The following is a 229742-nucleotide window of genomic DNA, read 5'->3' on the forward strand; positions in this document are numbered from 1 at the left end:
CAGCAGCCCTTGTGGTGCTGGCAGGATGCAGTTCGGGTGTAGACCTCGACAACGTTCCGGTAACCGACAAATCGGGTGCCGCGCTTGCCACGGGCAATGGTGCCAATTCCGGCAATGCAGGCCAGAGCGGGGTTCAAGGGGTTGATCTCAACGCCTCCGCGCGGGATGCCGCCGGCCCGGTGGGGGTTGCACGCGTCATTTACTTTGACTACGACAGCTACGTCATCAAGCCCGAGTTCCAGTCGCTCATCGAAGGCCATGCACGCTTTTTGAAAGCCAACACCGCACGCAAGCTGGTGATTGAAGGCAATACCGACCAGCGTGGTGGCAGCGAATACAACCTGGCACTTGGCCAGAAGCGTTCTGAGGCCGTGCGCCGTGCGCTGGCTCTTTTGGGCGTACCCGATAGCCAGATGGAGGCGGTGAGCTTTGGCAAGGAAAAGCCCGCGGTCGATGCCATGAACGAAGAGGCCTACGCGAAGAACCGCCGCGCTGAACTCGTCTACCGCTAAGCAATGATCCCCAAGCGAAACCTAGGCCCTGCTGTCGCGCTTGCCTGCGTGCTGGTGGGGAGCCTTGCTGCCCCGGCCCACGCTGCACTGTTTGATGATGACGAGGCGCGGCGCGCGATCATCGAATTGCGCCAACGCATCGACACGCTGCAACAATCGAACCAGCGCGCTGGTGACGATTTGCGTCGATCGGGCGAAGATTCGGCGCAATTGCGCCGCAGCCTGCTCGACCTGCAGACCCAGATCGAGGGCCTGCAGGTGCAAATAGCCAAACTGCGCGGGCAGAACGAGCAACTGGTGCGCGACGTGTCCGAGTTGCAACAGCACCAGAAAGAAATTTCGCAGGGAGTGGACGAGCGCCTGCGCAAGTTCGAACCCAGCAAAGTTACGCTTGATGGGCAGGAGTTTGTCGCAGACCCTGCGGAGACCCAGGACTTCGAGGCCGCCATGGCGGTTTTCCGAGCCAGCAAGTTTGCCGATGCGCAGAATTCCTTCGGCGCCTTTATCAGCAAGTACCCGCGCAGCGGCTATGGGCCTTCAGCACGTTTCTGGCTCGGCAACGCACAGTACGCAACCCGCAACTACAAAGACGCGGTCACCAACTTCAAGACTTTGTTGGCCAATGCGCCCAACCACGCACGCGCACCAGAAGCAGCACTGTCCATCGCCAACTGCCAGATGGAGCTGAAGGAAACCAAGGGCGCGCGCAAGACCCTTGAAGATCTGATCCGGGTCTATCCAAGCTCGGAAGCCGCAGCGACTGCCAAAGAGCGGTTGGCGCGCATGAAGTGACCACCAACAGGCTCGCAAGCAGGGAGCCGGACCTGCAGCGGCGATTTGGCGGGCTTGATCGCTTGTATGGGGTTGCTGGTGCGCGCCGAATATCCGGCGCCCATGTCGTGGTGGTCGGCATTGGCGGTGTCGGCTCGTGGACAGCAGAAGCACTGGCTCGCAGTGGGGTGTCCCGAATCACGTTGATCGACCTGGACCATATTGCCGAGTCGAACGTGAATCGGCAAATCCATGCTCTGGACGCCACGTTTGGTCAAGCCAAGGTGCAGGCGATGCGCGAACGGATTGCCGGCATCCACCCGGGTTGCGACGTGCACTGTGTTGAGGAATTCGTGGAACCCGCCAACTGGCCAGCCTTGTTGGGCGATGTCTCCGTTGACGGGGTCATCGACGCCTGCGACCAAGTGCGCGCCAAGACTGCCATGGCCGCCTGGGCGCGCGACTGCGGAACGCTCTTCATCGCCTCTGGAGCTGCCGGAGGCAAGCGCTTGGCCCACAAAGTGGAAGTGGCAGACCTCGCGCAGGTGACACACGACCCTTTGCTGGCACAGCTTCGTTACCGCTTGCGCAAGCACCACGCGGCACCGCGCGGGGCGGATCAGAGAATTGGCACCCATTGCGTATTCAGCCGTGAAACAGTTTTGCAACCCGATACCTCATGCAATGCGCAAAGTGACGGCTCGCTCAACTGCCACGGTTACGGCTCCACTGTGGCAGTGACAGCGACTTTTGGCATGTGCGCCGCAGGTTGGATGCTGGATGCGCTGGCAAAGCGCGAGAAAAATGTATAATTCAAGGCTTTGCTGCGCAGTGCATTGATACCGTGCAGCAAGAGATGGGACGTTAGCTCAGTTGGTAGAGCAGCGGACTTTTAATCCGTTTGTCGTGGGTTCGACCCCCGCACGTCCCACCAGTAAATTCAAGGGCTTAGCCGCAAGGCTAAGCCCTTTGTCTTTCTGGACGTGACGAAAACGTGACCAAATTGACTACGTTTTCATCACGGACGCGCTGGATTCGGCTCGGCAGCAATCCAACGGCTCACCCCAATACGCTGCGCCGGTCGATTTTGCGGCTGAGCACGATGCTGGTCTGGGTTTTGTGGACGCCGTCCATCTGGCCGATTCGATCAAGCAGGCTGTCGAGTTGCTCGTGGCTGCTGCAGCGCAGAAATGCAAGGTAGTCGAAGTGGCCACTGACGGCGGACACCTCTTCTACTTCAGCCATACCCGCAAGCATGCGCAACACGGCAGGTGCTGTTCGCGGCAATACGCTCAAGCTGCACCAGGCACGCACGGTGGCTTGGTCCATGCCCGCACCCAAGCGCACGCCATAGCCTGCAACGACACCAGAGCGCTCCAAACGCGCAATGCGCGCCACAACGGTGGTGCGGGCCAGACCCAGCTTCCTCGCAAGAGCGGCAGTGCCCTCACGGGCGTTCGCCTGCAGCAGACTCAAGAGCTGGCGATCGGTGTCGTCCAGAGGTGTGTTCATATTTATCGTCGGTTGATTTCGTATTTATGACGAATATAAGCTCATTAATCGACGATTTTTACACTACACATTGACACCTCTGGGCCGTAGCATCAAAGCGTGCTGCACGGCAGCGCCACCCCAAAAACAAGGAGACACACCATGACCCCCAAACGCCGTTTCATCACCATCCTGGGCGCCGGCCATATAGGTTTTGCCATGGCCTTGCTGCTTGCACGCAGCGGCGATTACGACATTCTGGTGGCCGACCGCGATGTGGCGCGCCTGAAACCAGTTGCTGCGCTGGGCCTGCAAACGCTGGCAATGCCTGACGATGCGGCCTTGCAAACCGCCATTAGTGGCCGCTATGCAGTGCTCAACGCGCTGCCCTTCCACTGCGCCGTGGGGGTGGCCACGCAGTGTGTGCAAGCAGGCGTGCACTACTTTGACCTGACCGAGGACGTGCAAAGTACCCAGGCCATCCGCGCCCTGGCCAAGGGTGCGCGCAGCGTGCTCATGCCCCAGTGCGGTCTGGCGCCAGGCTTCATCGGCATTGTCGGACACGATCTGGCACGTCGCTTCGACGAGCTTCACAGCCTGCGCATGCGCGTGGGCGCACTGCCGCGCTACCCGCAAGGGGCGCTGCGCTACAACCTCACCTGGAGCACCGAGGGCCTGATCAACGAGTACTGCAACCCCTGCGAGGCCATTGTGGACAGCCAGACCACTACCGTTGCAGCGCTCGACGGCCTGGAGACTTTTGCGCTCGATGGCGTGGAGTACGAGGCCTTCAACACCTCGGGCGGTCTGGGCACGCTGACCGAAACCCTGGCGGGGCGTGCGCGGCAGGTGGATTACAAGTCCATCCGCTACCCCGGCCATTGCGCGATTCTTAAACTGTTGCTCAACGACCTGCGCCTGCGCGACCGGCGCGATCTGCTCAAGGAAATTTTCGAGGCCGCCATTCCCACCACCGAGCAGGATGTGATCGTGGTGTTCGCCAGCGCCTCGGGCCTGCGCGGCGGGCGGTTGGTGCAAGACTCGTACTCGGCCCGGATTGTGGGCACCGAGGTGGACGGCCACCGGCTGAGCGCCATCCAGCGCACCACGGCAGCCGGGATCTGCACGGCGCTGGATCTGGTCGCCCAGGGCAAGTTGCCGCAAAAGGGCTTTGTCGGCCAAGAGTCTGTGGCGCTGCAGGATTTTCTCGGCAACCGGTTTGGTCAGGCCTACGCCACGGAATGCGCGGGGGAGGCCGTGGCCGCATGAGGCCTTAAGTTCATGCGGCCACGGGCAAAGCAGTGCTTAACGCCCCCCGGGCTTTTGGTACATGCCTTCGATGGCTTGCGCGAAATAGGCCATCAAATTGTTGCGCTTGAGCTTGAGCGTGGGCGTCATGAAGCCGTTTTCTGTCGTCCACGGCTCCAGTGTGCAGTACACGGTGCGGGGCACGGCGTAGCGCGGAAAGCTGGCGGTGTTGATTTCAATGCGCGCCAGGATGGCACGGTGCACTGCGGCGTTGTTCAGGCTGTCCGGATCTTTCGGGTCCAGCCCCAGGCTCTCAGCCAAGCGCAGCCATTCGTCGCTCTTGAGCACCGCCACGCAGGCGATGAACGGGCGGTTTTCGCCCACCACGAAGGTTTGTTCGAGCAGGGGGTCGGATTGCAGGGCCAGTTCCAAGTCGCCCGGCGGGATTTTTTCACCGGTCGAGGTGACGATGATCTCCTTGATACGCCCCCGGATGTAGATACGGCCGTCCACGATGTCGGCCTGGTCGCCCGTGCCCAGCCAACCGTCGGTAGCCAGGATTCTGGCCGTGTCGTCGGGGCGCTTCCAGTAGCCTTTCATCACGATGGAGCCGCGCACCTGCAGCTCGCGGTTCTCGCCAATGCGCACCTCTACACCGGGAAGCGCACGGCCCACGCTGGCGGGGTCGTTGTCGTGCACGGTGTTCACGCAGACCACGGGGGAGGTTTCCGTCATGCCGTAGCCCTGCACCAGTGGCAGGCCCAGGCCCAGAAAGCACTTGGCAATGGTGGGCGAGAGCGGTGCACCGCCGCTGACCGCCACACGCACACGCCCGCCGAACTGCGCCAGCAGTGGTTTTGCCACCAAGGCCTGCAGCGCGGGCCAGGGCAGCAGGTTCATCCAGCCGCCCAATGCTTCGTCGTGCGCGGGTGGCGGCAGGCCTTGTGCGCGGCAAAAACGCTGCCAGCCTTTGGACTGCGCGGCTTCATAGAGCTGCATCTTCCAGGGCGTGGGCGACAACATCTCAAGTAGCTTGGCGTGAACGCGCTCGTAGATGCGCGGCACCGAGACCAGCACCGTGGGACGGATGATTTTCAGGTCGTCGGCCAACAACGCCACCGATCGTGCAAAGGCCACACAGCAGCCCGCAGCGATGGGGAGGTAGTAGCCCCCCGTGCGCTCGAAGGTGTGCGACAGCGGCAGGAACGACAGAAAAACGTCGTCCTGCGTGGGTGCAATGCGCTCCAGCACGGCCTGCACATCGCTGACCACGTTGCGATGCGTCAGCATCACGCCCTTGGGCTTGCCCGTAGTGCCCGAGGTGTAGACGATGGCGGCGAGGTCGTCTGGGCCTGGAGGGATAGGCACCGGCGCCGCCAGTGGCTGCCCGGCATCGCCCAGCCACTGCGCGAGCGAGCCCAGGGCGGGGCCGTCGGAAGGGGTGGGGCGGAGTTTCAGCGCCGGGTCTTCGTCCGTTACCACCACAGCGCGCAGCGCAGGAAAGGCGGTACCCACGGCACGGATCTGCTCCCACTGCGCCGCCTGGCCCACGATGAGCACGGAGGCATCGCTGTCTTGAAGGATATAGGCAATGCTGCCTGGGTTATCAATGGCGTGCAGCGGCACCGGCACGCAGCCGGCGGCCAGCGTGGACTGGTCGGCGCACACGGCGTGCAGACCATTGGGCAACAAAATGGCCACGCGCGCGCCTGCGGGCAACTGCATGGCGGCCAGGGCCTGCGTCCACGAGGCCACCTGCTTGGCGGTCTGCGCCCAGCTCAGATCAGACCAGGCCTGGGTGGCAAGGTCGTAGAGGCGGTACGCGGGGGCGTCGGGGGTCAGGGCCACCCGGTTGGAGAAAAGCTGGGGAAGGGTTTGCGCGCAGGAGATGTCGGGTGAAAAGGTGGTCATCGGGGGCAGTGTGGGGGCAGGCCTGCGGCACTGGGACGGTTGCCAAGCACGGGCAAACCCTTAAATGATAGCGCCCAGGTACACCACCACCACGTCGCAGACTTCGTTGGAAAGCGTGGGAGCGTGCCACGCTGGAAAACGGTCAGGCGGCGGCTTCCAGGCCGTGCGCAAAATGCTCTTGCATGGCCTTGACCGTCGCGGCGGTGTCGCGCGCCAACAAGGCGGCCATGATGGCGCGGTGCTCGTTCAGCGAGTCTTCAATGCGGCCCTGCTTGAGCAAGGAATTGTGGCGGTTGAGCTTCATCACTTTGCGCAGGTCAGCCACCATCTGGCTGCGCCAGCGGTTGCCAGATAACTCCAGAAGGCGCATGTGAAATTGCTCATTGAGGACAAAAAAGCGGTCACGCTCGCCAACGGCCGTCTCCAGCTCGGCATGCAATTGCTGCAGAGCCCGCAGATCCTCTGGCTTGGCGAGCGTTGCCACCACCCCGGCAGAATCGCTCTCCAGCAAGCTGAGCAGGTGGTACACATCGCGCAGGTCTTTTTCCGACATTTCGGTGACGTAGGCGCCGCGCCGCACTTTCATGGTCACCAGCCCCTCGGCGGCCAGCACCTTCAGCGCTTCGCGCAGCGGGGTGCGGCTGATACCGAACTCCTCGGCAATGCGCAGCTCGTCGATCCAGCTACCGGGTTCAAGCTCGCGCCGAAAAATGCGCTGACGCAGTTCCTCTGCCACCTCCTGGTAGAGCGCGCGGGGGGTGAGCGTAATGGCGGACATGGGCGGATTGTAAGCTGGATAGAATATTTTGAATGAATAATTATAAATGATGTAAACTGCACGGCGTTTCAGGTCGGCGGTTTGCAGCCGCAGCAGCAGGTCGCTACGACCATTTTTCAAAGAGTTGTTCGCTATGAGTTCTCAACCCAATCAGCCGCCCGAATTTGCCCCTGCATCCGTGGAGGCCTGGACCAAAGCGGCGGCCAAGTCAGCGCCTGGGGGCGATGTGTCGGCCCTCAATTGGGTGACGCCTGACGGCATCACGGTCAAGCCGCTGTACACCGCCGAAGACACCGCCAGCCTGCCGTACGCCAACACCTTGCCCGGTTTTGAGCCCTACCTGCGTGGCCCGCAGGCCACCATGTACGCCGTGCGACCCTGGACCATTCGCCAGTACGCCGGGTTTTCCACTGCTGAAGAATCCAACGCCTTCTATCGCAAGGCGCTGGCTGCTGGTGGGCAGGGCGTGTCGGTGGCGTTCGACCTGGCCACGCACCGGGGCTATGACAGCGACCATCCGCGCGTAACCGGCGACGTGGGCAAGGCCGGCGTGGCGATTGACTCGGTCGAGGACATGAAGATCCTGTTCGACCAGATTCCGCTCGACAAGGTGAGCGTCTCCATGACCATGAACGGCGCCGTACTGCCCGTGCTGGCAGGCTACGTGGTGGCGGCGGAAGAGCAGGGCGTCTCGCAGGACCAGCTCAGCGGAACCATTCAGAACGACATTCTGAAAGAGTTCATGGTGCGCAACACCTACATCTACCCGCCCAAGCCCTCGATGCGCATCATTGGCGACATCATTGGCTACACGGCCAGGAACATGCCAAAGTTCAACTCGATCTCGATCTCGGGCTACCACATGCAGGAAGCCGGGGCCAACCAGGCGCTGGAACTCGCCTTCACGCTGGCCGATGGCAAGGAATACGTGAAGACCGCCATTGCCTCGGGCCTGGACGTGGACGCGTTCGCCGGGCGCCTGTCGTTCTTCTGGGCCATCGGCATGAACTTCTACCTTGAAGTCGCCAAGATGCGCGCCGCCCGCCTGCTGTGGTGCCGCATCATGAAGGAGACCGGCGCCAAGAACCCCAAGAGCCTGATGCTGCGCACGCATTGCCAGACCAGCGGCTGGAGCCTGACCGAGCAGGACCCGTACAACAACATCGTGCGCACCACCATCGAGGCCATGGCCGCCGTGTTTGGCGGCACGCAGAGCCTGCACACCAACGCGCTCGACGAGGCCATTGCCCTGCCCACCGAGTTTTCCTCGCGCATCGCGCGCAACACGCAGCTCATCATCCAGGAAGAAACGCACATCACCAACGTGGTCGACCCCTGGGCCGGCAGCTACATGATGGAAAAGCTCACCCAGGACATGGTGGACGCCGCCTGGAAGATCATCGAAGAGGTGGAAGCCATGGGCGGCATGACCCAGGCCGTGGACAGCGGCTGGGCCAAGCTCAAGATCGAGGCCGCCGCCGCCGAGAAGCAGGCGCGCATCGACAGCGGCAAGGACGTGATCGTCGGCGTCAACAAATACAAGCTCGCCAAGGAAGACCCGGTCGACATCCTGCAGATCGACAACGTGAAGGTGCGCGACGGCCAGATTGAACGGCTGAAAAATATCAGGTCAAAACGGGACCAAGCGCTTGTCCAGAAAGCGCTGGATGCTCTCACTTCTGCAGCAGAAAGCGGCGAGGGCAACTTGCTGGATCTGGCTATCAAGGCCATGCGCCTGCGCGCCACCGTGGGCGAGGTGAGCGATGCGCTGGAAAAAATTTACGGGCGCCACCGCGCCGATACGCAAAAGGTGACTGGTGTGTACGCTGCTGCTTACGATTCGGCCGAAGGCTGGGACCACCTCAAGGGCGAGATCAACGCCTTTGCCGAAGAACAGGGCCGCCGCCCGCGCGTGATGATCGCCAAACTGGGCCAGGACGGCCACGACCGCGGCGCCAAGGTGGTCGCCACCGCCTTTGCCGACCTGGGTTTCGACGTGGACATCGGCCCGCTGTTCCAGACCCCCGAGGAATGCGCCCGCCAGGCCATTGAAAACGACGTGCACGCCGTGGGTGTGAGCACGCTCGCAGCCGGCCACAAGACCCTCGTGCCGGCCATCATCGCCTCGCTCAAGGCGCAGGGCGCCGACGACATCGTGGTGTTTGTCGGCGGCGTGATTCCTGCGCAGGATTACGACTTTTTGTACGAAGCAGGCGTCAAGGGCATCTATGGCCCCGGCACCCCCATTCCGGCCAGCGCCAAGGACGTGTTGGAGCAGATTCGCAAGGCAGTGGCGTGATCCCTGCGGCGATTCTCGACGGCATCCTGCATGGCAGCGCCGCTCAGCAGCGCCGCGCCATGGCCAAGGCCATCACCCTGCTCGAATCCACCCGCGCCGACCACCGCGCGCAGGGCGATGCGCTGCTCACGCAGCTGCTGCCGCACACCGGCAAGAGCTTTCGCTTAGGGATCAGCGGCGTGCCCGGCGTGGGCAAGTCCACCTTCATCGAGGCGCTGGGCCTGTACCTCATCGCCCAGGGCCACCGCGTGGCGGTGCTCACCATCGACCCATCCAGCAGCGTCTCGGGCGGCTCCATCCTGGGCGACAAGACGCGCATGGAGCACCTGTCGGTGAACGAATCGGCCTACATCCGCCCCAGCCCCAGCAGCGGCACCCTGGGCGGTGTGGCGGAGAAAACGCGCGAAGCCATGCTGGTCTGCGAGGCCGCAGGCTACGACGTGGTGATCGTCGAGACGGTGGGCGTGGGCCAGTCCGAGACGGCCGCCGCCAGCATGACGGACATGTTCGTGCTGCTGCAACTGCCCAACGCTGGCGACGACTTGCAGGCCATCAAGAAGGGCGTGATGGAGATCGCCGACCTGGTGGTCATCAACAAGGCCGACCTAGACCCCCATGCCGCCATGCGGGCCGATGCGCAAATCACATCGAGCCTGCGCATCCTCAGCCAGCACGGCAACCCCGACAACGCCTCGCACGACACCACGCGCTGGCACCCCAAGGTGCTGCAGATCAGCGCGCTGCTGGGGCAGGGTATCGATAGTTTCTGGAATGCCGTCACGCAATACCGCCAATTGCAAACCGCCAACGGCCGCCTGGCCACGCGGCGCGAAAAGCAGGCCCTGGCCTGGATGTGGGAGCGCATTGACGCCGGGCTCAAGCAGGCGTTTCGTGCGCACCCGCAGGTCAAACACCTGCTGCCCGCCCTGCAGCGGGATGTGGCGGCGGGGCGCATCGCGGCCTCCACTGCAGCAAGAAATCTGCTTTCAGCGCAATCAGGACAAGCGCTGTCAGCTATTGAATAGATAGCAAATCAAACCACACAGGCTCACTCAAAGGACGACCATGCAAGACATCCTCGATCAACTGGAAAAAAAGCGTGCGCTGGCGCGACTGGGTGGCGGGCAAAAGCGCATCGACTCGCAGCACAAGAAGGGCAAGCTCACCGCGCGCGAACGCATCGAATTGCTGCTCGACGATGGCACTTTTGAAGAATGGGACATGTTCGTCGAGCACCGCTGCACCGACTTCGGCATGGAAGGCCAGAAAATTCCCGGCGACGGCGTGGTCACGGGCTACGGCATGATCAACGGCCGCCTCGTGTTCGTGTTCAGCCAGGACTTCACGGTGTTCGGCGGCGCCTTGTCTGAGACCCATGCCGAGAAAATCTGCAAGGTCATGGACCAGGCCATGAAGGTCGGCGCCCCGGTGATCGGACTGAACGACTCGGGTGGTGCGCGCATCCAGGAAGGCGTGGCCAGCCTGGGCGGCTATGCCGACGTGTTCCAGCGCAACGTGATGGCCAGTGGCGTGGTGCCGCAGATCAGCATGATCATGGGCCCCTGCGCCGGCGGCGCCGTGTATTCGCCGGCCATGACCGACTTCATCTTCATGGTCAAGGACAGCAGCTACATGTTCGTCACCGGCCCCGACGTGGTCAAGACCGTGACGCACGAGAGCGTGACCGCTGAGGAACTGGGCGGCGCCATTACCCACACCACCAAGAGCGGCGTGGCCGACATGGCGTTCGAGAGCGACGTCGAGGCGCTGATGATGCTGCGGCGCCTGTACAACTACCTCCCGCTGAACAACCGTGAGAAGGCGCCCGTTCGCCCCAGCAACGACCCGGCCGACCGGGCCGACCTGTCGCTCGACACCCTGGTACCAGCCAATGCCAACCAGCCCTATGACATGAAGGAACTCATCGTCAAGACGGTGGACGACGGCGATTTCTTCGAGCTGCAGCCCGACTACGCCAGGAACATCGTCATTGGCCTGGCCCGCATGGAAGGCCAGACCGTGGGCATCGTCGCCAACCAGCCGCTGGTGCTGGCCGGGTGCCTGGACATCAAGAGCAGCATCAAGGCCGCGCGCTTCGTGCGCTTTTGCGATGCCTTCAACATCCCCGTCATCACGTTTGTTGACGTGCCCGGCTTCATGCCCGGAACGTCGCAAGAGTACGGCGGCATCATCAAACACGGCGCCAAGCTGCTGTTTGCCTACGCCGAGTGCACCGTGCCCAAGATCACCGTCATCACGCGCAAGGCCTATGGCGGTGCGTACGACGTGATGAGCTCTAAGCATCTGCGCGGCGACGTGAACCTGGCCTGGCCCAACGCCGAAATCGCGGTGATGGGTGCCAAGGGCGCCGTGGAAATCATCTTCCGCGAAGACAAGAACGACCCGGTGAAGCTGGCTGCCCGTGAGGCGGAATACAAAGAGCGCTTTGCCAACCCGTTCGTGGCCGGCGCACGCGGCTTCATCGACGACGTGATCCTGCCGCACGAGACGCGCAAGCGCATCTGCCGCAGTCTGGTCATGCTGCGCGACAAGAAGCTTGAGAACCCATGGCGCAAGCACGGCAACATTCCCCTTTGAGCGACACTGCCACAGCCCTTGGGGCGTCGTTGCCAGACCTTGTCGTAGCGCTGCTACTGCCTGCGGTCCGGCGCCTGGCCCCAACCGCTTCGCTGGGCTGTGTCAGCACCTAACCTAATACGTTTCGGGTAAGAGCCCTTGGAAAGATACAAAGTATGTTCACCAAAATCCTGATTGCGAACCGCGGCGAGATCGCATGTAGAGTCATCGCCACCGCCAAGAAAATGGGCATCGCCACCGTTGCCGTCTATTCCGATGCCGACAAGGAAGCGCGCCACGTCAAGCTGGCCGACGAGGCCGTGCGCCTGGGTCCGGCGCCTTCGCGTGAGTCGTACCTGCTGGCCGAAAAGATCATCGAGGCCTGCAAGCAGACCGGCGCGCAGGCCGTGCACCCTGGCTACGGCTTTCTGTCCGAGAACGAGGCCTTTGCCCGGCGCTGCGAAGAAGAGGGCATCGCCTTTATTGGCCCCAAGGCGCATTCGATTGCCGCCATGGGCGACAAGATTGCTTCCAAAAAGCTGGCGCTGGAAGCCAAGGTCAGCACCATTCCCGGCTACAACGACGCCATCGCAGGCGCCGAGCAAGCCGTGGAGATTGCCAAGGGCATCGGCTACCCGGTGATGATCAAGGCCTCGGCCGGCGGCGGCGGCAAGGGCCTGCGCGTGGCCTACAACGACAAGGAAGCGTTCGAGGGCTTCACTGCCTGCCAGAACGAAGCCCGCAACAGCTTTGGCGACGACCGCATCTTCATCGAGAAGTTCGTGCAGGAGCCGCGCCACATCGAGATCCAGGTGGTGGGCGACAGCCAAGGCAACGTGATTTATTTGAACGAGCGCGAGTGCTCCATTCAGCGCCGCCACCAGAAAGTGATCGAAGAGGCTCCCAGCCCCTTCATCAGCGAGGCCACGCGCAAGGCCATGGGCGAGCAGGCCGTGCAACTGGCCAAGGCGGTGAAGTACCAGAGCGCGGGCACGGTGGAATTCGTCGTCGGCAAGGACCAGGACTTTTACTTCCTGGAGATGAACACCCGCCTGCAGGTCGAGCACCCGGTGACCGAATGCATCACCGGGCTTGACTTGGTCGAGCTGATGATCCGCGTCGCCGCCGGTGAGCCGCTGCCGCTCAAGCAGCAGGATGTCAAGCGCGACGGCTGGGCGCTGGAGTGCCGCATCAACGCCGAAGACCCGTTTCGCAGCTTTCTGCCGTCCACCGGCCGGCTGGTGCGCTTCCAGCCGCCCGAGGAAACCATGTTCCAGGCCGAGCCGGAGAAGAAATACGGCGTGCGCGTGGACACCGGCGTGTACGAGGGCGGTGAAATCCCCATGTACTACGACTCGATGATCGCCAAGCTCATCGTGCACGGAACGGACCGCAACGACGCCATCCACAAGATGCGCGCGGCGCTCAACGGTTTTGTCATCCGCGGTATCAGCAGCAACATTCCCTTCCAGTCCGCGCTGCTGGCGCACCCCAAGTTTGTCTCGGGCGACTTCAATACCGGCTTCATCGCCGAGAACTACGCGCATGGTTTCGTCGCCGAAGACGTGCCGCACCAGGACCCGCTGTTCCTCGTGGCCCTGGCCGCCTTCATGCACCGGCGCTACCGTGCGCGGGCCTCGGGCATCAGCGGCCAGTTGGCCGGGCACGAAGTCAAGGTGGGCGAAGCCTTTGTGGTCGTGGTGCTGGGCGCCGAGGGCCAGCACCAGCAATACCCTGTGGCGGTCACGGATTTTCAAGACAAATCGGGCTCCAGCGCAGTACAGGTGGGCGCTAACAGCTACAAAATAGAGAGTACCGCCACGCTGGGCCAAATCCGCGTGCAAGGCAGTTGCAACGGCCAGGGCTTCACCGCCCAGGTCGAGCGCGGTGCCGGCAAGAACCCGCTGGCGCTGCGCATTGCGCACAACGGCACGCAGATTGAAGCGCTGGTGCTCTCGCCGCTGGGTGCGCGCCTGCATGCGCTGATGCCGTACAAGGCGCCGCCGGACCTCTCCAAGTTCCTGCTCTCGCCCATGCCCGGTTTGCTGGTGCATGTCGCGGTGCAAGAGGGCCAGAAGGTGCAGGCCGGCGAAAAGCTCGCCGTGATCGAAGCCATGAAGATGGAGAACGTGCTGCTGGCCACGCAAGACGGCGTGGTAGGCAAACTGGTGGCGGGCAAGGGCGAATCGCTGAGCGTTGACCAGGTGATTCTGGAGTTCGTGTGACGGAGCGCGCGCACCCACACACCATGGCACTGCACCGGCCCGCTGCGCCGCGCACCGCGACCGGCCCCTGGCCCGTCGCGGCGGTGCAGGCGCTGCTGGAGCGCCCGCTGCTGGATCTGCTGTTCGAGGCGCAAAGCGTGCACCGTGCGCACTGGCCGGCCGGGGACATCGAACTGGCCACGCTGCTGTCGGTCAAAACGGGCGGCTGCCCCGAAAACTGCGGTTACTGCCCCCAGTCGGCCGAATTTGACACCGGCGTGAAGGCCCAGAAAATGCTGGGCGTGGACGAGGTGCTGCAGGCGGCACGGGCGGCACAGGACGCCGGCGCCACGCGCTTTTGCATGGGCGCGGCCTGGCGTGCGCCCAAAGACCGCGACATCGAGAAAATGGCCGAGCTCGTCGCTGCGGTGAAGGGGCTGGGGCTGGAAACCTGCGCCACGCTGGGCATGCTCGAAGTACACCAGGCGCAAACGCTCAAGCAGGCGGGGCTCGACTACTACAACCACAACCTCGACACCGCCCCCGAGTACTACCAGGACGTGGTCAGCACGCGCGCCTACCAGGACCGCCTGGACACGCTGGACCATGTACGCGCTGCCGGCGTCAAGGTGTGCTGTGGCGGCATCATCGGCATGGGCGAAGCCCCGGTGCACCGCGCCGGGCTCATTGCCCAGTTGGCCAACCTCAACCCCTACCCCGAATCCGTGCCCATCAACAGCCTAGTGCGGGTGCCGGGCACGCCATTGGCCGACAGCGAGCCGGTGGACCCGCTTGATTTCGTGCGCGTCATCGCCGTCGCCCGCATCACCATGCCCAAGGCGCGGGTGCGTCTCTCGGCCGGCCGCCAGCAGCTCGGCGAGGCCGTGCAGGCCCTGTGCTTTCTGGCTGGCGCCAATTCGATCTTTTATGGCGACAAGCTGCTGATCACCGGCAACCCCGATGCCGGCGCCGACCTGCAGTTGCTCGCAAAGCTGGGCCTGCGCGCGCAGGCCGCGGCGGACCGGCCAGCGGCAGCCACGAGCACGGGCGGATGCGGCTGTGGCTGCACCTGCGCCAGCGATGCCAACGACACGGCCGAAATCGCCGCCGAAATCACCGCAGTACCCACTGCAGATACAGGAGCCCCCGCATGACCCCCACACCACGCCCGTTCAAAGTTCTGGGCATCCAGCAAATCGCCATTGGCGGCGCCGACAAGACGCGCCTGCAAACGCTCTGGATCGACATGCTGGGCCTGGAGATGACCGCCACCTTCAAAAGCGACCGCGAGAACGTGGACGAAGACATTTGCACCATGGGCCGGGGCGCCACGCGCGTTGAAGTCGATTTGATGCAGCCGCTGGACCCCGAGAAGAAACCCGCCGTCCACACCACGCCGCTCAACCACGTGGGCCTGTGGATCGACGACCTGCCCAAGGCCGTGGACTGGCTTACGGCGCAGGGCGTGCGTTTTGCGCCCGGTGGCGTGCGCAAAGGCGCTGCGGGTTACGACATCTGCTTTCTGCACCCCAAGTCCAACGACGAATTCCCGATCGCCGGGGAGGGCGTGCTGATTGAGCTGGTGCAGGCGCCGGCGGACGTGATCGCCGCCCTGGGCTGACTGGGCCTATTCAGGCGGCCAGTCTCTCAAGAAGCCTGAAAATACTATCAAAAAAATAGCTGCTTGCGCTTACTGGATAAGCGATAGCAGCTATTTTTATCTAAATTTTCAGCTTTTCTTCATCGGGCAGGTCTTGATGCCCAGCAGCGAATACGCCGGGCAGAAGCCCAACAGCCCCGTGGCCACGGGCACCACGCCGATCCAGCCCCACAGCCCCACCGTGCCGGTGGCGGCCAGGGCGATCAGCACCAGGCCCACCACCACGCGCAGCACGCGATCCCAGCTTCCTACATTGAGCGACATTTCGTTTTCCTTTCGTTGACAGGGCCCCCGAGATGGGGGTTCATTCACTTCAGGCGCACGCCTTCGGCGTCGATCACCTGCAACTCGATGGCAATGCCCAGGCCCACGCTTTGCGTCACGGTGCAGTAGGCTTCAAATTGGTCCAGCACCCGGTCCAGGTGCTGCAGCGATGCGGCGGCAACGCCCAGGCGCAAGACGGCCGTCATCTTCAGTACGCGCAGGCGGTTCTGGTCGTTGCGGCCGACTTCGGCCGTCACCGTGCACCCAATCGGCTCGGGCGCCTGCTTGAACTTGCGCAGGGCAAACAGCAAGGAGTCCGACAGGCAGTTGCCCACCGCGGCAGCCAGCAACTGAACGGGCGAGGGCCCTTGTCCGCTGCCCAGAGGCGCCGGCTCGTCCGCCGCCAGCACCGGGATGCCGCCACCAAAATCCACATCGAAGCGGTAGTCTTTCTGCTGTCGCAGGGTAATCTGAACCGTGTTTTCACTCATGCCCAAGCCTTTTCTTGTTGGAATGTTCGAAACATCAGAGGCGGCGGATGCTCCGTCCCGTCTGCAGTGCCACGGCGCCCACCGAGCCGCCATTGACCGCCTGGGTATAGCCCATTTGCCGCAGCCATTGCAAGGCCATCCCGGACCGGGCGCCGGACAGACAGTACAGCAGCAGGCGCGCATCCTTGTCCGGCAAGACGGTGGGCGCGTCGTGCACCAGCCGCTCAAGCGACAGGTGCAGCGCGCCATCCACATGCCCGGACTCAAACTCAGGACGCGAGCGCACGTCCACCAAAAGCGGCTCGGGGTGGACGGCGGCGTGTGACGCAGGCATGGCGCAGACGCTCACTCAGCAGCCGGGCTGTGCACCCAGCTTGCGCAAAATGGTCTCCAGCATGCACCAGTGCGTGAGCGCGCTTTGGAACAGGTTGGCGCCGACAAAGGCCGTGAACGCCAGGAACCATTGGCTGACAAACACCGGGCTGCCGGGGATGCCGAGCGCCAACGAGAGAAGAATGAAAGTGCCCGCAAGCAGGCGAACGATTTGCCAGGATTTCATGGCGGACTCCCAAAATTTAGTTACGAAACTGATTATTTAGCCAAACAACTAAATAGTCAATTGCCGTATTATGGCAGCATCCGAGGCCGGGTGACTTGTCTGGCTGTCGGCCCTTGATCCAAGCCTCGCCATCCCATGAAAAACCTCCCGCCCGAAGCCCTCCAGCAAGTTGCGTCGTACTTCCAGACGCTGGCCGAGCCTACGCGCTTGCGCATCCTGAACCTGCTGCGGGAAGGTGAGCACAACGTGGGCGAGCTGGCCCAGCTCTGCGGCTACACGGCGGCCAATGTCTCGCGCCATCTCAGCCTGATGACGCAGCAAGGCTTTGTGACGCGCGAGAGCCGGGGCACCAGCGTGTACTACCGCATCGCCGACCCCTCGGTGTATGCCCTGTGTGATCTGGTCTGCGACAGCATTGCACGCCAGTACGAACGCGCGGTGAAGAACCAGCAGGCGATCTTCACGCGCGGCGACGGCGCGGCGTAACAGCGAGGAATCGACGAAGCGGGCAGAGCCGCCGTGCGATGACCCGCATGGCGGCTGCTGGCGGCAGAAACCCAGCACCGTCTGGTGGTGCAGATCAGATAGGAAACCTTGAATAGGTCAAGGTTCTGGGGTTTCATTAGTTAACATAATATACATCGTATCTACTGAAAGATAGGTTCGGCCGTTGCCTGATGTTTCTTGATACAGCAGCTCCAGTCCTGGCGCGCTATCCGACGGCACAGCGTGCCCAACGCGGTACTTGGGGCCGGCGAGACCCATCGTCTGGGTCGCTCCACACAAGCACAAATCGCTGCAGGAGCTTGCCGTCCTGCACGCGGCGCAGCTCGAAGACCTCATTGGATCGCCCATGCAAGGCGGTCTGTCGAAATGCCACGGCCTTCGAGTCGCTGGCGAAACACCAGCCGAAGATGGCTTGGGGACCAGAAAAGCTGTGCAGCCTTCGATGCCGATCCATGACGATGAGCTCAAGCGGGACGGCATACGACGTACAGCAGTTGGGATATTCCGCGAGCCAGCCCATCAGCTTCGCGTCTGGGGAGACCTTGGCGTCCTGAAATCCGGTTTGATCCTTCAATAACGGTGCTGCCTCAATCGCAGAGTTCGCGGTGGTCCGGTACTCAAGGCTGCGCCCACCCGCAGTGATCACAGCCGAACTGAACTGCGCGGCAGCGTCGTGCGGGAGCATGGACAGCAGCAGCGGCAACAGGAAGGCTGGCTTCACCTGGGGTTTCCTGGCACGTGGTGGCTAAACGCCCGAGGTACGGATGCGCGGCGCGTGAGGGTTCAGCATCGCCTTAGGCCTGCCGGACGATATCGACCGAGATCTCCACCGCGGCAGTGGTTCCTCGGTTTTCCAGCCAGTGCGTGGTGTTCCTGTCCTCGGGCCAGCCGACTCCCGGCCCATAGTCTGTAGCGACGCCATTCCGATGGTCGGTAATGGTGCCTTCCAGGATGTACACGATGCCTGGCCTGTCCTTGTGGTCGTGAACCGGGCCGAAGACGCCACCGGGCGCAATGTTCACCATTCGCATTCGAAGCTGGCGCCCAGCCATTCCCTCGATTTCGGGGCCAAGGTCCACCGACGCAAGTAACTTTACCGCCACACCTTTCGTTTTAGGTGCCTGCTGTTCGCTGCTCATGGTGCGCTCCTTCTGTAATTCCATGGTCCAACGGAATTCAGCGGCCGCTGCAGGCGATCCGCTGGAATGACTGCGTAGGCACATTCTTCACCACTTCTGCGCGCCCTGCTTCGGCCGAGCGTGCACAGGCATGAAAGCATCGTACCGGCAGGCGGTGCCTTCCGGAACCCGACCTCGCCGCGGTGCCTGCTTGCTACCATGCGGCCATGACGTCCGTACCCACCGAAAACCACTCCATTTCCTTCGGCCACGCTGGCCGCGTCTGCCTCATCACTGGCGCCGCCCAAGGCATAGGCGCGGCCTGCGCACGGCGCTTTGCCGCCGAGGGCGCACATACCGTGCTCGCGGATGTGGACGATGCGCGCGGCGAAGCGTTGGCGGCCGAGCTCTCCGGCCGGTACGTGCACTGCGACGTGGGCGACAAGGCACAGGTGGACCAACTGGTACGGCAGGCGCTCGCCTGGCAGGGCCGCATCGATGTGCTGGTGAACAACGCCGGCATCTTCCGCGCGGCCGATTTCCTTGAGGTCACCGAAGAAGACTTCGACGCTGTGCTGCGCGTCAACGTCAAAGGCGCGTTCCTGGTGGGCCAGGCGGTGGCCCGCGCCATGGCGCAGGCTGGGCGCGGCTCAGTCGTCAACATGAGCTCGGTCAACGGCACGCTCGCCATCCCCAACATCGCCAGTTACAACGTCAGCAAGGGCGGCATCAACCAGCTCACGCGCGTGATGGCGCTGGCGCTGGCGCCGCACAACATTCGGGTGAACGCGGTGGCCCCCGGCACCATTGCCACCGAACTGGCGGCCAAGGCGGTGCTCACCAGCGATGAGGCCAAAAAGAAGATCCTGAGCCGCACGCCCATGGGTCGGCTGGGCGAGCCGGCCGAGATTGCAGATGTGGTGGCGTGGCTGGCCAGCGACGCGGCCAGCTATGTGACGGGCGAGATCGTCACCGTCGACGGGGGCCGCATGACGCTCAACTACACCGTGCCCGTCTGACGGGGCAAACGCCCTGCCGCTCATTTGTCGAATGCTTCTGTTTCAATAGCTGATTGCGCAACAGCAGCAAGCGCTAGAGGCTGTTTTCATCATATTCTTTGATGGCAGATCCCGCCGACACCGTCCTGGCGGATCGGCAAGTTGACCCACCCAGCACCGACGGCCAGCAGGATGTCGATGTCCCTGTGGTGCACCCGTACAACACCAAGCCAATTGGGTCTTGAACCTAACGCAACGTCAGGTTTTACGATGCCGTGCATGGAGCGGATTCGCAATGCAATTGAAAATTGGTGAACTGGCAAAGCGTGCCGGCTTGAGCGTGCGGGCCTTGCACCATTACGACGCGATCCAACTGTTGTCGCCCTCGGTGCGAACGCCCGCAGGCGCGCGCCTCTATGGCCAAGCCGATCTGGTCCGCTTGCACCGCATCCAGTCGCTCAAGCAGATGGGCTATGCCCTGCCCCAGATTCACCAGGCCTTGAACGATGTGCACCTGGAGCCTGTGGACCTTCTCTTGCGCCAGGCCAAGGCTTTAGAGGCCCAGGCTGAGCAGGCGCACGCCTTGGCCCAGCGTCTGAAACAGGTTGCCAACACGATCCAGCAGGATGGTGAGGCACAGGGCACCGACTGGTTGGATGTGCTGGAGATGATGACCCTCTATGCGCGCCACCTCACGAAAGAAGAGATCTCGGCCATGCAAAAGCCGGATCAAAAGGCTGCGCGCCAACGGACGGTGCAATGGGAAACCCTCGTTGGCGAAGTTGAAATGGCCATGCACCAGGCCATTGCTCCCAATTCGCCACACGCGCAGGCCTTGGCGTGGCGTTGGGTGCGCTTGGTCATTGCCATGACGGACAACGACGCCGCATTGGCCGGCAAGCTGAAGTCCTTGCAAGAGCATGAAGCGCGAGCGCAGGAAATACTCGGCATCGATACGGCCATGCTCCAGTGGATCGGGCTGGCCATCGCACATGCCCGCCTGGCGCTATTTGCCAAGCACCTGTCGGCCCGCCAATGGGCTGAGGTCCGCAGACGCCAATTGGCCACCTCGGCGCATATGGACGCATGGCCCAGTCTCGTGGCGCAAGTCCGCGCGCAATTGGCGGCAGGGGTTTCTTGCGAGGCCGAGCCCATGCAGCGACTGGCCAGACGCTGGAATCAACTTTTTCAGGAATCGTATTGCGGCCAAGACGCCGCCCTGGAAGCCAGCGTCCGGCAAGCCTTCGCAGCCGAGCTCGATCTGAGTTTGGGGGTAGGTGTTGACCAGGCGCTGATGGACTACATACACGCCGCAATCAGGGTGGCGGGAAAGAAGGATCAGCCAGTGAAGGACATCCAATGACCCAGCGTATCCCCCCATGTGTTCGCACTCTCATGGTGGTTTGTCTGGTGCTCGGACTGTCAAGTTGCGCCAGCACCCAACCCGAACAGCCCGCCACCCGCAGCAAAGATCACCAATCAATGAAAACGCAAGGAACCGACATGTCACATTCTGCGAACCAAGTGCCGCCCGAAGTGGCCCGCTACCTCAAAGGCCCGACGACAGAGAGTCGACAGTTCGATTTTCTCATTGGCCATTGGAATGTAGCGGCCACCAAGTTCCAGGAAGACGGCAGCGTGCAGTTCCATTACCAGGCGCAATGGGTGGCACAGCATCTGAACGAAGGGCGCATCGTCATGGACGAATTCAAAGCGTTCGCGCCCACAGGGCAACAGGTCTCGTCCTATGTGTCCTTGAGAACCTATTCAGAGGCCACACATCGCTGGGAAATTACCGGTTTAGCGGCCTTTCAGCCCGCCATGAGCGGTGAGTGGCACGGCACCTGGACCGACGGCGAAATGCACCTTGATGCGGTAGGAACCAACCCCGATGGCAAGCGCGTCAGAACGAAAATTCGCTTCTTCAATATCCAGCCGAATAGCTTTTCCTGGGACAGCAAGTCAAGCCTGGACGACGGCAACACTTGGCTGCACACGGCCTCGCTCAATGCAACCAGAGCACTCTGATGGGGGGCGCCCCAGCAGACCGCTGGATTGCCTGACCTGGGACGGCGGCAGCATGGCGCCGAGCTGCACCGTGCCCGTCTGACGGGACCGACGCCCTGCCGTTCCTTTGTCGGATGCTTCTGTTTCAATAGCTGGTTGCGCAATAACAGCAAGCGCTAGAGGCCGTTTTCATCTTTATTTTCAGGCGACAGAACCCGCTCGCGCAGTCTTCGCGCTGCCCAAGCGCGCTTCGCGGATCGGCAGGTTGACCAGCGCAGCGCCCACGGCCAGCACGATGTCGATGTACCAGACCCAGTCATAACTGCCGGTGGCCTGAAAAACACTGCCGCCGAGATACGCACCCAGGAAGCCGCCCACCTGGTGCGCGAGCATCACGATGCCAAACAGCATGGCCATGTTGGCGGTGCCGAACATTTTGGCCACCAGGCCCACCGTGGGCGGGACGGTGGAGAGGAATGTCACGCCCATCACGCCGGCAAAGACCAGCACCACCCCGGTACTCTTTGGCGCGAACAGAAACACCAGCACCGCGATGGCGCGCGTCGCGTACAACAGCGACAACAGGGATTTCATGCGCCAGCGCCCCACGGCCCAGCCCATGGCCAGGCTGCCGACGATGTTGAACAGGCCAATCAGGCCAAGCGCCCAGCCACCCACCTCGGGCGCGAGCCCGCAGGCGGCAATGACGCCCGGCAGGTGCGTGGCGAGGAATGCCACGTGGAATCCGCACACCAGAAAGCCCGCTGCCAGGTAGCGGTAGCTGGGCGTGGCCAGCGCTTGCCTGATGGCCTCGCGGGCGCCGAGCGGTCGCTGGCCCGACTCGGTAGCGGCCTGCGCCGCCAGCGCCTTGGAATGGCCCTTGAGCACCCAGGCAGCCGGCAGCGCGAGCAGCACCAGCACGCCCAGCCACTGCATGGCACTGGCCCAGCCCAGGGCGGCGGTGAGGCCGATGGCCATCGGCGCCATGGCGAACTGGCCGAACGAGCCGCCCGCATTGACGATGCCCGTGGCCAGCCCGCGCTTTTCAGGCGGCACGAGCCGGCTGGCGGCCGCCATCAGCACCGACGGGCCGGCCATGCCGGCACCGCCCGCAGCCAGCACGCCAACGGCCAGGATCAGGCCGGCGGTGCTGGTCATCAGCGGCGTAAGAACCGTGCCCACCGCCACCAGCGCCACACCGAGCAGAATCACCCGCCCGGTGCCGATGCGGTCCGCAACCGCGCCGGCAAACGGCTGGGTCAGCCCCCACCAGAGCTGGCCCAGTGCAAAAGCCAGGCTGATACGGCCCACGCCGAGGCCAGTGGACGTGTTGAGCGCCGACAGAAACAGCCCCATGGTCTGGCGCACGCCCATGGTGAGCGCAAAAGCGCCCGCCGCCGCCAGCAGCACCAGCCAAGGAGCCAAAGGGCGCACCGCCCTCCCCGCGGGTTCAATCTTCGCCATGCGCCTGCTCCGTTGCCGGCGCCAGCAGCGCCAGGGATTCGTCGATCAGCGTGTGCAGGGCGGCGACGCGCTCCACGCCTAGGGTGTCGTTCAACGCCAATTGCGCGGCCTTCCAACTGCGCTGGGCCTGGGCGCGTTTGTCCCGCCCGGCCTGTGTGATGTGCACCAGGCGGCTGCGCGCATCGGATCCCGATTCCAGGGTGACCCAGCCCGCGTCCACCAAGGGGCGCAGGTTGCGGGTCAGCGTGGAAGGCTCCATGGTCATGGCTGCGGCCAGCTCCCCCGGGCGAATCGGCCCGAGCGTGAGCACATGCGAGAGCAGCGTGTACTGCGTGGTCTTCAGGCCGCACTGGGCCATCTGCGCGTCGTAGTGCTGGGTCACGCGGCGCATGAGCTGGCGCAGCCGGAAATTGGTGCAACCCTGCGGCATCGCCGGTGGCAGGGCAGGAACGGTTGCGATGGTTTGGCTTGGCATGAAACAATTGTAGTTGCAATCATTGCATATACAATATTAAATTTGCAAGTCGCCATCTGGCCCAAACTCTGAACGGACCGTCCATGTCCCACCACAACCATCTCGAACACTGGCTCGCGCAGGAGCGCGAGATCCTGGCCCTCCTCGATGCAGGCCCAGGCCCCGGCGTGGCCTCCCGCGCGCAGATCGCCAGCCTCACCGGCTTGCAGCAAATGCAGGCCATGCTGCGTGGCGAACTGCCCTACGCCGCCATCGCCAAGACACTGGACTTCTTGATCGTCGAGGCGGAGGAAGGTCGCGCCATCTTTCAGGGAACGCCCGGCACGGCCCACCTCAACCCTATGGGTTCGGTGCACGGCGGCTGGTTTGCCACCCTGCTCGACTCGGCACTGGGCTGCGCCGTGCACACCTGCATGCTGCCTGGGCGGGGCTACACCACCGCCGAACTGGGCATCAACATGGTGAAGGCACTTACGCCCAAGGTGCAGCGCGTGCGCGCCGAAGGCCGCATCATCCACTGCGGGCGCCAGCTGGCCACGGCCGAGGCCCGTCTGGTGGGGCCGGACGGCACGCTGTACGCGCACGCCACCACCACCTGCCTGGTGTTCGATCTGCCGGCACAATGATGGGCATGCGATTTCTTCACACCATGCTGCGCGTCGGCAACCTTGAACGCTCCATCGGGTTCTACACCAACGTAATCGGCATGCAGCTGCTGCGCCGGTCCGAGAACCCGGATTACAAATACTCGCTCGCCTTCCTCGGTTTTGACGGCGGCAACCCCGGCCAGGCCGAAATCGAGCTGACCTGGAACTGGGATACCGACCACTACGAGCTCGGCACAGCCTTCGGCCACATCGCCCTGGGCGTGCCCGATGTCGCCGCCGCGTGCGAGACCATCCGCGCCGCTGGCGGAAAAATCACGCGCGAAGCCGGCCCGGTAAAGGGCGGGCGCACGGTGATTGCCTTTGTCGAAGACCCCGATGGCTACAAGATCGAGCTGATCGAGCGGCCCGCCGAGGCGGCCGGTGGCGGGCTGCGCTGAATCTGCGCACCGCATATTTGCAATCATATTGATAGCTGCTTGCGCAATACCCATAAGCGCTAGAGCCTGTTTTTAATGTTATTTCTAGCTCAAAATTGGTGGCGTGCATGGTGCCTTGCCCTTTGCCTGCCGGGGCCGGATTGATGCGCGAGCCCCCTTCCCTGCTGGAGCGCACCGTCCAGGAATGGCGCGGCCGGGGCGACCTGTGGGTCTTTGGCTACGCCTCGCTCATCTGGCGCCCCGAATTCGACTACCTGGAGCGGCGCGAGGCGCGCGTGCATGGCTGGCACCGCGCGCTCAAGATGTGGAGCCGCATCAACCGCGGCACGCACGAATGCCCCGGCCTCGTCTTTTGCATGCTGGCAGGTGGCAGTTGCCGCGGCATGGTCTACCGCATCGCCGAGGCGCAGGGCGAGCAGGCGCTGGCCAGGCTGTGGGAGCGGGAAATGCCGATCCCGGTCTACGAACCGCGTTGGCTGCTGTGCCACACCCCCGCCGGACCGGTGCGTGCGCTGGCCTTCACGCTGGCGCGCAGCAGCCCCAGCCACACCGGCGAATTGCACCCGGACGAATACCGCCGCATTTTTCGCCAGGCGCGTGGGCGCTACGGCAGCACCCAAGACTATGCCCAGGCCACGCAGGAGGGCCTGCGCGCCGTAGGCATCCGCGACCGCCGGCTGGAGCACCTGATTCGCACGGCTGGGGGCGATGCGCCTTCCGACGGGTCTGCGTAATCGGCGCCCGGCAACGCGGCTCGCACCTCGGTTGCGTTCCTGGCCAGGCGTTTGCACATCGCTCGCCGTTGGCGTACCTTGATTCTTTTTGCAGCACAGCGGCCACGCAAATTGCAGCTGCGCAGCTTTCCCGAGCTGCAATGGGACGCGGCCTGGGAAGGGGTGCAGGCCCGGCCCAACTGAACGCATCGGCCGGTTTGTGCGGCGCTGGCTGACATCGCAAGCGTCCCAGCGGGCGCACCATTGGCAGCCGTGTCCTTGAATCACCAGACCCAAACCGGGAGTTTTTCATGCAACGCTTTGCCTTCGCCGCTGCTGCCGCCCTCGCCCTTGCCGGCTGTGCCGGCGTCATGCCCGGCCACGGCGGCGCCGTGCACTGGCCCAGTGCGACAGCGCAGCTCGAGGCGACGCGCGGCAACCATGTCACCGGGACGGTGCATTTCATCCAGATGGGCGATCAAATGCAGATACGCGGCGATATCCAGGGCCTGGCACCCCATTCCGAGCACGGCTTTCATGTGCACGAAAAAGGCGACTGCTCCAGCGGCGATGGCAACAGCGCCGGCGGCCACTTCAACCCGCACCACAGCCGCCACGGCATGGCCATGGGCCCAGAGCACCACACCGGCGACTTGCCCAGCATTCGCGCCAACGCCCAGGGCGTTGCGCACATCGACGTCAAGATCACCGGCGTGCGCGTGGGCAGCGGCATGGACGACATCGTCGGCCGCGGCCTGATCGTGCACCGCGACCCGGACGACTTCATTACCCAGCCCACCGGCAACGCCGGCCCGCGCCTGGCCTGCGCCGTGATTCAGCGCGACTGAGCGTTCGCCGCCTTAGGGCACTTGGCGCCGCGCCCGCAGCAAGGCATCGGCGCGCTGCAAGTCGGCCAGCGTGTCGATGTCGGTGACCACGCCGCAGTCTTCCACTGGCATGCTGAGCAAGGCTCCACGCTGCGCCGCGGCGCGCAGCAGAGCGCTGGCGCCCTGCTCTCCCGTCAATGCCGCCAGCGCTGGCCCCAAGGCCGTGGCAAAGCCCACCGGGTGACCGCGCTGGCCGCCAAACACCGGGGCCACCACCTCGGCCCCGCCCGCCAATGCGGCAGCGATCGCACGCAGCGTGTCTGGCCGCACCAGGGGCAGATCGCCGGGCAGCACCAGCCAGCCCCCCGCTGCCGGCGTGGCACGCACCGCCGCAGCAATCGAATCGCCCATGCCGGGGTGGCCAGCGTCTTCCAAGTGCCAGGGCAGGCCACTGGCACGCACGGCAGCCAGCGTGTGTTCGAGCACGCTGCGGCCTTCCAGCATCGCCGCCAGCTTGTGCACTTGCCCGCCTGAGGCGCGGAATCGATCACCCCGGCCCGAGGCCAGCACCAGCACGCAGGGCAGAAGCGGATCAGACAGGGGTGGAGACATGGCAAAGACTCTATCGCAATGCGTTTCCCTTCCAAGGGATGGGGCACAGGCGCGGCACAATCCTGCCATGAACCCGCCCTCCACTCCCCTGTCAGCCCACCTCGCCGATCTGCGCAAAAGCTACGAGCGCGCCGAGCTGAACGAAGACGCCTCACACGCCGACCCTTTGCAGCAGTTCAACCAGTGGCTGAGCGAAGCCATCAGCGCCCAATTGCCCGAACCCAACGCCATGACGCTGGCCACCGTGGGCAGCGACCTGCGCCCGAGCACGCGCATCGTGCTCATCAAGGGTTGCGACGCGCGGGGCGTCGTCTGGTTCACCAACTACGAGAGCCGCAAGGGCCAACAACTGGCTGGCAACCCCTACGCCGCCCTGCAGTTCCACTGGGTGGAGCTCGAGCGCGTGGTGCGCATTGAAGGCGTGGTGGAAAAGGTCAGCGACGCCGAGAGCGACGCCTATTACAAAACCCGCCCGCTCGACTCGCGCATCGGCGCCTGGGCCAGCCCGCAAAGCGAGGTCATCTCGGGCCGGGGCGTGCTGGTGGCCAACGCCGCCAAATACGGCGCCCAGTACCTGCTGAACCCACCGCGCCCGCCGCACTGGGGAGGCTACCGCCTCAAAGCCGACCGCTGGGAGTTCTGGCAGGGGCGCAAGAGCCGGCTGCACGACCGGCTGCGCTACCGGTTGGAGGCAGACACCTGGGTGCGCGAACGCCTGGCTCCCTGACCGGACCAAAGCGTCGGCTCCGGCCATACTCGGGGTCGTCGCAGACAACGAAAGCACGCCAAGCCAGTTGCTGCGGGTGCAGCTGCCGTACCGCAGCAGCGCCACGGCGCTGGGTCTGTTGGTGGACAGCATCGGGATCAGGTTCCGGGGAGAAGGCGGGTGAAAACGCAAGGAGCACCCGGCCGAGTACCGGCGGCAGTGGCGCAAGGCGCATCTGGCTATCGATGCCCGCACGCTGGAAATACCTGCCATCGAAATGACCAGCAACAGCGTGGACGACGCGCCGATATGGCCTGAACTTCCGAGCCAGATCCCTCCCGCTGAAGCAGTGGCCAGTGTCAGCGTGGACGGCGCTTACGACACCAAGGCGTGGCATTCGGCGACAGCCCTGCGAGGTGCGCAGGCGGTGATTCTCCCGCACAAGAAACTGCGCATTGATTGGAGAATCCATGCCATAACCAAATCCTTTCTTTCTTGGTTCGCAAGCAAATATGGCGATGCCAGATACCAATAGGGGCGATACCCCGCTGTATTCGACGACAGCCGAGACGTTGCTAGCGCTCGGCTCAAACGGTGAAACCGGGCTAACGGGCTCGGAAGCCAAAAATCGTCTGGATCAGCACGGTCCAAATGAGGTTCCCGAGGAAAAACGCCATCCCCTTTTGCGCTTTTTGAAGAAGTTCTGGGGCCTCTCCGCGTGGATGATTGAACTCATCGCACTGCTGTCCGTTGCCCTTCATAAGCAAGCCGACCTGTTGGTTGCTGTCTTGTTGCTGGTCATAAACGCGATTCTCAGTTTTCTTCAGGAACAACGCGCGTCGGCCGCAGTGGCCGCACTACGTCGCCAACTGAATGTGACTGCGAGGGTGCTGCGTGACGGCACTTGGCAAACCGCAGCAGCCCGCACACTGACTATTGGAGATATCGTGCGCATAAGAGCTGGAGACTTCGTTCCCGCCGATCTCCAACTCATTGATGGCGTCTTACAGACCGATGAATCCGCACTCACTGGTGAGTCGCACGAGGTCGAAAGGACGATCAACGAAGCGTTGTACGCCGGCGCAACGGTACGCCGGGGAGAGGGAACTGGTGTTGTGGTTGCAACTGGAGCACGGACCTATTTCGGCCGGACCACGGAACTTGTCGCCAGCGCACATCCGAAACTGCATGTCGAGGAGGTCGTCGCGCGGGTCGTTCGCTGGCTGCTCGCCATCGTTGGCATATTGGTCGCATTGACACTGGTCGTCTCGTACATCAAAGGCTTGCCTTTGCTCGACACGCTCCCTATCGCGCTGGTACTGCTTATGAGTGCCGTGCCGGTGGCACTGCCGGTGATGTTCACCGTGAGCATGGCGTTGGGATCAATGGAGCTTTCGCGTCGTGGCGTCTTGATTACTCAGTTGAGCGCTATCGAGGATGCCGCGACAATGGATGTGCTGTGCGCCGACAAGACCGGCACGCTCACCACGAACCAGCTATCCCTGCGCCGCGTCGAGCCGCTGCATGGTTTCAGCGAGGGCGACGTGCTGCAAACCGCTGCTTTTGCCTCGAATGAAGCCAATGCCGACCCCATTGACCTCGCATTTCTCCGCGCGGCAAAAGAACGCGGCGTTGGGAGCGCCGACGCACGAATCGTATCGTTCCAACCTTTTTCCGCAGCGACCCGGCGCACCGAATCCATCGTTGTTCTTGGCGGGCGAACGATGCGCTGTGTGAAAGGGGCTCTGCGAACCATTGCGGAAACAGCGGGGCTCGACGCAGTCGCCATCGCGGAACTGGAAGGGCGCGCCAACAAGGAAGCGCGGAACGGAGTGCGCGTGATGGCGGTCGCGCGTGCCGACGATGAAGGTGCGCTTGCACTGCTCGGCCTTGCCTACCTGTACGACGCGCCACGGCCCGATTCGCGCCGCCTTATCGACGAACTGCGCTTGCTCGGTATTCGGGTCAAGATGCTCACTGGCGATGCCCTTCCCGTCGCGCGGGCAATCGCAGATGTCCTGGGGCTTGGCACAATTGTCCGTGCTCCAGACCTGCATATTGCGTTGCAGGAGGCTCAAGAGCGTGGGACAGAGATGGCCGAAGATGCCGATGGCTTCGCCGAAGTATTCCCAGAAGACAAGTTTCTTGTTGTGAAGCGGCTACAAGCGGCTGGCCACGTGGTTGGTATGACGGGTGACGGCGTGAACGACGCACCTGCGCTGCGCCAGGCGGAAGTTGGAATCGCGGTCAGCGGTGCGTCCGACGTTGCCAAGGGTGCCGCGAGCGCCGTACTGACTCACGAAGGTTTGGTGGACATCATCGACCTGGTAAAGAGTGGGCGCGCGATCTACCAGCGTGTATTGACATGGATCGTCAACAAAATTAGCCGCACGATCCTGAAGGCAGGCTTCGTTGTTTTGGCCTTTCTTGCGACTGGACAGTTCGTCATTTCTGCGTTGGGCATGGTACTGCTCGTGTTCATGACCGACTTCGTGAAAATTGCGCTGGCAACTGACCGTGTGCGCCCGTCAGAACACCCCGAAACCTGGAATATCGGCCCATTGGTAAAAGTTGCCGTTGCTCTGGGGCTTCTGATGCTGGCCGAAGCCCTCGCGCTACTTGCATACGGTTGGCATCGGTTCGCCCTTGGTGATGGCGGCGGACGATTGCAGACTTTTGCGTTCCAAACGCTCTTATTTTTTGCGCTGTTCTCCATTCTGTCGGTTCGTGAACGCCGCGCGTTCTGGGCGTCACGTCCAAGCATGCTCCTTGCAAGCGCACTCGTCGCAGATGCTGTCGTTGGAGCATTGATCGGCATTCATGGCCTTGCCGAACTGCGACCGCTGCCAATCGCCCAAAGCCTGCTGATTGCAACCGTTGCTGGAGTGCTTGTGCTCGGTCCTAACGACCTCCTGAAAACTTCGCTCACAGAACGTGCTTTGAAGCGTTTGCGCAAACTATCCCCAGAGAAGCAATGAAGGTAATCACCGACAAGCCCGTCGAGTAACCGCAGGGCGCGCATGCCGTGCCTTTTGGCGTGCTTTATTTTCTGTTTTCTGAAGTGCCCCACTCGGGCGTTCAATCGAATCACCGCAGCGACAAGGAGACGACGCCATGCCAACCGCCCCCAACCGACTCACAGGCAAAACCCTTTTCATCACCGGCGCCTCGCGCGGCATTGGCCTGGCGATTGCCAAGCGCGCCGCTGCCGACGGCGCCAACATCGCGATCGTGGCCAAGACCACCGAGGCCAACCCCAAGCTGCCGGGCACCATCTACAGCGCTGCCGCCGAGATCGAGGCCGCTGGTGGGCGGGCCCTGCCGCTGGCGGTGGATATCCGCGACGAGGCGGCGGTGTTTGAGGCGGTCGCCAAGGCGGTGGAGGCCTTTGGCGGCATCGACATCCTGGTCAACAACGCCAGCGCCATCAGCCTGACCAACACCGAAGCCACGCCCATGAAACGCTTCGACCTGATGCACGGCGTCAACGCGCGCGGCACCTACCTGTGCACCATGGCCTGCCTACCCGAGCTGAAAAAGTCCGCCGCAGCCGGGCGCAACCCGCAGGTGCTGACCATGTCGCCGCCGCTCACCATGCAAACGCACTGGTTTCAGCCCCACACCGCCTACACCATGGCCAAGTACGGCATGAGCATGTGCACGCTGGGCCATGCTGGCGAGTTCAAACGCTATCGCATCGCCGTCAACAGCCTGTGGCCGCGCACCGCCATTGCCACGGCCGCCATGCAGATGATTCCCGGAATGGATGTGGCGCTGTGCCGCACGCCCGAAATCATGGCCGACGCCGCCTACTACGTGCTCACCGATACCGCGGGCGCCACGGGCAACTTCTACATCGACGACGCGGTGCTGGCGGCGCACGGGGTCACCGATTTCGACCGTTATGCCGTCACGCCGGGGAACCGCAACTTCCTGCCGGACCTGTTTCTGGATTGACGCTGGTGTCGTGAATTGCAAGTTCGCTTCAGAACGCTGCCGAGAATCGCTGCCATGCTGCGTTGCAAATCCTCGCGATAGCTACAGCTATCGCTGTGGTTTGCGCCTTGCCTGACGACCATTTCGACCGCTTTTCTTCTTCATCCAACTTCCAACGCACGACACTAGGCGGTCACAAACCGCGTGACCAGGAACATCACCACCGGCAGCGTGACCAGCGCCATCGCCGTGGAGACGGCAATACTCGCCGTCACCTCGGCTTCGGCCACGTTGTAGCGCTGGGCAAACAGGAAGACATTGGCGCCAATCGGCAGCGACGCGGTGACCACCAGCACCGCCAGCGCCGGCCCGCCAAAGCCTAGCGCCATGCCCAAACTCCCCAGGACCAGCGGAAAACCCAGGGATTTGACCAAGGCCACGCGCAGCGCGGGCCTGAAGTTCGACCCTACCTTCGAGAACGCCAGTGTGACCCCCACCAGCAACAGTGCCAGCGGCCCCAGCGCCTGACCGAGCAGTTGCAGGGGCTTGTCGACCACGGTGGGCAACGCCAGGCCTGTTTGCGCAAACAGCAGGCCAATGATGATGGGCAAGGGCACGGGGTGCAGGATGCCATTCTTGACCGCCTGCAGCACCGTGCGCAGCATGTGCGCTTGAGGCTGGCCCGGCGTGTCGGCGCGCTCGCGTGCGGCGGCCATCTCAAAGACCACCGTGGCCCCCGTCAGCAGCACCAGGGCGTGCACCGAGATCAAGGTGAACAGCGTCACCAGCCCGGCCTCGCCAAAGGCCAGGCCGATGAGCGGCACACCGATCATGAGGGTGTTACCAAAGGTATAGGCCAGAGCCCGCGCCGCCGCCAGTGTCGCAAAGCCCTGCAGCGCCAGCGTGGCGGCAAAAACCAGTGCGGCGGCCGCGAAATAAATACCCACCGGGCCAAAGTCAAGCGCTTCGATGTGCACCGTGCTCATGGTGCGAAACAGCAGGGCCGGCGTCAGCACCATAAAGACGAGGTTGGAGAGGTCCTTGACCGAGGCGGCGCGGATCCACTCCAGGCGCGCGGCCAGATAGCCGATGGCAATGAAGAGGCCGACCGGGACCAGAGAAGTGAAAACGGGAGAGTTCAAGACGCGACTATATTTTTGATAGCTGGGCGAGCTTATACCTAAAGCGCTGGAGCCCTATTTTTATCAAAAATACGAAACTGCAAGCATCGCACGGCTCCGGCTGCGCGCACCCGCATTCTTGAGGGGGCTTGGAGCTGCAAAGACTGGGCTCCTGTGCATTGCGCCCAGCCAAAACCGTCCCTTCAAGCCTCTACCGACGCCGCCTCTACCGGCGCCACTTCAATGCGGTTCCGGCCATTTTTCTTGGCCGCATACAGTTGCCGGTCCACCGCCTCCATGAAGTCGGAAGGCGACATGCGCGCGCCTGGAACGACCGTCCCGACACCGATGCTGACGGTAAGGCGCTGCTCATGCGGCGACTGCGCGTGGATGATGGCCTGCTTCTTGATCAGCCGCTCGCAGCGCTGGGCGACTTTCAGCGCCACGGTGGCATCGGCTTGCGGCAACAGGACCACAAATTCTTCACCGCCGAAACGCGCCACCAGATCGCGCGGGCCATCCAGGGCCAGACTCAGCGTTTGTGCGATATCCGTCAGGCAGCGGTCGCCCTTGATATGCCCATAGAGGTCGTTGTACTGCTTGAAAAAGTCGATATCGAACATCAGGACGGACAGCGGCTGGCCGTTGCTGCGTGCGCTCTCCCATTCCAGTTCGAGGCTGACATTGAATCGGCGCCGGTTGGCGATGTTGGTCAACCCGTCCTTGAACGACAGCGCTTCCAGTTCCTTTTGCAGGGCGAGCAGTTTTTCTTCGGTCCTTTTCCGTTCGCTGATGTCGAACATGAAGCCCACCAGCGCTTCCGGCCCGCCCTCCTGGTTGCGCACCACGTGCACGACATCACGTAGCCACACGTACCCGTTGTCCTTGGTCAGCGCCCGGTAGTCGGCCTCGTGGTCCACCCCAGCCTGGGATTGCGCGACACAGAAATTCACCACGTTTTCACGGTCATCCTGGTGCATGCGCGCTGCCCAGTCTTCCACGGTCATCCAGCTCTCGGGCTTCCAGCCTAGCAGCTCTTCGATTTGCGGGCCGATGTAGGTAAACCGCTTGCTGGCCCAATCAATCTTCCACGGAATGGCCTTGGTCGATTCCAGAAGGGTCCGGTACACCGCGTTGTCGCTATGGAGGTCGCTCACGTCTGCCATGTTCCATGTCTCCTGGTCAATATGGGTTCAATGCCTGCTTACCCGATGGCGACCGGTTGGCCATGCCCCGTGTCGATGGCGTTCCAGTACCAATAGAAAAATCCGTGGTCTTTTTGCAGCAGCGTGTGCGTGACGATGCTGCCTTGCCGGATGTCGCCCCAGCAGGCGCGCGCCGAATTGCGGTTGTTGTGCAGGTCGATGCACTCCAGGCTGGTACTCGCCGGTTTGGGCGGGATATACAGCGCACTGCCACGCGGCACCCAGAGATCGGCCAGCCGGATCTTGCCCAACGCCGGCCAGTAGCGGCCGACCGAAATCACCAGCGGCTGCGTGGGGTCGGTGGATGCGAACACGTGGGGGAAGTCGTGGTGCTCCAGGTCGGTGCACACCACGCTAAGCAGAGTATTGCCCGTTCCCTGGTAGGGCGACCAATGCCCGGCGAAGACACCGTATTCGTATTCGATCTGCTGCAATTGCGCGACCGGGCTGCTCAGGCGGACCACCTGCCCCGGCTCCACCAGCGTGATACCAAAGGCCGCCGCGACATCCCGCGTCGCCCACAGCGGCGCGAAATCGACCTGCCGGGCTGCAAACCCCAGTTGCGTTTCAATGCCGTACGGCGGCGTGGGTTTGACCCCCAACACTTCGGCCACCACGTACTCGTTGCCCATGGCCATCGCCGGGTGGGTGGCCGCCGGTTCGATCGGCGCGACGCCAGCGGGCGGCTGGCTCAGGTAGGTGGGGGCGCCGCCATCGTTGAAGAAAAACGGCGTTTGGGCGATGTCCACCGCCGTTTCGAAAATCTCTTTGATGAACAGCGGTGCAGCAAGCTGGGTTTCGGGCACGGGGTAATGACTCCTGCATGTTTTGGGACGTTCGCGCTTCCAATCCGGCCCCCAACAAGGCCGCAGAATATGTTACCAGGGGTTTCAATTTGGCGCTGGGCGCGGCTGAAAGCGCCGCGGCATCAGCCACCGCCTCGAAGCGGAGCAAGCCGGAAGGGCCAGCCACCGCTTTCTACGGGCACAAGCTCCGTCCTGCGTCACGGGTGGGCACAGGAGTCGTCCAGCCCCGCCATGCCCGCCACTTTCTGCAGACGCGAGCGATTGTCCAAACAGGCTTGGTGTTCGACCTCGGCCGCTTTTTGCTGGGCCAAGCGGATGGTTCTGGCGCGTTCGGCCTGCAGGCGGGCCACGCGCTCGCGTATCTTCGGCATGGCGGCCAACGCGGCTTTTTCGCCCTCGATGATGGCGGTGGCGCGCTGGCTGAAGTCGGCCGAGCTCAGGTCGAGCACCTTGGGGCGGATGACGACGTCGGCCCGCGCCAGCTCGGCCTGACCGAGCTTCTGGCCCATGATGGCAATCGACTGATTCAGCGTGCCCAGCATGTCGCCCGACACCTTGCCCTGGGCCTTGCTGGAAATGTCCACGGCAATCACCACATCGGCGCCCAGCTGGCGCGCCGCATCCACCGGCACCGGGCTGACCACACCGCCATCCACATAATGGTATTTGCCAATGGTGACCGGCTGGAACACCCCCGGCACGCTGCTGGACGCCCGTACCGCCTGGCCCGTGTTGCCACGCGCAAACGCCGTGCGCTCGCCATCTTCGAGCCGCGTCGCCACGGCCACGAAAGGCTTGGCCAGTTGCTCCATGGGCTTGTGGTGCACCTGCTCGTTCACGTAGTCCTCCAGCTTCTGGCCCAGCACCAAGCCGCCAGAGGACCACTGCAGGTCGCGGATATTGGCCTCGTCCATGGCGATGGCCTTTTCCTGCAACGCAAACGCATTCAGGCCGCTGGCATACAGCGCCCCCACCACGCTGCCCGCACTGGTGCCCGCCACCACAGCCGGAGCAAAGCCATTGGCCTCCAGCATCTTGATGACGCCGATGTGCGCAAACCCCTTGGCCGCGCCGCCGCCCAGGGCGATGCCGATTTTGATGGGCGGTACGGGAGGCGTGGCTGCCGTGGTTTCTGGGGCGGCGGCCGGTGGGCTGGGCGAGGTGCTGCTGCAGGCGGCCAAGGTGGCCAGGAGCAGAGACATGAGCGGACGCGAAAAGAGGGTCAGGCGGATGCCGGGAAATCGGTTTGTCATTGAATCGGGTGTGTAGCGCCAGCCGTTTGGTTGACGCGGGCGAACTGCAGCTTATTGCCGAACCGGCGCCACGGAGCACTTGAATCCCATGGCATGCAGCACCTTGAACAGAGTATCGGAGCTGGGCGCGCGTTCCCCAGGCAGGCTTTTGTCGCGTTGGGGGGCCTGCCCGGCTCTTTGTGCAGGTCGCCTTGAACGCAGGGTTGGACCTCGGTGGCATACCCTGCCCCTGCTCGGCACAGAGATAGGTATTGAAACTCCTCTTTTAATAGCTTCCAGCGCCCGTCCCATAAGCGCTAGAGGCCGATTTCACTCAAAAAACCAGCGTCACCCATCCTTCAAAAACCGCACAAACGTCTTGCGAAACTTGGCCACCTTCGGCCCCACCACGGCGGCGCAGTAGCCTTGGTTGGGGTTTCGCGCGTAGTAGTCGTCGTGGTAGGCCTCGGCGGCGCTCCAATTGGAAAGCGGCGCGACCTCGGTGGTGATGGGGCCGTCGTAGAGGCCCTCCTCCGCCATTTCCTTGAGCATCTGGCGGGCCAGCTCGCCCTGGGCTTCGGTGTCGTAATAGATGCCGCTGCGGTACTGTGTGCCCACGTCGTTGCCCTGGCGGTTGAGCTGCGACGGGTCGTGCATGGCGAAGAAGATTTCCAAAATCTCGCGCAGGCTGATCACGGTATCGTCAAACTGCACGCGCACCACTTCGGCGTGGCCGGTGCGGCCGGTGCACACCTGCTCGTACGTGGGGTTCTGCGCATGGCCGTTGGAATAACCGCTTTGCACGTCGGTCACGCCGCGCACGCGGTCAAACACCGCCTCGGTGCACCAGAAACAGCCGCCAGCCAGGGTGATGGTTGCCCTTCCGGCTGAGGCGGCTGTTCCGGGTTGATTGCCTGGATGGCTCATTGCGTCAAGCTCCTTCGTATTCTTCGAGGTTCACGGGGCGGGATGCCAGTCGCTGACCCACACCATTGCGGGGTCGTCGGCATGGTCCACCAGCATCAATCGCACCCGCTCCTGCCAGAGCTGTGCAAAACGCTCCAGCTCGGCGCTGTCGGCGCGCTCGGAGAAGGCTTTGGCCATCAGCGGTCGCATTTCGTCCGGCCAGGGCAGCAGGGCGCCGTCCAGGTGCACGGCGACGGCCTTGCCGGTGTCACGGCGGCGCATGCCTAGAACGCCGTCGACGTCGGCACCAAAGTGCAGCAGGTTCTTGCGTGCAAAGAGCGCCGACGGGCCGGCACCAGGAAACCCGGTTTCAGCCGCGGCACCGGTCACCAGTTGCACCACCGAGGAGATGACCCCCGTCACGCCGCTATCGCGCGCGTCCCGCATGAAGACTTCCACATCGCCCCGCACGGGCGTCTCACCTGCATACAGTGCGCGCAGGCCATGCAGAGCCATGAGGTAGGCGCCCGCGACGGTCGGGCACGAGTGGCCCGCCAGGCGCACCACGTCGGCGTAGCCATATTGAATCAGCCCCTGCCGGACCGCGCCCAGAAACTGGGCCAGCGGGTCGCGCACCGTGATGACGGGCGCTTGCGCGAAAAAATCGGGAAATCCGGGGTCTTGCACTTCTGTCATGGCACCTGCTTTTGCTTTGGAAGCGGCACATCGCGTGCCGCTGGGCCATCGTAAACACTTCTGGCTGCATGACCGCATTGGGGCTATTTCAATCAGGCGCGCAATTGACCTCTGGAAACGGTTTTGCTACATTACTAACCAGTCAGTCAGTAATCTACACTTTGTCCACACGCCCTGCCCCCCTTCCTGCCGAACCACCGCACGACGACACCCTGGGAGCCGCGCTTGGCGGGGCGGCGCGCCGCGAGCGCCGCAAGCAGGCCCGCCCCGGCGAGTTGCTGGATGCCGCGCTGGACCTGTTTGTGGAAAAGGGTTTTACCGCCACGCGGGTGGAAGAAGTGGCTGCGCGTGCTGGCGTGTCCAAGGGCACGCTGTTTCTTTATTTCCCCAGCAAGGAAGAGCTGTTCAAGGCCGTGGTGCGCGAGAGCATCGTGGGGCGCTTCGACGAATGGTCGGCACAGATCGACCAGTTCCCCGGCAGCACCGGCGAGATGCTGCGGGCCTGCTACCAGGCCTGGTGGGAACGCATTGGCAACACGCGCGCCTCGGGCATCACCAAGCTGATGCTGTGCGAGGCGGGCAATTTCCCGGAAATCGCCCAGTTCTACCAGCACGAGGTCATCGAACCGGCGCAGCAGCTCATTCGCCGCGTGCTGGCACGGGGTGTGGCCTCGGGGGAGTTTCGCGCGGTGGACCCGGTGTACGCGGTGCACGCCATCATTGCGCCGCTGATGTTTTTGATGCTCACCAAACATTCCATGGGCGCCTGTGTGCCCAATGCCGCTGATTTCGATCCACAAACCTTTATCGACCACCAGATCGACGGTCTGCTCTATGGCTTGTGCGTGCGTCCAGCGCTGGCTGTCTCTGCTTCTCCTTTGCCCTCACACCCATGAAACGCTGGATTCCCTGGATCGCCGTGGCTATCGTCGTTGCCGTGGTGGCCGCTGGCGCCTTGCGCGCAATCGCAGCGCGCAAGGCGCAGCAACAAATAGCCAGTAGCGCGCGCGCCGAACGCGTGGTGATGGAGGTTGCGCCCGGCGAGGTATTTGCCCTGCGTTCGCGCGAACTCACGCTGGGCATCCCCGTTTCGGGTGCGGTGCGTGCGGTGCAGTCGGCCACCATCAAGGCGCGGGTCGCGGGTGAGCTGCAAGACCTGAACCTGCGCGAAGGCGATGCCGTGCACGCCGGCCAGGTGGTGGCGCGGATCGACGCGACCGAAACCCAGGCGCGCGTGCGCCAGGCGCAGCAGCAGGCCGACGCGGCCCGCGCGCAGGTGGCGATCAGCCAGCGGCAGTTCGACAACAACCAGGCGCTGGTGGCACAGGGCTTCATTTCGAAAACGGCGCTCGACACCTCACAGGCCAGCCTGGATGCCGCCAAGGCCTCGTACCAGGCAGGCGTGGCGGCGGCCGACGTAGCGCGCAAGTCGCTTGCCGACACGGTGCTCAAGAGCCCTATTGACGGCTTTGTCTCGCAGCGCCTGGTGCAAAACGGCGAACGCGTGGCCGTGGATGCGCGCATCCTCGAAGTCGTGGACCTGTCGAAACTCGAAGTCGAAGCGCTGGTGCCAGCCGCCGACGCCGCACAAGTGCGGGTCGGCCAGACGGCCAGCCTGCAACTGGAAGGCACTCACGATGGCCTGCAGGCGCGCGTGGTGCGCATCAGCCCGAGCGCACAAACCGGCACGCGCGCTGTGCCCGTTTACCTGGCGATCGACAACACCACCGCCCTGCCTGGCCTGCGCCAAGGGGTGTATCTGCAGGGCACGCTCGCAGCCGGTACGCAGCAGGCCTTGGCCGTGCCGCTCGATGCCGTGCGAACCGACCAGGCCGAGCCGTATTTGCAGGTGGCCGAGAGCGGCCAGGTAGCGCACCACGTTGTCCGCCTGGGGGCACGCACTTTGATGGACGGCGCGACCTGGGTGGCGGTGCAAGGCGTGGCCGAGGGCGCGCAGGTGCTCGCGGCCCGCGTGGGCGCCCTGCCCGTGGGCACCGCGCTGCGCCTGCCCGAGCCCACTTCTCAGCCGCCTGCTGCGGCCCCAGCACTGCCCCAGGCCACTGCAGCCTCTGCAGCGCACTGACACCGGCGTCTGCCAGGCCCCGCCATGTGGTTTACCAAAGTCAGTTTGCGCAACCCCGTGTTTGCCACGATGGTGATGCTCGCCTTCGTGGTGCTGGGGGTGTTTTCTTACCAGCGGCTCAAGGTCGATCAGTTTCCCGACATCGATTTTCCGGTGGTGGTGGTCACCACCGAATACCCGGGCGCATCGCCCGAGATCGTTGAGAGCGAAGTCACCAAGAAGATCGAGGAAGGCGTCAATTCCGTGGCAGGCATCAATGCCCTGACCTCGCGCAGCTACGAAGGCAGCTCGGTCGTCATCATCGAATTCGATCTCAATGTCGATGGCCGCAAGGCCGCCGAGGACGTACGCGAGAAGGTGGCCAGCGTACGCCCCTTGCTGCGCGACGAGGTAAAAGAGCCGCGCGTGCTGCGCTTTGACCCTGCCAGCCGGCCGGTCTGGTCGCTGGCCGTGCTGCCCACGGCAGACGCAAAAGCCCCGCTGTCGGCCGAGGCGCTGACCACCTGGGCCGACCAGACGCTACGGAAGCGCCTGGAGAACGTGCGCGGCGTGGGTGCGGTGAATCTGGTGGGGGCCACGCGGCGCGAGATCAACATCTACCTGCAGCCGCAAGCGCTGGAAGCGTTTGGCATCACGCCCGAGCAGGTGGTGAACGCCGTGCGCAGTGAAAACCAGGATCTGCCGCTGGGCGCCATCCGCTCGCTGAACCAGGAGCGCGTGGTGCAGATCGACGCGCGCATACAACGGCCCGAGGATTTCGGCCGCATCATCGTCGCCCGAAAAGGGGATGCACCGGTGCGCATCGAGCAGGTAGCGCGGGTGGAAGACGGCGCCGAAGAGGTCGAAAGCCTGGCGCTCTACAACGGCCAGCGCACGCTGCTGCTGTCGGTGCAGAAGGCGCAGGGCGAGAACACCATCGAGGTGGTCGACGGCCTGAATGCGGCGGTGGCCACGCTGCGCGCCGAGCTGCCCGCAGGCGTGCGGCTGGAGACGATTGGCGACAGCGCGCGCCCGATCCGCGTGGCGGTGGAAAACGTGCGCGAGACGCTGATCGAAGGCGCGGCGCTCACCGTGCTGATCGTCTTTCTGTTCCTCAACTCCTGGCGCTCCACGGTCATTACCGGCCTGACGCTGCCGATCTCCATCATCGGCACCTTTTTGTTCATGTACTGGTTTGGCTTCACCATCAACATGATCACGCTGATGGCGCTTTCCCTGTGCGTGGGCCTGCTGATCGACGACGCCATCGTGGTGCGCGAGAACATCGTGCGCCACGTGCAGATGGGCAAGGGGAGCTTCGCCGCCGCCATGGACGGCACGCAGGAGATTGGCCTGGCAGTGCTGGCGACGTCGCTGTCCATCGTCGCGGTGTTCCTGCCGATTGGCTTCATGGGCGGCATCATCGGCAAGTTCTTCCACGAGTTTGGCATCACCATCGTCGCGGCGGTGCTGATCTCGATGTTTGTCAGTTTCACGCTGGACCCCATGCTGTCGTCGCTCTGGGAAGACCCCAGCATTCACGTACACGGCAAGCGCGTGGAAGACCGCAGCCGGTACGGCCGCACCATCGGCCGGGTGACGGGCTGGTTCGACGACGCCACGGAAAGCCTGGCACAGGGCTACCAGAAGGTACTGGGCTGGGCGCTGGTGCACAAGCTGAAAACCTTGGCGCTGGCGCTGGGCATTTTTGTGCTGAGCATTTTCATGGTGCCGCTGCTGGGCACCGAGTTCGTTCCCGCTGCCGATTTTTCTGAAACCACGATCAATTTCTATACCCCTGTGGGCTCGTCACTGGAGGCCACCGAGGCCAAGGCGCGCCAGGTGGAGGCCGTGGTGCGCGAATTCCCCGAGGTGCGCTATACGCTGGCCACACTCAACACCGGCAGCGCGCAGGGCAAAATTTACGGCAGCATTTACGTGCGCCTGACGGACCGAAAAGACCGCAAGCGCGACGTGGGCGTGATGTCCGCCCTGCTGCGCGAGCGCCTGCACCAGATAGCCGGCATCACCGTCACGCATGTCGGCCTGCTGGACCCGGTGGGCGGACAAAAGCAGATCGAGTTTTCTCTGCAGGGGCAGGATTTGCAGGAACTTGAACGCCTGACCCGGCAGGTGACGGCGCGGCTCAAGGACATTCCGGGCTTGGTCGATCTCGATTCCAGCCTGAAGGCAGACAAGCCGGTGATTGCCGTCGATCTGCGGCGCGACGCGGCCTCTGACCTGGGCCTCTCGGTGGGCTCGGTTGCGGCCAGCCTGCGCACCCTGATTGCCGGCCAGACAGTGGGCAACTGGCGCGCGCCCAACGACGAGACCTACGACGTGAACGTGCGCCTGGCGCCAGAGGCACGCACCACGCCAGCGCAAATTGGGCGCCTGCCCTTCACCCTGGCAGCGGCTGGTGGCGGCACGCGCACGGTGCGCCTGGACCAGGTGGCGCAGGTGCGCGAATCCACCGGGCCCAACCAGATCAACCGGCGCGACATGACACGCGAAGTGGCCATCAACGCCAACGTCTACCACCGGTCTACCGGCGAAGTGTCGGACGACATCCGCAAGGTGCTCGACCAGACAACATTCCCACCCGGCTACCGCTACCAGTTTGGCGGTTCGACCAAGAACATGGCCGAAGCCTTTGGCTACGCCATCTCGGCCCTGCTGCTGGCCATCGTCTTCATCTACATGATTCTGGCCAGCCAGTTCAAGAGCTTTCTGCAGCCGCTGGCGCTGATGACGGCGCTGCCGCTGACCTTGATTGGCGTGGTGCTGGCCCTGCTGATCTTTGGCTCCGCGCTGTCGATGTTTTCCATCATCGGCGTGGTGATGCTGATGGGCCTGGTCACCAAGAATGCCATCTTGCTGGTGGACTTTGCCATCCGCTCGCGTGAGGACCATGTGGGCGACGACGGCACGGTGCAAGCCGGCCTGCCGCGCAGCGAGGCGCTGCTGCTGGCGGCACGCGTGCGGCTGCGCCCCATTCTGATGACCACGCTGGCCATGATCTTCGGCATGCTGCCGCTGGCCTTCGCCATGAGCGAAGGCTCGGAGCAGCGCGCGCCCATGGGCCAGGCCGTGATCGGCGGTGTCATTACCTCGTCGCTGCTGACCTTGGTGGTGGTGCCCGTCGTGTACTGCTACATGGACGACCTGGCGGGCTGGGCGCGCCGCAAATGGCGCGGGGGCAGCGCCTAAAATCAAGGGTTTGCCCTGAATGCCCTCCCCCTTTTCCTCTCGGAGACTGTCCCATGAATATGCCCATTAATCCTTCTGCCCATCCCGATGCCGCACTTGAGCAGGCGCGCTTCAACATGATCGAGCAGCAGATCCGCCCCTGGGAGGTGTACGACGGCCAGACGCTCGACGCACTGGGCCGCGTGCGCCGTGAGGATTTCGTCCCGCCCGCCTACCGCAGCCTGGCCTTCATGGACATCCAGATTCCCCTTCGCGGCAATGCCGAAGAGGCGCTGCGCAAAGGCGAATGCATGCTCTCGCCCAAGGTGGAGGCGCGCCTCATGCAAGACCTGCTGATCACCCGCAACGACCGCGTGCTGGAAATCGGCGCCGGCTCGGGCTTCATGGCAGCGCTGCTGGCACAGGTCGCCGACCAGGTGGTGAGCCTGGAGATTGAACCCGAACTGGCGCAAATGGCACTGGACAACCTCAGGCGCGCCGGTGTGCGCAACGCTGCCGTGCGCGTGGCCGATGGTTCGAGCCTGATTCCCGATGGCCCATTTGACGTGATTTTGCTCAGCGGCTCGGTCGCATCCGTGCCGCAAGAGTTGCTGGCCTTGCTGCGTGACGGCGGCCGCCTGGCCGCCATCGTTGGCGAAGAGCCCATGATGCGCGCCACCATCGTGCGCCGCCAGGGTGAACGCTTCGAAACCATCCAGCCCTGGGACACGGTTGCGCCGCGCCTGCGCAACTTCCCGGAGCCCTCGGCATTTCGCTTCTGAGAGTACGCCAATGGTCGATCAAGTGCGCCCCGCCGATCTCGCCGCATGGTTTGCCGCGGAACCCGCCGCCGCGCCGCTGGTGCTGGACGTGCGTGAGCCCTGGGAGCTGGCCATCGCCAGCGTCCAGGCCGCCGGCTTCGAAGTGCGCGCCATGCCCATGGCCAGCGTGCCGGCGCAGCTCGCTGCCCTGGACCCGGACCAGCCCGTGGCCTGCCTGTGCCACCACGGCGCACGCAGTTTCAACGTGGCGATGTTTCTGGAGCAGCGCGGCTTTGCGCGCGTGGCCAACATCACCGGCGGTATCAATGCCTGGTCTGCCGAGTGCGACTCCTCGGTGCCGCGCTACTGAGGCGCACCCTGCCTTTCTGCCCCCTTTCGTTCGTTCCGACTACTCCGAAAGACCTTCATGCACCCGTGCCGGCTTGTACCCCTGTCTCTGGCTCTGGCCGCAGCGTTCGCTGCGCCCGCTCACGCACAAAGCCTGCTGGAGCTGGTGCAGTCCGCCAGCGAAACCGATTCCAGCTGGCAAGCCGCACGGGCGCAACTGGACGCGGCCGAAGGCCGCGCCGGCCAAGCACGTGCCGGGCTGCTGCCCAGTGCGGGGCTGTCAGCGGGCTGGTCCGTCGCGGATACCGAGATCAGCCGCCCGCCGATGGACTTCAGCACCGTGACGCAAAGCATCGCCATCAGCGCCTCGCAGCCGCTGTACCGCCCGGCCAATGGCATTGCCTACAAACAAGGCAAGCGCGGTGTCGATCTGGCGCGCGTGCAGCTCGAAGGGGCCACGCAAGACCTGCTGGTGCGCGTCAGCCAGGCCTATTTCGACGTGCTGGCGGCGCAGGACACCCTGGCCTCGGTGCAGGCCCAAAAGGCGGCCGTGGACGAACAGCTCGCCGCGGCCAAGCGCAATTTCGAGGTCGGCACCTCCACCATCACCGATTCGCGCGAAGCGCAGGCGCGCTTTGACCTGGTGCGTGCGCAAGAAATCGCGGCCGAGAACGACTTGCACGTCAAACGCCTGGCACTTGACCAGATCACAGGCCGCACCAATGCCGAGCCCTTGCCTTTGAGCCAACCGGTCCGCCCGCCCGAGCCCACGCCGCTGGACGTCAACACGTGGGTGCAGACGGCGCAGACCGAACAGCCCCAGGTGCGCGCGGCCGCCATTGCGCTAGACGTCGCCCGGCTGGAAACCAAGAAGGCCGAGACCGGCCACCTTCCCACCGTGGATTTGCAGGCCAGCTACGGTGTGGCGCACTACCCGCGGGGCTCCTCCACCATCCCGAACCTGAACACACGCGCCAACAACGCCAGCATCGGTGTAGCACTCAACGTGCCGCTGTTTGCCGGCTTTGCCGTGCAAAACCGCGTGCGCGAAACCTTGGCCCTGGAAGACAAGGCCAGCGCCGACCTTGAAACCGCCCGCCGCGCCATCGCACAGGCCACGCGCGCCGCCTACTTCGGGCTGGAGTCGGGCCGCAGCCAGGTCAGCGCCCTGGAAGCGGCCGAGCAATCGAGCAAGAGCGCGCTCGAAGCCAACCAGCTCGGCTACCAGGTGGGCGTGCGCATCAACATCGACGTGCTCAATGCCCAAAGCCAGCTCTACCAGACCCAGCGCGACCTGGCCCAGGCGCGCTACAACGTGCTGCTGGGCACGCTCAAGCTGCGCCAGGCGGCGGGCACGCTCAGCCTGGACGACGTGCGCAAAGTAGACGGTTTATTGGTTAAAAAAGCCCCCTAGCGCAATACCATCAAGCGATGGTAGCTATATTTCCTATAGCTCCCTACCGTTTCACCCCGCACTCAAGCGGTGACACCGCCCTCTGGATGTGCATGCAGCATGGTGTCGAGCGCGAGCGCCGAGTGCGCATAGGCAGCGCCCGCGCGCATCTCGGCCGACACCCAGATGGCTTCCATGATCTCGGCTTGCGTGGCACCCGCTTTGAGCGCCGCCTGCGTATGGCCACGAATGCAGTACGGGCACTGCGTCACATGCGCCACCGCCACCGCAATCAGTTGCTTGGTCTTGCTCGGCAATGCACCGTCGGCAAATACGGCAGCGCTAAAAGCCTTGAAGGCGTTGAGAGGCTCAGGCGCCAGTTCGCGGCGCTTGCGCGCAATGTCAGCGCTGGCGTGGGGATAGAGGGATTCGTCCATAGGAAGCTCCTTTCAAAACCGAAATCGATCAGGCTGCGCGGGCCTTGGGGGGCTGGTAGCTGCCTGCCTCGGAACGAAACGGGATCGCCAGGCGGTTCCAGCCGTTGATGGCGACGATGGCGAGCGTCAGGTCGACCAGCGCCTTTTCGTCGAACTGGCGGCGTACCTCGTCGTACAGCGCATCGGCAACACCGTGCGGGCCCAGTTGCGTCACGGCTTCGGACCAGGCCAGCGCGGCACGCTCGCGTTCCGAATAGAAGCTGGTTTCCCGCCAGGCGGGCAGCAGGTACAGGCGTTGCTCGGTTTCTCCGGCGGCGCGTGCGTCCTTGGTGTGCATGTCCAGGCAGTAGGCGCAGCCGTTGATTTGCGACACGCGTGTCTTCACCAGTTCCAGCAGGCTGTGCTCCAGGCCAGACTGGCGCACGTAGTTCTCCAGTCCCAGCATGGCCTGGAAGGCGGCCGGAGCGGCTTGTTTGTAATCAAGGCGTGGTTGCATGGAAAGCTCCTTCAAAAGTGTGCGGTTCGGTTGCGGTGCGCCCTTCATGGCGCTGCCGCTCTATCGGGTGCCAGCAGCAAGGCGCGCACCACCACCGCGTTGTTGTGGGCTTCGTCGTGTGCGCCATAGACCAGGGTCACCGTGCCGCTGCGCGCCCGTGCACGCAAGGCGTCCAGCGCCTCGGCCTGGGAGTGCAGCTCGGTTGCGTAGCGTTTTTGGAACTCGGCCCAGCGCGCCGGATCGTGGCCAAACCATTGGCGCAGTGCCGTGCTGGGCGCAAGCTCCTTGGCCCATTGGTCCAGCGCCAGTGCTTCCTTCTTGACGCCGCGCGGCCACAAGCGGTCGATGAGGATACGCGTGCCGTCTTCCGGCGCGGGCGGTTCGTAGGCGCGCTTGATCAGCACATGGCTGGCAGGCACCGGGTGGGTCATGGCGTCACTTTTGCCTTGCCGCATTGGCTGGCCATGGCCCGTTCCATCTCGACTTCGGCGTGCAGCCCGGCCAGATCGCGGTGCACCACGGCCACGGCCAGTGCCTTGCCGGCGCGCCGGTAGGTGATGCGGCAGTCTTGCTGCTCCAGGTCGCCATCGATCAGCGCCTCGTCCCAACCCTCGGCGTGGCCGACATAGGCCAGGGCAAAGTCGTACTGCTCGGTCCAGAAGAAAGGCACTGCGTCAAAGCGTTCGCGCTGGCCCAGCAGGTTGCGCGCGGCCGTCTGGCCCTGGCGGCCAGCCACCACCCAGTGCTCGACACGGATGCGTTCGCCCGTGGCCGGGTCGGGCCAGCGCGCAATGTCACCGGCCGCGTAAATGCCTGGCACGCTGGTTTGCAGAAATTCATCCACCGCCACGCCGCGGTCCATGGCCAAACCGGCCTGTTCGGCCAGCGCCAGCGCCGGGCGCACGCCAACGCCCACCACCACCAGATCAGCAGGGAGTATTTCGCCGCTGCGCAGGCGCACCGCCTGCGCGTCAATGCCGACTGGGTCGGTGCCCAGGTGAAACACCACGCCGTGGCGCTCATGCAAAGTTTTGAGGTAGGCGCCCACCTGCGGCCCCAGCACTTTCTCCATCAGCACGCTCTCGCGCCCCACCACATGGACGTCGATATTGCGGGCGCGCAGCGATGCAGCGACTTCCAGGCCAATGAAGCTCGCACCAACGATGACGGCGCGCTTGGCGCCCTCAGCGGCCGTGGCCAGTGCCTCGCCATCGGCCTGCGTGCGCAGCACGTGCACATGCGGCAAATGGACGCCGGGAAGGTCCAGCCGCACCGGCTCGGCACCGGTGGCCAGCAGCAGCGCGCCATAGGCCAGGCGACTGCCATCGGAGAGTTGCAACTGGCGCTGGGCGGGGTCGATGCCCACCACCTGGGTCGCCAGGCGCACACCAATGTTTTGCTCTTGGTAGAACTCTGCCGGCCGCAGAGACAGCCACTCGGCGGGAGCGGTTCCCGCCAGAAAGTTCTTCGACAGATTGGGGCGGTCGCAAGGCAGGTGCGTGTCGCTGCTGAGCAGTGTCACCGGCCCTGCATAGCCTTCACGCCGCAGGGTCTCCGCAGCGGCCTGGCCGGCGGTACCGCCGCCCACGATGACGATGGATTCAGGCGTGCCCGCGTGGGCCGAGCTGGACTTGGGGCCGGCCATGCGCTTGCCGGTGACGTAGGCCTTGCCGCCCCGTGGTTCTACCTGCCAGCACCCCACGCCACCCAACGCCGGCGCGCGCAGCGCCTCGCCGGTGCGCAGGCTGAAAGCCGCATGGTGCCAGGGGCACCGCACGGTGTCGCCCACCACCAGACCCTCGGCCAGCGGGCCACCGTAGTGGGTGCAGGTAGCGCCCACGGCAAACAGTTCATCGCCGTGGCGCGACAGCAGCAGCGCCTCGCCGAAGGCGTGGCCGAGCAGCATGCCGCCCTCGGGAATGCGGTCGAGCGCTATGCCCGCCGCGAAATCGTCGCCCTGCAAGGGGGTTGGGGAATCGCTCATGGTCTGCTCCTCCATCAGAAGCGGCGCCCTGCCTGGCCGTGCAGCCCAAGGGCCGCTGTGGCAATGGTGAAGCGGGCACCTTGTGCTTCACCCTGGTGCTGGGTGACAGCCTACGCCGCTGCGCGGATCGGCTTGGCAGTAGGGGCTTTGAGTAAGGTTGCGGGTAGGGACAGCCGGTTGCGCAGGCGGCGTCTAGCTCAACGATGCGGCAGCCCTCGTGCTTGGTGTTCAGCGGGCAGCCAGTGCCTGGCTCAGATCCGCCACCAAATCATCCGGATGCTCAATCCCCACACTCAGTCGGATCATGCCCTCCCCCACGCCCGCTGCCGCGCGCGCCTCGGGCGAGACAAAGCTGTGCGTGGTGCTGGCCGGGTGGCAGGCGAGGCTGTCCACATCGCCGAGCGATACGGCCTGCGCGAAAAGCTTGAGCGCGTTGAGCATGCTGGCAGCAGCGGAGCGCTCGCCCTGGGCCAGTTCGAAGGTCACCATGCCGCCAAAGCCGCCTTCCATCTGGCGCTGCGCCAGGGCGTGCTGCGGGTGGCTGGGCAAACCCGGGTAGTGCACGGTGCGTACGGCGGGGTGGCTGGCCAGAAAACCAGCCACCGCCTGCGCGCCTTCGCAGTGCGCCGCCATGCGCAGCGGCAGCGTCTTGATGCCGCGCAGGAACAAAAACGCCTCCTGCGCCGCCAAACTGGCGCCGATATGGCCCAGACCCGTCTTGCGGATCTGCGCAATGTGCGCCGCCTTTCCCGCCACCAGCCCGCCCGTGGCATCGCCGTGGCCGCCCAGGTATTTGGTCATGGAATGCACCACCAGGTCGATGCCATGCGCCAGTGGGCGCGTCAGGCACGGCGTGCAGAACGTGTTGTCGGCCACGGTGAGGGCGCCGTGGGCACGGGCCGTGGCGGCCACGGCCGCCAGGTCGTGCATCTGCAGACTGGGGTTGGTCAGCGGCTCCACCCAGACCATGCGCGTGGCGGGGCTGAGCGCCGCCGCCAGGCCGGTGGCCGTGGCATCGGTCACGCGCAGGCCCCAGCGCTCGCCCAGCGAGCGCAGCAGGCCTTCGGTGCCGCCGTACAGCGGGCCCAGAAACACGAGTTCGTCTCCGGGTTGCAACAGTGCCAGCACCGTGGCCGCTGTGGCGGCTGTGCCACTGGCAAAGGCCACCGCCGCCTCGGCGCCTTCCAGGTCGGCCATCTTGGCCTCCAGCGCGGCCACGGTGGGATTGCCGTAGCGGCCGTAGCGGTAGCCCTCGGCCTCGCCGGCAAAAATGGCCGCGCCGCGCTCCAGGCTGCCATAGGCAAAAGCCGTGCTTTGGGTGATGGGCATGGCGATGGCGCCGCTGGCGGGATCGGGGTGTTGGCCGGCGTGGACGGCGCGGGTGCGAAGGTGGGTCATACAAGCTCTTTCAGGCGCAAAGGGCGCCATTCTTAAATAATTTGATAGCACTCTCCATAGAACAGGTATGCGCTAGCACTGGTTTTATACCTAAATCCATTTCGCAAGAGCCCAGCCGGCGGCGGCGGCAAAGGCCACCACCCAGACCGGTGGCAGCCGCGCGAGGCTGAGCAAGGCCCAAGCCGCCAGCGCCAGGGCGGCATCGGCGCGGCTGTGGATGGCGCCGGTCCAAACCGGGTCGTACAAGGCGCTGAGCAGCAGCCCCACCACGCCCGCATTGACGCCGGCCATGGCCCTGCGCATGCCTTGGCGCTGGCGCAGCACCTCCCAGAAAGGCAGCGTGCCCAGCAGCACCAGAAATCCGGGCAGAAAGATCGCGCAGAGCAGCAGCAGCGCGCCGGTCATGCCGTGCCAGGTGCCGGGCAGCAGCGCGCCAAGGTAGGCGGCAAAACTGAACAGCGGCCCGGGCACGGCCTGCGCCGCGCCGTAGCCGGCCAGGAAATCGCCCTGGGACACAAGGCCCGCCGGCACCACGCTCGCCTCCAGCAAGGGCAAGACCACGTGTCCGCCGCCAAAGACCAGGGCGCCAGCGCGGTACACGCCGCTCATCGCCGAGAGTACCGGTGACCCTGTGCCGGCGGCCCACAGTGACAGCACCCCCAACAGCGCGAAAAAAACCACCAGGGCCACGACGGCGAGGGACCGGGACACCGCAATCGCCGGCGCCGCTGTCGCCTCGTTTGCACCAGACGCGCCGGCGCCCGCCCCTGTGTCCCGCAGCCACCACAGGCCGAGCAGACCGCACAGCAGCAAAGCCACCAGTTGCGCAGCCGCCGTGGGCGCGAGCAAGGTGAACAAGGCGGCAAGCATGGCCAAGGCGGCGCGCGGGCGGTCTGGGCAGAGGCTGCGCGCCATGGCCCACACCGCCTGCGCCACCACGGCGACGGCCACTACCTTGAGGCCATGCACCCAACCCGCCGCGGCAAGCGCCGGATGGGCCGACAAGGTCTGGGCAAACAGCAGCAGCGCGGCGGCAGAGGGCAAGGTAAAACCCACCCAGGCAGCCAGCGCCCCCCAGAGCCCGGCGCGGGTCATGCCCAGCGCCATGCCCAGCTGGCTGCTGGCCGGGCCGGGCAGGAACTGGCACAGCGCCAGCAGTTCGGAGTAGCGCGCGTCGCCCAGCCAGCGGCGGCGCTCTACCAGCTCGGCGCGGAAATACGCCAGGTGCGCCACCGGCCCGCCGAACGAGGTCAGCCCAAGGCGCAAAAAGGTGAACAACACCTCCAGAAAGGCCGAGACACGCCCGCCGCCGCCAGGGGTCGTCATGCTGCCATCGTGTCCGGGGATCGGCCGCGCTGAAGGAAACACGGCACTAAGGCGTATCGGGAAACAGCGCCGCCCAGCAGGCCGGATCACCCGCCAGCAGGTCGAGATCGGCGGTCGTCGGCTTGTCGCAGGGCTTGGCGCCAAGCGTTTGCGCCAGGGCAATGGCGGCGGGCGAAAAATAGGCAATCACCTCGCACTGCAAGCGGCCTTCCAGCTCGTGCCTGGCGAAGACGGCCATGTCGGCCGGACGGCCTGCGGCCGCGAACAAAGGCTCGAACTGCTCGCGCAATTGCTCCTTGGGTTCAAAGGCCAGAACCCCATCGCCCAGCGATTGGGAAAACCAGGTCTGCATGGTGAGGTCCTTTCTCTCAATATTTCGCGGGGACAGTGCCATCGGCAACCCTAGCCCGCACGCAATGGCCGTGTTGCAAGCAATGCCTTCAAGGCGGCTGCCGTGCGCGCCGCAGCGCCCCGGTGGGCAGTAGAAAACGCCTCGGCCCGCACGCGCCCAAGGGCAAGCCGGGCGCTGTCTCCCGCCCATTGGCCTGCGGCCAGCATGCCCGCGGCCATACCAGCCACGCGCACGGCGGCGCCTGCGCTGCACGCCTGCTCGGCCACCTCGGCAAAGTTGAAGGTATGGGGGCCCATCACCACGGGGCAACCGCAGGCCGCGGCCTCGATCAGGTTCTGGCCACCGAGCGGCGCAAAGCTGCCGCCCAGCAGTGCCACATCGGCCAGGCCGTAGTACAGCGCCATCTCGCCCAGGGTGTCGCCCAGCCACACATCGGCATCCTGCGGCGGCTGGCCCCACTGGCTGCGGCGTGCGACGCGCAGGCCAGCACTGCTGAGCAGGGCAAACACTTCGCCAAAGCGCTGGGGGTGGCGCGGGACGATCAGCCATTGCACGGCATGGGGCACTTGGTTTGCTTCTGCATTGATAGCTGGAAGCGCTTGTCCCACCTGCGCTGGAGCCCTATTTTTTATAAAATTTTGTAGCCAAAGCGCTTCTTCGCCCTCGCGGCTGCTGGCCAGCAGCAGCACGGGCCGCGGGCAGGCCGCGCGCCATTCGCGGCCCTGGGCGAGCTGGGCGGTGTCGGGCTCGGCGTCGAACTTGAGGTTGCCCAGCACGCCCTGCACGGGAGCGCCCACTTGGCGCAGCCGCTGGGCGTCCGCGTCGGTCTGCGCCCAGACGGCACTCAGGCCGCTGTAGGCCGGGCGAGAGAGGCTGGCGAAACGCAAGGCCGCCGCCAGCGATTTTTCGCTCAGGCGCGCGTTCGCCAGCACCAGCGGCACGCCGTGCGCCTGGCACCCGGCGACGAGGTTGGGCCAGACTTCGGTTTCCATCAGGATGCCCACCGCAGGGTGAAATTTCCGCAGAAAGCGCTCGACCGCGCCACGCGTGTCCCAGGGCTGCCAGACCTGGATGTCCCCTGGCAGCAGCAGGCGCTCGCCCTCCGCCCGGCCTGTGGCGGTGCCGTGGGTCAGCAGCAAACGCATGTCGGGCCATTGCGCACGCAGCTCGGCCAGCAAAATGCCGGCGGCGCGGGTCTCGCCGAGCGAGACGGCGTGAATCCACAGAAAGCTGCCCTGGCCGCTGGTGCTGCTCAACGGCATCAGGCTGTCGAGCGGACGGGCGTAGTAGCCAAAGCGCTCCGCCACCGCCGTGGCATAGCCCTTCTCGGCGCGGGCGCGGCGGCGCAGTTTGCGGCGCACCAAGGGCTGGGCCAGCCAGACCAGCACCGAATACAGCCAGAGCGCCGCACTTTGCATCTCAGTTATCCATTGCGCTGCGCGCCACCGGCAGCCCATGAACCTGGCGCGGCAGAGGCCAGTGCCACCGTGGAACTGGCTTCGCCAGGCCACGGGTGGCGTCCCCCTCCCGCGCAGCGAGAGAGGGAGGAAGACGCGAAGCGGCTCAGGGGGTGTTCCATCTCAGTGCGCCGCCGACTGCAACTGCGCATCCGGCTTGGCGCGGCGCAGCAGGGCCAGCATGTCGCCTTCGATGCGCGCGAGCGCCTCCGGCGTTTGCCCCTCGAAACGCAGCACCAGCACCGGCGTGGTGTTGCTGGCGCGGATCAGGCCAAAGCCATCGGGCCAGTCCACGCGCAGACCGTCAATGGTGTTGAGTCGGGCCGGTGCAGGAAAGGTATCGGCGGCCAGCTTTTGCAATGCCTCGCTGACGCGGTGCGGCTCGCCCTCCTCGCAGGCCACGTTCAGTTCGGGCGTGGAGCAGCTGGTGGGCAGGGCTTCGAGCACGGCGCCGGCATCCGGGCTGCGGCTCAAGATTTCGAGCAAACGGCAGCCGGCGTAGGTGCCGTCGTCAAAGCCGTACCAGCGCTCCTTGAAGAAGATGTGGCCGCTCATTTCGCCGCCGAGCGGCGAATCCAGCTCTTTCATGCGCGCCTTGATGAGCGAGTGGCCGGTTTTGTACATCACCGGCACGCCGCCGGCCGCTTCAATGGCAGGCGCCAGGCGCTGGGTGCATTTCACGTCGAACAAAATGCTGGCGCCGGGCACGCGGGAGAGCACGTCGCCCGCAAACAGCATCATCTGGCGATCCGGGTAGATGTTGGCGCCGCTCGGCGTCACGATGCCCAGACGGTCCCCATCGCCGTCGAACGCCAGGCCGAGCTCGGCGTCGCCCGACTGCAGCGCGGCGATCAAATCGCGCAGGTTCTCGGGTTTGCTCGGGTCGGGGTGGTGGTTGGGGAAATTGCCGTCTACCTCGGAAAACAGCTCAGTCACTTCGCAGCCCAGCGCGCGGAAGATGGCCGGGGCCGTGGCGCCGGCAATGCCGTTGCCGCTGTCGATGACGATCTTCATCGGCCGCGCCAGTTTCACGTCGCCCAGAATGCGCGCGCGGTAGGCTGGCAGCACATCGGCGTGGCCCATGCTGCCGCCGGCGGCGAGCTTCCAGCTGCGCGCTTCGATGGTGCGGCGCAGCGCCTGAATCTCGTCGCCAAAGATGGCGCGGCCGGCCAGGACCATCTTGAAACCGTTGTAGTCCTTGGGGTTGTGGCTGCCAGTGATCTGAATGCCGCTGGTGCACAGCGTGCTGGCGGCGAAATACAGCATGGGCGTGGTGCAAGGGCCGATGTCGATCACGTCGAGGCCGGTTTCGGCCAGGCCCAGAATCAGTGCGGTGGACAGTTTGCTGCCCGAGAGGCGGCCGTCGCGCCCCACAGCCACGCGGCGCTCGCCCGCCTCCATCGCCGCCGTGCCAAAAGCCCGGCCCAGGCAACGGGCCACGGTCTCGTTCACGGTCTCGGGCACCACGCCGCGAATGTCATAGGCTTTGAAAATGGCGGGAGACAGGTGCACGGGGTGGTCTTTCTTCGTCAATAGGGCAGCGGCAAACGATTGTAGGGGCCTGCCATGCCGTACCTTTCCAGCCGCCTTCCAGCCAAAATCCGCAGGTCCGAAAATGGCTAGCGATCGTTTGGCACGGCCCTATCATTTGTCCATGCCCCGCTCGCCATCCCGTATGAAAAACACCGCTCAGGCCGCACCCGCCGATGCCGGCCGCTACCTGGCGCTGTGCGCCCGCGATGCACGCTTTGACGGGCAGTTCTTTACGGGGGTCACGTCCACCGGCATCTATTGCCGCCCGGTCTGCGCCGTGCGCACGCCCCGGCGCGAAAACTGCCGCTTTTTCGATCTGGCGGCGCAGGCCGAGCAGGCTGGGTTTCGCCCCTGCCTGCGCTGCCGGCCCGAGGTGGCGCCGGGCCAGTTGGCCTGGTCCACGCAGGACGCCACTGCCCTGCTGCTGCAGCATGCGCTGCGCCTGATTGCCAGCGGAGCCGAGGGCGCGGCCCCGGTGGCCCAGCTGGCGCAGCGCCTGGGCGTGAGCGACCGGCACCTGCGGCGCATCTTTGAGGCGCGCCTGGGCATTACGCCGCTGCAGTACCTGCAGACGCAGCGCCTGCTCACCGCCAAGCACCTGCTGACCGATACCTGTTTGAGCACGACGCAAGTGGCGCTGGCCAGCGGTTTTGGCAGCGTGCGGCGTTTCAACGACGCGTTTGCCCGGCAGTACCGCCTGAACCCGACGCAATTGCGCCGCAGCAGCGCCTTTCCAGCGCCGGGCACAGCGCCATCGGGCCAACCGCAACCGACCCTGGCGCTGCGCTTGGCCTACCGCCCGCCGTTGGACACCGCAGCGCTGCTGGGTTTTTTCGCCACGCGCCAGATCCCGAGCATGGAACAGGTCGAGGGCAGCGGCGGCAGCGCCGAACTGCGGCGCACCGTGCGCCTAGGCAGCGGTGCACAGGCGTGCAATGGCTGGATCGCGCTGCGCTTTCATCCCGGGCGCTGCGAACTGCTGCTGGAGGCAAGCGACAGCCTCGCGCCGCAACTGGGCGCGGTCATGCGGCGCGTGCGCGGCATGCTGGACCTGGACGCGGACCCGGCGGCCATCAACGCGCGGCTGCATGCGGATTTTCCGGACGGCGACGGTCTGCGCGTGCCCGGTGCCTGGGACGGTTTCGAGACCGCCGTGCGCGCCGTGCTGGGCCAGCAAATCACCGTGGCCGCCGCGCGCACCCTGGCGGGCCGGCTGGTGGCGCGCTTTGGCGAGCCCATCGCCACGCCGTGGCCCGCGCTCAGCCACCTGTTTCCCAGCGCGGCGGTGCTGGCAGCTGCGTCCGGCGATTCCCTCGGGCAACTGGGCATCGTTCGCCAGCGCCAGGGCGCGATTGCCGCGCTGGCGCGGGCGGTGGATTCGGGCGAGCTGCGCCTGGAGCCGGGCGCCGACGTGGAGCGCACCCTGTCGCAATTGCGCGCCCTGCCCGGCATTGGCGACTGGACGGCGCAGTACATCGCCATGCGGGTGCTGCGCTGGCCCGATGCGTTTCCCGCCGGTGACGTGGCGCTGCAATCGGCCCTGGGCGTGCGGCGCGACCCGCGCCCGGCGCGCGCTGCCGAGGCAGCCTCCACAGCCTGGAAGCCCTGGCGCAGCTACGCCGTGGTGCGCGCCTGGGCCAGAGGAGCGGCGCCATGACAAGGCCTGAAGCTATTAACTTTATAGCTGTTAGCGCTTACCCAATAAGCGCTAGAGGCCATTTTCATTCATAATTTCAGCGCTTTCCTGCCTTTCGGCCGCAGTCTGGCGCACCCACCACCCCGCAGGACATCTACCATGCATTTCCATCCCGACACCGTGCAATCCCGCGTCGACACGCCCTTGGGGCCCGTGCGCCTGGCGGCATCGCCTGCCGGCCTGTGCGGCCTGTGGTTCGAAGGCCAGAAGCACCTGCCCGCGCAGCTCGGCGGGGCTGGCGCCTGGCCGATGGCACCCGCCCACCCCGTGCTGGCGGCGGCGTCCGCGCAGCTCGGCGACTGGCTGCGGGGCGAGCGCCACGGTTTCGATCTGCCGCTGGACCTCTCGGGCGGTACGCCGTTCCAGCAAGCGGTCTGGCGCGCGCTGCTGGACATTGCCTGGGGCCAGACGCTCAGCTATGGCCAGGTGGCACGGATCGCTGGCGCCGCAGCCGCGGTGCGCGCCGTGGGCGCGGCCGTGGGGCGCAACCCGATTTCGCTGGTGGTGCCCTGCCACCGTGTGCTGGGTGCCAACGGGGCGTTGACCGGCTATGCCGGTGGGTTGGAGCGCAAGCACGCCTTGCTGGCCATGGAGGCTGCCGCGCCCCTGGCGCCGGGCGCGCGCACCGCCGCGCGGCTGGCCGCATGAGCGGCGCCGACGGTACGCGCCCGGCGGTGCACTGGGTACGCGAATTCTTTCTGCTCTCCAGCCTGTGGGGCGCATCGTTTCTGTTCATGCGCCTGGGCGCGGCCGAATTCGGGCCGCTGCCGACGGCGGGCCTGCGCGTGGCGCTGGCGACAGTATTCCTCTGGCCCATCCTGGTGCAGCAAGGCCAATGGCCGGCCCTGCGCAAGCACTGGCGGCCGGTGCTGCTGGCAGGCGTCATCAATTCGGCCATTCCGTTTGCGCTGTACGCCTGGGCGGTGCTGCACATCACCACCGGGCTGGCCTCCATCCTGAACGCCACGGTGCCGCTGTTTGGCGCCATCGTCGCCTGGCTCTGGCTGGGCGAGCGCATCGGGCGCCTGCGCTCGCTGGGCCTGGCGCTGGGGTTTCTCGGCGTGGCGCTGCTGGCCTGGCGTGCGCCGGGCGGTGCCGGCGGCAAGTCCGACCTGGCGCTCTGGGCCGTGGCAGCCTGCCTGGGCGCGACCACGTGCTACGCGCTGGCCGCCAGCTACGCCCGGCGCTACCTGGGCGGCATTCCGCCGCTGGCGACGGCCACGGGCAGCCAGTTGGGGGCGGCGCTGTTCCTGGCACTGCCCACCGCCTGGGCCTGGCCGGTGCAGATGCCGGGCCTGCGCGCCTGGCTTGCCGTGGTGGCGATTGCGGTGCTGTGCACGGGGATTGCCTACATCCTGTACTTTCGCCTCATCGTGCATGCCGGGCCCAGCCGGGCGCTGGCCGTCACTTTTCTCGCGCCGGTGTTTGCCGTGCTGTACGGGGTGGTGTTTCTGAGCGAAACCGTGACCTTGTGGATGGCGGGCTGCGCGCTCGTTATCGTGCTGGGAACCTTGCTTTCGACGGGGCTGCTGGGCCCCGGCGTGCTGCGTTGGGGCACCAGAACACGGGCGCCCTGAAATCGCTGCGACACGCCTGAGCTTGCCCTAAACTGCGTTCATGCTGCGCCAGTCCCACCGCATTGCCTCTGTTCCAGTCGCCGAGTCAGGGGGCGCCGTGGCTTCGCGGGATGAGGAGTTGCAGGCGCTGCAGGCGTCTGAAGCCAAATTCAGCGCCATTTCCATGCTCTTGCCTGACCCCTGCGGCATTACGCGCGTGGCTGATGGCCGCTACATCGAGGTCAACCCGGCGTTTTGCGCCATGTTTGGCTTGGCGCGTGAGCAGGTCATTGGGCGGACTGCGGCAGAGCTGGGCATTTGGGCGGGCCCGCAGGAGCGCGAACGCCTTGTGGCCGCCCTGTCGGTGGAGGGCCGAGCCGACCGTCTACCGCTCACGGTGCGCGCGCGCGGTCGCGAAGCGCTTGGGCTGATGTCGGCGCGCGCGATACAGATTGAAGACGAAGCCTGCATGGTCTTCATCTTTCACGACATGACGCAGGAGCGACGCATCTACGACGACCTGGTCGCGGCGCACGCCCTCCTGACCCAGGCCGGCCACATGGCGCGGTTGGGGGCCTGGGAAACCGACGCTACCGGAACACTGCAGCATTGGTCGGAAGTCTGCTGCGAGGTGCATGGCCTGGCACTTGGCGCACCTCCTCCGGCCGACTACATCAATGTGTGCGTTGCGCCGCGATGGCGCGATACCCTGCGCAACGCTGCCCGCGCCTGCCTGCGCGACGGCACCTCCTGGACCTTGGAACTGGAGATCATTCACGCCGACACCGGGCGGGTCCAATGGATGCGGGCCCACGGCGAAGCCGTGCGCGATGGCGATCGCACCTTGCGCATGCGTGGTGTGATGCAGGACATCAATGCCGCGCACCACGCCGAGCAGGCACTGCGGGAATCGCAGCAGCGCTTTCGGCTTATCTTTGAAATGCTGCCCTACCCCATGGGCATCACGCGCTGCGAAACTGGCGCGTACGTGGACGTCAACCCCGCGTGGGAGGCCATGACCGGCATCAAGCGCGCCGAAGCCTTTGGGCGCACGGTGCTGGAGCTGGGCCTCTACAGCGAGGAAGAGCGCCGGCGCATCCTGGCCCACGCCAGCAGCGACAACGGCATCGCGCCAGTGGAGTGCACCCTGCGCCCCCACGTTGGCGAGCCGCGTACGGTGCAGCAGGCCACCCGGAAAATCCTCCTGGGCACCACCGAGTGCTGGCTGTTTGCCCTGCACGACATCACCGATCGCAAACGCGCCGAAGATGCCGTGCGCGAGCGCGAAGCCGTGCTCAGCCTGACGCTGGAAGCGGCGTCGGTTGGGCGGTGGGATTGCGACATTGTCAGCGGCATGACGACCGGCGATGCCCGTTGGCACCAGATGCGCGGCGTGGACCAGCCGGAGGGCCGTGCCGTGCACTTTGACCTGTGTGGTGGCGCCAAAGACGGGCCGCGCATTTACGCGGAACTCCGGCGCCATGCGCGCCACCCCGAAACCTCGTTTGACCTCGTCACCACCGTGCCGGGCGCATTGGAAAACCGCCGCTGGATGCGCAACCTGGGAAAAATTGTCGACTGGTACCCTGACGGCAAGCCACGCCGGATATTAGGCGTCACCATCGACGTGACAGGCCAGCGCGAGCAGGAAATGCTGCTCCAGCACCTCGCCCACTACGACGCCCTGACCGATCTGCCCAACCGTGTGCTGCTGGCGCAGCAGCTTACCGACGCCATGGCGCAGGCCCGCGCCAGCGGCCAACTGCTGGGCGTGGCGTACCTGGACCTCGATGGCTTCAAGCCCGTGAACGACCGCTTCGGCCATGCGGCGGGCGACCAGTTGCTGCGCACGGCGGCAGAGCGCCTGAAAGCGGCGCTGCGCCCACAAGACTGCGTGGCGCGCCTGGGCGGGGATGAATTTGCCATTCTGCTGCCTGAGCTTGCCGCCACCGAAGACGCCCAAAACGCGCTCAAGCGCCTGATGCGCAGCATCTCTGCGCCCTACACGCTTGAGGGCGAAGCCATCTCGGTGACGGCCAGCATCGGCTTCACCCTGTACCCACGCGACGATGCCGACGCCGACACCCTGCTGCGCCATGCCGACCAGGCCATGTACGCCGCCAAGCAGGCAGGGCGCAACCAGTTCCAGGAGTTCGACGCGGCCCAGGAGCGCGCGCTTCGCCATACGCGCGCCCAAGTCGTGCAGCTGCGCGAAGCCCTGGCGACCGGGCAGTTCGAGCTGTACCTGCAACCCAAGGTGGATATGCGCCTGGGCACGGTCGTGGGCGCCGAGGCACTGGCGCGCTGGAACCACCCGGAGCGCGGCGTGCTCTCGCCGGCGGCCTTTCTGCCGCTCATCGAGGGCACGGAACTCGATACGCAGTTTGGCACCTGGGTGGTGCAATCGGGCCTGGCGCTGATCGAGCGTTTGGCGGACAGCGGCCTGCCGCTGCCCGTCAGCATCAACATCGCGGCGCCGCACCTGCAGCAATGCGGCTTTGCCGAATGGATGGGAGGCGAGGTCGCCGCACACCCGCAAGTACCGGCCCACCTGCTCGACATCGAGATCACCGAAACAGCGCAACTGCTGGACATCGAGAACGTGGCGCTGACCTTGCAAAAGCTGCGCGCCCTGGGCATCACCATCTCGCTGGACGATTTCGGCACCGGGTACTCGTCGCTCACCTACCTGCGGGGCCTGCCGCTCAATACCCTCAAGATCGACCAGAGCTTCGTCGGCGGCATGCTGGCCGAGGCCGGCGACCTGGCCATCGTCCAAGGCGTGATCGGCCTGGCGCGCTCGTTTGGCTACCGCGTGATAGCCGAGGGCGTGGAGACCGAAGACCAGGGCCTGATGCTGCTGCAAATGGGCTGCGCCCAGGCGCAGGGCTACTTCATTGCCCGGCCCATGCCGGTGGCGCAATTTCTGGGCTGGGCTGCGTCCTGGCAAGCGCCCGCGGCCTGGCAGCCGTGACGCCCGCCCTCTAAGAAATTTTAAGTCAAATCAGGCTCTAGCGCTTATCCCATAAGCGCTAGCAGCTACTGATTCAATAGCTCATTCGCCCACCATGGCGCGCACTTGCTGCAGCGCTGTCGGGTCTTCCATGGTTGTCAAATCGCCGGGGTCGCGCCGCTCGGCCACGGCCTGCAGCGCGCGGCGCAGCAGCTTGCCGCTGCGCGTCTTGGGCAGTGCGGTGACGAAGAACACGCGCGATGGCCTGGCCACGGCGCCCAGTTGCTTGTCCACCTGCTTCATGACTTCGCCTTCGAGCTTGAGGCGCGCTGCGGCGTCGTCAAGCCCCGTCGCATCGCGCGGCACGGCAAACGCCATCGCCACCTGGCCTTTGAGGCTGTCGGCCACGCCCACCACGGCGACTTCGGCAATGTTCGGGTGCGACGAGATCGATTCCTCGATCTCGCGCGTCCCCAGGCGGTGGCCGGCGACGTTGATCACGTCGTCGGTGCGGCCGAGGATGAAGTAGTAGCCATCGGCGTCGCGAATGCCCCAGTCGAAGGTGCTGTAGATCTGCCGGCCGGGGATGGTGCTCCAGTAGGTGCTGACGAAGCGCTCGTCGTCGCCCCAAATGGTCTGCAGGCAGCCGGGGGGCAGCGGGCCTTCGATGGCGACCACGCCCTTCTGATTGGGCGCTGTCAGCTCCTCGCCGGTGGCCTCGTCGATCAGCTTGACGTTGTAGCCGTACATGGCCTTGCCGGGGCTGCCAAAGCGCGTGGCCTGCTGCTCGATGCCGTTGGCCAGCGTGAGGATGGGCCAACCGGTTTCGGTCTGCCAGTAGTTGTCGATGATGGGCACGGCCAGCGCGTCGCTGATCCACTGCGCCGTCGGCTCGTCGAGCGGCTCACCGGCCAGCCACAGGGCCTTGAGGCTGGAGACATCGTATTTTTTCAGCCAGGACGGGTCTTGCTTCTTGAGCACGCGCACCGCCGTCGGCGCCGAAAACATGTGCGTGACCTTGTATTTTTCGACGATGCTCCACCACACGCCGGCGTCAGGCCGGGTCGGCAGGCCTTCGTACATGATGGTGGTCATGCCCGCGATCAGCGGGCCATAAATGATGTAGCTGTGGCCCACCACCCAGCCGATGTCGCTGGTGGCGAAATACACCTCGCCAGGACGCGCGTCGAAAATGTGCTTCATGCTGGCCGCCAGTGCCACCGTGTAGCCGCCGGTATCGCGCTGCACGCCTTTGGGCTTGCCCGTGGTGCCGCTGGTATAGAGCGTATAGCTGGGGTGTGTGGAAGGCAGCCACTCGCAGGGCACCTCGGCATCGAGGTGCTGCGCGCACAGTTCGCCCCACAGGTGGTCGCGCCCAGCTTCGAGTTGCATGGGTACCAAGCCCCGGTCCACCAGCAGCACGGCCTGCGGCTTGTGGCTGGCCAGGCGAATGGCGTCATCGAGCAGTGGTTTGTACGCCACGGCCTTGCCGCCGCGCGAACCGGCGTCGGCGCTGACGATCACCACAGGCGTTGCATCGTCGATGCGGGACGCCAGCGACCCCGAGGCAAAACCGCCAAACACCACGCTGTGCAAGGCGCCAATGCGCACGCAGGCGAGCATGGCAAACGCGGCTTCGGCCACCATGGGCATGTAGATCAAGACCCGGTCGCCCTTTTTGACGCCCAGCGCCCGCAGGCTGGCGGCCATGCGCTGTACCTCGGCGTGCAGTTCGCGGAAGCTGTAGCTGCGCTCGGTGTCGGTTTCGGTGGAAATGGCGACCAGTGCGGCCTGGTCCGCACGCTCAGCCAGGTGGCGATCCACCGCGTTGTGGCACAAATTGGTGGTGCCGCCGACAAACCAGCGCGCAAACGGCGGGTTGCTGTAGTCGCAGACCTGCTCGGGCGGCGTCTGCCAATCGATCAGCCGCGCCTGGGTGGCCCAGAAGTTGTCGCGCTGATCAATGGATTGACGGTAAAACTTGGCGTAGCTGGTCATGGAACAGGTCTCCTGGAACGACTCAATAGCCGCATGGTACGGCGATTCTGAATTCATAATTATTCATGACGGGCTTGCGGGAAGCTGACGCACCCGTCTGGCCAAGCGCACCCTATTTGATGAGTGCAAGCGCCTGGCGGAAAGCCGGATGCTCACAGCTGCCCAGCCACTCGAAGCCCACCATCTCGGTCGTGACCAGCTCGGCCCCTGCGCCTGCCAGGCGGTCGTAGGCGGCGTCCCGGCTGCGCTCGGTGCGCGAGCTGCATGCGTCGGTTACCACCCAGACCTCGAATTCGTCTTCCAGCAGGCCAAGCGCGGTTTGCAGCAGACAGACATGTGCCTCACAGCCAGCGATGACGATGCTGTTGCGGGGTGGCGCGGCCTGCGCCGTCTTCTGCAGGTGTTTGGGCAGGCTGCGGGCGTTGCCCGCCGGGGGCTTGGCGGGTGGGCGCAGCCACTCGCCCAGGCCTTCTTCGGCAGCGCTGAAATGCATCTTGGCCAGCGTGTCCTTGCACAGGGCGCGCAGCCGCTCGTCGTTGTGTCCCAGGCGCGAGGGGTTTTGCTCGGTGCCCCACACCGGCACGTCCATCAGCTTGGCAAGTTGCGCCAAGCGAACGGCGTTGGCCAGCGTAGCCTCTGCGTCGTGGATGACCGGCATCAGGCGCTCCTGGTAGTCCACCAGCACCAGTTGGCATTCGGAGGCTTCAAGCAGCATTGGGTTTCCTTCTCTTATTTTGCAGATAGCGCCATTGTCGCCGTGCAGGTCACGCCGACAATCACACCGACAATCACACCGACAGTCACGCCGGCACCGCAGCCAGCACTTGGACCAAGGCTTGTGCCAGCGCGTCGGCCATGAACACGCAGTTGCTGGCATGGGGGATGCAATCGGTGCTCCAGAAGTCGCCGATTCCGGCGCCGTGCAAGGCGGCGAGATCCGCATCCGACAAGAGTGCGTGCGTCACCGCCACATCGACCGATGCCGCGCCCGCCGCCAGCAACAGCCTTGCCGCTTCAGCCAATGTGTGGCCAGTGCTGGCCACATCGTCCAACAGCACCACGCTGCGCCCCGCAAGGGGCACTTGCGGCAGCGTCACCGTAACGCTGCGGTCGCCTTCGCGCGTCTTGTGGCACACCGCATGGTCGAACCCATGGCGCGCCGCCGCCTGCGCCACCCACTGGGCGGATTCGCCATCGGGCCCCATCAGCAAGGGTGCCGCGCGCTGCGCCGCAATCCAGTCGCCCAACAGCGGCGCGCCGCTGATCACGGCACAGGCGCGCGCCGGCACCGCGTCTTCGAGCCGGGCCACGCGGTGCAGGTGCGGGTCCACGGTGACCACGGCGTCGAAAAGCCCGGCCAGAAACGGCCCGACGATGCGCTGGCTCACCGCCTCGCCGGGTTGAAAGGCGATGTCCTGGCGCATATAGGCCAGGTAGGGTGCCACCAGGGCGAGGCATTGAACCCCCAGCGTGCGCGCGGCTTGGGCGGCAAGCAGCAGTTCGACGAGCTTTTCGTTGGGGTGGTGCAGGCTGCGCAGCAGCACGGCACGGCCGGGCAAGCGGCCTGCGGCGTCCACTGGCAGGCGCAGCTTGATCTCTCCATCCGGGAAGCGGTGGCATTCGATCGCCACAGGGTGCAAGCCAGCGGCAACCGCCAGGCGCGCTGCGCTTGCGGCCTCATCGGCAAAGTGGAGCAGGCAAACAGTGGGTTCGGCGGGGCTGTGCATGCTCAGCCTTCTTCCAGGGAGGCGCCGGCGGGCACCGCGCCATCAATCCGGTAGCCGCTCGCGCGCGTGCAGGCCTGGCGCGCAAACTCCAGATCGGCCGGGAAGCTGGCATACACGCGGTACAGCGGCGTGCCAGGGGCTACGGCATCGCCTAGCTTGCACAGCAAATCGACACCGGCGACCTGTACCGTGGGGGCACCAGCGAGGCGCGCGATACGGGCGATTTGCAGGTTGTCAATGCCCACCACCACGCCGGCCGCGGGCGCGCCGACCTCGAAGCTGAGCTGCCCCAGCGGCGGGTGTGCGGCGTCAAAGCTGTGGGCACCTTGGGCCTCCATGATGGCCTGCATGCGCGCCAGGGCGCGGCCGGAATCGAGAATGTCCCGCGCAATCGCGTAACCGGCACCGCCACGCACGTCGGGGTGGAACTCGATCATGCGGCCTGCCAGGCGCAGCGCCTTCTCGCGCAGGTCGTGCGGCGCCAATGGATCGTTGTGCAGGACGCGCATCACGTCGCGCGCTTCAAGCACCGGCCCCACGCCCTGCCCCACCGGCTGACTGCCATCGGTAATCACCACGTCCAGCACCAAACCCAGGCGTCGGGCCACGTATTCAAACAGCCGGCGCAGGCGCTGCGCCTCGGGCATGGAACGCACTTTCGCGGTAGGCCCCAAGGGAATATCAAGCAGCAGGTGCGTGGAGCCTGCAGCCAGCTTCTTGGACAGGATGGACGCCACCATCTGCCCAGGCGAATCAATCGACAGCGGGCGCTCGACCGAGATCAGCACATCGTCCGCCGGCGAAAGCTGGGCCGTGCCGCCCCACACCAGGCAGCCGCGGTGTTCGCGCACGATGTCCTGCAGGCGGGGAAGCGGCAGCTCTACTTCGGCCAGCACCTCCATGGTATCGGCGGTTCCGGAAGGCGAGGTGATGGCGCGCGACGAGGTCTTGGGGCAGAGCAGCCCATGCGCCGCGACGATGGGCACGACCAGCATGGAGGTGCGGTTGCCGGGAATACCGCCGATGCAATGCTTGTCCACCACCAGGGGTTCGTGCCAGTCGAGCCGCTGACCGCTGGCAGCCATGGCGTCGGTGAGGAAATACACCTCCTCGCGATCGAGCTCGTCGCGCGCGCAGCCGACGACAAAGGCGGTAAGCTCAATCTTGGAATAGCGCTTGTCGACGATGTCGTGGATGATGGCGCGGAAGTCCTCACGTTGCAGCCGCTCGCCCGCCAGCTTGCGAAACAAGGCGTCCATGGAAGCCGGCCGCTCGGCCTGCGCCACGGCAATGCTGTGCCCCTCTTGCACGCCAAGCTGTGCAAACGCGTCCTCGGAGAGACCAATTTCATGCTGGGCGACCAGCGCCTCATCGTCCACCACGTTGAGCGTCGCCAGGATGCGCCGCCCGTTGGCGCGCACCTCGATCTTGGAGAGCGCCTGAAAACCCTCCGCTCGGTACACCGCGCAGTCGCGGTGCAGGTAGGCGACATTCTCCCGCCAGGTGTCGATCGCCACGCGCCGCAGGGCCAGGCATGAAGTGGTGGCGGCTCCGGTCGACGCAAGTTCGCTGGCAACGCAAGGGTCTGGACTCATAAGTCTTGTGCAGTGTTTCACTCAGAACCCACCCAGCGTAACGCAACACCCACTGCGCCAGCGCGTTGCGGGGCTGACAAAAGGCAGAAAAGGGCACGAATCGAAGTCGTGTTACCCTCCGCGCCCATGTCCCGTTGGTTTTACCCCCTGCTGATTGCCACCTTCTGTGCCCAGACGGTATTTGCAACCCCCGCTGAACCCCCTGCCGATGCGCCAACAGCGCAGGCCATACCGCTGCAAGCGAGCGACACGGGCCCGGCGGCAGCGCCTGCCTTGCACGAGTCCCTGGTGCTGCGCTCCTTCGAGCAGGTGGGCCATACGGTGGTGGACCAGGCGCACACGGTGGCCGACAACACATCGGCACTGGTCACCACGGCCATGGGTTTCATGGGTCTGCGCTACCGGCGCGGCGGCAACAGCGAAAGAACCGGATTCGACTGCAGCGGCTTCGTCCGAGCGGTGTACGAAAAAACCGCCGGCCTGGTCTTGCCCCGGCGCGCCAAGGACCAGGCGGCTGCGACCAAGGTCATCGACAAGCGCGATCTTCAGCCGGGCGATCTGGTGTTTTTCAACACCATGCGCCACGCCTTCAGCCATGTGGGCGTCTACCTGGGCGACGGCAAGTTCATTCATTCGCCCCGGTCTGGCGAAAAGGTGCGCGTAGACGACCTGCAAGACAGCTATTGGAAAAAGCGCTTCAACGGTGCACGCCACGTCACCTTGGACGAACAAGCCAGCGCCCGGCTGAGCGCAGTGTCGAACATAAGCGAATAAGCGAACAAAATCCCGGCACGCTGCGCAGCGGCCGATTTGAGCGCCCGCTCGGGCCTGTCGCATTGACCGTATGGCCAGCCTCAAGCACATCCTCGCACGCAAGGCTGCAAGCGTTGGCAGCGCGCCGGACACCCCGCCCGCAACCCCGTACCAGGCCGCCATGCAAGCGGCCGCGCAGCGCTCGCGCAGCCTGCTCAAGCGCCGGGCCCTGGTCGCGGCTGTCGCCAGCACCGTGCCGGTGCCGGGCCTGGACTGGGCGGTGGACGCCGCCCTGCTCTCGCGCCTGCTGCCGCAAATCAGCGCCGAATTCGGCCTGACACCCGCGCAACTCGACGCCCTCGACCCCCACAAGCGCGAGCAGGTGCAAAAGGCCGTGGCCATGGTGGGCTCGGTGCTGATTGGCAAGTTCATCACCCGCGATCTGGTGCTCAAGGCCGTGCGCACCGCAGGCCTGCGCCTGACCACACAACAGCTGAGCAAGTACATCCCGCTGGCCGGCCAGGCTGTCTCGGCAGCACTGGGCTACGCCACGCTGCGTTTCCTGGGCGAGCAGCATATCCGTGACTGCATCGCCGTGGCCGAGGCGGCGCAGCTGCAGTTGCCGCCGCCCCGGGGCTGAACACTCTGCTTTCTATAGCTGCATACGCTTGTTGGATAAGCGTTTAAGCCATATTTGATTATATATTTCCCCGATTGAAAATGGGTATCGCAGGGGGTTCTGGGGCACCAAAACAGCGGCCGGCTACCAAACCCAGGCTCAAGCCATTCAGGTGAAAATTCCCCATAGCCCGGCAAACAGGCCAAACCCAGCGGTCACCGCGATCGTGATGCCCACGATCCAGCTGTAGCACCCCGACAGGCGGTACGGAGCCGGGAGCGCCCGCCGCGCGAGCATGAAGAGAAAACCCAGGACGATAGGCAGCAAGAGCGCGTTCATCACCTGGACACCCACGCTCAACTCGACCAGATCAACGCCAGAGGCAACAAGTATGGCGCCAAGCACGAGGGCGACTGTGTAGACACCATAGAACCAAGGTGCTTCACGCGGGTGGTACGCCAGCGAATGCTTGAAGCCAAGGATTTCGCCCAGGGTGCGAGCGGCCGTCAGCGTGACAACAATCGTCGCGATCAGCGCGGCCCCAATCATGCCGAGCGCGAACATCAAGGTGCCCGTGTGCTCGCCAACGAAGGGCGTGATCGCCTGGGCAATCTGCTGAACGGTGTCCAGGGATTGCCCCTTGTGGGCATTGCCGATGGTGGCGGCAGTGACCACCAGGACAGCGGCCATGATGATCTGGGTGACAACGGCACCCATGGCGGTGTCCCAGCGCGCGGCCGGAAGATCCTCGGCGGTCAGGCCTTTTTCCACGACGGCAGACTGCTGATAGAAAACCATCCAGGGCATGATCACCGCGCCGACGTTGGCCGCTGCGAGGTACAGGTACTTCGGGTCAGAGAACGGGATGGACACAGCACCAACCGCCATCGCGCCAATATCAGGATGCGCCTGCCAGGCGACAACAAGAAAAACAAGTTCGAACAGGCCGACCGCCAGGGCAATGCGCTCGACAGTCTGGTACGACCCCGTATAAGCCATGAACACCAAGCCCCCCACCACGATGGCCATGCTCTCCCAAACCGGTATCCCCACCAGCATGCCGACGCCGGCAACGCCGCTTAGCTCTGTCACAAGGGCACCCACGCAGGCCAGTAGCAGCGTGGAGACGGATATCCAGGCCCAGATCGGGCCAAAATGCTTGCGGATGCCCCGTGCGTGGCCCTCGCCGGTGACGATGCCAAGCCGGACGGTGAGCTCCTGGACAATGTAGAGGATGGGAATCAGCACCGCCTGCAAGAGCAGCAGACGGTAGCCCCACTGGGCACCGCTCTGTGCCGCGGTAATGATGCTGCCGGCGTCAGTGTCCGCCAGCATGACCACGGTGCCCGGCCCGACAATGGCCGCAAAGCGACCCCATCGCGGACGGCGAAGCGGCATTGCCAGCGCGGTTGCATTTGTCATTTCGTGCTTTCAATGATAATGCTTCTCATTATCATGCAAGCCGGAATCAGCCGCAACGGGTGACCATCAAGGCCACAGGCCGGCACCGGTGGTGGTGCCTTAAGTCATTTCGCAGCTCCGTTGCCCCTCTTTCCTCACACCCAGGCGCACTCACAGGTGAAATGGCGCAGAAACTGCGGCTGCTTGGTGATGCGCACGCCGCGGATGCTCGCTGCTTTCTGCTTGACCTCGGCGATCACCTCGGCGGCGTAGTCGAAGTGCGACTGCGTGTACATCCGCCGCGGAAACGCCAGGCGCACCAGTTCCATGCTGTGGTAGGTCTCGGTGCCATCCGCCAGGCGCTTGCCGAACATGACCGAGCCGATCTCCACGCCCCGAATGCCGCCCTCCAGGTACAGCGCGTTGCACAGCGCCCAGGCGGGGTAGTGCGCCACGGGCATGTCGGGCAGCACTGTTTTGGCGTCGATGTACACCGCGTGGCCGCCGGTGGGCTTGACGAAGCCGACGCCAGCGGCGTCCAGCCGCTCGCCCAGGTATTCGGCGGTGCGCAGGCGGTAGCGCAGATAGTCCTCGTCCATGCCCTCCTCCAGGCCGACGGCCATGGCTTCCAGGTCGCGCCCGGCCAGACCGCCGTAGGTGGGAAAACCTTCCATCATGATCAGGCCGTTGCGCACGCCGTCCATCCATTCGTCGCTGCGCAGCACGATAAAGCCGCCGATGTTCACCATGGCGTCTTTCTTGGCGCTCATGGTGGCGCCGTCGCAGTACGAGAACATCTCTTGGACGATGTCGCGGATGGGGGTGTTCTCGTAGCCCGGCTCGCGCATCTTGATGAACATGGCGTTCTCCGAGAAGCGGCACACGTCCATGATGAAGGGCTTGCCGTACTTCTTGAGCAAGGCCGAATACGCACGGATGTTGGCCATCGACACGGGCTGGCCGCCACCGGTGTTGTTGGTCACGGTGATCATGCCAAACGGAATGCGCGCTCCCTCTTTTTCCAGTATGGCCTCAGCGCGCGCCAGATCGATGTTGCCCTTGAAGGGGTAGATCAACGCCGGTTGCAGTCCCTCGGGAATGACAAGATCGACCGCCTCGATGCCCAAATATTCGAGGTTGGCGCGCGTGGTGTCGAAGTGGCAGTTGTTGGGTACCAGATCGCCCTTCTTGCACACCGCCGTGAACAACACCTTCTCGGCCGCGCGGCCCTGGTGCGTGGGTACGAAGTGCTGCATGCCGGTGATGTCCTGGATCACTTTTTCCAGCCGGTAGAAGCTGCGCGCGCCGGCATAGCTCTCGTCGCCCTCCATGATGGCACCCCACTGGCGGCTGGACATGGCGCCAGTGCCGGAATCGGTCAGCCAGTCGAGCAATACGTCTTCGGCGCGCAGCTTGAAAACGTTCAGATACGCCGCTTCCAGCAGTTGCTCGCGCTGCGCACGCGTGGTCATGCGGATGGGCTCGATGCTCTTGATGCGAAAGGGTTCGATGAGGGTTTTGGGCATGGTGGTCTCTGGCCGTGTAGGAAAAGTGGCGCAAAGTTATCACCGGGATTTGGGGCGTGGTGTCGGTTAATAGCAACGATCGCACCACGTGGCGCCATGGCGCGCAGTGCAACGGCCGCAGGTTTGGCGCTGCCCGTCACGGCAGGTTTTCGCGAAAAATAACCTGGCTGCGCGCCACTTCCACACCACCCATGGGTTCGAGCCCATCGCGCACGTTGGCGAAAATGCGCACGCAGCTGCTCATGGCGGTTTGCGGACTTTGCGTAATCACGGCGTCCATGGTGCCGCGAATCAAGAGCGCCCGCGTGTCGGGCGAGAGGCCGTGACCGACAAAGGCGACTTGTTGTGCGCGCCCGGCCTCTTCCAACGCGCGGGCAACGCCATCCGAGGCACCGCCAATGTTGTAGATGCCGGCCAACTCCGGGTGCTGTTCCAGCAGCACCCGGGTCTGCGCATAATTTTTCGCTGCGTCGTCATGCCCTTCACGCAGGCCCACGACCTCGACCTCGGGAAACTGCTCCTGAAACAGCTGAAGAAACCCGGCTTCACGGTCTTCATGGGCGCGGTAGCTCAGGCTGCCGGCAATCATCGCCACCTTGGTCACCCTGCCCGTACGCGGGCCGATGAAGCGGCCGATGAGGTAGGCCGCCGTCCGGCCCGCGGCGCGGTTGTCCAGGCCCACATAGGCCGCTCGCCGGGTACTCGAGATGTCCGAGATCAGCGTCACTGTGGGCACATTGCGCTCAGCCAGGCTGTCAACCGCTTCGCGCACCGCCGGGTGCTCCAGCGCCATGAACGCGACACCGTTGGCCCGCTCGCCAGCGCGCAAAAGGCTGCGTGCCAGTTCATCGGGGTTGAAGCTTTCAATGAACTCCACATGGCAGCACACGTTGTAAGGCGCCCAGTGGTCCTGCAAATAGCCGACGCTGTCACCCATCATGCGAATGAAGCGGTTGGTGCCGCCGGGCAACAGGAACGTAAGCCGCATAGGCTGCGGCGCAAGTGCTGCGTAGAGGTCGCTCTCGGGAAGGTAGCGCAATTGCGCAGCGGCGCGCAGCACGCGCTGTACCGTGGCCGTGCGCACGCCCGCGCGCCGGTTGAGCACACGGTCAACGGTGGCCGTGGAAACGCCTGCCAACCGTGCCACATCGGGCAAAAGTGCCGGTTTGGCGAACGTTTTGGAGCCCTTGGTCATCTCGGGTTTACCCTAGAAAAAACATCAAAATACATCAACAAAGTAATTTGACGCTATGGCATCCAACCCATATCGTCAAGGCTCTTTCTAAAAATGATGCATCAAAAGTCATCATCTATCAACCAGGAGACACCATGACAGAAATGACCCGCCGCAGCCTGTTGCGCACCCTGTCCGCTGTGCCGGTTGCCGGCATGACAACAGCCTTGCCGGCCATGGCGCAGACCGCCGAGTTCTCGCTCAAGTACGGCAACAACCTGCCCGTTACGCACCCGTTGAACATCCGCGCAAAGGAGGCCTGCGATCGCATCCTCAAAGAGAGCAAGGGGCGCGTGGACATCAAGATCTTCCCCAACAACCAGTTGGGCGGCGATACCGACATGCTTTCGCAGGTGCGCTCGGGCGGCATAGATTTCTTCACACCCTCGGCGCTGGTGATCGCTACCCTGGTGCCTGTCGCGGCCATCAACGCGGTGGGATTTGCCTTCTCTGACTACAACCAGGTGTGGTCGGCCATGGACGGTGATCTGGGCGCCCACGTGCGCGCCGCCATCGCCAAGATGCACCTGCACACGTTTGAAAAGATGTGGGACAACGGCTTTCGCCAGACCACCAGCAGCAAGGCGCCGATCACCACCGCCAAAGACCTTGACGGCCTGAAGATCCGCGTGCCGGTCAGCCCGCTGTCGATCTCCATGTTCAAGGGGCTGGGCGCCTCGCCCACCAGCCTGCAGTTCAGCGAGGTGTATTCGTCGCTGCAAACCAAGATCGTGGACGCGCAGGAAAACCCGCTGCCGATCATCCAGGTCGCCAAGCTGTACGAAGTGCAGAAATTTTGCTCGCTCACCAACCACATCTGGGACGGTTACTGGTTCATTGCCAACGGCCGCACCTGGGAGCGCCTGCCGGCCGACCTCAAGGCCATCGTGTCTGCCGCCATCAACGACGCCGGCATGGGGCAGCGGGACGACATCAAGAAGCTCAACGAGTCGGTCGTGGGCGACCTGCAGTCCAAAGGCCTGGCCATCAACCGCCCTGCCGCCGAGACCTTCCGCGCCAAGTTGCGCGAAGCCGGCTTCTACGGCGAGTGGAAAGGGCGCTTTGGCGACGAGGCCTGGGGCTTGCTGGAAAAGTCGGTGGGCAAGCTGGCCTGATTCGACCCACGTTCCCCGAGCGGCGCTTGCGCGGCAGCATGGCTGCTGCGCGGCTGGGCGCCTTGGCGACCAATTTTTGAAAGCACCCCACGTCCATGTCTCACGCCACTGATCCTGCGTCCGAGTTGCCCACCAACCCTGTCAGCGCGCTCGCGTGGCGGCTCGACCATGGCTTTGGCATGGTGATGGAAACGTTGGGTGCGGCCATCGTGCTGATTGAGATCGCCGTGCTGTTCTCGGGCGTGGTGGCGCGATACGCGCTGCACGCACCGCTGGTGTGGACCGATGAGCTCGCGTCCATCCTTTTCCTGTGGTTGTCCATGCTCGGCGCCGTGGTGGCCTTGCGCCGAGGCGACCACATGGCCATGACAGCGATCCTCAATCGGGCCAAACCCGGCACGCGCGCCATGCTCCAGACGGTAGCCATTGCTGCAGCCCTGGCATTTCTGGCCCTGGTGCTCTGGCCTGCCTACCAATACGCCGATGAAGAGCGCTACATCATCACCCCAGCACTGGAGGTAAGCAACGCCTGGCGTGCATCCGCAATTCCGTTCGGTGCGCTGTTGATGATCGTCGCGGCCGTGCTGCGCCTTTTCAAATTCAGCACGCTGCGGCAGATCGGTCTGGCCATCACCATCACCGCTGTATTGGTCGCGGCCTTCTGGCTGGCCCAGCCGGTATGGGCGATGCTCGGAAAGCTGAACCTCATCGTGTTTTTCGTGGGAGTGGTGGCGGGCTGCGTGTTTGCCGGCGTTCCCATTGCCTTCTCGTTTGCGCTGGCCACCTTCGGCTACCTCGCGCTCACCACACAGACGCCCATGGTGGTGATGGTCGGGCGCCTCGACGAAGGCATGTCGCACCTGATGCTGCTGGCCGTGCCACTGTTCATTTTTCTAGGCGCCCTGATCGAAATGACGGGTATGGCGCGCGCCATGATCGGGTTTCTCGCCAGCCTGCTCGGCCATGTGCGCGGCGGCCTGTCGTATGTGCTGATCGGGGCGATGTACCTGATCTCGGGCATCTCGGGCTCCAAGATCGCCGATATGGCGGCCATTGCGCCGGTGCTGTTTCCTGAGATGAAAAAACGCGGCGCCAAACCGGGCGACCTGGTCGCGCTGCTGTCGGCGACCGGAGCACAGACGGAGACCATTCCGCCGTCCATCGTGCTGATTACGATCGGCTCGGTCACTGGCGTGTCGATCGCGGCACTGTTCACCGGCGGGATGCTGCCCGCCGTAGTGCTGGGCGTTTGCCTGTGCAGTGTGGTGTGGTGGCGCAACCGCAACGAAGACCTGAGCGGTGTGCGGCGCTTTCCGGCGCGCGAGATCGGGCGGCTCTTTCTGGTGGCCCTGCCGGCGATTTTGCTGCCCTTTGTGATCCGTGCCTCGGTCGTCGAAGGCGTGGCCACGGCCACCGAGGTTTCGACGATCGGCATCATCTATTCGGCCCTCGCCGGCCTCGTGTTCTACCGGCGATTCGACTGGCGGCGCCTGCGCCCCATGCTCGTGGAAACCGCCTCGCTGGCCGGCGCCATCATGCTCATCGTCGGTTGTGCCACCGCCATGGCCTGGGGCTTGACGCAGTCGGGCTTCTCCACCGATCTGGCTCGGTTCATGGCGAATATTCCGGGCGGGCGGTTTGGCTTTCTGGCGATCTCCATCCTCGCCTTCATCGTGCTCGGTTGTGTGCTGGAAGGCATTCCCGCGATCGTGCTGTTTGGCCCCCTGCTCTTCCCCATTGCCCGTGCCGCCGGCGTGCACGAGGTGCATTACGCCATGGTGGTCATCCTGTCGATGGGTATTGGTTTGTTCGCACCACCCATTGGCGTTGGCTACTACGGTGCCTGCGCCGTCAGCAAAGTCGATCCGAGCGAGGGCCTGAAGTACATCGGCGGCTACATGGCAGCGCTGGTTCTCGGCCTGCTGCTGGTGGCGGCCATTCCCTGGATTTCCACAGGCTTCCTCAAGGGCTAAGCCGCCGCCCCCTTTACTGACGTTGATTGAAAGAACCCCATGAGCCGACATTTCGGAGAGATTCGCCAACTGGGCTATGTCGTGCACGACATCGAAGCCGCTATGGACTATTGGAGCAAGACACTGGGCGTCGGCCCCTGGTACTACAACCCACAAGTGCCGATCGTCAACTACCGCTACGACGGCCAGGCCTACCAGCCACACAACTCGGTGGCGCTCGCCAATTCGGGCTTTGTGCAGGTGGAACTCATCCAGACGCGCAACGACGTACCCTCCATGTACCGCGACTTCCTGCAAGCCGGCCGCACTGGTCTGCAGCATGTGGCGTACTGGACGCAAGACTATGACGCCGACATCGAGCGCCTGCTCGCCCAGGGCTTCAAGCCCAAGATGAGTGGCGAGGTCGGCGAGCGCGGGCGTTTCATCTATTTCGACACCGAATACCACCCCGGTACGGTCATCGAGCTGTCGGAGGTCGCCGGGCCCAAGGGGCGCCTGTTCGACCTGATCCGCACCTCCTCGCAAGGCTGGGACGGCAGCGACCCGGTGCGTCCCTTCCCTGATCTGAGCAGTTTCTGAGGGTTGGCGCAGCATGAATACCGATCGCATCCTGGCCCGCTATCTCGTGGAAACGCCGCTCGATCCTGCGCGCGTGGCCGAAGTGATGGCGGGCGAGCAGTCCTGCGGCACCTTTGCGCGCGTGGCGGGCGAAACCGATGCATTGCGCAAGCGCGCCCGTGCCACGGTGCAAGGCATCACCACCCTGGCCACCACCAGTGCCCCGAGCCTGCCCAACGCGTGGCTCACGCGGCACGCCCCGAGCGGGCCGTGGCACCAGGTGCAGATCGACATTGCCTACCCGGTGGCCAACATCGGCGCGAACCTGCCCACGCTGGTGGCCACGGTCGCCGGCAACCTGTACGACCTGGGCGAAGTCACCGGCATGCGGCTCGAAACCCTGCAACTGCCGGCCGACTACCGCACGCAATTCGAGCTGCCCGCCGTCGGCATCACCGGGACGCGGCGCATTACCGGCGTCGACCAGGGGGCACTGGTGGGCACCATCATCAAACCCAACGTGGGCCTGTCGCCGCAGCAGACGGCCGAACTGGTGCGCACCCTGTGCGAGGCCGGCGTCGATTTCATCAAGGACGACGAAGTCTGCGCCAACCCAGTCCACGCACCGCTGGCCGAGCGTGTGCCGGCCATCATGGCCGTCGTGCGTGCGCACCAGGAACGCACCGGCAAGCACGTAATGGTGGCGTTCAACATCAGCGACGAAACCGACGCCATGAAACGCCATGCCGATCTCGTGGCGCGTGAAGGCGGCTCCTGCGTGATGGCCAGCATCAACTGGTGCGGCTACTCGGCCATGCAGACCTTGCGCCGCCACACCCCGCTGGCGCTGCACGCCCACCGCAACGGCTTTGGCGCGCTCTCGCGCCACCCGGGGCTCGGCATCGGCTTTCAGGCGTACCAGACCCTGTGGCGCCTGGCTGGCGTGGACCATATGCACGTGCATGGACTGCAGGGAAAATTCGCGCAGGCCGATGAGGAAGTCGTCCAATCTGCGCGCGACTGCTTTACGCCGCTCATCTCAGGGCTTGACGACCGCGTCCTGCCAGCGTTTTCTTCCGGCCAGTGGGCGGGCACCGTGCCCGCCACCTGGGACGCCATCGCCAGCGACGATCTGCTGTTCATGTCGGGCGGCGGCATTCTGGCCCACCCGGACGGGCCAGCGGCCGGCGTCATGAGCCTGCGCCAGGCTTGGCAGGCCGCTCGTTCGGGAACGCCTTTGGCTGATTTCGCCCGACTGGCGCCAGAACTCTGCCGCGCGCTGACGTTCTTTGGCCAATAGCCCGGGAACGAGCACCCCCTGCCATGGCCGTCTCTAAGATCGCACCACCGCGCATCGTCTATTACGCGGACGACTTCACCGGGGCCACCGACACGCTGGCCAACGCAGCCCGTGCGGGCCTGCGCGCTCTGTTGTTCCTGACCCTGCCCACACCAGCGCAGCGCGCAAGGGCAGGTGCGCTCGATTGCCTGGGCATTGCCGGCGCCGCACGCGCCATGGCGCCAGCTGAAATGGCCGCCGAACTCGCCCCCGTGGGAGCCTTCTTTGCCGCTTCGGGCGCACGGGTGCTGCATTACAAATGTTGCTCTACTTTTGACAGCGCGCCCCATGTGGGCAGCATCGGCCAGGCGGTGCGCAGCCTGCGCCCCTATGCCCCCAACCCGTGGGTGCCGGTTGTCGGTGGCCAGCCGAACCTGGGGCGCTACTGCGTCTTCGGCAACCTGTTTGCCGCCGCAGGCAGCGGGGGTACGGTGCACCGCATCGACAGACACCCCACCATGCGCCAGCACCCGGTCACCCCCATGGGTGAGGCTGATTTGCGGCGCCACCTCGCGCAGCAAGGGCTGGTGCAAATAGGCGGGCTCGACTACACCGCCTATGAAGCGCCAGAAGCAGGCCAGTTGACACGGCTTCAAGCCTTGCACCTGGCGCACCCCGATGCCGTGCTGCTCGACGTCGCCCGGCCGGCCGACCTGGTTCCCGTCGGTCAGCTGATCTGGCGCGCTGCGCTGCAGCAGCCCCTCCTCGCGGTCGGCCCCAGCAGCGTGGTGCAGGCCCTGACCGCCGCATGGGCCGCCAATGAAACGCCCTTGCCTGCAGCGCAAGCGAACCCGCCGATCGGTCCATCCAAAGGGCCGGTGCTGGTGCTGGCCGGCAGCCTCTCGCCGATTACCGCTACCCAGGTGCAGCACGCCACCTCGTTCTCCCACGTCGCGCTGGACCCTGCGCAACTTGTGAACGCCGATGGCGCCTACCGCCAGCGGTTGGCCCTCGAAGTGGCCGCGGCACTGCAGGACGGACACCATGTGCTGGCCTGCACGTCGAGCGCGGGCGGCAGCCCCGCCGCAGGCTTGTCCATCGGTTCGCGACAGCTTGCCCTCGCGTGCGGCGAATGGCTGGCAACCGTGCTGAACCACACCTCGGTGCGCCGCGTCGGGATTGCCGGGGGCGACACCTCCAGCCTTGCGGTGCAGGCACTCGACGCCTGGGGCCTGTCGCATCTGGGCCAGCTCTCGCCCGACCAAGCGCTGTGCCGGCTGCACAGCAACGTCCCGGCGCTCGATGGCCTGGAGCTCATGCTCAAGGGCGGACAGATGGGGCCACCGGATCTGTTCGAACGTCTGGTGCGCGGCGCAGCCTGACAGCGCCTGGGCGGTGCAATGGCCTGGAACAGAAAAAATGAATGAAAATGGCTGCTAGCGCTTATATGGAAAGCGTTTGTAGCTATCTATTTGTAAGTTTCACAAGTAGGGCGACAGCAGCCATACCAGCCGATTGCGCAGCCGTGCGGGCAGATGCTGGCGAGCCAGCGTGGCGGCATCGAGCGGCGTGGCGCGGGCGATGCGGGTGTCGATCAGCGGGCTGAGCTTGCGCACCAGTTCGCCATCGTGGCATTCCAGGTTGTATTCAAAGTTGAGCCGCAGGCTGCGCGCGTCCCAGTTGGTCGAACCAATCAGCGCCCAGGCACCGTCCACCACCAACAGCTTGGCGTGGTCGAACGGCGCTGGCGTGAGGTAGATGCGGCAGCCGGCTGCCAGCAGTGCGTCGAACTGCGGGCGCATGGCCCAGTCGAGCAGCGGCAGGTTGCTGCGCACCGGCAGCACGATGTCCACCACCACGCCGCGCAGTGCCGTCGTCTGCAGCGTGCTCAGCACCACTTCGTCGGGCAGAAAGTACGGCGTGACGATGCGCACCCGCTGCCGCGCCGCAGCCAACGCGCCCAGAATGACCTGGCGCATGTGGTCCATATCGGCGTCCGGGCCATCGGTCACGCCCCGCGCCAGCACCGAGCCACTGGGCTGCGGCGGCGCAAACCAGGGCGCGCCATGCAGGCGCTCGCCCGTGGTGAACGCCCAGTCGGTGGCGAAAGCGCGCTGCATGTCGGTGGCCACCGGCCCACGCACTTCGAAATGCAGGCAGTGCACGGGCGTGGCCGGCTGCCTGCCGATCCAGTGGTTGGCGCTGATGTTCATGCCGCCGGTAAAACCGACCACGCCGTCCACCACCAAAATCTTGCGGTGGTTGCGCAGGTTCACATGCGAGAGCACGCGCGTGAATGCAGGCGGCAGGAACGCGGCGCAGGGAATGCCCAGCGCCCGCAGGCGCCGCAGCACGCCGGTCGGCCGATAGCGCGATCCCACGGCATCGATCAGCACGCGCACCTGCACGCCCCGCGCCTGGGCGCGCGTCAGCGCCTGCACAAAGGCTTCGCCCACGGCGTCGTTGTGGAAGATGTAGGTCAGCAGCGTGACGGACTGCCCGGCCGCGTCGATCGCTGCCAGCATCGCCGGGTAGGCGGTGTCGCCATCGGGCAGAGGCACGACACGGTTGCCCGCCAGCAGCGGTTTTCCCGTCACCTGACGGGCCACCCGGGCCACGCCGCCCAGCGGAGCATCCACCGCCTCGTCGGGGACTGCAAAGGCTTCGGCCAAGTCGCCTTCGCTCTGCCAGGCTTTGCGCAGGCCCAGCGCCACCCCAGTGCGCCCGATGCGGTTGATGCCCAGCAACCAATACGCAAGCGCACCACCGAACGGTGCCAGCCAGGCCAGACCAATCCAGCCGACTGCAGCGTGCACTTCGTCCTTCTTCATCAGCGCATGCAGCGTGACGGCGATCGCCAGTGCGATGTGCACCGAGGAGACCAGCCACAGCGCAAAACCATGCAGCAGTTGCAGCAGCAGCGTGGGCAAGGACGGTTCCATGCGGTGATGTTAGTGTGCGTTGATGCATTCTCCCCACAGGCCTGCGGCGAATGCTCGCCTCAGCCCAGCACCACCGCCCTGCCTGTCAAACGCTGCGCCAGCCCCTGTGCCAGCCGGTTGGCAATGCCGTAGATGGACAGCTGCGGGTTCGCGCCCACGCTGGTCGGAAAGAGCGAGCCGTCGTGCACCGACAGGTTTTCGATCTGCCAATGCCCGCCGTCTGCACGCACCACGCCTTGCGCCTCCGTTGCGGCCATGGCGCAGCCGCCCATGACATGGGCGCTGACCACCTTGGTGAGCAGCGGCTTCATGGGCAGTGCCGCAATGGCGCTGCGCGCCGCGTCCCACGAGGTGTAGGGGTGCGCTCGCTCGTGCACTGGCAGCACCTCTTGGGCTCCGGCAGCAAACTGGATTTCGGCCATGGCCAGCAGCGCGCGCCGGGCGCCTTCCATCACGAAATCGGTCAGCGGGTAGTCCAGCACTGCCGAGCCATCGCTGCGCAGCTTGACCTGGCCGCCCGGCGCCTGCGGGTGAAAGCCGTCGCGCAGCAAGGCCAGCAGCACATGGGTGTGCGGAAATTTCGCCAGCATGTCGGCGTGCGGCTGGCCGTAGCCCGGCATGGTCGTGGCCATGATGACCGGGTGCAGGGGCGGCGCCTCCAGCTTGAAACCCATGGGGCCGTCAATCGGCTGCGTGTCCATGAAATGGTCGGTGTAGATGGACTGCGGCGCACCCGCCCAGCCCTCCACCCGCTGCTCCAGCACGGCCGCCGACATCACCACCGGGTGCAAAAAGGTGCGCGCGCCCAGCAGCGCGTGCGGGTCGGGCGCCTTGGAGCGCAGCAGCACCGCCGGTGAATTGATGGCGCCGCCCGCCAGCACAAAGTGCTTGGCCACGATGGTGGTGGCAATCTGGCCCGGTGCCACCGGTGCGCTATTGGGCCGCACGGCCACGCAGCGCAGCGCCTGCGCTTTGCCGCCATCCAGTACGAATTGTTCAGCGCGTGTTTCCACCAGCAGCGTGGCGCCGTGGTCCAGCGCCGCGGGGATGGTGGTCACCAGCATGGACTGCTTGGCATTCGTCGGGCACCCCATGCCGCAGGAACCGAGGTTCCAACAGCCTTTGACGTTGCGCGCAATCACCGACGCGGAAATACCAAGCTTTTGCGCCCCGCGGTGAAGCAAGGCGTTGTTCTCGTTGGGCTCCGTCAGCCAGGGCGCGATGTGCAAGCGCCGCTCGGCCTGATCAAAATACGGCGCCAAAGCTTCACGGTGGTAATCCTTCAGCCCTAAGCGCTCCTGCCAGAAGCGCAATGTGGACTCGGGCGTGCGAAAGGAGCTGGTCCAGTTCACCGTGGTGGATCCGCCTACGCAACGCCCCTGGAGGATGGAGATGGCCTTGTCCTCGGTTTTGCGGCTCGCACTTTCCTGGTACAGCGAGGGATAGGCCTCGGATTCATGCTGGTGGAAATCGCTGCTGCTCTTGAGCGGCCCTTCTTCCACGATGACGACGGCCAGACCCGCCTGGGTCAGCAGCTCGGCGGTGATGCCGGCACCGGCGCCCGAGCCGACAATGGCGACGTCGCAGGTGATTTTGGCAGGCAGTGCGCCGTGGGCGCCGCCCAGCACCTTCCAGCCGCGCTGTAAACCCGCACGGATAGGGTCAGGAAAATGGCTCATACGAGGAAAATCAAAGAGGCAAAGGCCCGGGGTAGCCCAAAGCGGCCCAGGTGCTTTCGTCAGACATGTAGGCGCCGCCCACGATCTCGTGCAGCGCCTGGTAGGCCTGCTGGCGCAGCGCCAGGCTGGAAAAACGCATCCCTTCCAGGGCGGCCTGCACCTGTGCCTCGCTGGCATCGGCCCAGGCCGGCGCCAGGCCCGCCAGCCCCAGGCGCCCTGGCGTGGTGCACAGCAAGCCCAAGAGTTGCGAGAGTTCGGCTTGCACCGCAGGCGGCAGGTTGGCCGTGAGCGCGTCGATGCGTTCGACCATGCCCGCAAGCGCGCGACTGCATGCCTGCGCATCAACAGGCAGGGTGCCTTGCAGGATGGCACGGCCCAGGCTGGCAAACAGCCCACGGGCCGACGCAGAAAGGCGCCCCTGCTCCAGGCCCGGCCGCAGCAGCACCGCGGCCCCACCCGCCAACGCCAGTACGGCGCCGGACACCAAGCCCAGTTTCAAAAGAGATCGTCTTTGCATCGGACAAATATCGCACGCGATGCATGAGCAGCTCTAGAGGCTGGCACCTAGAGGGCACGGGGGTTTTCCTCCATGCCGCGGATCCGATCTGCGTCAACTCCAGTGCAGCAAACACTGTACGCGGAACCTCGCCGCCTTTGCCAAAACTTCCTCGCCGCTACCCCATCCGCCATTCGGGAGGGGGGTGAAAAGCCGTTACCCACCGTGCAACCACCATCTCCCGCTGCTCACTGGTCGCGCAGCCGGTACATCCAAAAACTCTCTTCTTGCTCAATGGCCGCAAGCAGGTCCGTAGGGCTGTGGCCCGTATTGCGCCGGACGTCGCGGCACAGGTGGGCCTGGTCGGCATACCCACAGTCCACAGCCATTTCGGCCCAGTCAAGGGAGCCTCGTTGGTGCGATGCCATCGCCCGAAAAAATGTTTCTTCCGCACGCTCCATGCGCCGCAAATCCCGCAGAGGCTGGCCTGCCCATTGCTTGATGCGCCGCTCCATCTGGCGCATGCCGACGCCCACCCCCGACTGCGCTGCCCGCAAGGCCAAATTCTCGACCCAATAGTGAAAGCGATCCGCCCGAAGCACGGTACCATCGCGTACCAGCTCCCAGCGTGGCTCCAGAAAATCTTCAAACAAGGCGATACGGCGCGCGTCATCGGTTGCCCGGAGCACCTCTTGCGCCATGGTCCCCCATGCGGCGCCAAATACTTCTTCCAGCGGGACCACACGATTGACCAGGGAACTGACGGGCACACCGCTAAGGGCTTCCACCGCCGCCGGAGTCAGCGCCACCATCAAAGCCTCTACCGGCCCTGGGTTATGGCTCACAACCGGCACGCTGTGCGGGCCGATCAACGAAATACGCGGCGTTACTTCGCAGATGGCCTGGTCGCCGCGTTGAACGACCGTGGCGCCTCCCTGAAACAACCAACAGATTGCGCACAGCGGGGATGCAGGGAAATGGTTGTACCGCTGCTCAGGACCAAGCGCCAGGCCCGCTGTGCTTCGAACAATATGCCCTCGCACACAAGACGCAAGCGACAAGCGTGGCGCCAAGAGGGCGCAGCGGACACCCGACTCCGGAACAGTGGCGACAGGCAAGTGCATACGCAATTCTAGGCTGCGCATACGTGTCGGAATCGTTCAATACAGCCCGCCCAGGGGTGCGCGAAACTGCGGCCGCACCAATGGCCCCGCCTTTGGATTCCTGCTTTTTCGACCTCTCGCCGCCCTGCACCATGCACCCTGTCATTCTGAGAAATGTCTCTCGCACCTACCGCTTAGGCAGTGTGGATGTCCCCGCCTTGAGCGACATCCATCTTGAGATCCGTGCCAATTGCTTCACCGTCATCTGCGGGCCTTCGGGCAGCGGCAAGACCACGCTGCTCAATGTGGTGGGCTGCATCGACCGCCCAGACCACGGCGAGGTACTTGTTGCCGGGCAGAACGTGCTGGCGCTGTCGGACGACGCGTTGTCCGACTTTCGCGCCCGAAACCTCGGTTTCATCTTTCAAAACTTCAACCTGTTGCAGGTGCTCACCGCCTATGAGAATGTCGAGTACCCCTTGCTGCTAAGCGGCATGCCCGCCCCGCAGCGGCACGAGCGCGTGCGCTCGCTGCTCGATGCGGTGGGCCTGTCTGACAAAGCCCGGAACCGCCCAGGCCAGCTCTCTGGCGGGCAACGCCAGCGCGTGGCCATTGCCCGTGCTCTGGCACCCGCACCGACCCTGGTGCTGGCCGACGAACCTACCGCCAACCTCGACAGCCACACCGGCGCGGGCATCATTGCCCTGATGCGCCAGATGCAGCGCGAACACCATGTGTCGTTTGTGTTTTCTTCGCACGACCCGCAGGTGCAGGCGGCGGCCGACGACACGGTGACGATTTGCGACGGGCGCATCACCTCCATCGAACGGCTCGCCGAGTCTTCAGGGGTGCTGGCATGAACACCGTGTCGCTCGCACTGCGCAACTTGCTGCGCAACCGCCGCCGCTCTCTGGCAACCTTGCTGGCCATGGTGATTGGCCTGTGCGCCATTTTGGTGTTTGGCGGCTACAGCAGCAGCACCATCTACTCCATGCAGACGGGCTATGTGCAGTTGCATGGGCACCTGCAAATCCAGCGCAAGAATTATTTTCTGGATGGCAGCAGCAACCCGACCGCCTACGGCATCGCGGATTACGAACGCATCATGGAGCAGGTGCGACGCGACCCGGTGCTCGCACCCATGCTGACGGTGGTCACGCCCAAACTGCAATTGAGCGGCATTGCCGGAAATTTTGCAGCCGGGGTCTCGACCAATGTGCTCTCGGCCGGTATCGTCGCCCCGGAACAAGCACAACTGCGCGCATGGGACGACTACGGCAACATGAGCTACGCCCCGCCCATCGCCCTGCTGAACACACCGGGCAATGCGGTAGTCATTGGCACCGGCGTGGCACGCAAGCTGCAGTTGTGCCAGGCGCTGAACGTGCACCCCTGCCCGACGCCCAGCATTGCGAAAAACACGTCCGCTGCACCGACGCCGGACGACATTGCGGCCCTCTCTGCACAGGAAGCGCCCAGCGCCTCCGCCAAACAATCCACCCATATTGAAATGCTGGCCGCCACGGTGCAAGGCGCGCCCAACGTGGTGGGGCTCGACGTGGTGAAAGCAGAGAACTTCGGGCTCAAGGAGTTTGACGACAGCTACACCATGATGCACCTCGCCCAAGCTCAGCGCTTGGTCTATGGCGGAGCCGCGCCACAGGTCACCGCTATTCAAATCCAGCTGCACCACACCGCGCAGATGGCGCAAGCCCGAGCACGGCTCACACAGTTGCTGGCGCCCGAGCTTCAAAAGGGTGAATTGGAGGTGTTGGACTATGAAACCCTGGCGCCCATTTACGGCCAGACCATCGAGTTCTTCCAATCGGTGTTTGGCTTTATCGCCATACTCATCGGCGTCATCGTACTGTTCACCGTGGGCAACACCATGGGGATGGCCGTGGTGGAGCGCACCACCGAAATTGGCACCTTGCGCGCCATCGGTTTGCGCCAAGGCGGTATTCGCCGCCTGTTCGTGACCGAAGGCCTGGTGCTGGGGGTGGCGGGCGCCGTACTGGGCACGCTGATAGCGCTGGCGCTGGCCGCATTGATCAACCACAGCGGCTTGACCTGGACGCCGCCCGGCTATGTCTATGCCTACCCGCTCAAGGTACGGCTCTGGGGTGCTTGGGCCACGCTGGCCGGCAGTGCCGGAGCGCTGGTGCTGGTGGCCGGGCTGTCGGCCTGGTGGCCGGCACGGCGGGCCGCGCGTTTGCTGATCGTCGACGCCCTGCGCCATGTCTAAGAGTCTGTTCGAAGAAAGAGGCGACGATGAAAAAACAATGCAAATCCCTGCTCGCGTTGCTGGCCTTTTGCATGGGCACCGCATGGGCCGCACCCAGTGCCCAAGAAATCCTGGCTGCAAGCGATGCCGTGCGCAACCCGGACTTTTCGTTTGGGCTGACCAATACCCTGATCGAATACCGCAAGGGGCAGCAAACCGATACGAATACGCTGGCCATCTATTCCAAGGCCGACGCCAGCAGTGGACAGTTTCGCAGCCTGGTGCGTTTCGTGGCGCCGGCGCGCGATACCAACAAGCTCATGCTCTACAGCGGCAAAGACCTGTGGTTTTTTGACCCAAGCAGTAAGGCCAGCATCCGTTTGTCGCCGCAGCAGCGCCTGTTGGGGCAGGCATCGAATGGCGATGTGGTCACGGTCAACCTGGCCAAGGACTACGGTGCACAGCTGGCAGGAGAAGAAGACACACAGGATGGCGAGCGCAAGACGCGCCACTGCTACAAACTCGCCTTGAGCGCCCAAACGCCCGATGTCAGCTACCCCCGCATTGACATCTGGATCGACACCGGCAACCACCAGCCCATCAAGGCGCGTTACTACGCCGACAGTGGCCAGTTGCTCAAAACCGCCTACTTTCGCCACTACCAGCGCCATCTGGGGCAGGAGCGTCCTACCGAGACCGTCATCATCGACGGGCTCGACCCGACTTGGGTCACGGTGATGCGCTTTACCGACTGGACCCGGCGCGAGGTGCCCGACGCCTGGCTGCAGCGGGACTACCTGCCCCGCTTCAAACCCGAGTAGCGCCCCATGCGACTTGTCCTGCCCACGCGCTGGCGCCAGCGCAGGCTATCGATGGGTGCATTGGGTGCATTGGGTGCACTGGCCGTCGCCCTTGCGTTCCCAGCCGCAGCCCAGTCAGGCGATATTGATGCCTTGCTGCTGGCCGATGCCCCTGCCGCGCCCACGGTCGCCGCCCGCGACTGGCAATTGTTTTCCGAGCTTGCTGCAGGCCAGGTCCACACACTTTTGGGTCGTGATCGCGACAACCAACGCGTATCGCTGGATCTGCAAATAGACCACTCGCTGGCGCCCGGTTGGCGTGCGGTGCTCGCCGATCGGCTGGACGTGAGTTGGCCACCGCAGGGCGGACAAGAACACCCCATCAACACACTCAATGAAGCATGGGTGGGCTGGCAAGCAAGTGACACCCAGGCGGTGGATCTGGGCCGTATCAATGCACGGTTTGGCGTCGCCACCGGCTACAGCCCGACGGACTACTTTCGCACGGGTTCCATCCGCTCCGTGGTTTCGGTAGATCCAGGCAGCCTGAAGAAAAACCGCCAGGGCGCTTTCATGCTGCGCAGCCAGGCGGTCTGGGACCAGGGGGCGCTCACCGCCTTGCTCTCCCCGCGCTTGGCTGCGCAACCCAGCAGCGCCCCGTTTGCGCTTAACGAGGGCGCAACCAACGCCAGCAACCGCTGGCTGCTGGCATGGAGCCAGCGGCTGAACGACCAGTTCAATCCGCAGTGGTTGCTCTACGGGGAAGAGCGGCAAGCTCCTCAAACAGGGTTCAACCTGGCGACACTCGTCAACGACTCCACCGTAGCGTTCGCCGAGTGGTCAGGGGGGCGCAGCCGCTCCCAGCTGGCACAGGCGTTGGACCTCCCCGAAGACCGCAGCTTTCACCAGCGGCTGAGTGCCGGTGCCACCTGGACCGCAGCCAGCAAGCTCTCGCTCACCCTGGAATACTCCCGCAACAACACCGCCCTTAGCGCCCCGGCATGGCGAGCATTGCAAAACAGCGCGTCCATCGGCTATGCGATGTACCGCAACTGGACCATCACCGCCCAGGAAATGGCGACGCACAACATGTATGCCGTGTACGCCCACTGGCCGGATGTGCTTGTGCCGCATTTGGAGCTGAACGCCATGGTCCGAGCCAATGCCGCTGACCACAGCCAACTGCACTGGCTGGAGCTGCGCTACCACTGGAGCCAAATCGATCTGGCCATGCAATGGCAAGGCAGCAAAGGCAGTGCGCGCAGCGAGTTCGGCGCGGTGCCCCATGCGTGGGAGTTGAGTGTGCGCAAGTATTTTTGAGTTCAGGCACAGTGGTCTGCCTGTTTTTGCGCTGGCGGTACACCCCCAGTTTTCCGCGCTGGTCCCACCACGGCATTCAAGGCGATCCGGTGGTCAAATGCGAATTTCAACCATAGCTCACTGCATCCGCCTTGGTCTCTGGCCACCTGAACTCCAGCTTTTTGAGCTGGCCTTTGTTCATGGGGCGGCATCATGCACCAAGCAGGCAGTCACACCGCTTGCACGCCAAGGCTCCTTCGTATCCATACCATCCGCGTTGCGGGTGAGGCGGGTTTCACCGGCCGGACCCTGCCGGCCTACAGCTCGGGCGCCTGGTACACCAGTACTTTCAGCGCCCGTTCGGGGTCCAGATCAGCAAACACGGCTGGATTGGCCACCCGCTCGACAAATACCAATTCCGGCGCCACTTCTTGCATCTGGTCCTGCAAAAAAGCCACCCCCAGTTCGGGCGCATTCAGGCACAGCAGCGCGTGCCCGCCCGGCGCCACCAGGTCCGGCAGGCGCCGCATGAGCCGGGCGTAGTCCTTGGTCGCCACGAAGCTGCCCTTCTGGTAGCTCGGCGGATCGACGATCACCAACCCGTACGGCCCGCTGCGCGTGATCTTGCCCCAGCTGCTGAAGATGTCGTGCGGCAGAAAGCTCGCCCCCGCGGTGATGCCATTGAGCTGGTGGTTCTGCTGGCCGATGGCGAGTGCGCCGTGGCTCATGTCCACGTTGACCACCTGGCGGGCGCCCGCCTGCAGCGCCACCACCGAGAAGGCGCAGGTGTAGGCAAACAGGTTGAGCACCTTCAGGCCGTAGCGATTCGTTCGGCGTGCTTCGGCATATTCGCGCACCCAGCGCCTGCCCTCGGCCATGTCCAGGAACAGGCCGTGGTTCTGGCCCCTTTCGATATGCACACGAAACCGCGCACCCTGCTCGGTCACGACATGCGGGGCGGGCACGCTGCCGGCCAAGATGCGGGTTTCGGTGCGCCCGTGCGTGCGCAGTGGCTCATTGCGGCACTGAAATACCCAGTGGAGCGCCTGACCGGGCGCCAGCGCCTCCCAGCGCCTGGCCAACGCGGCGCCGATGAGGGCAATCTGAGCGTCTGTGCCCTCCTCCGCAGACAGGAAGCTGGTGAGCACAAAAACGGGGGGATAGGCGTCGAGCGTCCAGTGCTCGCACCCAGCATACAGCCCACCCCGGCCATGGAAGATGCGTTGGGCGTCGGTGGGCAGGGCCATCGTGGCGATGGCGTTCAACAAGGCTTGCATTGGCAGATTGTCGGTGCTGCGGCTACAGTGGCCGCTCCCAGGCCAAATGGCTGTCTGTCAAAGGAATCGAATGTTTGCCCTTCTCGGAACCCTCATCGTCGGCCTCATCGTCGGCCTGATTGCCCGCGCGGTAAAACCCGGCGACGACAAGCTGGGCTGGATCATGACCATCGTGCTCGGCATCGCCGGCTCGTTCCTGGCGCGCTATGTCGGCGTGGCCATGGGCTGGTATGCGCCGGGCGCACCCGCAGGGTGGCTGGCGTCCATCTTCGGCGCGATCGTGCTGCTGGTGGTCTACGGCCTGGTGAAGAAGAAGGCGTGAGCCATGAGGGCATTCCTCGTGGCAAAGGAGACGAAAATTTGTAGTAAAAATGGCCTCTAGCGCTTATGTGGTAAGCGCTGATAGCTATAAAAACAGGAGAGAATTTCCGGCTGCCTCCGGTGCCTCCGGCCCGGTCTGGCGCGGGCGGGCGGGCAATGCCGGGCTCAGAGGCCTGGTTTTTTCGCGAACTGCGGAAAGACCTCCTGAACGGCCGCGCCATCGGCACGCCAGGAATGGCATTTGTCCACGAAAAATGGCGCCACCCCGCCACGGCCCATGCCCGACAAGGGGTTGGTACCTTCCGGCGTGCGTCCAAATCCCAACGTCTGGAAGGCCACGGTGGCGGTGGCTTGCAGCAGTTCGCTCAGATGCGTGCAGGAGGCTGAAGGGGGAAGCCGGGCCTTCAGCGCCTGGCGCCAGCCCGGGCCCAGCCGCAGGCCCTTGAGCGACTGCAGCGCTGGAATCGCATCGGGGCAGATGCCAAACGGCGAGGCGTCGGTGGCGGCTTCAATGGCCAGCACCTGCATAGCGTCGTCCAGCGTGAGGCGTACCCACATGTCGTGCACCGGCTCACCCTCGCCGATTGGCTCGTTGCGATAGTTCAGATGGGCGAAGGGCTTGCGGTCGGTCAAGCGGCCCTCGATGTCCCACAGGCCGTCTTCGCGTGCGAAGCCCTGGAACTCAAGGGCGCGCCGGTGCAGCGGCTTGCGCGGGCTGGCGTCGGACAAGGGCATGGCAACCAGGCTCAGGCGGTCGCCGCGCTGCGCTGCAGAGCCTGCGCCTGCGCCTGGGACTTGAGCTTGACCTTATCGACCTTGCCCACCGGGAGCAACGGCAGTTCGGCGCAGACGATGAAGCGCTTGGGCACCTTGTAGTTGGCCAATTGGCGTTTGCACCAGTCGGCAGCTTCCTTCTCGCTGATCTGCCGGCCCGGCGCGGGCACCACATAGGCCCAGCCTACTTCGTCGTAGAGCGGGTCGGGCACGGAGACGACGGCGCTCAGCACCACCGCCTCGTGGGTTTCCATGGCCAGTTCGACCTCGCGCGGGTAGACGTTGTATCCGCCGGACTTGTACATCTCGCTGCGCCGGCCGATGAAGCGGATGTTGCCATCCTCGCGCAGCACGGCGGTGTCGCCGGTGTGCAGCCAGCCGTCTTCGGTGAAGGCTTCGGCGGTGGCCTGGGGCCGGTTCAGATAGCCGCCCATGCAGTATTCGGCGCGCACCTGCAGCTCCCCGGGCACGCCGGGCGCACAGGGCTGGCCATCGTCGTCCGCCACGCGCACCTCGCCCACGGGCGTGGCCCGGCCGATGGTGTTGGCCAGCGTTTCCACGTCGGCGTCCGGGTCGGAATAGGTGACGGAGCCGCAGGTTTCCGTCATGCCATAGGTGAGGCCCATCGGGCAGCCGGTGCTGCGGATCAGCTCCAGCAGTTCCGGCGCCATGGCGGCGCCGGAAAACACGAACCAGTCGAGCTTGGCCAGCAACTCTTTGGAAAAGCCGGGCTCATCCACCATCATCTTGAACATCGTGGGCAGCAGGATCAGGGCGTTGATGCTCCCAGCCTGGAGGGCGGCAACGAATTCCGCCGCCGAGAAGCGCTCGGTAAAGCGCAGCGTGCCGCCGCCAATGAAGGTGAACAGCCCCAGGAAATGCATGCCACCGATGTGGTTCACCGGCAGCGGGTTGATGACGCGGGGGTAGCTGCGGGTGGCAAAGCGTTCGTTCTGCGTACGGCTGCGGCGGATCAGCTCGCGGTGGCGCAGCAGCACCCCTTTGGGCTTGCCGCTGGAGCCCGAGGTGTAGACCAGCAGCGCGGGCGCGGTGTCCTGCACTGCCGCGCGGGCGCTGGCAAGCTGTGCGTCGAGCGCAGGATCGGCGAACGAGACCGCCCAATCGTCGAAACTGGAGCCGTCGGGGCCGCGCCGCTCGATGAGGACGGTGGCGCGGATGCCGGGGTTCTGCTGCGCCAGGATTTCGATGTCGGGCGCGTACGAACGGCCCTCCAGGGAATCGATGGACAGCAGCAGCTTGGGCTGCGCATCGCCGACCACATAGCTCAGTTCGGGCAATTGGTAACGGGGATTGAGACCCAGCCACAAGACGCCGATTTTCGCGGCGGCAAGAAAGCTGATGAAGGCCTCGGGGCGCGGCGGGCACAGCATGGCGACGCAGTCGCCGCCCTGGAGGCCATGGGCCAGGTAGGCCCGCGCGCACTGGTCCACCTTGCGGCGCAGCTCTGCATAGGTGATGCGCGTGGCACCGAACAGGATGGCATCGCGCTCGGGGTGCTGCGCGGCGTGCGCGTCCAGCCAGTCGGCCAGTACCCGGTAGGCGGACGGGTCGCTCTGCGGAGATTGGAGTGGGGTTTCAAGCATGACCGGCCTTTCCCGTCAGTTGCTGCGTGAAGCTTTCGCGCGCGCGCCGGCCTTCGTCGTCGGTCATGCAGACCAGCATGTCGTCCATATCGCTGTAGCTGGCGGTTTTTGCCAGCGCCAGGCTGTAGGCGTTGACCGAGCGCTTGATGATTTGCGCCGCCAGCGCGGGCAGCGCCGCCACTTCCTGGGCCAGCTCCATGGCGGCGGCCACCGCGCCGCCGGGCTCGGCCACGTGTTCGGCAATGTTCCATGCCGCCAGCTCTTCGGCGCCATGGCGCCGGCAGAGGATGGAGATCCACTTCGCACGGCCCGGGCCCGCCAGCGCGGCCAGGCGGGGCAACGTGCTCCAGCCGTAATTCAGGCCGAGGCGGACTTCCGGCACATAGGCAAAGGCATTGCGCGCAAACACGCGCCAGTCGCACGCCAGTGCCAACCCGAAGCCGCCGCCCACCGCGCCGCCTTCGACCGCGGCAATCGTCACCGCCGGCATGGATTGCCACAGCTCGGCCATGCGCGCGCCTTTGTCCGTCATGCGGCGCACCTGGTTGACGTCCGGCTCTTTCTCGATGGCATCGAAGGTGCTGATGTCGGCGCCTGCGGAAAACGCCTGCGGCCCACCGGTCAGCACAATGGCTTTGACCGAAGCGTCCTCACGCAGCGTCTCAGCGGCGTCGATGAGGGCGCTGATCAGCGCGTCGTTCAAGGCATTGCGCTTGTCCTGGCGCTGCAGCGTGACAAGGGCAATGCCGGTGGCCGGCTTCTCGATACTTACAAGGGGGTGCGTCATTCGGTGACTCCAGAGGGAATGGGAAGGGTGGCAACGACCTTGCCGGCATACGCGCCGCAGGCCAGTTGTTCCAGCGCGTGGGCAACGCCTTCGAGCGGTACGGTGTCTGCGATCGCCGGATTCAGGCGGCCTTGGCGGTACCAATCGAACAGCGTTTGAAAGGACTGGCGGGTCTGCGCGGGGCGCAGTTGCTGGTAGGGCCCCCAGTAGCAGCCGACGATGTCGATGTTCTTGACGAGGATGTGGTTGGCGCGCAGCGTCGGCGCCTGCCCGCTGGTGAAGCCCACGACGACCAGCCGGCCCTCGAACTGCAGGCAGCGCATGGCGGCGGCGGTCGCGTCTCCACCGACCATGTCGAGCACGACATCCACGCCAGCGCCCACATCCGCTTGCTGCAGCGCGCGCTTCAAGTCGCCCGCCGACCACGCCACGAACGCGTCGGCGCCAGCCTGCATGACGGCGCCACGCTTGGATTCGCTGCGCGAGACCCCGATCACCCGGGCGCCAAGCGCCTTGCCCACTTGCACGGCGGCCAGGCCCACCGCCCCGGCGGCACCGAGCACCAGCAGCGTTTCCCCGGGCGCCAGGCGGCCGCGTTCGCGCAAGGCGCAGAGCGCGGTGCCGTAGGGAATGTAGAAACCGGCGGCCTCATCGTCGGGCATGGCTGTGGGCACGCGTGCGAGCCGGTGCTGGTGCATCACGGCCCATTCGGCATAGGCGCCGGCGCCGACCTGCCCCATGACCCGCTCGCCGGCTGTCAGGCCCTGCACGCCCGCACCCACAGCCACCACTTGGCCGCAGAGCTCGGCCCCCGGCACGAACGGCAGCGCCTGTTTTTCCTGGTAGCTGCCGCCAATGCTCAAGGTATCGGCGAAGTTGAGACCGGCTGCGCGCACCCGCACCAACACGCTGTCCGCGTCCAGCGCCTGCGCTTGCGGGCGCGGCACTTCGGTCACCTGCATGCCGTTGGGCCAGCCGGTTTCGCGGACCAGCAGGGCCCGCATCGTGTTGCCGGAGGGATTGGCCGTCGTCATTGGTTCATGCCAGAAGGCAGCCAAAGAATGATTTGCGGGAACAGGATCAGCACGATGATCAGCAGCACGTGGGCCACCACATGCGGCCAGACCCCGGCGAACACCTCGCCCACCGGCGTGTTGGTGCTCTTGGCGACCACGAACACGTTCAGCCCCACCGGCGGCGTGACCATGCCGACTTCGGCCAACAGGATCACCAGGATGCCGAACCACACCGGGTCGAAGCCCAGCTTGACGACCAACGGCAGCACGATGGGAATCGTGAGAATGAGGATGGAGAGCTGGTCCAGGAAGCAGCCGAGCATCAGGTACAGCACGACCAGGAACGCCAGCACGGTGTAGGGCGACACGCCCGAGCTGCCGACGAAATCCACCAGCCGCTGCGTCGCTTCGGTCATGGTGATGAAGTAGCCGAACATCTGCGCGCAGATGACGATCAGGCCGATCATGGCGCTGGTGGCACAGGCGCGCGAGACTGCGCTCAGGAATACCTTGCGCGTCATGCGGCCCGAGGTCACGGTGAAAACCAGAGCGCCAAGTGCGCCCAGCGCTGAGGACTCGACCGGCGTGGCGATACCCAGGTAGATCAGGCCCGTCACCAGCAGGAAGAGTGCGCAGAACGGCCCCGCCACCTTGATGGAGTCGATCTTTTCCTTCCAGCTGTAGGCCCGGCTTTCGCCCGCACGCGACGGTTCGCGCCATAGCAGCAACCAGATGGTGAAGACGATGACCAGGGTGACGAGCGCCCCGGGAATGATGCCGGCGACCAGCAGCTTGGCCACGCTGGTGCCGCTCAGAAGGCCGTAGAAGATCAGGGCGACACTGGGGGGAATCAGCATGGCCAGCGTGCCGGAAATCGCCACGATGCCCTTGGCGAAACGCGGCTCGTAGCCCTGCGCGATCATCGACGGAATGCTGGATTTGGACAGTGTGGCGGCCGCCGCCGTGCTGGAGCCCGAAATCGCACCGAAGGCCGCGCCGGTCAGGGCCGTCGCCACGCCGAGCCCGCCCGGCAGGCGGCCCACCCAGGCGGCAATCGCCATGAACAGCGAATCGGAGATCCGGCTGGCGACCATGAACTCGGCCATCAGCAGGAACATCGGGATGGTCATGAACTCGTAGCTACCGACGGCCGAGGCCGGTGCCGTCGCGAGGATGCCGGTCAGCAAGTCGGTTCCGCCGAAGAAGACCAGGCCAATCGAGCCGGCAATGCCCAGTGCAAAGGCCACGGGCAAGCCGACCGCCAGCAGCGCCAGCAGCAACACAACAACCAGAGCGAGCGTCATGTCAGTCCTTCACGAGGATTTGGCGGGAGTTTTCCAGGCCGATGGCTTCCCGGAATTCCTCGTCCGCAACGCTGCACCAGTGCGCAAGGGCGCGGTGCAGCAGGCGCAGCGACAGCGACGCGGCACCGATGGGCACGATGATCTTGGCACTCCAGGTCGGCCAGATCAGAGCGCCCATGAGCGCATCGTTGTTGTCCCAGGCTTCGTAGGCATCCCACGCGCTGAGCCAGCAGATGCCGGCAAATATGACCGCCGCCACAAGAAACCCCGCCCCCATCACCGGGTGGTAAACGTTCAGCGGGATGTGGCGCGCGAAGTAGTCCACGGCCACGTTTTCGTTGGTGCGCAGCGTGTACGAGAACGCGAAGAAGAACGAACCGATCAGCAGGTACTGCGTGACCAGATCGAAAGCCCAGCGGATCGGGTGGTGAAAGGCGTAGCGCATCACCACGTCCGCAGCTGTTATGCCCATCATGGCCAGCACCGCCAGACCGGCAATGGCGATGAACGCGAAGTCCATCTTCCAGAGCCAGCGGTCGGACCTGAACAGCAGGGCTTTCATTGGGCGACAGCCTTGCGGAAGTCGCTCAGCACGGCGGTGCCCGGCTTGTTGCGCTTGTCAAGGGAAGTGGCCCATTCGGCGGCGACGTTTTGAAGCTTCGTGTTCAGCGCAGCCAGTTGGCCAGGGGCCATGGCATTGCCCTTCACACCGTCTTTTTCGAGCTCTTGCACCACCTTGACTTCCTGCGCATCGACGTACTCGCAGTGGTTCTTGGTGGCGAAATCGCCGGCTTCGACCAAGGTTGCACGCAGCTCTTGCGGCAGCCGCTTCCAGGCGCGGTCGCTGATCGCGTACACCGTGATGAAGCTGCCCAGGCTGACGTCTGTCGTCATGTGCCTGAGCTGCGTCTGCATGTCGAAGACCTTCACGCTCTGCAACGGGGCCAGCGTGCCATCAAGCGTGCCGCGGCTGAGCGAAGGCAGGATGTCCGGGCCAGGCATGCGCACCGGCACCGCGTCGACCACGTTGGCCGTGATATCCATCGCACCGCCCGCAGTGCGCAGCTTGAGCCCGGAGAAGTCCTGGATGCTTTCGATCTTGTTCTTTGTGGTCAGCACCTTGTAGGGTGCGTAGGCCACCGACACCAGGACGCGCACCCCATTGGGCTTGAATTCCTTTTCCGCAAGCACGCCCCCGGCCTTGACCAGCGAGGCATAGGCATAGGTTCCCTGGCAGGCGTTGTTGAACATGGCCGGCAGTTCGGCGACCGAGGACATCGGGAACTTGTCGCTGATGTAGGAAGGGGAGATGTCCGCGATGTCGGCCACCCCGGTCTGCAGCAGCGTCAGCAAGTCCTTCCCCTTGCCCAGCTGCTCCGCGGGAAAGTACTGGAATTCGATCTTGCCTTTGGACAGCTCGGTCGCCTTCTTCATGAAGGGGTATGCGGCATTGGTCACCGTGTAGTGCGACACGGGCATCCAATCGGCGAACTTGAGCTTGACGGCCTCCTGGGCATGCACCGGCGCGCCCTGCAGCGCCAGGGCCAGCAATACGGCGGCGGCGGCGCCGGCTCTCAGGGTGTGGTGCAAAGGGGCATTCAAAGCGGTACGGCGGAACAAGGAGTAAGGCGTTTGCATGTGGGTCTCCTGAAAAATGGAAGCTTTTCGCATGGTGTGCTGGACGTTTCCAACGCTCCCATGCACCTAGACTGCCTCGCGCCGCGGTCAGGCGGCGGGGGCCGAATCCTCTAGCAGGTGGGCCGAAGCCATGGCGGCGGCGGTTTGCACAACCTGCGCCAAATGCTCCACGCCCACCGATTTCATGCGGCTGGACGGACCCACCACACCGATGCTGAACAAGCCCAGCATGGGGCCCACGGGCACTGGGCAGGCCAGGCTGTAGGCACCTTCGTCGATTTCGCCGTCGCACACCGCGTAGCCGTCATGGCTGACCTTACGCAGCGTCGTCATGAAGCTGCGCAGGCTCTGGTTGCCTTCGAAAGGCAGGCTGCCGGCCTCGTACATGTTCTCCACCAATTGCTGGTCGGCGTACGCGAGGATGGCCTTGCTCGATGAGCAGGTGTCCAGCGGGCGCTCGCCAGTGCCGGGATGGATGTACGAACGCTCGGCCTGCGCCGGGGTAACGGCGTGGACAAGGGTGACCGCACCGTTGACAAAGCGCGCAAAAAAGGCGGTCTCCTTCAGTTCCGCAACCAGGAACTGCAGGGCAGGCTGAAAGGCCTTGGTCCGGTTGTCCGCCGTGAGACTGCGCCGCAGCAGCTCCTTGAACGCCGGCCCGAGCAGGTACGACCCTGCGGCATCGGTTTGCAGGTACCCCACTCCGGACAGCGCCGTGGCAATGCGGTGCGCACTGCTGCGGGGCAACCGTGTATCGCGGGTCAGTTCACCGAGGGTGAGTCCCACGGAACTTTTGGACACCGCCAACAGCACCTGGTGGTAGCGCGCAAGGGGGCTGGGAGTGGACATTGGCTTGCTCATAAATCGGGATAACGTCCCGAATAATAGGACGGTCATCCCGAAATACGATCTGGTGAAAACCCTTGGCCATTCGAACCCGGAAAACAAAAAAGCCCGAACCCCCATGAAGGTTCGGGCCTGGCCATCGGACGGCAAAGGCGTGCTTGTGCTGCCGCAGCACGCCCAGTGGCCTGTTGGCACCAGGAGGGCCGCCCCGCGGGAGATGAACCGACCTTCAGGCCATGCTGAACAAGTCCCTCACGCGCCGCGCATCCGTCCCTCGGGCGGTCTGCGGCGTTGCCAATCCTCGCCATCACTGCGGCGATGGCTGCGGCTTGCGCCTTGCCTCCCATCCCGATGCACGGCGCGCGTCATCGCGGTGACTTGTTCAGCATCGCCTTAAGGCAGGCTCTACATCACCGGGCTAGGATGTCGGAGCTCAGCGTGACGATGGGCACGACCTGGCCGGCCTGTTCGGGCAATGATGCGCAGGAGCGGCGCGGTCAATGCGTGGGGCGTTCAGCGCCGGGATGGCAGGTGGTTGTGGGCGCCTGGGTTTCGCCGTCGTTCTCCGAGCCCCACTCGGCCCAGTCTTCCCCGAACAGCTCCGCCGGGTGCGGCGTGCGGTCCGAGCCGTTGCCGCAGCGCATGTCGCCCACAGGGCAGTACAAGTCGCAGCCCCAGCACACCCGTTCGGGGTGCGCGGGGGCCTTGGGAAACTTCTTGGCTGCCACGGCTGCGCTCGGTGAGGGGGTGCGCTCCCGCCTACTTGCGTGCCGGCGGCACGTCCGTGCAGCTGCCGTGCGCAATCTCTGCCGCCATGCCGATGCTCTCGCCCAGCGTGGGGTGCGGGTGGATGGTCTTGCCGATGTCCACGGCGTCGGCGCCCATCTCGATGGCCAGGGCGATCTCGCCGATCATGTCGCCCGCATGGGTGCCGACGATGCCGCCGCCGAGAATCTTGCCGTGGCCATGCGCCTCGGGCGAGTCGTCGAACAGCAGTTTGGTGACGCCCTCGTCGCGGCCATTGGCGATGGCACGGCCGGAGGCCGTCCAAGGGAACAGGCCCTTCTTGACCTTGATGCCCTGGGCCTTGGCCTGGTCTTCGGTCAGGCCCACCCAGGCCACTTCGGGGTCGGTGTAGGCCACGCTGGGGATGACGCGGGCGTTGAAGGCGGCGCTGGCCAGCTCCTGGTTGCCCTGCAGTTCCCCGGCGATGACCTCGGCCGCCACATGCGCCTCGTGCACCGCCTTGTGCGCCAGCATGGGCTGGCCCACGATGTCGCCGATGGCGAAGATGTGCGGCACGTTGGTGCGCATCTGGATATCGACGTTGATGAAGCCACGGTCCGTGACGGCCACGCCGGCCTTGTCGGCGGCGATCTTCTTGCCGTTGGGTGTGCGGCCTACCGCCTGCAGCACCAGGTCGTAGGTTTGTGGTTCGGGAGCTTGGCCGCCCTCTTCCGCTGCGGCAAACGTCACCTTGATGCCCTCCGGCGTGGCTTCAGCCCCCACCGTCTTGGTCTTGAGCATGATGTTGTCGAAGCGCTTGGCATTCATCTTCTGCCAGATCTTGACCAGGTCGCGGTCGGCGCCCTGCATCAGACCGTCCATCATTTCCACCACATCCAGGCGTGCGCCCAGCGTGCTGTACACGGTGCCCATTTCCAGGCCGATGATGCCGCCGCCCAGGATGAGCATGCGCTTGGGAACGCCTTGCAGCGCCAGGGCACCTGTGCTGTCCACCACGCGCGGGTCTTCGGGCATGAAGGGCAGGCGCACGGCCTGGCTGCCGGCGGCGATGATGGCGCGCTTGAAGGCAATGGTCTTCTTGCTGCCGGTTTTGTCCTGCGCCGTACCGGTGGTTTCCTCAACCTCCAGATGGTTGGCGCCGACAAAGCTGCCGTAGCCGCGCACGATGGTGACCTTGCGCATCTTGGCCATGGCGGCGAGGCCGCCGGTGAGTTTGCCGACGACCTTTTCCTTGTGGCCGCGCAGGGTCTCCACGTTGACCGTGGGCGCGCCGAATTCGATGCCTGCGGCGGCCAGGTGGCCCACTTCGTCCATGACGGCCGCGACGTGCAGCAGCGCCTTGGACGGAATGCAGCCGACGTTCAGGCAGACGCCGCCCAATGTCGCGTAACGCTCGACCAGTACCACCTTGAGGCCCAGGTCGGCCGCGCGGAAGGCGGCCGAGTAGCCGCCGGGGCCACCGCCGAGCACCAGCAGGTCGCAGTCCAGATCGGCATTTCCCGAGAAGGCGAATGCTATTGGATTCGTAGCTGCTTGTGCTTGTGGTGCCTGCGCTAGAGCCTGTTTTGGCTCTGAATTCTGTGCAGAAGCAGGGGCAGATGCCGGGGCGGCAACGGGTGCTGGCGCAGCGCCAGCGTTCTGCGTCTCCAATGTGAGCACCACGCTGCCCTCATGGATCTTGTCGCCGAGTTTGACCTTCAGTTCCTTGACCACGCCAGCGTGGCTCGACGGGATTTCCATCGAGGCCTTGTCGGACTCCACGGTAATCAGGCTTTGCTCGGCCTTGATGGTGTCGCCGGGCTGGACCATCACTTCGATGATGGCCACTTCGGCGAAGTCGCCGATGTCGGGTACTTTGATGTCGATGATTGCCATATCTGACCCCCTGCCTTAGAGAAGCACGCGGCGGAAGTCGCCCAGGATCTCGCCCAGGTAGACGTTGAAGCGCGCCGCAGAGGCCCCATCAATCACGCGGTGGTCCCAGGTGAGCGAGAGCGGCAGCATCAGGCGCGGCTGGAAGGCGCTGCCGTTCCACACCGGCTCCATCTGGCTCTTGCACACGCCCAGAATGGCCACCTCAGGCGCGTTGATGATGGGCGTGAAATAGCGCCCGCCAATGCCGCCCAGGCTGGAGATGGTGAAGCTGGCGCCGCTCATCTCGGCCGGGCTCAACTTGCCCTCGCGTGCCTTCTTGGCCAGCTCGCCCATTTCCTGGCTGATCTGGAAGATGCCTTTCTTGTCGGCATCCTTGAGCACCGGCACCATCAGGCCATTGGGCGTGTCCGCCGCAAAGCCGATATGCCAGAAGTTCTTCATCACCAGCGCATCGCCGTCCAGGCTGCTGTTGAAGTCGGGGAACTTCTTGAGCGCCGCGACGCAGGCCTTGATGAGGAAGGCCAGCATGGTGACCTTGACACCGCTCTTGCTCTTCTCCGCTTCCTTGTTGAGCTGCACGCGGAAGGCTTCGAGCTCGGTGATGTCGGCGTCGTCGTGGTTGGTGACGGCCGGGATCATCACGGCGTTGCGCAGCAGGTTGGCGCCGCTGATCTTCTTGATGCGGCCCATCTCCTTGCGTTCGATGGGGCCGAACTTGGAAAAGTCCACCTTGGGCCAGGCGATCAGGCCCAGCTCGCCGCCACCGGACGCGGCGACGGGCGCAGCGCCCTGCGCTTGCGTGCGCTGGCTGCCGGCCATGACGGCACGGGTGAAGTTCTGCACGTCTTCCTGCGTGATGCGGCCCTTGGCGCCGCTGCCCTTGACTTCGGCCAGCGGTACGCCCAGCTCGCGCGCAAACTTGCGCACCGAGGGCGATGCGTGCGGCAGGCCAAGCACGGCCGCGCCCGGCTGGTGGGCGGCCGCGGCCAGAACGGGCGCGGGAACCGAGGCTTGCGCGCCAACGGGTGCTGGGGCGACAGCGGCCTGCGCTGCCGGGGCCGGCGCGGCGGCTTGGGCAGGCGTGGCGGCGGCCGCTGATGCGGGGGCGGCCCCTTCGAGCACGGCGACGAAATCGCCAATATTGATCTTGTCGCCGACCTTGACCTTGAGCTCCTTGAGCACGCCAGCGGCGGGCGAAGGAATTTCCATGGACGCCTTGTCCGACTCGACGGTGAACAGCGATTGTTCAAGCTGCACCGCATCGCCCACCTTGGCGAGGATTTCAATGACGGCCACGTCCTTGAAATCGCCAATGTCGGGCACGCGCACTTCCAGCAGGCCGGACGGTGCTGCAGCCTGCGCAGGCGCAGTTGCTGCCGCAGACGCCGCGGGTGCGGCCACGGGCGCTTCTGATTTGCTAGCTGCTGGCGCTTGTGCAGCCTGCGCTGGAGCCGCTTTTGGCTCTGAATTTCCGGTGTCCGCCGCTTCAACCACGGCGATCACAGAGCCTTGCTTGACCTTGTCGCCCAGAGCCACCTTCAGCTCTTTGAGCACGCCTGCGTGGCTCGACGGAATCTCCATCGACGCTTTGTCCGATTCGACGGTGATCAGCGACTGCTCTGCCTGCACCGTATCGCCCACCTTGACCAGCAGTTCGATGACGCCGACTTCGTCAAAGTCGCCAATGTCGGGAACCTGAATGTTTACCAATGCCATGTTTGTCTCGCTTTCTTTTCGGGAGACGACTTGCAACTGGGACACCGCCCTGCGCTGGCGGGGCGGTGTCCTGGCTGAAAAGTGGGTCTCGATGTGCGCTTATGCGTAAAGAGGGTTCACCTTCTCGGTCTGGATACCGTACTTCTGGATGGCCTCGGCCACCTTGGCGTGCGGCAGCTTGCCCTCATCCGCCAGAGATTTGAGCGCGGCCACCGTGATGTAGTGGCAGTTGATCTCGAAATGCTCGCGCAGCTTGTAGCGGAAATCGCTGCGGCCAAAGCCATCCGTGCCCAGCACCTTGTAGCTGCGCCCGGCAGGAATGTACGGACGAATCTGCTCGGCGTAGGCCTTGATGTAGTCGGTCGACGCCACGATCGGACCGCTGTGGCCTGACAGTTGCTGCGTGACAAAAGGCACGCGCGCTGTCTCCAATGGGTGCAGCAGGTTCCAGCGCTCGGCATCCTGGCCCTCACGGGTCAGCTCATTGAAGCTGGTGCAGCTCCAGACATCGGCCTGCACGCCCCACTCGGCGGCCAGTAGTTTTTGCGCTTCAAGCGATTCCCGCAGGATGGAGCCCGAGCCCAGCAACTGCACGCGTTTGTCGCCCTCGGCGCCTTGCTTGCACAGGTACATGCCCTTGAGAATCTGCTCTTCGGTGCCCGCCGTCAGGCCGGGCATGGCGTAGTTTTCGTTCAGCAGGGTGATGTAGTAGTACACATTCTCCTGGCGCTCGACCATGCGCTTCAAGCCTTCTTGCATGATGACGGCCACCTCGTGCGCAAAGGTCGGGTCGTAACCGACGCAGTTGGGGATCACGCTGGCCAGAATGTGGCTGTGGCCGTCTTCGTGCTGCAAGCCTTCGCCGTTGAGCGTGGTGCGCCCGGAGGTACCCCCCAGGATGAAGCCGCGCGCCTGCATGTCGCCGGCCGCCCAGGCAAAGTCACCAAAGCGCTGGAACCCGAACATCGAGTAGTACACGTAGAACGGAATCATGATGCGGTTGTTCGTCGAATACGACGTCGCCGCGGCAATCCACGAACACATGCCGCCGGCTTCGTTGATGCCTTCCTGCAGGATCTGGCCGTTGGCCTGCTCCTTGTAGTACATCACCTGCTCGCGGTCCACCGGGGTATAGAGCTGGCCCTTGGGGTTGTAGATGCCGATCTGGCGGAACATGCCTTCCATGCCGAAGGTGCGCGCCTCATCGACCAGGATGGGCACGACGCGCGGGCCCAGCGCCTTGTCGCGCAGCAACTGCGTCAAAAAGCGCACATAGGCCTGGGTGGTGCTGATCTCGCGGCCTTCGGCCGTGGGCTCCAGGATGGCCTTGAAGGTCTCCAGCGACGGCACGGTGAAATGCTCGTCGGCCTTCTCCCGGCGCTTGGGCAGGTAGCCGCCCAGCGCCTTGCGCCGCTCGTGCAGGTAGCGCATTTCCGGCGTGTCGTCGGCCGGTTTGTAGTACGGCAGCTTTTCAAGCTCGCTGTCGGGGATGGGGATGGCGAAGCGGTCGCGGATGTAGCGGATGTCCTCGTCGGCCAGTTTCTTGGTCTGGTGCACCGTGTTCTTGCCCTCGCCGGCCTTGCCCATGCCGTAGCCCTTGACGGTCTTGACGAGCAGCACGGTGGGGTCGCCCTTGTGCGCGTTGGCAGCATGGAAGGCAGCGAAGACTTTCTCCGGGTCGTGGCCACCACGGCGCAGTTCCCAGATGTCGTCGTCGCTCAGGTGCTCGACCAGTTTCAACGTTTCCGGGTACTTGCCGAAGAAATGCTTGCGGATATAGGCGCCGTCCATGGCGCGGTAGGTCTGGTAGTCGCCATCCACCGTCTCCATCATCACCTGCCGGAGCTTGCCGCTCTTGTCGCGCGCCAGCAGGTCGTCCCAGCCCTTGCCCCACAAGAGCTTGATGACGTGCCAGCCCGCGCCGCGGAAGTCGCCTTCCAACTCTTGAATGATCTTGCCGTTGCCGCGCACCGGGCCGTCGAGCCGCTGCAGGTTGCAATTGATGACGAAAATCAGGTTGTCGAGCTGCTCACGCGCCGCCAAGCTGATGGCACCCTTGCTCTCGGGTTCGTCCATTTCGCCGTCGCCCAGGAACACCCAGACCTTGCGGTTGGCCGTGTCGGCAATCCCGCGCGCGTGCAAATATTTAAGAAAGCGCGCCTGGTAGATCGCCATCATGGGCCCCAGGCCCATGCTGACGGTGGGGAACTGCCAGAAGCCCGGCATCAGCTTGGGGTGTGGGTAGCTCGACAGGCCCTTGCCGCCGACTTCCTGGCGGAAATTCTCCAGTTGGTCTTCGGAAATGCGCCCTTCCAGGTAGGCGCGCGCGTAGATGCCCGGTGCGCTGTGGCCCTGAAAGTAGATGCAGTCGCCGCCGTGGGTTTCGCTCTCGGCGTGCCAGAAATGGTTGAAACCGGCACCCCACATGCTGGCCAGCGAGGCAAAGGAGCCGATATGCCCACCCAGATCGCCGCCGTCGGCCGGGTGCAGGCGGTTGGCACGCACCACCATGGCCATGGCGTTCCAGCGCATGTAGGCGCGCAGGCGCTTTTCAATCGAGATGTTGCCCGGGCAACGCGCTTCCTGGTCGGGTTCGAGCGTGTTCACGTAGCCGGTATTGGCGGAAAACGGCATGTCCAGGCTGTTCTGGCGCGCATGTTCCAGCAGTTGCTCAAGAAGGAAGTGCGCACGCTCCAGGCCTTCGCTTTCGATCACGGCGGACAAGGCATCTGTCCACTCGCGCGTTTCCTGTTGGTCGGTATCTGTAATGCCTGCTGCCGCAAGGGGGGCGGGGGTCTGGGACGCGTCTGCCATGCTCTGTCTCCTATGTGTTTGACCACAATTTAGTACGGTTCCTCTAGTTTCGCACATTTTTCCAAAATTTCAAATAGTGCATTTTCATTTCATATTGTGATATTTTGAAATCAATCAGCCACTTCCACTACCAGAAACGAAGCGCGCTCCCCTCTACACTCGCTCCATGTCCTTGAAGACTTCCCAAGCTCCGGCCCCGATCCGTGCGCCCTCGCAGCGCAGTGCGGTGGCGCGCTGGTGGGCCACCTGGTGGCGCAGCCTGTCCCCCAACCGGCAAGACCGATTTGCTGCGCTGGCGCCGCTGGCGGCCGTTCTGTTGTTTCTTGCGGCCATCGTCGCGGCCTTTTGGTACTTGCGCGTCGAAGAGGCCTACCGCGAGCAGGAGGCGGTGCGCCGCGACGTTGAATATGCGCAGCAGCGCATCCGGCTGCGTTTGCTGGAACGCCAGGAGCAGTTGATGCGGATTGCGCGCGATCTGTCCAACAAGGACATCGAGCTGCCCCAGTTTCACCAGCGTGCCGAGGCTCTGATCGGTCAATACCCCGAGCTCCAGGCCATCACCTGGATCGACGAAACCGGCCGCATCCTCGCGAGCCATGCGACACCGACCATCACAAGCGCCCAAGTGCGCGTGGCCGGCGAGGTGTTGCACAAGGGCGAAACGCAAACCGTGTTCGCGCTGTCACGTTCAACGCAGCAGCCGGTGTACTCCCAACCTGCACTGGCAGATGGCGAATCGGTCCCCTTGCTACAGCTGCAGGTCCCCATCAATGCGCAGGGCAATTTCGCCGGCGTGGTGCTGGGGGAGTATTCCGTGGACAACCTGCTGCGCTATGGCACGCCCACCGAGCTGCTGGCCCGTTATGCCATGACGCTGCTTGACGCCAAGGGCAAGGTCCTCGCCGGCGTGCCCCTGGCACCACGCGAGCCCCCCGAATGGATGCCGGGGGACCGCCGCACCACGGCCTACCAGGTGCCGGTCTCTCCCGTGGGCGATAGCCTGGTGCTGCGCGCCCAGGCCTATCGCACCTCGCTCGGGTTGGTGGGCAGCGGCCTGTTCTGGCTGGTAGGCGCGCTGAGTGCCATGACGGCCTGGATGCTGATCGCCACCTGGCGCCATACGCGCCGGCGCATGCAGGCCCAGGAGGCACTGGTGCAGGAAACGAATTTCCGCCGTGCGATGGAAAATTCCGTCCTCACCGGCATGCGCGCGCTGGACCTGAACGGCCAAATCACCTACGTCAACGCCGCCTTTTGCCAAATGACGGGTTGGACCGAAGAGGAACTCGTCGGCCAGATGCCCCCTTTTCCCTACTGGCCCGACTCCGACCACGAAACGCTGCGCGCCCGGCTACAGGACGAGCTCAGTGGCAAGAGCATCGCTGGCGGCTTCCAAGTGCGGGTGCGGCGCAAGAGTGGCTCCGTGTTCGACGCTCGGCTCTACGTCTCGCCGCTGATCGATGCGCGCGGCCGCCAGACCGGCTGGATGACCTCGATGACCGACATCACCGAGCCCAACCGCATCCGCGAGCAACTCACCGCCTCGCACGAGCGCTTCACCATCGTGCTCGAAGCGCTGGACGCCTCGGTTTCGGTCGCGCCGCTGGGCAGTGCCGAGCTGTTGTTTGCCAACAAGCTGTACCGCCAATGGTTTGGCTCCCAGACCGACGGCCATTTGCAACTCGTGGCGCAGGCTGGCGTATTGCCAGCCGGTGATGCCGGCCACCCCTCGGACGAAGACCCGCTGATGGGCCTGCCCACCGACAGCCTGACCAGCGCCAACACCGAAAACGCAGAAATCTTCCTGCCCGACCTGGGCAAATGGCTGGAAGTGCGCTCTCGCTATTTGAGTTGGGTGGATGGGCGCCTGGCACAAATGGTGATTGCCACCGACATCACGCCGCGCCGCCTGGCCGAAGCGCAGGCTGCGCGCCAGACCGAGCGCGCCCAATCCGTCAGCGGCCTGATCACCATGGGCGAGATGGCATCCAGCGTGGCGCATGAGCTCAACCAGCCGCTCACCGCCATCAGCAACTACTGCAGCGGCATCATCTCGCGCGTCAAAAGCGGGCAAATCACCGAGCCTGCCTTGCTGGCCGCGCTGGAGAAGACGGCGCACCAGGCGCAGCGCGCCGGCCAGATCATCCAGCGCATCCGCGAATTCGTGAAGAAAAGCGAGCCCAAGCGCCAGCTCGCCAACGCCGAGCAAATGGTGGCCGAAGCTGTCGAACTGGCCGGTATTGAACTGCGCCGCAACAACGTGCGCCTGACGCAGTACCTTGCCGCACGACTGCCTCCTGTCATGGCCGATTCCATCCTGATCGAGCAAGTGCTGGTCAACTTGATGAAGAACGGCGCCGAATCCATCGCCAACGCCGCTCGCCCACCGGCACAGCGCAGCGTGGAACTGCGCGTAGTGCCGCGCCAGATGAATGGCGTGGAAGGGCTCGAATTTTCCGTACAGGACAGCGGACGCGGCCTCGCCCCCGAAGTGCTGGAGCGCCTGTTTGAAGCCTTCTTCTCGACCAAGACGCAAGGCATGGGCATGGGGCTCAACTTGTGCCGCAGCATTGTCGAGTCGCACCAGGGCAGGATGCGGGCAGAGAACATTTACAATGGCCCAGAGGTTACGGGTTGCCGCTTCACCTTCTGGTTGCCGCTCGCTGCGCCTGCCATTGACACTACAAATGTTGTAGCAAACACCGACTCCCCAAGGACAATTGCATGAGTTTGATTCCCAAAAAAGGTACCGTCTATGTTGTCGACGACGACGAAGCGGTGCGTGATTCGCTGCAATGGCTGCTCGAAGGGAAAGACTACCGGGTTCGATGTTTTGATTCCGCCGAGTCCTTTCTGGCGCGCTACGACCCGCGTGAAGTCGCCTGCCTGATCGTCGACATCCGCATGGGCGGCATGACGGGGCTCGAGTTGCAGGAACGCCTCATTGAGCGCAAATCTCCCTTGCCCATCGTGTTCATCACCGGCCACGGCGACGTGCCCATGGCGGTGGACACCATGAAGAAAGGCGCGCTCGACTTCATTCAAAAGCCCTTTGATGAAGAAGCGCTGCTCACTCTGGTGGACCGTATGCTTGAGCGTGCACGCGAGTCCTTCGCCGACTACCAGCAAGCGGCCAGCCGCGAGGCTTTGCTCTCCAAGCTCACCACGCGCGAAGCGCAGGTACTTGAGCGCATCGTCGCCGGGCGACTGAACAAGCAGATCGCCGACGACCTGGGTATCAGCATCAAGACGGTGGAGGCGCACCGCGCCAACATCATGGAAAAGCTCGGCGCCAACACCGTGGCAGACCTGCTCAAGATCGCACTGGGTCAGGCTGCTCCGCGCCCTTGATTGCTCCTTTTTATATAGCTGCCAGCGCATATAGAATAAGCGCTAGAGGCCAATTTGATTGATATTTTTATGACGGCGACGATCATTGATGGAAACGCGCTCGCAGCGCAACTGCGCGCCGATGTGGCACGCCGCACCGCCGAACTCACTGCACGCGGTACGCAACCCGGCCTGGCCGTGGTGCTCGTGGGCGAAGACCCGGCAAGCCAGGTGTACGTGGGCAAAAAGGTACAGGCCTGCGCCGATGCAGGCTTTCATTCGGTGCTGGAGCGTTATGGCGCCGACCTGACCGAGGCCGACCTGCTGGGTCGCATTGCAGCGCTCAACGCCGACCCGCGTATTCATGGCATTCTGGTGCAACTGCCATTGCCCAAGCACATTGACGCGCAAAAGGTCATTGCCGCCATTGCGCCAGAGAAAGACGTGGACGGCTTCCATGTCGCCAGCGCCGGCGCCTTGCTCACCGGCACGCCCGGTTTCTGGTCGTGCACGCCTTACGGCTGCATGAAGCTGATCGAGAGCACGGGCATCGACCTGCGCGGCAAGCATGCCGTGGTCATCGGGCGCAGCAACAACGTCGGCAAGCCCATGGCGCTGATGCTGCTGCAAAAGAACGCCACCGTCACCGTGTGCCACAGCGCCACGGCCAACCTCAAGCACCACACGCTGCAGGCCGACGTCATCGTCGCGGCGGTCGGGCGGCAAAACACCGTCACGGCCGACATGGTCAAGCCCGGCGCGGTGGTCATCGACATCGGCATGAACCGCAACGCCGCCGGAAAGCTCTGCGGCGACGTGGATTTCGAAGGTGTCAAGCAGGTCGCCGGCTGGATCACGCCCGTGCCTGGTGGCGTCGGCCCCATGACCGTGACCATGCTGCTGGTCAACACACTGCAAGCCGCCGAACGCGCGGCCGCGTGACGTGTTGCCAGCGCCTCATATTCCTTGAACCCGCGCCTGCGGGCACCATCTATACCCGCATGAGCAATCCCCTTCTCGACTTTTCCGGCCTGCCGGCCTTCGACCGCATCGCACCCACGGATGTCGCGCCCGCCATGGACACCCTGCTGGCGCGGGCCGATGCCGCGCTGCAAACGGTCACGGCACCCGAATTTCCCGCCAACTGGAACGCCATCGCCCGCGTGCTGGACGTGGCCACCGAAGAACTGGGCCGCGCCTGGGGCGTCGTCAGCCACCTGAACAGCGTCGCCGACACGCCCGAGCTGCGGGGCGCCTACAACGCCGCCCTGCCCCGCGTGACGGACTTCTGGACGCGCCTGGGTGCCGATGAGCATCTGTACGCCAAGTACAAGGCCATCACGCCTGCCAGCCTCAATGCCGAGCAACTGCAGGCCTGGAAAAACGCCGTGCGCAATTTCGTGCTGTCGGGCGCCGAGCTCGCAGGAGCGGCGAAAGAGCGCTTCGCGCAGATCCAGGAGCGCATGGCCGAGCTGCAGCAGAAGTTCAGCGAGAACGCGCTCGATGCGACCGACTCCTTCGCCTACTACGTACCCGAGGAGGAACTCGATGGCGTCCCCGCAGACGTCATCCAGGCCTGCCGCGACGCGGCGAAGGCCGAGGACAAGGCCGGCTGCAAGCTCAGCCTCAAAATGCCGGTGTACCTGCCCATCATGCAGTTCGCCCGCAGCAGCGCCCTGCGCCAGGTCCTGTACCGCGCCTACGCCACGCGCGCCTCTGACCAGGCCGAGGGCGAAGCCCAGCGCTTTGATAACAGCGCCCTGATCCGTGAGATTCTCGCCCTGCGGCAGGAAGAAGCGCATTTGCTTGGCTACGCCAATTTTGGCGAGGTGTCGGTGACCCCGAAGATGGCCCAATCGACGGCCGAGGTGGTGAGTTTTCTGCGCGACCTGGGGCAACGCGCTCGCCCGTACGCGGAGAAAGACGTATCGGATTTGCGCACCTTTGCCGCTGAGCAGCTCTCGCTTGCCGATCCGCAACCCTGGGATTGGCCCTATATCTCTGAACAACTCAAGGAAGCGCGCTACGCCTTCAGCGAGCAAGAGCTGCGCCAGTATTTCCCGGCCCCCACGGTACTTGCCGGGCTGTTCAAGATTGTCGAAACCCTGTTCGAGGTGGCGATTCGCCCCGACCAGGCGCCCGTCTGGAACCCGGCTGTGCAGTTCTACCGCATCGAACGCGCCGGCAGTCTGGTGGGCCAGTTCTACCTCGACATGCCCGCGCGCAATGGCAAGCGGGGTGGCGCCTGGATGGACGACGCACGCACCCGCTGGCTGCGGCCCGATACCGGCGCGCTGCAAACACCCGTCGCCTACCTGGTGTGCAACTTCTCCGCTGGCAGCGAAGGCAAGCCTGCACTGCTCACGCACGACGACGTCATCACCCTGTTCCACGAGTTTGGCCACGGCCTGCAGCACATGCTCACGCAGGTGAACGAACGCGACGTTTCCGGCATTGCCGGAGTCGAATGGGATGCGGTCGAACTCCCCAGCCAGTTCATGGAGAACTTCTGCTGGGAATGGGACGTGCTGCGCCACATGACGGCCCACGCCGACACGGGCGCGCCGCTGCCCCGCAGCCTGTTCGACAAGATGATTGCCGCGAAGAATTTCCAGAGCGGCATGCAAACGCTGCGGCAAATCGAGTTCGCCCTGTTTGACATGCTGCTGCACACCGAACACGACCCGGCTCAGGATTTCATGCCGCTGCTCGACCTGGTGCGTGCCGAGGTGGCCGTGTTGCAGCCGCCGGCCTTCAGCCGCACGGCGCACACCTTCAGCCATATCTTCGCCGGCGGCTATGCCGCAGGCTATTACAGCTACAAGTGGGCCGAAGTTCTGTCCGCCGACGCCTATGCAGCCTTCGAGGAAACCACCGGCGCCGACGGCCTTCCCAACCCGGAAACCGGCCGCCGCTACCGCGAGGCCATTCTGGAATCAGGCGGCAGCCGCCCGGCGATGGAGTCGTTCAAGGCGTTCCGCGGCCGTGAGCCCAGCCTGGACGCCTTGCTGCGCCACCAGGGCATGGCCTGAGGCATTCGCGCCCAGGGCCGAATTTCGGTGCAAGAATCCCCCTATTGGTTTTGGCAATCAGGAGACGCTTGATGACAGTTTCACGCACGGTCTGGATTCCCTCGATCCTGGCGCTAGCCGCACTGGTCATTGCTGCAAGCGTGCAGGCCCAGCCGGTGTACCGCATCGTCGGGCCTGACGGCAAAGTGACCTTTTCCGATCGCGCACCCGAGGTGGCCCAGCCCGGTGCGCACACCAGCACGGTCACGCCAACCGAGTCTGCAACCAGCACGTCCACCCTGCCCTTCGATCTGCGCCAGGTGGCACAGCGTTTTCCCGTCACGCTGTATTCCGGCGACAAATGCGCACCGTGCGACAGTGCACGCAGCATGCTGTCCACGCGCGGCATTCCCTTTTCCGAGCGCACCGTGAATACCAATGAGGATGTGGAAGCCCTGCAGCGCCTGAGCGGCAACACCAATCTGCCTTTTGCCACCATCGGCGGGCAGCAGCTTTCGGGTTACTCAGCCACCGAATGGGCACAGTACCTGGATGCTGCCGGCTACCCCAAGCAATCGCAGTTGCCTGCCAACTACCGCCGCGCCGCGCCAATGCCCCTGGTCGCGGTCACACCCGCGCAGGCAGCATCCAAACCGGCAGCCGCCGCCACCACCGCACGCCCCCGGCAGCGTCCACCCACTGCAGCACCTTCTGGGCCTACGCCCTCCAATCCGGCAGGCATCCAGTTCTGACCTCAATATTGAATGGTGCGCACGCCTGAGGGCGTGCCAAGCAAGCACACCTGGGCACGCTGGTGGGCAAAAATGCCCACGGTGACGACGCCTGGCCACTGGTTAATGGCCGACTCCATTGCCAACGGGTCCTCAATCGTCAACCCGCGCACATCGAGAATGTGCTGGCCGTTGTCGGTCACGAGCGGTGCGCTTCCCCGCATGCGCAGGCTGGCCGTGCCGCCCATGGCGCGAAACCGCCGCACCACATGCGCCGTGGCCATGGGGACGACTTCCACCGGCAGGGGAAATGCGCCAAGCCTGGCCACCAGCTTGGATTCGTCGGCAATGCAAATAAAGCGATCGGCAAGCGCTGCGACAATCTTCTCGCGCGTCAGCGCCGCACCACCGCCCTTGACCATGCAGCCGCTGCCGTCGATTTCGTCTGCCCCGTCCACATAGACCGATAAGCGCTCGACGTCGTTCGCATCCAGCACCGTGATGCCCAGCGCGCGCAGGCGCTCGGTGCTGGCCTCCGAGCTCGATACGGCGGCCCGTACGTTCTGCTTGATGCCGGCCAGCGCTTCAATGAACTTGTTGACCGTCGAGCCCGTGCCCACGCCGATGATGTCGCCCGGCACCAAATAGGCCAGTGCGGCTTGTGCCACCTGGGTTTTGAGTTCGTCTTGGGTCGGAGTAGGAGAAGGTGTCATGGCGGAGAATCGGGGGTTGAAGCCTGAATTATCGCCATGCCCCTGATTCCCTATTCCCTCGCACGCCCCTTTTTGTTTGGCCTCGACCCCGAAGCCGCCCACGACCTCACTCTGAGCGCCCTGGCGCGCGGCCAGGGAACGCCCTTGCAATTGGGCTGGTGCGCCAGCACTGTCGACGACCCTATCACCCTCGCAGGGCTCACGTTCCCGAACCGTGTGGGCCTGGCCGCTGGACTGGACAAAAACGCGCGCTGCATCGATGCGCTCGCAGCCATGGGCTTCGGCTTTGTCGAAGTGGGCACGGTTACCCCTCGCCCCCAGCCTGGCAACCCTAAACCGCGCATGTTTCGCCTGCCCCAGGCCCAGGCCCTCATCAACCGGCTGGGTTTCAACAACGACGGTCTGGCCGCATTCCTTGACAACGTGCAGCGTGCCCGCTGCCGCAAAAGCGGCCAGCACAGCGCCATGCGCCTTGGCCTCAATATTGGCAAGAATGCCAGCACGCCGATCGAAGACGCCACGGCAGACTACCTTACCGGGCTCGAAGGCGTGTACCCGCACGCTGACTACGTGGCGGTGAACATCAGTTCCCCCAACACCCAGAACCTGCGCGCGCTGCAGTCCGACGCAGCACTCGACGGCCTGCTGCTGGCGCTGGCCGAGCGGCGCGAAACGCTCGCTGCGCGCCCAGGCGCGAAACGTGTTCCGATATTCATCAAGATTGCACCCGACCTGGACGAAGCCCAGGTGCGCTCTATCGCCAACAGCCTGCTGCAGCATGGCATGGATGGCGTCATTGCCACCAACACCACCGTCTCGCGCGAGGCGGTCAAGGGCTTGCCACACGCGCAAGAGACGGGCGGCCTGAGTGGCGCACCGGTGCGGGAGGCCAGCAACCGCGTCATCCGCCTGCTGCGCGCAGAACTGGGCGCAGCCTTTCCCATCATTGGCGTGGGCGGCATCCTGAGCGCGGACGACGCGGTCGAAAAAATCCGCGCCGGGGCGGATGTGGTGCAGATTTATACCGGCTTGATCTACCAAGGCCCAGCACTGGTGGGCCGCGCCGCCCAAGCCATCAAAGCCATGCCGCGGTAAGTTTCGCGGCAAGCCTCTGGCGACTTATCGGCTGCGAAGCCGCATCAGCATGGGCATGGCGACACCCACCCAGCGCAGCACGCGTTTGGGGCCCACCGCCACCGCGGTGGCAGCAGCTACGGCCACCGCAACCGGATGCAGGCGTGCAAAAACGGCCAAGCGTGAAACGAGGGAAGCGTCTGGCCCCAAGCCGGCCACCTGCTGGGCCTCGCGCGCTGCCGCTACCGCTTGGGCGCGCCGGGCTCTGCGCTCACGCAGGCGCAGGCGCTGCGCGGCAATGCGATCGAGCACCTGCTGCTGCTCCGCATTGGCCGCCACGGCAGGGGGGGTGCTGGCGGCGGTCATAGGCGTTCCTTGATGTCTTGCCAGTCTCGGCCCAGTTCCTGGCGCGTCAGCGCAAAACCATTGCCTGCCTTGCGCGCCGTAGACCATAGTGCCGCAACCGCTGCAGCCCACAGCAGCACCCAAAGCCCAGCCACTGACCAAGCGGCGGTGATGCGTTCGGGTGTCTCCCAAAAATGCACCATGATGGCCCCAGAGAGCACGGTCAGCGTCACCACCGTCAAAGCGGCAGCCGCAATGGTCAGCCCCACGATCAGGGCCAGGCTGCGCCTGTAGTCGCGCAACTCCAGCCGGAACAGCGTGGTTCTGTCCTCTACCGCAATCGCCGCCTCAATGGCGTGGGCACGCCAGCGGTCCACGAAGGCACCAAGGCCTAAAAGCGCTAACCAATCCATGGGTTTTCCTGCAAGCGGTGCAGCGCTTAGCGGCGCGAGAGCAGAAAGCCGATCACAGCACCTACCGCCAGCGCGGCGCCTGCGACTTGCCAAGGCTCGTCGTGCGCGTAGCGATCGGCTGCAAGGGCAGCGTCCTTGGCCTGGCGCGCTGCTTCCTGCGCCGCGCGCACGGTCGAGTCACGCACCATCTGCATGCCATCGTCCAGGCGTTGGCGCAGCGCGCGAATCTCGGGCACGCTGTCGAGGTCGCGGTTGGAAATCAGACCGCGCAGGTCGGACACGAGTTTTTCAAGCTCGTGCTGGGTGCTGGAGAGTGTGTCGGATGCGGAATGTGCCATGGCGTGCCCTTTCTTGAATAAAAACCGTGCTGATCGGCCTTGTAACCCTCACCGATGCTTGTCGTCCCATCTTAGCGATGAATGGGCGCAGCGCCAGCCGATTGCGTCACTGTCTGACAGGTGAGGCCTACCAGCTCTTACACAAAACCGCGACATGCTCGCCAATCGCCAGGGCACTGGTCAAGCCAGGCGACTCGATGCCAAAGAGGTTGACGAGCCCCGCGACACCATGCACCTGGGGCCCCTGAATAACGAAGTCGCTGCACACCGAAGCGCCGAATGCAATTTTCGGCCGTATGCCGGCGTACGCAGGCGCCAGGCTGTTGTCCGGAAGTGCCGGCCAGTATTTGCGAATTTCGGCGTAGAAAGCATCGCCACGCCGCACATCCACTGCCAGGTCGTCCGGCGCGTCCACCCATTGCACGTCCGGCCCGAACCGGGCCTGTCCACCCAGGTCCAGGGTGAGGTGCACGCCCAACCCTGCTGCTTCCGGCACCGGGTAGATGAGGCGTGAAAACGGCGCCCGGCCGCTCAAGGAAAAGTAGTTGCCTTTGGCGTAGCGCGGCGTGGGAATGTGCTCTGGCGCCAAGCCTTCAAAGTGCTGCGCCAGCAACGGCGCCGACAAACCGGCGGCGTTCACGAGGATGCGCGCCTGCACCTGCGTGCCGTCAGCCGCTCTCAAAGTTAGAGCATTCTTCGCTTGCTGAACATGCGCTAGAGCCGTATTTGTTACTAAAAATCCACCGTGGCGCTCCACGTCGCCCTGCAGCGCCAACATCAGACCATGGCTGTCCACAATGCCCGTGGAAGGCGAGAGCAGCGCCGCTTCGCAGGCCAGCGCGGGCTCGAGCGCTCGCGCCTGCGCGGCATCGAGCCATTGCAGATCGCGCACGCCATTTGCCTGCGCCTGCAAGTTGGCCGCTTCGAGAGCGGGCAATTGACTGGCCGACGTGGCAACAATGAGTTTGCCAGTCCGGCGGTGCTCTACGCCGTGGCGGTCGCAAAAGGCCACCAGCAACGCGCGCCCGCGCACACACAGTTGCGCCTTGAGCGAGTCGGTGGCGTAGTAAATGCCGGCATGCACCACCTCGCTGCTACGGGAACTGGTGCCGGTGCCAATGGCAGGCGCGGCCTCCAGCACCAGCACCTCACGCCCCTGCATGGCCAGCGCACGCGCCACCGCCAGGCCCACGACGCCCGCCCCCACGACCACGCACTCCACCTGTTCACTCACCCGGAAACCCCCTGCGGCGCGAGCCCGCTCATGCGGCTCATGCGGCGCCGGCAACCGCCTCAAACCCATTCACCACGCACAGCGCGTTGTGACCAAGTTCGGCAGCGGCATAACCGCCTTCGAGCACAAAGACGGTGGGCAGCCCCAAGCGCGCCAGCCGCTCGCCAAGCCGCACGAAATCGCCCGCTGTCAGCGCAAAGTGCGAAATCGGGTCGCCTTCAAAGGTATCGAGCCCGAGCGACACCACGAGCGCAGTGGCCCCCCATTTGCCGAGGCGTTTGCAGGCAATCTCCAGCGCCTCGAACCAGGCGGCAACGCTGCTGCCTGCCGGCAGCGGCAGGTTGAGGTTGCAGCCAGCGCCCTCGCCTTCCCCCGTCTCGTCCGCATAGCCCAGGTAAAACGGGTATTCAGTCAGCGGGTCGCCGTGGATGCTTGCAAAAAAGACGTCCGAGCGCTCGTAGAAGATGCTTTGCGTGCCATTGCCATGGTGGTAGTCCACGTCCAGCACCGCCACGCGCTCAAACTCAAGGTTGCGCAACGTCTGCGCAGCGATGGCGGCATTGTTGAGAAAGCAGTAGCCCCCCATGAAGTCACGCCCGGCATGGTGGCCCGGCGGGCGCGACACACAGAATGCGGCGCGCGCACCTTGCGCCACGGCATGCGCCGCGCTGGCCGCCACATCCACCCCCTCACGCGCGGCCGCCCAGGTGCCGTGCGCCAGCGGCGAGCCGTTGTCCATCGAGTACAGGCCGAGCCGCGCAACGAAGTTGACCGGCTCGATATCGCTGCGCAGGCTGCGCACCGGCCAGACCGAAGGGAAAGGCTGGCGCTGCTCATTCTGAGGGTCCAGCGAGAGCCACTGCGACCAGGCGGTGCGCAGGAAATCGAGGTAGCGGTCACCGTGAATCTGCGCCAGCGCGCTGGCACCGTCCTGGTCAGGCTCGCGCAGCTCGTGGCCGGCGCCTTGCAAGGCGGAGAGCACAAAGTCGGCGCGCGCCGGGGTTTCGAAGCACGCGACCTTGTCGCCACGAAAAATTTCGTGCGCGGGTGCGTGGCCGGCGTGCAGGGGGTTCCAGTAGGCAATCATGGGCACATTGTGGCGCGGCCACAGGCGGCAGCCCAGTGGGCCCGCATTCGCCGCGTGCGTGCGCCAAAAAAAAAGCACCGGGAGTTTCCTCACGGCGCTTTTAATGGGTTTTCTGGTGGGCGATGCAAGTTTCGAACTTGCGACCCCTGCAGTGTGAATGCAGTGCTCTACCCCTGAGCTAATCGCCCTGATTGCGTTTGCTATCAGCCCGCTATTATGGCACAGCTTTAGGTGGCTAAATCCATTTTCCAGACTGTTTTTCCACCACTGGCTTTGTCAATCTCGGCCAGCACCGCCTGATGCGCCGTGAGCTCGCCCTCGCTCGCGGGAACCACGCGCAAGCTGAGCGTGCGCAGGTCGAACGCGGCCACGTGGAACTCGCTGCCTGGCGTGCTGTCTTCGGCGATCAGCAAGGCCTCTTGGCCACGCGTTAGGTTGATGTACACGTCGGCCAGCAGCTCGGCATCAAGCAGCGCACCGTGCAGGGTGCGGCTGGAGTTGTCCACGCCCAGGCGGTCGCACAGGGCGTCGAGCGAGTTGCGTTTGCCGGGGTACAGCTCCTTGGCCATGGCGAGGGTGTCGGTGACGCTCTCGACATGGGCCGCAAAAGGCGGCAGGCCGGCGAGTTCGAGTTCCTTGTTCAGGAAGCTGACGTCGAACGCCGCGTTGTGGATGATGACTTCAGCACCGCGCACGTAGTCGAGGAATTCCGCAGCCACGGCCTCAAAGCGCGGCTTGTCGCGCAAAAACTCGTTGCTGATGCCGTGGACCTTGAGTGCGTCTTCATGGCTGTCGCGGCCGGGGTTCAGGTAATAGTGGAAATGGTGCCCGGTCAGCTTGCGGTTGAGCAGCTCGACGCAGCCGATCTCGATGACGCGGTCGCCCGCCTCGGCCGAGAGGCCCGTGGTTTCGGTGTCGAGGATGATTTGCCGGCTCATGGTTGCGCCCTCGCCTGGTCCATCAGTGGTTTTCCTTGGCGTGGTTGATGGAATATTTGGGAATCTCCACCGTCACGTCGCTTGCCGCCAGAATGGCCTGGCACGAGAGGCGCGACTGCGGCTCCAGCCCCCAGGCGCGGTCGAGCAGGTCTTCTTCTTCTTCCTCGGCATCGTTGAGCGAGCTGTAGCCGGCGCGCACCACCACATGGCAGGTGGTGCAGGCGCAGCTCATGTCGCAGGCATGCTCGATGTTGATGTGGTTCTCCAGCAGGGCCTCGCAGATGCTGGTGCCGGCGGGCGCCGTGATCTCGGCGCCGTTCGGGCAGTATTCCGGGTGCGGCAGGACTTTGATGACGGGCATGAATCGGGTCTCGGTGGTCAAAGGGTGTCAATGCGCTTGCCGGCGAGCGCATCGTGGATGCTGCGGTTCATGCGCTCGGCGGCGAAGGCTTCGGTGCTTGCGGCCAGGGCCTGGGTGGCGGCTTCGATGGCGGCAGCATCACTGCCTGCGCGGGCGGTGTCGAGCTGGCGCCTACAGACGTCGATGTTGGCGCGCTCGGGCGGCTCCAGCAGATCGCCGTCCACAGCGAGTGCGCTGGCCGTGGCCGCCAGCAGGCGCTCGGCGTCCACCCGCGCCTCGGCGACGGCACGGGCGCGCATGTCCTCGGATGCCGTGGCAAAACCTTCTTGCAGCATGCGGGTGATTTCTTCGTCGCTGAGGCCGTACGAGGGCTTCACATCGATGCGCGCTTCAACCCCGCTGGTCTGTTCGCGTGCGTTCACGCTCAGCAGGCCGTCGGCGTCCACGGTGAAGGTAACGCGGATGCGCGCCGCGCCGGCCGTCATGGGCGGAATACCGCGCAGTTCAAAGCGCGCCAGGCTGCGGCAATCCTGCACCAGGTCGCGCTCGCCCTGCACGACGTGGATCGCCAGCGCGGTCTGCCCATCCTTGAAGGTGGTGAAGTCCTGCGCCTTGGCGGTGGGAATGGTTTCGTTGCGCGAAATGATGCGCTCGACCAGACCGCCCATGGTCTCCAGGCCCAGGGAGAGCGGAATCACGTCGAGCAGCAGCAGGTCTTCGGCGCCCGCGTTTCCGGCCAACTGGTTGGCCTGGACAGCGGCGCCCAGCGCCACGACTTCGTCTGGGTTCAGGTTGGTGAGCGGCTGCTGGCCAAAGAAATCGGCCACCGCACGCTGCACCTGGGGCATGCGCGTGGCGCCGCCGACCATGACGACGCCCTTGACGTCGGCGGGAGTGAGCCGCGCGTCGCGCAGCACGCGGCGGACCACGGCCAGGCTGCGGGCGGTGAGCGGCGCAGTGGCCGCGTCAAACTCTGAAAGTTTGACGTCAAAATGCACGCTAGCGCTTGATAGGTCTGCGTTGAATGCTGCAATATTGCTAGCAGTCAGGGCCTCTTTGCACTGCCTGGCGGCCACGCGGGCGGCGCCTTTGTCGGAAGGGCTGGCGAGCAAGGTACCGGTCTGCGCCAGCACCCAATCGGCCAGGGCGGCGTCGTAATCGTCGCCGCCCAGGGCCGAATCACCGCCCGTGGCCAGCACTTCGAACACACCCTGGGCGAGGCGAAGAATGGAAATGTCGAAAGTGCCGCCGCCCAGGTCGTACACGGCGTAGACGCCTTCGCTGGCGTTGTCGAGGCCGTAAGCAATGGCTGCCGCCGTGGGTTCGTTGATGAGGCGCAGCACGTCGATGCCGGCCAGGCGCGCGGCATCCTTGGTGGCTTGGCGCTGCGCATCGTCGAAATAGGCTGGCACGGTGATCACCGCGCCGTACAGCTCGTCGTCAAAGCTGTCTTCGGCACGCTGGCGCAGCGTGGCCAGGATTTCCGCGCTCACCTCCACGGGCGACTTGGCGCCCTGGGCGGTGGCAATGCGCAGCATGCCTGCCGAAGGCCCGCCACTGGCGGTATCCGCCTCTTCGCCGTGCTCCAGCGCGTAGGGCAACTTGTCCACCGCCGCAATATCGCCCCGGCCGCGCCCCATGAAGCGCTTGACCGAGGCAATGGTGTTGGCGGCATCCTGCTGCAAAAAGGGGACGGCGTCATAGCCGATCTGGCGCCCGCCGGCTTCGGGATAGCGCACGACAGAGGGCAGCAGCACCCTGCCCTGTGCGTCGGGCAGGCAATCGGCCACGCCATTGCGCACCGCCGCCACCAGGGAATGCGTGGTGCCCAAGTCAATGCCTACCGCCAAGCGCCGTTGGTGGGGCTTGGGGGATTGGCCGGGTTCGGAGATCTGCAGCAGCGCCATGGAATCCTGTCGTGATCGAAAACGCCGGGGCCACCGCATACGAAGCGGCCTGCCGGGCAACCGCCTATTGTCCCAGTTGATCGGCGCGTTGCTCCACGCTGCGCGCAAAACGCGCAAGGAACATGAGGGCTCTGACCTGCTGCGCGGCCCCGACATGGTCGTGCGCTTCGTCGAGCAAGGCGGCGCACCGTGCCAGCGCATCGCGCTCGGCGTTCTTGACCACCAGGCCCAGGGCATCGATCTGCTGCGCGTCATGGGCGTCGTCCAGTGCCTCGCGCCACTCCATCTGCTGCATCAGGAATTGTGTCGGCATGGACGTGTTGTCTTCGGCCCGTACCGGCGCCCCACCGAGCTCGCACAGATAGGCGGCGCGGGCGAGCGGATCCTTGAGCCTCTGGTACGCCTCGTTGATGCGCACCGACCACTGCATGGCCACGCGCTGCGCGGCGGCGCCCTCGGACGCAAAGCGGTCTGGGTGGGCCTGGCGCTGCAGTTCCTTCCAGCGCGCGTCGAGTTGCGCCCGCTCCTGGGCGAAGCGGCGCTCCACGCCAAACAGTTCGAAATCGTCGGATTGGAGGTTCATGCCCGCGTATTGCTGTGTTCGTATGGGTCGCTGGCCAACGCCTGGGGCGTGACCCCCAACCAGCGACCACCGCGCAAGGGCCGCCCCGCAGCGCCGGTGGTGTCCCCCTTCCCGGCGAAGCCGAGAGAAGGGGGAAGCGGCAAAGCCGCTCAGGGGGTTGTCCGAATCAAACCCTGAAGCTCTCGCCGCAGCCGCAGCGGTCGCGCTCGTTGGGGTTGCTGAATTTAAAACCTTCGTTCAGACCTTCGCGGACGAAATCGAGTTCGGTGCCGTCCAGGTAGGCCAGGCTCTTGGGGTCGATCAGCAGCTTGACGCCATGGTTTTCAAACACCACGTCTTCGGGCGCCGCTTCATCGACGTATTCAAGCTGGTAGGCCAGGCCCGAGCAGCCGCTGGTCTTCACGCCCAGGCGAACGCCCAGCCCCTTGCCGCGTCGCTCCATATAGCGGCTCACGTGGCGGGCCGCTGCTTCGGTCAGGGTGATGGCCATGGCGTTCTCAGGCATTTGCGGCAGCGGCCACGCCGTGCTTGGCCTTGTAGTCGCTGACGGCGGCCTTGATGGCATCTTCCGCCAGGATGGAGCAATGGATCTTCACCGGTGGCAAAGCCAGCTCCTGCGCGATTTCGCTGTTCTTGAGGGCCGCCGCTTCGTCCAGCGTCTTGCCCTTGACCCACTCGGTCACCAGCGACGACGAAGCAATGGCGGAGCCACAGCCATAGGTCTTGAAGCGTGCGTCTTCGATCACGCCGGTGTCGGCGTTCACTTTGATCTGCAGCTTCATCACGTCGCCGCAGGCCGGGGCGCCAACCATGCCGGTACCCACCGATTCGTCGCCCTTGTCGAACGAGCCCACGTTGCGCGGGTTTTCGTAATGGTCGATTACTTTTTCTGAATAAGCCATGGTGTGCTCCTTGCAAAATCCGGTTTCAGTGGGCAGCCCACTGGATGGTGCTGATGTCGATGCCGTCCTGGTACATCTCCCAGAGCGGGCTGAGTTCACGCAGGCGCGCCACGTTTTCGCGAATGGTCGAGATCGCGTAGTCGATCTCTTCTTCGGTGGTGAAGCGCCCGATGGTCATGCGCAGGCTGCTGTGCGCCAATTCGTCGCTGCGGCCCAGGGCCCGCAGCACGTAGCTCGGCTCCAGGCTGGCCGAGGTGCAAGCCGAACCGGACGACACGGCCAGGCCCTTGATGCCCATGATCAGCGATTCACCTTCGACAAAATTGAAACTGATGTTCAGGTTCTGCGGCACGCGGCGTTCGAGACTGCCGTTGATGAAGACCTGTTCAATATCTTTCAGGCCATCGAGCAGGCGCTTTTGCAGCACCCGCGCCTTGGCGTTCACCTCGTCCATTTCGAGCTTGATGATGCGAAACGCTTCGCCCATGCCGACGATCTGGTGCGTGGGCAAGGTGCCCGAGCGCATGCCACGCTCGTGACCGCCGCCGTGAATCTGCGCTTCCAGACGCACCCGGGGCTTGCGGCGCACGTAGAGCGCACCTACACCCTTGGGGCCGTAGGTTTTGTGCGCCGTCATGCTCATCAGGTCGATTGGCAGACTCTTGATGTCAATCTCCACGCGGCCCGTGGCCTGCGCGGCATCGACATGCAGCAGGGTTCCGTTCTCGCGGCAGATGGCGCCAATGGCGGCCACATCCTGGATCACGCCGATTTCGTTGTTGACGAACAGCACGCTCACCAGCACTGTGTCGGGCCGCAGCGCGGCCTTGAAGGCATCGAGGTTGATCAGGCCGTCTTCCTGTACGTCGAGGTAAGTGACCTCAAAGCCCTGACGCTCGAGCTCGCGCATGGTGTCGAGCACGGCCTTGTGCTCGGTTTTCCAGGTGATGAGGTGCTTGCCCTTGCCTTTGTAGAACTGCGCCGCGCCCTTGAGGGCCAGGTTGATGGATTCGGTGGCGCCGCTGGTCCAGACGATTTCGCGCGGGTCGGCACCGATCAGGTCGGCCACCTGGCCGCGGGCACATTCCACCGCTTCTTCGGCTTCCCAGCCCCAGGCGTGGCTGCGGGAGGCGGCATTGCCAAAATGCTCGCGCAGCCACGGGATCATGGCGTCGACCACGCGCGGGTCCACCGGCGTGGTGGCACCGTAGTCAAGGTATATCGGGAAGTGCGGGGTCATGTCCATGGCTGGCTCGTTCAATAAGGCGGGCTGGCAGGTAGTGCGACGTTGCGAGCTTGCAGCAAAAAGCTGGCGTGCGCCTTGCAACGCGCCGCCACCCGTGCCGCATCAGGGTCTTCAGGATTTGGCGAACACGTTGCCCAGGGCAAATACCGAATTGGGCGCGTTCACGCGAATCGGCTTGATCACCGGCTGGGTGGAGATGGCGCGGCGCAAAACAGGCTTGTCCTCAATCTGCAAACCTTTGGCGAGCTGCTCATCGACCAGCTTTTGCAGGCTGACCGAGGCCAGAAAATCGACCATGCGCTGGTTCAGCGTGGCCCACAGATCGTGGGTCATGCAGCGGCCGGCCTCACCCAGACAGTTTTCCTTGCCACCGCACTGGGTCGCATCCATGGGTTCGTCCACGGACACAATGATGTCAGCCACCGTGATGTCGCCAGCCGTGCGCGCCAGGGTGTAGCCGCCGCCGGGACCACGCGTCGATTCGACCAGCTCGTGGCGGCGCAGTTTGCCAAACAGTTGCTCCAGGTAGGACAGCGAAATGCGCTGGCGCTGGCTGATGGCGGCCAGGGTAACGGGACCATTGCCCTGGCGCAGGGCCAGATCGATCATGGCGGTTACAGCAAACCGGCCCTTGGTGGTAAGACGCATCGCAAGCTCCTTGTGCTTTGGGTTCCATGTGACAGGCTGCACACAGTGCGAGGCCGCCACCCGTTCTCCGTCTTGTCTGCCTGGGGAAAGGCACCCTTTTTCGGGAACAGAGAAAACCCGACTAAGTTGTGTGAGTATAGCACAAAGTCAGATCAAATTTGTCGGATATTCGAACGAACAGTCACAAGACAGCCGTTTGCGTATGAATAGCCTTTCATGATGCGGGGAAAGGCACGAGGTGGTCACCACCGTGCGCGCCAAAGGCCGCATCCTTGAGCGTTGCCAACTGGTCACGCACGCGTGCTGCCTGCTCGAACTCGAGATTGCGGGCGTGCTCCAGCATCTGCTTTTCCAGGCGCTTGATCTCGCGCGCAATGTCCTTCTCGCTCATGTCCTCAATGCGCGCTTTCTCGACCGCGCCCTGCTCCAGACGCTCGGCTTCCTTGCCGGATTTTTCGCTGTACACGCCATCGATCAGGTCGCGCACCTGCTTGACGATGCTGCGCGGCGTAATGCCGCGCTCCAGGTTGTGCGCCACCTGCTTCTCGCGCCGGCGCTGGGTTTCGCCCATGGCACGCTCCATGGAATCGGTCACCCGGTCGGCGTACAAAATGGCCGTCCCCGCCACATTGCGTGCGGCGCGGCCAATGGTCTGGATAAGGCTGCGCTCGGATCGCAAAAAGCCCTCCTTGTCCGCATCCAGAATGGCCACCAGAGAGACCTCGGGGATGTCCAACCCCTCGCGCAGCAGGTTGATGCCCACCAGCACATCAAACGCGCCCAGGCGCAGGTCGCGAATGATCTCGACCCGCTCCACCGTGTCCACGTCGGAATGCAGGTAGCGCACCTTCACGCCGTTGTCGCTTAAATAGTCGGTCAGTTGCTCGGCCATGCGCTTGGTGAGCGTCGTGATGAGCACACGCTCGTTCTTTTGCACGCGGATGTGAATTTCCTGCAGCACATCGTCCACCTGGTTGGTGGCCGAGCGCACCTGCACTTCGGGGTCCACCAGCCCGGTGGGCCGAACCAACTGCTCGACCACCTGGCCGGCGTGCTGCTTTTCGTAGTCGGCGGGCGTGGCCGAAACGAAGATGGCCTGGCGCATGCGCCGCTCGAATTCCTCGAACTTCAGCGGCCGGTTGTCGAGCGCGCTGGGCAGTCGAAAGCCGTATTCCACCAGCGTCGTCTTGCGCGAGCGGTCGCCGTTGTACATGGCGTTGAGCTGGCCTATCATCTGGTGGCTCTCGTCGAGGAACATCAGCGCGTCGGGCGGCAGGTAGTCGGTCAGCGTACTCGGCGGGTCGCCCGGTTTTGATCCCGAGAGATGGCGCGAGTAGTTCTCGATGCCTTTGCAGTGCCCGACTTCGCTGAGCATTTCCAGATCAAAGCGGGTGCGCTGCTCCAGCCGCTGGGCTTCCACCAGCTTGCCATCGCCCACCAGCTGCTTCAGGCGCTCCGCCAGTTCCAGCTTGATCGCGTCCACAGCCAACAGCACCTGGTCGCGCGGCGTGACGTAGTGGCTGCTGGGGTAGACGGTGAAGCGCGGAATGTTCTGGCGCACGCGGCCGGTGAGCGGGTCGAAAAGCTGCAGACTCTCCACCTCGTCGTCGAACAGCTCGATGCGAATCGCCAGCTCGGAATGCTCGGCTGGAAACACGTCGATGGTGTCGCCGCGCACCCGAAACGTGCCGCGCGCGAAATCGGTATCGTTGCGCTGGTACTGCATGCGCACCAGTTGGGCGATGGCGTCGCGCTGACCGAGCTTGTCGCCCGTGCGCAGCGTCATCACCATGCGGTGGTAGCTCTCGGGGTTGCCGATGCCGTAGATGGCCGACACGGTGGCCACGATGACCACGTCGCGCCGCTCCAGGATGCTTTTGGTGCACGAGAGCCGCATCTGCTCGATGTGCTCGTTGATGGCGCTGTCCTTTTCGATGAACAGGTCGCGCTGCGGCACGTAGGCCTCGGGCTGGTAGTAGTCGTAGTAACTGACGAAATACTCCACCGCGTTGTGCGGGAAGAATTCGCGGAACTCCGAATACAGCTGCGCCGCCAGCGTCTTGTTGGGCGCGAACACGATGGCCGGCCGGCCGAGGCGGGCGATGACGTTGGCCATGGTGAAAGTCTTGCCCGAGCCGGTCACGCCCAGCAGAGTCTGGAACACCTCGCCGTCGCGCACGCCTTCGACGAGCTGGTCAATGGCTTCGGGCTGGTCGCCCGCCGGCGGGTACGGCTGGTACAGCTCGAACGGCGAGCCAGGAAAACGCAGAAATTCGCCCGTGGCGGGCTCAGAAGTGACTTCGTGCATAGGGTGAGCGTAGGGGATGGGCCACTGGAGCAAGAACAGGTTCTAAAATTCGGGTTTGCCCGAAGCCACAAAGCGTAGCCGAGTCGCCCATCTGAGGTCGGGCAGCCCAATTTCCACCCTTCGAGGACTTTTCATGTCTCTGTTTTCCGCTGTCGAAATGGCGCCCCGCGACCCCATTCTGGGTCTGAACGAACAATTCAACGCCGATACCAACCCCAAGAAGGTCAATCTGGGCGTCGGCGTGTACTTCGACGACAACGGCAAACTTCCGCTCCTGCAATGCGTGCAAGCGGCCGAGCAGAAGATGATGGCCAAGCCCACGGCGCGCGGCTACCTGCCCATCGACGGCATCGTGGCGTACGACAACGCCGTCAAGGCGCTGGTGTTCGGGGCAGACAGCGAGCCCGTGAAAAGCGGCCGCGTAGCCACCGTGCAGGCCATTGGCGGCACTGGCGGTCTGAAGATCGGCGCCGACTTCCTGAAGAAGCTCAGCCCGAATGCCAAGGTGCTCATCTCGGACCCGAGCTGGGAAAACCACCGCGCATTGTTCACCAACGCCGGTTTTGAAGTCGGGACCTACGCCTACTACGACGCGGAAAAACGCGGCGTGAACTTTGGCGGCATGCTCGCCAGCCTGAAGGCCGCCGCACCCGGCACCATCGTGGTGCTGCACGCCTGCTGCCACAACCCCACGGGCTACGACATCACCGCCGCGCAGTGGGACCAGGTCATCGAAGTGCTCAAGGCCGGCAAACTCACGCCCTTCCTGGACATGGCCTACCAGGGCTTTGGCCACGGCATTGCCGAGGACGGCGCGGTGATCGGCAAATTCGTGGCGTCTGGCATGAACTTCTTTGTCTCCACCTCGTTCTCCAAGAGCTTCAGCCTGTACGGCGAGCGCGTGGGCGGCCTCTCGGTGCTGTGCCAGGACAAGGAAGAAGCCGGCCGCGTGCTGAGCCAGCTCAAAATCGTCATCCGCACCAACTACAGCAACCCACCCACCCACGGCGGCGCCGTGGTGGCCGCCGTGCTGAGCGACCCGGAACTGCGCGCGCTGTGGGAAAAGGAACTGGGCGAGATGCGCGTGCGCATCAAAGCCATGCGCCAGAAGCTGGTTGACGGCCTGAAGGCTGCCGGCGTGAAACAGGATATGTCCTTCATCACCAGCCAGATTGGCATGTTCAGCTACTCGGGCCTGTCCAAAGACCAGATGGTGCGCCTGCGCAACGAGTTTGGCGTGTATGGCACGGACACCGGCCGCATGTGCGTGGCGGCGCTCAACAGCCAAAACATCGACTACGTCTGCGCGTCGATTGCCAAGGTCATGTAATGCCTTCCGGGGGTGCGCAGCACCCTGGGAATTGCCAGCCGCCTACGGGCGGCTTTTTGTTGAAAAGTTTTGGTGTTTTTGGCCTCTAGCGCTTTACCAGTAAGCGCAAACAGCTATTATTTGAATAGTAATTTCTAGCCGACACATGACCCAACAGGGCTCCATCGTCCGCTGGGACGCCACGCACGCGCTGGGCTTCATTCGCAGCGGCGATTGCGCTGGTGACGTGTTCTTCCACCTGCACGCCTGCAAGGGCGCCGCCTACAACACCCGCAGCAGCGACAGCAGGCGCATCCCCCGCCAGCCGCGCGGGTCAACGCCAGGGCAAAGCGCCCTCGCCTGCCACCGTCGCTTCCCTGGCCTATGGCCTGATGGTGGGTTGGTTCATGCACCCAGCCCAAAGCGCTGGCGCATCGCGCCCATCAGCGCTTCCTCACCAATATCCTTGCGCGCCTGCATCAGCGCCTTGGCGTCCTCGCCGACCACGTAGCGCACTTGCCCGCTGCCATCCGTGGCGGCGTCGTACAGCGCCTGCGCCAGCTGTTCGGCTGTCGAGGCATTGCTGGTGCCACGATTGGCGGCAAACACGGCCATCACCTTGCGAATCGAGTCTGCGTAGGGGCCGCCGTCCCCCTCGAAGGTGCGCACCAGCGAGCGACCCGAAAAATCGGTCGCCACCGCGCCGGGCGCGAACCCCTTCACCCGTATGCCCAGTGGCGCCAGTTCGTGGCTGAGCGATTCTGAAAAACCCACCACCGCAAACTTGGACGCTGCATACAGCGAGTACAGCGGCATCGCCACCAGACCCGTGAGCGACGCCACGTTGATGATGACGCCGCTGGCGCGCTCGCGCATGTACGGCAGCACGGCGCGCGTCACCGCAAATACGCCGAACACGTTGGTCTGGAACTGGCGCTCGATCACCTCTGGCGTGGCGCTCTCGAACGGGCCGAACAGGCCGTAGCCGGCGTTGTTGATCAGCACGTCGATCTGCCCGAAGCGCTCCACCGCCTGGACCACCGCCGCCTCGACGGATTTTTGATCGGTCACATCGAGCGCAAAGGTCGCCACCTTGCCCGCGCCGTCCTCGAAGTGGGCGCTGGCCGGGTTGCGCAGTGTCGCGGCGACGTTCCAACCCTGCGCAGCAAAGTGCTGCACCGCAGCCGCACCAATGCCCGAGGAACAGCCTGTGATCAAAACCGTGGAAGCCATGGATGAATCTCCGATGCGGTTAAACAGCGGGGGCAAGTATGCGCGTGTCGAGCGCAGGGTGCACGCCGAGGTCCTTCGCAAATCAAAACCACGGGCACACGGCGACACGGGGCTTCAGCCAGCAGGACTGCCCTTTGAAATCTCAGACAGCGCATTCAAGGCGATGCTGAACAAGCCACCGCGATGGCGCGCGCCATACATCGGGATGGGAGGCAAGGCGCAAACCGCAGCCATAGCCGCAGCGATGGCCAGGATTGGCAACGCCGCAGACCGCCCGAAGTACGGATCCGCGGCCAGGGCAGCGAACTGCCGCTGCCGGGCGCGACCAAGGCCATGTGGGTGCGTGGCCCACACACCGCCTCAGGTGCGTGCGTGGCTCAGTGCCCACGCGGCCTGCTGCACCGCCTGCGCGTCGTTTTGTAACACGCCCAGGCGGCGCTGCAGCCAGGACAGCCTGTCCTGATCGGGCGCTGCCAACGGCAGCGTATCCAGACCGTCTGACCAGGAGTTGGAAACGGGTGCTGCCGCGCTGCCGCCGGCCACCTCGGTGTGGGTCACCGCCGGGTCGGCCAACAGACGGGCCAAGGCGCGATGGGTTTGGGCCAGACTGTCGGTCAACGCCGATCCGGCACCGGCCACCCAGGGCCCAGCCAGGCTCAGCCGCACCAGCGACAGGTGCGCCATCAGCCGCTGGCCGCGGTCGAGCAGGCTCAGCACCTGAGCCGTGGGCAGGCGCTCGCTGCGGGGCTCGGCGGCGCTGCGCTGGGCGGCGGCGGCCAGCGCGCCCAGCGCGTCGTAGGCGCGCCGGCGCGCCAGGCGCTGGTCCACTTGATCCGGCCCTGGCGCGCCCAGCACCGCCAGCGCATAGTGGAACAGCGCCTGCCGTGCCTGGTTGACCAAGCGCGGCAGTTGGCGCCGCTCCCAGGACGGCAATACATAGCTGAACAGCCAGGCCAAGGCCGCACCCAGCACCGTATCGGCCACCCGTTCGGTCACGGCCAGGCCGCCGGCCGGGTACATCAGGTGGGCCTGCAGCAGCGCCATCACGGTGGCGGCAATGGCGGTAACCAAGTAGCGGCGCACCACGAAGGCATGGGCAGTGCCCACAGCCAGCAAAAACACCAGCGCCTGCCACGGCTCTGCGGGAAGGCGGGCCAGGCCCACCACCAGCAGGCAACCCAGCAGCGTGCCGCCGACCCGCTGGTTGCGCCGTGCCAGGGTTTGCGCCAGGTTGCCGCGCAGCACCACCGCCACACTCAGCACCAGCCAATGCGGGTGGGCAGACCAGGGCAGCACCTGCGCCAGCGCATAGGCACAGCCAAACGCCAGGCCGGTGCGCAGCGCATGCCGCAGCACCGGTGAATGGCCACTGAACTGGGCCTTCAGCGCAGACAGCGGCCAGTCGCTGGGGGCCACGAAGCGGCGCAGCTGCTCGGCCGACAGCACCGCGGATGGAGGCGGTCCCTGCAGAGCGTCGTGCACCTGTTGCACAACGCGGCGCAGGGCCTGCAGCCGCAGCTGCAGCACGGGCACCAGGCGCGCCCGTGGGTCATGCTCGGGCCAGGCCACACTGCTGCCTGGCGCCTGCAGCGCGTCCCGCGCGGCTGGGTCCGCGCCCGTGGCTGGTGCAGAGCCGGGCTGCCCCAGGCGCAGAGTGCTGGCGGCTTGCGACAGCTGGTCGGCCAGCCGGCCCAGGGCTTGGGCCATCTCGGCCATGGTCTGGCGACCGGGTGCGTCGTGGCCGATCAGGTCGAGGTCCAGGCGCACCGCCAGCAGCATGTCACGCAGCTCGATGGTGTACACCAGCACGGCGGACAGCCGCTGGTAGTGCGCTGCCCTGGGTGCGGCAAACACCAGGTCGCGCGCCGCCTGCAACAGGTCGGCCAGCTCGGCTTCCTGCTGGACCCATCGCCAGGCTGCGCGGGCCGGGTCGTCGGCGCCCGGCTGGGCCGGGGCGGCTGCGCTGGCGCGCCAGACTTCGGCCCGGGCCTGCAACAAAGCGGCCGAGGCCTGCAGCGCCGATGCCACCGCCAGCGTGCGCCAGCGCGGCTGCATCAGCCAACCCGTCGCGACAGCCCACAGCCCGTACAGCACCGCGCCCACGGCTTGCCAGCCCAGCATCCTTACCGGCGGTACGCTGCCCGCTGGTGAGGCCAGCGTGAAGACCATCGCCAGCACTGGCGCAAACGCCACGGCGCCGGCCCGCAGGCCCCAGGACATCACCATCATCGCCAGTGCACCGCCCAGTGCCAGCGCCAGGCCCAGCACCACCGGTGATGGCTGGGCCAGGAGCACCAGGGCGGTGCCGGCCAGTGCGGCCAGCGCGCCAGCCAGCAGCTGGCGCCAAGCCCTGACCATGGGCACCGGCGCGTCGGCCAGGCTGGTGCACACCGCACCGGTCAGGGCCAGACCGGCGGCACCGGCGCCCGCGGCTGCGCCCACCGTACCATGCACCATCGCCACCCCCGCGGCGACCAGCGCGCCGTTGAGCAGGTAGGTGGGCAGGCGCATCAGCAGCTGCGGGGCACGGGCCATGGGTTGTGGGGCCCCGTCAGGGGCGCGTTGAAGGATGCGAGGCCCGAATTGTCACCCAGCGGGAGGCCAAGCGCAGGCCGGTTCTGACGCAGATCACGGCGCCAGACAGTACCCGCGAGCGCCTGAGCTGCTTGTGCAAGATGCCCTGGCAAATGGGGTGGGTACGCACGCCGTGGCACCACAACCAGACCACCCTTGGAAGGAGACGCTGCTCGGCGACCCACATCAACCAATGCCAGGGACAGGACGCTATCGAACCAATAGCTTCCAGCGCTTTCCTACTGGGCGATAGCCTGCGACAGGGCAGAAATTTTGCCATCGCTGCCCATGCTCTCGATCTGCACACCGAAGCCCCACAGCCGCGCCACGTGCTTGAGGACTTCCGCGGTGTCGTCGGCCAGAGGACGGCCGTGGTACTGCGTGTGGCGCAGCGTCAGGCTTCGGTCGCCGCGCAGATTGACGTTCCAGACCTGGATATCGGGCTCGCGCGTTCCCAGGTCATACTGCTGCGACAGCGTCTGGCGCAAGGTGTGGTAGCCCGCTTCATCGTGGATGGCACTGACCACCAGGTCGGGCGCGCTGGCATCGTCGTGCAGAGCGAACAGGCGCATCTCGCGCATCAGGTGGGGGCTTAAAAATTGGCCCACGAAGCTCTCGTCCTTGAAGTTGCGCATGGCGCCATCCAGGGCGGGTAGCCAGGGGGTTCCGGCAAGGTCGGGAAACCAGCGCCGGTCTTCATCGCTAGGGTTCTGGCAAATGCGCTGGATATCGCGGTACATGGCAAAACCCAGCGCATAGGGGTTGATGCCGCTATAGGCACGGTGGCCCACGGGAGGCTGGTAGATGACGTTGGTGTGCGAGCCCAGCCACTCGATCATCACGCCATCGCTCAAGTACCCATCGTCGTACAAGGTGTTGAGGATGGTGTAGTGCCAGAAAGTGGCCCAGCCTTCGTTCATGACCTGCGTCTGGCGCTGGGGGTAGAAATACTGCGCTATCTTGCGCACGATACGCACAATCTCACGCTGCCAGGGCTCCAATAACGGCGCGTTCTTTTCAATGAAGTACAGGATGTTTTCCTGCGGCTCTTTGGGGAAGCGATCAAGCTCCTGGGCCGCAGTGTCCTTGCCAGCGGGGGTGGGCAAGGTGCGCCAGAGTTCGTTGACCTGCTGCTGCGCGTAGGCTTCGCGCCGCTCGCGCTCCAGCCGTTCGTGTGCCAGGTTCTTTTTTGAAGGCCTGCGGTAGCGATCCACGCCATAGTTGGCCAGGGCGTGCGAGGAGTCGAGCAACTGCTCCACGGCATCCAGGCCGTAGCGCTCCTCGCACTTGGCCACATAGTCCTTGGCATACACCAGGTAGTCGATGATGCTGGAGGCGTCCGTCCACATGCGAAACAGGTAGTTGCCCTTGAAGAAACTGTTGTGTCCGTAGGCGGCGTGGGCGATGACCAGGGCCTGCATCGCCGTGGTGTTCTCCTCCATCAGGTAGCTGATGCAGGGGTTGGCGTTGATCACCATCTCGTACGCCAGCCCCATGTGGCCGCGCCGGTAACGCCGCTCGGTGGCCAGGAATTCCTTGCCATAGCTCCAATGGCGGTAGTTCACCGGCATGCCTACGCTGGAGTAGGCGTCCATCATCTGCTCGGCAGTGATGATTTCCAGCTGATTGGGGTAGGTATCGAGGCCAAAGCGTTCTGCCGTGGCCGCAATGGCGCTGTGGTAGCGCTCTATCAGCTCGAAGGTCCAGTCGCTGGGATCGGGCAGCGTCTGCGCCGGGCGTGCACCTGCTGGCAGTGGCTCCTTGGGAACCCCGCTATGGCGGCGTTCGCCTACCTGGGCGGCTTTCCAGGGGTTGTCGCTGCTGCGTCGTTCGAGTACCGGGTACTGCACCATGTTCATGCCGGCACCCCTTCTTTCTTGAACAGGTCGCGAAATACCGGGTATATCTCGCCGGATTCAGAGACCTTTCGCATGGCAAAGTTGCCAAACAAGGGCAGAAGCTGACTGTATTCGTGCCAAAGGTTTTGCTCTTCCTGGGCCACCTGCACGTACGCAAAATAGCGCACCAATGGCAGGATGTTTTCTGCCAGAAGCTTGCGGCAGTTGCCGCTATCCGCGGGGAAGTTGTCGCCATCGCTGGCCTGTGCCACGTAGATATTCCAGTCGCCCGCAGGATAGCGATCCTGGATGATCTGGTCCAGCAACACCAGGGCGCTGCTGACCACCGTGCCTCCGCTTTCAGTGGAGTGGAAAAATTCGTCTTCGCTCACCTCGCCTGCCTGCGTATGGTGGCGGATGAAAACGATGTCAATTTTCTCGTAGTGCCGTGTCAGGAACAGGTACAGCAGAATGAAGAACCGTTTGGCCAGATCCTTGCGCTCCTGGTCCATGGATCCGGATACGTCCATCAGACAGAACATCACCGCCCGGCTGATGGGCACCGGTACTTTTGTGCGTGCCCGAAAGCGCAGGTCGATGGGATCAAGGAAAGGCGTTTTGGCGATGCGCTGTTTGAGCCACTCCATGCGCCGCTGCAGCTCGGCCACAGCCTCGCTGGTGCCATCGTCCTGTGCGAGCAAGCCTTCGAGCTGCGCCTGCAGCGCTTGCAGTTCTCGGTGCGGTGCTTTGGTCAATGCAATGCGCCGCCCAAGGGCGCCGCGCATGGTGCGCACCACGGCCAGGTTGTGGGGCGTGCCATCCTGGCTGTAACCGGCACGGCGCCACTTCCACTGCGGCGTCTCGCCGATGTGCGTACGCAGAAGACGCGGCAAGGCCAAGTCCTCAAAAAAGAGCTGCATGAACTCTTCCTTGGACAGGGTGAAGGTGAAGTCGTCCTCACCGCCCTCGCTGTCACTGGCCTGCGAGCCTCGGCCGCCTTCACCCCCCTGGGGCCGTGCAATGCGGTCACCGCTCACATACTCGGTGTTCCCGGGGTGCACCGCATCCCGGATACCCCCCTGGCCGTGGCGAAACACCGGCTCGCTGATGTCTTTCCTGGGAATGGTGATGTTCTCCGCCTGCTCGATGTGGCGAATGTCACGCTCGGACACCGCACGGCGCACCGCTTCAACAATTTGCTGCTTGTAGCGGCGGACAAAGCGCTCACGGTTGCCCACCGACTTGTTCTTGCCGGCGAGCCTGCGATCGATGATTTGGAATGCCATCTGCTTGCCTTCACGCATGCACGAACGTTCCCGCTGGAAGCGCCCGTAGTGTGTCAACTGCTCTTGCGTACGCGCAAATACCATTCGCACAGCAGCCGCACCTGCTTGGCGGTGTAGCCCTTGTCCACCATGCGGGTGACGAAATCCTCGTGCTTGCGCGCGTCCTCGGCGCTGGCCTTGGCGTTGAAGCTGATGACAGGCAGCAGTTCCTCGGTGTTGGAGAACATCTTCTTCTCGATCACCAAGCGCAACTTTTCGTAGCTGGTCCAACTCGGGTTCTTGCCCTGGTTGTTGGCGCGCGCGCGCAGCACGAAGTTGACGATCTCGTTGCGAAAATCCTTGGGGTTGGCAATGCCAGCGGGTTTTTCTATTTTTTCCAACTCGGCATTGAGCGCGTTGCGGTCGAAGACCTCGCCGGTGTCGGTATCGCGGTACTCGCTGTCCTGGATCCAGTAGTCGGCGTAGGTGACGTAGCGGTCAAAAATATTCTGCCCGTACTCGCTGTAGCTCTCCAGGTAGGCTGTCTGGATTTCCTTGCCGATGAACTCGGCATAGCGCGGGGCTAGGTATTCCTTGATGTAGCTGGTGTATTTGGTCTCCAGCTCGGCGGGAAACTGCTCACGCTGGATCTGCTGCTCCAGCACATGCATCAAATGCACCGGGTTGGCGGCCACTTCGGTACTGTCGTAATTGAACACCTTGGACAGTATCTTGAAGGCAAAGCGGGTGGAAATGCCCGTCATACCCTCATCCACGCCGGCATAGTCACGGTACTCCTGGTAGCTCTTGGCACGCGGGTCGGTGTCCTTGAGGTTCTTGCCGTCGTACACCTGCATCTTGCTGAAAATGCTGGAATTTTCCGGCTCCTTCAGGCGCGTGAGGACCGCGAACTGCGCCATCATCTTGAGCGTGCCCGGCGCGCACATGGCATGGCCCAGCGAAGATTCGCGGATCAGCTTTTCGTAGATCTTGACTTCCTGGCTCACCCGCAGGCAATAAGGCACCTTGACAATGTAGATGCGATCCAGGAAGGCCTCGTTGTTCTTGTTGTTGCGAAACGCCTTCCACTCGCTCTCGTTGCTGTGCGCCAACACGATGCCATCAAAAGGGATGGCACCAAAGCCCTCGGTTCCCTTGTAGTTGCCCTCTTGCGTAGCGGTGAGCAGCGGATGCAGCACCTTGATGGGCGCCTTGAACATCTCGACAAATTCGAGCAAGCCCTGGTTGGCCAGGCACAAGCCCCCTGAGTAGCTATAGGCGTCGGTGTCGTCCTGGGCAAAATTCTCCAGCTTGCGGATATCCACCTTGCCCACGAGGCTTGAGATGTCCTGGTTGTTCTCGTCGCCCGGCTCGGTCTTGGCCAGCGCCACCTGCTTGAGGATGCTGGGGTAGCGCTTGACGACGCGGAACTGCCGGATATCACCGCCAAATTCCTCCAGACGCTTGACGGCCCAGGGCGAGAGCACGCGCTGCAGATAGCGCCTGGGAATGCCGAACTGCTCTTCGAGTACCGGACCGTCCTCCAAGGGGTCGAAAAGACCCAGAGGCGATTCGTTGACCGGTGAGCCCTTGAGCGCATAGAAGGGCACCGTCTGCATCAGGTACTTGAGCCGCTCGGCGATGGAGCTTTTGCCTCCGCCCACGGGGCCCAGCAGGTACAGGATCTGCTTGCGCTCTTCGAGCCCCTGCGCCGCGTGGCGGAAGAAGCTCACCACCTGTTCGATGGCGTCTTCCATGCCATAGAACTCGGCAAAAGTGGGGTAGCGCCGAATGACCTTGTTGGCAAAGATGCGCGAGAGCTGTGGGTCGTCGCGCGTATCCACCATCTCAGGCTCGCCGATGGCGGCCAGCATGCGCTGCGCAGCAGTGGCGTAGACCATGGGTTCGCGTTGGCACTCGGCGAGGTACTCGTCGACCGACATCTCCTCTTCGCGCGATCGGGCATAGCGGGCAGCGAAGTTGCTGATGGCATCCATACGGCCTCCTGTGGCAGCACCCCTGGCAAGCCCGGCGGTGCCACCGAATTGCAATGGAAAAATGCTAGCGGCTCGGCCCTTTGTAGCACCTCACTGAGGCTTTGAACAGGGTAATTGTGGGCACAAGCAAGGCTATTTCTCGGCCGACACAGTGCCGTTCAGAATGCGGCACACTGCGCCATTGGGCAGCAGACGTGCAGGCAGGCCCGGCGCCCACATCCGCCCAGGCAAAGGGACATGCGGCCAGCAGCACTGCGGGGCCGCAGGCGGATTACGCCGGCCCGCGTTTGCCCACTGGGCGGTAGCTCGGTTTTTTGGGCCCAGTTCCCGGGCGCGGTGGAAGCCCAGTGTGCTGTGTCAACGTCTGGCCGGGCTTTGGGCTGTTTTTTTCCATCACCATCGAGGGAATCGTCAGGAACTTTTCCTTGCTGTTGCCGCTGCAACTTCCCGCCATCGGCTGGTAGGTCGGAATCAAATGGTGCTTGCCGTTGCCAATCAGGTCGGCGCGGCCCATGGCCTTGAGCGCGTCGCGCAGCAGCGGCCAGTTCTTAGGGTCGTGGTAGCGCAGGAAGGCCTTGTGCAGGCGGCGGCGCTTTTCGCCGCGCACCACGTCCACCTTTTCGCCCCGTTCATCGCGGTGCACGCCCTTGAGGGTGTTGATGCCGGTGTGGTACATGGCCGTGGCCGTGGCCATGGTGCTGGGGTAGAAGGTCTGCACCTGGTCGGCGCGAAAGCCGTTCTTCTTGAGCCAGATGGCCAGGTGCATCATGTCTTCGTCGCTGGTGCCGGGGTGGGCGGAGATGAAGTACGGGATGAGGAACTGCTTCTTGCCGGCCTCCTGCGTGTACTTCTCGAACAACTGCTTGAACTTGTCGTAGTTGCCGATGCCCGGCTTCATCATCTTGGTCAGCGGGCCGGCCTCGGTGTGCTCGGGCGCAATCTTCAGGTAGCCGCCCACGTGGTGCTGCACCAACTCCTTGACGTATTCCGGCGACTGGATGGCCAGGTCGTAGCGCAGGCCTGAGCCGATGAGGATTTTCTTGATGCCCTTGATGGCACGGCCACGCTTGTAGATCTGGATCAGCGGGTCGTGGTTGGTGGTGAGGTTCTGGCAGATGCCGGGGTAGACGCAGCTCGGTTTGCGACAGGCGGCTTCGATCTCGGGCGTGCGGCAGCCCAGGCGGTACATGTTGGCAGTGGGGCCGCCCAGGTCGGAGATGGTGCCGGTGAAGCCCTGCACCTTGTCGCGCACGTCTTCGATCTCGCGCAGGATGGAATCCTCGGAGCGGCTCTGGATGATGCGGCCCTCATGCTCGGTGATGGAGCAGAAGGTGCAGCCGCCAAAGCAGCCGCGCATGATGTTGATGGAGAAGCGGATCACTTCCCACGCGGGGATTTTCGTCTCGCCGTCGTGGCGGCCTTGCGCGTCGGCGTAGCTGGGGTGCGGGCTGCGGGCGTAGGGCAGGTCGAAGATGTGGTCCATCTCGGCCGTGGTCAGCGGGATGGGCGGCGGGTTCAGCCACACATCGCGCGCCGTGGCGCCCTCGCCATGCGCCTGCACCATGGCCCGGGCGTTGCCGGGGTTGGTTTCCAGGTGCATCACGCGGTTGGCGTGGGCGTAGAGCACGGGGTCGCTTTTGACCTGCTCGTAGCTGGGCAGGCGAATCACGGTGCGGTCTTGCGGCGGCGCCTTGCGCTTGCCCGCAAGAGCGGGGTTGGGCACGAAGTTCAGTGCGTGGGTGGTGGTGCCATTTTCAGACTGTTTTTGGCCTCTAGCGCTTACTGGCTGTGCACTAGCAGCTATCGAAACCGTAGTATCTTGCGAACTGCAGGTGCCGCCCTGCTCCGCCGCCTGCTCGCTGGTGGTCTGGTAGGGGTTGGTGTGGTCTTCCACCCGGCCCGGCTGGTCGACGTCGGTGGAGTCGATCTCAAACCAGCCCTCGGGCGAACTGCGGCGCACAAAGGCGGTGCCGCGCACGTCGGTGATGCTGCCCACTGGCTCGCGCGCCGCCAGGCGGTGCGCCACTTCGACCAGGGCGCGCTCGGCGTTGCCGTAGAGCAGCAGGTCGCACTTGGCATCCACCACGATGGAGCGGCGCACCTTGTCGCTCCAGTAGTCGTAGTGGGCAATGCGGCGCAGGCTCCCTTCGATGCCGCCGAGCACAATCGGCACGTCCTTGTACGCCTCGCGGCAGCGCTGGCTGTAGACGATGGCGGCGCGGTCGGGGCGGCGGTTGCCTTCGGCGCCGGGGGTGTAGGCGTCGTCGCTGCGGATCTTGCGGTCGGCCGTGTAGCGGTTGATCATGGAATCCATGTTCCCCGCCGTCACGCCCCAGAACAGATTGGGTTTGCCCAGCGCCTTGAAGGGCTCGGCGCTTTGCCAGTCGGGCTGGGCAATGATGCCTACGCGAAAGCCCTGGGCTTCAAGCGTGCGGCCAATCACGGCCATGCCGAAGCTGGGGTGGTCGATGTAGGCGTCGCCGGTGACGAGCACGATGTCGCAACTGTCCCAGCCGAGCTGCTCCATCTCGGCGCGGCTCATGGGCAGGTAGGGCGCCGTGCCGAAGCGCTTGGCCCAGTACGGGCGGTAGCTGGTCAGCGGCTTGGCGGCGCGCGCGAAAAAGGAAACGTCGACGGGGGCGTTCATGCAAAAGTGGTGCGCGCTCCCACGATGCCCCTAGAGGGCAGCGTCCGGCGCATTAATGGGTAACCCGCAATTTTAAGGCTACATGCCTTTTTACCGTCGCCAGGGTGCCTACGCGTGACCAAGACGCGCGGAGGCGACGAGGCCTGACATCGCCGCGAGCAACTGGCTCGCAGCGACCCGAGTCGTCAAATCGACATAACGCTACAGAGCATATACTTGCCTTTGTCAATTAATAATATGACAAAGGCAACAATGAAACCGCGAGTCGATGCTGCACCCGCTGCTGCACCCGCTGCTGCACCCGTCCCTGCCGCCGCCGTCAAAGCCGTGCGGCAGTTCAACCGCTTCATCACCCGGCGCGTCGGCGTGCTCGACCCCTATTTGGGCAGCGACCTGTCGCTGACCGACGTGCGCGTACTCTACGAACTGGCGCACCGCGATGCGCCCGTGGCGAGCGAGCTTGCGCGCGATCTGGGCCTGGATGGCGGCTACCTCAGCCGCGTGCTGCGCCGCTTTGAAGCCGCGGGCTGGATGCACCGCAGCGCCAGCGCCAAGGACGCGCGCCAACAAGTGCTCGGCCTGACCCCCTTGGGACGCGAAACCTTCGAGCCGCTGCAGCAACGCTCCCGGGACGAGGCCGCCGCACTGCTGGCGCCTCTGCCCCCGGCGCGCCAACGGGAACTGGTGAGCGCGATGGAACGCATCGAAACGTTGTTGACACCCGGAACCGACGCGCCCGTTGTCCCTCGCATGGCCATGCTGCGCGAACCGCTTCCCGGCGACATGGGCTGGGTGGTGCAGCAGCACGGCGAAACCTACTGGCGCGAGTACGGCTGGGACGCCCGCTTCGAGGCGCTGGTGGCCGACATCGCCGCGTGCTTCGTGCGCAAGTTCCAGCCAGCTTGGGAGCGCTGCTGGATTGCCGAGCTGGACGGCGAGCGTGTCGGCGCCGTGTTCGTGGTGCGCAAATCGGCCTCCACGGCGCAGTTGCGCATGCTCATCCTCTCGCCTTCGGCCCGCGGCCTGGGCCTGGGCGGACGCCTGACCGACGAGTGCCTCGCCTTCGCACGCGCCAAGGGCTACCGAAAGATGGTGCTGTGGACCAATAGCTGCCTGGTGGCGGCCCGCGCCATTTATGCCAAACGGGGCTTCCGGCTGGTGAAATCCGAGCCCTATGACGGGTTTGGGAAAAGCCTGGTGGGCGAAACCTGGTCACTCAAGCTGTAAGTCCCCGGCGGGTGCGATTCTCAGCATCCGCAAGCGGACGCAAACTCTTCCGGGATGCCTCTGCCCGGTACTGCCCCGGCCCCTGCCCTTGCCAGTGCTTGAAGGCGTGGGTAAAGGCCGGCGCATCCTGAAATCCGAGCAGGTAGGCCACCTCGGCAATCGGCAGGGCCGAGCCGCTCAGGTAGTGGCAGGCCAACTCGTGGCGCGTGGCGTCGAGCAACGTCTGGTAGGCAAGGCCTTCGTCTGCCAGGCGGCGCTGCAGCGTGCGGGTGGAGAGGTGCAAGTCCTGCGCCACGTCCGCCAACTTCACCGTGCCCCGGCCCAGTCGGCCCGAAAGGCTTTGGCGCACCTGCGCCGCAATGCCCGCATCGCGCGGGTGGCGTGCCTGCAGCAGCGCGTCCGCATGGCGCTGCAGCAGCGCTAGCACGCCCTGCTGGGCTTGGGGCAAGGGCCAATCGAGCAGTGCGGTGGGGAAGATGGCGCGGTTGGCGTCCGCGCCCCAGCGCACTTGCGCGGCGCAGGCCTGCGCGATATAGGAAGCGCTCTGCGCGTTGGCCGCATGCGTGAATTCGAGTGCAAAGCTCTCGACTGGCCGGCCCAGCAGCCACTGCGCGCAGGTCAGGATGCCGGAGAACACCGACTCGCTCAGGGCAGCCGCAGCCGCGTGGCCCGCGCAATCATTGCGCCAGGCGTACACCGCGTGGCCTCCCTCCAGAGCAAACTCCGAACGGCCCAAGTCGTGCACCAGGGATTCAAAGCGCAGCACCTGTGCCAGCGCCTCGCCGAGCGTCGCGCAGGCCAGCAGAAGGATGCCGTTGACGCCGTAAGTCGTGGGCTTGACGCTTTGCCCCAGGCGCCAACCGAATGCGGGGCCAGCGTGCTCGCAGGCGCGCGCCAGCAAATCGAGGTACTGCGCCACCGGCATGTCCGCATCGGCTGCTGCACCTCCATCCTGCGAAACGCCTTCAGCGCGCGCCAGTTCAATGAGCGTGTGTGCATACGGCGCGACGACGCGGCCCGGGAAGCTGTTTGGCGCGATAGAACAAGTGGGTGGCGGCATTGCGGAATGGCAAAGGGCGTGCGCGGGTCTACATTCGGCAGCATCCAGGCGCGGCGCGCGGCCAGAGCCTGAAAAATGTGCAAGGGAGTATGTCATGCGACGCTGGAACGGCTGGGGCGACGACGCCACTTCGATGAACCTGACCGAAAGCGCCCGCGCCATGCTGGCCGGGCGCCTGGGCCCGGGTCTGCCGGGGCAGGACGCGCGGCGCGAAAACCTGCTGGCGTGCATCCCGCCGTCGCGCCTGCCCGAGCACCCTTTGATTTCGCGCGAACCTTCGGAGCGCTTTGCCATGGCGCTCGGCGAAAGCTACGCCGACTGGATTCGCAAACGCTTTGGCGCGCTGCCCCCGGTGCCCGATGGCGTGGCGTATCCCGAATCGGGCGAGCAGGTGCGCGAACTGTTGGACTTGGCGCACGCGAACCGTTGGATGGTCATCCCCTTCGCCGGCGGCACCAGCGTGGCAGGGCACCTCGATTGCCCGGTCAGCGAACGCCCCATCCTGTCGGTGAGCCTCACGCGCATGAACCAGTTGCAGCACCTGGACACCGCCAGCCAGCTCGCCACCTTTGGCGCGGGCACGCCGGGACCGCTGGTAGAGGCGCAACTGCGTGCGCACGGCTACACGCTGGGCCATTTTCCACAGTCGTTTGAATACTCGACCGTGGGCGGCTGGGTGGTCACGCGCTCAAGCGGCCAGCAGTCGCTGCGCTACGGGCGCATCGAAGCTTTGTTTGCCGGGGGCCGCATGGAAACGCCGATGGGCCCGCTCACCCTGCCAACGTTTCCTGCTGCCAGCGCCGGACCAGACCTGCGTGAGCTGGTGCTGGGCTCCGAGGGGCGCTTTGGCATCCTCACCGAAGCCACGGTGCGCGTCACGCCACTGCCAGAGCACGAGAGCTTTCACGCCCTCTTCCTGCCCGATTGGGACCGCGCCGAAGCCGCCGTGCGTGCGCTGGTGCAGCGCAAGTTACCGCTGTCGATGCTGCGGCTGTCCAACGGCACCGAGACCGAAACCAACCTCACGCTGGCCGGGCACGAGCGGCTGGTGGGCGCCATGGAAAAGTACCTGGCCTGGCGCGGCTGCAGCGCAGGCAAATGCATGCTGATGCTGGGCGTCAGCAGCGACAAGCACACCGCCCGCCACACCCTGCGCGAGGCCCGGCGCCTGCTGGCGCACTACGGCGCTGTGTACATCGGCACCGCCATGGGCAGCAAATGGGCGGCCAACCGCTTCAAAGGCCCCTACCTGCGCAACACGCTGTGGGAGCTGGGCTACGCGGCCGACACGATCGAGACCGCGGTGGACTGGCCGCAGGTCAAACCGCTGATGCTGGCGATGGAGCAGGCCGCGCGCGACGTGTTTGCGGGCTATGGCCAGCGCGTGCACGCCTTCACCCACCTCTCGCACCTGTACCCGCAGGGCAGCAGCATCTACTCGCAGTACGTGTGGCCCATTGCACCAGGCGGCTTTGCGCCCAACTTCGAGCGCTGGCAAGCGTTCAAGGCCGCCGTGGCCAACGCCATTGCCGCGCACGGCGGCACCGTCAGCCACCAGCACGGCGTGGGGCGCGACCACGCGGCGCACCTGGTCGATGAAAAAGGCCCGCTCGGTATGGCGACGCTGGCCGAGCTGTGCCGCCACTTCGACCCGCAGGGCATCATGAATCCTGGAAAACTCTTGCAGGACGGCGGGCCATGGGCGAACACGGCTTTGCCTTCGACCGTCTAACGTCGTTGGTGCGCCTCGTCGTGCAACAGCACTGTCTTGGGCTTGCGCCTAGTGAACCGACCGAATGCAAAACCGTGTGAACCTCTTCCCGACGCGCGCTGACGCGCTTGCACGCCTGCCCGCGCAGACCTGGGACCTCGTCGTCATCGGCGGCGGCATCAGCGGCGCCGGTGTGGCGCAGCAGGCCGCGCGGCGCGGCTGGAGCGTGCTGCTGCTGGAGCAACGCGACTTTGCCTGGGGCACGTCCAGCCGCTCCTCCAAACTGGTACACGGCGGGCTGCGTTACCTCAAGGAAGGCGACCTCAAGACCACCCTGCACTCGGTGCGCGAACGCCAGCGCCTGCTGCGTGAAGCGCCGGGCCTGGTGGAGCCGCAGAGCTTTCTGTTTGCCGACTGCCCAGGCCGCAAGCCCGGCCGCTGGCTGATGCAGACCGGCCTGGTGGTGTACGACCTGATGGCTGGGCAGCGCAGCCACTACTACGCCGACCTCGCCACCGCGCAGGCGCTGGCGCCGGGCCTGGCGCCGCCGGGCCTGCGCGGTGCCCTGGTGTTCCAGGACGCCAAGACGGACGACGCCCGCCTGGTCTGGCGCGTGCTGCTCGAAGCCCGGCGCGACGGCGCCGTGCTGCTTAACTACGTGGCCGTTGAAAGCCTGACAACCGCGAACGGAAAAGTCACCGGCCTGGTGGCCAAAGACAGCCTGACCGGCCAAACCCACGCCGTGCAGGCCCGCGCCGTGGTCAACGCCACCGGCGCCTGGGCCGACCGCTTGCGCGCGGGCGTGGGCGCCGCGCCGCTCTTGCGCCCGCTGCGCGGCAGCCACCTGGTGCTGCCGTTCTGGCGCCTGCCGGTGGCGCAAAGCATCAGCTTCATGCACCCCCAGGATGGCCGTCCGGTCTTTTTCTACCCCTGGGAGGGCGCGACGCTGGTGGGCACCACCGACCTGGACCACCGCGCCGACCTGGATGCCGAGGCCAGCATCACCGCTTCGGAAGTGGCCTATTTGCTGGATGCTGTGAACGACCAGTTCCCTGCCGCGCAAATCACCGCTGCCGACATCAGCGCCTGCTATGCCGGCGTACGGCCAGTTATTGACGACGGCCAGCAGGATGCGTCCAAAGCCACGCGCGACCATGTGGTGCGCGACGAATCGGGCATGGTCACACTGGCCGGCGGCAAGCTCACCACCTTTCGGCTGATGGCGCAGGACGCGCTGGCACTGGCGGCGCCGCATGCAGGCAAGGCGTTTGAGAGGAGCGACGCCCCGCTGTTCACCCCCGCACCCCCGCTGAACCCGCGCTGGAGCCCCGCCGTGCGCCAGCGCCTCACCGCGCGCTACGGCGCGTACGCGGCCGAATGGAGCACGGGCGCCTGCGACGACCTGCACACCATCCCCGGCACCCAGACCCTGTGGCTGGAGCTGGCCATCGCAGCGCGGCACGAAGCCGTGCAGCACCTCGACGACCTGCTGCTGCGCCGCACCCGGCTGGGCATTCTTTTGCCGCGTGGCGGGCTGGACTACCTGCCGCGCATCCACCAGCTCTGCGCCCCGCACCTGGCGTGGGACGAAGCCCGCTGGGAGCTGGAGGTGGAGCGTTACCGCGCCCTCATCGCTGCGCACTACCAGCCGCCCGGCACGGCGCAGGCATTGGGGTCGGATCACGATTTCGCGCAGCGAAACTCGTGCTCTGACCCAAATGCCGGAACGGACCCCGGTCCCGGAGCGACTGCGCAGCATGCGACGCGCTAACTGGAGCCGCATTTTCTGTTCTGGCCGCATGCCTTGGCAGAGGACGGGTGCCGGGATGTGCGCCCGGCGGCGCAGTAACTTTCTCTTGCGTCGCCAAGAGAAAGTCACCAAAGAGAAGCCGACCCCGCTGTCCGTGTCCCCTGCGCTGCGCTTCGGGGCAACCTGCGATGCTCGCACCGGGCGGGGTCCGCGCAAACTCGCTGCACTGCGTTTCGCTCAAACACGCGCGGCCCTTTTTCCGCCCGGCGCTGTGCTTCTCGGCACGGACAGAGGGGATGGGGAGACCAACAGCCCTTCGGGCCATCGCTGCGCTCAGCCATGGCATGGGCGCGGCGCAGGCATTGGGGTCGGATCACGATTTCGCGCAGCGAAACTCGTGCTCCGACCCCAATCCCGGAGCGGTGGGCGCGGCGCTCCGCACCTGCCGTGAAACGTGGCGCACTACCAGCCGTCAAGCACGGAAAAATATGAATGAAATTAGCCTCTAGCGCTTATCCATAAAGCGTAAGCAGCTATCAAACCAAAAGCAAACAGGAGACACCATGCCCGCCCCCTACCTGCTCACCATCGACAACGGCACCCAAAGCGTGCGCGCCCTGCTGTTCGATCTGCACGGCAACCTGGTGGACAAGGCCCAGGTGGCGATCGCCTACCAGTCGCCCGAGCCGGGCTGGATGGAGGCCGAGGCCGAAGTGTTCTGGCAGGCGCTGTGCCAGGCCTGCCAGCAGCTGTGGCACACCACCACCATCGAGAAAAACGACATCGCCGGCCTCGTCATCACCACGCAGCGCGGCACCACGCTGGCGCTGGACGAGCACGGCCAGCCCTTGCGCCCGGCGATGATCTGGCTCGACCAGCGCCGCGCCGAACACGCCCCGCGCCTGGCCTGGTGGTGGGAGGCCGCCTTTCGCACCATTGGCATGCGCGATACCGTGCGCCACTTCCAGAAGGAAGCCGAGGCCAACTGGATTGCCCAGCACCAGCCCGACATCTGGGCGCGCACCCGCACCTATCTGCTGCTCTCGGGCTACCTCAACTACCGCTTCACCGGCCGCTTTGTCGATTCGATTGCCTCGCAAGTCGGCTACGTACCCTTCGACTACAAAAAAGGCCACTGGGCACCGCCACACGACTGGAAATGGCAGGCCCTGCCCATCACCCCCGCCATGCTGCCCGAGCTGGTGGCGGCGGGCACCGTCATCGGCCAGGTGAGCGCGCAGGCCGCGCAGGACACGGGCATCCCCGCCGGATTGAAAATGCTGGCGGGCGCCGCAGACAAGGCCTGCGAGGTGCTGGGCGCCGGGTGTTTGACGCCCGACACCGCCTGCCTCTCCTACGGCACCGCCGCCACCATCAACACCACCACGCCGCGCTACCTCGAAGCCACGCCTTTCATCCCGCCCTACCAGGCAGCAGTGCCCGGCCACTACAACACCGAGGTGCAGATCACGCGCGGGTTCTGGATGGTCAACTGGTTCAAGGAGCAGTTCGGCCTGCACGAGCAGCAGCAAGCCATGGCCGAGGGCGTGGCGCCCGAGAGCCTGTTCGACACCCTGGTGAGCGCCGTGCCGCCCGGCGCCCAGGGCCTCATGCTGCAGCCCTTCTGGAACCCCGGCATCAAGGTGCCCGGCCCCGAGGCCAAGGGCGCGGTGATTGGCTTTGGCGACGTGCACACCCGCGCCCACCTGTACCGCGCCATCCTCGAAGGCCTGGCCTACGCGCTGCGGGAAGCCAAGGAGCGGATTGAGAAGCGCGGCGGCGCGCCCATCACCTTGGTGCGCGTCTCGGGTGGCGGCTCGCAAAGCAATGCGGCCATGCAGATCACCGCCAACATCTTCAACCTGCCCTGCGAGCGCCCGCATTTGTACGAAACCAGCGGCCTGGGCGCCGCCATGATCGCCGCCGTGGGCCTGGGCCTGCACGCCGACTACGCCGCCGCCGTGGCCGCGATGGCACGCATGGGCGACCGATTCGAGCCTGAGCCGCAGCACGCACACACTTACGATCAGCTCTACCGGCGCGTGTATTGCCGCATGTACCGGCGCCTGCAGCCGCTGTACCAGGAGATCCGCGCGATTACCGGCTACCCTTCACAGGATTGACAATGGCGTTGGCGCTCCCGCCCACTTCGACCTACAGCAAGTCCATGCGTACCACCCGTTATGTCCTGATTGTTGCTGCGCTGACCGGTTTCGCCGGCACCGCCTTCGCCTGGAGCAACCACGCCATGGTGACCTACCGGGCGCTGGAACGCATGCCTGAATTGGCGACCAGCGTACAAGTGCCGGCCGAGCCCTTGGAGGGCTTTCTGAAGAACGAGGAAAAAGCCATTGCCGATCTGATGGTGACCGATGAAGCCTGGGCGCGCCAGACGCTCGACACTTACCCACCACGCCCCGAAGCGCTCGCCTTCAAGGCCGACCCGGCGCGCAGCGATGCCGAGCGCCGCAAGGCTTTCCTCGCCGCGCTGCGCATTTCGCCCGAGAGCCGGCTGGCGCTGTACGTCCAGCCCGACCCCTGGGGCCCAGCGCCCGACCCGGCGCGGCTGCTGGCGCCTACGGCCGTCAACGCACTTGAAAAACCCGAAGAGACGAGCCACGTCTTTGTGCGTATCGACCCAGGTGAACTGGTCCCAGCCCTCGCCGTGGTGGCGTCGGCCAGCGACGAACCCGACTACGGCATGGACCTGAACCTCTGGAGCGACAGCCCTTCAGAGGCCGGCCGGACCTACGGTTTCGGCGCCCTGCCCTTTGGCAACCCCACGCTGAGCTTTAGCACCCAGGCCCCGTTCCACATGGGGTTCTTCCATGAAGATGCCCTCATTTACCTGGCGGCGCCCTTCCTCAAGCGCACCTACCCTCTGCTGCGCGTGCACCAGTACACCAGCCTGGCGCGCCTGGCCTTCGACAGCGGCCACCCCTACTGGGGCTGGCGCTTCACGGGCCTGGCCATGCACTACGTTCAGGACCTGACCCAGCCCTACCACGCCAGCGTCGCGCCCGGCACCAGCGCCTTGAAGCTGATCGGCATCAACGCCCTGGCCATGGCAGGGCTGCCGAAGTGGAAAAACGAAATGATCGTGCTGCTCTCCAACCGGCATCTGGCGTTGGAGAACTACGAAAGCGCGCTGATTCGCAGCGCTGCCAAGGCACGCCAGCCGGGCGCCCTCGGGGCCGAGTTGCACGACACCAGCGCGGACGCCCACTACCCCGTCTGGTCTGGGCGCTACGTGCGCGACGTGGTCAGCAAAGAGGCCTACGACGCTGGCGCGGCGACCGACCGTGCCTTGGTCGATACGCTGCCGGAACGCTATGTCTCGGACCCCAGCTTCGACTTTGGCGTGCACTCCGCACAGATCGACCTGATCAAGGAACTCTCGGCCATCGACCCCGCGCGCCGCGCCCATCTGGACACCACCCTCGCCGAGCTGCTGGGCCATTTCGGCACCCACAGCCGGGCGCTGGTGCGCAGCATGCTCTCCAACGGGGTGCGCAAGTAAGCATGGCGCAGACGCTGGCTGCTGCCGTCCACAGCGACCTGACCATCCGGAAAAGCCGTTTCATCGGTTGCGTGCAACCCATGCAGGACCGCGCCAGCGCCCAGGCCGCCGTGGATGCGCTCTGGAAGCAGCATCCTGGCGCCACGCATATTTGCTGGGCCTTGCTGGCAGGCGGCCAATCGGCCGCGGTGGACGACGGCGAGCCCGGCGGAACGGCCGGCCGTCCCATGCTGGAGGTGCTGCGCCACCAGGATCTGGAGGGCGTTCTGGCCACCGTGGTGCGCTATTTCGGCGGTGTCAAGCTGGGCGCTGGCGGGCTGGTGCGCGCCTACACCGACTGCGTGGCCCAGGCCCTGCTGGGCGCAGAAAAAATCACGTTGCAGCGCATGGCCTGCCTGGAATGCAGCCTGCCGTATGCCCTGGAAGGCGCGGTACGGCGCGAGCTGGCCAGCGCCAGTGCCAGCCTGCTGGCCGCCGAGCACGCCAGCGTGGTGCGCCTCACGTTCACGCTGCCCGAAGGCGATGCTGCGGCGCTGATCCAGCGCCTGGCAGACCTTTCGCACGGGGCCATTGTCTGCAGCACCGTGGAAGACAACAGCATGGCTTGAAGCACGAAGACTATTGATTCGATAGCTACTAGCGCATACTCCATAAGCGCTAGAGTCACTTTTCACTAGTTTTTTTGCTGCGCCGACCCTTTCCCCATCGCCCACGCCAGCCCATAGGGAACGACTTGCGTGCGCTGCGCTGCGCCTGGCGCGGCGGCGTTGGAAGGCAATCACCAGCGCTACAGTCCTTGTGCGTTCTGCCGATATACCAACATGGATATCGCCTTGACCCATTCGCTGCTGCAGATTGCCAGCGCCAACACCCAGGCCCAGACCGCGCAAGCCGCCAATGTAGCGGTGCTCAAGAAGGCCCTTGACGTGCAGGCGACTGCGGCCGCTACGCTGCTCGACGCTCTGCCGCAGCCCCCAGCGCCCAATCTCGGACCGCTGGGCACGCAACTCGATACGTTCGCCTGAACCAAGTGTCGTGAATTGAAGGTTCGCCTCAGAAAGACGCCAAGAATTGCCGCTATGCCGCGTTGCAAATCCTCGCGATAGCTACGGCTATCGCTGTGGTTTGCGCCTTGCCTGACGACGATTTCGACGCCTTGCCTTTTTTAGCGCACCCTCAACTCACGACACCAACGCCGCCCATAATCGGCGCGCATGAATTCCCAGCACATCGACCCCGGCAGCATTACCCGCGTCGCCGGCATTGAGGTCGGCCACTTCACCGACACCCGCCGCCCCACCGGCTGCACTGTGGTGCTGGCCCGCGCGGGTGCAATCGCCGGGGTGGACGTGCGCGGCGCGGCGCCCGGCACGCGGGAGACCGATTTGCTCGCACCGGGCAACCTGGTGAATGAGGTCCACGCCATCGTGCTGTCGGGCGGCAGCGCCTTCGGCCTCGATGCCGCAAGCGGCGCCGCGCGCTGGCTGGAAGCGCACGGTGTGGGCCTGGATGTCGGCGTGGCGCGCGTGCCCATCGTGCCGGCGGCCGTATTGTTTGACTTGATGGTGGGTGACGCCAGCATCCGCCCCGACGCCGCCGCAGGCTACGCGGCCTGTGCCGCCGCCTCCAGCCAAGCGCCCGCCGAAGGCAACGTGGGCGCCGGCGCGGGCGCCGCCGTGGGCAAGCTTTTCGGCATGGCGCGCGCCATGAAGGGGGGCATTGGCAGCGCCTCGGTCACCGTCGATGGCGTGACCGTGGGCGCACTGATTGCCTGCAACGCCGTGGGCGACGTGCTCGACGCCAACACCGGCAAGGTCATCGCGGGCGCACGCACCGAGGACGGCCTGGCCTTGCTGGACAGCCGCCGCGCGTTGCTCGGCGGCGAACTGCCGCAGTCGCTGCTGCCGGGCACCAACACCACCATTGGCGTGGTCGCGACCGATGCAGTGCTCGCCGACAAGGCACAGGCGCAGCGCCTGGCGCTGGCCGCGCACGACGGCCTGGCACGCAGCATCTTCCCGGCCCACACCCAGCTCGATGGCGACACCCTCTTTGCGCTGGGCACCGGCAGGTCGGGCAGGCACCCCGGCATGCTGCTGCTGGCCGCCATGGCCGCCGAGGCAACGGCACGCGCCACGCTGCGCGCCGTGCAGGCCACGCGGTCGCTGACCACCCCGCAAGGGCTTTACCTGCCGGCCATGGCCGACTGGCTGCCGCAGAGCACATGAGAGCCCGAGCCATGCCCCAGGTTTTCCGCAACACCCTGCTCTCGCTGCGCGACCTGCTCGCGTCCGCCGGCCCCTTGGTCTTCCTGGCCATCGGTCTTCTGGCGCTGGCCTACTGGTGGCTCAACCCCACGCCCCCAAAGCAGGTCACGCTGGCCACCGGGCCCGCGCAAAGCGCCTACGAGACCTTTGGCAAACGCTACCAGCAGGCACTCGCGGTCGAGGGGATCAAGGTCGTGCTGCTGCCAAGCGAAGGCTCGTCGGCCAACCTGGAGCTGCTGCGCAGCGGCCGCGCCGACCTGGCGTTCGTGCAAGGTGGCACTGCGGATCTGCAGGAGAGCGATCGAGAAGATCTCACGTCGCTGGGCAGCCTGTTCGTTGAACCGCTGTGGCTGTTCTACCGACCTGCCTTGGCGCACCACCAGGGCCGCCCCAGGCCGCTGGACAGCTTGCGCCAACTGCGCGGCCAGCGCGTGAATGTGGGTACGGCAGGCAGCGGCGTTCCCACGCTGATGGAGAAACTGCTGGCAGCCAACGGCGTGGAACCCGGCGATCTGAAGCTCTCGCAACTCGGACAGACCGACGCCACCGTGAAATTTCTTGCGGGCAAGCTCGACGTGCTGGTGTTTGCCTCGGCGCCGGAGTCGCTGATGGTGCAGATGCTGCTGCAGACACCTGGCGTGGCGCTGATGGATTTTCCGCAGAACGAAGCCTACAGCCGGCGTTTTGCGTTTTTGAGCCCCGTCACTCTGCCCCGCGGTGTCGTGGACCTGGCGCGCGATGTGCCACCAGCCGATGTGCGGCTGCTCGCGCCCACGACCGCGCTGCTTGCACGCACGGACACGCATCCGGCCCTGCTACAACTGTTTGCGCAAGCCGGGCAGCGTTTGCACAGCGGGGCCGGCTGGTTCAACCGGGCGCGAGAATTTCCCAACACCCGGCACAGCGAGCTGCCCATTGCCGCCGAAGCCGACCGCGCCATCAACGAGCCCGTGCCGCTGCTGCAGCGCTACCTACCGTTCTGGCTGGCCAATCTGATCGAGCGCATGTGGCTGGTGCTGGGCATCTTGTTGGCGGCCCTGCTGCCGCTCTCGCGCATCGTGCCGCCGCTCTACCAGTTTCGGGTGCGCTCACGCGTCTTTCGCTGGTATGGCCGGCTGCGCGAAATTGAAAACGAGATGGAAGCCGGGCACACAACACCCGCATCGATCACCCAGGAACTGAACCGGCTGGAGGCGCAGGTCGAAAAGGTCAACGTGCCGCTGTCGTACGCCGACGAGCTGTACGCGCTGCGCAACCATATTCACCTGATCAGGCAAAAGTTGCCGCACGCTTGAGTCGCTCGTCAGGCCAAAGGCGGCGGCTCGTTGCCTTGCGGCTTGGCCGCGCTGCGCAAGGCTTGCTCGGTCGCGGGCAGCGCGTCCATCAGCCGCAGAGCGCCACCAGCCACCAGTTTGTCGCGCATGCGTCGCGTCATGGACTGCGTGCTGCCATCTGGCGCGGTAAACAGAAACAGCGTGTTGTGCGGGCTGCACCATGTGAGCTGGGTGCGCATCAATTTGCCCGAGGTGACCAATTCCACCCAGGCGCCCATGACAAAGCCGTCGCTCTCGGGTGGCCGAGGGGCCGGCGCGTCCTCCTGCTGCACCTCGGGCTCTGCCATCGGCTCGGGCCCGTACAGGGACGTCACGCTGTCGCCATCGTTTGCAGCGCCCTGCTCCAGGTCACCCGGACCTCCGTCCTCCGGTACAGACGCTTGCGGCAACTCGAAATCTGGCGGCCTGGCTGCCAAGGAGAGGCGGTGCAATTGCGCGAGGCGCGCCAAAAACGCGTCGATCTCTTCGCGTGGGTGGCCAATGTTTTCGAGCTCGGTGCGCAAGCGTACCGGCAGCAGCATGGTGGCTTCGTCCAATCGGTCGGGGTGCTCGCATGCGAGGTCCGGCTGCACACTCCAGAGCAGCAAGGGGACCAAAGCCAGTGCACTTGCGGCCTGTGGGCTGCGCTTGCCCTGTGCGTCCAGCGGCGCGGCAGCCACCACTTCCACCCAAGGGCCCAGCACAAAATCGGTGATGTCCTGGGGCGCACCTGGAAACTCAGGCAGCGCACCGATTTCCGCGGCCACGCGCTCAGCGCGCATCTCACGCTCTTCCGCCAGCAGCAGGGCCTGCTTCTCGCGCTCCTGGCGGGCCTCAAGCTTCTTTTGCTGCGCCTCCCATGCCGCCTGCAAGGCACGCCGCACGGTTTCAAACGGAGCGGCACTGGTGATCTCTGACTTGCTCAAGTGGGCAACGGCCTGATCGATCAACCGCATGAAGCGGCTAAAGCCCGGCGCCTCCACATGCGTGTACGCCAGGCTGCGCTGGGTGATCTCATCCAGCAAACGGCGGGCTGGGTGGTTGGCATCGCTGAAAAAGCGCGAATCGTGGCGGATCAGCTTGCGAATGGCTGGTTCGAGGTTTTGCACCGCCTGCTGCACCGGCGGCAACAGGCGCGCATCCTGCGAGATATTTTCCACCATGCGTGCGACAACCTCCGCGCCCCTGGGCGCCGCCTCGGCAGCGCCATACAAAGAGGCCTGGCCGGTGCGCGGCGCGCCTTGCCCGCTGTGCAGGTAGGCTGACTGGCTGTTCGCCAGGCGCCCTACCAGGCGCTCAAGCTGCGCGATGTCTTCGATCGCCTCCGACGCGCCGGCCGGCGCGTAGCGGTCGAATCCCTGCGGAGAAGGCGCCTGCTGCCCACCCGCGTAAACGGAACCCGCAGATCCCGTTGGCGCATAGAGCTCCTGGTACGGGTCGCCTGCGCCGGCCAGCATTTGCCGAAGAATGCTGACCGTCAGCAATGCCTCCTGGCCACTGGGCGCATAGCCCGAAGCCCCCGCCTCCTGGTAGCCCACAGGTGCCGCCTGGCTGCCGGCCCAGGCAGAAGCGGTCGCCCAGCCCGAGCGCACCTCCCCCGCGCCCGGTCCGTACCAGCCACTGCCAGGCGCGCCCTGCGGGTAAGCGGGCTGCTGCGGTACGCGCGCGCCCCAACCCACCTGCTCAACGCCATGTTCGCGCAAACCTTTCACCGCGCGCTCGTATACCCCAACCAACTGTTGGCTCAGGTAGGGCCGCATATGCTGCATCCACGCCTCGCGCATCGGCGCGATGACTTGCGTGTCGGCGATGGCGCGCTGCAGCGCGCGAATGTAGTTCTCAGGCCGCAGCGGGTTGCGCTCCGGCTGCACGCGTGGCAAACCCTGGGCCGCGCTGACCAGGCCATTGAGCTCCGACAAGATGGCGTCCGTGGTATGCAGCGCCATCTGCTGCGCCCGGGAGAGTTCGACCTGGGCCTGGACTTCATCGTCGTCCACCAAGGTGAGTTCACCGAAATCCAGTGCGCTGGACGCTGCGGGCTTGGAAGCAGGCGCCCCCGAGCCATCGGCAAACAGCTCCAGCAGCACCATCGGGTACGCCTTGTTCAGGCCCGCGTGGTGCTCGCGCAGCAGCTTCTGCGCCTCATGCGCGAGATCGCGCTTGGCGATGGCCCGGGTTTCGGATTCCTGCTTGGCCAGCTCGTCCAGCGTGAACTTGACGAGCTGGTCCATCAACGTCTCGCCTTCCCGCACGGCCGTGACCACACAAGCCCGAAGTACCGCTCTGGAACGAACCGCAGACAGAGTCATGTTGGCAGAAACTAAAAAGTCAATGAACTGCTTGAATACTACTTCAGCGCCTTGAAACGCATGCGGTGCGGGCGCGCACCCTCTTCACCCAGGCGTTTCTTCTTGTCGGCCTCGTACTCCTGGTAGTTGCCGTCGAAGAACGTCCATTGGCTGTCGCCCTCGGCGGCCAGAATGTGCGTGGCGATGCGGTCGAGGAACCAGCGGTCGTGGCTGATGACCAGCACGCTGCCCGCATATTCCAGCAGGGCGTCTTCCAGGGCGCGCAGGGTTTCCACGTCGAGGTCGTTCGAGGGCTCGTCCAGCAGCAGCACGTTGCCGCCCGCAATCAGCGTCTTGGCCAGGTGCAGGCGTCCGCGCTCACCGCCCGAGAGCATGCCCACCTTCTTTTGCTGGTCAGCGCCGTTGAAGTTGAAGCGGCCGCAATAGGCACGGCTGGCCATCTGGAACTTGCCCACGGTCAGGATGTCCAGGCCGCCCGAGACGTCTTCCCAGACGGTTTTGTCGTTGGCCAGCACATCGCGGTGCTGGTCCACAAACGCCATCTTCACGGTCGAGCCGACCACCACGGTGCCGCTGTCGGGCTGCTCTTTGCCCGCCAGCAGCTTGAACAGCGTGGATTTGCCCGCGCCGTTGGGGCCGATGATGCCGACGATGGCGCCAGGCGGCACGGTGAAGCTCAGGTTGTCGATCAAGAGGCGATCGCCAAACGACTTGCTGACGTTGTGGAACTCGAAGACCTGCTGACCGAGACGGTCGGCCACAGGAATGAAAATCTCCTGTGTCTCGTTGCGCTTCTGGTATTCCATGTCGCTCAGCTCTTCAAAGCGGGCGAGGCGCGATTTGCTCTTGGCCTGGCGGGCCTTGGGGTTCTGGCGCGACCATTCCAGCTCTTTCTTCAAAGCCTTGGCATGGGCTTCTTCGCTCTTTTGCTCTTGCGCCAGGCGCTCGCCCTTCTGTTCCAGCCAGGTGCTGTAGTTGCCCTTCCAGGGAATGCCGCGGCCGCGGTCCATTTCCAGAATCCATTCGGCGGCGTTGTCCAGGAAGTAGCGGTCGTGGGTGATGGCCACCACGGTGCCGGGAAAGCGCTGCAGGAACTGCTCCAGCCAATCCACCGACTCGGCGTCCAGGTGGTTGGTCGGCTCGTCGAGCAGCAGCATGTCGGGCTTGGACAGAAGCAGGCGGCACAGGGCCACGCGGCGCTTTTCGCCACCGGAGAGCAGGCCAATCTTGGCGTCCCAGGGCGGCAGGCGCAGTGCGTCGGCGGCAATCTCAAGCTGGTGCTCAGAGTCGGTCCCGGCAGTGGCAATGACGGCTTCGAGCTGGGCCTGCTCGGCGGCCAGCGCGTCAAAGTCGGCGTCTTCGGCGCCATACGCGATATAGACCTCTTCCAGACGGGCCTTGGCGGCAAACACCGCGCCCATGGATTCCTCGACCGATTCACGCACCGTGTGCTCGGGGTTGAGTTTGGGTTCCTGCTCCAGGTAGCCGATAGACAAGCCTGGCATGGGCAGAGCTTCGCCTTCGAACTCCTTGTCCACGCCGGCCATGATCTTGAGCAAGGTGGACTTGCCGGAGCCATTGAGGCCCAGCACGCCAATTTTGGCGCCTGGGAAAAATGAGAGCGAAATGTCCTTCAAGAGCTGGCGCTTCGGGGGCACCGTCTTGCTGACGCGGTTCATGGAGTAAACGTATTGGGCCATCGGTAGAAGGTCGGTCCTGCTGTGCAAAAAAAGAGCGGGCGTTGTGCCCGGCGAACAAGCTCAATTATCGACCCATGCGACAATAGCGGCTGTCGTGCACTCCAGCTGTGCGCGATATCAGCAAACTGCTGGGGACGAAGCAACACCGCTTGCTGGCGCCCACTGTTGAACCTTATCAGCCTAACACTGGCTCGGCACCCATCGCAGGGCGCCTCGACAGGCCGATACCCGGCGCCCGGATGGGCGCATCACTTCAATGACTTTTGACGATCTGAATCTGGCTCCGGCCATCATGAAAGCCGTGCGCGAGCAAGGCTATGAAACCCCCACGCCCATCCAGGCACAGGCCATTCCGGCCGTGCTGGCCGGGCACGATCTGCTCGCTGGCGCGCAGACCGGCACGGGAAAAACGGCCGCTTTTGTGCTGCCGCTGCTCGACCGCCTCTCACGCGAAGAAGCGCCGAAAAGCAAATTCGGCGGCAAAGGTGTGCGTGCCCTGGTGCTGACCCCAACACGCGAGCTTGCCGCACAAGTCGAGGAATCGGTGCGCCAGTACGGCAAACACCTCGATCTGAACTCCACCGTGGTCTTTGGCGGCGTCGGCATGAACCCGCAAATTGACCGCATCAAACGCGGCGTTGACGTACTGGTGGCCACGCCTGGCCGCCTGCTCGACCTGCAGCAGCAAGGGTTTCTTGATCTCTCCACGGTGCAGGTGCTGGTTCTTGATGAAGCCGACCGCATGCTGGACATGGGCTTCATCCACGACGTGAAGAAGATCCTGGCGCTGGTCCCCAAGGACAAGCAAAGCCTGCTGTTTTCGGCAACCTTCAGCGACGAGATCCGCGAACTGGCCGCCACGTTGCTGAAAGATCCGCTGAGCATCCAGGTGACGCCGAGCAACACCACGGTGCAGCGCATCTCGCAGGTGATCCACCCGGTGGGCCGCGGCAAGAAGAAGCAAGTGCTGGTACACATCATCAACGAGCACAACTGGAGCCAGGTGCTGGTGTTCACCCGCACGAAATTCGGCGCCAACAACGTGGCCGAATTTCTCACCAAACATGGCATCAACGCCATGGCGCTGCACGGCAACAAGAGCCAGAGTGCCCGCACCCAGGCACTCGCTGGATTCAAGAGCGGCGACATTCGCGCGCTGGTAGCCACCGATATTGCTGCGCGCGGCATCGATATCGACGATCTGCCGCACGTAGTGAACTATGAAATCCCTAACGTCCCAGAAGACTACGTGCACCGTATCGGCCGCACCGGCCGCGCAGGCGCCAGCGGTGAAGCCGTGAGCCTGGTGTGCATGGACGAGGAAGGCTTCATGATGGAGATCGAGCGCTTCACCAAGCAAACGATTCCCGTGCAGCTAATTGAAGGCTTTGGGCCTGATGAGGGTGAAAAAGCCGAACCCATCGCCATGGGCCGACAGACCATATGGGGTGGCGCAGGCCGTCCACCCAGCCGCGACGTGATGCAGGCCGCTGCCAAAGCCGCCCGCAGCGAGATGATGGAGCGCATGCGCGCTGGCAAAACCGCGGGCCAGGGTACCCGTGGCGCCCGACCCTCGGGCGGCGAAGGCAATGGCAACAACCCAGGCCGCAGCGGTGGTGGCGGCGGCCGCAATGCACCTCGCAATGCACCTCGCAATGCACCTCGCAATGCACCTCGCAACACCCCGACCGGCAACGGCGGCGGGCGTGGCAACCCACGTGGCGGCGCCAATCCACCGCGCCATTCGGACGATTGGCAACCCGCCCGCGAGAACGCGCATCTAGGAACCCAAGCGGGGAACAGCATGGCGCCGCCCCGTGTGCCCGGCCACGGAGCAGCCCAGCCCGACCCAATGCGCACCAGCGTTGACAGCATGTCCGCAGGTCGCCGTGGTGGCGGCGGCTACCGCAGCGGCGGTGGTGGCTTCGGCGGCGGTCGCAGCGGCGGCGGTGGTGGACGCAGTGGTGGCGGTGGCCGCCGTGGCGGGTACTGACCGCCAGCCACAAGCTAAAAAATTACATCAAATCGGCTTCCAGCGCTTACTGCATAAGCGCTGGAAGCTATTTTTTGTGTAGCGCCAGTTCCACCCGCGGTACTGTTGGAAACAAATACCGGCAGACGGCGTGCACGCCGACACCCCGCTGCTTGCGGCGGCGTTTACCATTCTGGCTACGCGCCGGCCCACCTTGCCCGGCAAATCCCTGTTCTTTTGCCGATCGCACCATGCATTTGCTTCACCGTTTCCGCAGCACTCGCGTAGCCGTCCCCAGCCGGGCACTGCCTTTGGCCCTGATGCTCGCCCTGCTCGCCGGCTGCGGCAGCACCCCACTGCCCCCATGGCCAGCCAAGGCCCCCCTACCCCCAGTTGAGCGAGGTCACGTCACCCCCACGGCGCCGCTTGCCACGCAGCCTGCACCGCCTGCACAGCCTGCAATTGCCCTACCGGTTCCAGCAACGTGGCCTGCGCAGGCGCCGTCGGCAACACTCCAGGTGCCCACGCCGGGTGAGCCGAGTGCCGTGACAGCGCATTTTCCTGATCCCATGGTGCGCTACCGCACCCCAGGCCTGGCCGACGGTCGCCGTGCATTCACCACCAACGCAGAGCTCGCTGATTGGTTGGGGGTAATCGCCTCGGCGCAACAAGGGGCTGGCACCCGAACCGAATTGCTGCACCTCGGCCCTTCACAGCAGGGCGAGCCCATCCTGGGGCTGGTGATCACACGCGCCAATGGCACAACGCCGGACGCCCTTGAGGCGTCGCACCGGCCGACTGTGCTGCTCCTGGCCCAGCAGCATGGCGACGAACCCGCTGGCGCGGAGGCCTTGCTGGTACTGGCCCAGGAGTTGGCCGGTGGCTTGCTGGAGCCTTTGCTGGACCGCATCAACGTGGTGCTGGTGCCACGCGCCAATCCGGACGGAGCAGAAACCGGCACCAGCGCAACCGCTTCCGGCGTGGATATGGCCAAAGACCACCTGACCCTGTCCACCCCAGAAGCGCGCGCCATTGCCACGTTGACCCGCGACTACCGGCCGATCCTGGTGCTGGACGCACGCGAATTCCAGGCCGCAGGGGCACTGACCGAGCAATTTGGGGCGGTGCAAAGCGACGACGCGCTGTTGCAGTACGCCACGGCGGCCAATGTTCCAGAATTTCTCAGCAAGGCCGCACGCGAGTGGTATTACGAGCCCATGGCGGCCTCCCTCAACACCGAGCGCCTGCGCAACGACTGGTATTTCGAGCCTGTTGCTGGTGCTGGGCGCGACCGCGTCGCGGGTGGCAGTGTGCTGCCAGAGAGCGTGCGCAATGCCAGTGGACTGAAGGACGCCGTGGGCTTCGTCGTTGCCAGCCGCGGCGTAGGCCTGGGGCGCGAGCATATCCAGCGCCGGGTTCATACCCTGGTCACAGCCATCTCCAGCGCATTGCGCAGCACTGCAGAGCGGTCATCAAATCTGGATCAGGTGCGCAGCTTTGTGGCACGCGATACCCGTGCGCTTGCCTGCCACGGCCAGGTGGTGGTGCAAGCGGTGCCCACGCCAGCGCAACGCGATATCGAGTTGCTGGACGCGCAATCCGGCGTTGAGCGCACGGAACACGTAAGCTGGGACAGCCCTCTGAAGCTTCGCACCACGACTGCACGGCCACGCCCCTGCGGGTACTGGTTGGCAGCACGTGCGGACAATGTCGTGGACAGGCTCAAGCTGCTGGGCGTGCAAGTAATGCGCGTGGCCGAGCCCGGCTCCATACTCGCCGACAGCTACGATCAGACAGGCACCAGCGCCACAGGCCAAGCGCCACAAGTGCAACTGCGACGCAATGCGATCGATGTGCCCGTCGGGAGTTACTACGTGCCCCTGAACCAACCGCTGGCCAACCTTGCCGTGGCTGCACTGGAACCCGACAGCCCAGCGGGCTACATTGCACGCCAGGTGATTGAAGACGTCAGCGAGGTGGCGCGGATCGTCTCCACGCCCTCGCTGGTCTTTGAAGAATCGAACTGAGCCATTTCAAGCCCGGTGTGCCCGCTTAGAATCAAGTTTGACAGCCAGTAGCTCATCTGGATAGAGCAATGTCCTTCTAAGACATGGGTAGGGGGTTCGAGTCCCTCCTGGCTGGCCAATCCACACTCCCCGGCAAAACTGTGGCTCAAGAGGTCAGGGGGTCAGGCTCCTCTCGGAACCTGCTTCGGTGCAAGGCACTTTTTCGTGTTTCGCTACGCTGCCAAATCAAACGCCAACACGAAGGCCAAGCGCGGACGACGCTGGCCGCCGTCAGTGACAGCCCGCACCGTCTGCCCGCCCTATTGGCAGGTAAAACGTGTCACACCGTTTCACATCTCGCGCGATCTTGACAAATGCTCCTTCGGCGTGAAAAAGAAAATGCTGCCGTCAGACGCCTGCAGCCTTCACGCACAGCACGGGACACGGAACCGTCATCAAGATCTCCTGGGCAACACTGCCCAAAATGAGCTTGCCTACGGCAGTGCGCTTGCGCAGGCCGATGATCAAAATGGAGATATCGCCCGTTTCGACGAGGTCGTTGATTTCCTCCACGGCATTCTTGCCACGGACAAACTGCTTGAACTCGCCCTGGATGCCTTGTGCGGCGATCTGCTCCTCGATCTGTTCGACTTCAAACGCGGGTACCAGGGATGCATCCTCCTGCTGACCACCGGGGCCAGCGTTAACGATCAGCATCCGCTCTTGGCGCTCCTTTGAAAGTTCGATGGCCTTGTCGAGTGCGGCCCGGCCTTCGGGGCGTGAAACGTAGGCGACGAGGATGGTCATGTGCGGTATCTCCTTAAATGTTTTGAATGGTGGACCTGCGTAGCTTGTGGCGCAGTCCTTACTCGGATCGGGCAGCGTCAGATCGCACTCAGAATGGTAGCAGCAGCACCCTCAGACTTCGTAGGACACCAGCGTCACATCTGCAGCCTGATGCCGGATCGGAATAAGCGCCTGATAAGCCGCGGAGGAGAACCAGCCTTCTGCCGCGGCCACCGTAGGAAAACGGATCACGACAATGTCCGGATGCGTGCATTCGCCCGCAAGGACTGCCACTTGCGTACCACGAAACACCAATTCACCACTCCATGGCTCCAGCGTCTGTGGCACCCTGGTCCGGTACTCGTCCCACCGATCTGGATCTCTGACGGTGATATGGCCCACCACGTAAGCTGCAGACATAGCAACCAAATAAAGGTTTAGAAAAACAGAGTCGGCAGGCCGCAATTAAACGCCCAGATAGCGCTGCACGATTTCGGGCTGGCCCTTGAGCTCCGCCGCCGTGCTTTCGTGCGCCATATGGCCGTTGTTCAGGATGTAAATGCGGTTGGCCAAAGCCAGCGTGGCCGCCAAGTTCTGCTCGATCAGGAAAATGGTCTGACCTGACTGCGCCAGATCACGGCAAATGCGCATGATGTCCTGCACAATGACTGGCGCCAACCCCTCAAAGGGTTCGTCGAGCAAGATGATCTTTGGATCGCGCACCAATGCTCGGGCAATCGCCAGCATTTGCTGCTCACCGCCTGACAGGTCCGTTCCGCGGCTAAAACACCGCTCCTTGAGCCGCGGGAACATTTCATAAATGCGCTCAAGCGGCCATTTTTTTGGGGCTGTCAACCCGGCGAGAATGATGTTCTCTTCCACCGTGAGACTGCCGAAAATACGCCGCTCTTCATGGACAAGCTGCATCCCTAACTGTGCAATGGAATGCGCCTTTTTTCCAGCCAACTCCACGCCGTCCATTTTGACGCTGCCAGTGCGGGGCTTGACCACGCCCATTAGGCTCTTGAAAGTGGTGGATTTTCCAGCGCCATTGCGACCCAGTAGCGCCACAACTTCATTCTTTTCTACGCGCAGCGAAACATCGAACAGGATATGGCTGTCGCCGTAGTAGCTGTTGAGACCGTTGACTTCGAGCAGGCTCATACCATCTCCTCGTGAACACCACCCAGATAGGCTTCTTGCACCAGGGGGTTGTTCTTGATTTCCTCAGGCGTGCCCTCGACCAGCACACGCCCCTCCTGTAGCACGGTGACTTTGCCGGCCAGCTCAAACAGGGAATCCATATCGTGGTCGATGACGATCAGCGTACGGCCCTCAGCAATCGCCTTGAGGAGCGCCACGGTTTCGACGCGCTCCTGGGTACTCATGCCGGCCAGCGGCTCGTCGAGCAACAGCAGGCTAGGCGAGGTTGCCAACGCCAGCCCTATCTCAAGGCGGCGCTTTTCGCCATAAGCCAGTTCCGATACCGGTGCATCCAAACGGTCGGACAGGTGCACGAGGGCGGCTGTGCCCTCCACATGGTGATCAAGCTTGCGGACTTTGTGCAGGTTCCTGAACATGTCGAGCTTGAACTTGCCGCGCACCTCACCAAGCACGGCGATCTCTAGGTTCTGGCGCACCGTCAGCTTCTCAAAGAGCTGATTGATCTGGTAGCTCTTGGTCAAGCCCATCTGGCAGGCATCAATGACGCCCATTTTGGTGATGTCACGGCCGTCGAAGACGATCTTGCCTGCCGTAGGCTCGACCTCACAGGTGAGCATTTTGAAGAACGTGCTTTTGCCAGCGCCGTTGGGGCCGATGATGCCGCGTATCTCGCCATGCATGACACTGAAATCGATATCGCTATTGGCCGCCAGGCCACCATAGTGCTTGGTCAGCCCGGTAGCTGACAGCAACACACCGTCCTTGCTCTTCGTGGGCTTGCGTCCAACCTTTGCGTGGCTGGCAGTTCCCGGCGTGCGGCCAGCTACAGAAGCGCCAGATTGCGGCTGAGCTCCTTGCCTACCTCGACGCATCCAGCGATAGGCGTCCGAAATCGCGCCGGCCAAACCATGCCGCAAAAAAACCACCAGCAGCACAAACACAATGCCGAGTATGAGTCTCCAGGTCGCACCCAAATTCAGCACGGTCTGGAAGAAATCACTCAGATAGAGCCATACTGCCGCGCCCAGCAAAGGGCCAAACAAGGTGCCCGCGCCACCGATGGCCGTCTGCATGACGATCTCGCCCGAGGTGGAGAACATGAACGCATCTGGCGGCATGAACCCCTGCATCAACGCAAGCAAGCCACCAGCAAAACCCGCGTACATGGCGGCTACCACGAACACCGCCAACTTGTAGCGCTGGATGTTGTGGCCAAGTGCCTGGGCGCGCAAGGGGTTTTCCCGGATAGCCCGCAGCACCAGTCCAAAGGGCGAACGCACGAGGCGCAGTGCGATCATCAGGCCGACGAAATAGCAGAATGCCAGGAACCCGTACATTCCCATGTTGCTGCTGAACTCAATGGTCGTAAAACCCAAGCTCAGGTTGGGCGTAGGCACGCCGGGTAAACCATTTTCACCACCCGTGAATGCCGACAATGGGTTGAACTCGATAAAAAAGAACACTTCGGCAATGGCCACCGTGATCATGGCGAAATAGATGCCAGTGCGTCGCAGTGCGATCAGGCCAATGAAGAAGCCGATGACACCCGCCACCACCGTGCCGATCAGCAAGGCGGCAACGGTGTTGTGCATCGAAGTTTGCGTTAGCAGATAGGCGGCGAACATGCCACCACTGCCAAAGAAAGCCGATTGCCCAAACGACAACAACCCGGTGTAGCCAAAAAGCAGGTCGAAGCCTATGCCCACCAAACCCCACACCAGGATGCGGTTAATGGTGGTCGGGTTGAAACCAAGGTGTGGAAGCACAAAGGGTGCTGCCACCAGGCCCAAAATCGTCAGGGCCTCGACCAAGAAAGGAATTTGTCTGCGCATTACTGAAGACCCTGTTTATTCGCGACCTACAGCGCCAAGCAATCCGCGCGGACGGAAGACCAGCACAAGTGTCATTACCACGAAGAGCATCACGTAGGAGTAGGCGGGATTGACCATGGACGTCAAGCTGATCAGCTCGCCGGCCACCAAGCCACCAAGCACCGCTCCAGGGAACGATCCGACCCCTCCAATGACCACGACCACGAAGGTCTGCACCAGAATGGCTTCCCCCACATCCGGGGCAAGAGACACCACCGGCGCATTGACGATACCGGCAAAGCCTGCCGCCATAGCCCCAATGCCGAACACCAGCATGAATATCTTGTAGACGTTGATGCCCAGCGAATCGACCATCACCGAATCCTCGATGCCGGCACGCACAATCATGCCGATACGGGTGCGGTACAGCACGAAGTAGAGCGCAAGCAGCGCCACGGTAATGATGCCCAGCAATGCCAGGCGGTAGGTCGGATAGAGCATGAACCCCAGGTTCGTGATACCCATTAGAGGCGCTGGCGGAGGCACGGACTTTGACAAGCTGCCATAGGCAAAGCGCACCAACTCAACAAAAACGATCCCCAGGCCGAATGTGACAAGAAGCTGATCCTCTGCAGGTCTGGTGTAGAAGTGGCGAATGATCAGCCGCTCCATCACGATACCGACAAGCGCCACGAACAGCGAGCCGGCGACTACGGCGATGACGAAGGAGCCGGTGTAGGTGAAAGCCACCCAGCCCGCATAGCCCCCCAGCATGAACATCGCGCCATGCGCAAGATTGAGCACGCCCAGCGTGCCATAAATGATCGTCAGACCAGAGGAGATCAGCGCCAGCAGCGCTCCCAACACCAGTCCGTTGAAACATTGCGAGATGAAATTAGCCCAATTAATCACGCTGACCTGCCCTCATCGCAAATGGATTCAAAGATTGAGACAACAGCTACTCACCCCTGAACCGATCAGGAGATCCAAATCCCGCCTTCAGACGGGAAAAATCATGCTACTGACGCCCCGACAGCACCTAGGCTGCCAGGGCACCAGCATTTCGGTCAGGCGTAGTCACCCAGTTTGCAACCGAAGGCGTCCGGCGGCTGGATCACCTTGTCGCCAGCAACGACTTCAACAACTTCCCAGAAATCCTCCGGATTCTTCATGTCCTTCTTGGCCTTGCCACGAACAATGACTACGGGGTGCAGGTACTGGTGGTCCTGCGGCCGGTAGGCAAAATCACCCAGCAGCGAAGGAATGACTTCGCCCTTTTCCCACTGCTTGATGACATCGGGCGGGTAGAAGCTGCCTGCCTCGGTCACCATGCGAGCCCAATGGGCAAAGCTGACGTAGGCGTTTTCTGCGCCCCACTCTGGGCGATAGCCGTATTTTTTGGAAAAGGCCTCGACAAACATCTTGGCGAGGGGGTATTTGTCTTCCAGCGTCCACCAGAAATCGGTCGCCGCAAACACCCCGGCACTGATATCCACCCCGGCTTCCTTGGCAAAGAATGGAATTTGATAGGGCAGGACCAAGGTCATCTTGGGCAACAGACCAAACTGCTTGGCCTGCTGACTTGACAACACGGCATCCCGACCCCAATTGACGTTAATGAGGAAATCGGCACCAGAATTGGCGATATTGGTCAGGTATTGACTGAAATCCTGCGTACCCAACGGGGACACCTGATTGGTCACCACCGTCCATCCAGCTTCCTTGGTCAGATAATCCGCAACCGATTGGGTTGTGGTATGGCCATAGGTATAGTCCGGCGTCATGAAGGCGGCCTTGCGATTTTTGCCGAAATTCTTCACCAACACCGGGCCGATCGCATTGGCCGCCATTTCCCCGAAAAACCCCTGCCGGAACCCGTAACGCACACAATCCTTGCCGGTGGTGTCATTCGAACCGGAAATCCCTGGCATGTAGAGGATTTTTTCGCGCTGAGCAAACTTGTTCAGCGCCACCGCCACCGCCGACGAGGTGGAGCCGGTCATCAGAACAACCTTGTTGTTGTTGATGAAGGTCTGCTCCGACTGCAGCGCCTGGTTGGGCTTGGCAGCCGAATCCGCAGACACAAGACCCACTTTCTTCCCGAGCACGCCATTGTTCACTTTGGGCGCGAGCTTCTTCATCAGGGGGTGGTTGGTATTCATGTGCTCGACCGCAAGCTCCCAGCCCTTGAGCTCGTCTGCGCCCTGCACCGCATAAGCACCGGTCAAGGGAACAGCCGCCCCCAGATACACCGTATCGCCCTTGGACCCTTCGGGCCACGTACCCATGGCAGGCTTGTCGGCCGCATAGGCCCATTGCACGCCACCAAAAGTCGTCAGCAGAGTACCCGCACTCAACTGCAGAGCATCACGACGCGAAATGACAGCCGTCATCTCCTTTTGAGATTTAAAATCTGACATGTGTTTCCTCGTTGATTATTTCAATCCGAATAAACCCAGATTGGACCCGATAGTTTACAAATATTTGCAGCGATGAAAATCTGCCGACCATCGGGCCACGCCGACATCGATCAAAACCACAAAAACACGCCATTAAGAATAATAGCTTGCCGTTTCATACCCGAAACAACGCCAATTTATCACCACAGGAAATATCTTGAAAGACTGGAAAACCCTGCAATGAAATCTCCGCAAATGCCGTCATTCGTAAGGCATATGTAAGATAATAATAGCTTGTTGCCTCATACCTGAAACAGTACCAATCTAGCACCACAGGAAACAACTTCAAAGACTGGAAAACCCTGAAATGAAATCTCCGCAAACACCAACACTCGTCAGGTATATGTAAGATAAAGAAGGGCGACATTGTCAATCAATGCCTGATTCAATAGTTCCGGTCAACACCAGCAGCCCGCTCGCTTCGCTTCATTCAAACAGATCCGAATGTGTCCAGCATCGCGCTTCATCGCCCTTTTAGATCGTGATCGTCCGGGGTGCGACAGGTAACAGGTAGAGTCGGTGCGCATGCCAGTGCCTTCCAGGTTCTCGCGTGTTCCTGCGTATCGTCAGCATCTGTCTGGTGCAGCGCACACCTGATGCTTTGCTCGCCACTCAATGGCGCCAACGCATGCATTCCGCCGAGTTGACTGGGCTGGCGAACTGCCTTGCGCATGACCGATGCCTTGGGATGTCCCGTATCACTCCTTGCGACGTGTGGTGCAGGACATCCCTTGCGAAAGGATGCTACTGTCGCCGGAATTTTCTGAATGCCCATACTTGAGAGGCAAGCAAGGCATTTTTCATAGCCCCATGGGGATTGCATCTTTACTGTGAACGCCTGCACACCTACCCCCTCGTTCTCGCCCTGGCGCCTCTCCGTTGCCCCGATGTTGGACTGGACCGACCGCCACTGTCGCTACTTTCACCGGTTGCTCAGCCGACATGCGCTGCTGTATACCGAAATGGTGAACGCAGGCGCCGTTCTGCACGGCGGCACGGAAAGACATTTGCGGCGCAATGAAGAGGAGGACCCAGTGGCCCTGCAACTGGGTGGATGCGAACCGACAGCCCTCGCGCTCGCCGCGCGGCAGGGCGAAGCATGGGGATACCAGGAAATCAACCTCAATTGCGGCTGTCCCAGCGAGCGCGTGCAGCGCGGCGCCTTTGGCGCCAGCCTCATGAAGGAACCGCAGCTCGTGGCCGATTGCGTCAAGGCCATGCGCGATGCCGTCCAAGTGCCCGTGACGGTCAAGCACCGCATAGGCATAGGCCGCGATGAAAGCTACGACTTCGTGCGCGATTTTGTCGGCCAGGTGGCCGATGCGGGTTGCGAAGTCTTCATCGTGCATGCACGCAACGCCTGGCTGGAGGGGATCTCGCCCAAGCAAAATCGCGAGATTCCACCACTGCGCTACGAGGTGGTGCACCGGCTCAAGGCCGACTTTCCGGCTCTAACCTTCGCCCTCAACGGCGGCCTGGCGAGTGACGACGCAGTCACCGCACAGCTGGCCGGACTCGATGGCGTGATGATCGGGCGTGAGGCGTACCACAACCCCTGGTGGCTGGCACGCTGGGATGCGCTGTATTTCGGTGCCGCGCCCCAGGCGCTTGAGCGCGAAGCCATTGAGGAGGCCATGGTGGACTACATGGCACGCGAACAAACACGCTACGGTACACCTTGGCCCTCGGTTGCGCGCCATATGCTGGGACTGCGCCACGGCCTGCGCGGTGCACGCCTGTGGCGTCAGGTATGGAGTGACCACCACCTCAAGGAATGGCCAGCGCACGCGGTCATGGTTCGCGCCCGGGCCGCGCAAAACGCCGTGCAGGATCGTGCCGATCAACCCGCCTGAGCCACACGCCGTGCAACCCACCCAGCAAGCGGTTCCGGGCGGCCAAAAAAATACCCCTGGAACACGTCACAGCGGTTGGCCGCCAGAAAATCTGCCTGTGCCTGCGTTTCGACGCCCTCGGCCACGACGCGCAAACCGAGGTTGCGTGCCATGGCAAGAATGGTCTGCACGATGGCGGTGTCGCTGGGGTCTATGGGTGTGTCCTGCACGAAACTCCGGTCTATCTTGAGTTCATAGAGCGGCATGCGCTTGAGATAGGCCAGGCTCGAGTAACCGGTGCCGAAGTCATCGATGGAAAAGCGCACCCCAAGCGCAACCAGCTCTCCCATGCGCGCGATGGTCTGCTCCATCTGCTCAGCCAGCAGGCTCTCGGTCACTTCCAACACCAGATGGTCGGCACGGGCACCGCTCTGCGCAAGCAAGGATTGAACCCTGGTGACAAAGCCCTCATGACGAAACTGGCGCTGGCTCACGTTGACCGACAAGGGCACCAGCACACCAGCCGCCTGCAGTTGCGCCAGCGCGGTGCAGGCCTGCTCGACCATCCAGTCACCCATATGCACGATCAGGTCCGATGCCTCGGCCACAGGGATGAATTCGACAGGTGAAATGGCGCCGCGCTGCGGATGCTGCCAGCGCATCAGCAACTCGGCACCGACCACCGCGCCACCCAGTTCCACCTGGGGCTGCACAAAGGCGCTGAGCTGGGCAGTGGCAAAACCCACTTTCAAATCCTGCTCCAGCGCCAAACGCCGCTGCACGTCCGCCTGCATGGCAGCTTCAAAGAAGCAAATGCGGTTGCGTCCCAGATCTTTCGCCCGGTACATGGCGGTATCGGCTTCACGCAAAAGATCTTCCACGGCTTCGCCTTGTTTGGGAAACAGGGTCAGGCCAATGCTGACGCTGCTTGCAAAGCCGTATCCGCCAATGCTGAACGGAGCATCCAGAGCTCCGCGCAGGCTCTCTGCAAGCCGCAACGCCAGCAGGCTTGCCGTATCGAGCTGGTCTGACAAATCAATGGCCAGCACCACAAATTCGTCCCCCCCAATATGGGCCACAGTGTCGGTAGCAGGCACAGCCTGTGTCAAACGCTGCGCGACCTGCACCAGCAAGGCATCGCCAGCAGAATGTCCATGCGCGTCGTTGATATGCTTGAAATGGTCCAGATCCAAAAACATCAGAGCACCCACGCGGCCCGCATGCGTTGCGGCGCTCAGCGCCTGAGCCAGTCGATCGAGCAACATCCTGCGATTGGGCATTCCCGTAAGCGAATCGAAATACGCCAGACGGTACGTTCGTTCTGCTGCCTGCTTGCGCTCGGATATATCCCTCAGCAGTGCAATGAAGTGCGTCTCTGTGCCCAGTCCCGCGCCATGTTTGCGCGCCACCGACAGCTCAAACCAGCGGCTCTGACCGTCCACCATGAGCTGCAATTCATGCCCGGACGAATAGCCGCGCGCAGTTGCAGTCTCCAAGGCCGCGCGGCAACCGAATGCCGTTTTGCTCGAGGCCGCGTCAAGCAGGCTCTTGCCCAGCAGTTGCCCTGCCTGAGCATGCAGCGCAGACCCAGGGGCATTGTGGCAATGCAGCACGCATCCCTGTGCATCGAGTTCGAACATCCAGTCCGGCGTAGCGTCCAGCGTGGCCTGCAAATCGTCACGCGTCTGGCGCAACTCCCGTGTCATGCGTTCGGCCAGCGCCACGGCGTGATCGCGCCGAGTGGACAGGAACCAGGTAAACCACCCTACCGTCAGGCTCAGTACCGTGGCCAATAGCGCGACCAGGTTGCGCTCGCCCGAGTCAAATCGCTTGGCAATCATCGGCAGGGGCTGAGCCGCCACGGTCCAGGTACGCCCCGCCACCGGCAACGAACGCACGGATTGCCGCTTTAGCGGAGCACCTGTCACGAACCCTGGCGCTTGGTAGATAAGGGAGGCCGGTTGATTCATCGGCCCGTCGAAGATTGCGATGGCAACCTCATCGCCAACCAGTTGTCCTATGCCTTCGACAAAGTCCTTGATGCGAAACGGGCCCGAGACCCATCCCGTCAATGCAGCCCTTCGCTCTTCAACCGACCCAAGTGGCTGGCCAGCAGCGTACATCGGCAGGTACATGACCGCGCTGCGGTCGGTACGCAGGCCTACATCTTGGCGCAGAAGCAAGCTGCGGGTCATGGCGGGAAGACCCGAGTCACGCGCCTGGTTCTGCGCCTCCAGTGCTTCAGGCACGGTCGCGGTATCCACACCGATCACGCGCAGGTTGTCTTCCGATTGCGGTTCGATCAGCGTCAACGGACGGTACTCATCGCGACCAGCCGGAGCTCGCAGTCGATAGTCCAGAACACCAATGGCACGCATACGCGATACATGGGCTGCGGCCTCCCCACCCTTGACACGCACGATGTAGGCCACTGCCTGCAGGCCGGGCAAAACATGCTGCAGCTTGAGTTGCGCAACATAAGCGTGGAATTCCGTACGGTCAATGGATTCGGACGCCTCGTAGTACCCCTTCAGTCCGCGCAGCACAATCTCGTGAGCCGTCACACGGTCCTCAAGCGCATCCACAATGCGCTCCAGTGCCCTGCGGTATGCCGCATTTCGCTTGGCCTCGACCTGCCGGCCTTCGCCAGACCAGTACAGCGCAGTGGCCAGCAGCAAGACAAGGCTGATCACCGGCCCCATCAGGGTCGGCAGGCGCCAATGGCCTTGTTGGGTCCGAAAGCGTCGAAAGAAGAAATGCGGCGCAAACATGCAAGGGCAAGTCAATGCACCCGAAAGAGGTGCCGTGGTGCATTATTGATGCAGTTGCCGGCACTGAGTGCGCGGCCGGGTCAATATCGCCATCGCAGTGCAGACACGACTGGCGTTGCAAGCGAACCCGTCTGGCTGCGCGCCAATGCCAAACCAGCCACAATGCCCCTCCTTCGCAACGACACCATGCCCACATCCGAATTTGAACGCGAGCGAGCACGATTCCTCGAATTTCATACGCTGCATGCTGCGCAGTGGCACGCTGCAGCGGCCGCCTATGCAACGCAGCTGCAGGGCATCCTGGCGGGGCCAGTTCCTGGATGCAAGGTGGACTGGCGCATCAAGGACCCGCACGAGGCACTACGCAAGTTCTCGCGCAAATACCGCGCGAGCCTGGAAGAAAGTGGAACTCCTTACGAAATTAGCCACTACCTGAGCGACATGATCGGCCTGCGCGTGGTCTGCCTGTACGAAGACGAACTGGAGAAAGTGGCCACCACCGTGCGGGGCCATTTTGAAGTGATCGACATGACCGATAAGGTCAGCGCGGTCGAGGCTACGGAAGCGTCTTTCGGCTACAAAGGCCTGCACTTAGACCTGCGCCCGATACCCACACACGCAGCGGACGCGGTAACCGGGCCCAGGGATGCCTTTGAATTGCAAATCCGCACCGTCATACAAGACTCCTGGGCCATCCTGGACCACAAGATCAAGTACAAGAAAGCCATCCCCAGTCCGCTCAAGCGCCGTATCAATGTGCTGGCAGCCCTGTTTGAACTGGCTGATCGGGAATTCAGGCAAATCCGCGACGAGACCGAGCTCGAATTGCGCGCAGCGCCAGACGAGAGCGAGGACGAGCGCCCAAGCGATGCCCCTGCCACACAGCGCGATGTTGCCAACAGCCAACTCAATGCTTTCACATTCCTGAAGATTGCGACGCACTTCTTCAAGGATTTCGAGTTCGAGCCGCACAAGGTCGATGGCTTCGTGGAAGACATCCACGGCTGGGCTCCGGATATCAACCGCGCACGTTTCAATCACCTGGTGCGCAGCCACATCGGAACCGTCAAACGCTACCGGCTGTTCCTGGAGGAGAAGGATGGCGGGGGGTCGTTCAACCCCTACACCGTGATGCGCCATTGCCTGTACCTTGGTAACAAACAGGTCTTCACTGCAGCCTTGCGCAAGGTGGCCAGAACAAGATTTGATACCTGGCTTCAGTCGAATGCAGGGCGAGATAAAAATCAATAAAATGGGCCAGACCGCTTATCTATATTGAATTGTTAGCTCTCTTTAAGATAGCCATCTTTGGCAAATTCTCCCATTCCAGGTCTGCACGCTGTCCCTCACGCGACTTCTTATGCGTACTAGTACGGGGCTGCAGTCGTAACAGATCGCTGCTATATTGCACTGCAACATAAACGGATTCGCCCATGCTCTACCAGATTTACGAAACCCAGCGCTCGTTCATGGAGCCGTTTGCCGACTTCGCCCTCGCCGCGTCCAAGCTCTACAGCAACCCGGTACTGCCCTTTCAGAAATCGGCACTCGCACAGCGCATGTCTGCGGGTTACGACTTGTTGTACCGCCTGTACAAGGACTACGAAAAGCCCGCGTTCAACCTCAACACCGTACAGGTCGATGGCGTAGAAATTGCCGTTCACGAGCGTATAGAGATCGACAAGCCTTTTTGCGAATTGCGCCGCTTCAAACGCTTTTCGGACGACTCGGCCACGCTGACCAAGCTCAAAAACCAGCCCGCAGTGCTCATTGTCGCCCCCCTCTCCGGCCACTACGCCACGCTCTTGCGCGACACGGTGCGCACCATGCTGCAGGGGCATAAGGTGTACATCACCGACTGGAAGAACGCCCGGCTGGTGCCGCTTTCGGAAGGCGCTTTCCATCTGGACGATTACGTCAACTACGTGGAAGACTTCATTCGCCACCTGCAAGGCAAATACGGCAACTGCCACGTCATGAGCGTCTGCCAGCCCACGGTGCCCGTCCTCGCAGCCGTCTCGCTGATGGCCAGCCGGGGTGAACAGGTGCCGCTGTCCATGACCATGATGGGCGGCCCCATCGATGCGCGCAAATCCCCTACCAGTGTGAACGATTTGGCGGTCAAGCGCGGTTACGAGTGGTTTGAAAGCAATGTCATCTACCGAGTCCCCGACAGTTTTCCGGGCAAAGGCCGGCGCGTGTACCCTGGCTTCCTGCAGCACACGGGCTTTGTCGCCATGAACCCCGACCGCCATGCGGGCAACCACTACGACTACTTCAAGAACCTCATCAAAGGCGATGACGCCAGCGCCGATGCACACCGCGCCTTCTACGACGAATACAACGCTGTGCTCGACATGGACGCGGATTACTATCTGGAAACCATTGCGACCGTGTTCCAGAAGTACGAGTTGGTGAACGGCACCTGGGATGTGCGCGCACCCGATGGCAGCCTTGAGCGCGTGCGCCCCCAAGACATCAAACACTCTGCTTTGCTGACCGTGGAAGGCGAGCTGGACGACATCTCCGGCTCAGGCCAGACCCGCGCCGCGCACGCGTTGTGCAGCGGCCTTCCGGCCAAGGAGGAGCGGCACCTCGAAGTCAAGGGCGCAGGGCACTACGGCATCTTCAGCGGCCGACGTTGGCGCGAGACGGTCTACCCTCAGGTGCGCAACTTCATTGCCGAGCACCAGCTCGGGGTGTCCAGCGCCCCTGTGCCTGCGCCTGAAGCACCCAAAGTGGCCGTAACCAAAGCCGCAACTGCCAAGAAAGCCGTCGCAGTGGCGCCAGCACCTGCACCGCGCAAACCTGCCAGCAAGCGGGGGGGCGCATCTGCCGCTACCCGTGCGACGGCCAGCAAGAAGGCCACCGCAGCCGTCGCTTCTGAGCCAGCCAAGGCTCTGCCTTTGCCAGTAAAACCTGCACGCACCACTGCCGTGGCGCCGACGCTTGCCACACGCTGGGTAGACCCGGCACCCGCCGAGCGCCCTACCGGCGCGGCCGCTCCTGCACAAGAGCCAGAGGTCGACGCGAAAGCCACGGTCGTGACGGACGCACCGCCATCGTCTGAAACGCCCAAGCCGGCATCGCGCAAGAAGGTCTGACCATGCCTGTGCCGCCAGCGCCAGGCGGCCTGGCGGCGCGCATTGCCGTCGCCTTGCCACAAACGCAGTGCACCCGCTGCGGGTTTCCGGATTGCCAAGCCTATGCGCAGGCAATCGCTGACGGAGCTGCCGGCATTGATCAGTGCCCACCCGGCGGTGCCGACGGCGTGGCGCGGCTTTCCGCCATCACTGGCAGGCCGGTGATTCCCCTTAACGCAGACCACGGCGAGGAAGCGCCGCGCAGCATCGCCGTCATCGACGAAGCCTGGTGCATAGGCTGCACGCTGTGCCTGGATGCCTGTCCTACCGATGCCATCGTCGGCGCCAGTAAACGCATGCACACGGTCATCGAGGAACACTGCACCGGCTGCGCATTGTGCCTGCCGGTGTGCCCCATCGACTGCATCGCCATGGTCAACGCCAGTGGCGCGGCCACAGGGTGGCAAGCGTGGTCAAGCGTGCAGGCAGACCATGCCAAACAACGCTACGAAGCGCGGCAGGCGCGCCTTGCGCGTGACGACCACACGGCAGCCGTTCAGCAGCCACCGGCTACCGGCCCAAGCAGCAGGCAAACTGTGATTGAAGCCGCGTTGGCACGCGCCAGGGCGCGCACCCGAACGCATCAGGACACCAGCGACTTGTACACGCCGCAGCCCACGTACAGCTCGCCCACCAAGCACACATAGGACATCTTGGTCTGCACCTTGCCGGTGATCGGGTTGGCAATGTCGTATTCCACCCAGCCCGGCGAGCGCTCCGCCTGCGCCAAGATATCGGCCACCAACTGGTCGCCGGCAATTCCTGGGATGTCGCGCACCAAAGTGCCCACTTTCGCGGGGTTGCCGCCAAACGCCAGGTACGTGCCGAGACGGTCCAGCGCAAATACATACATGTCGCGGTCGTGCCAGGGTTGGCTCGGATCGGTCAGGGTGCGCAGGAACTGTTCTCGCGAAAGACCACGGTTGTACAGCCCCACGGCGCCTTCCACCAGCGCCCGCGCTTCCTGCGCCGTGCCTTGCTGGAGCTGAAACGAGGCCACCGCGCTCGAGAGCGTTGCCGCGCGCTCCCCGAGGGCAACGGACTGCTCCACTGCGTGCTCGACCATTTGGGCATTTTGCTGCGTGATCTGGTCCAACTGGCGCACTGCCGCGGTGATTTCCGAGAGACCAGTGCTCTGCTCGGCACCCGTTGTGGCGATTTCGGACATGGTGAGCGCCACCGAGCGTATGCCCGACGCCATTCCCGCGATGGTCTCGCCAGCTTTTCGAATCAGGCCCGCACTCTCTTCCACCTGCTGCACCGAAGCGCCAATGAGCTGGCGAATTTCGCGCGCCGCATCGCCAGATCGACCCGCCAGCATGCGCACCTCCGACGCCACCACGGCAAAGCCTCGGCCCTGCTCACCTGCCCGTGCTGCCTCGACAGCAGCGTTGAGCGCAAGGATGTTGGTCTGAAAGGCGATACCGTCAATGACACCGATAATTTCATTCATCCGCCGTGCGCCCTGCTGGATCGCCTCCACCGAGGCAACGGCGCGCGCCATGGCTTCGGCCCCTTGAGCCGCCGACTGGCTCACCTGGCTGGCGCGTGCGTCAGCGCCTTGTGCGGTGTGCGCATTGTTCTGCACCGTGCCCGAAAGCTGCTCTACGCTGGCTGCCGTCTCTTCCAGGCTGGCCGCTTGCTGCTCGGTGCGATCGGCAAGGGCACGGTTGTCGCTTGCCAGCTGATCGCCGGCATGTGAGACCAGCGCGGCATTGCTGCGCACATCGGCCACCATGGACGAAAGGGTCACCACCATGGCGTCGAGCATGGCGGCCAACCGGACGAGCTCGCCTTTGCCTTGCAGACCGGTGCGTGCCCGCAGGTCACCGCGCATGGCCTGGCCCATGGCACCTGTCAGCGCTGCAATGTCTGACGAAACCCCTGTCGCAGCGGCAGCGGCGGCATAGGCGACGAGCGCGGCAATTGCCGCAGCAATCCCCCATAACCAGCTCGCCTCCGCGCCTGAACTGGCAAAAGCCGCGAGCCCAAGCAAACCCAGGATGGCAAGGGCTGCCACGGCAAGCATTTGCTGCGCGACGCCCAGGCGTTCGAGCAACCAGCGGCCCGGCCGCAGGATCAACGATGCAGACATCTCGGTCTCTTTCTTTTTGTTACCCTCGGATCACACCCTTTCTGAGTGTAGACCCGCGAAGTTTCCAATTGCTTACGGCACCACTGCAGCCGGAGCCTTCACCGATAATGCCCTGATGAATCCCTTGCTCAATCGGCTCCAACCCTACCCTTTTGAGCGCCTGCGCCAGCTTTTTTCCGAGGTGGTTCCTCCCGGGCATCTCCCCGCCATCAGTCTGGGTATGGGTGAGCCCCGCCACGCAACACCGGCTTTCGTCACCCAAGCGCTCGTGGCCGGCCTCGGCGGCCTGTCCAGTTACCCGGCCACGGCAGGCGAGCCGAGGCTGCGCGAAGCATTCACAGGCTGGCTGGCGCGCCGCTACGGCTTGCAGCTGAACCCGGCCACGCAGGTACTCCCTGTCAACGGCTCGCGCGAGGCGCTGTTTGCCTTTGCGCAGACGGTGGTTGACGCTTCGCGGGCAAGCCCCGTGGTCGTCTGCCCCAATCCGTTCTACCAAATCTACGAAGGCGCCGCCCTGCTGGCAGGTGCAACGCCCTGGTACGCCCCCAGCGACCCAGCGCGCAATTTCGCGGTGGATTGGGACAGCGTGCCAGATGAGGTCTGGCAGCGCACGCAGCTCCTGTACGTCTGCTCACCAGGCAACCCCACGGGAGCCGTCATGCCGCTGGCCGAGTGGGAGAAGCTGTTTGCGCTCTCGGACCGGCATGGCTTCGTCATCGCCTCGGACGAGTGCTACAGCGAAATCTACTTTCGCGATACGCCGCCACTGGGTGGTCTGGAAGCGGCGGCACGGCTGGGGCGGACTGATTTTCGCAACCTCATGGCCTTCACCAGCCTGTCCAAACGCAGCAACGTGCCCGGCCTGCGCAGCGGCTTTGTTGCAGGCGATGCCGCGCTTGTGAAATCCTTCCTGCTCTACCGCACCTACCACGGCGGTGCCATGTCGCCGCCAGTGCAGGCCGCCAGCATTGCCGCCTGGGGCGACGAGGCCCATGTCATCGAGAACCGGGCCCTCTACCGCGCCAAGTTCGCCGCCGTGACCCCGCTGCTCGCGCCAGTGCTTGACGTTGCCTTGCCAGACGCCGGCTTCTACCTCTGGGCGCGCATTCCCGATGCCCTGGGCCTGTCCGACGAGGCGTTCGCACGCGCGCTGCTGGCTCAATACAATGTGACAGTGCTTCCCGGCAGCTACCTCGCGCGCGAAGCGCAGGGCGCCAATCCGGGTGCGCAGCGCATCCGCATGGCCCTGGTCGCCGAAACGGCGGAATGCGTGGAGGCCGCGCAGCGCATCGTGCAATTCATCCAATCGTTACCCTTGCAAAAGACCTCATGACACAGCAACTCCAGAGACTTATCGACACCGCGTGGGACGACCGCGCCAGCCTCTCGCCGGCCAACGCACCCAAGGAGATCGTGGATGCCGTCGAGCACGTGATTGCCGAACTCAACATCGGCAAGCTGCGGGTTGCGACGCGTGAGGCCGTTGGCCAGTGGACGGTGCACCAGTGGATCAAGAAGGCGGTGCTGCTTTCCTTCCGCCTCAAGGACAACGAAATCATGAAGGCCGGCGATCTCGCCTTCTTCGACAAGGTGCCAACGAAGTTCTCGCACCTCTCGCCGCAGGAGATGGCGGCCACCGGCGTGCGCGTGGTGCCGCCCGCCGTGGCGCGGCGCGGCAGCTTCATCGCCAAGGGAGCCATTCTGATGCCGTCGTACGTGAACATCGGCGCCTACGTCGATGAAGGCACCATGGTCGACACCTGGGCCACCGTCGGCAGTTGCGCGCAGGTTGGCAAGAACGTGCACCTCTCGGGCGGCGTGGGCCTGGGCGGCGTGCTCGAACCGCTGCAGGCGAACCCCACCATCATCGAAGACAACTGCTTCATCGGCGCACGCTCCGAAGTCGTCGAAGGCGTGATCGTCGAAGAAAACTCCGTCATCAGCATGGGGGTTTACCTCGGCCAGAGCACCCCCATCTACGACCGCGCCACGGGCGAGGTGAGCTATGGCCGCATCCCCGCCGGCTCGGTCGTCATCAGCGGCAGCCTGCCCAAGGAAGGTGGCAAGTACAGCATGTACGCGGCCATCATCGTGAAGAAGGTGGACGCCAAGACCCGCTCGACCACCAGCCTGAACGACCTGCTGCGCGACTGAAGAACAACACTGGCGCAGGTCCGCACGACACCACCCGAGGGAGTACACCATGAGCACGATGGAGCGAATCCTGCGCCTGATGGCCGAAAAAAAGGCATCCGACGTCTATCTGTCGGCCAACGCACCGGCACTGATCAAGATCAATGGCGAATGCGTGCCGATCAACAACCAGATCCTGCCGCCTGAAGCACCGCGCAACCTGCTGTCCGAAATCGTCCCACCCGACCGCATTGAGGAGCTGGAGGAAACCGGTGAGCTCAACATGGGCGTGCCGCTCTCGGGTGTGGGGCGCTTTCGCGTCAGCGGCATGCGCCAGCGCGGCAGCTACGCGGTGGTCATTCGCTTTATCAGCCAGCAGATTCCCGAACTCGAATCGCTCAACCTTCCTGCGATCCTGGGTGATCTGATCCTGGAGAAACGCGGCCTGATTCTGGTGGTGGGCGCGACCGGTTCGGGCAAGAGCACCACGCTTGCCGCCATGATCGACCGGCGCAACAACCTGCAGACCGGCCACATCCTGACCATTGAAGACCCGGTCGAGTACCAGTTCCGGAACAAGAAATCCATCGTCAACCAGCGCGAGGTGGGCTCGGACACACAATCGCTGCAAGTGGCCTTGAAGAACGCGCTGCGCCAGGCGCCCGACGTGATCCTGATCGGTGAAATCCGCGACCGCGAAACCATGTCGGCAGCCATTGCCTATGCCCAGTCGGGCCACCTTTGCCTGGCAACGCTGCACGCCAACAACAGCTACCAGGCGCTCAACCGCATCCTCAGTTTTTACCCTGTGGAAGTGCGCGAGACCATGCTCGGCGACCTGGCAGCGGCCCTGCGTTCCATCGTCTCGCAGCGCCTGGTGCGCACCACGAGCGGCGAACGCGTGCCGGCTGCGGAAGTCATGCTCAACACCAAACTCGTGGCCGAACTGATTGAGGGCGGCGATTTTTCTGGCGTCCGGGAGGCCATGGAAAAATCCATGGCCGAAGGCTCCCAAACGTTTGAGGAAGACCTGGCGCGCCTCATCCTCGAAAACCGCATCGACCGCAAGGAGGGGCTGGCCTACGCCGACTCCCCCACCAACCTCATGTGGCGCCTGCAAAACGACTTTTCGCTCGCCTCCAAAGCGGCGCAGGCCAACAAGCAAGCCAGCGAGGCGCAGGCCCAGGACGAAGCACCGTCGTTCACCGAAATCGTGCTCGATGTCAGGGGCGGCGATTGACGCATTCCATGTCCCCCACCCTCACACTGGCCGAACAACTGATTGCTCGCCCCTCCGTCACCCCCGACGACGCAGGCTGCCTGGCGCTGCTCACAGCGCGCTTGGCGCCGCTGGGCTTTGCCTGCGAAGCCATGGACAGCGGCCCGGAGAGCTTCCGGGTGCAGAATTTATGGTCAAAACGGCCTTCAGCGCATGATGGTAAAGGGCTTGCAGCTAGCAAAACGATAGTTTTTGCCGGCCATACCGACGTTGTCCCCACAGGCCCCGTGGCGCAATGGGGCAGCGACCCCTTCGTGCCCATGCAGCGTGACGGCAAACTTTATGGGCGCGGCGCAAGCGACATGAAAACGTCGATTGCGGCGTTTGTCGTCGCGGTGGAAGAGTTTTTGGCCGCCACGCCGGCGCCGCATCTCAGCATCGCCCTGCTGCTCACCAGCGACGAGGAAGGCCCATCCGTGGACGGCACCAAGGTGGTGGTCGAGCAGCTGCGCGCACGCGGCGAGCGGATCGACTGGTGCATCGTCGGCGAGCCCACCTCGGTGGCGCGCACCGGCGACATGATCAAGAACGGCCGCCGCGGCACGCTCAGCGGCAAGCTGGTCGTGCGCGGCATTCAGGGCCACATTGCCTACCCACATCTGGCGCGCAACCCCATCCACCAGGCGGTTCCGGCGCTGGCCGAACTCGCCGCCATGCGCTGGGACGGTGGCAACGCCTTCTTCCCGCCCACCAGTTGGCAGATGAGCAACATCCACGGCGGCACGGGCGCGAGCAACATCATTCCCGGCGAGGTGGTGGTCGATTTCAACTTCCGCTTCTGCACCGAATCAAGCGCCGAGAGCCTCAAGCAGCGCGTGCACGCCGTGCTCGACCGCCATGAACTCGAATACGAGCTGCAATGGACACTCGGCGGCCAGCCCTTCCTGACCACGCCCGGCGAACTGGTGGACGCGGTGCAGCGGGCGATTGCCGACGAGACGGGCCTCGCCACCGAACTCTCCACCACCGGCGGCACCAGCGACGGGCGCTTCATCGCCACGCTGTGCCCGCAGGTGGTCGAGGTCGGGCCGCCGAACGCCAGCATCCACAAGATCGACGAGCACATTGCCCTCGCCGACGTCGAACCGCTCAAGAACATCTACCGCCGCACGCTGGAGCACTTGAACACGCTGGCGGCTGCCCAGCCATGAACGTGCCAACTCTGCCGCCACTGGCTGGCGCCACGCTGGGCGCGTTGGTCGATTCGGGCGCCGCCTTGCTGCAAGCAGCCGGCGTCTCCTTTGGCCACGGCACCACCAACGCCCACGACGAGGCCGCCTGGCTGGTGCTCTGGCGCTTGGGTCTGCCGCTCGATACGGCCTTGGGAGACGAACCGGATTCCAGGCAAAATAGGCCTGTAACGCAGGCGGAGCTTGCGCAGGTAGCTACACTTTTTGAAGAACGCATCGCCAGCCGCAAGCCCGCCGCCTACCTGACGCAGGAAGCCTGGCTACAGGGCGTGCCGTTCTATGTGGACGAGCGCAGCATCGTTCCGCGCAGCCTGATCGCCGAGCTGATTGCCGACGGCAGCATCGATCCGTTCCTGAGCGACACCACCCACGCCGTGCTTGACCTGTGCACCGGCAATGGCAGCCTGGCCGTGCTCGCCGCCATGGCCTGGCCCGACATCGCCATCACTGGCGCCGACATTTCCGCCGACGCACTGGCCGTGGCCCGCATCAACGTGGACCGGCATGGCTTGGCCGATCGCATTGCACTGCTGCAGTCGGACGGCCTGGATGTGCTGCCTGGCCCCTGGGACCTGGTTGTTTGCAACCCGCCCTACGTGAATGCGCAAAGCATGCAGGCGCTGCCCGCTGAGTACCGCGCCGAACCTGCACTGGCCCTGGCGGGCGGGGCCGATGGCATGGATTTCATTCGCCGCCTGCTGCACGAGCTGCCCGACAAACTTACCGAAGACGGCGTGTTGCTGCTGGAAATCGGCAACGAGCGCGCGCACTTCGAAGCCGCCTTTCCCCATCTGCCGGTGTACTGGCTGGACACCAGCGCGGGCGCCGACCAGGTACTGCTCATCACCCAGGCCGCGCTGCGCGGCGGCGCAGGCCTGCGTTAGCGACCCCAGAGCCCTCCTGTCTCAGCCCAGCATCGCCCCCAGTGCCAAGCCCGTGCGCTGGCCAGGGCGGTGCGCCGTTTCCCACAGAGCGCCAACCTGCCCGTCCGGCCTTGCCGGACGCACGCGGGATAATCGCCCCAAGGTTTCCTATTTCATGATCACTCTCAAAAACGTCATTCTTCGCCGCGGCGCCAAGGTTCTGCTGGACCGCGTCAACGCCACCATCAACCCCGGCGAGCACGTCGGCCTTGTCGGCCGCAACGGGGCCGGCAAATCCAGTCTCTTTGCCCTGTTAAACGGCAACCTGCATGAGGATGGGGGCGATTTCTTCATCCCGACGCAATGGCGCATGTCGCAAGTGGCACAAGACATGCCAGAGACGGACGCACCCGCCACCGACTTTGTGGTCGCGGGTGACACCCGGCTCATGGAAGTGCAGGCTCAGCTCGCCGCCGCCGAAGCCGCGGACGACGGCATGGCCATCGCGCACGCCTACACCGACCTGCACGACGCCGGTGCGCACGATTCCGTGCCACGTGCGCAGGCGCTGATCCTTGGGCTGGGTTTCAAGGTATCGGAACTGGACAAGCCGGTCAATAGCTTCTCCGGCGGCTGGCGCATGCGCCTGCAACTCGCCCGCGCGCTGATGTGCCCGAGCGACCTGCTGCTGCTCGATGAGCCCACCAACCACCTGGATCTGGACGCCCTCGTCTGGCTGGAAGCCTGGCTCAAGCGCTACGAAGGCACGATGATCGTCATCAGCCACGACCGCGAGTTCCTCGACGCCGTGACCAATGTGACCCTGCACATCGACCACGCGCAATTGACGCGCTACGGCGGCAACTACAGCAAATTTGAAGATTTGCGCGCCGAGCAGCTCGAACTCCAACAGTCCAGCTTTTCCAAGCAGCAGGACAAAATCGCCCATTTGCAGAAGTTCATCGCCCGCTTCAAAGCCAAGGCCAGCAAGGCCAAGCAGGCGCAAAGCCGGGTCAAGGCACTCGAGCGCATGGAGAAAATTGCGCCGGTGCTGGCCGACGCCGAATTCACCTTTGAATTCAAGGAGCCAGTTAACCTGCCCAACCCGATGCTGGCGATTACCGATGCATCGTTTGGCTACCTGGGCGAAGACGGCGTGGAAACCACGATTCTGAGCAAGGTCAGCCGCAGCGTGCTGGCCGGCCAGCGCATCGGCATTCTGGGCGCCAACGGCCAAGGCAAATCGACGCTGGTCAAGACGATTGCCCGCACCATGGCCCCGCTGGCCGGCACCATCACCGAGGGCAAAGGCCTGGCAATTGGGTACTTCGCCCAGCAGGAGCTGGACGTGCTGCGCCCGCACGAGAACCCGCTGGAGCACATGATCCGCCTGGCCAAGGAAGCCGGCCCCAACAGCCGCGAACCCAGCCGAGAGCAGGATCTGCGCAGCTACCTGGGCAGCTTCAATTTCACCGGCGACATGGTCAAGCAAAACGTCGGCAGCATGAGCGGCGGCGAAAAGGCCCGCCTGGTGCTGGCCATGATCGTCTGGCAGCGCCCCAACCTGCTGCTGCTCGACGAGCCCACCAACCACCTCGATTTGGCCACGCGCGAGGCGCTGTCCATGGCGCTGAACGAATTCGAGGGCACCGTGATGCTGGTCAGCCACGACCGCGCCCTGCTGCGTGCCGTGTGCGACGAATTCTGGATGGTGGGGCGCGGCGCCGTGGGGCCGTTCGACGGCGACCTGGACGACTACCAACGCTACCTGCTCGACGAAGCCAAGCGCCAGCGCGAGCAGGCCAAGACCGAGGCGGCAACGGAAGCCATGGCCCCCAAAGCCCCTGTCGGCACTACAGAAAAGAGAGCTGTACCCGCAAGCGGGGCAAGCGCTGAAGCCAGAAAAGGCATTGAATTGGCGGCCAGCACGGCGCCCGACGCACGCGAGCAGCGCCGCCTGGCGGCAGAGGCCCGGGCACAGTTGGCGCAGCAAGTACGCCCGCTCAAGCGCGAGCTTGAGCAGATCGACCAGCGCCTCGCCACGCTGGAGGGCGAGCGCGGTGCTTTGGAAGCGCGGCTGGCCAGCCAGCCTACCCCGGCACAGATGGCCGAATGCGGCAGGCAGCTCAAGGCGGTGCTCGAAGAAACCCAGCGCCTGGAAGAGCGCTGGCTGGAGCTCTCTTCGGAACTGGAAGGGGCCGCGCAGGGAGGTTGAGCCGAGAAATCCAGGGCCCCAGCGCTTGCATGCAATCGACTGCCCTGGAGGTTTCAGGGGCTATCGCTTGCTGCACAAGCCTGGAAAGCTATGCATTGCATAGCGGTCATGCGAGGTTTTTCATGGGTTTTGCCCAGTTGCATTTTTTTGCGATCTGGGTGTCAACGGGGCGGGAAGCGGGGGCGTTGTAGGTCCATCTCAGGAGTTACCCCCCATGAACACCACCATCCACACTGCCCCATCTTGCTGGCCCGAAGACGAACGCGACCGCAAACGCGCACCCGCACGCTTCTGATCCACCTAGCCGAAGACGCTGCAGCCCGCCTGGCACTTGTCGTTTCAGGCACAAAAAACCCCGCCATTGCGGGGTTTTTTCATGGGCACGCAGCGCGTCAACCCATGTGCAGACCGCCGTTGACCGAGAAATCAGCGCCCGTCGCGTAGCCGCCCTCTTCCGAAGCCAGCCAGGCGATGATGGAGGCAATCTCGCTCGGCTCGCCCAGGCGCTTGACCGGCACGGTCGCGACAATCTTCTCCAGCACATCGGGACGGATGGCCTTGACCATGTCCGTGCCGATGTAGCCAGGGCTCACCGTATTGACCGTCACGCCCTTGGTGGCCATCTCCTGCGCCAGCGCCATGGAAAAACCATGCATCCCCGCCTTGGCGGCCGAATAGTTGGTTTGCCCGGCCTGGCCCTTCTCACCGTTCACGCTGCTGATATTGATGATGCGGCCCCAGCCCTTTTCCACCATGTCGGCCACCACTTGCTTGGTGACGTTGAACATGCTGTTGAGGTTGGTTTCGATCACCGCATCCCAGTCTTCGCGCGACATTTTGAGGAACATGCGGTCGCGCGTGATGCCGGCGTTGTTCACCAGAACGTCAATACTGCCGTGCTCGGCCTTGGTCTTGGCAAACGCCTCGACCGTGGAATCCCAGTCGCCGACATTGCCTACCGAAGCGTAGAACGTGTAACCCTGATCTTTCTGCTCGGCAATCCACTTGGCGTGGTCGCGCGTGGGGCCGCAGCCGGCAATGACCGTGAAACCTTCCTTGTGCAGGCGCTGGCAAATGGCCGTTCCAATGCCGCCCATTCCGCCCGTGACGTACGCTACTTTCTGGCTCATATCTCATCTCCTCTTGGTAAATATCCGACGGGTACGCCTGTGACCACTCTAGTGGCGATCTGTGCCTTTGCTGTGCAGGTAAACACCAAGGTGCACGCTTTTTTTATTTCAGGACGTACCGTTGCTCGGGCCTGCTCAGCGCTCCAGTGCCAGCGCAACGCCCATGCCACCGCCGATGCACAGAGCTGCCAGCCCTTTCTTGGCATCGCGCCGCTGCATTTCGTGCAGCAGGGTGACGAGAATGCGACAGCCGGACGCACCAATCGGGTGGCCGATGGCGATGGCGCCGCCGTTCACATTGACCTTGGCGGGGTCGATGGCCAATTCCTTGTTCACGGCGCAGGCCTGCGCGGCAAAGGCTTCGTTCAGCTCGAACAGATCGATATCCGCCGTGCTCCACCCAGCACGCTGCAAGGCCTTGCGCGTGGCCGACACCGGGCCCATGCCCATGATGGCCGGGTCCAGACCACTGGTGCCGTAGGCGGCAATGCGCGCCAAGGGCTTGAGACCAAGCGCAGCGGCCTTCTTGGCGCTCATGACCACCACGGCAGCGGCGCCGTCGTTGAGGCCCGAGGCATTGCCTGCCGTCACGCTGCCGGCCTTGTCGAACGCCGGGCGCAGGCCCGCCAGGGCTTCGGCATTGGTCTTGCGGTTGAGGTATTCGTCGGCGTCGAACACCACCGGGTCGCCCTTGCGCTGAGGGATGCTCACGCCGACGATTTCATCGACAAAACGGCCGGCGTCCTGGGCCGCAGCGGCCTTTTGCTGGCTGGCGAGCGCCAGCGCGTCCTGCATCTCGCGCGTGATTCCGTATTGCTTGGCAACATTTTCTGCGGTGATGCCCATGTGGACCTGGTTGTACACGTCCCACAGGCCATCGACGATCATGCTGTCGACCATCTTCCAGTCGCCCATGCGCTGGCCGTCGCGCGAACCGTTGAGCACGTGGGGCGAGAGGCTCATGCTTTCCTGGCCGCCAGCGACGACGATTTCGCTGTTGCCCGTGGCAACCGCCTGGGCCGCCAGCATCACGGCCTTGAGGCCGGAGCCGCAGACGGCGTTGATGGTCAGGCCGGGGGTTTCCTTGGCCACGCCCGCCTTCATCATCGCCTGGCGCGCCGGGTTCTGGCCGGCGCCAGCCGCAAGCACCTGGCCCATGATGACTTCGCCAATCTGGTCCAGGCCAACGCCGGCGCGGGAAATGGCTTCGCGGATGACGATGCTGCCCAGCTCCGTGGCCGGAATTTTGGCGAGCGAGCCGCCGAACTTGCCCACAGCAGTGCGGGCGGCAGAAACGATGACGATGTCTTCCATGGTTCTTCCTTGGGTTGAAATGCTGTCTAAAGGGTATTCAGTGGTCCATTGCGCTTCAGGCTTTTTGCTTGACGTAACGGCCGGGCGCAGGCTCGATGGCCTTGAACTTCGTACCCTTGCCATAGCGTTTGGGTGCCGCGATCTGTTTGCCGGCGTGGCCGGCCAGCCAGTCGGACCAATCCTGCCACCAACTGCCCTTGTGTTCGGTGGCGCCTTCCAGCCAGGCGTCCAGCGTGGCGGGAAATTTGCCGTCGTCACGCGTCCAGTGCATGCGCTTGTTGGCCGCTGGCGGGTTAATGACGCCCGCGATGTGGCCCGACGCGCCCATGACGAAACGCTTCTTGCCCGGCAGCACCTGCGTGTTGGCATAGGCCGCGTTGATGGGCACGATGTGGTCTTCGCGCGAGCCGTAGATGTAGACCGGGAGCTTGAGTTTGCGCAAATCAAGCTTCTCGCCGCACACGGTCAGCTTGCCAGGCTTGATCAGGTTGTTTTCGAGATAGGTGTTGCGCAGGTACCAGGCATAGAACGGGCCTGGCAGGTTGGTGCTGTCGCTGTTCCAGTAGAGCAGGTCGAACGGCGGTGGCGTTTCGCCCTTGAGGTAGTTGCCCACCACGTAGTTCCAGACCAGGTCGTTGGGCCGCAGAAAGCTGAAAGTGGAAGCGAGGTCTTTCCCGCTCATCAGGCCACCGTTGCCCATTTGCAGTTCGCGCATGCGCACGAACCCTTCGCTGATGAAGACGTCCAGGATGCCGGTGTCGGTGAAATCAATGAGCGTGGTGAGGAAGGTGGCACTCGCCACGGGGTGCTCGCCGCGCGCGGCATGCACCCCGAGCGCATTCGAAAGGATGGTGCCGCCCACGCAAAAACCCAGGGCATTGACCTGGCTTGCGCCGGTGATCTGGCGCGTCACGTCGATGGCTTCCATGACGCCATGCTCGACGTAATCGTCCCAGGTCTTGTGCGCGAGCGACTCGTCGGGATTGCGCCAGCTCACGACAAAGGTGTGGTGGCCTTGCGCGACGCTGTAGCGAATGAGCGAGTTCTCGGGCTGGAGATCGAGAATGTAGAACTTGTTGATGCACGGCGGCACCAGTACGAAGGGCCGCTCGTACACCTTGTCGGTCAGCGGTTTGTACTCGATGAGCTGGAACAGGTCGTTCTCGTACACCACAGCGCCTTCGGTGGTGGCGACGTTGCGGCCAACCTCGAACAGGCTCTCGTCGGTCATCGACACATGGCCCTGGCGCAGGTCGTGCATCAGGTTGGCCATGCCCTTGGCAATGCTCTCGCCCTTGGTCTCGATGGCCTTGCGCTGCGCTTCGGCGTTGAAGGCCAGAAAGTTGCTGGGCGCCATGGCGGCAATCCATTGCTCGACGCCAAAGCGCACCTTGGCGCGGATTTTCTGGTTGCCCTCGATGGCGTCCGTCAGCCCCATGAGCGTGCGCGCATTGAGCAAATAGGCGGCGGCAGAAAATGCCGCTACCGGGTTGCTGGCCCAGCCTTCGCCCGCAAAGCGCTTGTCGGCGGGCGGCTGAGAAGCCTGCAAACCTTCCGCCCAGAGCTTGGCGGCCTCGTCCACATACTGCTTTTGCAGCGCCTGAAGTTTGTCGGGCGCCAGGTGTATCGAGGTGGCGGCCTCTGCACCGGCCACCGCGGGCAATTCGATTTGCTCGAAAGCGTGCAGCACGCGCTGCCAGCTCTCACCGAAAATTTCCTGGAATTTCTGGGCGCTTTGGGCCCAGAGCGAATCGGAACTCATGCAGTTTCCTCCTGGGCATGCGCCGCCCGATGGAGCAGGCGCCCGGTTGCGCCCACCGCTGCTATCGTAACCTCCGATCCCTGTCCTTTTCTGACGTTGGAGTGCGTATGTACCTGGTAGTGATGGCTTGGCTGTATGTGGTGGTGCTGATGGCGGTGGCCGAGGCGACGAGCACAACCGGCAGCGTGCTCGGCGCCCTCATCACCTTGGTGCTCTATGGCCTGCTGCCGCTCTCCATCGTGGTCTACATCCTGGGAACGCCCGGCCGGCGGCGCAAGATCCATGCACGCGAGATGCAGGAGCGCGCTGCTGCCGCGCAGGCCATGACCGCGCCAAGCTCAGTTGCGCCAACCTCAGCCGAGCCAGATGCAGGCGGCCATGCGCCCGGTGCCGCCGCCCACGGCGCCGTCCCGCCGATGCGAGAAGAAACGTGACGGCTGGCTGAACGTGCACCAGGCATCGCTGCCGTCGTTGCCATAGACCTGCGTGACACCCTGTGCCGCCAGGCGCTGGCGCGCCAGCGCCGGCAGGTTGGCCAGGAATTTGCCACCGCCCCGTGGGGCGAAATGCTGCTTGGCCGCGCCATCAAGGGCGCAAAAAACGGCACGCACGTCGTCGCCCACTTCAAAGGCTTTCGGACCTATGCAGGGCCCCAGCCAAGCGAGCAAGTCATTGGCAGGCTTTGCTCTTGAATGTATAGCTGCCAGCGCATTTTCCCTATGCGCTAGCGGCCGAAAACACTCCAAAACCGACTCCAGCACTCCACCCGCCAGGCCGCGCCAACCAGCATGCGCGGCAGCGACCCGGCGCCCCAGACGGTCGGTGAAGAGCACCGGCAGGCAATCGGCCACCATGATGGTGCAGGCCAGGCCCGGCGCCTGCGCCCAGGCGGCATCGGCAGGCGTACCATCGGGCACCTCGGCACCAAGCGGCACTGCGCAGCTTCCATGCACCTGGTCGAGAAACACCGGCCGCGCGCCCGGCGTGATGGATTGCAGGGCCGCCACAAGGCGCGCGCGGTTGGCGAGCACCGCCTGCGCGGCGTCGCCCACGTGCAGGCCCAAATTCATGCTGGCGTAAGCCCCGGTGCTGCAGCCGCCCGCGCGCGTGGTGCACAGGGCTTGCACGTGCGCGGGCGCAGGCCAGTCGGGGCGCAGCCAGTCGGCTGGCACACCAGGCAAGGCCTGCGCAGACGCGTCGGCCGGGTGACAATGCGGGCTGTCCATCTTGGCGGTGAGTGTACCGACAGCCCCTCGCCGCCGCCCCGCGATCAACCCTCACAAAGGCCCTGCATGAGCTACGTCTTTCCCCCACTACCCACCACCAGCATTCCCGTGCTCGGCACCGAGGCGCGCTTTCCCGTCCACCGCATCTATTGCGTGGGCCGCAACTACGAAGAGCACGCCAAGGAAATGGGCTTCACCGGCCGCGAGCCGCCCTTCTTTTTCATGAAACCCGCCGACGCGCTGGTGCTGGCGGCCGGCGACGCGCCCGCCCTGCTGCCCTACCCCAGCCTGACGCACGACCTGCACCACGAGATCGAGCTGGTGGTCGCCATCAGCAAGGGCGGGCGCAACATTGCGGCAGCGGACGCGGCCAGCCACATCTTTGGCTACGCCGTGGGCCTGGACATGACGCGGCGCGACCTGCAAGGCGAGATGAAAAAGCAGGGCCGCCCTTGGTGCATCGGCAAAGGCTTTGACGCCAGCGCGCCCATCACCCCCATTACCCCGGCGGCGCAAGCAGGCGACGTGCAGCAGGCCGGCATCTGGCTGCAGGTCAATGGCGCGGACCGCCAGCGCAGCAACGTGGCGCAACTGATCTGGAACGTTGGCGAGGTCATCGAGCACCTCTCCAAGGCCTGGGAGCTCGCGCCCGGCGACCTGATCTACACCGGCACCCCGGCTGGCGTGGGCGCCGTGCAGCGTGGCGACCTGCTCGAAGGCGGCGTCGATGGCCTCGCGCCACTGCGCCTGCGGGTGGCATAAAGCAACTCACTTTTCAATAGCTGCACGCGCAGGTGGAATAAGCGCTGACGGCCAATTTTCCCTTGAATTTTGCATGAGCCAGCACAGCCCCATCCAATACTGCCGCGATTGCGGCACGGCCGTGGCCTACCGCCTGCCCGACGACGGCGACACGCGCGAGCGCGCCGTTTGCCCCAACTGCGGGCGCGTGCACTACGAAAATCCGCTCAACGTGGTGGGCACTGTTCCCGTGCTGCCCGATGGCCGCGTGCTGCTGTGCCTGCGTGCCATAGAACCGCGCCGGGGCAAGTGGACGCTGCCGGCTGGCTTCATGGAGCTGGGCGAAACCACGTCGCAGGGCGCAGCGCGTGAGACCGACGAGGAAGCCGGCGCGCAGATCGCGCTCGGGCCGCTGTTTGCCGTACTCAACGTACAGCGCGTGGGCCAGGTGCATTTGTTCTACCGGGCCCACCTGTTGTCCGAGCGGCTGGACCCCGGCTTCGAAACCCTGGAGGCTCGCTTTTTCACCGAGGACGAGGTGCCCTGGGACGAGCTGGCGTTTCGCACGGTGAAAGAAACCCTGGTGCGCTTCTTTGCCGACCGGCGCACGGGCAGCTACGGTGTGCACTGCGTGGACATCGACTAGGGAGCCTCTGCAGTCAGAGCGTGTTTGCGATCTCTCAGGGCCGCGTTTCCACGAAAAACGGCACGTTGCCCTGCGCCGGAGCCGGCGCAGGCACCACCACACCGCGCTGCACCGGCGTGGTGACCACCATGCCTGGCTGCGGCTGCGGCTGCGGCTGCGGCTGCGGCTGCGGCTGCGGCTGCGGCTGAGGCTGAGGCTGCGGCTGAGACTGCGGCGCAGGTGGCGTTGTCACCACAATGCCCGGCTGCGGCGCAGGGGCCATCTCCGGGCTCGCGGCCTCCGGCGGCTCGCCGTCGGTGCCCGGCGGCAGGGGCTGCGCCCGGGGCGTCGCGTTTTCCAGCGGCACCAGCGGGGCTTCGGTGATCTCGGGCCGATCCGCTTCGGCGGGGGCCGGCGCGGCGGGCGCAGCGGGCGCAGCGGGCGTGGTGCCAGGCGCCGGCACGGCGCCTGCAGTGCGGTCCGGGGCGTCCGGCCCGCCGGTGCGGCGGCCGAACAGGTCGTACACCCAGTTGCGCACGCCGGCCACGGCACTGCCCACCCAGTTGGACTCGTTCTCGTCGATGAAGCGCTGGTTGCCGTCGATCACCTTGGCGCGCAACGCCTGCTGGAACACCTCGCCCACCATGGGCAGCGCGCTGTGCGCGCCCTCGCCCCAGTAGTCGCTGCGCAGGGTGATGCGCCCGTCGTTGAAGCCCACCCACGCGCCCGCCACGAGCTGCGGGTGCATCAGGATGAACCAGCCATCGGTGTTGTCCTGCGTGGTGCCGGTCTTGCCGGCCACGTCGGCGGTGATACCGTAGCGGCTGCGGATGGCCACGCCCGTGCCCTTGTCCACCACGCCGCGCATGGCGTCGCGCAGTTCCTGGGCGGCCCTCAATCCCAGCACGCGCTCGGGCGCGGCGGGGGCGAAGTCTTCCAGCACCTTCCCGTTCTTGTCTTCGATGCGCGTGATGACCCGGGGCGCGCGGTAGCGGCCGGCGCTGGCGATGGCACCGTAGGCCGCCACCATTTCCTTGAGCGTGACCGGGCTGGTGCCCAGCGCCAGCGAGGGCACCACGTCCAGCTTCGATTCGCGCACGCCCATAGCGCGTGCCAGTTGCGCCACGCGCAGCGGGCCCACCTCTTGCATGAGCTGCGCGGTGATGGTGTTCTTGGAATACGCCAGGCCGTCGCGCAGCGTCATCGGCATCTCGCTCGGCGGCTTGTTGCCGTCCGTCGGGCGCCAGACCTGGTTGTTGCCCAGCGGGATTTCCACGGCGGTGTCCATCAGCGTGTCGGTGGGCAGCAGGCCCTGCTCGAACGCGGCGCCGTACACAAAGGGCTTGAAGGTGGAGCCCGGTTGGCGGCGTGCGGCCTGCACGTGGTCGAACGGGTCTTGCGCGAAATCCCGGCTGCCCACCCAGGCGCGCACATCGCCCATGCGCGGGTCCATGGCCATGAAGCCGGCCTGCACACGCGTCTTGTCCTGGCGCAGCGTGCGCAGGAAGGCCGGGTCGCCCAGCAGGTCCTTCAGGGCGTCCTCGGGCGCCGCGCCCTTGGCCACGGCGGTTTCGTAGCGCGCCGATTCGCGCACCAGTTGCCGCACCAGCGGGCTCTTGGGGTTCCAGGCATTGCGCGCGGCCCAGGCCGAGTCGGCCACGCCCTGCAGCGCCCGGCCCTGGCGCGCGACAGCCTGGTTGGCGAGCTGCTGCAAGCGGTAATCGATGGTGGTGCGGATCACCAGGCCGTCGGCGTACAGGCTGTAGCCGTTGCGGTCGGCCCAGTCGATGAGCTGCTTGCGCAACTGCTGCGCCAGGTGCGGCGCGGGGCCGGCCGCCTCCACCTGGCGCTCGAAGCGGATGCGCAGCGGGCGCTTGGTGAGCGCGGTGTATTGCGCCTCGGTCAGCTTGCCGTGCTTCTTCATCTGCGCCAGCACGGTGTTGCGCCTTTCTTGAGCGCGCTCGGGGTTCAGCACCGGGTTGTAGTAGGCCGTGCCTTTGAGCATGCCGATGAGCGTGGCGCTCTCCAGCACGTTGAGCTGGTCGGCCGACTTGTCGAAATAGGTGCGCGCCGCCATCTCGATGCCGTAGGCGTTGTAGAGGAAGGGCACCGTGTTCAGGTAGGTCTCCAGGATCTCGTCCTTGGAGTACAGCGCCTCGATCTTCAGCGCCGTGATGGCCTCCTTGATCTTGCGCGTGAGCGTGGGCGCGCGGCCAATCTCCTCGGGGTACAGGTTGCGCGCCAGTTGCTGCGTAATGGTGGAGCCGCCCTGCTTATCGCCCCCCAGCGTGCGCACCAGCGCTGACGCCGTGCGCCGCCAGTCCAGGCCCCAATGGCTATAGAAGCGGTGGTCCTCGGTGGCGATCAGCGCATCCACCACCGGCGGGGCGATCTCGCTGAGCGGCACCCAGGCGCGGTTCACCCAGCGGTACTCGGCCAGCAGCTTGCCATCGGCCGCGACGAGCTGCGCCGGCTGCTCCGTCTTGGCCTTGCGGATGTCGCTGATGGCGGGCGTGAACGGAATCAGCACCAGCACATACAACACCATCGCCAGCCCGGCGGCGATGAACGCCCAAAGCAGGCTGTGCAGCGACAGCAGCTTTTCGGGCCGCTGCAGCATGCGCGCCCACACCGGGCGCAGCGCGGCCCAGCGCGTGCGCAGGAAAGCAGGGAAAGACATGGGAATTGGGGTCAAAAGTGGCTCAAACGCTTGGTGGACAAGCGCTAGAAGCTATCAAATTAGGAGTTTGCAGGCGGGATGGATGGCTTGCAGGCCCCTCGCATGGAGGGCGGGGGGTGCGCAGTTATACCGCCAATCGGCGGGAATTGCGGTTTGGGGTTGTAGCGGCCGAGGCGGCTTCGGGATTCGACGGCGGTGTAGCGCCCTAGTCGCGCGCTGGCTGAACCACGCTTCTCTTTACTGGTAATGCAAATATGAGCTTTTTCTTTTCTTCACCGGCAATGATGGCCTTAGCCTCGGTTTCTGCGCGAATGAGTCGATTCTCGAACACACCAATAGACTCTTTCAGCTTCGCGACACCAAAATTTTTAAAAAACATTATCGCTGGCACGTGAACACCAAAAACCTTATCAACAGCAATTGGTAAGCACCCATATGTTTCCTCCAGATTGCTTACCTCCTCAGGGGATTCTTTAAAAAGAATATCCATCACAAGAAATCCAAACCCCCCTATCTCCTCACCAGCTCTCGAAAAAAGATCACCTACAGCACCACGATGATATTTTCCGTCATCCTGCTGTTTATAATAAACACCAAGCTCAGGATACAAATTACGAATCAATAGCGCGAGCTGCCCATCATTAGCCTTCCCTGAAGGCGTTATGATACATTCTTTGTGATCAGCAATTACAGGTAGGACATAAAATCGAGCGTGCCTAACCCCATCTATCGACTTAAGAAACACTAGCACGTCATTCCATATGCGGGGATTATCAAGTATTCTATTATAGAAGAGATTTGCACTTTCATCGTCTAAGCGCCGGACAAAGGCGGCAGCATAGTATTCAAGAATACTCTTGTGCAAGTATGAAATAGAATCACTGCCATCTTCCAGCATAAGGCAAGCGACCTTTGTCATATCTTGTTTAAAATCTTCTAATTCGCATTTTATGTTTTCGGTATATGCAAGAGCACTCTCGAAGATTTCCTCAAATTGCTTATGAGAGATTGTTCGCGTATATCCCAGTTGAATCGTCATAAAGGAGAAAGCCTCAAACAGCTGTTGAAGCTTGCGCTCAGACAGGCCACAGTGATGTCTCCTATTGAAGTGCGCTTTCTGGCGATCATGCCTTGTGAAAACAACTTGAAATAGCCCTTCAAAAAACTCCGGAAGGGTGTCTGGAATTTCTGAGTCGGACTCATAGACAAGAACCACCAATGTCAGCATGAGTGGCGTGGTGATTAATGTGCTGATCTTACTGGGACTACTTTTTATTGCCTGGCGTAATGCCAGTGATTTTTTCGAATCAACCTTCAACCGATCCAAAAACGCACTATATTCGCTTTCAGCCAGCGGGGCTATGGGTAAGACTTGAAGAGATGTTGATTTTTGAATCTCGTGCCCTGGCCTTGAGGAAACAATCAATTTAAGTTCAGGATATTTTCTGACGAGACTCTCTATTTCAAGCGAAACATCTTTGACAATCACTTGATCCAATTCATCAAATCCATCTAGCAAGAGCGCCACCTTGCCCGACCTAAACATATAATCTAACGTTATGTCATCAACATCAATATCATAAGAATCCAATTGTCTAAATATTGCTTGAATGAGTCCAATTTTTGGGGTTAAATCTTTTAACTCCAAAAATACCGGCAACCATTTTGCATCATTACTTAGAAGCTCTTCTAACGCCAAACTCCTCATCATCACTGATTTTCCTTGCCCAACAATTCCTTGAACAACAACGGCATTGGCAGACAGTTCGTTAATTCTTGTGATTCTGACAGCCTTTTTATCAATTATAAATTTTGGCGGATGAAAGAATTCACGAAGCGAGATAGGACCCTCCGGCTTCCAAATTGTTCTGACTTGTTCAATTGCCTTTATTCGTCTTCCAATTTTTTGAATCGAACTTTTTTGCTCCCAGCGATTTAATCCACTCGCACCAATTTTCTTTGCCCCCTCATAAAGATCCTTTGTTATTGGCTGAATGAGCCGAATCACAGATGCGAGTGCGATTGCTTCGTTAACGGGCATGGTCTGGCTTGGAATTTGATAGGGAACTTGATGTTACAAGACGAGCGTCATCTGTTCATCGTCGACGAAGAGGACGAATGCAAGATTGCAGCCGACTGACGCAAGGAAGCTGACTGCCATGAGGTATTTTGGAGAGGCCCGACCTAACGGCTGCCTTCAACGGCGAAGCTCTTTAGCAGTAGCCAGCCCGCCACAGTGTCAGGCACCATAGGTGCTGACGCAGTTCAGGGGCAACGGCAGGGTGCAATGGAATGCGCGACGACGTGTAACCAGTCTGAAGCAGTAGGCTAGATGGGCGATGCAACCGGCCACTCTGGGTCGATTGCAGCTACCAAGGTATTCCGTCCCAACGGGAACCCTCGCATCCAGATCGATACACGGCATAAACGGCCTATGTCGACCCCAACCCCAACTGCTGCAAAAACGGCAGCGTCTTCTCCGCCGCGCGCTGCCCTTCAGCAATAGCCTCTTCGGCGCGGTAGAAATCCATCAGCCCCAGGTGGGCCAGTTGCGGGGCGATCATCACCTCGGGTGGGTCGCCGGCCATGCGGCTGCGGGTGATGCGCACCTGCATGATGTTGACGCTGGCCAGCACCACCTCCACCAGCGACGGCGTGGGCACGCGGGCGGGGTCGGGCGCGGGCAGCAGGGAGGCAAAGCCATCCTGCAGGCGGCTCAGCCAGCCGGCGGTGTCCTCATCGTTCTCCGGTGCTTGGGCGGGCAACTTGGCCGCGCCGTTCGCGCCGTTCGCGCCGTTGGCGCCGGGCCCGCGCAGATGGCGGCCCAGGATGTCGGCGTTCAGGTCCACGGCGATCACGATGTCGGCCCCCATGGCCCGCGCCAGCGACACGGGCACGGGGTTGACCAGCCCGCCATCGACCAGCAGGCGGCCTTCGCGCTGGGCGGGGGTGAACAGGCCGGGCAAGGCCATGGACGCGCGCACCGCGTCGGCCGTGGAGCCGGTGCGCAGCCACACTTCGCTGCCCGAATGCAGGCCCGTGGCCACGGCGGCGAACGGGATGTCCAGCGCCTCGATGGGGCGGTCGGAGAAGCGGTTGCGGAAGAACTCGATCACCCGCTCGCCCTTGAGCATGCCGCCCGAGAGCTTGAAATCCATGAACGAGAACACGGTGCGCCCGGTCAGGCCGCGCGCCCACTGTTCGAAACGGTCGAGCTCGCCCAGCGCATAGGCCGCGCCCACCACGGCGCCAATCGAGGCGCCGCAGACCAGGTCGGGCTGGATGCCGGCCTGCTGCAGCGCCCGGATCACGCCGATATGCGCCCAGCCGCGCGCCGAGCCGCTGCCCAGGGCGAGTCCGACGACGGGTTTGCGGGTCATGCGGCCGTTCTCCTTGTAACCGGTTGGCTGGTGGCGCGCGCCAGCACTCAAGCGCCCTGCCCGAGCAGCGCCCGCAGGCCGGCTTCGTCCAGCACGGGCACGCCCAGCTCCTGCGCCTTGGCGAGCTTGCTGCCGGCCTCCTCGCCGGCCACCACGTAGCTGGTTTTTTTGCTGACCGAGCCCGCCACCTTGGCGCCCGCGGCCTCCAGCAGGTCCTTGGCGGCCTCACGGCTGAGCGTGGGCAAGGTGCCGGTGAGCACCACCGTCATGCCCGCCAACGGCAGTTGCGTGCGCTCGGCCGGCGGGCCTTCGGGCCAGTGCACGCCACAGGCGCGCAGTTGTTCGATGACTTCGACGTTGTGCGGCTGGGCCAGAAAGGTGTGGATGGCCTCGGCCACCACCGGCCCGACATCCCGCACCTGCAGCAACTGCTCGGTACTGGCTTGCAAGATGGCGTCCAGGCTGCCGAAATGCCGCGCCAGATCCTTGGCCGTGGCCTCGCCCACCTGGCGGATGCCGAGCCCAAACAAGAAGCGCGGCAATGTCGTGCTCTTGGATTTTTCCAGCGCGGCCAGCAGGTTCTGCGCCGATTTCTCGCCCATGCGCTCCAGCGCTGTCAGGCCGACGAGGCCGATGCGGTACAGGTCGGGCAAGGTGCGCACCACGGCGCCATCGACCAACTGGTCCACCAGCTTTTCGCCCAGGCCGTCGATGTCCATGGCGCGGCGGGCGGCAAAGTGCAGCAGCGCTTCCTTGCGCTGCGCCGGGCAGAACAGGCCACCGGTGCAGCGGTGGTTGGCCTCGCCGGGCTCGCGCACCACGGCGCTGCCGCAGATGGGGCATTGCCTGGGCATGCGAAAGTTGGCCACATAGCTTGGCCGCTTGCCCGGCACCACACCCACCACCTCGGGAATCACGTCGCCCGCGCGGCGCACGATGACCTCGTCGCCCACGCGCACGCCCTTCTTGCGAATCTCGAACAGGTTGTGCAACGTGGCGTTGGTGACGGTGACGCCGCCGACAAACACCGGCGCCAGCCGCGCCACCGGGGTCAGCTTGCCGGTGCGGCCGACCTGCACGTCGATCCCTTCGATGCGGGTGACCATCTCCTGTGCCGGAAACTTGTGCGCCACGGCCCAGCGCGGCTCGCGCGTCTTGAAGCCGAGCTGGCGCTGCAGGGCGAGCGAATCGACCTTGTAGACCACGCCGTCGATGTCGTAGGGGAGCTGGTCGCGCTCAGCGGCGATGCGCTCGTGGAACGCTACCAATTCGCTAGCGCCTAGCGCTTGTGTGGTCTGCGCTGCGACCGGAAAACCCCATTGTTTCAGTTGTTGGAGCAGGTCGAAGTGGGTGGCGAAATCCGGGCCGCCCTGCGCCACCGGCGTGACCTCACCCAAGCCATAGGCAAAAAACCGGAGCGGCCGCTGCGCCGCAATCGCCGGGTCAAGCTGGCGCACCGCGCCCGCGGCGGTGTTGCGCGGGTTGATGAAGGTTTTCTGGCCGCGCTCGCGCTGGGCCTCGTTCAGCCGCTCGAAGTCGGCGCGCGCCATGTAGACCTCGCCGCGCACTTCCAGAATGGCTGGCACATCGCTCGGCAAGCGCAAAGGAATCTGGCGAATGGTGCGGATGTTGTGCGTCACGTCCTCGCCCACTTCGCCGTCGCCCCGGGTGGCGGCCTGCACCAACGCGCCGGCCTCGTAGCGCAGGTTCATGGCCAGGCCGTCGAACTTGAGCTCCGCCACGTAGGCGACAGGCGGCGCATCGGGCGCCAGACCGAGTTCCCGGCGTACGCGGGCGTCGAAGGCGAGTGCGCCAGCGGGCGACACGTCGGTTTCGGTGTGAATGGACAGCATGGGCACGGCGTGCCGCACCGGGGTCAGCTCAGGGCGCGGCGCGCCGCCCACGCGCTGGGTAGGCGACTCGGGCGTGACGCACTCAGGGAACTGCGCTTCCAGCGCCTGCAGCGCGCGAAAAGCGCGGTCGTACTCGGCGTCGGGCACCTCGGGCGCGTCTTGCACGTAGTACTGGTGCGCCCAGCGGTCCAACTGCCGGCGCAAAGCTCCTATCTTTATAGCTGCTTGCGCTTGCTCTGATTGCGCTGGAGCCGAAAAAAGGTCTAAATTTTTGGGCATCTCAGTGACTGTGGCGCTTCGAACCGCCGACGGCGTTTAAAACTGGTGCGAACCCCACCAGCGGCCGCCGCGCAAGGGCCGCCCCGCCGCGCTGGCGGCGTCCCCCCTCCCGCAACGCGCAGCGCTGCGAGAGAGGGGGCTGAGGGGTGCGGCTCCAAGCCTGCCTGCGCAGGCTTGGACATCCCCGAAGGGCTGGCGCCTCTGGCGGCTGCATGGAGGAGCGTAGCGGCTCAGGGGGGGCTTCAACTAAACACTCTCCGCGCCTGCGGCGAGCCAGCCGACAGGTCGCGGCCATCGAGCTGGTCGTACAGCAGCTCCAGGTCGGCGGCGATGGGGTCCATCGCCATGGCGGGCAGGGGGACACCGTTCTGGTCGCACAGCACCGCGTCCATGCTCTCGCACAGCAGGCGGGCGACCTCGCGCAGGCGCGCAAAGGGTTGCTCGCTGCGGTGCACCTGCGCGACGTCGAGGCTGAGCAGCAGCTCACGCACGGCGGATTGCTCCGGGTCGTCCGAGAGCGCGGCCTGGGTGTCGAAGGCCAGCGTCAACACGGCGCCGCCGCCCTCGCCGATCGCGGGCAACACCATGCGGCCGGGCAGCGTGCCAGCGACGAAACCGGCGCGCGCGGCGTTCTGGTGCACGTAGCCGGGGCTCCAGGCGGCTTGTCGGGCGCGCAGCAGGAACGCGAGCTGGGCGTCGTGGTCGCTGGCGAACTGGTCAAGCTCGCGCGCGCGGGCCACCTCGTGCAGCATGTCGGGAAAATCGGGGGCGGCACCCAATTCGTCGGCGAAGGCCTGCGTCTTGGCAACGAATTCAGAAAATTCAATCTCGTTGAGTGCGCCAGTGCGGTTGGCCAGTTGCACGCCTGCCTGGAAGGCCCGGTAGCGCTGGCCGGGCGCGGGCATCTCCCACTGGCCGGTGGCCTCGTTCTGGCCCTCAATGGCAAAGGGCTTGCTGCCAGCGCGGCGCGTGGGCGGCAGCGCGGCCAGCGCGGCCTCGCCCGTGTGGGCGTGCTCAAGCACCAGCGGCGCGACCGCATCGATCAGGGCGTCGAGCGCGTAGCGCCGCTCACTGGCGTGGCTGGTGGGGGGCAGCACCAGTGCGTCGTCCCCCGGCAGCGCAGGGGCGAAATCGCTCTCGCCACTTGCCGCCACCTGCGCGAAGCTGCCAGCGGCGCCGGGCGGGGCGTCCGCCAGGGGCACGGCACCGTCAAACGCGGGCTCCTGGCGCGGCGCATCGCTGCGCTCGGCCCGGCGCGGGGCGTTCTTGTGGCTGGTCCAGGCGTTCCAGGCCACGATGAGGGCCAACAATACGGCGCCGATCACGGCCAGACTCATTTGCAAGGTACTCATAAAAAACGTTCTCGGCTTGCGAAAAATAGCGCGCTAGACATAAGGCTCAATTCTGACCACTGCTTCGCCAGGGAACGGCAGCGCCCGTGGCGCGAAGCGGCGCAGGGGGAATCATGTGCCCACCATCGACAGCGCCGATTCCATGTCCACCGCGACGATGCGCGAGACGCCCTGCTCCTGCATGGTGACACCAATGAGCTGGCGGGCCATTTCCATCGCAATTTTGTTGTGGCTGATGAAAAGGAATTGTGTCTCTTTGCTCATGCTCGATACCAGTTTGGCATAGCGTTCGGTGTTGGCGTCGTCCAGTGGTGCGTCCACCTCGTCCAGCAAGCAGAACGGCGCCGGGTTGAGCTGGAAGATGGCAAACACCAGCGCAATGGCCGTGAGTGCTTTCTCGCCGCCCGAGAGCAGGTGGATGGTCTGGTTCTTCTTGCCTGGCGGCTGCGCCATGACCTGCACGCCCGAATCGAGGATTTCGTCACCGGTGACGATCAGGCGCGCGTTGCCGCCGCCAAACAGCTCGGGAAACATGCGGCCGAAGTGCTGGTTCACGGCGTCGAACGTGCCCGAGAGCAACTGGCGCGTCTCGCCGTCGATCTTGCGGATGGCGTCTTCCAGCGTGGTCATGGCCTCGGTGAGGTCGGCGGTTTGCGCGTCGAGGAACAGCTTGCGCTCGCTGGCGGCGGCGAGCTCTTCCAGCGCGGCCAGGTTGACGGCGCCCAGCGCGGCAATCTCGCGCTGCAGGCGGTCAATTTCGCCCTGCAAGCCCGACAGGCGGACGCTGCCCTCGGCAATCGAGACTTCGAGCGCCGCCAGGTCCGCCTCGGCGTCCTGCAACAGCGTCGTGTACTGCTCCAGGCCCAGGCGCGCGGCCTGTTCCTTGAGCTGAAATTCCGTGATGCGCGCGCGCAGGGGTTCGAGCGCGCGCTCGAGCTGCATGCGCCGCTCGTCGCTGGCGCGCAGACGGGCCGTGAGGTCGTCGTAGCGGCTGCGCTCGGCCGCCAGGGCCTGTTCGCTTTCGATTTTTTTCGCCAGCACCTGCTGCAGGCCGCCCTGGGCGGCGGCGTCGGTCAGGCGATCGAGCTCACCCTGGGCGCGGACGCGCTCCTCGGCCAGCGCCTGGGCTTGTGCCGTGGCCGTCGCCAGGGTGCGCTCAAGCTCGGCGCGCCGCTGCGCCGCGCTGCGCTGTGAGAACACGGCCTCCTGCGCCTGGCGCTCCAGGCTGCGCTGCTGCTCGCGGCATTCAGCGAGTTTGCGTTCGGCCTCGATGGCGCGCTCGCCGAGTTGGGCATGGCGCTCCTGCGTGTCGGCCAGTTGCATGTCAAGCTCTTCAAAACGCGCCTCGGCGGTGGCAGAGCGCTCGTGCAAATCGGCAAGCTGGGCTTCGACTTCGGCCAGATCGCCCTCGATCTGCGCGCTGCGCGCACGCGCCTGCTCGGCCAACTGCGCCATGCGCAGGTGCTCGACCTGCAGTTCATGTGCCTGGCCCTGCACCTCGCTTGCCTCGCGGCGCAGTTGCGCCAGGCGCTGCGCGCCGTCCTGGTACGCGGCTTCGGCGCGGACCAGGGCGTTCTTGGCCTCTTCGCTGATAAGCGCCTGGGCGCGCAATTCCTTTTCCAGGTGCTCGATTTCCTGCGCGCGCGCCAGCAGGCCCGCCTGCTCGGAATCCTGGGCATAAAAACCCACGCTGTGCGCGGTGACAGCGTGGCCGCCGGGCACGTAAATCGCTTCGCCGGGCTGCAGGCGTTCGCGCTGGGCCAGGGCGTCGTCCAGCGTTGGCGCGGTGTAGCAGCCCTGCAGCCATTCGGCGAGGATGCCGGCCAGCCCCGCATCGTGCACGCGCAGCAAGGCCGAGAGGCGCGGCAGGGCCGCTGCTGGCGGCGTGTGCGGCGCCACCGGCGGGCTGAAAAACGCCAAGCGCGCCGGCGGCGCCTCGTTGCCGCTGTGGCCGAGGAAGCCGCGCACGGTTTCCAGCCGCCCCACTTCCAGGGCCGAGAGGCGCTCGCGCAGCGCCGCTTCCAGCGCGTTTTCCCAGCCGCTTTCAATGTGGATGCGTGTCCACAATCCCGCCATGCCAGCCAGGCCCTGGCGCTCAAGCCAGGGCTGCAGCTTGGACGAGGTCTTGAGCTTTTCCTGCAGGGCCTTGAGGGCGTCCATACGCGCCGAGAGTTCGGTCAGGCGCGCGCTCTCCAGGTTGACCGCCTGCTGGCGCGTGCGCCGCTCGTCGTCGAGCGCCGGCACGGCGTCCTGCAGCTCGGCCAGGCGCGCGGCCTGCGTGTCCGCCAGTTCGCGGGCGGCATCGAGCTGCTGCTGCAGGTTGGCCAGGCGCGCCTCGTCCGGGGCCGCCAGGGCATTCCTGTCGGTGCGCAAGCGCTCGAAGCGCTGCTCCTGCTGGCGCTTTTGCTCCTGCTGGCTGCGCTGTTCGGCCGCCAGCACCTGAATCTGCTGCTGCACCTGGGCGACGGCATTGCGCTGTTCATCGGCAGCGCGCTGGCTGCTGCGCAAGGCGTCTTCGAGGTCGGGCAGCAAAGCGGCCTGTTCTTCGACCTGGGCAGCGAGCATTTCGGCGCGCTCCTCGGCATCTGCGCCAGCGCCGGTCTGGTTGTCGAGCTCGGCTTGCGCACCCGCGCTGCGGCCGGCCCACTCGTCGATTTGTGCTGCCAGTTGCACCAGGCGCTGCTCGACGCGTTGGCGGCCTTCGACCACATAGCGAATCTCGGCTTCCAGGCGCCCGACTTCGGCCGTCACCTCGTAGAGCTTGCCCTGGGCCTGGTTGACCTGGTCGCCAGCGGTGTAATGGGCCTGGCGCACGGTTTCGAGCTCGGATTCCACATGGCGCAGATCGGCGGTGCGCGATTCCAGGTCGTTCAAGGCCTGCAGGCCGTCCAGGCGCACGCGCTCTTGCTCGGCCTCGGCGTCGGCACGCTTTAAAAACCACTGCTGCTGCTGGCGCAGTTGGGCCTGGGCATTCAAGGCCTTGTAGCGCTGGGCCACCTCGGCCTGCTTTTCCAGGCGCTCCAGGTTGCCGCCCAGCTCGCGCAGGATGTCTTCGACGCGGGTGAGGTTCTCGCGCGTATCGTGCAAGCGGTTTTCTGTTTCGCGCCGGCGCTCTTTGTATTTCGACACGCCTGCCGCCTCTTCGAGGAACAAACGCAGCTCTTCGGGCCGGCTTTCAATGATGCGGCTGATCGTGCCCTGGCCAATGATGGCGTAGGCGCGCGGCCCCAGCCCCGTGCCCAGGAACACATCCTGCACGTCGCGGCGGCGCACCGGCTGGCCGTTGATGTAGTAGCTGCTGGTGCCGTCGCGGGTCAGCACGCGCTTGACGGCGATCTCGGCGTACTGGTTCCACTGGCCGCCGGCGCGGTGGTCGTTGTTCTCGAACACCAGCTCGACGCTGGCACGGCTGGCCTGCTTGCGGGTTGTCGTGCCGCTGAAGATCACGTCCTGCATGGATTCGCCGCGCAGCTCGCTGGCTTTGCTCTCGCCCAGCACCCAGCGTACGGCGTCCATGATGTTGGACTTGCCGCAACCGTTGGGGCCCACCACGCCCACCAGTTGGCCTGGCAGCAGGAAGTTGGTGGGTTCGGCGAACGATTTGAAGCCGGAAAGTTTGATCGAATTGAGTCGCACGGATCGCTCGGTAGCGCAAGCACCGCTGGCGCGGTGCCAACGAAGGTCACGGCATCGGCACACTGGCCCGGGCCAGCTCTCCGACGGGCTGCAATGTTACCTGAGCGCTCCCCTGTTTTCGGGCCTGGGGAGCCGGTTTTCGTGGCCGCAAGCAGCGCCGCTGCGCCCTGCTGCCAGCGGGTTGCGGCGGCAAGCCGCGCGATAGCTCCGGCCATCGCCGTGGTTGGCGCCCGGCCTGACGGCGATTTCGACAGCGTTCATTTTTTTAGCCTGCTTACAACCCACGACACTGGCGGAAGTGAGGCAAATCCCAACGCAGGTATCCAGAGGTATCTGTCATTGCGGCGACATGGAGTGGACGCAACAATCTCCCCATTGCACGACGAAGGAGATGCCTATGTCCATGGAATTGCTGCGCGAGCTGGCCGACCGGCCTCTGCCTTGCACCCTTACCAGCGAACACGATATTGACCGCCTGCGCGTTTTGCGCGCGGCCGGACTGATCGTGGCCCTGCTTCCCAAGCCAGGCTCGGAGAGCCAGCTGGGCAGAGTCCTCACCCTCACGAGCGCGGGCCGCCAGGCGCTTTCCAGGGAGTCGGAAAACGCTCCAGGATGAGGGCCTGAGGGTCTTTTATTCCCATATGAATCCCATGGTTATCTGAATAGTTGCTTGCGCAATAGTTGTCCTATCAATTAAATTCTCGGGCATGGATTCGCCCGATATTTCCGCTGCTTCCTGCCCGCTCGCCGCAGCGCCAGACACGGCCCCTGCGGGAGGCGTAGCGCCCGACTTGTATACCGCCGCCAGCATCCGGCCCGAGAACAGCGTGGGCTACCTGCTGCGCAACGTGCTCTCGTCCATCCGCAACATGGCCGATACACAGCTCCAGGGCCGTGGCCTTACCTTCGCCCAGTGCCTGCCGCTGTACAAGATTTCGCGCTGCCAGAACACCACCCTGGCGGCACTGGCCCGCGACATGGAAGCCGACCCAGCCGCAGTGACCCGGCTGCTCGACCGGCTAGAAGCCAAGGAACTGGTCGTGCGCGAGCGCTCCACCAGCGACCGCCGCGTGGTGCATGTGCACACCACGCCTCTGGGCACGGCCATGGCCGAAGAGCTGACGCCGGTGCTTGCGGACACCCTGAATGCCCATCTGGCGGGGTTCTCCACGGACGAATGGCAGCAACTGATTGACCTGCTGCGCCGCATGCTGGCCAATGGCGAAGCCGCCCGCAAATAACTTTCCTCTCAAGGCCTGTCATGTCTGACCTTTCGCGTCCGCGCTCGCGCGGCACCTTCCTTCGTGGCTCGCTGGCCCTGGCTGTCGCCAGTCTCCTGGTGGCTTGCGCCAACCCTGGTGCTGCGCACCATCCCCTGGAGCGCACCGCATCGCAAGCCCTGGGCCTGGCAACCACGCCTGCCAGCACAGCAGAACTTCCCACTGCGCAGTGGTGGAAGGCCTTGGGCGACGTGCAGCTCGACGCCCTGATGGGCGAGGCGCTGGCCCAGCACCCGAGCCTGGCCGTGGCGCGCGCACGCGCCGCCCAGGCGGCTGCGCTGGCCGACGCCCGCCGCGCGGCCAATGGGCCCCAGGCAGGTTTCGGCGCCGATGTCTCCCGCCAGCGCTACACCGCCAATGGCCTGTATCCGCCGCCGATCGCCGGCAACGTGTACAACAGCGAAAACCTTCAGGCCACCCTTAGCTGGACCCCCGATTTCTTTGGCCTGCACCACGCCGAACTCGAAGCCGCGCTGGGCCAGGCACGCGCCGCCCAGGCCGACGCCGCGGCCGCCGCCAATACCCTGGCGACGCAACTGGCACGCAGTTGGGTGGCGCTGGCGCGCATCCTGGCGGACCAGCAGGTGGCGCAGCAGGCGCTGGAGCAGCGCCAGTCCATCAAGCGACTGACCAGCGACCGCGTCACCGCCGGTCTCGACAGCCAGGTCGAGCTGACCCAGGCCGATGCCGCGGTGCCCGAGGCTGCGGCGCAAGTCGAAGCCCTGGCCGAGCAGGCGACGCTGGCACGCCGGCAGATTGCCGTGCTGGCCGGCAAGGCACCCGATGCCCTGCCCGCGCTCGCACCGCAACTGGGCGCACTGGCCCTGCCTGCCGTGCCTGCCGTACTCGGCGCCGACCTGCTGGGCCGCCGCCCCGACGTGGTCGCTGCGCGCTGGCGTATCGAGGCGGCGACGCAGGGGGTGTCTGCCGCCCGCAGCGAGTTCTATCCCAACATCAACCTCTCGGCTTTTATCGGGCTCAATGCGCTGGGGCTGGACAGCCTGTTCCAGGCCAGTTCACGCCAGATAGGGGTTGCACCCGCGCTGCGCTTGCCGATCTTTGACGGCGGGCGCCTGCGCGCCCAGTTGGGTGGCCGTCAGGCCGAGCTCGACGCGGCCATCGGGCAGTACAACGCCACGGTGCTTGACGCCGTCAAGCAGGCTGGCGACGCGCTGGCGTCGGTGCAGTCCATCGCCCGCCAGCAGGCCCTGCAACAGCAGGCGCAGGCAGGGTCGGAGAAAGCCTGGCGCTACGCCAAGGAGCGCTATGGCGCAGGCCTGGGCAATTACCTGGTGGTGCTGGGCACCGAAAGCCAGGTGTTGGCCCAGCGCCGCCAAGCCGTGGCACTGGAGGCCCGCGCCCTGGATGTGCGCGTGGCGCTGATGAATGCCCTGGGCGGCGGCTGGAGCGACGACACCGCAGCCCTGCAGACCGCCGCCCGTTGATTCTGTCAAGCCCCCCTATTTTCTGAAATTTCCGCAAGCGAGCCGACCATGAGCGAACCTCTGACCCCCCATGAAAACAAGACTGTCCGCCGCCGCGGCCTGACCCTGATTGCCGCCGCCGTCGTGGTGGTGGGCGTGGGCTGGGGCGCATGGGATTGGTTCAGTGGCCGCCACTTCGAATCCACCGACAACGCCTATGTCGCCGGCAACGTGGTGCAGATCACGCCGCAGGTCGGCGGTACCGTGGTGGCCATCGGTGCGGACGACACCGACCATGTGCAGGCCGGGCAGGCCCTGGTGCGCCTGGACCCGGCGGACGCGCGCATCGCGCTCGACCAGGCGCAGGCGCAACTGGCGCAGACCGTGCGCGAAGTGCGCAGCCTGTATGCCAACAATGCCACGCTCAAGGCGCAGATCAGCCTGCGCAGCGCCGATCTGGCGCGCGCCGAGGCCGAGGTTGCGCGCCTCGAAGACGACGTGCGGCGCCGCACGCCGCTGATGGCCAGCGGCGCCGTCGGCAAGGAAGAGTTCCAGCACGCCAATGCCGTCGTCAATACGGCAAAAAGCACCGCCACCGCAGCCCGCGCCGCCCTGCTGGCGGCGCAGGAGCAGCTCGCTGCGAGCCAGACGCAGACCGAAGGCACCAGCGTCGAGGAGCATCCCAACGTCCAGCGCGCCGCCGCCAAGGTGCGCGAGGCCTTTCTGGCCCTGCAGCGCATGGAACTGGTGGCGCCGGTGTCCGGCTATGTCGCCAAGCGCGGCGTCCAGCTCGGGCAGCGCGTGGCCGCTGGCGCACCGCTGATGACCGTGGTGGCGCTGGACGACCTGTGGGTCGACGCCAACTTCAAGGAAAGCCAGTTGCAAAAGCTGCGGATTGGCCAGAGCGTCGAGCTCGAAGCCGACGTGTACGGCAACAAGGTGGCCTACCACGGCACGGTGATCGGCCTGGGCGCGGGCACTGGCGCGGCCTTTGCCCTGCTGCCGGCGCAGAACGCCACCGGCAACTGGATCAAGGTCGTGCAGCGCGTGCCGGTGCGCATCGCCCTCGATGCCGCCGAGGTTGCCAAGCACCCGCTGCGCGTCGGCCTGTCGATGAACGTCAAGGTCGATATCGCCGACCAGAGCGGCAAGATGCTCTCGAGCACCCAGCGCAGCGACCCCGTAGCGGCCACGGCGGTGTACGACGAACAGTTGAAAGCCGCCGACGCGGCCGTTGAGAAAACGATTGCCGCCAACTTGGGCCACAAGGTGAGCGCGCGGGCCTCTGCTGCGGTCCTGGCTGCGGCGGTGCGCACGGCCACCCACTGAGCCGCCTAGCCCCCACACCATGACTGCTGCACAAGCCACCGCCGATGCTTCGGCGCTGCCTGCCGGCGCGCCCGACGCACCGCCGCCCCCTTCCGCGCCTGCCCGGCCCGCCCCCGTGGCGCATCCGCCGCTGCATGGCTCGGCTTTGCTGCTGGGCACGGTGGCGCTGTCGCTCGCCACGTTCATGAACGTGCTCGACTCGTCGATTGCCAACGTATCGATTCCCGCCATTGCCGGTGACGTGGGCGTGAGCCCGGCGCAAGGCACCTGGGTCATCACCAGCTTTGGCGTGGCCAACGCAATTTCAGTGCCCCTGACGGGCTGGCTCACGCAGCGCTTTGGCGCGGTACGCCTGTTCACCACGAGCATTCTGCTGTTCGTGCTCACCTCGTGGCTCTGCGGTTTTGCCTCGTCGCTGGAAATGCTGGTCGTGTTCCGGGTGCTGCAAGGCGCCGTGGCGGGGCCGATGATTCCGCTCTCGCAAACCCTGCTGCTGGCCAGCTACCCGCGCGCGCGCGCCGGCATGGCGCTGGCGCTCTGGGGCGTCACCACCCTGGTCGCGCCCGTGGTCGGGCCGCTGCTGGGCGGCTGGATCACGGACAACATCTCCTGGCCGTGGATTTTCTACATCAACGTGCCCGTGGGCCTGATCGCTGCGGCGGTGACGTGGAGCATCTACCGGCACCGCGAGACACCGCGCAAGAAGCTGCCCATCGACACGCTGGGCCTGTCGCTGCTGGTGGTCTGGGTCGGCTGCACGCAGCTCATGCTCGACAAGGGCAAGGAGCTTGACTGGTTTGCCTCGCCGCTGATCCTCACGCTGGCCATTGCTGCCGTGGTGGCACTGTCGGTCTTCCTGGTGTGGGAGCTGACGGACGACCACCCGGTGGTGGATCTGCGGCTTTTCGGCAAGCGCAACTTTGCCTTTGGCGTACTGTCCCTGTCGGTGGCCTACGCATTGTTCTTTGGCAACGTGGTGCTGCTGCCGCTGTGGCTGCAGCAGTTCATGGGCTACACCGCGACCAACGCCGGCATGGCGCTGGCACCTGTGGGTATTTTTGCCATCATGCTGACCCCCGTGGTGGGGCGCAAGGTGAGCGACTGGGACCCCCGCCGCATGGCCACGGGCGCCTTCGTGGTGTTTGCGCTGGTGCTGTGGATGCGTTCACGCTTCGACACCCAGACCGATTTCTGGCACATCCTGGTGCCCACGCTGATCCAGGGCGCTGCCATGGCGTTCTTCTTCATTCCACTGACAACCATCACCCTGTCCGATCTGCCGCCCGAGCGCATTCCCGCTGCGGCCGGTTTGAGCAATTTCGTGCGCATCATGGCCGGCGCCATGGGTGTCTCGATCTCCACCACCCTGTGGGAGAGCCGGGCCGCGCTGCACCATGCCCACCTCACCGAAGGCCTGGTGCAGGGTCAGGGCGTATTCGGGCAGACCTTGCTGCAGCTCCAGGGGCTGGGGATGTCGCAGGAGCAGGCCTTGGTGCAAATCAACCGCCTCATCGACCAACAGGCCTTTACGCGCGCGGCGGACGACATCTTCGTCGGCTCGGCGTACTTGTTCCTGGTGCTGATTGTCCTGATCTGGTTCACGCGCCGTCCTGGCAGTGGGGGTGACGCCGGGGCCGCCGCAGGGGCGCATTGACGTTGGGCGCTATTTTTCTAACGAAAATGGCGCCAAACGCTTATCTGCATTGCGCCTGAAGCTATATTTTTGATAGCCGTTTCAGGCCATCGGCAGAGGCTTTGCTCACGCAGGCGCGTGCCCACGCACCAGCGCCACGAACGGTTCGGCGGGCACGGGCCGGCTCAGCAGATAGCCCTGCCAGGCGTAGCAGTGCTGGCGCGCCAGAAACTCCTGCTGGGCGACGGTTTCCACGCCTTCGGCCATCACCTGCAGGCCCAGGCTCGCGCCCAAGGCCACGATGGTGCGCACGATGGATGCGTCGTTCGGGTCCGTCAGCACGTCGCGCACAAAGCTCTGGTCGATCTTGAGCTGATCGAGCGGCAGGCGCTTGAGGTACGAGAGGCTCGAATACCCAGTGCCAAAATCGTCCAGCGAAAACCCGACACCGTAGGACTTGAGCTCGGTCATGCGCGTGGCCGACTCGTTCACGTCGTGCAGCAGCAGGCCCTCGGTCAGCTCCAGCTTGAGGCGCCTCGGCGCGGCGCCCGTGCTGGCGAGCGTGGCCAGCACCTGTTGCACGAAGCCAGCCTGGCGAAACTGGCGCGGGCTGACGTTGACGGCCAGCACCAGCTCGGCCAGTTGCGGGTCGCAGGCCCACTGCGCCAGCGTCAGGCAAGCCTGCTCCAGCACCCACTGGCCCAGCGGCAGAATCTGGCCGGAATCCTCCGCCATCGGGATAAAGACCGACGGCGAGACAAAACCGCGCTGGGGATGGTGCCAGCGCAGCAGTGCTTCGGCGCCCACGATACGGCCGTGGTCCACCTGCGGCTGGTAGTACAGCTCGAACTCGCCTTTGGCGAGGCCAGCGCGCATGTCTTCCTCCAGCGCAGCGCGTTCGTTGGCCAGGGCGTGCATGCTGGGGTCGTAGAAGCGCAGCGTGTCGCGGCCTGCGGCCTTGGCCTGGTACATGGCCAGGTCCACGCGCTGCAGCAGTTCGTCGACGCTGGCGTGGCCGGCACTGAACATGGCGACCCCCATGCTCAGCGTGCTGTGGTGCGCTTCACCGTCAATCAAGTAGGGCTTGCGCAGGGCGTCCAGAATCTTGTGGCCGATCTGCTCGCAGTGCGCCTGGGCCGATTCAGCGCTGTCGCCAACGCATTCGAGCAGCACGGCAAATTCGTCCCCCCCGGGCCGGGCCACGGCGTCATCGGTGCGCACGCACCCGACGATGCGCTCGGCGACCAGTTTGAGCAGGGCATCGCCGCGCTCATGGCCACGGGTGTCGTTGAGCGCCTTGAAGTTGTCCAGATCCAGCATCATCAGGGCGCAATGTTCCGGGGCTTTGCAGTGCGCGATCGCCTGCTTGATGCGGGTGACCAGCAGGCGCCGGTTGGGCAGGCCGGTCAGCAGGTCGTAGTAGGCCAGGGTGCGGATCTCCTTTTCGGCCGCCTTGCGCTGCGCAAGGTCGACAAAGGTGACCAGTAGCTGGGCCCCTACCCGCACGCCGGCCACTTCGAGCGCACGCGTCTGACCATCTGCTCCGGTGAGCTCGACTTCACCTTCGGGCAGCACCCCTTCGTTGCCGGCGACCCGATAGGCTTGCAGCCAGGCCGCCTGCAACTGGCTGCGATAGTGCGCATCCGGGTACGCTTTGCGCCACCAGACCTCGGCTTTCGGCACATCGGCCTGGGTATAGCCGGTCAGCTCGGTGAAACGCTGGTTGCACAGCGTCACATGGCCGTCGTGCTCCAACAGCATCACCCCCACGGGCAGGCGGTGCAGCAGCGCGTCCAGACGCGATTGGCTGCGCCGCAAGGCGTCCTCCATGGCGCGGCGAGCGGTGATGTCGTGCAGGACGACAATCGCCTGTGTCGCCGCGCTATCGCCCGAGCGCATGGCGCTGACCGTGCGCGCCACCCAGCGCTGCGGCAATGCCGCGGCGCTGGCTACCGGTGCCAGCGCACCGCCGAGGGACGCCAGCCCCAGCTCTTGCGTCAGCTCGCCACCCCCCAGAGTGCGCAGAGCGTGAAGATCCCCTTCGCTGCCTTCGGCGCCTGGCGTGGGCAGGAACAGATCACCAAGCACGCGCTCGCGCAATTGCGCGTTGCTCTGTCCCACGATGCTGCAAAAACGCGGGTTGACTTCGTTCAGCCGGCCGGTCTCGATATCCACCAGCGCCACCCCCACCGCCGCTTGCGTGAACAAGGCCTGGAACCGCCCCTCGCTTTTCTCACGCGCCGCGTCCGAATGGTGCGCACGCAGCAAGGCCAGGCGCCGTTGCCGCAGCAGCAGGCTGAGCACGGCGCCAAGCAGCAGCGTCAGCATCGCGGCCACGGCAGCGGTGTTGGCAGGCAACCGCCTCTCCGGCGGGCTCAGGAAGCGCTCGGTGGGCCGGAACACCAGTTGCCAGCGGCGGTCGTGCACCGCCACATTGCGCGTAGCCGGTCGCAGGTGCATAAGGGGCGCAGCCCCCGTGCTCCGGTAAAACACACTGGCCGGCTCGCTCCCGGGGGCCACACCGAGCGGCCCGAGGTCTGCGAGCTGGATGTCCAGGCCAGCTCCGCTTTCCCCCATCTGGGTGGAGTGCATCAGCTCCGGCACATTCACGGTGGCCGCCACGGCGCCGAGAAAATGCTCTGGCGGCGGCACTTGCATCCCCACACGCGCCACGTCGTAGACCGGCACGCGAATGACGAAGCCCGGCCGTGGCTCGGTCGCCTGCACCAGCATGAAGGGCTTGGAGACCACCGCCTCGCCCGTGGCGCGCGCATGCTGCATGGCCTTCAGATTGGCCGGCTGGGAGCCAATGTCGAAGCCCAGGATTTGCTCATTGCCAGGCACCGGCCAGATGTAGTCGGCGACAAAGTACTCGTCGCGCGGCACCAGCGGGTGTACGGCCAATCCCGGCAGGCCCAAGGCCTGCAAGGATGCGTCAGAGCGCGAGCGCAATTCAAACGCCGCAAGGTCTTTGGCCGCGACGCGGCGCGTGAACGCCAGGTTGACCAGGCCAGGGTTGCGCGACGTCGCTTCAAGCTCGTCCGCCGCGTGCTGGAACTGCGCACGCGTCAGCTCGGGGTTGGCGGAAAACAAGCCCCGCAGGCCATACACCACCTCGGTATCGCTTGCCAGCCGCGCCTTGAGCGCCAGGCTGACCTCGGTTGCCTGCTGCTCGAAGCGCGATTGCTCAATGAGGTTCAGCCGCCGCTGCTGCTCGAAGTACAGAAAGGTGGTGAACAGCAAACCCACGGCCACCAGCAGTGCGCCTGGCAACCAATAGGGAAAGCGGGAAGTGGTCGGGGCTCGGTGCATCTCCTGCAATGCTACCTGCACCGGCAGGCTTCTGAAAATAACAAGAAAAACAGCAGTTTTGGCACTATCAGAAAGGGATTGTTGCTATCGTTTTAGAAACCATTGGCATGCCAACCATGCCACAGCGCCGTGCGAACCCTGACCCGAAACTAGCGCTTGCGCCTACGCAGCGCGGACCACGGCACTTGCAAGATGGCGTCCATCACACAACAAAAGGGAAACCAACATGTCCATCTCGCTCATTCTGCTGATCGTCCTGATCCTCATCCTTGTCGGCGCCCTGCCCACCTGGGGCCACAGCCGATCCTGGGGGTACGGCCCAAGCGGCGGCATCGGTCTGGTCGTGCTGATCCTCGTCGTGCTGCTGCTGATGGGGCGGATCTGACGCTCTGCGCTGGCCAATAGATCGGGTGAACAGGCCCCAGGCGGCACCTTGCCACTGGCTACCGTGGCACAGGCCACCCGCCGCGCCCATCAGGCGCTCTGCCCCGCCGCGTGGGGGCTTGCCCTTTGCGGCGGCATCAGCAGCGCCTGCTGCGCTTCGACCGCACTGCGCAAAAAGGCCCAGGTCGCCTGCATGCGCGCAACGTGCTTGTTTTCTTCGGGCATGGACATCCAGAACGTGCGCACAAAGCGTGCACTGCCAGGCAGCACGGTCTGCAAGCTCGCGTCCTGCGCCGCCACAAATGCCGGCAGCACCGCCAGGCCCGCCCCGGCACGCACGGCCTCGTACTGCGCCAGCACGCTGGTGCTGCGCAGCGAGAAATGCGCCGGCCGGTGCAGCTCATCAAGAATTTGCAGCTCCTTGGTGAACAGCAGATCGTCCACATAGCTGACAAAGCTGTGCCCCGCCAAATCGGCCGCGCTGTGGATGGGCGGCCGCGCGGCGAGGTAAGCCTGCGCGCCGTAGAGCTGCAGCAGGTATTCGGCAAGTTTCACCACCAGCACCGCGCCGCGCGCCGGGCGTTCCAGCGAAATGACGATGTCCGCCTCGCGCCGCGAAAGGTGCACCAGCCGGGGCAGCGCCAGCAAATCGACCACCAGGCCTGGGTGTTCAGACGCAAAGTGCGCCAACTGCGGCGCCAGCACCAGGTTGCCAAACCCTTCGGTGGCCCCAATGCGCACCGCGCCGTGCAGGCCCTGGCGCACCCCGGGCGCGGCGTGCTCCACCGCCAGAAACGCCGCCTCCATGCCTTCGACCTGCGGCAGCAGGCTGCGGCCCGCCTCGCTCAGGCGGTGGCCCGCCGCTTCGCGCGCGAACAGCGGCGAACCGACCTGCTTTTCCAGCGCCTGAATGCGCCGCGCCACGGTGGTGTGGTCGACGCCCAAACGGCGCGCCGCACCCACCAGCGTGCCGGCGCGGGCCAGCTCCAGGAAATAGCGCAGGTTGTCCCAGTCCATCGGTATCCTCGAATTCGGGTTCGTTGTGCGTTTTTGCAAACTCCGTGCGCACGATTGTCTATTGTGCTGACAATTCTGCACAGCTACCATGGCCGGGTTCTGTGCACTGTTGCCAGTGTCGCTGCCCTGCCCTCTTTATTGGAGACTTCCCATGAACGCACCCACTCCCGTCGCCGCCCTGGCCCCCACCGTCAAGCTGCTCATTGGCGGCAAATTCGTCGAATCGAAAACCACCGAATGGCGCAACGTGGTGAACCCCGCCACACAGGAAGTGCTGGCCCGCGTGCCCTTTGCCACCGCGGACGAAATCGACGCGGCCATCGCCTCGGCCAAGGAAGCCTTCAAGACCTGGAAGAAGACCTCCATCGGCGCCCGCGCGCGCATCTTCCTGAAGTACCAGCACCTCATCCGCGAAAACATGGCCGAGCTGGCCGCGCTGCTCACCGCCGAACAAGGCAAGACCCTGCCCGACGCCGAAGGCGACGTGTTCCGCGGCCTCGAAGTGGTCGAGCACGCTGCCAGCATTGGCAACCTGCAACTCGGCGAGCTGGCCAACAACGTGGCCGGCGGTGTCGACACCTACACCCTGCTGCAGCCGCTGGGCGTGTGCGCCGGCATCACGCCGTTCAACTTCCCCGCGATGATTCCGCTGTGGATGTTCCCCATGGCGATTGCCACCGGCAACACCTTCGTGCTCAAGCCTTCCGAGCAAGACCCCATGGTCACCATGCGCCTGGTCGAACTCGCCATGGAGGCCGGCATCCCTGCCGGCGTGCTGAACGTGATTCACGGCGGCGAAATGGCCGTGAACGCGCTGTGCGACCACAAGGACATCAAGGCCGTCTCGTTCGTCGGCTCGACCAAGGTGGGCACGCATGTCTACCACCGCGCCACCCTGGCCGGCAAGCGTGCGCAATGCATGATGGGCGCGAAGAACCACGCCATCATCCTGCCCGACGCCAACAAGGACCAAACCTTGAACGCCCTGGCCGGTGCCGCCTTCGGCGCTGCCGGCCAGCGCTGCATGGCGCTGTCGGTGGTGGTTCTGGTGGGCGAGGCGCAAAAGTGGATTCCCGAGCTGGTCGAAAAAACCAAGACGCTCAAGGTCAACGCCGGCACCGAAAAAGGCACCGACGTCGGCCCGCTGATCTCCTGCGCCGCGCTCTCGCGCGTGGAAGGCCTGATCGAGCGCGGCATTGCCGAGGGCGCCAAGCTCGAACTCGACGGCCGCAAGCCCACCGTGGCCGGCTTTGAGAAGGGCAACTTTGTCGGCCCGACCATCTTCTCGGGCGTGAAACCCGGCATGGCCATCTACGACCAGGAAGTGTTCGGCCCGGTGCTGGCCATCGTGGCGGCGGACGACCTCGACCAGGCCATCGAGTTCATCAACGCCAACCCCAACGGCAACGGCACCGCCATCTTCACGCAGTCGGGCGCCGCAGCACGCAAGTTCCAGGAAGACATCGACGTCGGCCAGGTCGGCATCAACCTGCCGATTCCCGTGCCAGTCCCGCTGTTCTCGTTCACCGGTTCGCGCGCCTCCAAGCTCGGCGACCTGGGCCCCTACGGCAAGCAGGTGGTGATGTTCTACACGCAGACCAAGACGGTGACGCAGCGCTGGTTCGACGACAGCACGACCAGCCACGGTGTGAACACCACGATTAGTCTGAAGTAAGCCCCCGAGCGGCTCACGCCGCTCCCCCCTTCTCTCGCTTCGCGGGAAGGGGGGCGACGCCAGCGCGGCGGCGCGGCCAGCTTCGGCCCTGGCGCGTGGCCGCTGGAATTGGGCCGCGCTGAGTCGTACGCTGTACAGCTCGCGCCGCTCAGGCGAAATTTGAGTCAAATCAGGCTCTAGCGCTTATACCGTAAGCGCTAGCAGCTACAAAAACAAAAGCAAAACACAGCAGGAGAACCGCCGATGGACTTTGAACTCAACGAAGACCAGCGCGCCTTTGCGCAGACGGCGCGCGACTTCGCGGTGGCCGAACTCGCGCCGCACGCTGCCGAATGGGACGCGCAGGCCATCTTCCCCAAAGCCACCATCGCCAAAGCCGGCGAGCTGGGTTTCTGCGGCCTCTACGCGCCCGAATCGATTGGTGGTCTCGCCCTGCCGCGCCTCGACGCCACGCTGGTGTTCGAGGAAATGGCGGCATACGACCCATCGACGACCGCCTTCATCACCATTCACAACATGGCGACCTGGATGCTGGGCACCTGGGGCACAGAAGCCGTGCGCGAGCGCTGGGGCGCGCTGCTCACCAGCGGCGAAAAACTGGCCTCGTACTGCCTGACCGAGCCCGGCGCCGGGTCGGACGCCGCATCACTCAAGACCCGCGCCGACCGTTTTGAGGGTGGCTACCGCATCAACGGCGCCAAAGCCTTCATCTCCGGCGCCGGCGCCACCGACGTGCTGGTGCTCATGGCCCGCACGGGCGATGCCCAGTCGGGCGCGCGCGGCATCAGCGCCTTTGCCGTGCCGGCCGATGCCCCCGGCATCAGCTACGGCAAGAAAGAAGAAAAAATGGGCTGGAACAGCCAGCCCACGCGCACCATCAGCTTCGACAACGTCGAAGTGCCACTTGAGAACCTGCTGGGCGCCGAGGGCGAGGGTTTCAAGATCGCCATGAAGGGGCTGGACGGCGGGCGCATCAACATCGCCACCTGCTCCGTCGGCGCCGCGCAAGGCGCGCTCAACCAGGCGCAGAGCTACCTGCACGAGCGCAAGCAGTTCGGCAAAACCCTGGCGAGCTTCCAGGCGCTGCAATTCAAGCTGGCCGACATGGCCACCGAACTGGTTGCCGCGCGGCAAATGGTGCGCCTGGCCGCCAGCAAACTCGACGCCAGCGCACCCGACGCCTCCACCTACTGCGCCATGGCCAAGCGCTTTGCCACCGACGCGGGCTTCAACGTCTGCAACGAAGCGCTGCAACTGCACGGCGGCTACGGCTACATCCGCGAATACCCGCTCGAGCGCCTGCTGCGCGACAGCCGCGTGCACCAGATTCTGGAAGGCACGAACGAAATCATGCGGGTCATCATTGCGCGGCGCATGCTGGATGGCGATGCGCCGGACGCGATTCGCTAGCGAATCTATAGCTGCTACCGCATAGACAGCAAGCGCTACCGGCATTTTTACCCATTAATCCGCCGCTGCCCACCATGCCCGCCCGCCCCATAGCCGACGAAACCCTGCGGCTCATCGCCGCCGTGCGGGACGCACTGGCCGAGCACCTGGGGGCGGACGCCGTGGTGGACGAGCGCACGCTCTTCGGCGGCCACGCCTTCATGGTCCATGAGAAGCTGTGCATCGCCGTGAAAGGCGAAGACCTGCTGGTGCGCCTGCCGCCCGCCGAGCACGAAGCCACGGCCGAAACGCCCGGCCTGCGCGAACTGGACCCGCGCGGCGGCATGCGCGGCTACTTCTGGGTCGAGCCCGACGCCTACGCCACCCGCGCCCAGTGGCAGCGCTGGATTGGCGCCGCCCTCGCCTTCAACCCGCAGGCCAAGGCATCGCCCCGGCGGCACAAGGCGCCCGCTGCATCCAGCCTGGAAGTGCGGCGAAAGAACCACGGGCCTTAGCCCAGAAATTTCAAGCCTTTTCGGCCTCTGGCGCTTACCCCATAAGCGCAGGCAGCTATCAAAAGCAAAGCAACCCTTCCACCCACCATCACCCCCACCAGGAGACAACACCATGCACATCGCATTCATCGGCCTCGGCAACATGGGCGGCCCCATGGCCCTCAACCTGCAAAAAGCCGGCCACGACGTCCGCGCCTTTGACCTCTCGAAACCCGCCTGCGACAAGCTCGCCGCAGACGGCCTGAAGATCGCGCAGGATGCCACCGCCGCCGTGCAGGGCGCCGAAGTCGTCATCAGCATGCTGCCCGCCAGCCAGCACGTCGAGGGCCTGTTCCTGGGCCGTGACGGCCAACCCGGCCTGCTGGGCGCAATCGCCAAGGGCGCGCTCGTCATCGACAGCTCGACGATTGCCGCCGCCACCAGCCAGAAGGTCGCCAAGGCGGCTGAAGCCGCCGGCATCGCCTTTATCGACGCGCCCGTCTCCGGCGGCACCGGCGGCGCCATTGCCGGCACCCTCACCTTCATGGTCGGCGGCAGCGAAGCGAACCTGGAGCGCGCCCGCCCCCTGCTGGAAAAGATGGGCGCCAACATCTTCCACGCTGGCGCCGTGGGCGCCGGCCAGACCGCCAAGATCTGCAACAACATGCTGCTCGGCATCCTGATGGCCGGCACCAGCGAAGCGATCGCCCTGGGCGTCGCCAACGGCCTGGACCCCAAAGTCCTCTCAGAAATCATGCGCCGCAGCTCGGGCGGCAACTGGGCGCTGGAGAAGTACAACCCCTTCCCTGGCGTGCACGAGAACGCGCCCGCCAGCAAAGGCTACGCGGGCGGCTTCGGCACCGACCTGATGCTCAAGGACCTGGGATTGGCGCAGGAAAACGCCACGGCCATGAGGGCCAGCACGCCGCTGGGCGGCCTGGCACGCTCGATTTATGCGGCGCACAGCCTGGCTGGGCATGGCGGCGAAGACTTTTCCAGCGTGATCAAGATGCTGCAGAAGAAGGGGTAATGGGCGGGGCTGCAACGCCTGGCGTTTTGGCAGGCGCATGGCAGCACTTCCCATTGCAAGGCCTGGGGTCGCCTTTGCTGGAGTCCCAGCGCCCCTGGCGGTCGGGACAGCGAACGCGCGCAAGCACAGGCAGCGTGCGCCGTACAGAGAAGCCCGCGACGGCCCCTGACGCTCTTTACGAGGCCGGCCCTGCCTGGCGCTCGATGGCGGCTTGGACCATCGGTTGCGCCCATTCAGGCGTTGCCTTCAAGGCCTGGGCGTCGCTCGGCTCGGGAAAGAGCAACTCGCCCCGCAACGTTTCCATCACCAGCACCGGCTCCGGGATGTCCTGCCCGGCCGCCACCTGCGCGCTGTTGTCGAACACCTGAAGGCGGGTGAGCCGCGGCATGAGTTTGAGCAGGTTGAGGCGGGATGACACCCAGCGCTCCCGAATCTTTGCTTCGGCAATAGCGTGCCCGCCGCTGGCAACACGCGCTTGCACGCGCTGCAGGTGCAACTGCACCGACTGCAGGCCGCAAAAAATCATCAGGATGTCGTGCGTACCGGCCGCCTGGGCAAGCATGGCCGCAATGGTCTTGCCGCCCAGCGTGGTCTCAAAGGCGCAGTTGCTGCCATTCGTTATCGCCGCCTCCAGTTGAGAGCGGCCAAACTCCCAGGCGCGGGCGTTGGCCTCGTGCACGTTCAGACCCAACTGCACCACCAACTCTCGCGCAAAGCTGTCGGGGTTGAACCAGCTCAAGCCATGTTCGGCCAGCAGCGCGCCACCCACCGAACTCTTGCCCGCACCATTGACGCCAGCCAGTACCAGGATGAAGGGCCTGGCGCCAAGTCGAGCACCCGCATCCCCATCCGCTTCCGCTTCCGCCATCTAAAACGTGGCCCCTGCCTTGGGCCGCTGGGCGCTCTTGCCTCTGGCATCGAACAACCCCGCTACTTGCTGCTGCGCGCCAGGCGCCTGGAGCACAGCGAGCCGCGCATTGAACCGCCCCGTCAGGTCTTCCAGCACCGACTGCTCGCGCGCTTTGAGGGCCAGCATGTCGGTGGTCAATTGCCGATAGGTGGCAGCATCCACCAGCACCATCTCCACCGCCGAATGGCTCGTAATGGCCACGCTGCCCACCTCCCGCACCTGGCGCACCACGTCTCCCCATTTGTTCTTCACTTGCGAAGCACTTTGGCGGGGAAGGCTGTCGAGTTCAAGCAGTGCGGTGGTCACTGGGGCTCCTGATCAAGTGTCTGAGGCCATTGTGGCGAAAATAGACATATTGACCATTATAGACATTTTTCGCACATGAACCGGCCGCTCAGGCCAGAATCCACCCTGCAGCTCTTCCTGTGTGTTGCCGAAGGCCGGGGCTCGCAAGTACGGTCGGAAACCACGCGGCGCATCCCCGACGGCAACTGGGCGCCAGAGAAGTACCACCCTTCCCTGGTGTGCGCGAAAACGCCCGGCAGGCAACGTCTGCACTCGCGGGTTTGGCACCACCCTGATGCTCAAAGACTTGGCCTCGCGCAAGAGAACGCGATGGCGATAAAGGCCAGCACGCCGCTCGGCGGGCGCTGGCCGGGGGCTGGCGCACGCGATCTATGCGGCGCACAGCAACTCCGGCCACGGCGGGGGGAAAGACATTTCGAGCGTAATCAAGATGCTGCGCAAGAAGAGGCGATCTACGGGCTATCGCCCTTTCCCAATGCCCCCAGGCGCGGTAGCATTCGATTACCGCGTCCGCTTTTCTTTTTTGATCTGGCGTTTTTTAGGTTGGCGGATTCAAAACTGAAGCGCAACACCTGCCAACCTCTAAGGTCAGCAGATGCACTCCTCCCCTTCGCACTACCAGCAGCTCCAGCCTGAAGAGCGCGTCACCATCGCCAGCCTGACGCAGCAGAACCACAGCGTGCGGGCAATTGCCCGGCAACTGCGCCGCTCCCCGGCCACCATCAGTCGGGAATTAAGGCGCAACGCCTGTTCATTTGGCTATGGCAGCGCTCGTGCCCAGTGTCAATCCTCGCAGCGCAGATGCTCAGGCAGACCTGCGATCAAGCTGCACCCCGAGTCGGTCTTGCTCGCCCTGGTGATCCACCTCCTGCGACTACGCTGGTCGCCTGAACAAATTGCCCTGACACTGGCACGCTTGTATCCCCAAGGCCATGAGTACCGCGTGTCACACGAGAGCATCTACAACTGCATCTACGCCATGCCCGTGGGCGAGTTGCGCAAGGAGCTGATTGCTACCTTGCGCCATGCCCACAACAAGCGGCTGCCGCGCAGCAAATGTAAAGATCGAAGAGGCCAGATCCCTGACATGCTGAGCATCCATGTGCGCCCGCCCGAGATCGAAGACCGCCAGTTCCCGGGGCACTGGGAGGGAGACCTGATCAAGGGTGAAGGCAATGCCAGTGCGGTAGGAACACTAGTGGAGCGCACCAGCCGACTGGTCATGCTGGTCAAACTGCCTGAGTTCAGACCAGCCAGTGCAGCCAATGTTTTGCAGGCCTTCACGGACAAGCTGTTGGGCATTGCGCAGCCGATGCGCCTCTCCATGACGTACGACCAGGGAAGAGAGATGGCCATGCACAAAAAGCTCAGCGAGCAGACCGGCATAGCGGTGTACTTCTGCGACCCGCACAGTCCTTGGCAAAGGGGCTCCAACGAGAACATGAACGGCCTGGTGCGCCAATACTTGCCCAAAGGCACAGACCTGAGCATCTACAGCCAGGAGCAACTCGATGCGATTGCCGATGAAATCAACAACCGTCCCAGAAAGGGCCTGGGGGTACGATCACCGCTGGCTGTGTACCGCGAGTTGCTGATCAACAACCCGCAGCACTCCACTCTCATTCATTGAAAACTTGGGTGTTGCACTTCACTTTTGAATCCGCCGTCGTTCTGACGATATCAGGAGGGAAATGCGATGCGGAGATTTTTTATTGGACCGATAGCAGCGTTGGCGCTGTCGTATAAATTTAGTTAGGAGTCATCTATGAAGCAGTTTGTGTTTGAAAACAAAACAAAACAATTCCATGAAATGATCCTTTACGCACACAGCCCAGAGTTTGAATCTGCTAACGTAAAAGAAATGGAAAACTTCTTATATGTATTCCTAAAGCACTTTCAACACACAAAACACGACGACGGAAGTGTTACTCCGTTTGAAGAAACGAACTTTGCATCCCAACAGTGGCGTGCTTGTGTTGCCCATATACGACAAGCAATAGAGGTGAGAAAATCTAATTCACACCACAGGTGGTTGCTTGGTGTTTCTGTTGGCACGTTATCAGTTCTAATCTTGACTCTTGTATATCAAGTCTGGAGTACAGAATCCAAACGTGCCCACCAAGCGCAAGAATACAAAACAATAACACCCAGTAGACCTTTGCCCGCATCTCCATAATTCCTCCTAACAATTAATTCAAGCGGACTCGCTTCGCTCACCGCTTAATTCGTTAGGCAACTACATCAACAAGAAATTTATCATCCATGAGCAAGCTATCTATATCTCTATTTTTCTTCGAATTAATTGTTCTCGCAATGTGCTTGTCTGCTGCACATAAATTTCGAAAGCATTCTCTTGTCTTGTTGTGCGTCGGCTTGTTCATGATTGTTTTCACTGCTCTCCTTCTTAGTAGCTTTGGAATTACTGAAATGCTAGTTGGCTTCTCAAACGGCGCGGTTACTGCATCGAAATTGAAGAGTGAATTACTTCTACCAACACTGTTCGTCTCGTTCAGTGCAGGAGCAATAGGTGCAAACCTCATTGCTACTGCTATCACCGAAAGAGGGTAGCCCGTTGCCTAACCCAGTCAAGCGGACTGGCCTACGGCCAGCCGCTTACTTTGTTCGTTATACCTAGCCACAAACATTTCCGCGACACGCAATGCTCCAAAAACACATTGAAGACATCCAGTCCGGCATCAAGGCTGGCCGATATGGCAACGAAGCGTCCGTGTCACAGGGGATCGTCCTACGCCTACTCCAGGCTCTTGGTTGGCCAACCTATGACACGCAAGTTGTCTGTCCGGAGTACTCGCTAGAAGGTCGCAGAGTCGACTATGCGCTTTGTCACCCAGCCAGCAAGCCAATCGCATTTATTGAAGTCAAACAAATTGGCCAAAGTGCCGGAGCCGAGCGCCAACTCTTTGAATACGCATTTCACATCGGAGTTCCGCTCGCAATTCTCACTGACGGACAGGAGTGGAATTTCTTTCTCCCTGCAGAGCAGGGAGACTACACAGAGAGGCGCGTTTATAAGCTGGACATTGTTGAAAGGGAAATTTCAGAGAGCGTAGCGCGCTTGGACCGTTACCTCAGCTATGCCCAGGTTTCATCTGGGCAGGCCATCGCGGCGGCACGAGAGGATTACAAAAACATTTCCCGCAATAGGCAAATGTTTTCTAGCCTACCGGAGGCTTGGTCAAAGCTAGTCTCGGAAGAAGATGATCTTCTGCTGGAACTGTTGGCGGACAAGGTTGAAAGTCTGTGCGGGTTCAAACCAGACCTCGATACAGTCGCAAAATTTCTTCGCGAGAAGGTGTCGCTGAACAGCGGCGGGATACAAGAGCGCGAACGGCCAATCCAATTCACGAAGCCAGCCGCCGCACCCGCATCAATAGAGCCGAGGCCTCAGCGCCAAACAATTGCGTCTGAACATCCAGTCGGCTTCACGCTCGAAGGCAAGTTCCACCCCTGCCGCAATGGCCGCGAAGTTCTTGTCGGTGTGTTTGAGGCGCTGTCAGTTCGCGACGCAAGCTTTCTAGAACGGTTTGCATCTCGCCCTAAACATGGGCGCACTAGAAGGTATCTTGCGCGGTCTCCGGCGGAACTATATCCAGGTCGCCCTGATCTGGCCGCTGAGCACTTCTCAAAGCTTAAGTCTGGCTGGTTTGTTGGTACCAATGTCAGTCGTGCTCAAATTGAGCGCATCGCCGAAATGGCCTGCGAAGTTGCGCGTTTGCGTTTCGGTCGGGAGCTAACGGTCAATGTTGGAGAGTGAGCAGCAAGGTATAACTGGGCGGATTCAACGCGGACGTCAATGCTTCGGCATTGCCGCCGGTTAACCTGGGCGTTAATCCTCACAGTCGAGGGTATTGTGTCTCCAAGTAAAAACGCCCCGAGATCGCACGAAGAGTCACCTTCGAAGCGCATCGACAAGAAGATCAAGGAGCTTGGTGATTGGCGGGGCAGTACCCTTGCTCACGTTCGTGCCCTCATCCATCGAGCTGATCCTGACGTTGTAGAGGAAGTGAAATGGGTAAAGCCGTCCAATCCTGCCGGCGTTCCGGTCTGGTCGCACGACGGAATCATTTGCACCGGTGAGACGTACAAGGACAAGGTCAAACTGACCTTCGCTCAAGGTGCCTCGCTAAAAGATCCATTCAAACTCTTCAACGCCAGCTTAGAGGCAGGCACCAGACGTGCTATCGACATTTTTGACGGCGACGTTCTTAACGATTCAGCGTTCGAAAGTCTTATCAAAAATGCGGTGTCTTTCAATAAATCAAGCCACAGGCGTGAGGGCTAACGATTCGTATATGGATTCCCCCACAAGGGGAAGAAACTGATAGGTGTTTTGGCTGCTGGGAATCGCCTGCAATCGGCTATCCCGCATCTGAGGTTGGTTCTGTCGCAGTCCGTGCCAGCACGAAATCTGCGGGACCGGCGCGCAAACGCAGCAAGCGGCGTAGGTGAGCGCAAGCTGTTTTCTTTCCCGACTCGTTCAACCCCGCACAAATTGCCATGCCCATCTCTGGAGCCCAAGCCCTCGCCATTGGCGGTTCGCTCAGCGCAGCCGCTGCATTGGCGCATGCCGCGTGCGTCGTCGTGGGCGCACCGGCCTACCGGTTCATGGGGGCTGGCGAGAAGATGGCGCGCGCCGCCGAGGCGCGCAAGCTCCAGCCGATGCTCGTCACGCTTGCGATCACTGGGGTTCTGTTCGTTTGGGCGGCCTACGCATTTTCAGGCGCTGGCGCCATCGGCCGCCTTCCGTTCACCAAACTGGCGCTCAGCGCCATTTGTACCGTGTACCTGGGCCGGGCGGTGGCGTTCCCCCTGCTCAAGCCGGCGTTCCCCGAGAACTCGCCAACCTTCTGGCTGGTTTCATCTGGCATTTGCCTTGCCATCGGGCTGCTGCATCTCTATGGCCTCATCGCGCAGTGGCCGGCTCTGTGAGGCGGCGCTGCAGTATGCGGACATCTTCGCTTTACTTTCCGCACAGGGCGTTCTGACCGGCCATTGTGAGGCGCGGCTTACCGAGGGCGTTGCGCCTACCATTACAGTCAACGCCGCATCCAATCAATCGCCCCTAGACCCATGACCATCGAAACCCAAGACGACATCGTCGCACTCCAACGCATTGGCAAAATTGTCTCAATGACCCTGCAGCACATGCTCGACGCCGCAGAACCCGGCATGACGACCCGCGAGCTTGACCGGCTCGGCGAGCGGCTGCTGGAAGAGCATGGCGCGCGGTCCGCGCCGAAGCTCACCTACGACTTCCCGGGCTACACCTGCATCAGCATCAATGAGGAAGCGGCCCACGGCATTCCGGGCGACCGGGTGATCAGGGCGGGGGATGTGTTGAATGTCGATGTGTCGGCGGAGCTGGGCGGGTACTTCGCCGACACGGGTGGAACGGTGGTGGTGCCGCCGACCACGGCGCAGAAGACGCGTTTGTGCCATGCGACCCGTATGGCACTGGCCGAGGCCATGAAGGGTGCCCGGGCGGGGCAGCCCATCAACCGCATTGGTGCCGCCATCGAGCGCACGGCAAAGGCCTATGGTTTCAAGGTCATCGAGAACCTGGGCAGCCACGGCGTGGGCCGCGCGCTGCACGAGGAGCCCGAGCACATCGCGGGCTACTTTGACCCTTCCGACACGCGCCTTCTGCATGAGGGCATGGTGATCACCATCGAGCCCTTCCTCTCGACCAAGAGCCGCATCGTTGACGAAATGTCCGATGGCTGGACGCTGGTGGGCGCCCGCGGCAACCTGTCAGCGCAGTACGAGCACACGATGGTCATCACCAAGGGCGCTCCCATCGTGGTCACACAGCACTGACTGCGGACAAAATTCCGCCGACAAATGGCCTGGCGGGTTTCTTGGGCGGTCGGTGCGGCGGGCTTTCTCCGCTTCAGCGCACGCCCCGCAGCGCGCTGCCATCGACCGCCCGCGTCACCGGGCAGTTCGCCACCACGTTGGTCGGCTCCAGCGCCACCTCGCCGAGTTCCTCTGCGGCCAGCAGTTCTTCTTCGGATTTCAGCACGCGGCCGTTGGCAGGTTTTTTCCAGTGCACCATCACCATGCGCCACAAGGGGCTGTAGGCCGACACGGCGTTGGCATCACCCGCCGGCAGCGGAGCCGACTGGAAGATGCTGGCTTGCTCGCCGCCGGGAAACTTGTAAACCCGCTCCAGCACCGACGCGCGCCCGGTAATGCCCACGGCGCCGGCCAAGCGCGGCGCGTAGTTGGCGCCAGCGGCCTTGGCCATGGCGGCGTCGGAAATATCGGTGGTCACGTATTCCACGGTGCGCCCGTCCACCCAAGCTCGCTTGAGAGGCAGCACGGTTTCGGTTCTGCTGGCATTGAAGCTGTGGCTGGCGCAGCCGGCGAGCATGGAAGCCGCGAGCACAGCGGCTGCCGTGGCTGAAGTTTTCATCTGGCCTGACTCCTTTTTCCACCCATTCCAGCAAAAAAAAATCCCCGCTCCATGGTGGGCGGGGATAGGCTTCAAGGCGCTCTGGCGACGCCCTGAGACGCACTCACATGTGGTCGATCATGAGGCCTCAAGCGGTTGCAGCACGCCGCAGGCTGTGGTACGGCGTTGCGCTGGCGTTGCGCCATGGAGCCAACCATGGAGCCATCGCCGGTCGCAGCTGCAACTCATTCGCTCTGCTTCGCTCCACAACGCTGCGCCCCCAACGAGTACACCAGGCACCCCACGCGTGGAGGCGCCCGCCCACGCCAAAAGCGGTTCTACGGAGCCATTACGGGCAGCGCATCCATGCTCACTCCGCTCTTAAGGCCGGTGGAGCATCATCGTTTGGCTCGACGGTGGCAAACCGAGCAGCCAACAGATCGGCCTGCTCGGCAAACTTCTTCGCATTGGTCTTCCGCAACTGAGCCAGGTTCTGCAGCTTCCATCGCACGCCCGGCAGATGTTCGAGGTGATCAATGCCCAGCCGCGCCCACTCCGGTGTACCGGCGACCATCGATAGCAGAAAAAGCCGTTCCTCCTCGTCCAGTCCTAACTGGATCTCGCGCACCAGGCGCTCACGGGCGGCGAGCAATGCCTCCAACGGCACCGGCTCCGCCGTCATGCCATGAAAGTTGTGCGTGAAGTCGTACTGGATGTCCCGCAGCGGAGGGAACAGCACCTCGTGCAACGGACGGTTGCTGCTGACCAGGTACACGACGAAGGCGCGCCGGATACCGGGCGTGATGCCTTCGTGCGAAAAAAGCTGCATCACGTCGAACAGGTCGCGGGGATGCTGCCGATCCAGCGCCGCCACCAGCTTGCCGCCGTAAACGTCTTCCAGCGAGACCACCGGGATCTCCAGGTCGGCCATCAGCACATCACGCGCGGTCGGCGTGAGCGAGGCTTGACGCACCGGCAGCACGGTGCCCCGCATCACGAAATTCACTTCGATCTTGACCTGTACGGTTCCACGCCGCACCAACAGCTTGGTCTCCCCCTCTGCTGCCGCCGGTGCGTGCACCTGCAAGCCATGTTTCTTCAAGCGCTCAGCCGCTTGCCGGATGGCCTCATTGATGCGAACCAGCGCCTCGTCACGTGGCAACGTGTGGTCGGGAAAGACCAGATCAAGGTCCACCGACAGGCGCGGCATGTCGCGCACGAAGAGGTTGATCGCGGTTCCACCCTTCAGCGCGAACGTGTCGTCCACGAATACCAGCGGCGCCACCTGCGTCAGCAGGCGCGCGGTATCAAGATAGGTCTGATTCATCGTTTTAGCACCAGCAGGCCGTCGGCCGATCGGGACACCCACGGCCGGTCGCTGCCCGTCGGTAACGTGGCGGGATCGAGCTTGGCTGCCCAGGGCAGCGATGCCTCGCGGCCGAGTTGCAGGCAGAGCCGTACGGTCTTGACGCTCGTGCAGCGCTGCAGCAACTCGCGCAGCAGGTCGACACGCAGGCTGTAGGTACTTTCCACGAGCTCGCGCGCCTCCTGCAACGGCTGGCGGACGCCTACGTCGCTCAGCAACTCCAGCAGTGCGCGCTCCGGCGCCGACACCTGCGGCGCTCCGTTACGCTTCTCGAACGGCCCGGCGTGCAGCAAGGCGCCAGGCTGCTCATCGAAGAGCCGCTTGCGGTGGTACTCGGCCGGAAAGCGCTCGGTGAACCATTCGGGCAGGCGCCCGGCCGCCCAGCCATAGAGCTGCAGCACCGGCTGCTGCGCCACATACTGGCGCACGCCGTACCAGTCCAGCGCCGACTTGCCGCCTACGTGCAAGCCTTTGAAGCGACGCTGCAGCAGGGTCAGGCTCGGATGCAGCCCTAGGGTGTCGTTGGGCCGGCAGAAAACCCCGCGAGCCAAGCGCGTGAGCCAGCCCGCGCGCACATAGTGCACGGCCAAATCCACAGAGATGCCCAACGCCGCCAGGTCCTCCGAGGTCAGCGGCATCCCCGGCGGCAGGCGGGTATAGAGCGCATTTAGCTTGCTCGTTCCAGTCGTAGCCATACTGCGATTCAAACACTTTATTCAAACTTCAGTCAACTTGAAATGTGATTTTGAATCGTAGCCCGACTACGACAACAGAACTTATTCAAAATAACCAGGCCACCCGTCGACAGCCAAGCAAGAAATCCGCACCAATCCGCCCGACGCTGTGCATCCTTCGCTGGTTGCGGTGGGGCGTTTGATTGAGCGGCACTGCGCATCGACCCAGCCGCGAGAAACGCAGCCTCCAGAATAGACCGATCTCTTCGTGCCCTGCCCTGCACACCGTGACAGAACGGGGTCGGCCCGCTCCTGCCTGACATCCCGTTACTCCGGTTACTATTTGCCGAGCAAGGGGAACGAAGGAGGAGCACATCCAGTGCTGACAACCAACACAGCAGCAGAACTGTTTCGGCACCTGAGTGCGGAGAAAGCCGTGCTCTACCGCAGCATCATGGATGTATTCGCCGCAGCCAAGCGGCAGTACCGCCTCCAGCTGCGGCCGGATGAGGTCCTCGCTGAAGCCAACTGGTCCGGTTCCCCCCCGCGCCTTGAAGAAGTGAGCAGCGCCCTGGCCCAACTGGCGGAGTGGGGTAACCTTGAATCCCAACCCGACACCGCGCGCGTATCGTCGTTGAACGACTTCTACCGTGCCCGCTTTCTCTATCGCCTGTCCCACGGGGGCGAGGCAGTAGAAGCCGGTCTGGCGGTCTTCTACCAAACCCTGTACCGTCGCGCCGAACTGCAGACCGTTGCCCTGGAAGACATCACCAGCCGCCTTCTGGCGTTGCGTCAACTGGTTGACGACACCACGTCACTCGATGGCCCTGACGTTGCCAAGATGCATGAGGTGTTGCGTGATCTGGTCCGCGTTTTTGAGGACCTGGCCGAAAACGCTCAAGCCTTCATGGCCGGTGTGGCTCGCAGCCTTGAGTTGCAGCAGGCGGACGCGAACGCCGTCGTCACCTACAAACGGCGGCTGATCGACTATCTCGAACGGTTCATGGGCGATCTGGTCCGCCGTTCGGAGACCATTGCCCAACTCATTCAATACCTCTCCTCCCGTATCGATCACATCTTTCTGCAGATTGCCGAGCGAGAGGCCACCGACGCGGCGCCGGGTGATACCCAGGACCAGATCGACGAAAAAATGCGTCGCTGGCAGGGCTGGCGAGAGCGATGGAAAGGACTTCAAGGCTGGTTCCTGTCAACGGGTTCGGAGCCCCCTCAGGCGGAACTGCTGCGCGCCCGGGCGCGGGCCGCGATCCCCCAGTTGCTGGGTGCCATCGCGGCCATGAACGAACGACGCAGCGGGCGCAGCGACCGTTCGGCGGACTTTCGGATGCTCGCCCAGTGGTTTGCGGCTTGCGAAACCGAGAACGAGGCGCACCGCCTTGCGCGGGCTGCATTTGCGCTCCAGCCTGCCCGACATTTTTCGCTGAACCCACAGTCTGAAGACAACATTCCCGCGAGCACCTCCTGGCTGGATGCGCCGCCTTTACAGATCAGCCCGCGTCTGCGTGAGTACGGGGAAGCAACGCCCCGCGGCCCGCTGGCCCGGGTGCGTGACCGCAGCGAAGAACGGGCGCTGATGGCACAACAGCTCTCGGAAGAATCGCGCCAAGTGGAGGCGGCACGGCAACGTCTGGCCACCGGTCAACCGATCAAGCTGTCTGAACTGGGCGATCTGGACACGCACGCATTTGGCTTGTTCCTCAGCCTGCTCGGTGAAGCACTGGCCGAGCAGGCACACCCGGATCAAATTGTGGAGCGCCAGACCGGTGACGGACTCCTCCACATACGGATGGAGCCCCTGGAGGCGGACAGTCGTGCCCGCATCTCCACATCCAGCGGGGTGTTCTCTGGCCGGGATCACCTGCTCACGATCTCCCTGACCCAGGAGTCGATGTGAACATTCGCGTTGCGCCACGACAAGACAACCAGCGCATTGGGGATCTCCAGAAGGCGCAGCAGCAAGACGAGTTCAGCAGAGGCTTGCGTGCACTGTTGATGCGCCCCTTGATGGCAGCAGGACACGAGGACTTTTCTGCAGTGCGCCGCCAGGCCGAACGGTTGAGAGACTGGTTCGCCAGGGAAACCGGCTGGCCACTGCACGTGGACCGCGAGGGAGCGCGACTGTTCAAGCGACCCGCCAACCTCAGCGATGACACGAGGGGTGTACCTTCCTACGACAAGCGCCGCTATGTGTTGCTCTGTCTGGCTTGCGCCGTGCTGGAGCGCGCCGACCCTCAGATCACGCTTCAACTGCTTGGTGAACGCGTGATGCAGTGGGCATCAGAAGCCACGCTGCAATCGCGAGGCTTTGAGTTCACGCTTCGCACTGCCGCAGATCGGCGTGACCTGGTCGCTGTCTGCAGAACCTTGCTGGAGTACGGCGTCTTGCAACGCGTTGCAGGCGAGGAAGAAGGCTTCATTCACGATGGCAATGGCACCCAGCACGACGCGCTCTACGACGTGCAACGGCGAATGCTTGCAGGCATGTTGGCCGCTGTGCGTGGTCCCTCGACCTGGCGCTCCGCGGATGCACCCATTGGGTTCGAGGACCGCATGCGGTCTCTGGTTGTCGAACACCAGGTCGAGAGCGAACAAGGGCGACGTGACACCTTGCGCCATCACCTTGCTCGGCGCCTGTTGGACGATCCCGTGATCTACACCGCCTCGCTCGATCCGGATGTGCAAGCGTATTTCATCAATCAGCGAGGCACCATGGCGAGCCGCCTCTGCGAAGCTGCCGCCCTAACCGCCGAGCAACGTGCCGAAGGGCTGGCACTGACCGACGAGTCCGGTCAGTTGACCGATGTCTCGATGCCAGCAGAAGGCACCGAAGCGCATGCCACGCTGCTGGTGGCCGAACATCTTGCCCAACGTCTGCGTCTCGATTCCGGATCGGCAGGAACCACGGACGAAGCGGTTGCAGCTTTCTTGCGTGGCGCCGTCGAGCGGTATGGCCGCTATTGGCGAAAGTCGGTACGGGAGCCCGGCGCGGAACGAGAACTGGCCGACATCGCGCTGGACAGGCTCTACAAGCTCCAACTGGTCCATCGCGAGGAAGGTTGGATTCATCCCCGTCCAGCCATCGCAAGATTTGCGCTCGGAGAAACCCAGGTGCGCCCGCCCACATCACGCCCCGGCCGTCCAGATACGCTTTTTGACGAATGACAGACGCCCTCTTCACTCCATCGCCGTCACACCGCCCTGCCCTCCCCGAACCTCAGCGGGAGCGCTGGCAGCCACTGAGGCTGGGTCTGGTCGAACTCTTTCACTACGACAGCGAGGAATTCTGGTTCAGGGACGGCCATCTGCTCCTGCGAGGCAACAACGGAACAGGCAAATCCAAGGTGCTTTCGCTGACCTTGCCATTCTTGTTCGATGCCCAG

General features: G+C 64.3%; 195 protein-coding genes, 3 tRNA genes and 3 pseudogenes (2 of these 201 running past the window's edge). 100 read left to right on the forward strand and 101 right to left on the reverse strand.

What is annotated here, in order from left to right; translation table 11 throughout:
- From pal to D3F03_RS01525, 4 genes are all read left to right on the forward strand, one after another.
- Positions 1-512 carry the 3' portion of a peptidoglycan-associated lipoprotein Pal gene (pal, locus tag D3F03_RS01510; protein WP_119107605.1) on the forward strand. The gene continues 25 nt to the left of window position 1, outside the view, so only the last 512 of its 537 coding nucleotides appear in the window; the start codon falls outside the window, past its left edge; it ends in the stop codon at positions 510-512.
- A gap of 3 nt (positions 513-515) precedes the next feature.
- Positions 516-1304, forward strand: a complete 789-nt coding sequence (gene ybgF / locus D3F03_RS01515; RefSeq protein ID WP_119107606.1) for a tol-pal system protein YbgF — start codon at positions 516-518, stop codon at positions 1302-1304.
- Positions 1301-2095 (forward strand): tRNA threonylcarbamoyladenosine dehydratase, encoded by a 795-nt coding sequence (locus D3F03_RS01520; RefSeq protein WP_119107607.1) that lies wholly within the window; start codon positions 1301-1303, stop codon positions 2093-2095. The genes ybgF and D3F03_RS01520 overlap by 4 nt, the downstream gene beginning before the upstream one ends.
- 46 nt (positions 2096-2141) lie before the next feature.
- Positions 2142-2217, forward strand: a tRNA-Lys gene (locus D3F03_RS01525).
- 125 nt (positions 2218-2342) lie between these two features.
- Here D3F03_RS01525 and D3F03_RS01530 read toward each other — a convergent pair.
- Positions 2343-2795 carry an Lrp/AsnC family transcriptional regulator gene (locus D3F03_RS01530; protein WP_119107608.1) on the reverse strand — a complete coding sequence of 151 codons (453 nt, stop codon included), beginning with the start codon at positions 2793-2795 and terminating at the stop codon, positions 2343-2345.
- Between the two features lie 141 nt (positions 2796-2936).
- Here D3F03_RS01530 and D3F03_RS01535 point away from each other — a divergent pair, with 141 nt between their 5' ends.
- Entirely contained in the window at positions 2937-4043 is a 1107-nt protein-coding gene (locus D3F03_RS01535) for a saccharopine dehydrogenase family protein (protein ID WP_119107609.1), read from the forward strand.
- A 36-nt stretch (positions 4044-4079) separates the two neighbouring features.
- Here D3F03_RS01535 and D3F03_RS01540 read toward each other — a convergent pair whose 3' ends face one another.
- Together D3F03_RS01540 and D3F03_RS01545 are read right to left on the reverse strand one after the other, a co-directional pair.
- A complete protein-coding gene (locus D3F03_RS01540) occupies positions 4080-5933 on the reverse strand; it encodes an AMP-dependent synthetase/ligase (RefSeq protein WP_119107610.1) in 1854 nt (617 codons plus the stop codon).
- Between the two features lie 142 nt (positions 5934-6075).
- On the reverse strand, positions 6076-6711 hold the full coding sequence (locus D3F03_RS01545; RefSeq protein WP_119108502.1) for a GntR family transcriptional regulator: 636 nt from the start codon (positions 6709-6711) through the stop codon (positions 6076-6078).
- A 133-nt stretch (positions 6712-6844) separates the two neighbouring features.
- Between D3F03_RS01545 and scpA the strand changes: the two genes are divergently transcribed.
- The 6 genes from scpA (at position 6845) to D3F03_RS01575 (ending at position 15412) form a co-directional block, all read left to right on the forward strand.
- A complete protein-coding gene (gene scpA / locus D3F03_RS01550; protein ID WP_119107611.1) occupies positions 6845-9010 on the forward strand; it encodes a methylmalonyl-CoA mutase in 2166 nt (721 codons plus the stop codon).
- Positions 9007-10035, forward strand: a complete 1029-nt coding sequence (meaB, locus tag D3F03_RS01555) for a methylmalonyl Co-A mutase-associated GTPase MeaB (protein WP_119107612.1) — start codon at positions 9007-9009, stop codon at positions 10033-10035. The genes scpA and meaB overlap by 4 nt, the downstream gene beginning before the upstream one ends.
- A gap of 40 nt (positions 10036-10075) precedes the next feature.
- The gene (locus D3F03_RS01560; protein WP_119107613.1) at positions 10076-11608 is read left to right on the forward strand and encodes an acyl-CoA carboxylase subunit beta; all 1533 of its coding nucleotides are present in this window, start codon (positions 10076-10078) and stop codon (positions 11606-11608) included.
- A gap of 155 nt (positions 11609-11763) precedes the next feature.
- Complete coding sequence (locus tag D3F03_RS01565) at positions 11764-13812, forward strand: acetyl-CoA carboxylase biotin carboxylase subunit (RefSeq protein WP_119107614.1); 2049 nt, start codon at positions 11764-11766, stop codon at positions 13810-13812.
- A gap of 23 nt (positions 13813-13835) precedes the next feature.
- Positions 13836-14945, forward strand: coding sequence for a biotin synthase BioB (gene bioB, locus D3F03_RS01570; protein ID WP_119108503.1), 1110 nt, complete (start codon positions 13836-13838; stop codon positions 14943-14945).
- Positions 14942-15412 (forward strand): VOC family protein, encoded by a 471-nt coding sequence (locus D3F03_RS01575; protein WP_119107615.1) that lies wholly within the window; start codon positions 14942-14944, stop codon positions 15410-15412. The genes bioB and D3F03_RS01575 overlap by 4 nt, the downstream gene beginning before the upstream one ends.
- A gap of 108 nt (positions 15413-15520) precedes the next feature.
- Here the strand turns inward: D3F03_RS01575 and D3F03_RS01580 are convergent, their stop codons facing one another.
- The 4 genes from D3F03_RS01580 to D3F03_RS01595 are packed head-to-tail and all read right to left on the reverse strand — an operon-like array spanning position 15521 to position 16765.
- A complete protein-coding gene (locus D3F03_RS01580; protein ID WP_119107616.1) occupies positions 15521-15715 on the reverse strand; it encodes a YgaP family membrane protein in 195 nt (64 codons plus the stop codon).
- Between the two features lie 44 nt (positions 15716-15759).
- The gene (locus tag D3F03_RS01585) at positions 15760-16206 is read right to left on the reverse strand and encodes an OsmC family protein (RefSeq protein ID WP_119107617.1); all 447 of its coding nucleotides are present in this window, start codon (positions 16204-16206) and stop codon (positions 15760-15762) included.
- A 34-nt stretch (positions 16207-16240) separates the two neighbouring features.
- Positions 16241-16540, reverse strand: a complete 300-nt coding sequence (locus D3F03_RS01590; protein ID WP_119108504.1) for a rhodanese-like domain-containing protein — start codon at positions 16538-16540, stop codon at positions 16241-16243.
- A gap of 15 nt (positions 16541-16555) precedes the next feature.
- Positions 16556-16765, reverse strand: a complete 210-nt coding sequence (locus tag D3F03_RS01595) for a YgaP family membrane protein (RefSeq protein ID WP_119107618.1) — start codon at positions 16763-16765, stop codon at positions 16556-16558.
- Between the two features lie 135 nt (positions 16766-16900).
- Here D3F03_RS01595 and D3F03_RS01600 point away from each other — a divergent pair, with 135 nt between their 5' ends.
- A complete protein-coding gene (locus tag D3F03_RS01600; RefSeq protein ID WP_119107619.1) occupies positions 16901-17251 on the forward strand; it encodes an ArsR/SmtB family transcription factor in 351 nt (116 codons plus the stop codon).
- Positions 17252-17477: 226 nt separating this feature from the next.
- Here D3F03_RS01600 and D3F03_RS01605 read toward each other — a convergent pair whose 3' ends face one another.
- Positions 17478-17993, reverse strand: a complete 516-nt coding sequence (locus D3F03_RS01605) for a hypothetical protein (RefSeq protein WP_147414689.1) — start codon at positions 17991-17993, stop codon at positions 17478-17480.
- Positions 17994-18066: 73 nt separating this feature from the next.
- Positions 18067-18411 carry a cupin domain-containing protein gene (locus D3F03_RS01610; RefSeq protein WP_119108505.1) on the reverse strand — a complete coding sequence of 115 codons (345 nt, stop codon included), beginning with the start codon at positions 18409-18411 and terminating at the stop codon, positions 18067-18069.
- Between the two features lie 206 nt (positions 18412-18617).
- Between D3F03_RS01610 and D3F03_RS01615 the strand changes: the two genes are divergently transcribed.
- From D3F03_RS01615 to D3F03_RS01625, 5 genes and pseudogenes are all read left to right on the forward strand, one after another.
- Complete coding sequence (locus D3F03_RS01615) at positions 18618-19409, forward strand: SDR family NAD(P)-dependent oxidoreductase (RefSeq protein WP_119107621.1); 792 nt, start codon at positions 18618-18620, stop codon at positions 19407-19409.
- A gap of 101 nt (positions 19410-19510) precedes the next feature.
- A complete protein-coding gene (locus tag D3F03_RS17480; protein ID WP_281271406.1) occupies positions 19511-19633 on the forward strand; it encodes a hypothetical protein in 123 nt (40 codons plus the stop codon).
- Positions 19634-19683: 50 nt separating this feature from the next.
- A pseudogene (locus D3F03_RS17545) lies at positions 19684-19881 on the forward strand (MerR family transcriptional regulator); the annotation flags it as partial.
- A gap of 6 nt (positions 19882-19887) precedes the next feature.
- On the forward strand, positions 19888-20751 hold the full coding sequence (locus D3F03_RS01620; RefSeq protein ID WP_245960462.1) for a hypothetical protein: 864 nt from the start codon (positions 19888-19890) through the stop codon (positions 20749-20751).
- A 140-nt stretch (positions 20752-20891) separates the two neighbouring features.
- Positions 20892-21416 (forward strand): hypothetical protein, encoded by a 525-nt coding sequence (locus D3F03_RS01625; RefSeq protein ID WP_147414690.1) that lies wholly within the window; start codon positions 20892-20894, stop codon positions 21414-21416.
- A gap of 180 nt (positions 21417-21596) precedes the next feature.
- Here D3F03_RS01625 and D3F03_RS01630 read toward each other — a convergent pair whose 3' ends face one another.
- Together D3F03_RS01630 and D3F03_RS01635 are read right to left on the reverse strand one after the other, a co-directional pair.
- Complete coding sequence (locus tag D3F03_RS01630; RefSeq protein ID WP_119107624.1) at positions 21597-22859, reverse strand: MFS transporter; 1263 nt, start codon at positions 22857-22859, stop codon at positions 21597-21599.
- Positions 22846-23334, reverse strand: coding sequence for a MarR family winged helix-turn-helix transcriptional regulator (locus D3F03_RS01635; protein WP_119107625.1), 489 nt, complete (start codon positions 23332-23334; stop codon positions 22846-22848). The genes D3F03_RS01630 and D3F03_RS01635 overlap by 14 nt, the downstream gene beginning before the upstream one ends.
- A gap of 83 nt (positions 23335-23417) precedes the next feature.
- Between D3F03_RS01635 and D3F03_RS01640 the strand changes: the two genes are divergently transcribed.
- The 4 genes from D3F03_RS01640 (at position 23418) to D3F03_RS01655 (ending at position 25940) form a co-directional block, all read left to right on the forward strand.
- On the forward strand, positions 23418-23960 hold the full coding sequence (locus tag D3F03_RS01640) for a PaaI family thioesterase (RefSeq protein ID WP_119107626.1): 543 nt from the start codon (positions 23418-23420) through the stop codon (positions 23958-23960).
- A 5-nt stretch (positions 23961-23965) separates the two neighbouring features.
- The gene (gene gloA / locus D3F03_RS01645) at positions 23966-24379 is read left to right on the forward strand and encodes a lactoylglutathione lyase (RefSeq protein ID WP_119108506.1); all 414 of its coding nucleotides are present in this window, start codon (positions 23966-23968) and stop codon (positions 24377-24379) included.
- A gap of 143 nt (positions 24380-24522) precedes the next feature.
- Positions 24523-25113 (forward strand): gamma-glutamylcyclotransferase, encoded by a 591-nt coding sequence (locus D3F03_RS01650; RefSeq protein WP_245960463.1) that lies wholly within the window; start codon positions 24523-24525, stop codon positions 25111-25113.
- A gap of 290 nt (positions 25114-25403) precedes the next feature.
- Entirely contained in the window at positions 25404-25940 is a 537-nt protein-coding gene (locus D3F03_RS01655) for a superoxide dismutase family protein (protein ID WP_119107628.1), read from the forward strand.
- A 12-nt stretch (positions 25941-25952) separates the two neighbouring features.
- Here the strand turns inward: D3F03_RS01655 and D3F03_RS01660 are convergent, their stop codons facing one another.
- Positions 25953-26531: a nucleotidyltransferase family protein gene (locus D3F03_RS01660; protein WP_199665392.1), complete on the reverse strand. Its 579-nt coding sequence runs from the start codon at positions 26529-26531 to the stop codon at positions 25953-25955.
- 67 nt (positions 26532-26598) lie between these two features.
- Here D3F03_RS01660 and pdxH point away from each other — a divergent pair, with 67 nt between their 5' ends.
- The 4 genes and pseudogenes from pdxH to D3F03_RS01680 all read left to right on the forward strand — a co-directional run bounded on the left by pdxH (position 26599) and on the right by D3F03_RS01680 (position 31194).
- Positions 26599-27258 carry a pyridoxamine 5'-phosphate oxidase gene (pdxH, locus tag D3F03_RS01665; RefSeq protein WP_119107629.1) on the forward strand — a complete coding sequence of 220 codons (660 nt, stop codon included), beginning with the start codon at positions 26599-26601 and terminating at the stop codon, positions 27256-27258.
- A 70-nt stretch (positions 27259-27328) separates the two neighbouring features.
- A pseudogene (locus D3F03_RS01670) lies at positions 27329-27703 on the forward strand (transposase); the annotation flags it as partial.
- A 52-nt stretch (positions 27704-27755) separates the two neighbouring features.
- Positions 27756-30215, forward strand: a complete 2460-nt coding sequence (locus tag D3F03_RS01675; protein ID WP_119108508.1) for a plasma-membrane proton-efflux P-type ATPase — start codon at positions 27756-27758, stop codon at positions 30213-30215.
- 136 nt (positions 30216-30351) lie between these two features.
- A complete protein-coding gene (locus tag D3F03_RS01680; protein ID WP_119107630.1) occupies positions 30352-31194 on the forward strand; it encodes an SDR family oxidoreductase in 843 nt (280 codons plus the stop codon).
- A 164-nt stretch (positions 31195-31358) separates the two neighbouring features.
- Here the strand turns inward: D3F03_RS01680 and D3F03_RS01685 are convergent, their stop codons facing one another.
- The 6 genes from D3F03_RS01685 to D3F03_RS01715 all read right to left on the reverse strand — a co-directional run bounded on the left by D3F03_RS01685 (position 31359) and on the right by D3F03_RS01715 (position 37139).
- Entirely contained in the window at positions 31359-32315 is a 957-nt protein-coding gene (locus tag D3F03_RS01685; RefSeq protein ID WP_119107631.1) for an AEC family transporter, read from the reverse strand.
- A gap of 182 nt (positions 32316-32497) precedes the next feature.
- On the reverse strand, positions 32498-33460 hold the full coding sequence (locus tag D3F03_RS01690) for a sensor domain-containing diguanylate cyclase (RefSeq protein ID WP_119107632.1): 963 nt from the start codon (positions 33458-33460) through the stop codon (positions 32498-32500).
- A 38-nt stretch (positions 33461-33498) separates the two neighbouring features.
- Entirely contained in the window at positions 33499-34305 is an 807-nt protein-coding gene (locus D3F03_RS01695) for a hypothetical protein (RefSeq protein ID WP_119107633.1), read from the reverse strand.
- Between the two features lie 197 nt (positions 34306-34502).
- Positions 34503-35558 carry a patatin-like phospholipase family protein gene (locus D3F03_RS01700; RefSeq protein ID WP_119107634.1) on the reverse strand — a complete coding sequence of 352 codons (1056 nt, stop codon included), beginning with the start codon at positions 35556-35558 and terminating at the stop codon, positions 34503-34505.
- 327 nt (positions 35559-35885) lie between these two features.
- The gene (gene msrA, locus D3F03_RS01710) at positions 35886-36464 is read right to left on the reverse strand and encodes a peptide-methionine (S)-S-oxide reductase MsrA (protein ID WP_119107635.1); all 579 of its coding nucleotides are present in this window, start codon (positions 36462-36464) and stop codon (positions 35886-35888) included.
- 30 nt (positions 36465-36494) lie between these two features.
- On the reverse strand, positions 36495-37139 hold the full coding sequence (locus tag D3F03_RS01715) for an FmdE family protein (RefSeq protein WP_119107636.1): 645 nt from the start codon (positions 37137-37139) through the stop codon (positions 36495-36497).
- Positions 37140-37300: 161 nt separating this feature from the next.
- Between D3F03_RS01715 and D3F03_RS01720 the strand changes: the two genes are divergently transcribed.
- From D3F03_RS01720 to D3F03_RS01745, 6 genes are read left to right on the forward strand one after another with little or no spacing between them, the layout of a single operon-like run.
- Positions 37301-38035, forward strand: a complete 735-nt coding sequence (locus D3F03_RS01720) for a TetR/AcrR family transcriptional regulator (protein ID WP_425453055.1) — start codon at positions 37301-37303, stop codon at positions 38033-38035.
- Positions 38032-39222, forward strand: a complete 1191-nt coding sequence (locus D3F03_RS01725) for an efflux RND transporter periplasmic adaptor subunit (protein WP_119107638.1) — start codon at positions 38032-38034, stop codon at positions 39220-39222. Before D3F03_RS01720 ends, D3F03_RS01725 begins: the two co-directional genes overlap by 4 nt.
- Positions 39223-39246: 24 nt before the next feature.
- Positions 39247-42411 carry an efflux RND transporter permease subunit gene (locus D3F03_RS01730; protein ID WP_119107639.1) on the forward strand — a complete coding sequence of 1055 codons (3165 nt, stop codon included), beginning with the start codon at positions 39247-39249 and terminating at the stop codon, positions 42409-42411.
- 53 nt (positions 42412-42464) lie between these two features.
- Positions 42465-43172, forward strand: a complete 708-nt coding sequence (locus D3F03_RS01735) for a protein-L-isoaspartate O-methyltransferase family protein (protein ID WP_119107640.1) — start codon at positions 42465-42467, stop codon at positions 43170-43172.
- A gap of 10 nt (positions 43173-43182) precedes the next feature.
- The gene (locus tag D3F03_RS01740) at positions 43183-43521 is read left to right on the forward strand and encodes a rhodanese-like domain-containing protein (RefSeq protein ID WP_119107641.1); all 339 of its coding nucleotides are present in this window, start codon (positions 43183-43185) and stop codon (positions 43519-43521) included.
- Between the two features lie 57 nt (positions 43522-43578).
- Complete coding sequence (locus tag D3F03_RS01745) at positions 43579-44913, forward strand: TolC family outer membrane protein (RefSeq protein ID WP_119107642.1); 1335 nt, start codon at positions 43579-43581, stop codon at positions 44911-44913.
- A gap of 62 nt (positions 44914-44975) precedes the next feature.
- Here D3F03_RS01745 and D3F03_RS01750 read toward each other — a convergent pair whose 3' ends face one another.
- From D3F03_RS01750 to D3F03_RS01790, 9 genes are all read right to left on the reverse strand, one after another.
- On the reverse strand, positions 44976-45329 hold the full coding sequence (locus D3F03_RS01750; protein WP_119107643.1) for a carboxymuconolactone decarboxylase family protein: 354 nt from the start codon (positions 45327-45329) through the stop codon (positions 44976-44978).
- Positions 45330-45357: 28 nt separating this feature from the next.
- Positions 45358-45825: a carboxymuconolactone decarboxylase family protein gene (locus D3F03_RS01755; protein ID WP_119108509.1), complete on the reverse strand. Its 468-nt coding sequence runs from the start codon at positions 45823-45825 to the stop codon at positions 45358-45360.
- 44 nt (positions 45826-45869) lie between these two features.
- Positions 45870-46256, reverse strand: coding sequence for a DUF488 domain-containing protein (locus tag D3F03_RS01760; protein ID WP_119107644.1), 387 nt, complete (start codon positions 46254-46256; stop codon positions 45870-45872).
- The gene (locus D3F03_RS01765; RefSeq protein WP_119108510.1) at positions 46253-47809 is read right to left on the reverse strand and encodes an FAD-dependent oxidoreductase; all 1557 of its coding nucleotides are present in this window, start codon (positions 47807-47809) and stop codon (positions 46253-46255) included. The genes D3F03_RS01760 and D3F03_RS01765 overlap by 4 nt, the downstream gene beginning before the upstream one ends.
- A gap of 228 nt (positions 47810-48037) precedes the next feature.
- On the reverse strand, positions 48038-49207 hold the full coding sequence (locus D3F03_RS01770; protein WP_119107645.1) for a trans-sulfuration enzyme family protein: 1170 nt from the start codon (positions 49205-49207) through the stop codon (positions 48038-48040).
- A 90-nt stretch (positions 49208-49297) separates the two neighbouring features.
- The gene (chrA, locus tag D3F03_RS01775) at positions 49298-50533 is read right to left on the reverse strand and encodes a chromate efflux transporter (RefSeq protein ID WP_119107646.1); all 1236 of its coding nucleotides are present in this window, start codon (positions 50531-50533) and stop codon (positions 49298-49300) included.
- 46 nt (positions 50534-50579) lie between these two features.
- The gene (locus D3F03_RS01780; RefSeq protein ID WP_119107647.1) at positions 50580-50885 is read right to left on the reverse strand and encodes a hypothetical protein; all 306 of its coding nucleotides are present in this window, start codon (positions 50883-50885) and stop codon (positions 50580-50582) included.
- 50 nt (positions 50886-50935) lie between these two features.
- Positions 50936-52303 carry a 3-deoxy-D-manno-octulosonic acid transferase gene (locus D3F03_RS01785; RefSeq protein WP_119107648.1) on the reverse strand — a complete coding sequence of 456 codons (1368 nt, stop codon included), beginning with the start codon at positions 52301-52303 and terminating at the stop codon, positions 50936-50938.
- Between the two features lie 162 nt (positions 52304-52465).
- Positions 52466-53854, reverse strand: a complete 1389-nt coding sequence (locus tag D3F03_RS01790) for a phosphomannomutase/phosphoglucomutase (RefSeq protein WP_119108511.1) — start codon at positions 53852-53854, stop codon at positions 52466-52468.
- Positions 53855-54017: 163 nt separating this feature from the next.
- On the opposite strand from D3F03_RS01790, the gene D3F03_RS01795 reads away from it, so the two are divergent.
- From D3F03_RS01795 to D3F03_RS01810, 4 genes are all read left to right on the forward strand, one after another.
- Positions 54018-55532 carry a DNA-3-methyladenine glycosylase 2 family protein gene (locus D3F03_RS01795; protein ID WP_119107649.1) on the forward strand — a complete coding sequence of 505 codons (1515 nt, stop codon included), beginning with the start codon at positions 54018-54020 and terminating at the stop codon, positions 55530-55532.
- Between the two features lie 138 nt (positions 55533-55670).
- A complete protein-coding gene (locus D3F03_RS01800) occupies positions 55671-56219 on the forward strand; it encodes a methylated-DNA--[protein]-cysteine S-methyltransferase (RefSeq protein ID WP_119107650.1) in 549 nt (182 codons plus the stop codon).
- Positions 56216-57148 (forward strand): DMT family transporter, encoded by a 933-nt coding sequence (locus D3F03_RS01805; protein ID WP_119107651.1) that lies wholly within the window; start codon positions 56216-56218, stop codon positions 57146-57148. Before D3F03_RS01800 ends, D3F03_RS01805 begins: the two co-directional genes overlap by 4 nt.
- A 40-nt stretch (positions 57149-57188) precedes the next feature.
- Positions 57189-60101, forward strand: a complete 2913-nt coding sequence (locus D3F03_RS01810; protein ID WP_119107652.1) for a bifunctional diguanylate cyclase/phosphodiesterase — start codon at positions 57189-57191, stop codon at positions 60099-60101.
- 81 nt (positions 60102-60182) lie between these two features.
- Here D3F03_RS01810 and D3F03_RS01815 read toward each other — a convergent pair whose 3' ends face one another.
- From D3F03_RS01815 to D3F03_RS01830, 4 genes are all read right to left on the reverse strand, one after another.
- Positions 60183-62135: a propionate--CoA ligase gene (locus D3F03_RS01815; protein ID WP_119107653.1), complete on the reverse strand. Its 1953-nt coding sequence runs from the start codon at positions 62133-62135 to the stop codon at positions 60183-60185.
- A gap of 55 nt (positions 62136-62190) precedes the next feature.
- Positions 62191-62793, reverse strand: a complete 603-nt coding sequence (locus D3F03_RS01820; RefSeq protein WP_119107654.1) for an isochorismatase family protein — start codon at positions 62791-62793, stop codon at positions 62191-62193.
- Positions 62794-62878: 85 nt separating this feature from the next.
- The gene (locus D3F03_RS01825) at positions 62879-63805 is read right to left on the reverse strand and encodes a ribose-phosphate diphosphokinase (RefSeq protein WP_119107655.1); all 927 of its coding nucleotides are present in this window, start codon (positions 63803-63805) and stop codon (positions 62879-62881) included.
- Between the two features lie 2 nt (positions 63806-63807).
- Positions 63808-65400 (reverse strand): thymidine phosphorylase family protein, encoded by a 1593-nt coding sequence (locus D3F03_RS01830; protein ID WP_119107656.1) that lies wholly within the window; start codon positions 65398-65400, stop codon positions 63808-63810.
- 126 nt (positions 65401-65526) lie between these two features.
- On the opposite strand from D3F03_RS01830, the gene D3F03_RS01835 reads away from it, so the two are divergent.
- Positions 65527-66174 carry a C40 family peptidase gene (locus D3F03_RS01835; RefSeq protein WP_119107657.1) on the forward strand — a complete coding sequence of 216 codons (648 nt, stop codon included), beginning with the start codon at positions 65527-65529 and terminating at the stop codon, positions 66172-66174.
- Between the two features lie 160 nt (positions 66175-66334).
- Entirely contained in the window at positions 66335-66793 is a 459-nt protein-coding gene (locus D3F03_RS01840) for a hypothetical protein (RefSeq protein ID WP_119108512.1), read from the forward strand.
- A 147-nt stretch (positions 66794-66940) separates the two neighbouring features.
- On the opposite strand, the gene D3F03_RS01845 is transcribed toward D3F03_RS01840, so the two are convergent.
- From D3F03_RS01845 to D3F03_RS01855, 3 genes are all read right to left on the reverse strand, one after another.
- Positions 66941-68194, reverse strand: a complete 1254-nt coding sequence (locus D3F03_RS01845; RefSeq protein WP_245960466.1) for an NRAMP family divalent metal transporter — start codon at positions 68192-68194, stop codon at positions 66941-66943.
- 134 nt (positions 68195-68328) lie between these two features.
- Positions 68329-69699 (reverse strand): tryptophanase, encoded by a 1371-nt coding sequence (locus tag D3F03_RS01850; RefSeq protein WP_119107658.1) that lies wholly within the window; start codon positions 69697-69699, stop codon positions 68329-68331.
- A gap of 136 nt (positions 69700-69835) precedes the next feature.
- Complete coding sequence (locus D3F03_RS01855) at positions 69836-70894, reverse strand: LacI family DNA-binding transcriptional regulator (RefSeq protein ID WP_119107659.1); 1059 nt, start codon at positions 70892-70894, stop codon at positions 69836-69838.
- 134 nt (positions 70895-71028) lie between these two features.
- Between D3F03_RS01855 and D3F03_RS01860 the strand changes: the two genes are divergently transcribed.
- From D3F03_RS01860 to D3F03_RS01880, 5 genes are all read left to right on the forward strand, one after another.
- Positions 71029-72048, forward strand: coding sequence for a TRAP transporter substrate-binding protein (locus D3F03_RS01860; protein WP_119107660.1), 1020 nt, complete (start codon positions 71029-71031; stop codon positions 72046-72048).
- A gap of 95 nt (positions 72049-72143) precedes the next feature.
- Positions 72144-74021 carry a TRAP transporter large permease gene (locus D3F03_RS01865; protein ID WP_119107661.1) on the forward strand — a complete coding sequence of 626 codons (1878 nt, stop codon included), beginning with the start codon at positions 72144-72146 and terminating at the stop codon, positions 74019-74021.
- Positions 74022-74060: 39 nt separating this feature from the next.
- A complete protein-coding gene (locus D3F03_RS01870) occupies positions 74061-74600 on the forward strand; it encodes a VOC family protein (protein WP_119107662.1) in 540 nt (179 codons plus the stop codon).
- A gap of 13 nt (positions 74601-74613) precedes the next feature.
- Positions 74614-75879, forward strand: a complete 1266-nt coding sequence (locus tag D3F03_RS01875; RefSeq protein ID WP_119107663.1) for a ribulose-bisphosphate carboxylase large subunit family protein — start codon at positions 74614-74616, stop codon at positions 75877-75879.
- 23 nt (positions 75880-75902) lie between these two features.
- The gene (locus D3F03_RS01880; RefSeq protein WP_119107664.1) at positions 75903-77240 is read left to right on the forward strand and encodes a four-carbon acid sugar kinase family protein; all 1338 of its coding nucleotides are present in this window, start codon (positions 75903-75905) and stop codon (positions 77238-77240) included.
- Positions 77241-77339: 99 nt separating this feature from the next.
- On the opposite strand, the gene D3F03_RS01885 is transcribed toward D3F03_RS01880, so the two are convergent.
- From D3F03_RS01885 to D3F03_RS01900, 4 genes are all read right to left on the reverse strand, one after another.
- Positions 77340-78800 (reverse strand): phospholipase D-like domain-containing protein, encoded by a 1461-nt coding sequence (locus D3F03_RS01885; RefSeq protein ID WP_119107665.1) that lies wholly within the window; start codon positions 78798-78800, stop codon positions 77340-77342.
- 59 nt (positions 78801-78859) lie between these two features.
- The gene (locus D3F03_RS01890) at positions 78860-80479 is read right to left on the reverse strand and encodes a GMC family oxidoreductase (protein ID WP_119107666.1); all 1620 of its coding nucleotides are present in this window, start codon (positions 80477-80479) and stop codon (positions 78860-78862) included.
- A gap of 10 nt (positions 80480-80489) precedes the next feature.
- The gene (locus D3F03_RS01895) at positions 80490-80996 is read right to left on the reverse strand and encodes a hypothetical protein (RefSeq protein WP_119107667.1); all 507 of its coding nucleotides are present in this window, start codon (positions 80994-80996) and stop codon (positions 80490-80492) included.
- A 227-nt stretch (positions 80997-81223) separates the two neighbouring features.
- Entirely contained in the window at positions 81224-81820 is a 597-nt protein-coding gene (locus tag D3F03_RS01900; RefSeq protein WP_158606121.1) for a helix-turn-helix domain-containing protein, read from the reverse strand.
- A gap of 410 nt (positions 81821-82230) precedes the next feature.
- Here D3F03_RS01900 and D3F03_RS01905 point away from each other — a divergent pair, with 410 nt between their 5' ends.
- From D3F03_RS01905 to D3F03_RS01920, 4 genes are read left to right on the forward strand one after another with little or no spacing between them, the layout of a single operon-like run.
- The gene (locus tag D3F03_RS01905; protein WP_119108514.1) at positions 82231-82938 is read left to right on the forward strand and encodes an ABC transporter ATP-binding protein; all 708 of its coding nucleotides are present in this window, start codon (positions 82231-82233) and stop codon (positions 82936-82938) included.
- A complete protein-coding gene (locus tag D3F03_RS01910) occupies positions 82935-84323 on the forward strand; it encodes an ABC transporter permease (protein ID WP_119107669.1) in 1389 nt (462 codons plus the stop codon). The genes D3F03_RS01905 and D3F03_RS01910 overlap by 4 nt, the downstream gene beginning before the upstream one ends.
- Positions 84324-84349: 26 nt before the next feature.
- A complete protein-coding gene (locus D3F03_RS01915; RefSeq protein ID WP_119107670.1) occupies positions 84350-85123 on the forward strand; it encodes an outer membrane lipoprotein-sorting protein in 774 nt (257 codons plus the stop codon).
- A 6-nt stretch (positions 85124-85129) separates the two neighbouring features.
- Entirely contained in the window at positions 85130-86422 is a 1293-nt protein-coding gene (locus D3F03_RS01920) for a hypothetical protein (RefSeq protein ID WP_147414691.1), read from the forward strand.
- 296 nt (positions 86423-86718) lie between these two features.
- Here the strand turns inward: D3F03_RS01920 and D3F03_RS01925 are convergent, their stop codons facing one another.
- Positions 86719-87678, reverse strand: coding sequence for a class I SAM-dependent methyltransferase (locus D3F03_RS01925; protein WP_119107672.1), 960 nt, complete (start codon positions 87676-87678; stop codon positions 86719-86721).
- Between the two features lie 70 nt (positions 87679-87748).
- Here D3F03_RS01925 and D3F03_RS01930 point away from each other — a divergent pair, with 70 nt between their 5' ends.
- Positions 87749-88000, forward strand: coding sequence for a GlsB/YeaQ/YmgE family stress response membrane protein (locus D3F03_RS01930; protein WP_119107673.1), 252 nt, complete (start codon positions 87749-87751; stop codon positions 87998-88000).
- Positions 88001-88164: 164 nt separating this feature from the next.
- Here D3F03_RS01930 and D3F03_RS01935 read toward each other — a convergent pair whose 3' ends face one another.
- From D3F03_RS01935 to aceE, 12 genes are all read right to left on the reverse strand, one after another.
- On the reverse strand, positions 88165-88734 hold the full coding sequence (locus tag D3F03_RS01935; RefSeq protein ID WP_119107674.1) for a DUF2889 domain-containing protein: 570 nt from the start codon (positions 88732-88734) through the stop codon (positions 88165-88167).
- 11 nt (positions 88735-88745) lie between these two features.
- A complete protein-coding gene (locus tag D3F03_RS01940) occupies positions 88746-90377 on the reverse strand; it encodes a class I adenylate-forming enzyme family protein (RefSeq protein WP_119107675.1) in 1632 nt (543 codons plus the stop codon).
- A complete protein-coding gene (locus tag D3F03_RS01945; protein WP_119107676.1) occupies positions 90370-91164 on the reverse strand; it encodes an enoyl-CoA hydratase/isomerase family protein in 795 nt (264 codons plus the stop codon). Before D3F03_RS01945 ends, D3F03_RS01940 begins: the two co-directional genes overlap by 8 nt.
- Positions 91161-92198 carry an NADPH:quinone oxidoreductase family protein gene (locus tag D3F03_RS01950; RefSeq protein WP_119107677.1) on the reverse strand — a complete coding sequence of 346 codons (1038 nt, stop codon included), beginning with the start codon at positions 92196-92198 and terminating at the stop codon, positions 91161-91163. Before D3F03_RS01950 ends, D3F03_RS01945 begins: the two co-directional genes overlap by 4 nt.
- Positions 92195-93484, reverse strand: coding sequence for a TRAP transporter large permease (locus D3F03_RS01955; protein WP_119107678.1), 1290 nt, complete (start codon positions 93482-93484; stop codon positions 92195-92197). The genes D3F03_RS01950 and D3F03_RS01955 overlap by 4 nt, the downstream gene beginning before the upstream one ends.
- 1 nt (position 93485) lies before the next feature.
- On the reverse strand, positions 93486-94046 hold the full coding sequence (locus tag D3F03_RS01960) for a TRAP transporter small permease (protein ID WP_119107679.1): 561 nt from the start codon (positions 94044-94046) through the stop codon (positions 93486-93488).
- Positions 94043-95122 carry a TRAP transporter substrate-binding protein gene (locus D3F03_RS01965; protein WP_158606122.1) on the reverse strand — a complete coding sequence of 360 codons (1080 nt, stop codon included), beginning with the start codon at positions 95120-95122 and terminating at the stop codon, positions 94043-94045. Before D3F03_RS01965 ends, D3F03_RS01960 begins: the two co-directional genes overlap by 4 nt.
- A gap of 87 nt (positions 95123-95209) precedes the next feature.
- Positions 95210-95971 (reverse strand): IclR family transcriptional regulator, encoded by a 762-nt coding sequence (locus D3F03_RS01970; RefSeq protein ID WP_158606123.1) that lies wholly within the window; start codon positions 95969-95971, stop codon positions 95210-95212.
- Positions 95972-96465: 494 nt separating this feature from the next.
- On the reverse strand, positions 96466-96696 hold the full coding sequence (locus tag D3F03_RS01975) for a DUF3079 domain-containing protein (RefSeq protein ID WP_119107682.1): 231 nt from the start codon (positions 96694-96696) through the stop codon (positions 96466-96468).
- A 31-nt stretch (positions 96697-96727) separates the two neighbouring features.
- Positions 96728-98590 carry a dihydrolipoyl dehydrogenase gene (gene lpdA, locus D3F03_RS01980; protein ID WP_119107683.1) on the reverse strand — a complete coding sequence of 621 codons (1863 nt, stop codon included), beginning with the start codon at positions 98588-98590 and terminating at the stop codon, positions 96728-96730.
- 15 nt (positions 98591-98605) lie between these two features.
- Positions 98606-100306, reverse strand: a complete 1701-nt coding sequence (gene aceF, locus D3F03_RS01985; RefSeq protein ID WP_119107684.1) for a dihydrolipoyllysine-residue acetyltransferase — start codon at positions 100304-100306, stop codon at positions 98606-98608.
- A gap of 99 nt (positions 100307-100405) precedes the next feature.
- Positions 100406-103120 (reverse strand): pyruvate dehydrogenase (acetyl-transferring), homodimeric type, encoded by a 2715-nt coding sequence (gene aceE, locus D3F03_RS01990; RefSeq protein ID WP_119107685.1) that lies wholly within the window; start codon positions 103118-103120, stop codon positions 100406-100408.
- A 166-nt stretch (positions 103121-103286) separates the two neighbouring features.
- Here aceE and D3F03_RS01995 point away from each other — a divergent pair, with 166 nt between their 5' ends.
- From D3F03_RS01995 to D3F03_RS02015, 5 genes are all read left to right on the forward strand, one after another.
- Positions 103287-105848 carry a PAS domain S-box protein gene (locus D3F03_RS01995; RefSeq protein ID WP_119107686.1) on the forward strand — a complete coding sequence of 854 codons (2562 nt, stop codon included), beginning with the start codon at positions 103287-103289 and terminating at the stop codon, positions 105846-105848.
- Entirely contained in the window at positions 105845-106471 is a 627-nt protein-coding gene (locus tag D3F03_RS02000; RefSeq protein ID WP_119107687.1) for a response regulator transcription factor, read from the forward strand. The genes D3F03_RS01995 and D3F03_RS02000 overlap by 4 nt, the downstream gene beginning before the upstream one ends.
- Positions 106472-106540: 69 nt before the next feature.
- Positions 106541-107392 carry a bifunctional methylenetetrahydrofolate dehydrogenase/methenyltetrahydrofolate cyclohydrolase FolD gene (gene folD / locus D3F03_RS02005; RefSeq protein ID WP_119107688.1) on the forward strand — a complete coding sequence of 284 codons (852 nt, stop codon included), beginning with the start codon at positions 106541-106543 and terminating at the stop codon, positions 107390-107392.
- A 59-nt stretch (positions 107393-107451) separates the two neighbouring features.
- Positions 107452-109482 carry a M3 family metallopeptidase gene (locus D3F03_RS02010; protein WP_119107689.1) on the forward strand — a complete coding sequence of 677 codons (2031 nt, stop codon included), beginning with the start codon at positions 107452-107454 and terminating at the stop codon, positions 109480-109482.
- Positions 109483-109553: 71 nt separating this feature from the next.
- Positions 109554-110213, forward strand: a complete 660-nt coding sequence (locus tag D3F03_RS02015) for a glutaredoxin family protein (protein ID WP_119107690.1) — start codon at positions 109554-109556, stop codon at positions 110211-110213.
- Between the two features lie 2 nt (positions 110214-110215).
- On the opposite strand, the gene rpiA is transcribed toward D3F03_RS02015, so the two are convergent.
- Positions 110216-110905 carry a ribose-5-phosphate isomerase RpiA gene (gene rpiA, locus D3F03_RS02020; protein ID WP_119107691.1) on the reverse strand — a complete coding sequence of 230 codons (690 nt, stop codon included), beginning with the start codon at positions 110903-110905 and terminating at the stop codon, positions 110216-110218.
- Positions 110906-110941: 36 nt separating this feature from the next.
- On the opposite strand from rpiA, the gene D3F03_RS02025 reads away from it, so the two are divergent.
- Positions 110942-112000 carry a quinone-dependent dihydroorotate dehydrogenase gene (locus D3F03_RS02025; protein WP_119107692.1) on the forward strand — a complete coding sequence of 353 codons (1059 nt, stop codon included), beginning with the start codon at positions 110942-110944 and terminating at the stop codon, positions 111998-112000.
- Between the two features lie 24 nt (positions 112001-112024).
- Here the strand turns inward: D3F03_RS02025 and D3F03_RS02030 are convergent, their stop codons facing one another.
- From D3F03_RS02030 to uvrB, 15 genes are all read right to left on the reverse strand, one after another.
- A complete protein-coding gene (locus tag D3F03_RS02030; RefSeq protein ID WP_119107693.1) occupies positions 112025-112345 on the reverse strand; it encodes a hypothetical protein in 321 nt (106 codons plus the stop codon).
- Complete coding sequence (locus tag D3F03_RS02035; protein ID WP_119107694.1) at positions 112342-112737, reverse strand: phage holin family protein; 396 nt, start codon at positions 112735-112737, stop codon at positions 112342-112344. Before D3F03_RS02035 ends, D3F03_RS02030 begins: the two co-directional genes overlap by 4 nt.
- Before the next feature lie 26 nt (positions 112738-112763).
- Positions 112764-113075 carry a DUF883 family protein gene (locus D3F03_RS02040; RefSeq protein WP_119107695.1) on the reverse strand — a complete coding sequence of 104 codons (312 nt, stop codon included), beginning with the start codon at positions 113073-113075 and terminating at the stop codon, positions 112764-112766.
- A gap of 127 nt (positions 113076-113202) precedes the next feature.
- A complete protein-coding gene (locus tag D3F03_RS02045; RefSeq protein ID WP_119107696.1) occupies positions 113203-114309 on the reverse strand; it encodes an NAD(P)/FAD-dependent oxidoreductase in 1107 nt (368 codons plus the stop codon).
- A 37-nt stretch (positions 114310-114346) separates the two neighbouring features.
- Complete coding sequence (locus tag D3F03_RS02050; protein WP_119108515.1) at positions 114347-115396, reverse strand: histone deacetylase family protein; 1050 nt, start codon at positions 115394-115396, stop codon at positions 114347-114349.
- 113 nt (positions 115397-115509) lie between these two features.
- Positions 115510-115584: transfer RNA gene (locus tag D3F03_RS02055), tRNA-Val, on the reverse strand.
- 39 nt (positions 115585-115623) lie between these two features.
- On the reverse strand, positions 115624-116334 hold the full coding sequence (gene dnaQ, locus D3F03_RS02060; protein WP_119107697.1) for a DNA polymerase III subunit epsilon: 711 nt from the start codon (positions 116332-116334) through the stop codon (positions 115624-115626).
- 22 nt (positions 116335-116356) lie between these two features.
- Entirely contained in the window at positions 116357-116695 is a 339-nt protein-coding gene (fdx, locus tag D3F03_RS02065; protein WP_119107698.1) for an ISC system 2Fe-2S type ferredoxin, read from the reverse strand.
- 17 nt (positions 116696-116712) lie between these two features.
- Entirely contained in the window at positions 116713-118602 is a 1890-nt protein-coding gene (gene hscA / locus D3F03_RS02070) for a Fe-S protein assembly chaperone HscA (RefSeq protein ID WP_119107699.1), read from the reverse strand.
- Positions 118603-118666: 64 nt separating this feature from the next.
- A complete protein-coding gene (gene hscB / locus D3F03_RS02075) occupies positions 118667-119185 on the reverse strand; it encodes a Fe-S protein assembly co-chaperone HscB (RefSeq protein WP_119107700.1) in 519 nt (172 codons plus the stop codon).
- Between the two features lie 166 nt (positions 119186-119351).
- Positions 119352-119675 (reverse strand): iron-sulfur cluster assembly protein IscA, encoded by a 324-nt coding sequence (iscA, locus tag D3F03_RS02080; RefSeq protein ID WP_119108516.1) that lies wholly within the window; start codon positions 119673-119675, stop codon positions 119352-119354.
- 7 nt (positions 119676-119682) lie between these two features.
- Entirely contained in the window at positions 119683-120087 is a 405-nt protein-coding gene (iscU, locus tag D3F03_RS02085) for a Fe-S cluster assembly scaffold IscU (protein ID WP_119107701.1), read from the reverse strand.
- Between the two features lie 25 nt (positions 120088-120112).
- Positions 120113-121333 carry an IscS subfamily cysteine desulfurase gene (locus D3F03_RS02090; protein ID WP_119107702.1) on the reverse strand — a complete coding sequence of 407 codons (1221 nt, stop codon included), beginning with the start codon at positions 121331-121333 and terminating at the stop codon, positions 120113-120115.
- A gap of 111 nt (positions 121334-121444) precedes the next feature.
- A complete protein-coding gene (locus D3F03_RS02095; protein ID WP_119107703.1) occupies positions 121445-121981 on the reverse strand; it encodes a Fe-S cluster assembly transcription factor in 537 nt (178 codons plus the stop codon).
- A 214-nt stretch (positions 121982-122195) separates the two neighbouring features.
- Positions 122196-124289: an excinuclease ABC subunit UvrB gene (gene uvrB / locus D3F03_RS02100; protein ID WP_119107704.1), complete on the reverse strand. Its 2094-nt coding sequence runs from the start codon at positions 124287-124289 to the stop codon at positions 122196-122198.
- A gap of 133 nt (positions 124290-124422) precedes the next feature.
- Between uvrB and D3F03_RS02105 the strand changes: the two genes are divergently transcribed.
- On the forward strand, positions 124423-125619 hold the full coding sequence (locus tag D3F03_RS02105) for an amino acid aminotransferase (protein WP_119107705.1): 1197 nt from the start codon (positions 124423-124425) through the stop codon (positions 125617-125619).
- Positions 125620-126003: 384 nt separating this feature from the next.
- Here D3F03_RS02105 and D3F03_RS02110 read toward each other — a convergent pair whose 3' ends face one another.
- From D3F03_RS02110 to D3F03_RS02135, 6 genes are all read right to left on the reverse strand, one after another.
- Complete coding sequence (locus D3F03_RS02110; protein WP_119107706.1) at positions 126004-126831, reverse strand: SDR family oxidoreductase; 828 nt, start codon at positions 126829-126831, stop codon at positions 126004-126006.
- 360 nt (positions 126832-127191) lie between these two features.
- Positions 127192-129366, reverse strand: a complete 2175-nt coding sequence (locus tag D3F03_RS02115; RefSeq protein WP_119107707.1) for an FUSC family protein — start codon at positions 129364-129366, stop codon at positions 127192-127194.
- 278 nt (positions 129367-129644) lie between these two features.
- A complete protein-coding gene (locus tag D3F03_RS02120; RefSeq protein ID WP_119107708.1) occupies positions 129645-131264 on the reverse strand; it encodes a SpoVR family protein in 1620 nt (539 codons plus the stop codon).
- A complete protein-coding gene (locus D3F03_RS02125; protein ID WP_119108517.1) occupies positions 131261-132529 on the reverse strand; it encodes a YeaH/YhbH family protein in 1269 nt (422 codons plus the stop codon). Before D3F03_RS02125 ends, D3F03_RS02120 begins: the two co-directional genes overlap by 4 nt.
- Before the next feature lie 53 nt (positions 132530-132582).
- Positions 132583-134505: a PrkA family serine protein kinase gene (locus D3F03_RS02130; RefSeq protein WP_119107709.1), complete on the reverse strand. Its 1923-nt coding sequence runs from the start codon at positions 134503-134505 to the stop codon at positions 132583-132585.
- A 271-nt stretch (positions 134506-134776) separates the two neighbouring features.
- Positions 134777-137152 (reverse strand): YgiQ family radical SAM protein, encoded by a 2376-nt coding sequence (locus tag D3F03_RS02135; protein ID WP_119107710.1) that lies wholly within the window; start codon positions 137150-137152, stop codon positions 134777-134779.
- Between the two features lie 252 nt (positions 137153-137404).
- On the opposite strand from D3F03_RS02135, the gene D3F03_RS02140 reads away from it, so the two are divergent.
- Positions 137405-138379 (forward strand): bifunctional helix-turn-helix transcriptional regulator/GNAT family N-acetyltransferase, encoded by a 975-nt coding sequence (locus D3F03_RS02140; RefSeq protein WP_119107711.1) that lies wholly within the window; start codon positions 137405-137407, stop codon positions 138377-138379.
- Here the strand turns inward: D3F03_RS02140 and D3F03_RS17115 are convergent.
- Positions 138369-139439 carry an AraC family transcriptional regulator gene (locus D3F03_RS17115; protein ID WP_158606124.1) on the reverse strand — a complete coding sequence of 357 codons (1071 nt, stop codon included), beginning with the start codon at positions 139437-139439 and terminating at the stop codon, positions 138369-138371. The two genes, D3F03_RS02140 and D3F03_RS17115, sit on opposite strands and share 11 nt — an antisense overlap.
- Before the next feature lie 94 nt (positions 139440-139533).
- Between D3F03_RS17115 and D3F03_RS02155 the strand changes: the two genes are divergently transcribed.
- From D3F03_RS02155 to D3F03_RS02190, 8 genes are all read left to right on the forward strand, one after another.
- A complete protein-coding gene (locus D3F03_RS02155; protein WP_119107713.1) occupies positions 139534-141171 on the forward strand; it encodes an FAD-binding oxidoreductase in 1638 nt (545 codons plus the stop codon).
- A 76-nt stretch (positions 141172-141247) separates the two neighbouring features.
- Positions 141248-142921: a glycerol-3-phosphate dehydrogenase/oxidase gene (locus tag D3F03_RS02160; protein ID WP_245960468.1), complete on the forward strand. Its 1674-nt coding sequence runs from the start codon at positions 141248-141250 to the stop codon at positions 142919-142921.
- A 542-nt stretch (positions 142922-143463) separates the two neighbouring features.
- On the forward strand, positions 143464-145023 hold the full coding sequence (locus D3F03_RS02165; protein WP_119107715.1) for an FGGY-family carbohydrate kinase: 1560 nt from the start codon (positions 143464-143466) through the stop codon (positions 145021-145023).
- A gap of 2 nt (positions 145024-145025) precedes the next feature.
- The gene (locus D3F03_RS02170) at positions 145026-146420 is read left to right on the forward strand and encodes a phospholipase (protein ID WP_119107716.1); all 1395 of its coding nucleotides are present in this window, start codon (positions 145026-145028) and stop codon (positions 146418-146420) included.
- 2 nt (positions 146421-146422) lie between these two features.
- Positions 146423-147028, forward strand: coding sequence for an IMPACT family protein (locus D3F03_RS02175; RefSeq protein ID WP_119107717.1), 606 nt, complete (start codon positions 146423-146425; stop codon positions 147026-147028).
- Positions 147029-147241: 213 nt separating this feature from the next.
- Positions 147242-147445 carry a YjfB family protein gene (locus D3F03_RS02180; protein WP_119107718.1) on the forward strand — a complete coding sequence of 68 codons (204 nt, stop codon included), beginning with the start codon at positions 147242-147244 and terminating at the stop codon, positions 147443-147445.
- A gap of 189 nt (positions 147446-147634) precedes the next feature.
- Complete coding sequence (locus D3F03_RS02185; RefSeq protein ID WP_119107719.1) at positions 147635-148648, forward strand: P1 family peptidase; 1014 nt, start codon at positions 147635-147637, stop codon at positions 148646-148648.
- An 11-nt stretch (positions 148649-148659) separates the two neighbouring features.
- Positions 148660-149982 (forward strand): TAXI family TRAP transporter solute-binding subunit, encoded by a 1323-nt coding sequence (locus tag D3F03_RS02190; protein WP_119107720.1) that lies wholly within the window; start codon positions 148660-148662, stop codon positions 149980-149982.
- 8 nt (positions 149983-149990) lie between these two features.
- Here D3F03_RS02190 and D3F03_RS02195 read toward each other — a convergent pair whose 3' ends face one another.
- Positions 149991-152309, reverse strand: a complete 2319-nt coding sequence (locus tag D3F03_RS02195; RefSeq protein ID WP_119107721.1) for a DUF1631 family protein — start codon at positions 152307-152309, stop codon at positions 149991-149993.
- A 38-nt stretch (positions 152310-152347) separates the two neighbouring features.
- Positions 152348-154009, reverse strand: a complete 1662-nt coding sequence (gene ettA / locus D3F03_RS02200) for an energy-dependent translational throttle protein EttA (protein ID WP_119107722.1) — start codon at positions 154007-154009, stop codon at positions 152348-152350.
- Between the two features lie 256 nt (positions 154010-154265).
- On the opposite strand from ettA, the gene D3F03_RS02205 reads away from it, so the two are divergent.
- The 3 genes from D3F03_RS02205 (at position 154266) to D3F03_RS02215 (ending at position 158126) form a co-directional block, all read left to right on the forward strand.
- Positions 154266-156002 (forward strand): DEAD/DEAH box helicase, encoded by a 1737-nt coding sequence (locus D3F03_RS02205; RefSeq protein WP_119107723.1) that lies wholly within the window; start codon positions 154266-154268, stop codon positions 156000-156002.
- 524 nt (positions 156003-156526) lie between these two features.
- Positions 156527-158008: a M14 family metallopeptidase gene (locus D3F03_RS02210; RefSeq protein WP_245960469.1), complete on the forward strand. Its 1482-nt coding sequence runs from the start codon at positions 156527-156529 to the stop codon at positions 158006-158008.
- A gap of 41 nt (positions 158009-158049) precedes the next feature.
- Positions 158050-158126, forward strand: a tRNA-Arg gene (locus D3F03_RS02215).
- 269 nt (positions 158127-158395) lie between these two features.
- Here the strand turns inward: D3F03_RS02215 and D3F03_RS02220 are convergent.
- The 6 genes from D3F03_RS02220 to D3F03_RS02245 form a co-directional block, all read right to left on the reverse strand.
- Entirely contained in the window at positions 158396-158794 is a 399-nt protein-coding gene (locus D3F03_RS02220) for a universal stress protein (RefSeq protein WP_119107725.1), read from the reverse strand.
- A gap of 111 nt (positions 158795-158905) precedes the next feature.
- Positions 158906-159193, reverse strand: coding sequence for a DUF1330 domain-containing protein (locus D3F03_RS02225; RefSeq protein WP_119107726.1), 288 nt, complete (start codon positions 159191-159193; stop codon positions 158906-158908).
- A 45-nt stretch (positions 159194-159238) separates the two neighbouring features.
- Positions 159239-159937, reverse strand: coding sequence for an ABC transporter ATP-binding protein (locus tag D3F03_RS02230; protein ID WP_119107727.1), 699 nt, complete (start codon positions 159935-159937; stop codon positions 159239-159241).
- Positions 159934-161769 (reverse strand): branched-chain amino acid ABC transporter ATP-binding protein/permease, encoded by a 1836-nt coding sequence (locus D3F03_RS02235; protein ID WP_119107728.1) that lies wholly within the window; start codon positions 161767-161769, stop codon positions 159934-159936. The genes D3F03_RS02230 and D3F03_RS02235 overlap by 4 nt, the downstream gene beginning before the upstream one ends.
- A 15-nt stretch (positions 161770-161784) precedes the next feature.
- The gene (locus D3F03_RS02240; RefSeq protein WP_119107729.1) at positions 161785-162660 is read right to left on the reverse strand and encodes a branched-chain amino acid ABC transporter permease; all 876 of its coding nucleotides are present in this window, start codon (positions 162658-162660) and stop codon (positions 161785-161787) included.
- Between the two features lie 155 nt (positions 162661-162815).
- Entirely contained in the window at positions 162816-164168 is a 1353-nt protein-coding gene (locus D3F03_RS02245; protein ID WP_119107730.1) for a substrate-binding protein, read from the reverse strand.
- 869 nt (positions 164169-165037) lie between these two features.
- On the opposite strand from D3F03_RS02245, the gene dusA reads away from it, so the two are divergent.
- Complete coding sequence (gene dusA / locus D3F03_RS02250; RefSeq protein ID WP_281271407.1) at positions 165038-166060, forward strand: tRNA dihydrouridine(20/20a) synthase DusA; 1023 nt, start codon at positions 165038-165040, stop codon at positions 166058-166060.
- On the opposite strand, the gene D3F03_RS02255 is transcribed toward dusA, so the two are convergent.
- Complete coding sequence (locus tag D3F03_RS02255) at positions 166048-168732, reverse strand: bifunctional diguanylate cyclase/phosphodiesterase (RefSeq protein ID WP_158606125.1); 2685 nt, start codon at positions 168730-168732, stop codon at positions 166048-166050. The two genes, dusA and D3F03_RS02255, sit on opposite strands and share 13 nt — an antisense overlap.
- A gap of 264 nt (positions 168733-168996) precedes the next feature.
- Between D3F03_RS02255 and D3F03_RS02260 the strand changes: the two genes are divergently transcribed.
- From D3F03_RS02260 to D3F03_RS02270, 3 genes are all read left to right on the forward strand, one after another.
- Positions 168997-170061, forward strand: coding sequence for a GTP pyrophosphokinase (locus D3F03_RS02260; RefSeq protein WP_119108519.1), 1065 nt, complete (start codon positions 168997-168999; stop codon positions 170059-170061).
- Between the two features lie 182 nt (positions 170062-170243).
- On the forward strand, positions 170244-171914 hold the full coding sequence (locus D3F03_RS02265; RefSeq protein WP_119107733.1) for a polyhydroxyalkanoate depolymerase: 1671 nt from the start codon (positions 170244-170246) through the stop codon (positions 171912-171914).
- A 2-nt stretch (positions 171915-171916) separates the two neighbouring features.
- Positions 171917-172600, forward strand: coding sequence for an RnfABCDGE type electron transport complex subunit B (locus tag D3F03_RS02270; RefSeq protein ID WP_119107734.1), 684 nt, complete (start codon positions 171917-171919; stop codon positions 172598-172600).
- On the opposite strand, the gene D3F03_RS02275 is transcribed toward D3F03_RS02270, so the two are convergent.
- Positions 172537-174048 (reverse strand): methyl-accepting chemotaxis protein, encoded by a 1512-nt coding sequence (locus D3F03_RS02275; RefSeq protein ID WP_119107735.1) that lies wholly within the window; start codon positions 174046-174048, stop codon positions 172537-172539. The two genes, D3F03_RS02270 and D3F03_RS02275, sit on opposite strands and share 64 nt — an antisense overlap.
- 115 nt (positions 174049-174163) lie before the next feature.
- Between D3F03_RS02275 and dapC the strand changes: the two genes are divergently transcribed.
- The 6 genes from dapC to D3F03_RS02305 all read left to right on the forward strand — a co-directional run bounded on the left by dapC (position 174164) and on the right by D3F03_RS02305 (position 181728).
- Positions 174164-175381, forward strand: coding sequence for a succinyldiaminopimelate transaminase (dapC, locus tag D3F03_RS02280; protein WP_119107736.1), 1218 nt, complete (start codon positions 174164-174166; stop codon positions 175379-175381).
- On the forward strand, positions 175378-176202 hold the full coding sequence (dapD, locus tag D3F03_RS02285; RefSeq protein ID WP_119107737.1) for a 2,3,4,5-tetrahydropyridine-2,6-dicarboxylate N-succinyltransferase: 825 nt from the start codon (positions 175378-175380) through the stop codon (positions 176200-176202). The genes dapC and dapD overlap by 4 nt, the downstream gene beginning before the upstream one ends.
- Positions 176203-176251: 49 nt before the next feature.
- Complete coding sequence (locus D3F03_RS02290) at positions 176252-177421, forward strand: PilT/PilU family type 4a pilus ATPase (protein ID WP_119107738.1); 1170 nt, start codon at positions 176252-176254, stop codon at positions 177419-177421.
- An 8-nt stretch (positions 177422-177429) separates the two neighbouring features.
- Positions 177430-178611 carry a succinyl-diaminopimelate desuccinylase gene (gene dapE, locus D3F03_RS02295; protein WP_119107739.1) on the forward strand — a complete coding sequence of 394 codons (1182 nt, stop codon included), beginning with the start codon at positions 177430-177432 and terminating at the stop codon, positions 178609-178611.
- Positions 178608-179534: a 50S ribosomal protein L3 N(5)-glutamine methyltransferase gene (gene prmB, locus D3F03_RS02300; protein WP_119107740.1), complete on the forward strand. Its 927-nt coding sequence runs from the start codon at positions 178608-178610 to the stop codon at positions 179532-179534. The genes dapE and prmB overlap by 4 nt, the downstream gene beginning before the upstream one ends.
- Positions 179535-179688: 154 nt before the next feature.
- Positions 179689-181728 (forward strand): ABC-F family ATP-binding cassette domain-containing protein, encoded by a 2040-nt coding sequence (locus D3F03_RS02305; RefSeq protein ID WP_119107741.1) that lies wholly within the window; start codon positions 179689-179691, stop codon positions 181726-181728.
- Positions 181729-182120: 392 nt separating this feature from the next.
- On the opposite strand, the gene phbB is transcribed toward D3F03_RS02305, so the two are convergent.
- The 3 genes from phbB to D3F03_RS02320 form a co-directional block, all read right to left on the reverse strand.
- Positions 182121-182858 carry an acetoacetyl-CoA reductase gene (gene phbB, locus D3F03_RS02310; RefSeq protein WP_119107742.1) on the reverse strand — a complete coding sequence of 246 codons (738 nt, stop codon included), beginning with the start codon at positions 182856-182858 and terminating at the stop codon, positions 182121-182123.
- A 135-nt stretch (positions 182859-182993) separates the two neighbouring features.
- Positions 182994-184172 carry an acetyl-CoA C-acetyltransferase gene (locus D3F03_RS02315; protein WP_119107743.1) on the reverse strand — a complete coding sequence of 393 codons (1179 nt, stop codon included), beginning with the start codon at positions 184170-184172 and terminating at the stop codon, positions 182994-182996.
- Between the two features lie 55 nt (positions 184173-184227).
- Positions 184228-185934 (reverse strand): PHA/PHB synthase family protein, encoded by a 1707-nt coding sequence (locus tag D3F03_RS02320; RefSeq protein WP_119107744.1) that lies wholly within the window; start codon positions 185932-185934, stop codon positions 184228-184230.
- A 107-nt stretch (positions 185935-186041) separates the two neighbouring features.
- Here D3F03_RS02320 and D3F03_RS02325 point away from each other — a divergent pair, with 107 nt between their 5' ends.
- The gene (locus tag D3F03_RS02325) at positions 186042-186368 is read left to right on the forward strand and encodes a hypothetical protein (RefSeq protein ID WP_119107745.1); all 327 of its coding nucleotides are present in this window, start codon (positions 186042-186044) and stop codon (positions 186366-186368) included.
- Here the strand turns inward: D3F03_RS02325 and pgeF are convergent.
- Positions 186288-187160: a peptidoglycan editing factor PgeF gene (gene pgeF / locus D3F03_RS02330; RefSeq protein WP_119107746.1), complete on the reverse strand. Its 873-nt coding sequence runs from the start codon at positions 187158-187160 to the stop codon at positions 186288-186290. The two genes, D3F03_RS02325 and pgeF, sit on opposite strands and share 81 nt — an antisense overlap.
- A gap of 66 nt (positions 187161-187226) precedes the next feature.
- Between pgeF and D3F03_RS02335 the strand changes: the two genes are divergently transcribed.
- The gene (locus D3F03_RS02335) at positions 187227-187922 is read left to right on the forward strand and encodes a fumarylacetoacetate hydrolase family protein (protein WP_119107747.1); all 696 of its coding nucleotides are present in this window, start codon (positions 187227-187229) and stop codon (positions 187920-187922) included.
- A 73-nt stretch (positions 187923-187995) separates the two neighbouring features.
- Positions 187996-188547, forward strand: coding sequence for an NUDIX hydrolase (locus D3F03_RS02340; RefSeq protein WP_119107748.1), 552 nt, complete (start codon positions 187996-187998; stop codon positions 188545-188547).
- Positions 188548-188581: 34 nt separating this feature from the next.
- Here the strand turns inward: D3F03_RS02340 and D3F03_RS02345 are convergent, their stop codons facing one another.
- The 6 genes from D3F03_RS02345 to smc form a co-directional block, all read right to left on the reverse strand.
- On the reverse strand, positions 188582-191206 hold the full coding sequence (locus tag D3F03_RS02345) for a penicillin-binding protein 1A (protein WP_119107749.1): 2625 nt from the start codon (positions 191204-191206) through the stop codon (positions 188582-188584).
- Between the two features lie 205 nt (positions 191207-191411).
- On the reverse strand, positions 191412-193247 hold the full coding sequence (locus tag D3F03_RS02350) for an NACHT domain-containing protein (protein WP_119107750.1): 1836 nt from the start codon (positions 193245-193247) through the stop codon (positions 191412-191414).
- A gap of 391 nt (positions 193248-193638) precedes the next feature.
- A complete protein-coding gene (gene rssA, locus D3F03_RS02355; RefSeq protein WP_119108520.1) occupies positions 193639-194586 on the reverse strand; it encodes a patatin-like phospholipase RssA in 948 nt (315 codons plus the stop codon).
- A gap of 47 nt (positions 194587-194633) precedes the next feature.
- Positions 194634-196718 carry an NAD-dependent DNA ligase LigA gene (ligA, locus tag D3F03_RS02360; protein WP_119107751.1) on the reverse strand — a complete coding sequence of 695 codons (2085 nt, stop codon included), beginning with the start codon at positions 196716-196718 and terminating at the stop codon, positions 194634-194636.
- Between the two features lie 242 nt (positions 196719-196960).
- Entirely contained in the window at positions 196961-198070 is a 1110-nt protein-coding gene (locus D3F03_RS02370) for a cell division protein FtsZ (RefSeq protein WP_119107753.1), read from the reverse strand.
- A gap of 111 nt (positions 198071-198181) precedes the next feature.
- The gene (smc, locus tag D3F03_RS02375) at positions 198182-201706 is read right to left on the reverse strand and encodes a chromosome segregation protein SMC (RefSeq protein ID WP_119107754.1); all 3525 of its coding nucleotides are present in this window, start codon (positions 201704-201706) and stop codon (positions 198182-198184) included.
- Between the two features lie 397 nt (positions 201707-202103).
- On the opposite strand from smc, the gene D3F03_RS02380 reads away from it, so the two are divergent.
- The 5 genes from D3F03_RS02380 (at position 202104) to D3F03_RS02400 (ending at position 207393) form a co-directional block, all read left to right on the forward strand.
- The gene (locus D3F03_RS02380; RefSeq protein WP_147414693.1) at positions 202104-202322 is read left to right on the forward strand and encodes a hypothetical protein; all 219 of its coding nucleotides are present in this window, start codon (positions 202104-202106) and stop codon (positions 202320-202322) included.
- A gap of 91 nt (positions 202323-202413) precedes the next feature.
- Positions 202414-202947, forward strand: a complete 534-nt coding sequence (locus tag D3F03_RS02385) for a MarR family winged helix-turn-helix transcriptional regulator (RefSeq protein ID WP_119107756.1) — start codon at positions 202414-202416, stop codon at positions 202945-202947.
- 20 nt (positions 202948-202967) lie between these two features.
- Complete coding sequence (locus D3F03_RS02390) at positions 202968-204431, forward strand: efflux transporter outer membrane subunit (RefSeq protein WP_119107757.1); 1464 nt, start codon at positions 202968-202970, stop codon at positions 204429-204431.
- A gap of 48 nt (positions 204432-204479) precedes the next feature.
- Entirely contained in the window at positions 204480-205739 is a 1260-nt protein-coding gene (locus D3F03_RS02395) for an HlyD/EmrA/EmrK family protein (RefSeq protein WP_119107758.1), read from the forward strand.
- 19 nt (positions 205740-205758) lie between these two features.
- Positions 205759-207393: a DHA2 family efflux MFS transporter permease subunit gene (locus D3F03_RS02400; protein WP_119107759.1), complete on the forward strand. Its 1635-nt coding sequence runs from the start codon at positions 205759-205761 to the stop codon at positions 207391-207393.
- A gap of 105 nt (positions 207394-207498) precedes the next feature.
- Here the strand turns inward: D3F03_RS02400 and D3F03_RS02405 are convergent, their stop codons facing one another.
- Positions 207499-210684 (reverse strand): bifunctional diguanylate cyclase/phosphodiesterase, encoded by a 3186-nt coding sequence (locus tag D3F03_RS02405; protein ID WP_119107760.1) that lies wholly within the window; start codon positions 210682-210684, stop codon positions 207499-207501.
- Between the two features lie 226 nt (positions 210685-210910).
- On the opposite strand from D3F03_RS02405, the gene D3F03_RS02410 reads away from it, so the two are divergent.
- Entirely contained in the window at positions 210911-211069 is a 159-nt protein-coding gene (locus D3F03_RS02410) for a DUF3309 family protein (RefSeq protein ID WP_106447573.1), read from the forward strand.
- An 89-nt stretch (positions 211070-211158) separates the two neighbouring features.
- On the opposite strand, the gene D3F03_RS02415 is transcribed toward D3F03_RS02410, so the two are convergent.
- A complete protein-coding gene (locus D3F03_RS02415) occupies positions 211159-212085 on the reverse strand; it encodes a LysR family transcriptional regulator (RefSeq protein WP_119107761.1) in 927 nt (308 codons plus the stop codon).
- 151 nt (positions 212086-212236) lie between these two features.
- Between D3F03_RS02415 and D3F03_RS02420 the strand changes: the two genes are divergently transcribed.
- From D3F03_RS02420 to mmsB, 4 genes are all read left to right on the forward strand, one after another.
- The gene (locus D3F03_RS02420) at positions 212237-213760 is read left to right on the forward strand and encodes a CoA-acylating methylmalonate-semialdehyde dehydrogenase (protein ID WP_119107762.1); all 1524 of its coding nucleotides are present in this window, start codon (positions 212237-212239) and stop codon (positions 213758-213760) included.
- Between the two features lie 243 nt (positions 213761-214003).
- Positions 214004-215170 carry an acyl-CoA dehydrogenase family protein gene (locus tag D3F03_RS02425; RefSeq protein WP_119107763.1) on the forward strand — a complete coding sequence of 389 codons (1167 nt, stop codon included), beginning with the start codon at positions 214004-214006 and terminating at the stop codon, positions 215168-215170.
- Between the two features lie 74 nt (positions 215171-215244).
- Positions 215245-215664, forward strand: a complete 420-nt coding sequence (locus D3F03_RS02430; RefSeq protein WP_119107764.1) for a TfoX/Sxy family protein — start codon at positions 215245-215247, stop codon at positions 215662-215664.
- A gap of 112 nt (positions 215665-215776) precedes the next feature.
- Complete coding sequence (mmsB, locus tag D3F03_RS02435) at positions 215777-216673, forward strand: 3-hydroxyisobutyrate dehydrogenase (RefSeq protein WP_119107765.1); 897 nt, start codon at positions 215777-215779, stop codon at positions 216671-216673.
- A gap of 175 nt (positions 216674-216848) precedes the next feature.
- Here mmsB and D3F03_RS02440 read toward each other — a convergent pair whose 3' ends face one another.
- Complete coding sequence (locus tag D3F03_RS02440; protein ID WP_119107766.1) at positions 216849-217541, reverse strand: ATPase; 693 nt, start codon at positions 217539-217541, stop codon at positions 216849-216851.
- Positions 217542-217889, reverse strand: coding sequence for a type II toxin-antitoxin system prevent-host-death family antitoxin (locus D3F03_RS02445; protein WP_119107767.1), 348 nt, complete (start codon positions 217887-217889; stop codon positions 217542-217544).
- 117 nt (positions 217890-218006) lie between these two features.
- Here D3F03_RS02445 and D3F03_RS17550 point away from each other — a divergent pair.
- From D3F03_RS17550 to map, 8 genes and pseudogenes are all read left to right on the forward strand, one after another.
- A pseudogene (locus D3F03_RS17550) lies at positions 218007-218334 on the forward strand (HIBADH family dehydrogenase); the annotation flags it as partial.
- A gap of 150 nt (positions 218335-218484) precedes the next feature.
- Positions 218485-219519, forward strand: a complete 1035-nt coding sequence (locus tag D3F03_RS02450) for an IS30 family transposase (protein ID WP_119107768.1) — start codon at positions 218485-218487, stop codon at positions 219517-219519.
- Between the two features lie 135 nt (positions 219520-219654).
- Positions 219655-220065: a hypothetical protein gene (locus D3F03_RS17120; protein ID WP_147414694.1), complete on the forward strand. Its 411-nt coding sequence runs from the start codon at positions 219655-219657 to the stop codon at positions 220063-220065.
- Between the two features lie 86 nt (positions 220066-220151).
- Positions 220152-220457, forward strand: a complete 306-nt coding sequence (locus tag D3F03_RS17125; protein ID WP_147414695.1) for a hypothetical protein — start codon at positions 220152-220154, stop codon at positions 220455-220457.
- Positions 220458-220548: 91 nt separating this feature from the next.
- Entirely contained in the window at positions 220549-221664 is a 1116-nt protein-coding gene (locus tag D3F03_RS02455; RefSeq protein ID WP_119107769.1) for a type I restriction enzyme HsdR N-terminal domain-containing protein, read from the forward strand.
- A 96-nt stretch (positions 221665-221760) separates the two neighbouring features.
- On the forward strand, positions 221761-222192 hold the full coding sequence (locus D3F03_RS02460; RefSeq protein WP_245960471.1) for a DUF1801 domain-containing protein: 432 nt from the start codon (positions 221761-221763) through the stop codon (positions 222190-222192).
- A 215-nt stretch (positions 222193-222407) separates the two neighbouring features.
- On the forward strand, positions 222408-222839 hold the full coding sequence (locus D3F03_RS02465) for a hypothetical protein (RefSeq protein WP_119107771.1): 432 nt from the start codon (positions 222408-222410) through the stop codon (positions 222837-222839).
- Between the two features lie 141 nt (positions 222840-222980).
- Complete coding sequence (gene map, locus D3F03_RS02470; RefSeq protein WP_119107772.1) at positions 222981-223727, forward strand: type I methionyl aminopeptidase; 747 nt, start codon at positions 222981-222983, stop codon at positions 223725-223727.
- 73 nt (positions 223728-223800) lie between these two features.
- Here the strand turns inward: map and D3F03_RS02475 are convergent, their stop codons facing one another.
- The 3 genes from D3F03_RS02475 to D3F03_RS02485 form a co-directional block, all read right to left on the reverse strand.
- Positions 223801-224325 (reverse strand): DUF7482 domain-containing protein, encoded by a 525-nt coding sequence (locus tag D3F03_RS02475; protein ID WP_199665393.1) that lies wholly within the window; start codon positions 224323-224325, stop codon positions 223801-223803.
- A 349-nt stretch (positions 224326-224674) separates the two neighbouring features.
- A complete protein-coding gene (locus D3F03_RS02480; protein WP_119107773.1) occupies positions 224675-225631 on the reverse strand; it encodes a nucleotidyl transferase AbiEii/AbiGii toxin family protein in 957 nt (318 codons plus the stop codon).
- Entirely contained in the window at positions 225628-226365 is a 738-nt protein-coding gene (locus D3F03_RS02485; RefSeq protein ID WP_119107774.1) for a type IV toxin-antitoxin system AbiEi family antitoxin, read from the reverse strand. The genes D3F03_RS02480 and D3F03_RS02485 overlap by 4 nt, the downstream gene beginning before the upstream one ends.
- 358 nt (positions 226366-226723) lie before the next feature.
- On the opposite strand from D3F03_RS02485, the gene D3F03_RS02490 reads away from it, so the two are divergent.
- The 3 genes in view from D3F03_RS02490 to D3F03_RS02500 are tightly spaced (each overlapping or abutting the next) and all read left to right on the forward strand, a layout consistent with a single transcriptional unit that may run on beyond the window.
- Positions 226724-228256, forward strand: coding sequence for a TIGR02677 family protein (locus tag D3F03_RS02490; protein ID WP_119107775.1), 1533 nt, complete (start codon positions 226724-226726; stop codon positions 228254-228256).
- Positions 228253-229524: a TIGR02678 family protein gene (locus D3F03_RS02495; protein ID WP_245960472.1), complete on the forward strand. Its 1272-nt coding sequence runs from the start codon at positions 228253-228255 to the stop codon at positions 229522-229524. Before D3F03_RS02490 ends, D3F03_RS02495 begins: the two co-directional genes overlap by 4 nt.
- A protein-coding gene (locus D3F03_RS02500; RefSeq protein WP_119107776.1) for a TIGR02680 family protein crosses the window boundary here: on the forward strand, positions 229521-229742 show its 5' portion. The gene runs 3948 nt beyond the window's last position; the window shows 222 of its 4170 coding nt (coding positions 1-222); it begins with the start codon at positions 229521-229523; the stop codon falls past the right edge of the window. The genes D3F03_RS02495 and D3F03_RS02500 overlap by 4 nt, the downstream gene beginning before the upstream one ends.

The organism is Simplicispira hankyongi (assembly GCF_003570885.1).
In the GTDB taxonomy this organism is placed as follows: Bacteria; Pseudomonadota; Gammaproteobacteria; order Burkholderiales; family Burkholderiaceae_C; genus Simplicispira; species Simplicispira hankyongi.

Excerpts from the sequence above, each read along its gene's own strand:
- ybgF (WP_119107606.1), top strand. The coding sequence starts at position 516 with ATGATCCCCAAGCGAAACCTAGGCCCTGCTGTCGCGCTTGCCTGCGTG.
- D3F03_RS01530 (WP_119107608.1), bottom strand. The coding sequence starts at position 2,795 with ATGAACACACCTCTGGACGACACCGATCGCCAGCTCTTGAGTCTGCTG.
- D3F03_RS01535 (WP_119107609.1), top strand. The coding sequence starts at position 2,937 with ATGACCCCCAAACGCCGTTTCATCACCATCCTGGGCGCCGGCCATATA.
- D3F03_RS01540 (WP_119107610.1), bottom strand. The coding sequence starts at position 5,933 with ATGACCACCTTTTCACCCGACATCTCCTGCGCGCAAACCCTTCCCCAG.
- D3F03_RS01545 (WP_119108502.1), bottom strand. The coding sequence starts at position 6,711 with ATGTCCGCCATTACGCTCACCCCCCGCGCGCTCTACCAGGAGGTGGCA.
- scpA (WP_119107611.1), top strand. The coding sequence starts at position 6,845 with ATGAGTTCTCAACCCAATCAGCCGCCCGAATTTGCCCCTGCATCCGTG.
- D3F03_RS01560 (WP_119107613.1), top strand. The coding sequence starts at position 10,076 with ATGCAAGACATCCTCGATCAACTGGAAAAAAAGCGTGCGCTGGCGCGA.
- D3F03_RS01565 (WP_119107614.1), top strand. The coding sequence starts at position 11,764 with ATGTTCACCAAAATCCTGATTGCGAACCGCGGCGAGATCGCATGTAGA.
- bioB (WP_119108503.1), top strand. The coding sequence starts at position 13,836 with ATGGCACTGCACCGGCCCGCTGCGCCGCGCACCGCGACCGGCCCCTGG.
- D3F03_RS01575 (WP_119107615.1), top strand. The coding sequence starts at position 14,942 with ATGACCCCCACACCACGCCCGTTCAAAGTTCTGGGCATCCAGCAAATC.
- D3F03_RS01580 (WP_119107616.1), bottom strand. The coding sequence starts at position 15,715 with ATGTCGCTCAATGTAGGAAGCTGGGATCGCGTGCTGCGCGTGGTGGTG.
- D3F03_RS01585 (WP_119107617.1), bottom strand. The coding sequence starts at position 16,206 with ATGAGTGAAAACACGGTTCAGATTACCCTGCGACAGCAGAAAGACTAC.
- D3F03_RS01590 (WP_119108504.1), bottom strand. The coding sequence starts at position 16,540 with ATGCCTGCGTCACACGCCGCCGTCCACCCCGAGCCGCTTTTGGTGGAC.
- D3F03_RS01595 (WP_119107618.1), bottom strand. The coding sequence starts at position 16,765 with ATGAAATCCTGGCAAATCGTTCGCCTGCTTGCGGGCACTTTCATTCTT.
- D3F03_RS01600 (WP_119107619.1), top strand. The coding sequence starts at position 16,901 with ATGAAAAACCTCCCGCCCGAAGCCCTCCAGCAAGTTGCGTCGTACTTC.
- D3F03_RS01610 (WP_119108505.1), bottom strand. The coding sequence starts at position 18,411 with ATGAGCAGCGAACAGCAGGCACCTAAAACGAAAGGTGTGGCGGTAAAG.
- D3F03_RS01615 (WP_119107621.1), top strand. The coding sequence starts at position 18,618 with ATGACGTCCGTACCCACCGAAAACCACTCCATTTCCTTCGGCCACGCT.
- D3F03_RS17480 (WP_281271406.1), top strand. The coding sequence starts at position 19,511 with ATGGCAGATCCCGCCGACACCGTCCTGGCGGATCGGCAAGTTGACCCA.
- D3F03_RS01625 (WP_147414690.1), top strand. The coding sequence starts at position 20,892 with ATGTCACATTCTGCGAACCAAGTGCCGCCCGAAGTGGCCCGCTACCTC.
- D3F03_RS01630 (WP_119107624.1), bottom strand. The coding sequence starts at position 22,859 with ATGGCGAAGATTGAACCCGCGGGGAGGGCGGTGCGCCCTTTGGCTCCT.
- D3F03_RS01635 (WP_119107625.1), bottom strand. The coding sequence starts at position 23,334 with ATGCCAAGCCAAACCATCGCAACCGTTCCTGCCCTGCCACCGGCGATG.
- D3F03_RS01640 (WP_119107626.1), top strand. The coding sequence starts at position 23,418 with ATGTCCCACCACAACCATCTCGAACACTGGCTCGCGCAGGAGCGCGAG.
- gloA (WP_119108506.1), top strand. The coding sequence starts at position 23,966 with ATGCGATTTCTTCACACCATGCTGCGCGTCGGCAACCTTGAACGCTCC.
- D3F03_RS01650 (WP_245960463.1), top strand. The coding sequence starts at position 24,523 with ATGCGCGAGCCCCCTTCCCTGCTGGAGCGCACCGTCCAGGAATGGCGC.
- D3F03_RS01655 (WP_119107628.1), top strand. The coding sequence starts at position 25,404 with ATGCAACGCTTTGCCTTCGCCGCTGCTGCCGCCCTCGCCCTTGCCGGC.
- D3F03_RS01660 (WP_199665392.1), bottom strand. The coding sequence starts at position 26,531 with ATGTCTCCACCCCTGTCTGATCCGCTTCTGCCCTGCGTGCTGGTGCTG.
- pdxH (WP_119107629.1), top strand. The coding sequence starts at position 26,599 with ATGAACCCGCCCTCCACTCCCCTGTCAGCCCACCTCGCCGATCTGCGC.
- D3F03_RS01675 (WP_119108508.1), top strand. The coding sequence starts at position 27,756 with ATGCCAGATACCAATAGGGGCGATACCCCGCTGTATTCGACGACAGCC.
- D3F03_RS01680 (WP_119107630.1), top strand. The coding sequence starts at position 30,352 with ATGCCAACCGCCCCCAACCGACTCACAGGCAAAACCCTTTTCATCACC.
- D3F03_RS01690 (WP_119107632.1), bottom strand. The coding sequence starts at position 33,460 with ATGGCAGACGTGAGCGACCTCCATAGCGACAACGCGGTGTACCGGACC.
- D3F03_RS01700 (WP_119107634.1), bottom strand. The coding sequence starts at position 35,558 with ATGACAAACCGATTTCCCGGCATCCGCCTGACCCTCTTTTCGCGTCCG.
- msrA (WP_119107635.1), bottom strand. The coding sequence starts at position 36,464 with ATGAGCCATCCAGGCAATCAACCCGGAACAGCCGCCTCAGCCGGAAGG.
- D3F03_RS01715 (WP_119107636.1), bottom strand. The coding sequence starts at position 37,139 with ATGACAGAAGTGCAAGACCCCGGATTTCCCGATTTTTTCGCGCAAGCG.
- D3F03_RS01725 (WP_119107638.1), top strand. The coding sequence starts at position 38,032 with ATGAAACGCTGGATTCCCTGGATCGCCGTGGCTATCGTCGTTGCCGTG.
- D3F03_RS01730 (WP_119107639.1), top strand. The coding sequence starts at position 39,247 with ATGTGGTTTACCAAAGTCAGTTTGCGCAACCCCGTGTTTGCCACGATG.
- D3F03_RS01735 (WP_119107640.1), top strand. The coding sequence starts at position 42,465 with ATGAATATGCCCATTAATCCTTCTGCCCATCCCGATGCCGCACTTGAG.
- D3F03_RS01740 (WP_119107641.1), top strand. The coding sequence starts at position 43,183 with ATGGTCGATCAAGTGCGCCCCGCCGATCTCGCCGCATGGTTTGCCGCG.
- D3F03_RS01745 (WP_119107642.1), top strand. The coding sequence starts at position 43,579 with ATGCACCCGTGCCGGCTTGTACCCCTGTCTCTGGCTCTGGCCGCAGCG.
- D3F03_RS01750 (WP_119107643.1), bottom strand. The coding sequence starts at position 45,329 with ATGGACGAATCCCTCTATCCCCACGCCAGCGCTGACATTGCGCGCAAG.
- D3F03_RS01755 (WP_119108509.1), bottom strand. The coding sequence starts at position 45,825 with ATGCAACCACGCCTTGATTACAAACAAGCCGCTCCGGCCGCCTTCCAG.
- D3F03_RS01760 (WP_119107644.1), bottom strand. The coding sequence starts at position 46,256 with ATGACCCACCCGGTGCCTGCCAGCCATGTGCTGATCAAGCGCGCCTAC.
- D3F03_RS01765 (WP_119108510.1), bottom strand. The coding sequence starts at position 47,809 with ATGAGCGATTCCCCAACCCCCTTGCAGGGCGACGATTTCGCGGCGGGC.
- D3F03_RS01770 (WP_119107645.1), bottom strand. The coding sequence starts at position 49,207 with ATGACCCACCTTCGCACCCGCGCCGTCCACGCCGGCCAACACCCCGAT.
- chrA (WP_119107646.1), bottom strand. The coding sequence starts at position 50,533 with ATGACGACCCCTGGCGGCGGCGGGCGTGTCTCGGCCTTTCTGGAGGTG.
- D3F03_RS01780 (WP_119107647.1), bottom strand. The coding sequence starts at position 50,885 with ATGCAGACCTGGTTTTCCCAATCGCTGGGCGATGGGGTTCTGGCCTTT.
- D3F03_RS01785 (WP_119107648.1), bottom strand. The coding sequence starts at position 52,303 with ATGCAAAGTGCGGCGCTCTGGCTGTATTCGGTGCTGGTCTGGCTGGCC.
- D3F03_RS01795 (WP_119107649.1), top strand. The coding sequence starts at position 54,018 with ATGAAAAACACCGCTCAGGCCGCACCCGCCGATGCCGGCCGCTACCTG.
- D3F03_RS01800 (WP_119107650.1), top strand. The coding sequence starts at position 55,671 with ATGCATTTCCATCCCGACACCGTGCAATCCCGCGTCGACACGCCCTTG.
- D3F03_RS01805 (WP_119107651.1), top strand. The coding sequence starts at position 56,216 with ATGAGCGGCGCCGACGGTACGCGCCCGGCGGTGCACTGGGTACGCGAA.
- D3F03_RS01810 (WP_119107652.1), top strand. The coding sequence starts at position 57,189 with ATGCTGCGCCAGTCCCACCGCATTGCCTCTGTTCCAGTCGCCGAGTCA.
- D3F03_RS01815 (WP_119107653.1), bottom strand. The coding sequence starts at position 62,135 with ATGAATTCAGAATCGCCGTACCATGCGGCTATTGAGTCGTTCCAGGAG.
- D3F03_RS01820 (WP_119107654.1), bottom strand. The coding sequence starts at position 62,793 with ATGCTGCTTGAAGCCTCCGAATGCCAACTGGTGCTGGTGGACTACCAG.
- D3F03_RS01825 (WP_119107655.1), bottom strand. The coding sequence starts at position 63,805 with ATGCACAGCCCCGCCGAACCCACTGTTTGCCTGCTCCACTTTGCCGAT.
- D3F03_RS01830 (WP_119107656.1), bottom strand. The coding sequence starts at position 65,400 with ATGAGTCCAGACCCTTGCGTTGCCAGCGAACTTGCGTCGACCGGAGCC.
- D3F03_RS01835 (WP_119107657.1), top strand. The coding sequence starts at position 65,527 with ATGTCCCGTTGGTTTTACCCCCTGCTGATTGCCACCTTCTGTGCCCAG.
- D3F03_RS01840 (WP_119108512.1), top strand. The coding sequence starts at position 66,335 with ATGCAAGCGGCCGCGCAGCGCTCGCGCAGCCTGCTCAAGCGCCGGGCC.
- D3F03_RS01845 (WP_245960466.1), bottom strand. The coding sequence starts at position 68,194 with ATGACAAATGCAACCGCGCTGGCAATGCCGCTTCGCCGTCCGCGATGG.
- D3F03_RS01850 (WP_119107658.1), bottom strand. The coding sequence starts at position 69,699 with ATGCCCAAAACCCTCATCGAACCCTTTCGCATCAAGAGCATCGAGCCC.
- D3F03_RS01855 (WP_119107659.1), bottom strand. The coding sequence starts at position 70,894 with ATGACCAAGGGCTCCAAAACGTTCGCCAAACCGGCACTTTTGCCCGAT.
- D3F03_RS01860 (WP_119107660.1), top strand. The coding sequence starts at position 71,029 with ATGACAGAAATGACCCGCCGCAGCCTGTTGCGCACCCTGTCCGCTGTG.
- D3F03_RS01865 (WP_119107661.1), top strand. The coding sequence starts at position 72,144 with ATGTCTCACGCCACTGATCCTGCGTCCGAGTTGCCCACCAACCCTGTC.
- D3F03_RS01870 (WP_119107662.1), top strand. The coding sequence starts at position 74,061 with ATGAGCCGACATTTCGGAGAGATTCGCCAACTGGGCTATGTCGTGCAC.
- D3F03_RS01875 (WP_119107663.1), top strand. The coding sequence starts at position 74,614 with ATGAATACCGATCGCATCCTGGCCCGCTATCTCGTGGAAACGCCGCTC.
- D3F03_RS01880 (WP_119107664.1), top strand. The coding sequence starts at position 75,903 with ATGGCCGTCTCTAAGATCGCACCACCGCGCATCGTCTATTACGCGGAC.
- D3F03_RS01885 (WP_119107665.1), bottom strand. The coding sequence starts at position 78,800 with ATGGAACCGTCCTTGCCCACGCTGCTGCTGCAACTGCTGCATGGTTTT.
- D3F03_RS01890 (WP_119107666.1), bottom strand. The coding sequence starts at position 80,479 with ATGAGCCATTTTCCTGACCCTATCCGTGCGGGTTTACAGCGCGGCTGG.
- D3F03_RS01895 (WP_119107667.1), bottom strand. The coding sequence starts at position 80,996 with ATGCAAAGACGATCTCTTTTGAAACTGGGCTTGGTGTCCGGCGCCGTA.
- D3F03_RS01905 (WP_119108514.1), top strand. The coding sequence starts at position 82,231 with ATGCACCCTGTCATTCTGAGAAATGTCTCTCGCACCTACCGCTTAGGC.
- D3F03_RS01910 (WP_119107669.1), top strand. The coding sequence starts at position 82,935 with ATGAACACCGTGTCGCTCGCACTGCGCAACTTGCTGCGCAACCGCCGC.
- D3F03_RS01915 (WP_119107670.1), top strand. The coding sequence starts at position 84,350 with ATGAAAAAACAATGCAAATCCCTGCTCGCGTTGCTGGCCTTTTGCATG.
- D3F03_RS01920 (WP_147414691.1), top strand. The coding sequence starts at position 85,130 with ATGCGACTTGTCCTGCCCACGCGCTGGCGCCAGCGCAGGCTATCGATG.
- D3F03_RS01925 (WP_119107672.1), bottom strand. The coding sequence starts at position 87,678 with ATGCAAGCCTTGTTGAACGCCATCGCCACGATGGCCCTGCCCACCGAC.
- D3F03_RS01930 (WP_119107673.1), top strand. The coding sequence starts at position 87,749 with ATGTTTGCCCTTCTCGGAACCCTCATCGTCGGCCTCATCGTCGGCCTG.
- D3F03_RS01935 (WP_119107674.1), bottom strand. The coding sequence starts at position 88,734 with ATGCCCTTGTCCGACGCCAGCCCGCGCAAGCCGCTGCACCGGCGCGCC.
- D3F03_RS01940 (WP_119107675.1), bottom strand. The coding sequence starts at position 90,377 with ATGCTTGAAACCCCACTCCAATCTCCGCAGAGCGACCCGTCCGCCTAC.
- D3F03_RS01945 (WP_119107676.1), bottom strand. The coding sequence starts at position 91,164 with ATGACGCACCCCCTTGTAAGTATCGAGAAGCCGGCCACCGGCATTGCC.
- D3F03_RS01950 (WP_119107677.1), bottom strand. The coding sequence starts at position 92,198 with ATGACGACGGCCAATCCCTCCGGCAACACGATGCGGGCCCTGCTGGTC.
- D3F03_RS01955 (WP_119107678.1), bottom strand. The coding sequence starts at position 93,484 with ATGACGCTCGCTCTGGTTGTTGTGTTGCTGCTGGCGCTGCTGGCGGTC.
- D3F03_RS01960 (WP_119107679.1), bottom strand. The coding sequence starts at position 94,046 with ATGAAAGCCCTGCTGTTCAGGTCCGACCGCTGGCTCTGGAAGATGGAC.
- D3F03_RS01965 (WP_158606122.1), bottom strand. The coding sequence starts at position 95,122 with ATGCAAACGCCTTACTCCTTGTTCCGCCGTACCGCTTTGAATGCCCCT.
- D3F03_RS01970 (WP_158606123.1), bottom strand. The coding sequence starts at position 95,971 with ATGTCCACTCCCAGCCCCCTTGCGCGCTACCACCAGGTGCTGTTGGCG.
- lpdA (WP_119107683.1), bottom strand. The coding sequence starts at position 98,590 with ATGGCAATCATCGACATCAAAGTACCCGACATCGGCGACTTCGCCGAA.
- aceF (WP_119107684.1), bottom strand. The coding sequence starts at position 100,306 with ATGGCATTGGTAAACATTCAGGTTCCCGACATTGGCGACTTTGACGAA.
- aceE (WP_119107685.1), bottom strand. The coding sequence starts at position 103,120 with ATGGCAGACGCGTCCCAGACCCCCGCCCCCCTTGCGGCAGCAGGCATT.
- D3F03_RS01995 (WP_119107686.1), top strand. The coding sequence starts at position 103,287 with ATGTCCTTGAAGACTTCCCAAGCTCCGGCCCCGATCCGTGCGCCCTCG.
- D3F03_RS02000 (WP_119107687.1), top strand. The coding sequence starts at position 105,845 with ATGAGTTTGATTCCCAAAAAAGGTACCGTCTATGTTGTCGACGACGAC.
- folD (WP_119107688.1), top strand. The coding sequence starts at position 106,541 with ATGACGGCGACGATCATTGATGGAAACGCGCTCGCAGCGCAACTGCGC.
- D3F03_RS02010 (WP_119107689.1), top strand. The coding sequence starts at position 107,452 with ATGAGCAATCCCCTTCTCGACTTTTCCGGCCTGCCGGCCTTCGACCGC.
- D3F03_RS02015 (WP_119107690.1), top strand. The coding sequence starts at position 109,554 with ATGACAGTTTCACGCACGGTCTGGATTCCCTCGATCCTGGCGCTAGCC.
- rpiA (WP_119107691.1), bottom strand. The coding sequence starts at position 110,905 with ATGACACCTTCTCCTACTCCGACCCAAGACGAACTCAAAACCCAGGTG.
- D3F03_RS02025 (WP_119107692.1), top strand. The coding sequence starts at position 110,942 with ATGCCCCTGATTCCCTATTCCCTCGCACGCCCCTTTTTGTTTGGCCTC.
- D3F03_RS02030 (WP_119107693.1), bottom strand. The coding sequence starts at position 112,345 with ATGACCGCCGCCAGCACCCCCCCTGCCGTGGCGGCCAATGCGGAGCAG.
- D3F03_RS02035 (WP_119107694.1), bottom strand. The coding sequence starts at position 112,737 with ATGGATTGGTTAGCGCTTTTAGGCCTTGGTGCCTTCGTGGACCGCTGG.
- D3F03_RS02040 (WP_119107695.1), bottom strand. The coding sequence starts at position 113,075 with ATGGCACATTCCGCATCCGACACACTCTCCAGCACCCAGCACGAGCTT.
- D3F03_RS02050 (WP_119108515.1), bottom strand. The coding sequence starts at position 115,396 with ATGATTGCCTACTGGAACCCCCTGCACGCCGGCCACGCACCCGCGCAC.
- dnaQ (WP_119107697.1), bottom strand. The coding sequence starts at position 116,334 with ATGAGCCGGCAAATCATCCTCGACACCGAAACCACGGGCCTCTCGGCC.
- fdx (WP_119107698.1), bottom strand. The coding sequence starts at position 116,695 with ATGCCCGTCATCAAAGTCCTGCCGCACCCGGAATACTGCCCGAACGGC.
- hscA (WP_119107699.1), bottom strand. The coding sequence starts at position 118,602 with ATGGCGCTGCTGCAGATCTCCGAACCCGGCCAATCCCCCAAGCCCCAC.
- hscB (WP_119107700.1), bottom strand. The coding sequence starts at position 119,185 with ATGAACCTCCAATCCGACGATTTCGAACTGTTTGGCGTGGAGCGCCGC.
- iscA (WP_119108516.1), bottom strand. The coding sequence starts at position 119,675 with ATGGCCATCACCCTGACCGAAGCAGCGGCCCGCCACGTGAGCCGCTAT.
- iscU (WP_119107701.1), bottom strand. The coding sequence starts at position 120,087 with ATGGCTTATTCAGAAAAAGTAATCGACCATTACGAAAACCCGCGCAAC.
- D3F03_RS02090 (WP_119107702.1), bottom strand. The coding sequence starts at position 121,333 with ATGGACATGACCCCGCACTTCCCGATATACCTTGACTACGGTGCCACC.
- D3F03_RS02095 (WP_119107703.1), bottom strand. The coding sequence starts at position 121,981 with ATGCGTCTTACCACCAAGGGCCGGTTTGCTGTAACCGCCATGATCGAT.
- uvrB (WP_119107704.1), bottom strand. The coding sequence starts at position 124,289 with ATGCACGAAGTCACTTCTGAGCCCGCCACGGGCGAATTTCTGCGTTTT.
- D3F03_RS02105 (WP_119107705.1), top strand. The coding sequence starts at position 124,423 with ATGTCTCTGTTTTCCGCTGTCGAAATGGCGCCCCGCGACCCCATTCTG.
- D3F03_RS02110 (WP_119107706.1), bottom strand. The coding sequence starts at position 126,831 with ATGGCTTCCACGGTTTTGATCACAGGCTGTTCCTCGGGCATTGGTGCG.
- D3F03_RS02115 (WP_119107707.1), bottom strand. The coding sequence starts at position 129,366 with ATGGCCCGTGCCCCGCAGCTGCTGATGCGCCTGCCCACCTACCTGCTC.
- D3F03_RS02120 (WP_119107708.1), bottom strand. The coding sequence starts at position 131,264 with ATGAACATGGTGCAGTACCCGGTACTCGAACGACGCAGCAGCGACAAC.
- D3F03_RS02125 (WP_119108517.1), bottom strand. The coding sequence starts at position 132,529 with ATGGCATTCCAAATCATCGATCGCAGGCTCGCCGGCAAGAACAAGTCG.
- D3F03_RS02130 (WP_119107709.1), bottom strand. The coding sequence starts at position 134,505 with ATGGATGCCATCAGCAACTTCGCTGCCCGCTATGCCCGATCGCGCGAA.
- D3F03_RS02135 (WP_119107710.1), bottom strand. The coding sequence starts at position 137,152 with ATGAACGCCCCCGTCGACGTTTCCTTTTTCGCGCGCGCCGCCAAGCCG.
- D3F03_RS02140 (WP_119107711.1), top strand. The coding sequence starts at position 137,405 with ATGAAACCGCGAGTCGATGCTGCACCCGCTGCTGCACCCGCTGCTGCA.
- D3F03_RS17115 (WP_158606124.1), bottom strand. The coding sequence starts at position 139,439 with ATGCCGCCACCCACTTGTTCTATCGCGCCAAACAGCTTCCCGGGCCGC.
- D3F03_RS02155 (WP_119107713.1), top strand. The coding sequence starts at position 139,534 with ATGCGACGCTGGAACGGCTGGGGCGACGACGCCACTTCGATGAACCTG.
- D3F03_RS02165 (WP_119107715.1), top strand. The coding sequence starts at position 143,464 with ATGCCCGCCCCCTACCTGCTCACCATCGACAACGGCACCCAAAGCGTG.
- D3F03_RS02170 (WP_119107716.1), top strand. The coding sequence starts at position 145,026 with ATGGCGTTGGCGCTCCCGCCCACTTCGACCTACAGCAAGTCCATGCGT.
- D3F03_RS02175 (WP_119107717.1), top strand. The coding sequence starts at position 146,423 with ATGGCGCAGACGCTGGCTGCTGCCGTCCACAGCGACCTGACCATCCGG.
- D3F03_RS02180 (WP_119107718.1), top strand. The coding sequence starts at position 147,242 with ATGGATATCGCCTTGACCCATTCGCTGCTGCAGATTGCCAGCGCCAAC.
- D3F03_RS02185 (WP_119107719.1), top strand. The coding sequence starts at position 147,635 with ATGAATTCCCAGCACATCGACCCCGGCAGCATTACCCGCGTCGCCGGC.
- D3F03_RS02190 (WP_119107720.1), top strand. The coding sequence starts at position 148,660 with ATGCCCCAGGTTTTCCGCAACACCCTGCTCTCGCTGCGCGACCTGCTC.
- D3F03_RS02195 (WP_119107721.1), bottom strand. The coding sequence starts at position 152,309 with ATGACTCTGTCTGCGGTTCGTTCCAGAGCGGTACTTCGGGCTTGTGTG.
- ettA (WP_119107722.1), bottom strand. The coding sequence starts at position 154,009 with ATGGCCCAATACGTTTACTCCATGAACCGCGTCAGCAAGACGGTGCCC.
- D3F03_RS02205 (WP_119107723.1), top strand. The coding sequence starts at position 154,266 with ATGACTTTTGACGATCTGAATCTGGCTCCGGCCATCATGAAAGCCGTG.
- D3F03_RS02220 (WP_119107725.1), bottom strand. The coding sequence starts at position 158,794 with ATGACCATCCTCGTCGCCTACGTTTCACGCCCCGAAGGCCGGGCCGCA.
- D3F03_RS02225 (WP_119107726.1), bottom strand. The coding sequence starts at position 159,193 with ATGTCTGCAGCTTACGTGGTGGGCCATATCACCGTCAGAGATCCAGAT.
- D3F03_RS02230 (WP_119107727.1), bottom strand. The coding sequence starts at position 159,937 with ATGAGCCTGCTCGAAGTCAACGGTCTCAACAGCTACTACGGCGACAGC.
- D3F03_RS02235 (WP_119107728.1), bottom strand. The coding sequence starts at position 161,769 with ATGCGCAGACAAATTCCTTTCTTGGTCGAGGCCCTGACGATTTTGGGC.
- D3F03_RS02245 (WP_119107730.1), bottom strand. The coding sequence starts at position 164,168 with ATGTCAGATTTTAAATCTCAAAAGGAGATGACGGCTGTCATTTCGCGT.
- D3F03_RS02260 (WP_119108519.1), top strand. The coding sequence starts at position 168,997 with ATGCCCACATCCGAATTTGAACGCGAGCGAGCACGATTCCTCGAATTT.
- D3F03_RS02265 (WP_119107733.1), top strand. The coding sequence starts at position 170,244 with ATGCTCTACCAGATTTACGAAACCCAGCGCTCGTTCATGGAGCCGTTT.
- D3F03_RS02270 (WP_119107734.1), top strand. The coding sequence starts at position 171,917 with ATGCCTGTGCCGCCAGCGCCAGGCGGCCTGGCGGCGCGCATTGCCGTC.
- D3F03_RS02275 (WP_119107735.1), bottom strand. The coding sequence starts at position 174,048 with ATGTCTGCATCGTTGATCCTGCGGCCGGGCCGCTGGTTGCTCGAACGC.
- dapC (WP_119107736.1), top strand. The coding sequence starts at position 174,164 with ATGAATCCCTTGCTCAATCGGCTCCAACCCTACCCTTTTGAGCGCCTG.
- dapD (WP_119107737.1), top strand. The coding sequence starts at position 175,378 with ATGACACAGCAACTCCAGAGACTTATCGACACCGCGTGGGACGACCGC.
- D3F03_RS02290 (WP_119107738.1), top strand. The coding sequence starts at position 176,252 with ATGAGCACGATGGAGCGAATCCTGCGCCTGATGGCCGAAAAAAAGGCA.
- dapE (WP_119107739.1), top strand. The coding sequence starts at position 177,430 with ATGTCCCCCACCCTCACACTGGCCGAACAACTGATTGCTCGCCCCTCC.
- prmB (WP_119107740.1), top strand. The coding sequence starts at position 178,608 with ATGAACGTGCCAACTCTGCCGCCACTGGCTGGCGCCACGCTGGGCGCG.
- D3F03_RS02305 (WP_119107741.1), top strand. The coding sequence starts at position 179,689 with ATGATCACTCTCAAAAACGTCATTCTTCGCCGCGGCGCCAAGGTTCTG.
- phbB (WP_119107742.1), bottom strand. The coding sequence starts at position 182,858 with ATGAGCCAGAAAGTAGCGTACGTCACGGGCGGAATGGGCGGCATTGGA.
- D3F03_RS02315 (WP_119107743.1), bottom strand. The coding sequence starts at position 184,172 with ATGGAAGACATCGTCATCGTTTCTGCCGCCCGCACTGCTGTGGGCAAG.
- D3F03_RS02320 (WP_119107744.1), bottom strand. The coding sequence starts at position 185,934 with ATGAGTTCCGATTCGCTCTGGGCCCAAAGCGCCCAGAAATTCCAGGAA.
- D3F03_RS02325 (WP_119107745.1), top strand. The coding sequence starts at position 186,042 with ATGTACCTGGTAGTGATGGCTTGGCTGTATGTGGTGGTGCTGATGGCG.
- pgeF (WP_119107746.1), bottom strand. The coding sequence starts at position 187,160 with ATGGACAGCCCGCATTGTCACCCGGCCGACGCGTCTGCGCAGGCCTTG.
- D3F03_RS02335 (WP_119107747.1), top strand. The coding sequence starts at position 187,227 with ATGAGCTACGTCTTTCCCCCACTACCCACCACCAGCATTCCCGTGCTC.
- D3F03_RS02340 (WP_119107748.1), top strand. The coding sequence starts at position 187,996 with ATGAGCCAGCACAGCCCCATCCAATACTGCCGCGATTGCGGCACGGCC.
- D3F03_RS02345 (WP_119107749.1), bottom strand. The coding sequence starts at position 191,206 with ATGTCTTTCCCTGCTTTCCTGCGCACGCGCTGGGCCGCGCTGCGCCCG.
- D3F03_RS02350 (WP_119107750.1), bottom strand. The coding sequence starts at position 193,247 with ATGCCCGTTAACGAAGCAATCGCACTCGCATCTGTGATTCGGCTCATT.
- rssA (WP_119108520.1), bottom strand. The coding sequence starts at position 194,586 with ATGACCCGCAAACCCGTCGTCGGACTCGCCCTGGGCAGCGGCTCGGCG.
- ligA (WP_119107751.1), bottom strand. The coding sequence starts at position 196,718 with ATGCCCAAAAATTTAGACCTTTTTTCGGCTCCAGCGCAATCAGAGCAA.
- D3F03_RS02370 (WP_119107753.1), bottom strand. The coding sequence starts at position 198,070 with ATGAGTACCTTGCAAATGAGTCTGGCCGTGATCGGCGCCGTATTGTTG.
- D3F03_RS02380 (WP_147414693.1), top strand. The coding sequence starts at position 202,104 with ATGTCCATGGAATTGCTGCGCGAGCTGGCCGACCGGCCTCTGCCTTGC.
- D3F03_RS02385 (WP_119107756.1), top strand. The coding sequence starts at position 202,414 with ATGGATTCGCCCGATATTTCCGCTGCTTCCTGCCCGCTCGCCGCAGCG.
- D3F03_RS02390 (WP_119107757.1), top strand. The coding sequence starts at position 202,968 with ATGTCTGACCTTTCGCGTCCGCGCTCGCGCGGCACCTTCCTTCGTGGC.
- D3F03_RS02395 (WP_119107758.1), top strand. The coding sequence starts at position 204,480 with ATGAGCGAACCTCTGACCCCCCATGAAAACAAGACTGTCCGCCGCCGC.
- D3F03_RS02400 (WP_119107759.1), top strand. The coding sequence starts at position 205,759 with ATGACTGCTGCACAAGCCACCGCCGATGCTTCGGCGCTGCCTGCCGGC.
- D3F03_RS02405 (WP_119107760.1), bottom strand. The coding sequence starts at position 210,684 with ATGCACCGAGCCCCGACCACTTCCCGCTTTCCCTATTGGTTGCCAGGC.
- D3F03_RS02410 (WP_106447573.1), top strand. The coding sequence starts at position 210,911 with ATGTCCATCTCGCTCATTCTGCTGATCGTCCTGATCCTCATCCTTGTC.
- D3F03_RS02415 (WP_119107761.1), bottom strand. The coding sequence starts at position 212,085 with ATGGACTGGGACAACCTGCGCTATTTCCTGGAGCTGGCCCGCGCCGGC.
- D3F03_RS02420 (WP_119107762.1), top strand. The coding sequence starts at position 212,237 with ATGAACGCACCCACTCCCGTCGCCGCCCTGGCCCCCACCGTCAAGCTG.
- D3F03_RS02425 (WP_119107763.1), top strand. The coding sequence starts at position 214,004 with ATGGACTTTGAACTCAACGAAGACCAGCGCGCCTTTGCGCAGACGGCG.
- D3F03_RS02430 (WP_119107764.1), top strand. The coding sequence starts at position 215,245 with ATGCCCGCCCGCCCCATAGCCGACGAAACCCTGCGGCTCATCGCCGCC.
- mmsB (WP_119107765.1), top strand. The coding sequence starts at position 215,777 with ATGCACATCGCATTCATCGGCCTCGGCAACATGGGCGGCCCCATGGCC.
- D3F03_RS02440 (WP_119107766.1), bottom strand. The coding sequence starts at position 217,541 with ATGGCGGAAGCGGAAGCGGATGGGGATGCGGGTGCTCGACTTGGCGCC.
- D3F03_RS02450 (WP_119107768.1), top strand. The coding sequence starts at position 218,485 with ATGCACTCCTCCCCTTCGCACTACCAGCAGCTCCAGCCTGAAGAGCGC.
- D3F03_RS17120 (WP_147414694.1), top strand. The coding sequence starts at position 219,655 with ATGAAGCAGTTTGTGTTTGAAAACAAAACAAAACAATTCCATGAAATG.
- D3F03_RS17125 (WP_147414695.1), top strand. The coding sequence starts at position 220,152 with ATGAGCAAGCTATCTATATCTCTATTTTTCTTCGAATTAATTGTTCTC.
- D3F03_RS02455 (WP_119107769.1), top strand. The coding sequence starts at position 220,549 with ATGCTCCAAAAACACATTGAAGACATCCAGTCCGGCATCAAGGCTGGC.
- D3F03_RS02465 (WP_119107771.1), top strand. The coding sequence starts at position 222,408 with ATGCCCATCTCTGGAGCCCAAGCCCTCGCCATTGGCGGTTCGCTCAGC.
- map (WP_119107772.1), top strand. The coding sequence starts at position 222,981 with ATGACCATCGAAACCCAAGACGACATCGTCGCACTCCAACGCATTGGC.
- D3F03_RS02475 (WP_199665393.1), bottom strand. The coding sequence starts at position 224,325 with ATGAAAACTTCAGCCACGGCAGCCGCTGTGCTCGCGGCTTCCATGCTC.
- D3F03_RS02480 (WP_119107773.1), bottom strand. The coding sequence starts at position 225,631 with ATGAATCAGACCTATCTTGATACCGCGCGCCTGCTGACGCAGGTGGCG.
- D3F03_RS02485 (WP_119107774.1), bottom strand. The coding sequence starts at position 226,365 with ATGGCTACGACTGGAACGAGCAAGCTAAATGCGCTCTATACCCGCCTG.